Source organism: Pseudoalteromonas sp. SCSIO 43095 (assembly GCF_023650455.1).
Taxonomy (GTDB): domain Bacteria; phylum Pseudomonadota; class Gammaproteobacteria; order Enterobacterales; family Alteromonadaceae; genus Pseudoalteromonas; species Pseudoalteromonas tetraodonis.
This window is the reverse complement of record NZ_CP087995.1, coordinates 2,637,501-2,868,186: the sequence shown is the minus strand read 5'-3', so window position 1 is coordinate 2,868,186 and position 230,686 is coordinate 2,637,501. Positions and strand designations below refer to the sequence as shown.

Sequence of the window (230,686 nt, the reverse complement as noted above, 5' to 3'; positions counted from 1 at the left end):
GGAGCACGTGAAACTTTGACTGAATATAGGTGGACCATCATCTAAGGCTAAATACTCCCAACTGACCGATAGTGAACCAGTACCGTGAGGGAAAGGCGAAAAGAACCCCTGTGAGGGGAGTGAAATAGAACCTGAAACCGTGTACGTACAAGCAGTAGGAGCAGACTTGTTCTGTGACTGCGTACCTTTTGTATAATGGGTCAGCGACTTATATTTTGTAGCGAGGTTAACCGATTAGGGTAGCCGTAGGGAAACCGAGTCTTAACTGGGCGAATAGTTGCAAGGTATAGACCCGAAACCCGGTGATCTAGCCATGGGCAGGTTGAAGGTTGAGTAACATCAACTGGAGGACCGAACCCACTAACGTTGAAAAGTTAGGGGATGACCTGTGGTTAGGAGTGAAAGGCTAATCAAACCGGGAGATAGCTGGTTCTCCCCGAAATCTATTTAGGTAGAGCCTCGGACGAATACTTACGGGGGTAGAGCACTGTTAAGGCTAGGGGGTCATCCCGACTTACCAACCCTTTGCAAACTCCGAATACCGTAAAGTACTATCCGGGAGACACACGGCGGGTGCTAACGTCCGTCGTGAAGAGGGAAACAACCCAGACCGCCAGCTAAGGTCCCAAAGTCATAGTTAAGTGGGAAACGATGTGGAAAGGCCCAGACAGCCAGGAGGTTGGCTTAGAAGCAGCCATCCTTTAAAGAAAGCGTAATAGCTCACTGGTCGAGTCGGTCTGCGCGGAAGATGTAACGGGGCTAAACTATGCACCGAAGCTGCGGATTCAAAATTTATTTTGAGTGGTAGGGGAGCGTTCTGTAAGCCGTTGAAGGTGAACCGGGAGGTTTGCTGGAGGTATCAGAAGTGCGAATGCTGACATGAGTAACGATAATGCGGGTGAAAAACCCGCACGCCGGAAGACCAAGGGTTCCTATCCCATGTTAATCAGGGTAGGGTAAGTCGACCCCTAAGGCGAGGCCGAAAGGCGTAGTCGATGGGAAACGGATTAATATTTCCGTACTTGGTATAATTGCGATGGGGGGACGGAGCAGGCTAAGCAAGCATGGCGATGGTAGTCCATGTGAAAGTGTGTAGGCTAGTGACTTAGGTAAATCCGGGTTGCTGTTAGGCTGAGACACGAGACGAGTCACCAAGGTGATGAAGTTGCTGATGCCATACTTCCAGGAAAAGCCTCTAAGCTTCAGATTATACCGAATCGTACCCCAAACCGACACAGGTGGTCAGGTAGAGAATACTAAGGCGCTTGAGAGAACTCGGGTGAAGGAACTAGGCAAAATCGTACCGTAACTTCGGGAGAAGGTACGCTCCTATCTGTGATGAGACTTGCTCTCTAAGCGGACGGGAGCCGCAGTGACCAGGTGGCTGGGACTGTTTATTAAAAACACAGCACTGTGCAAAATCGCAAGATGACGTATACGGTGTGACACCTGCCCGGTGCCGGAAGGTTAATTGATGGGGTTATCTTCGGAGAAGCTCTTGATCGAAGCCCCGGTAAACGGCGGCCGTAACTATAACGGTCCTAAGGTAGCGAAATTCCTTGTCGGGTAAGTTCCGACCTGCACGAATGGTGTAACCATGGCCACGCTGTCTCCACCCGAGACTCAGTGAAATTGAAATCGCAGTGAAGATGCTGTGTACCCGCGGCTAGACGGAAAGACCCCGTGAACCTTTACTACAGCTTGGCACTGAACATTGAACCTACATGTGTAGGATAGGTGGGAGACTTAGAAGCAGAGACGCTAGTTTTTGTGGAGTCGTCCTTGAAATACCACCCTTGTAGTTTTGATGTTCTAACGTTGGCCCCTGAATCGGGGTTACGGACAGTGCCTGGTGGGTAGTTTGACTGGGGCGGTCTCCTCCCAAAGAGTAACGGAGGAGCACGAAGGTTGGCTAAGTACGGTCGGACATCGTACGGTTAGTGTAATGGTAGAAGCCAGCTTAACTGCGAGACAGACACGTCGAGCAGGTACGAAAGTAGGTCATAGTGATCCGGTGGTTCTGAATGGAAGGGCCATCGCTCAACGGATAAAAGGTACTCCGGGGATAACAGGCTGATACCGCCCAAGAGTTCATATCGACGGCGGTGTTTGGCACCTCGATGTCGGCTCATCACATCCTGGGGCTGAAGTCGGTCCCAAGGGTATGGCTGTTCGCCATTTAAAGTGGTACGCGAGCTGGGTTTAGAACGTCGTGAGACAGTTCGGTCCCTATCTGCCGTGGGCGTTTGAGAATTGAGAGGGGTTGCTCCTAGTACGAGAGGACCGGAGTGAACGAACCGCTGGTGTTCGGGTTGTCATGCCAATGGCATTGCCCGGTAGCTACGTTCGGAACTGATAAGCGCTGAAAGCATCTAAGCGCGAAGCAGGCCTCGAGATGAGTTCTCACTAGACTTTTAAAGTCTCTGAAGGGCCGTTGAAGACGACAACGTTGATAGGCAAGATGTGGAAGTGGTGTGAGCCATTAAGCTAACTTGTACTAATTACCCGTGAGGCTTAACCATACAACGCCAAACGCGTTTTATGCGACAGTTTAAGCAAGAAGTTAATAGACTAAAGTAGATTACTGAAAACTTTATTATCAGAATTCCAAATTTATGAGGTGACTCTTAGCGCGTAGCGTTAACATTGAGGCACCTTGCGCAAAGGAAATGTAAGCACTACGTGCTTTGTCATTAATCCTTTGCACCATATTTGCTTGGTGACAATAGCGTTTTGGACCCACCTGACCCCATGCCGAACTCAGTAGTGAAACGAAACAGCGCCGATGATAGTGTAGCATTTGCTATGTGAAAGTAGGACATTACCAGGCTCCAAATTGAGAAAGCCCGACTAGCAATAGTCGGGCTTTTTTACGTCTGCAGGAAAGTAAAAACGCAGGTGAAAGGTAAAAGGCATCAGGTAAAAGGAAAATAATAAGCGCCTAATGCCGACTCTATACATTTGCTATGTGGCTCTTTACCGCTGTGGGCACCACGACACTACCAGGCTCTAAATAAGAGAAACCCGTTACAGTGATGTAGCGGGTTTTTTTACGTCTGCAGGAAAGTAAAAGCGCAGGTGAAAGGTAAAAGGCATCAGGTAAAAGGAAAATAATAAGCGCCTAATGCCAACTCTATACATTTGCTATGTGGCTCTCTACCGCTGTGGGCACCACGACACTCTACTGCGTAGCGCACCGACTCCAAATAAGAGAAAGCCCGACTAGCAATAGTCGGGCTTTTTTACGTCTGGAATAAAGTGAAAATATGGGTTCGAGGTATAAGGGTAAATGTGAGTCTAAGGCTTAACGATGATCCTTAGCACTTTCTTATTTCACGTGCTGGATTGCCGGCAACCACGGTATTTGATGCAATGCTCTTAGTTACCACTGAACCCGCACCAACAACAGTGTTATCACCAATGGTAACACCAGCTAACACAATAACTCCCGCGCCAATCCATACGTTATTACCTATGGAGATTGGTGCTGCAAAGTTTTCTTTATTGAGCCGCTCTATGGGGTTCACAGCATGCGAAACTGCTAATAGTTGAACGTTCGGGCCAATTAAACAATCACTGCCAATGGTAATTGCACCCTCACTAATTGGTGCATCTAATACAGTGCAGTTAATGTTTATAAAAGTACGATCACCTATATGTATTTGCGAGCCATAGTCACAATGAAAGCCCGCTTCAATAATTACTCCATCACCACAGTGTGAGCATAATTCTTTTATTCGCTTTAAATTACCTTTACTGGGGCTTTTATTAAATAAGCGGCAAATTTCGTGCACAGCTTTTCGCTGCGCTAGATTCTCTTTACTAATACTATTAAATGGCTGCATATCAATTTTGTTTAACTTAAATAATGGTGCCTAGCTTAACCTACTTTAAGCATGATGATAATTTGAATAAAATTGCTTTATTTTTATGCATTCACTTGCCATTTATAATGTTTCGTTTAAAATCCACTAACTTTCGAAACGAAACTTAATAGCAGTTACTTAATGACCAAACGAAACACCCAGCAACGCCGTCACCTGATCCTTAGCCAAGTAAATGAGCTTGGTGAAGTGGCCGTTGAGACTCTTGCTGAACAGTTTCAAACATCAGAAGTAACCATTCGAAAAGACTTAACCGCGCTTGAAAAAAGTGGCTTGTTGCTGCGCCGTTATGGTGGAGCTATTGCGCTACCAAAAGAGATTGTAAGCGATGAGATTGATTCTAAGCGCAAAGTAGCCATTGCTAAGGCAGCAGCGGCGCTTATAAAAGATCATAACCGCATTATTATTGACAGCGGGCGTACAACAGCAGCGATGATCCCTGAGTTGGCTACCAAGCAGGGGTTAGTTGTTATGACGAACGCGATTAAAGTAGCAACGCGTTTATTAGCACTTGAAAACGAGCCAACCCTTTTGATGACAGGTGGCACGTGGGATCCGCATTCAGAATCGTTTCAAGGGCAAGTAGCCGAAAATGTACTATGCTCATATGATTTTGATCAGCTGTTCATTGGTGCCGATGGCATTGATGTAGCACGAGGAACAACCACGTTTAATGAACTTGTTGGGCTAAGCCAAGTGATGGCTAAAGCGGCGCGTGAAGTTATTGTGCTGGTTGAGTCAGAAAAAATCGGCCGAAAAATACCAAATTTAGAATTACCGTGGCAAACAGTAACCACATTAATAACCGACAGTGGCTTAGCGCATGATAAACGCGCAGCGATTGAGGCATGTGGTGTAAAACTAATTTGCGCAGAGATTATGGATTAGTAACTACGCCGTGAGTTGCTAGAATTAAAAAATTAATGGAGACACTATGTGTGGAATCGTTGGGGCTGTTGCAGAACGTCCAGTAAATAAAATCTTAGTTGAAGGCCTTAAGCGTCTTGAGTACCGTGGTTATGACTCAGCAGGTGTAGCTTTACTTGAAGGTAATACTCTTAATACAGTTAAAGCAGTTGGTAAGGTTGTAAACTTAGAATCAGCACTTGAACAAGCTGGTGTTAGCGGTCACACAGGTATTGCACACACTCGTTGGGCAACTCATGGCGGTGTAACTGAAGCCAATGCTCACCCACATGTTTCAAGCAATCAATTAGCGCTTGTACATAACGGTATCATTGAAAACCACGCAAGTTTGCGTGCAGCACTTAAAGGCGACGGTTACGAGTTTTTATCAGATACCGACACCGAAGTAATGGTGCATTTAATTCATCAGTTACGTCAGCAGCACACCACTTTATTAGCGTCAGTTCAAGCAGCTGTTAAACAGTTTGAAGGTGCATTTGGTACAGTTGTGTTCGATAAAGCGAATGATAACGAAATTATTGTAGCGCGCTCAGGCAGCCCGTTAGTTATTGGTTTAGGCCTTGGTGAAAACTTTATTGCTTCTGATCAACTTGCATTATTACCGGTGACTCGCAGCTTTATCTTCTTAGAAGAAGGTGATGTAGCGCGCATTACTCGCGACACAGTAGAAATTTTTGATGCCGATGGCAACGCGGTTGAGCGTGAAGTTGTTGAATCAAACATTACACAAGATGCATCAGGTAAAGGTGATTACCGTCACTACATGTTAAAAGAAATTTATGAGCAACCACTTGCAGTACGTAACACCCTTGAAGGGCGTTTAAACAACGACCGCGTAGCAATTGACGCTTTTGGCGACAGTGCACAACAAATATTTAAAGATGTAAAACACGTACAAATTATTGCCTGTGGTACGTCTTACCATTCGGGTATGGTTGCACGTTACTGGCTTGAGCAATTTGCAGGCGTAAGCTGTAATGTAGAAATTGCCTCAGAATTTCGCTACCGCCAGTCGTTTGTACACGAAAAAAGCCTACTAGTAACTATTTCACAATCAGGCGAAACAGCCGATACACTAGCAGCACTGCGCTTAGCCAAAGAGCAAGGCTATATGGGGTCAATGACTATTTGTAACGTACCAGGCTCATCACTTGTACGCGAATCAGACCTTGCCTTTATGACCAAAGCCGGCGCCGAAATTGGCGTAGCATCTACTAAAGCGTTTACTACGCAATTAGTTGGTTTGTTAATGCTTACTGCGTCTATAGCGCAAGAAAAATGCCTTGATCAAAGCGCAATTGTTAATGCAATTAAAGTACTACCTGCAAAATTAGAAGAAACTTTACAGCTTGCAGATAGCATTGCCGAGTTAGCAGAAGAGTTTGCCGACAAGCAACATTCACTATTTTTAGGTCGTGGTTCACAATACCCAATCGCAATGGAAGGCGCGCTTAAGCTTAAAGAAATTTCGTACATTCACGCAGAAGCCTACGCTGCAGGCGAGCTTAAACATGGTCCACTAGCACTAATTGACGCCGACATGCCGATTATTGTTGTAGCACCTAATAACGAACTGCTAGAAAAGCTTAAATCAAACGTAGAAGAAGTACGTGCTCGTGGTGGTATTATTTACGTATTCGCAGATAAAGATTCTCACTTTGAGTCAGACGACACAATGCGTGTAATCAACGTAAACCACGTAGACGACGTAATTGCTCCTGTTGTATATACAATTCCACTACAGTTGCTGTCGTACTATGTAGCGGTCATTAAAGGCACAGATGTTGACCAACCACGTAACTTAGCAAAATCGGTTACAGTTGAGTAAAATCAACAGGTTATAGTTTTTTATTAATGTTAAAAAAGCGCTTAAGGCGCTTTTTTTGTGCCTGAAACTCTGTTAGCTTAAGTAACTTATTATTCTCTAAGGGATTAGTCATGCGTTTATTAACCGTTATTTTTTTTGTTAGCTTTAGTATTTTTAGTTCACAAAGTGCCTTTGCACAAGCTAGCATTAAACAGCAAAGTGCTGATTATTCTCAGTACACACATACATTTAAATCTACTGTTTTAAATGAAGAACGCACTGTTGTTGTACAGTTACCAAAGAGCTATCAAGCTGAGCCAAATAAGGTATATCCTGTCATATATCGCTTAGATGGGGCGGGTAATATATCGCTTGCTAGTGCTGTTATTGAGCGTTTACAAAATGATAATCGTGCGCCTGAGGTTATTATTATCGCTATTGAAAACGCTAATCGACTTAGAGATATGTATCCTACAGTGAATAAAGAGCCACAAGGGCCTGTCGGTGAAGGGGGCGGCGCGGCAAAGTTTTTAGCGTTTTTTGAACAAGAGCTCATTCCTTTAGTAAATAAGAACTATCGCACGCATGACTATAAGGTTATTGCTGGCGCATCTGCTGGTGGTGTATTTGCGCTGTATGCGTTGCAGGCCAAATCTGAGTTATTTCAAGCGCATATTGCGTATAGCCCTGCTGTTTGGTGGAATTATGGCGCAATGGTAAAAAGCACAAAATCATTTATAACTAAAACGAAAGACCTGAATAACTACGTTTACATCAATATCGGCGAAGAAGCCGGCATAATGCGCGAAAGGTATGATGAATTGCTGCAAGGTATGCAATCGCCTAAAGTGCGGGGGTTACGCTTTTTTAATGATGCGTTTGATGGTATCTCACATGGCTTAACCTCTGTTGCTGGCGTATTTAATGCCTATTACAACTTATTTTTACCTAAGCAAATGCCAATCAGTGCTTTAACTGATGATGTAGCTTCTATTGATGCTTATTATCAAACATTATCTCAGCAATGGGGCGAGCAAATATCACCACCGGATCGCGCTGTTAGATCGCTCGGTTATAACTTAACGGGCAGCAAGCAGTTTACCCGCGCTATAGAGGTGTTTAAGTACAATATAAAAAACTACCCAAAATCAGTTGATGCGCTTTCTGCCCTATCTTATGGCTATGAAATGCAAGGTGATACTCGTCAAGCACTTGAACAGATGGAGTCTGCTTTAGCCATTGCAGATGACTCATATCCTTATATAAATTATTTAAGAGAAACAAAAGCTAGGTTGCAGGCAGAGTTTGATAAGCGTAACTAGGGTTTTTAGTTACTGTTAAATAAAAACGACGCGCAAGCGTCTTTTTATTAGTTGTAGTTAAATATTATTTAAATCACTAATCTCTACTTAATAGCTGCTAAATACGCTAAAATTACAGGCTACTTTTTTAGCAATAAGCCCGTAATAAATATGACCTTAGCCACAAGCCCTAGTACTTTTAACGATCTTGGCCTTATTCCAGAGCTAATTGCTCGTTTAACTGATTTACAATATAGCCAGCCTACGCCAATTCAAGCTAAGGCTATTCCTAGTGTGCTTGCGGGCAGTGATTTAATTGCTGGGGCAAATACTGGCTCAGGTAAAACAGCAACGTTTGCGCTGCCAATACTACAAAAAATGTTCCTTGAACAAGGTAGTAAAAGCGCAGCCAGCAAAGGTAACTTTGTAACGGGGCTTATTTTAGTACCTACTCGTGAGCTTGCTACTCAAGTAGCCGATAGCGTTAAATCGTATTCTGCTAACTTTAATGGCGCAATTAAAACGATTGCTGTGTTTGGTGGTGTGTCGGTTAATACGCAAATGCAGGCACTTCGTGGTGGCGCTGATATTATAGTGGCAACACCAGGGCGCTTACTCGATTTAATCTCAAGTAATGCTATTAAGCTCGATAAACTAAATACACTCGTGCTTGATGAAGCCGACCGTATGCTAAGCCTTGGCTTTACCGAAGAGCTTGCTGAGTTATTAGCGTTAATGCCTGCTAAAAAACAAACTATGTTATTTTCAGCAACTTTCCCAGAGCAAGTTAAGCTATTAACACAAGATTTATTAAACGACCCTGTTGAAATACAAGTTCAAAGCAAAGACGAAAGCACTTTAGTACAGCGTGTATTTAGCGTTAATAAAGGCGAGAAAACCACTGTTTTAGCGCATTTAATTAAAACCCATAAATGGCGCCAAGCACTGATTTTTGTTAATGCTAAAAAAGATTGTGAACACTTAGCGCAAAAGCTTGAAAAGCGCGGTGTTAATGCACAAGTTTTTCATGGCGATAAAGGCCAAAGTGAACGTACCCGCGTAATAGAAAAGTTTAAAGCAGGCGAAATTGAAGTGCTAATAGCAACTGATATTGCAGCACGTGGTTTAGATATTGAAAAGCTGCCAGTGGTTATTAACTTTAATCTACCACGCAGCCCTGCTGATTATATGCACCGTATTGGCCGCAGCGGCCGTGCAGGTGAAGTGGGTTTAGCGCTTTCATTAGTTGATTATGAAGATTTACATCACTTTAAAATAATTGAGAAGAAAAACAAACTACGTCTTGAGCGCGAGCAAGTGGCAGGCTTTGCAGTGAACCAAGCGAATGTTGATGCCGCACAGGCGCTTAAAAACGAAAAGCCAATGGCAAAACCCGAAGGCACGGGCAAGAAAAAGAACAAAAAAGCAGATCTTGAAGACGATGTTTGGGCTGGTTGGCGAGGTAAATCTAAGTAACCGGAGTTCAAGTTAAGTAATTAGAGTAAACATTGATCTAAAAAGCCGACGTTACGTCGGCTTCTTTGTGCTGCATCAGTATTTTATTTATAAAATACGTCTACAGTACCTTTTACTTTTATAAGTAATGGTTGGCCACGACGATCTAGCGCTTTAGGTGCGGCAACTTTGATCCAGCTTTCGCTGATGCAGTATTCTTCAACGTCAAAACGCTCTTTGCCGTTCAGAGTTACACCAATTTCATGTTCGAATACTTCTTCTACATAAAACTTGCTGCGTGGATTAATCGAAAGTTGGTCTGGTAACTCTGGTTTATTTGTATCAGTCATAATTGTGATCTGCATTGAATAGATAGTGCGCTATTGTAGGCAATACAGGTGTTATGCTCAAGCACGACAACAATAAATGCTAATAAAGTTAGCTATTAAATTTCACAGTTAAGCGCGGCGGTTTAAATTAATAACTAACAGTGCAGCTTGTCTGCAATTAATGAAACGTTAAACTAGCCAGTGAAAAGCTCATTTTACGTTGGCGTAAGTCAATACTTTTTAAGGTCACATTCACACGCTCACCAATAGTAAATTTTTGTTTGCTGTTGCTCCACTGTTGTTTGGCAGCATTAAATACAAACTCACCTTGGCTGAAGCTACTCACCGCTACTAAACCCTCAACGCCTGTGCAGTCTAGCTCAACAAAAAAGCCAGCGCTTGATACACCACTAATAGTGGCGGTAAATGTATCGCCAAGGTATTTTTCCATATAGCTACATTTTAAGGCGCTTTCTACTTCACGGCTAATATCGTTGGCTTTGCGCGATTGTGCTGAGCAATGCAAGCTTAATGTTTCTATACTTTCAAGGTTATAAGGGTATGCCTTTTTAGCTAACTTGCTAACGCTAGACGCTTTATTAGCAAACACATTTAAGAAGCTTATCGCCCGCTGTAAACCATTTTGCTGCTTAGCCTGAATTTTGGCGCGAATTGCACGATGGGTTACTAAATCTGCATAGCGACGAATTGGCGAGGTAAAGTGAGCGTAAGCATTGTATGCTAGGCCAAAGTGACCTTGGTTATTAGCCGAGTATTCGGCTTGCGATTGTGAGCGCAGTAATAAAGTACGGATCACGCTGGCATCGCTGCGCTGACTAATGTTATTTAGTAGTTTATTGTAATCGGCTGGCGTTGGCTTATCACCGCCGCCAAGCTGCAGTCTTTTTTCGGCCAGTAGCGCCCGTAGCGTTTGTAGCTTTTTCTGTTGTGGCCCTGCATGTACTCTAAATAATCCGGGGATTTGGTGTTTATCTAAAAACTGTGCGGTACACACGTTAGCGCACAGCATAAATTCTTCAATCATGCGGTGTGCGTCATTGCGCTCTATTGGCTCAATACTGGTAATTTTTTGATTTTTATTCAGATTAAGCTTGAGCTCTTGCGTATCAAAGTCAATAGCGCCGCGAAGTTTGCGCGCTGCGCTTAAATCTAAATAAAGATAATGCAAATTTTTAATCAGTGGCGACACATCAGCATTCAATTCGGCTAATTGTTTAGCTGAGCTAGAATGGGATTTAGCAATGACAGCATGTGCTTGTGTGTAGGTTAGCCTTGCATGTGAGTGGATCAGCCCCTCTGTAAAATTAGCTTGAGTCACTTGACCATCTTGGCTAATGGTCATATCACACACTAATACCAGGCGATCTTCATGTGGGTTTAACGAGCACAGGCCATTTGATAATGCTTCTGGCAGCATAGGAACAACTTGTCCCGGGCAATAAATAGAGGTGGCGCGTTGTTGCGCTTCTATATCTAACACATCATTGGGTTTTACATAATGCGACACATCGGCAATAGCGACCAGTAAACGCCAGTTTCCTTGCTCTGTTCTTTCGCAGTATACGGCGTCGTCAAAATCTTTTGCGTCTTCGCCATCAATAGTAACAAACGGAAACAAGCGGTAATCTACACGCGCTAATTTATCTTGCTCGGTTACTTCATTACCAAGTGAACTTGCTTGTGCTAGTAAATCCTTGCTCCAGCTATCTGCAACACCATGACGACGCAGCGCAAGCTTTGTTTCCATACCTGCAGAGTGAGGCAGACCAAGTACTTCGGTTATTTGCACTTGAGTTGCATGGCGAAAAGTAGGGTACTGGGTAATTTTAGTGTTTACATACTGGCCCACACTGGTGTTTGCTAATTGGCACTGCGCTACTTGCACTTTTTGTGGGCATTTTGTGTTATCGGCTACTAGCACGTAGTCTGTGCCTTGGCGCTTTAATATACCGGCTAAATGGGTGGTTTTATGCTCAATAATTTTTATTAATTTATTGTTTGAGCGTTTATGACTAGCGGCTTCTTGTAGTATTTGTACTATATCGCCTTCAAATACGTGAGCTAACTGGTTCTTAGCGATAAATAAATCTTTTTCGCTGGCGCTATAATTAACGAAACCAAAGCCATCTGCATGTAGGGTAATTACACCACTCACAAGTAAGGCTTGATCAATAACTTGGTAACCTTTGTGTTGGCTAAACATAAGTTGGCCATCGCGTTCCATGGCGCGTAAACGCCTTCTGAGGGCTTCTTTTTGCTCAGCATTTTTTAGCTCTAAGGCATGCGCGATTTGTTCACGGTTAAGGTTTTTTTTCATTTTGCCAAAAAGGCTTAAAATAAATTCACGACCCGGGATCGGGTTGTCATAAATTGGTGATGATAATGGTGCGGTTGGGTTCAAATTCATAAAACTCTCTTAAATTCGCCCAGCGCTTTTACTGTGTATCTACAAACTAGGAATATAAAAGACTTAAGATTGATAAAGATAAGGTGGAATAAAGCATAAGGCGAGACTGACTCGAACAGTGAGTCGAAAATAAATTAAGCTGCATAGTACATACTCAATTTTAAATGTTTAGTAATACCAATTACTTAATGTAAGTGGTAAAAAATTAGCTCACAGACAAATTAATTATATGTGAGCTGTTAATACACTAAAGCGTATTATTTAACAGTGTTTATATACAAACAATGTTTTCGGCTTGTGGGCCTTTTTGACCTTGAGTAACAGTAAACTGTACACGTTGGCCTTCAGCTAAAGTTTTGAAACCGTCGCCAGAGATTGCACTGAAATGTGCAAACACGTCTGCGCCAGATTCTTGCTCGATAAAGCCAAAACCTTTTGCTTCGTTAAACCATTTTACTGAACCAGTAGTTGTAGTAGACATAATATGTATCCTAAAAAATTAATATAAGTGTGCCTGAAAAGAGGCGATTGAGCCGGAAAAAATAGTTAACTTGAGGATAACGCGTAGGATTATTACTAAAACAACTCGGTACTAACAAATAAAACAGAACTTCTTTCAAACTAGTATTCTAAATGGGTTATTGCTAACCCATTAAATTGTTATGCAATTAGATGCAAACAATGTTTTCGGCTTGTGGGCCTTTTTGACCTTGAGTAACAGTAAACTGTACACGTTGGCCTTCAGCTAAAGTTTTGAAACCGTCGCTAACAATAGCACTGAAATGTGCAAACACGTCTGCGCCAGATTCTTGCTCGATAAAGCCAAAACCTTTTGCTTCGTTAAACCATTTTACTGAACCAGTAGTTGTAGTAGACATAATATGTATCCTAAAAAATTAATATAAGTGTGCCTGAAAAGAGGCGATTGAGCCGGAAAAAATAGTTAACTTGAGGATAACGCGTAGGATTATTACTAAAACAACTCGGTACTAACAAATAAAACAGAACTTCTTTCAAACTAGTATTCTAAATGGGTTATTGCTAACCCATTAAATTGTTATGCAATTAGATGCAAACAATGTTTTCGGCTTGTGGGCCTTTTTGACCTTGAGTAACAGTAAACTGTACACGTTGGCCTTCAGCTAAAGTTTTGAAACCGTCGCTAACAATAGCACTGAAATGTGCAAACACGTCTGCGCCAGATTCTTGCTCGATAAAGCCAAAACCTTTTGCTTCGTTAAAAAATTTTACTGTACCAGTTGTAGTATTAGACATAATAGTATCCTAAGAATTAATAAAAGTGTGCCTTAAAATAGGCAATTTAACAGGGAGAAAACAAGCATATAACTGAGGATAACGCGCAGGATTATTACTAATAACAACGTGGTACTTACAAATAAGCTGGGTTTTCAATCAACCCGATGCAGGCATGTTAGAGTAAGTTAAAACATGTAGCAAGCTTTATATAATTAAAAGTTATATAAAACGGCATGATTATTTTATATCCTTTTGTAAATTAAAGGTTTTATTTTTTAACTTTGTTTTGCATTTTTGATGTGTTTTGATTTTATAGTAGTTACATTCATAAATTTAGTCATTTAACTTTCATAAAAATTACCTTTATTAGTCATATCTATTTTTTATAGTGCAGCGGTTGATCTTTTTGTGGTCACACATTTTTTAAAAAATAATCACTAAATAATGGGAATTATGGATGAAAATTAAAAAAGTTGCTGCGGCAATAGCGCTAACATTTGCGTTTAACGCAGCTAGTTATGCCAATGTATTACCGCAAAGCCAAAAAGACAGCAGTTGGTATAGTGCTGCGCAAACAAAATTAACAACAAAAACTACCCAAGCGCAGAGTGTTAAAGCCACCAAAGCTAAAAACGTAATTTTATTTGTTGGTGATGGTATGGGGGTATCAACGCTAACCGCCGCACGTATTTTACAAGGACAACGCAATAACCAATCGGGGGAGGAGGGTTACTTAAGCTTTGAGGCATTTCCGTATTCCGCACAAGTTAAAACCTATAACGTAGATGCACAAACTCCCGATTCTGCGGGCACTATGACTGCGATGATCTCGGGTGTAAAAACCGATGTTGGCGTAATAGGTGTTGACGAAAATATAGAGCGTGGGGTGTGTTCAACAGTTGCGGGCAACGAGTTACTAACAGCAACAGAGCTGGCAGAAATTAAAGGCCTAGCAACTGGGGTTATTTCAACAGCGCGAATTACCCATGCAACGCCTGCAGCAACGTATGCTAAATCGGCCGATCGTAACTGGGAAGATATTTCAGACATGCCAGAGGATGCAATTGCAGCTGGCTGTGAAGATATTGCCTCGCAACTAATTAACTTTGAAAAAAACCTAGAGGCGCGTTTTGTTGGTACTGATATAGATGGCCTTGATGTTGTTATGGGCGGCGGACGTCGGCACTTTTTACCCAAAAACGTAGCAGCTAATTCAACAGACGCAGTAAGCGCAATAGAAGGGGATCGTACCGATAATCGTAATTTGATTAGTGAATGGCAAGCGCAATACCCTACTGCAACGTATGTTATGGACCAAACCGGCTTTGATAATATTGCCGATGACGCTACTAAAGTATTTGGCTTATTTAACGAATCCCACATGCAATACGAAGCAGACCGCGCAAACGATATTGCTGGCGAGCCTTCACTTACCGATATGACTACTAAAGCAATTGAAGTGCTGGGCAAAAACGACAAAGGCTTTTTCTTAACCGTTGAATCGGGTCGTATTGATCACGCGCACCATGCGGGCAATGCCTATAATGCACTTAACGACACAATAGAATTGGCCAAAGCGGTACAAGCTGCGGTTGATAACACCAATCCAGAAGAAACCCTCATTTTAGTCACTGCCGATCACAGTCATGTATTTACTATTGCGGGCTATCCCAAACGCGGCAACCCTATTTTAGGTCAAGTTGTGGCCGTGGGCGAAACAGCCCCCAGCCTAGCTGCCGATAACAAGCCCTATACCACAGTTGGTTACGCCAATGGTTTAGGGTTTAGAAACTTAGGTGATGAAACAGATGCCGATGCAAGCTATGTAAGTGCTGCTGTGGCAGGGCGCGTTGAGTTACAAGGGATTGATACAACAACCCCTGGTTTTCATCAAGAAACAACAGTGCCATTGGCCTCGGAAACACACGCAGGTGAAGACATTTCATTGCATGCAACAGGCCCCAGTGCTCAGCTTGCACAAGGCGTAATTGAGCAAAATGTAGTGTTTCATATAATTAATCAAGCTCTTGAACTAACTCAGCAATAATGGCGGCTAACATGAAAAAATTAACGGTACTTTCTTTAGCAGTAACTCTTGCACTAACGGGTTGCTCAGGTGACAGCGATAAAAACCAAAATAGTATATTAACTGTCAATAACGTAATTGCTGTCGGGTCTGAGCAATGTGTTAACGGCGGAGTAACAACACAAACAGGCGAAGATACCAACGGTAATGGAATATTAGAAAGCAGTGAGGCTACATCAAGTAACTTAGTATGTAATGCACCAGCTACGTCGCTTAGCAGCGAGCAGTTAGCATCGCTTACTAGTAATGCTTGGTTTAGTGATGCACAAACCAAGTTAGCAACCACAAAAACAGCAAATGCGAGCATAGTGACTGAGTCAGGCAAGGCTAAAAATGTTATTTTATTTGTTGGCGATGGTATGGGAATTTCGACAATAACTGCAGCGCGTATTTTAGCCGGGCAGTTAGAAGGTGAAATGGGTGAGGAGCATCAATTAAGCTTTGAAACTATGCCGTATTCAGGTTTTGTAAAAACCTATAACGTAGATGCACAAACGCCCGATTCGGCCGGCACTATGACCGCAATGGCCTCAGGGGTTAAAACCGATGTGGGTGTTATTGGTATTGATGAAGCGGTTGAGCGTGGTAATTGTGTGTCGGGCAAAGGACATGAGCTAGTTACCTCACTAGAGCTTGCTGAAATTGCGGGTAAAGCGACCGGTATTATTTCAACTGCCCGCATTACTCATGCAACACCTGCGGCTATGTACGCAAAATCGGCCGATCGTAACTGGGAAGATATTTCTGATATGCCCGCGAGCGAGTCAGCTAATTGTGAAGATATTGCATCGCAACTGGTTAACTTTGAGGCCAACCTAAAAGCGCGCTTTAATGGTGTTGATGTAGATGGCATTGATGTTGTTATGGGTGGCGGGCGTCGTCATTTTTTACCAAAAGATGCTGCGTTTAATTCAGCCGATGCAGTAAGTGCAGTTGAAGGGGATCGTACTGATAATCGTAATTTAATTAGTGAATGGAAAACGCAATATCCAAATGGTACTTACGTAATGGATCAAACCGGTTTTGATGCAATTAGCGATGATGCTACTAAAGTATTTGGGCTGTTTAACGAATCTCACATGCAGTACGAAGCAGACCGCGCAAATGATATTGCTGGCGAGCCTTCGCTTTCACAAATGACCGAAAAAGCCATAAATGTACTGGGCAAAAACGACAAAGGGTTTTTCTTAACCGTTGAGTCGGGTCGTATTGATCACGCGCACCATGCGGGTAATGCATATAACGCTTTAAACGACACCATTGAATTGGCAAAAGCAGTACAAGTTGCGGTTGATAACACCAATCCAGAGGAAACGCTTATTGTTGTAACAGCCGATCACAGCCATGTATTTACCATTGCGGGTTACCCTAAACGCGGTAATCCTATTTTAGGTAAAGTGGTGGGCGTAGGCGAAACAACGCCAAGCCTAGCGGCCGATGATATGCCATATACAACGCTAGGTTATACCAATGGTGGTGGTTTTAGAAACCTCGGTAGCGAAACAGATGCTGACGTAGGTTATAACTTTGCACCAGTAACAGGGCGGGTTGATTTAACCAATGTTGATACTACTACCCCTGGTTTTCATCAAGAAGCGCTGGTACCAATGAGCTCAGAAACACACGCAGGTGAAGATGTTGGCGTATATGCTATAGGCCCTGGTGCGCACTTAGTGACAGGCACTAATGAGCAAAGCTTTTTATTTCATGTAATGGACTTTGCCGCAGATTTAGTTAAAACAGCAAACGACAAAGTGGCGCAGTAGTAAGTTTATAATTTGTGTGTGCAAAACAACTCGTACTCTGTGCGGGTTGTTTTTATATTATATTTTGTCATAAAACAGCCATTATTTTTAGCTATGTTAAAAGCATAAATTAGAGCATTTAAAAAGAGTACCCAATGAAAAAAGCATTATTAATGATGACCGTATTATTCAGTAGCAGCGCTTTTTCCCAGCAATGCAATGTTAACCCAGCGCTATTAAAAGCAACTTACACTGTAACCAACAATAAAAATAACGAGCCAACAACTCAAGCGCTAACCCTGTGGCGAAACCAGCAACAAGTAGCGCATCAAAACGAAATAACGACCGAACTGTGGCAGCATTTAACTAATAAGCAAATACGGCCAATTCGTTACTTTAATGCTCAGCAGCGGGGTATTGAATACCAACCGTCAGAAGTACGTGGAGTACAAAACTGGAGTGCAAAAAACCAGCTGGTGGATGCGCATTTAATAGCAAAAATGACGTTAGTAAATACTCAGGGTACAGGTTGTGATGAAGTAAAAAACTATGTGTTAAACGAAGCTGAAACTGAGTATAAGCTGGCTTTATTTACACAGTCAAAGTTGGTTAAAACATTTAGTGTCAGCAGTAAAAAAGGCCAAGTAAGCACCTTACTCAGCCTTAATAATGTAAGCAGTAACGAGAAAGCGATAGTTGCTCAGTTTGCTAAATGGGATAACTTTCAAACTACTGACTATGCCGATATAGGCGACAACGAAAACGATCCCTTTTTAGCTAAAATGATTAACCTTGGTTTTATTGAGCATAGCGCCACTGGCTTTTATAACCAGCAGGGGCAAGCTATCCAAGGTGAGCATTATCATTAGATTTTTTGGGCTTGGCAGCGTCCTCTGTTAAGCCCGCAATATAGTCGTTGTCGTCGCAGGTATTTAAATCTTCTTGTGCTTGTTTGTCTTGTTGCAGTACTTGTTTTAAATCTTCCATACGCTGGCGTACAGCTACACCGTAGCTAATATCGTCGCCCCATAATTTTGCTAACTGTAATACACTGGCGCGGTCGTGATCTCTAAATAGCTTACCAGCTCGCTCGGCATCGGGTTTATTGTTACCTAATAACTCGAGCGCTTTAACTGCAAGGCTGATGGCAGAATCAACAGTTTCACGATTAAAGGCATCTACTTTTAAATTAAGTAACTGATACGCATGGCGGCGGTCGATTGCGCGAGCAACTATTTTAAGTTGCGGGTAGTTTTTATGCGCGAGCTTAATTATCTCAATGGTTTTATCGGGGTTATCAATTGCAATTACCAGCATTTGCGCGGTGTGCGCGCCTGCTGCTTCAAGGAGTTCTTGGCGAGCAGCATCACCGTAAAATACAGTGTTACCAAAGCGGCGCAGCAGTTCTATTTGGCTTGGGCTGTGATCAAGTACGGTAATTTCGTAGCCTTGTGCATGTAATAAACGTCCCATAATTTGCCCAAAGCGGCCATAGCCCGCAATAATTACGTGTTTAGCGGTATTTATTTGTTCTGGTTTATCAAACTCAGGCTTAGTGCTACTACTGCGTTTTTGTATTTGTTCATACAGCATCAGTAATAAAGGGGCTATCAACATAGATACCGCAACCACTAAGGTCACTAGACTGGTTTGTTCTGGGGTTAAAATACTTAATGTGGTGCTCACGCTTAAAAGTACAAAAGCAAATTCACCACCTTGTGCTAGTGCCAATGTAAACAATAGTTTTTGCTTTGAGCTAATTTTAAATGTGACAGCAAGGGCAAACAAAATGAAGGCTTTAATGACAATTAATAAGGCAACTAAAGCAACCACGGTACTAAATTGATTAAATAATAGCTCAAAATTAATTGAAGCCCCCACAGTGATAAAAAATAGTCCCAGTAATAATCCTTTAAAGGGCTCTATGTCGGCTTCTAATTCGTGTCTAAATTCACTTTCGGCCAATACTACACCGGCTAAAAAAGTACCTAAAGCAGGTGATAGGCCAATACTGTGCATTACAAGCGAAATAGCCACGACTAAAAACAATGCAAAAATAGTGAATATTTCACGCATGTGAGTTTGTGCTATGTATCTAAACAGTGGTGCCGACACATATTTACCACCAGCAATGATAGCGGCAATAACGCCAACAGAGACGCCTACTTGTTGCCAAACAGGCCAGCCTGCAATGATTGAATCGCTAATTTGTTTTGAACTACTTGGTGCAGCAAAGGCCAGTAAGGGGAGTAGCGCTAAAATAGGAATAATGGCGATATCTTGAAATAATAAGACCGAAAATGCGTTTTGTCCGGCCTCTTGTTTTAACCAGCCTTTTTCTTCGAGGCTCTGCAATACAATTGCGGTAGAGGAAAGTGCCAGCATTAAACCAATGGCCAATGCGGTTTGCCTATGCATGCTAAAAAACCAATAACAAAAGGCAAAAATAACCGCCGCAGTTAGCACCACTTGTAAGCCACCAAGCCCTAAAATAGAGTGCCGAAGCTTCCATAGTCGTGAGGGTTGTAGTTCAAGTCCGACTAAAAATAGCATCATCACTACGCCAAATTCGGCAAAGTGCATTATATCGGTTTGATCCCCTACGACTCCCAATGCATAGGGACCAATTAGTATGCCAGCAATTAAATAACCCAGTACTGATCCTAAGCCAAGTCGTTTGGCAATAGGAACAGCTACAATGGCGGCGGCTAAATAAATTAAAGCAATTTCTAACACGCATTTATCCTAATAATTTCAAGACATTTATCATGGCTTAGGTGTTAGTAAAATACAATAACGGATGTAATGAACAGCCATTTATTTCGCTTTATTAGTGTATTATCGGTCTAATTTTACAGTGCCTGAAATATTATCAATACTGACATCACCCGAGCCTGCTTCTGTAATAGTTAGCGCTTTAGCGTAATTAACGCGAATATCGCCAGAGCCATCATCAATCGTCACGCTTGAGCCAATATGTTCAATCAACATATCTCCTGAGTTATCGTCTACGGTGACTGCGCCATTAATATGTTTAATAGTTATGCCGCCCGAGCCATCTTCAACATTTAATACGCCTGTTACGTTAGTAACTTGCATTTCGCCCGAGCCATCTTCAATAGCGACATTACCACTGACATTATCAATATCAATGCTGCCTGAGCCGTCATTTAATACTAAGTCGCCGACCACATTTTTTACGTAAATATTGCCCGAGCCATCATCAATATTTAGGTTTTTAGCACTATTGATAGATAAGCTGCCAGAACCATCTTTTACATCAATATTGCTTTGCATCTCGTTAATAACAATATCGCCTGAGCCGTCGTTAATATCTAAATTTAGGGTGTTAGGTACGGTAACAACTAAATTGATACTTGGTGATTGCCCACTGTAAAAGCTAATCCCATTATTACTTTTATTTTGTGCAACAAGTTTTGCTTGTGTACCGCTTTTCTCAAGGGTGAGTTCGTATTCATCGTCAATGTCGGCGGTGTAAATGATGGCATCAACGCTAATACTGGTTGCAGTATTAGAGCCCTGAATATCGAGCGAACCGGCACCACTTAATATCGTTAAGTACCCAAGGTTATTGCTTGGTAGTGAAAGCTGCTGGGTTTGTTTAACTGATGCGACACTGGGCGATATGTGAAATACACAACCGCTGAGTAATAAAATGCCACTAATTAATGAAACGGGCTTAGTGAAGTTCAATAGAGTTGATGCGCTCATGTTTAGTCCTTTGATATTGATTATTTTAGTTAATATACAAGTATGGAGCAAAATTGAGGCCGAAATGTAAGTTGTTGTTTTATATGAGGTGGCAGCAGTAATTAAAAAGTTAAAATGCCAAAATATGGTTAAAAATACTAAATGTTAATAAAAAGGATGCACACTGCATCCTTTTGTAATTACTCTATTGTTAATGGGCGTTTTACTTAAAAATTGTAAGTAATGTTACCGTATAAAAAGCGCCCATCTAAACTGTAGGGTGTGTAAGGCGTGTACGGAAATATTTGGCCAAAGTTAGAATAGCCAATATTATCTACCGTTGCTTGAGGGTACTGATCGAACAAGTTATTTGCACCCACTGCAAATTTCCACGCTTCGTTAGGACGATAAGCGACTTCTAAATCGGCAATCCATTTAGCATCTAAATATTCATCACCCTCGCTGGTGGTTGAAATATCTGCCACTTCCCCATAGCGAGTTGCACGCAAGGTTGTTTGCCATTGGTTAAAGCTCCAAACAGCCGATAGGTTTAGTTTGTTATCGGGTGTGCCTTGCTCAAAACGGCCCTACTTCACGACGGGCAAATACCACGTAGTCATCGCCTAAAGAATTTAGCTCGCTCGGGTTTGCATCTACATGAGTCACTTCGGTATCGTTAATGTTTGCCGCCGCATTTAAGCGCACATCACCCAATGTATTTAAATCAAGTGTGTACGTTGCCACAATATCAACACCTTGCGTGCGCGAATTGATGGCGTTGGTAAAGTAACGAACACTTTCGGTATTTAGCTCGCCAGCATTCGCTAGAATTTGCTGTACAGCGTTACCGCTTAAGTTTTCAGAGAGTACAATCCGGTCATCAATATCAATGCGGTACGCATCAACTGTTAAGCTAAAGCCACCTTGAGTGTAAACAAATCCAGCGGTAACGTTAACTGAGTCTTCTGCATCGAGCTGTTTTGCACCTAACGCTTGAGCTGCAGGAGCAGAGCTTGGGAATAGACCAACTTCAAAAGGCTGGTTATTTTCGAGAATAGTCGATATTTGACGGTACGAGCTTTGTGCAAGTGACGGCGCACGAAAGCCAGTACTTGCCGCACCACGTAACGATAGGTTGTCGTTAATACTGTAACGCGTGGCTAATTTTGAAGTAAATGTGTTACCAAAATCGCTGTAATCTTCATAGCGACTGGCTAAAACAACATTCCATTTATCAGTTAAGTAAGTATCAAATTCAGCAAATACAGCAACATTATGACGACTTTCATTGGTTGTGCTTTGCGGCCCAAATCCAGGAAGCACTTGCGCACCGCCAGCAGCAATTGGGTTGCCGTTGTTATCAAGCGCAGTAATATAAGAGGCTTCCTCGCCTTGCTCTATTTTATAGCTTTCACGGCGGTATTCAGCACCAATAGTGAAAAACACATCATCGGGTAGACCAAAATCAACGCTGGTATTGGCATCAAAATTAACTAAAAATTGATCGTAAACCATGGCGCCGTTATCAAACTCAGTTTGGCTATTAGTACCTAAAGAAGTATTGAGGCTATTTACAACGCCTAAACCAAAGTCATTTCGGCCGTAGTTAGTGCTTACATCCCAAGTCCAGTCGCCACTATCGCCTTGTAAACCAAGTGCCAACGAGTAATCTTTTACGTCGGTAGCAATTTGTGGCAAAAAGCCATTAGGGTATAGTTCTAAAACATTGCGGCTGTCTTTTGCACGACGGTAAAATCCGCCCGAGTTACCTTCACGCTCTGAATAGCTACCAAACGAATAAACATTATAGCCATTCTCTAAATCGTATCCCATATTGTAAAACAAAGCGTAGTCTTCCAGCGCTGCTTTACCAAAACGGTGATTGTAGCGATCAATTGTAAATTCGCGTGGGTCTAGGCTGCCATCATCTAGGCGGCTGTATTGTTCGCGCGGATCAAAACCAGAGCGTTGAGTTGAGTCGTTATCACGGTATTCAACTGATACATTTACAAAACCATTGTCTGTTAATGAAAAACCTGAGTTTGCGCTAATTGTGCGTGTACTACCGTCGTTAACGTGACGATCGTCGCCTAAATTAAATGCAAGGTTGCCGTTATCATCCGCATAAGTGCTATTTAGTTGCGGTACACCGGCCATTTGGCTGTCGTATTGGCCATAAGTTACGCTAACACTGCCGCCTTCGGTGGCATCTTTTAAAACAATATTGATTACTCCCGCAATGGCGTCAGAACCATATTGTGCTGCAGCCCCATCGCGCAGAACTTCAACACGCTTAATTGCAGAGGTTGGGATCATGTTTAAATCAACCGCGGTAGAGCCGCGACCAACCGTGCCCCCTAAGTTTAATAACGCACCAGAGTGGCGACGCTTACCGTTAATAAGGACTAAAGTGTGATCGGGCGCAAGGCCTCTTAAAACCGCTGGGCGAGCATGATCGGTGCCATCAGAGAGTGTGGCACTTGGGTAGTTAAAGCTTGGTACTTGGTTAGCGAGCACTTGGCTAATTTCAAGTTGCCCTGTACTTGCCATATCGTCACTGCTAATAATATCTACAGGCACAGTACTTTGCGCAATACTACGCAAACTGCGGCGCGTGCCTGTTACTGAAATTACTTCGATATTTTCTTCGACTTGGTTAGTTTGCTCAGCCGCATTCGCAGCTGAAAAAGAGGCGCCAAGTGCGGTGGTAATAGCCAAGCTAAGTGCTAATTTTTTATTAGCTGATAAATGCTGAAAAGTCATTGAGCGTGCCTTGAAGATTTTGAAAAGGACGCATCATATATAAGCGGCTAGTGCATCGCAAAGATCTAAATTGACTAAGTTATTCAACTATTTTCATAAAAATAAGTGATCGGAATAATAGATTGAAACAGGAACAGACAAGGAGGCTAAAATATAGGATTATGCTTATTTAGGCAGCGAAAATGACTAACTTGGTTTAAAGCTTTGTTAAAGGGGTTTAATTATAAAGAAGCTACAGGCCAAACGATTAATGTGGCCTGTAGGGAATTAAAATTTATTCAGGTGCTACTTCAAGGGTGGTAAATAATACATAGCGGCTGGCGTCTACATCTTTTTCGTTTACTGTCACTTTTTGAGAGGTTTCGATTAGGTATAGGCCTGGCTCTTTCCACGTTGTGCTAAACATGCCGTTTTTGTCGGTCGTTACTTTTATTTCGCCACGTTCGTTACGATAGCGTGTATCACCTTTTAAAATGCTGACTTCAATGCCTTCGCCAACCGGCTTTCCATCGCTTATTAGCTGAAAGCGCGCTTGCTCGCCAACAAATAAATCGTTTGGATGCGTTGGGCCGCTAAGCTCTAAGCCTTGACCTAATTGTGCTGGTTTAGAGGTACCATTATGACTAACAAAGGTATCAACAGTAGAGATGGTTTTAATTGTAGTGATGTCGCTGGCGTCTTTAGGTAGATTGGCATCTGCTTTTTTGGCGAATACACGGCTTCGCTCACCTGCTGCATTTTTGTAGAATGTCATGTACATAGGTTTTTGCGTCATCGCAATATGATAGGTGCCTTGTTGCTGAAGTTTTACTGCAGCAGAGCTTTTGCGTTGTAGGTAATAGGCACGAATGGTATCGCTAACTTGCTCGCCATTTGGGGCAAGTGCCATAAGCAGAGTATCGTCGTATTCAGCGCCTTTTGTGCTTGGACGAAATGCTTTATCAGGTGCAAAAATTTCGTTAGAAATACTCGCATCAATCATTACATAATGGGCTTTATCCCCTGATAGCGAGGTATGCGAAGGTAGTAACCAGCGGCCATGTGCACTTGCAGCTGTTGATACCAGCGTCGATAAACTCAGTACGCCAATGAGTGCTGTTTTTAATAAATTAACGTTCATTATTTTTCCTTTAAATTTGAATGATAAGTAGGGACTACCTAGCGGATACAGTGACAAAGCTGGTTGAAAATTCGTTTTTGCCATCAATGGTTATTTTTCCTGATTGGGTTAAATCAAGCTCAATACGGCTGTAATCACGCCCGCCTTCTTCACGAACAACTTCAATATTTAACAGGTATTTTCCTGCGATAACTGATTTGCCATTAAGATCGTTTCCGTCCCAATTAATGGTATAAGTGCCTGCGCGTTTGGTTGCGCTACTAACCCCATCGAAGTTTGCATCACTTTTACCGGCTTTGCGCCACCATTGGCGTAGGTCTTTAAACCATTCCGCTTTTTGTACCCAAAGCGCTAAAGTTGTGACATGTTTACGCTCTGGTGTTTCGAGCCAAACAGCAACATAAGGTCGATGATAGGGCTGCACATCTAACTCAGGTAAAGTTAATTCGATTTCTAATTGGGGGGATTGCGCTGCCACCGAAGTGTGAAAACACACGGCAATTAACAGCAATACGGTGCTAATTAAAGATTTAAACTTGAACATTAAAACACTCCTTTAATTTGTGGAACCCAGCATAAATAAATAACCAATGGTGTTGCGATTCCTAATACGGTTATCCATATTCCTGCTAAGCGTTTTTTTCTGTTTTGAAATAAAATAATCATGCCGGTGATGGCAAATAGAATCATCAGTACTGCAGATATATCAATAACCCAGCTCCATACTTCTCCTGAATGACGACCTTTGTGTAAATCGCCAATAACACTTAAAAACCCCCCGGTTTGATAATCGAGTAACAATTCGCCACTAATAAAATCAAACTCTGCATAGGCATAGCCTGCTGGTAATGGGTAGTCGAGTATAACCAGTGAATCTTGCTTTTCCCATTCAATGCTTTTCACTTTATTCAGCCCATAGTGTTTGGCTAAGTAAGCTTCTATTTGTGGATAAATAGCAGGCAGGCTATTCAATTGTGTATTTGCTTGAGTAAGCAGAACTTGGGGGATTTGGACCGTAATTTGGCCATTGTTTTTATCGTTTTTTAACCAGTCAACATGGTTTAGCACTATACCGCTTACACAAAATAGAATAAGTAAAAAAAACAAAGCGGTGGAAATATAGATATGTAGAGTGCGACTTGTACTATATAAAGTGCGTTTATTAACAAAGGGCATAAAAGGTACAAACTTATTTAACTTACACGGATGATAATGATTTTCATTAGCTGTTACAAATTTATTTACCAAACTTTACACTTTATTTTTTAGGAGGAGTTGAGTGCTTAGAGATTAAGTAAGTTAAAATCAGCACTTCAACAACAGCCACTAGAGCAATAATCCAAGCTGGAGGGCTGTTGTATAATAAAAACATAAAGCCTATTAGCATACCTATACCCGCAGCATACTTTGCCTTTACAGGAACCACTTGATGGGCGCGCCAATGTTGTAATGTTGTGCCAAAGCGAGGGTGGTTTAATAGCCAAGATTCAAGCGCCGCGGATGAGCGAGCAAAACAGGCTAAGGCTAAAATTAAAAACGGCGTGGTTGGCATAACCGGTAGGGCAACACCAACAATGCCGAGTAATACACACAGTAGTCCCAGCAATTTAAAGCCGAAGTTTTTATAATAAATAAAAGCGTTTTTTATACTCACTTTAGCTCTTTTTTAATTAATTAAACGGTAAAAGTGTAAGCTAATTAAAAGGTAAAATGAAGAGAAAATGGCTTAGTTGCATGTTATCAACTAAGCCATTTAGGGTTAGCAAAGGAAAAGAATTTCCTGATTGCACTACCTATTAAAAGTAATAGCCTAAATTAATATTAAAACGGCGCCCGGTATCGCCATCACCAATAACGGTACCGCCAATAAAGGGTTGATTACGGGCTTGTACGAAATCAACATAACTAAAGAATCCGCCAGCAGTGATGCTCATACCGGTTACATTCATCCAAGTATTGGCGCTATTATCTGACTTGTTGTCGATGATCCCATAGTCGTTATAAAACTGCAGATTGGGAACTGGGCCCCATTCTAGTGCGTAGTCATAGGCAATATTAAAGTTGGTCATTGTGGCTTGGCTCGATACACTGTCATAATAGTCAAAAGCACCCACCGCAAAGCGGTTATTACCATCGTCTAAGTCATATTCACCGTGTTGCAATTGAATATTCCAGTTATTAATGTTGCTGTTTAAGTGAACAGCCCACGCACTGTAATTACCCGCACGGTCTTCACCGTCGTGAAGTCCGCAACTGAGTAACGATACCCCGATGTCAGTGGTGATATTTTTACTATGCTCAAGCTGATAAGTAGCGCGACCAGCAAAGGTGTTGTATTCACCAAGTTGCTTTGCAGGCTCGGCATAGGTGCCTTCATCGGCAGGGCGACTACCAACAATATCATAAGAGTAACGATGATTTTTGTCTGATGCTGAGCCATCAACTCCACCCAGTTCATCGTTTTTAAAAAAGCCGAGATCAAGTGTCCAGTTGTCTTTAAGCTTATGCTTGGCGACTACCCCTAAATCAAAGTCACCACCGCGATCTTCATTGCCTTCATCGTAAGAGTTTATACCGTAGTTAGCGCGAATAGCACCTCCTACTTTTATCCAGATTATTGCTTTTCTTGCTGTGCAGTGTCTGTAGAAGTAGCTTGCAACTGTTTACTAACTTGTTCTACTTGCTGAGACTTTTTTTCAGCGAGTTTGCTTTCAAGTTTATCTACTTGTTGCTTTAACTGCGTTAATTAGCTTTGGAGAGGTTGAAGGTTTGATGCATAAGAATTGCTAGCAACACCACTTAAAATTAATGCGAGTGTTAGTTTTGAGAGTTTAGTCATAATAGCCGTTTTGATTGTGATTAAAAAATAAAGGCGCAACGATGCGCCTCTTAGTGTGGAAATAGGAGAAAATGGCAGACTAATTTAGTTTATTGTTTTTATACTGCGTTTTATTCTTTAGTAGAAGTTTGAAATAGTGCGCCTACTTCTAAAAGAGGAGAGGCATCTAGCTTATCTGCATCCATCATTGCGGCAATACGTTGCATTGATGAAAGTAGTAGGCTCTGTTCCCATTCAGCAAGCGCTGAAAATTTTTCGATAAAGTGTTCTTGCAAGGGCTGAGGGGCTTTTTCGAGTAATTCTTTACCTTGTTCAGTAAGGTATAAGCTGACCCGGCGTTTATCCATTTGACTACGAACGCGTGTTACCAAATTCTTGCTTTCTATTCGGTCAAGAATATTTGTGACCGTTGCCGGGCTTAAATTTACATTTTGCGCAATACGACTCGCGGTAATGCCGTCAGTTTGAGACACTTCTTGCATAATAAGCAGTTGTGGTCCTGTTAAACCCGCTGTTTTATTAAGTTGTTTTGAATGTAAGTCAATCGCACGGATCACCTTGCGTAAAGAAACTAGTAACTCGTCATATTTTTGCATTTGTTTGTCTCATGAAAGGCGAATCAGTTGCCGTAATCACGAAATGTTACACATCAAATAAATTGAATTCAAATGATATATATCATTTAACGCCGCTATTAATGGTTTTTATTAATTTGATCAGTAATTAAAATGGCATTTATTATCTTTATTTTATTAAAAGTTAATAATACCTCAGCCTTGCTAAGGCTGCGCACCTTACGTAAGTTAAAAGCGATACGCAAGCCACAGGTTTAAAGCTTTAGTCGTAATTGAGCCGTTGATGTGGCATAAAAATATAGTAACTAACTCAATTTAAATAACTATTCTATGTAGCTTATGCTTTAAGCATGCATTATTGTTTGTGTACAGTAACCTGAACTCAGGTTAAGTACTAAAAAATTAGTCTCAGTGTTAAAGGAGATAAAATGCAATTATCACCCTCAGTATGTATTGAGCGTACATATAGCGGTTTGGAATTTATTAGTATTAATAGTCGCCAATGTAAGGCGAAAATATTTTTACAAGGTGGGCAAATAACTGAGTTTACACCCAAAGGTAAATTGCCACTATTATGGGTGTCTGGGGATGAAACCTTTAGCGAAGGGAAGGGCATTCGTGGCGGTATTCCTATTTGCTGGCCTTGGTTTGGTCAACATGAAAATAAAGACTTTCCAGCACATGGCTTTGCGCGCACGCACGTATGGCAAGCCGATGAAGTGCATGAAACCGAGAACGAGATTACTGTTAGTCTTAAATTACCAATGAAGCAGATAGATTCTACCTTTTGGCCTCATCAATCTTCTTTAAGGGTTGAGTTTATTTTATCTGAGCAGTTAGAGGTGCGTTTAACCACCTGTAATTTAGGTAACACCCCATTTAGTTATACACAGGCGCTGCATACTTACTTTCCAACTGATGATATTAATAATACTTGCGTAACAGGGCTGCAAGGGGCGCAATACATAGAATTTGGCCAAGGGCCTTATCGGCAAAGTGATGTGGTTGGTTTTACCCGTGAAACCGATATGGTTTATACCCAAGCCGGGGCTGTGCAAACCATTGAAACTCCTCAAGGGACGATCAGCGTTAGCAGAGAAAACTCGCGCTCGTGCGTGTTATGGAATCCATGGATTGAAAAATCAAAGCGACTATCAAATTTTGCCGATGATGATTATAAAAGCATGTTATGCCTAGAGGCTGCGAATGTACTTGAAGATGCGGTTACGCTTGAGCCAAAACAAAGTCATACCCTAGTAACAACAATAAAGTGGCTTGGTTAAGCCTACCATACGCGAAATGGAGCAAAGTGTGTTTACTAATCAACAAATAACCGACCTACCGCAACATAAAAGCATAGTGTTTGAGCCGCTTGCGGACAAAGCATTGTTGCATGCACAATTGAATTGGTTGTTATTTTTCATTCCTTTTTGCTTAGTACTAGCGGCTGTATGCTATTTTAATACAGACTTTGCTGCTATGGCGCAAGGTTACTTATTGGTTGCTGTTCCGCTATTAATTTTACTGTGTATGTTATACAGCGTGTTCAGCATAAAATTACAGGGCAGCGCGTTGCGTACCCACGATATTGCTTTTAAAAAAGGCATTATTTGGCAGCAGGTGACAATTTTACCGTTAGCGCGTGTGCAGCATATTGAAATACACCGTGGGCCCATAGAGCGAAAACTTGGTTTAGCCAGTTTAAGACTTTATAGCGCCGGCGGTATGAGTGCCGATTTACAAATTAGCGGCCTGACCCACGAAAAATGCAAAAATATTCGTCAGTTTGTACAAAGCTATCGCCACGATGAAACCGCAAGCGAGGTAGCTGCCAGTGAGTGTTGATGCTGCGCAAATAACGTCACCTTCACTTAACTGGCAAAAAGTGTCGCCCTGGGCGCTGGCTTATTTTGTGATGCATTTTAGTGTGCGCTTCATAAAAGACGGCTTATTTAATTTACTGCCCGTGTTGGTGGTATTTGTTACCCAAGTAGAAAATAAACTATTTTGGGGGCAAGTTGGGCTCGCGGTTGCTTTAACTTCATTGCTTGCCTATTGTTTTTTGTATTACCGTAGTTTTCGTTTTTGTATTACTGACGAGCATGAAATTTTACTTAATAAAGGCGTATTTAAAAAAGAGCGACTTACCTTAAGATTTTCTCGAGTGCAAAACGTAAATATAGCGGAGCCATTTTACTTCACCCCCATAGGGTTAGTTAATTGTATTTTTGATGCGGCAGGCAGTGTTGCTCAAGAAGCTGTTTTGCCAGGGGTAACTAAAGATTACGCGCAACAAATGCGTAAACGAGTGTTTGACTATAAAGCGCAGCAACAATCATCAGCTGAGGTGGCTGATACAGCGCAGTCTCATATTGAAGAGCAGAGCGAAAATAGTTTAGTTATCACCAATAAAGAAATTGCTAAATTTGGTTTAATGTCGAATATGGCTATTTTAGCACTTGCGGCAATTGCCCCTTTTATGAATGTGGCCATCGACTTTTTAGAGCAGCAGTTCATAACAAAAATAGAGGGTTTTTATCAGCAAGAGCTGGGTATGATGGCTAATGCAGCTGTGTTTGCGGTTATAACTTTAATTATTATGTTGGTATTTATTGCGGTGTTTTTATCGGTGACTATGTCGCTCATTCGTTTTTATAACTATCAGCTTTACTTTAAAAATAATAAATTCAAACGTATTGCAGGGCTGTTAGAGCGTCATCAACTATCAATTAGTTTAGACAAAGTACAGTCAATCGTTATTAAGCAAAACCTAGTTGCTAGGCTATTAAAACGCTTTACTGTGGAGTGTTTGCAAGCCAGTAGCGGCGGTGCTGCAAGCATGGCGAAAAAGAATAAACAAACCTTAGTGCTGCCTGTGCTCACGCAGAAGCAAGTTGATAATGTGTGTCAGTGGATTTATCCGTGGTTTGACAGTAAAAAGCTGGCATTCAATGCGGTAGAAAGGGCGTTGTTATATAAAAACACGGTGTTTTATGCTTTGCTACCGAGCGTTGCTTCTGGTTTTTTTATTAGCTTTATGCAACTTAATATATTAATTGCATTAGCATTATTCTTGGTACTAGCCGCGTTAGTGTTTTTATCTTATAAACGTTATGGGTATTACCTTCATCAACAAGATGGGCGTTTTTATTTGGTGGTACGCAAAGGTATGATTGGCGTGCATTACCGGGTATTTGAGCTCTACAAAGCACAAAGCGCTCGCAGTGTGAGCACCTTTTTTATGCGTCGTTCTGGCTTAAAAAGCCTGTATATACAACTTGCTGCAGGCGGTGCGTATGTCCCATATTTAAAACAGCAAGATGCTGACTTCATTATAGATTTTACACTTATGCAGGCTGAGTCAGACCCTCGCAGTTGGATGTAACTTCCTTTGTTCAAAACTCAGATTAAATAATAAAGCGGGTGTTAAAACACATTTGCACATGCTTTATTACACTTTTTACTGCCCGTTTTTTCCATTTGATAATACTCTAAGCATTATCAAATGTACTATTTAAGGGATTATTGTGAAAAAGTCACTCATTGCATCAGTCTTATTATTGGCTGCACCTAGCTTTGCTGCTAATTGGCAAACCATTCATACCGAGCATTTTAATGTTCACTTTAGTAGTGAGCATACTGATTTTGCTAAATCGACTGCGGTAGAACTTGAGATTGTTCGCACTAAAGTGCTTGAGCAACAAAATCGGGTGCTTGATAAAATCGTCGATGTGGTGGTGTTTGACCCTCTAAATGCAGCAAATGGCTTTGCCTTACCAACCTCTAATAATCCTGTTATGGCGCTTTTTACTACGCCACCGCAGTCGGATACCGTGATATCAAATTCATCGGGTTGGCAGCAATTGTTGGTGCTGCACGAATACATTCATTTAGTCCATTTAGCGCAACCAACTCGTAACGACTGGCAGCAAAAGATTCGCGGTGTATGGGATATATACGATTTAACCTATGGTAATACACCGCGCTGGGTAGCCGAAGGGTACGCTACTTTAATCGAATCAAAAATGACAGGCCGAGGGCGCTTATTTGACAACTATGCTGAGGCAATGCTTAGAGAGTTTGCTCAGCAGGGAGCGCTTCCCACCTATGGGCAACTAAATAGCGATGAGGGCTTTATGGCGGGCTCTATGGCGTATTTAATGGGAAGTCGTTTTTTATATTGGCTAGAGCAAAATTACTCAGAGCAGCTACTCGATAATGTATGGGTTCGTATGCGAGCAGTGAAATCACGAGATTTTGACGACGCATTTTCTGGTGTATTTGGGCAAAGCGCTGCAAGGTTATATCGTCGATTTATTGCTGAATACACTTATAAAGCAATGCAACAAGAGCAAACCGAATCATCACTTAATAGCAAGCTTTGGTTAAAGCTAGATTTATACGCTAGCAATCCAGCTCTTTCAAATGATGGTAGCAAAATTGCGATAGTTGAACGTGATGAAAAGAGTAAAACAAAACTAATAATTTACAGTACAGAAGACAACACCAAAGCACGAGATAAGTTTACTAAGGTGCAAAAGGAGCTCCTAGAGAACGATAAGCAAGATGTTCCTGATACCCCGCCAATCGTATTTAAGCGCGAACAAAAACAAGTACTAAATCAAATTAATCGCGCAGGTATTGCTAACCCGCAATGGGTAAATAACAACACACTTTATTTTAATGCCTACAGTAGTGAAGAATCGGGAACTTATAACAAAGTGTCTGACATTTTTAGCTACAACACCGACACTGGCAACATAGAGCAACTTACAGAGCTGGCCGGTATTCGCCGTTTTAGTGTTACCCGCGATGGTGAAACACTTTACGGTGAGCAAATAAGAGCTGGGTATTCTGAATTAGTTAAAGTCGATCTTAATACACAAACAATCACGCCACTTTTTACCAAGAGCTTAAAAACAACGTATGATTACCCGACTCTAAACCCCGATGAAACAAAACTAGCTTACTTATCAGCATCATTAAACGAAAATTGGCAATTGTATATACAAGATGTAAGCGGTGATGCCAGGCAGTCAATCCCAATGCCTAACGGGTATCAGTATTTAAGTCAGCCAAGTTTTAGTCAAAATGGGGAATCTATCTATTTTGTTGCTGGCCTAAATAATAAGACTGATATTTATAATTATCATATAAAAAATAACACCCTCACCCGCTTAACTAACGGGCAAGAAGCGCTCGCATACCCGATTGAGGCTGAAGATGGCTCACTACTTTATTTCTCCATTAATGCCGATGGCCCTGATGTAAAAACGCTAACAACAAAAAACCGTACAGTCGTAACAGATCTCGCTGTAAACAGTGAAGCCCCATTGTTGATGGTAAATAAGCATACCTTGCCACCGGCAAAAATATATACCGATGAGATAGCAGAACAAAGCGATTACGCAGTACTTGAGCAGCAAGCGACGTTTGCCTTGGGATCTCAGTATTATTCAGCGTCAACCAGTTTGCTAAGTGTAGGTATAAAAAGTAGCGACTTATTAAAGCAACTTGATTTACAAGCGGGTTATAACATTGATTTGCATGACGGTGCATTAAATGGCGGCTTTATACAAGCAAAATACAATGCGTTAAACACAAAGTTTAAGCTTGCGCTATTTGATTATAATTTGGATACATCACGTCAATATCAACCTAGCTTAAACGCTGATATTGATGCCCGAGGTGGTTTTGCTGCAATAAGCCACCCATTGAAGTTTGGCCAGCTTCAGTTAACCCCAGAGCTTGCTTATAACTATACAGATTATAAAAATAGCCATAAAAATTGGACACGGTTGAGTATTAGTCAGCAATGGCAACATGACCGCCAAGCATTTGCCATAGGGCAGAGTATTTATGCCAGCATTTATGATGGGCAGAATCACAGTAGTCATTGGCAAGGTTATGACTTGGCAGCAAAAATATTTGGTAAAGCGTTTGATATACCACTTTTTGTTAACTTTGAGCAAAAGCAAAGAGATGACAGCAGCCTGACATTAGGCGGCTTTAGTTCTAATTTAATTAATCAGCAGCAAAGTAGTGAATTTGTGCTTGCTGCTGAATTACCTTTTTATAGTGCAACTGCAGAGCGCTATCAAGGTTATGGCGGTGGCGTTAGCTTTAAAGAGGGGATGCCTTGGCTTTATTACAAACAACATCAATTAGATAGCAACGTTTATGCACAAAGTTACGGCTTAAAATACCAAGGTGACTTTAGCTTCGGGATGGGGCCTGCGGGCGTAAACGATTTAACCTTTAATGCTGGACTGTCGCGTGTTGAAGGCGACAGCTTTGAAGATGAAATGCGCGCGTGGTTAAGCTTTTACTATTCATTATAAAAGCCTATTTAGCTAAGTTACTTACTTGCCTTTAAGGACAGTAACTTAGCTGAGCATTAATACTATCAAGCATTCACATTTCTTCGCTGAGTTAAGCGATTCTTTTGTGAGTGCTTTTTACGTTTGCGGCGGGTAAGCCATAAATAAAAGCCTGTACCAGCGAGCCATACAGGGCTAAGGCCAACAATACACCATAGTATTTTACTGATAAGCCCAGCAAAATAACCAAAGTGTAGTTTTCTAAAACTGTCTATTACTTGCCAACCAGCACCAGCCTCTCGAATATCCCAGTTAGCCATGTGTTCACCTGTTTGCTTATCATAGGTTATGGTATTGGCGTATTCACTGGTTAGTGGGTTATTGGTATTTACTTCGCCATAAAGAGTGATATTTTCATCGGGCTCTCGTGGAAAAACTAAAAAAGTTGTATTAAAAGTGGGTATTTGCAGCTTGCTATCATTAAGAATCCGCTCAAAAGAGATGTCGTCACTATATAATTTATTTGTAATAGTGTGGTGCTCTTCTTCTGCGTGTTCTATTACTTCGTGATACCACACTGCACCATTAAAATAACCACCTGTAATAGCTAAAACGATAAGGATAGGTGAGCCTAAAACACCGGTCATCTTATGAATGTCACTGAGTACTATTTGTAACGTTGCGCGCCAGCGTACGCTAAATAGTCGCTGCCAAAATTTGCGGTAAATAATTAAGCCAGTAATACCTAAGGTTAATAAAAATAAAGCAAAAAAGAACCCTAATACGGTGCCTGTTTGCCCTGGTAAACTTTTTAAGTCGTTAAGTAAAAAGGTGTAATGGAGCTCTAAAAACCAGTCGGTAAAATAATGAGTTGTGCTTACGGGTTCTGATAAAACTTCTCCCGTGTATTGGTCTAAATGCAACTTATACCAATCGTCAGTGCCACGCTTAACCAAGTAAAGCCGGTCGGCGGTGGTGTTATTAAAAAGCTCCCAGCTTCCTACTACATACTCAGGAAAGGCTGCTTCGGCTTTATCTATTAATGAGTCCATAGGTAAGCGAGCAGCTTGCTGCTGTACCACAAAGTGTTTGTCAGGCATCAGTAAGCCGTCTATTTCACTTTTAAACACTAAAACACTGCCAGTAATGCTAATAACAATTAACGGAATAATGGCAATTAGCGCCAACCAACTATGAATTTTAAACAGTGTTTTTCTCATTATTTTAGCTTGTATGTTAAATTATACGCATGCGCATGATAACAGTTATCATTTGTATTGCAATTGGTTGGAGTGGCGTGCTGTGAAGTTTTAGTAACGGTTTTTGTATACTCAAGTTGCCATCACTAAAAACTAAAGTAAGCGTTAAGCTTGTATAAAACCTAGCCAGCTCTACAATGCGCGCACAAAAATAAAGCCTTTAAAAACAAATGTTTAAAAAATGTTTTATTTCTTCCTTTTTATTAACAACAATGTAACGAGCGAGGTTTGCTTTGGCGTATTATTTGCCTATTTTGTCAGTGTTTATTTTGGTTTTTAGTTTTTTACCGCTACTTAATAAAATTATTAAAAACCGCAGTGTATCGGGTGTATCACTGTTAATGATGACATTTGGTTTAGCGCAAAGTGTGTACTTTATTAGCTACAATCTTTATTTTGCTCGCTTTTATATTGCTTTGCCGTTTTTTGCGACAGGATTGTTGAGTGGTTTAATTTTATACTTTTTTGCCCGTTATAATGCCGCTAAACGTCAGAAGCTGCAGTTACTTGGCATGCTTAGTTTTTCGTTATTACCTTTTTTGTTGCTGTTAAACCCTAACCTAGATACTGCCTCTGTGCTAAACGGCTTAACTTATGTGGGCTTAATTATGAGTTCAGTACGGGTTATGCCACAAACCTATAAAACACTGCGAACAGGGAATATTAGTAACCTGAGTGCGCGCTATTTTAGTTTGCAATTTATAGCAGGTATCTGTGGTTTGTTTGCAGAGCTAGCCATGCCAGTGCAAAGTACTTCGCATATATTAATGTTTATTATGATATTGCTAACTAATGCGCTGCAATTTGCGTGTATGCAGTATTATCGCGTACGTCCTGTGATGGCATAAAATTATAGTGACCGTTAATTTCATTTGTGGCACTTTGAGTGACCAATAAATAAAAAGTGCCCACTATGAAATTAACTATCCATCAAATCGATGCGTTCAGCAGTGAACTGTTTAAAGGTAATTATGCTGCCGTGATCCCATTGGAGTCTTGGCTTAGTGATGATCTTATGCTGAATATCGCTTCGGAAAACAATGTGTCTGAAACCGCTTTTACTTGTCAGTCGGCAGATGGAAGCTTTGCGATACGTTGGTTTTCGCCATTAATGGAGATTGATTTTTGTGGCCATGCTACTTTAGCGGCGGCCTATGTGCTTTGTGAGCAACATAGTATATCGCAGGTGTGCTTTAGCGCAGAGGCTGTGGGCAAACTGATTGTTAATAAAAATAACGATGGCAGCTTTGCTATGACCTTTCCTAAACAAGCCCCTGAAGAGGTTCAACTCATCCCTAATGCTCTATTAGCTGGCCTGTCTATACAACCTGTTAAAGTGCTGAAAAACCGCCAAGCTTATTTTGCTATTTATGATAATGAGCAGCAGGTTGTAGATTTGAAAACAACCAATGAACAACTAAAAAAATTAGCCCTATTAGATGTGGTTGCAACAGCACCGAGTGTTGAGTATGACTTTATTTCTCGTTATTTTTGGCCTGCAAGTGGGGGGGATGAAGACTTTGTAACCGGCTCAATTCATACTGGGCTTGCCCCTTATTGGGCAGGGCAGTTTGGAAAAAATTCTCTCAGTGCTTATCAGGCCTCACAACGAGGCGGGAAACTTTACTGTGAAGTGTGTGATACAACAGTAACTTTGACGGGTCATGCCGTAAGGTACCTTAAAGGTACTATTTACCTTTGAGTTAGTGTAAAAAAGGCCACGTAAAACGTGGCCTTGGTTTACTCAGTGTTATTTATGCTTCTAGCGCTTTGCTAATTAAGCGGTCGATATATTTTTTATGTGCTTTGGTTGCGGTGTCTGCACCCCATGCAACATCTTGATCGGCTATTTGAGTTAGCTGATATAGCGCGGCTGTTTTCGCTAAGTTATCGTATTTACTTGCTTTTTTTAAGCCTGCAATTGCAATAAGCTGATTTACGTATTCAATCTGTAAATTATGACTGACTGAATTAGCATTTTTACTATCAACAAAAATACTTGCAGTTAAATCCTCCATAAATTGCGTAAGGCTGTATTCATTACCATATAAAGCGGTATCTGAAATACGCAGTAACACAGCAGGATGCAGTAGTTGAGCTAATACACCTTTTTGCATGCCTAAAATCATTTTATGCGGTTTAGGGTCTTCGTTTTTACCGTAATGATTAAACCCACGACGCTGCTGCTGCATAAAGTTATACAATGGCTGCATGCTTTGCAGTACATTTGGAGCAAACACATACTCAGCTAAAATAGCCATTGCTTGGGTTTGACGCTCAAGTGGTACCGGTGTAAAAGGCTTTGCTGCATTTTCATCGCCCACGACGGCACGCTCTACATAAACCCCTCCAATTTGACGAGATACCACGCCTGCTTGTGCACGATATTGGCCAAATAGGCTGTTAGCTGAAGTAACAAGCTGTTGGTAAGACTCACCTTTTACTGTAGCTTTGTCTTTAAGTTCTGAAAAGAGTGTATTGATCAGTGCCATTCTATCTGCGCCGTAAGCTGCAGGGTTAGACGACAAGTCACCTATCATCACGCGAGGGTCTATATGGCGGCCAGGGGCACGCATGTCGTCGGCATCGTTACCAAAGGAAAGCGCATGTTCGCTTGAGCGAGCGAGTATTTTATCAAGGCGAGCTTGCTCTGCAGCTTCATCTTTAAGCGCTGCGCTGTAGCCGTAATTTATTGCCCAATCATCGTATGGACCTGGTTTAGTTTGGAAAATATCGCCTTGAGTCACACCCGTTGGCGCTATATTTGCTGGCGCATAGTCCATTACCGAGCCGGTAATTATGCCTTGGGTTTTACTTTTGTCGTGAACTTCTTTCTCATCCCACAAAATAGAAGACTTCATGTTGTGATTAAGACCTAGAGTATGCCCTACTTCATGTAAAACCAGCTGAGTTAAGCCTTGGCGTAACATTTGGGTATCTTCAATATCAGCGCCATTTGCTAAGCCCTTGGCCATTATTAGGCTTTGCTGTAATTCATGACCTAAAGAGCAATTGAGTTCTGAATAGTTGGTTGGCTGTGTATGGCTCATCGTGCCTTGAGTATAAAGCGTATCGTATATCCAGCGGTTTTTCATAAATACAAACTCAAGCATAATGTCTGAGCCTAAAATTTCACCGGTTAACGGGTTCGCTAATGCTGGCCCATACCCACCAAACGGTGGTTTGGGTGATGAAGTCCAGCGTAGTACGTTATAGTTAATATCGCCGGCATCCCAATCGGCATCGTCAGGTTGTATTTTTACTTCGAGCGCATTTTTAAAGCCTGCTTTTTCAAACGAGGTGTTCCAAGCAAGTACGGCATCACGCACGGTGTCACGCCATTCAACCGGTGTAGTGTTTTCTATCCACCAGGTAATCGGCTTTACTGGCTCTGAAAGTGCTGCGTTTGGATCTTTCTTTTGCAAATCCCAGCGCTTAATGACATCTTGGTATGGCGCCCAGTCGGTTGACGTCATTTTATCAAACTGATTGGTGAAATAACCAATGCGCGCATCATCAAAACGAGGTTGGTAGCTATTATCAGGTAAAGCTACAAATGAGTGTTGAACTTTTACCGACACACTTCGGGGGTCGCTTACAGCACCTGAACCTCGAACGGTTGGGCTGCTATTGGTAAAAACATAATCGACAACCACATCTAGGTTGTTAGGGTATGGGCGCTGTTTGATGATGCGTGATTTTTTATCGTCTAATTTACCTACTTTAAAACGCTTTTTAGCATTTTTATCGTTCGGGTTAGGCGTAGGAGACACTTTATGTAGCGCTTCACTTAAAAAAAGCTTATTTACATTAAAGGCTATTTTACCTTCTTCTTGCTTTTCTATTTTTATACTTGCAAGCACGGCTTCGCTGATATTAGCTTCACTGGCTTTGACAAGTGCGCTATTTTCGTTAAATAAGTAGCGAGGGGTTTTACTAATAATATCAATACGATCAAAGTATTTTCTAAATTCAATCAGCTTTGTTTCACGATACGACCCACGAAAATGACCCGCATCAGTTACACCATCAATGGTATGCGCAAAGTACACAAAGGGCGTATCGAGCTGTGACTCGTTAATTACCATTAAGTGATCGCCGGTTTTTTCATCTTGGTAAAGATTAAAAATACCCGCAAATTCGGTTTGCCCTTTAATCATTTCAGTTAATGTTTGTGGTTTCTTTTCTTCTTTTTTTTCTGCTGCAACAGCATAGCTGCCACTAAGCGCTATACTCAGCGCCAAGGTAAGTGTGGTTAATTTCATCGTTTGGTCTTTTTTAGTTGTTAATATAACTTTACTGTACGGTGTGTCATGCTTTTTCGCACAGTATGATTAATAAATACTAACCTAAAGTGATTAGCTTTATGATTTATAATGGTAAAAGATTGTAACAATACATTTATAAAGCGGCTTAACAGTGCTTTTGACTTACCTTTTATTTGCGGAAGAAGACCTTGTTTATACCTTTTTGTAACAGTTGCTTACAAATGTCACGTTAATGTTTCATTAAGCTTTGGTATCATAGTGCTAATAGTAATTTGGGAGAAATAAACAGATGCAAGGTAATGTACTTAGATGGGCTTTTCCATTTATAGCACTGGCATTAGGTGTTGCTGGTTTTGTTGCAATTAATGCGATTGCAAAAGAGTCAGACAAAAAAGAAGTCATAGACACTCGACCAACGGTGCAGGTTGAAGCCGTTTCCGCTAACAACCATCAAGTTATCATTAATAGTTATGGTGAAGTGCAGCCGCTTGAAAATACCCAGCTTTCAGCGCAAGTGTCAGGTGAAGTCGTCAGCTGGCATCCGAGCTTTGTAGCAGGTGGGGTTGTGGGCCGCGGTGAAACCCTATTTACAATTGAAAAAGACAACTATGAGGCCGCAGTATTGCAAGCTGAAGCTGAACTTGCCCGCGCTCAAGCGGTGTTAATTGAAGAGCAAGCGCAAGCCAAAGTAGCAGAAGACGAAGCAAAACGTTTCCCAAATAAAGCACGTACAGATTTATTTTTACGCAAACCACAAGTGCTGAGTGCGCAAGCATCAGTTAAGTCGGCGCAAGCAGCATTAAAAAGAGCCCAACGCGATTTAGATAATTGTGAAATCACTGCACCATACGATGCGTTAGTAGTGAGTCGTAACGTAGGTGTTGGCCAGTTTGTCAGTATGGGCGCTCAAGTTGCCGAGCTGAATAATATTGAAACCGCTGAAGTGATTATTCCGATCGCTGGCTTTGACAGTGTGTTTTTACCTGAGCGTGTTAAAGGGGTAACGGCAACGGTTATTAAAACAGGATTAAATGGGTTTGCTCGTCAAGCAGTAATAGACCGCGATTTAGGGATTGTTGATAACGCGACTCGCATGAGCAGTTTAGTGGTAAGAATTGAAGATCCTTATGGGCTTACTAATCAGCAGCCTGCAATTAAATTTGGCACTTATGTACAAGTAAACTTTGCCGGCACTATGCTCAATAATATTTATCGTTTACCGCAAGAGTTAGTGAATAACCAAACTGTGTGGATAGTTAATGATGAGCAACAGTTAGAGCCGCGTAAAGTAAAAGTGATTCGTGAAGAGGGTGAATATTTTTATATTAGCGATGGCTTACAAGTCAACGATAAGCTCGTTACTACCTTACCGGAATACCCTCAAAAAGGCATGGCAGTAAAAATAGCCGGTTTAACAGAGACTAAAAATACAGATGCAGCAGAAAATGCATCCACTGAAAAACTTTAAGGTAGGGTGAGTTATGAATAACACAGAACAGCCCAATACAACCAAACAAACAGGGTTAATTGCTTATTTTGCTAACAACTCTGTTGCTGCCAATTTAATGATGTTTTTTATTATTGTAATGGGGCTTATAAGCTACTTTACCATTCAGCGACAAATGTTCCCTAATATAGAAGTTAACTATATTACTGTAAATGCAAACTACCCAGGGGCGTCGCCACAAGAAATTGAAGAAAGTATCTTAATAAAAATTGAAGAATCGCTAAAAGATATAACTGAGATAAAAAAAGGGGTATATCGCGCTTTTCGTAATGGGGGTTCTGCCAGCCTTGAAATTAATACTGACGCAGAGCTTACCGACGTTCTCGATAAGGTAAAACTGCGAGTAGATGGTATCGCGACTTTCCCTGCAGGAATGGAGCCGGTTACCATTAGTCAAATAGAGTTTCGCCAAGATGTAATTGGTATGACGCTCGTTGCCGACCTACCGCTAAATGAGCTTAAGCCAATCGCAAATCAGGTTGAAGATGAACTCTTGCAGTTATCGAATGTCTCTTTGGTGGTAAACGATGTGCCACTGGATGAAATTGCCATAGAAATAGAGCCCGACACACTGCGCCAATATAATTTAACCTTATCGGATGTAGCGAACGCGGTACGTCGTTATTCGGCTAACTTTTCAGCCGGACAATTAAAAACTGATGCGGGTGTTATTTCGGTTCGAGTAGAAAATCAGTTTTATTCTGGTGAAGAGTTTAGGCAAATTCCGGTAAAAATTGGCGCCAATGGTGCCAAAGTGTTGCTACAAGATATTGCGATTATTAAAGATCAGTTTGTTGAAGGTGAGCGTTACTTTAAATTTAATGGCGAAAATGCGGTTTATTTATCGGTTAAAGCCACCGAAGATCAAAACATTATTCCGGTGGCCGATTCTGTTAAAGCCTACATGGACCAAAAAAATAAAGAGCTGCCATTGGGTGTGCGTTTAGAGCCATTAATGGACATGACATACTACCTTAATGCACGCTTAGATATGATGAAAGCTAACTTGTTTCAAGGGGCTATTTTAGTCGCTATTATGCTTTCATTATTTTTACGTTTTAAGCTCGCCCTGTGGGTAATGATTGGTTTACCAGTGTGCTTTTTAGGTGCGATGATGCTGATGCCGTTATTTGGTATCACAATTAATATTGTGTCTTTATTTGCCTTTATTATGGTGCTGGGGATTGTGGTGGACGATGCCATTGTCATAGGTGAAAGTGCCTACACCGAAATAGAAAAAAAAGGCGGCGGTGTTGTTAATGTGGTTAATGGCGCTAAACGAGTGGCAACCCCTGCCACCTTTGGTGTACTAACAACCATTGCGGTATTTGCGCCGTTTACGCTTTCAAGCGGCCCTGAAAGTTCCTTTTTTATAGGTATTTCAGTGGTGGTGATTTTATGTTTAATATTTAGCTTGATTGAATCTAAGCTGATATTACCGGCACACATTGCGCATACTCACTTTTCACCTATTAACCCTGACGGTTGGCGAGCACGCTTTAATAAGCGCTTTTTTGGCTTTGTGAATGGGCCGTATAGGCAGTTTATTGTTAATTGTATAAAGTGGCGTTGGACGGTGCTGTTTAGTTTTATTGCGCTACTAATTTTCACCTTTGCGTTAATATCGTCAAACCAGGTGAGAATGATCCCATCGCCTAAAGTGCCGCATGACTTCCCGCAAATTAATGTTGAAATGAATGATAATGTATCAGACATCCAAACCATTAATGCTATTCGTCAAATCGAAGCCATGGTGCTTGAAATAGATAAGCAAACCGAGCGCGAAGAAGGGCAAAAGATGATTCGCGATGTATTGGTATTTAACCAAGGTCGTACAGAGGCGCAACTATTAGCGCCATTGGTTGATGAAGATTTACGCCCTTATAATGCCTTTGAGCTTTCGCGCCGCTGGCGTGAAGCGATGCCTAATATCGCGGGTGTTAAATCACTAACTATTCAGGATGACGTTGGCGGTGGAGGTGGCGGCGGTAACGGTGAGTTTGGTTACTTACTGTATGGCTCTGATATCGATACATTGAATGAAGCAGGGCGTCGCTTTATTGGGTTATTGCAGCAGCAAGAAGGCTTATTTGATATAAGCTCTACCATTGACCCTGCTAGCAAAGAAGTACAAATGAGCTTAAAACCAGTCGCCTTTGACTTAGGGTTAGATTTGGCCTCAATTGCAAATCAAGTAGGCGCGAGCTTTTATGGTGGCGAGGCGCAACGTGTTATTCGCCGCGGTGAAGAAGTACGGGTGATGGTACGTTACCCTAAGCTTACTCGCGAAGCGTTTTCATCGCTTAAACACGCGGTTATCACTACGCCACAAGGCAAAGATGTATTGCTAGGTGATGTAGTTGAGCTAACCGAAACCCCTGGTATTAGTTATATTCGTCGTGAAGGCGGTTATCGCACTGTTTATGTGTATGGCAATATTGATGAGGAAGTGATTGAGCCAGGCGAGGTGGTTAAGCAAGTAAAAGAAAACCTACTACCAAAACTGTTGGACGAATACCCAAGTGTTAAGTCAGAACTAGGTGGCGCAATTGAAGAACAACAGGCGCAAGCTAATGAGCAATTGTTATTTTTTGCTGGCGGTATGATTTTAGTTTATATATTACTTGCCGTGCCGTTAAAAAGTTACTCACAACCTCTCATTGTAATGTCGGTTATTCCATTTAGTTTAACGGGGGCAATATGGGGTCATTTTTGGTTTGGTTTAGATATTAGTTTAATGTCGGGTTTTGGTTTAATTGCTGCTGCAGGGGTGGTTATTAACGACTCTTTGGTGATGACTGATTTTATTAATCAGGCGCGTCGAGCTGGTATCAGTATAAAAGATGCGGTTATTGAAGCAGGCTGTGCACGCTTTAGACCCATATTACTTACCTCAATTACGACCTTTGCAGGGGTATTGCCGATTATGTTTGAAACCAGTTTACAAGCCAAATTTGTAACACCTATGGCGGTAGCTCTGGGCTTTGCGGTTATGTTTGCAACACTGATCACCCTTATTTTGGTGCCGTGTTTATATATTATTTTAACCGACATAGGCGCGCTATTTAAGCGCCCGTTCGCAAGTAAAAAAGCGAGCGTAAGTTAACATCACCCAGATCATGTAGCTGAAAAAAGCCAACCTTTTATAAAGCGGTTGGCTTTTTTATTTTTATGATAAACTGACCGCCATTGTTATTTTTTAAACGGTTTTTTTGTGTCTTCTTCTGATTATTCTTTAAGCTTATTGCCTAATTTTCCTATTGCTAAAAAGCAACCTCATGCGCTGACTACTCACGCAAAAACACGCAGTGATGATTATTATTGGATGCGCGATGATGAACGAAAAAGTGCCGAAATACTCGCGCATTTAGCACAAGAAAACGCTTATTGTGATGAGCAATTAGCTGCCATTAAGCCACTACAAAATACATTATTTGAGGAACTCAAAGGCCGTATTGTAAAAGATGATAACACTGTACCGGTAAAAGATGGCCTGTATTGGTATCACTCAGAGGTTCGCGGAGATGATGAATATGCGCGTCATTATCGCAGCAGCAGTATGGCAATGGCTGATAAAGAGCTACTACTTGATGTTAATGAACTTGCCAATGGCTATGAGTTTTATGAGTTAGGGGAAGTGGCGCTGAGCCCCAACGAGCAATTAATGGCTTACTCTGAAGATACCGATGGCAGACGGATATACACAGTACGGTTTAAAGATTTAAGCAGTAATACAATGCTCGACGATGTACTTGAGATTACCGAGGGGCAAGTGGTTTGGGCGAACGACAATAAAACCGTATTTTATGTAAAAAAGGATTTAAAAACCTTATTGGGTTATCAAGTTTTTAGACATGAACTAGGGACTGAGCAACACCAAGATGTGCTGGTATACGAAGAGCAAGACAGCAGCTTTTTTATGGGGTTGGGTAAAAGTCGTGATGAAAGCTTCATTATTATTGATTTGGCGAGCACAGAAACTAACGACATGTGGGTGCTTGATGCCAATCAACCGCAAGGTGAGTTTACCGCTTTAATGCCGCGCGAAGAGGGGCATGAATTTGATATCGATAAGCTTGGTGATACTTTTTATATAGTGACTAACTGGCAGGCCAAAAACTTTAGATTAATGACCGCAACAAGCGACACCATTGCTGATAAAAACCAGTGGCAAACACATACCCCTCATCGTGAAACTGTATTATTAGAAGGCGTTGAACTATTTAACGACTTTTTAGTGCTTAGCGAGCGCGAACAAGGCCAAGCACGCTTTGTTGTGGTTAATAAAAACGCCGAGCGAATGAACCTTGAGTTTGATGATCCTTGTTACTACGCCGCTATTGCGATGAACCCAGAGCCAAGTGTAACCCATGCACGCATTTACTATTCAAGCTTAACAACGCCAGGCTCGCTTTATAATGTTGATTTAACCACCGGTGAAAAAACCTTACTTAAACAACAAAAAGTACTTGGTGATTTTAACGCAAATGACTACCAGTCAGAGCGACTCATGATAAGCGCTCGAGATGGAGTAAAAGTGCCGGTGTCGTTGGTATATCGTAAAGATAGCTTTAACAAAGATGGCTCAAATCCGTTGTTTCAATATGGTTATGGCGCGTATGGGATCACCATTGATCCTAGCTTTTCGAGTACGTCACTTAGCTTACTCGACCGTGGCTTTGTTTATGCGATTGCGCATGTGCGTGGTAGCGAAATGCTAGGGCGTTCATGGTACGAACATGGTAAAAAACAGCATAAACAAAATAGCTTTAATGACTTTATAGATGTAACCAAAGCGCTCACTGAGCAAGGATACGGCAACAAAAGTAAAGTATTTGCCTCGGGTGGCAGTGCTGGGGGGTTATTAATGGGAGCTGTGGTAAATCAAGCGCCTGAGCTTTACTGTGGAGTGGGCTGCCATGTGCCATTTTTAGATGTGCTCACCACCATGTTAGATGAAAGTATTCCGCTTACAACAAATGAGTATGATGAGTGGGGTAACCCAAATGACCCCCATTTTTACGACATTATTGAAGCGTATTCACCGTACGACAATATTAGTGCGCAACACTACCCCAATATATTGGTGACAACCGGTTTGCACGACTCACAAGTACAGTATTGGGAACCAATGAAATGGGTGGCTAAAATGCGTGAATATAAAACCGATGATAATATTTTAGTGTTTAAAACCGACATGGATGCAGGGCATGGTGGGGCATCGGGTCGCTTTAAGAGTTTAGAAGAAAAAGCCCTAGAAATGGCCTTTTTTATCGCTTTGTCATAGCCCGTAAATGATTGTTACAAAAAAGCCTCAGTAATTGAAGTGACCCCATAAAGTTGGACTCATTTTTAAGCGGCTGCCAAGGCCTGATTTCGATACTGTATCGGACTCAGGCCTTTTAGTTTCAGCTTAATACGCTCGTTGTTGTAATAGTCGATATATTCTTTGATGTTTTCAATAAGCTCATTCACGTCTTTAAACGTTTCGTTGTGGTACATCTCACTCTTCAATATGCCGAAGAAGTTCTCAGCAACCGCATTATCTAAACAATTTCCTTTTCTAGACATACTTTGTTGCAACCCTTTTTCCTTGAGATGATTTTGATATTGTTTGTTTTGATATTGCCACCCTTGATCTGAGTGTACAACTGGCTTTTCATTTGGCTTCAACCTAGCAGTTGCTGTTTTAAGCATGTCAGTTACCAAAGGGAGTGCAACGGATTTTCTGACTTCGTAACTGATTACCTCTTGGTTGAATAGGTCAATCATAGGCGATAGATATACCTTCTCATTATTCACTTTAAACTCTGTCACATCCGTCACCCATTTTTGATTTGGCTTCTGCGCACTAAACTCACGGTTAAGCGTATTTTCTGCGATTTTACCCACTTCACCTTTATAGGATTTATAACGCTTAGGCCTTACTTTTGACTTGAGGCCTAACTCATTCATCAGCCGTTGAACGCGCTTATGATTAACAAGTACCCCCATTGTTCTCAGAGCACTCGTAATTCTGCGATAGCCATATCGTCCTTTATGCGCGTGATAGATATCACGTATTTTTACCAGTAAATCATTGCTTGCACAGGGTTGCTTACAAGTAGTGCGATGATAATAGTAAACACTCTTTGGCAGCCCTGTAGCCTTTAAAAGGTGTCGTAAGCTATGTTTTGCCTTGAACTCTTCGACGACTATCGTCTTGTCTTTGCTTTTTTCTTTCTGGCTTGAGCCAAGGCTTCTAACTTTTTTAGCACATCATTCTCTGCTCGTAAGTATGCTAATTCTTCTCGTAACTCCTCCTCAGTCATTTGCTCTACTGGTTTTGATGAAGAAGAATTATTAGTCATGACTGGCCTACCTTTTATTTGTGGTTTGAGACGTGATATACCATCACGAGCATAAAGCTTTTGCCATTGAAAAAGAATGCCAGGGGACGATAAATCGAAAAAAGCACTGGTATAACCGAGTGACCAACTGTTTGCTGTCATCGTTTTTAACACTTCTACCTTAAATGCTTGAGAATAAGGTTTGTGAACAGACCTGAAGCTTTCAGCGCCATGAATTCGATAAATAGCGGTCCAATATCGGACCTGCCTATCTGTAACATTAAATCTGTTGCTTACTGTCGAAGAGCTTTCAGACAAAGCGAGCTCTGCTATTTTGAGCTTAAAAGCTCGATGATGTTTGGACATAAAAAGACCCCCAGTAATTGGAATGTCCAACTATTGGGGGTCACTTCAAATAACTGAGGCTTTTTATTTTTTAAAATAACTTAATCTAGGTAGGCTTTTAACATCCACACTAGTTTTTCTTGCTCTTTAATGTAGTCACTCATTAGTGACGCGGTACCTTCATCATCCGCTTCAGCGGCTTGTGCAAGAATATCGCGCTGCATTTTAATTAAGCTGCTGTATCCGGCGAGTAAGTTCTCTACTGCGGTTACGCCATCGCTGATCCCTTTTGCTTCTTTAATTTCACTTACTTCTAAGTAATCTGAAAACGCATGTAGCGGTGCACCATCAAGCGTTAAAATACGTTCTGCGATTTCATCTACTTTTAATAGTAGTAAGTTATAAATTTCTTCAAACTTTAAATGTAATTCAAAAAAGTTTCGGCCTTTAATATTCCAGTGAAAACCGCGCGCATTCATATATTGAATTTGATAGCTGCTTAAAAGCGTATTCAGTGACTTAATAATATCTTCACTTTTTGTACTGTTTAAACCAATTGCATTTACTTGCGACATACCTTGCTCCTTAAAGAACCGTTTTATGAATTTGTTTACACCTTGTTCAATACAGTCATTATTACCTAAGATGGTGTATTAATAAAATTGTTTATACATATTGGTGTCATAGCTAAAAGCTATCACCGTAGCTCGACTTTTTAAATAAGTTAGCTAGCGCTGTTTAATAGATATGGGTTGTGTTTATAAAAATACTACCTTGAGCAGTAAAATTAGTGCTTTATTAAGTATAAAACATGATCTAAAACAAGCTTTTGACAGGCGCAGCGCACACTTATTTTATTTATTGATTTAGGTCAAAAAATGCGCATAAGTAAAGCGCATAATCACTATAACCCAACTTGATAGAGAGCACTTTATTGAGTTAAGGGGCTACTTGATTATATGCGGAGAGAAATAATGGAAGCTAAAACACGTAAAGAGAATAAAGCTGAACTCATCGTTATTGGTATTGCTTTGGTCGCGTTTGTTATTGGATTAGTTGCGCACTTAGCGGGTGCGAGTTTTGCAAACTCTGATACCTTTGGTTATATCGCTGCACCTATGCCGCTGGTGTTGGGTATTATATTTTTGATCAGCTATAAAGTGGCCGCTGCAGCCGAGGACTAAATGTCCTCGTTCAAGCGTTCAAGAATATAATTAACGACTTGGCGAGAGTAAATCATACTGGTATGGCTTAAATGAAACACCTTGTGTTCAGCCATACCTTTAAGTTTGGTTTCATCCAGCAGTACGGTGCCATCAGAGCGGCTGCCTTTTACAATGAGTGGCATTAAGCCAATCGGTAAGTCGCCGGCAATGCTATATAGCTTGGCTTTAAAAGGCCAATCACCATTCTTAGAAAGTAAAAACTCAACACTATTTTTTAATAATAGCTCGAACCCTTTTTGCTGCATTTTTTCAGCAATATGGCTGCCAGTATGTGGCGTACCTAAGGTGATTACCTTTTCAACATGATGACTTGGCGCTGAGTTTGCCTCTAAATAGGCGCGAGCAACTAAGCCCCCCATAGAGTGACACACTAAAGCAGAAGGCTCATTGCTAATAAACTCATCTATTTGCGTAAAAATAGCATCTCGATTAGGGTCTCGAGTATTGTAGGTTAAGTTTAAAACTTTAACCCCCGACTCTTCCAAGCGTGAGCACAATGGGCGCATAACCAAGCCAGACATATACAAGCCATGTAAAACAATAACGCGTTTAACTTTCATACGCCCCCAAATACCAATTTTATTAAAAACATGATCATTCTAGCGTATTAAATAATCCGCTACCTGCGTTAAAAATTATTTATATAGAGCAACTATATGTCATCATTTTCGCCTTGTTATCGACTTATTTCTTTGTCGCTATAATGGATAACTAATTTAATGCAATTGGTATAACCTATTCTAATTACATTAATTGCTGAGGTTTTATCTCAATATTCGTGGTGTCGGTATTAACCCATACTTCACCATCTTGAATGGTAATGGCCAATTTAATATTACGATCAACCAACGCAGCTAATAACTGAGTAGCAGCATAATCAAGGCTAAAAATGCTTAAGTTTTTAAACTCGTATAATTTAGGCTGATGCTTTTGCCACCAAATAGCTTGGTTATTCTCACCGTAAGTATAAAGCACTACTTTTTTAGATTTATTACAAGCTTTTTTAAGGCGCTTTTCATCAGGCAGCCCTAGCTCAATCCAAAGCTCTATTTCTTCGCTGTAATTAATATGCCAAAGCTCCGGCTCATCATCAGCACATAAACCTTTAGTAAACTCTAATCCATCACAGCTATTAAGTGCAAACGCTAGTAAGCGAATCATCAAGCGCTGCTCAGTTTCTGATGGGTGTTGTGCCAAGGTTAAATTAAAGTCTTGGTATACGTGACGGTCCATATCGCTAAGCGATAGTTGCGCTTTAATAATGGTAGATTTGAGAGCCATAATATCTAATCTGAAAAATTTGCGCCAGTATAGCGCATTAATACCCAAACCACCTCAAGATACAGAACTCAGAGTTTAAGATGGTTTAGGTATATGACCGCAACAAGAACTGAATTTTTAATTTACGTAACCTTGTGCAATATCGTCTAGCATTATCATTAATGAGCTATAGCTAGCACCCGTTATATACCACGCTTCGGAGTCAACAATACGAACGCGGTTATTTTTCCATGCATTGGTCTTCTTGAGTAAGGGGTTATTTAAATCGTTTAAATTAACAGCGGCCTTATTTTCCATCACTGCTGTACGGTCAATAACGTAAATGATATCAGGGTTATATTTATACATAAATTCATGGGATATAGGTTGGCCATGCGCACTTGTTGCCGTTTCTTGACTTGCGGGTTTAACACCTAGCCCATTATAAATAAAGCCATATCGAGATTGCACCCCAAAATAGCGTAACGTACCGTTATTATGTAATACAATCATCGCCGACTCTGGGCGATCAGTTATTAATTGCTTAGTACCTTTTAACTTTGCGTTTAAAGTTGCCACCTTTTCTTGCGCTAATTCTTGCTTGTTAAAAATACGTCCTAAGTTGAGCATATAAGTATTTATTTTTTCAACATGGTCAGCGCCACTATTTTGATAATTAATATCGAAATAATAGGTTGGCGCAAGTTCACTCAGTGCTTTGTAATGAGAGGCTTGCAGCGATGAAATGAGAATTAAATCAGGGTTTAAAGAATAAACGCGTTCTAAGTTTGGTTGTATAATTGCCCCGAGATCTCGAACGTTTGGATTGTTCTTATATGATGGTAAAAAATGTGGAATAAAGTCTTTTGGAATTCCTATTACGGGTATGTTTAATTGGTTGAGAGTATCTACAGCATTCATATCTAATGCTATAACCCTTTTAGGCGTGCTTTGTATTATTGTTTCCCCCAATGAATGATTTAAAGTCATGGCTTCAGCTGAAGGTCTCTCTTTAGCCATGTTTGCACCCGTATTGGGTTCGCAGCCAGTAAGTAAGAATAAGATGATAAATATACTTGTTGGTAAAGCGTTATTCATTTTATGCGATTCCTGTCGAGTGAAAATAGTTACAAATTGGGCCGTGAGAGCTGGGAATGATCTCAATGTTAAATTCATATAAATCTTGAAGGTTTTTTTGGGTAACGACTTGCTCTACAGTGCCACTACTGTGTACCGAACCTTTTTTTAATGCGACAAGGTGATCTGAGTAATTAGCGGCAAAGTTAATATCATGTACAACTAAAATAATAGTGCGCTTTTGCTCATCACAAAGGCGCCTTAACGCATTCATTATGTGGGATGCGTGCTTCATATCTAAATTGTTTAAAGGTTCGTCGAGTAACAAGTAGGGGGTTTGTTGCGCAATTGTCATAGCAAGGAAGCATAACTGTCTTTGTCCTCCACTAAGCTCATCAATAAAAGTGTTTTCTAATTGCGAAATTGATAAAAATGCTAACGCGTGATCAATTGCCTCATTATCCAATGTTGTTAATTTCCCTCGGTTATGAGGAAATCGACCAAATGCAACGAGTTCGCGTACTGTGATCCGTAAATCAATATTCGTGGTTTGTCTTAATGTTGCTATCTTTAATGCGAGTTCTTTAGTGGGGATTTCACTGATAGGTCTATGATTCAATGTGATGCACTTTTTATCACCCCCTAACAGGCGGCCAATAGACATAAGTAAAGTGCTCTTTCCTGCGCCATTTGGCCCGATTAAAGATGTTAATTTTTGCTCAGGAAAACATGCATTAATATCTTTAAGTACGCGCGTATTTTGATATGAATACGACAAGTTTGTAACAGTTATCATAGATGATTCCTTGGGCGTATAATCAAAACTAAAAAGTAAGCAGCACAAAATAAATTAACCAAAATACCTGCCGTTAAGCGGTAATTAAATACATGTTCCACTAAAACCTGCGCAATTAAGAACGCGGTTATTGCAATTATGCTAGCGACTTTTAATATGCACCAATGGCGAGTTACTTTAACGAGTGAATAGGCTAAGTTGGCAACAAAAATCCCCATAAAGGCTGTGGGGCCTAATAAGCTTGTAGAAACAGCAACTAATATAGCAATCAGCGCTAAATTTAATTTAATAAAATGATGGGTATTGATGCCAAGAGATTGAGCCTGGTCTTGGCCAAGTAAAAGAATATCAAACCGGCGATGTTGCTTTTGCAAGCATAATACAACTGTCGCTGTAATAACAAAGGCCACAATAAGTTGTAGTAACTCAACGCGATTGAAAGACGTTAGACTAAAGCCTTGGAAAATAGCGAATTCACCAGGACTAATACTATAGTGAATAAGTTGTGTAATACTGCTGATAACTAAGGTAATTATAAGGCCTGAAAGTAGCAGGAAGTAGACATTCTTTTGACCATTTTTAAAAAGCAATTGTTGTAGTGCAAATGAGTAAATTAGCATTACAACTATACTTAAAAAGAAGTTGCTATAAGCGCCAATCACAATTTGACTTGCAGTACCAAATATCAAAATTAGCGTTGCTTGAAAGCACAGATAGATGGCTTCGTAACCCATAATTGCTGGCGTAATAATACGATTACCACAAATTGTTTGAAAGCAAATAGCGCTAAATGCGACGCATACACCACCGATGATGATTGCACCTAAGCGTATAAGTCTATTTGAAATAATATACTGAAAGTTAAAGTCGGATTGCCAAAAAAGAAAAAAACCAATAAGTAGCGTAAAACTTAAATAAAAGCCAAATAGGATGAGTTTTTTCATTTTTTTTGCCGCCATAAAATGAGCAAAAATAAAAAACCGCCTAGGCAACCAGCAGTTAAACCAATAGGAATTTCAAATGGGTAGATTAAAGAACGGCTGAAAATATCGCATATAATTAAGAATGTTGACCCACATAATGCATTAATAGGTAATGTCTTTTTTATATTGTCGCCAAAATACATTGCGACCAAGTTGGGGATCACAAGCCCTATAAATGGTAAACTGCCTACAGTAATCATAATTGCGGCGACACATAACGATATAATCACTAAAGCCACAGCCACTATAGAGAAATAGTTTAACCCTAAACTTATCGCTACGCTTTCCCCCATACCAATAATAATAAAGCGTTGTGCAAAAAAGTAAGTCAGTACCACGATGGGAAGAATAAAAAATAAAGTTTCATAGTTCCCTTGCACTATCTTCGAGAAATCACCCAATAACCACGCCTGCATATTTTGCATTAGGTTATTTTGATAGGCGTAAAAATTGGCTATGGCACTTAATACACTGGCATACATTAAGCCAATGATTGGGATCAATACACTGCTTTTTAGCTTGATACGACGTAGCAACAAGACAAACAAACCGCAGCAAAATAAACAAAAAATAAAGGCTGCTAAAGACTTTCCTAGCGCTCCAGTATTAGGAAAATGGATCGCGGCAATAAGCATTCCGAGTTTTGCAGCATCTAGACCACCTGTTGTTGCAGGTTCGGCAAATCGGTTTTGCACAACTTGTTGTAAGATTACCCCACATATTGCTAACCCCGCTCCAGCAAGGACAAGTGCAACTAAACGAGGAACTCGACTAGTTGTTAGGGTAAACCACGCTTCTTCAGAACCTTGGAAAAGAGCTGTAATAGGTAGCTTTGAAACCCCTAAAAATAATGAACATAAAGCGATTAATAGTGTACTTATAATAATTAATAATGATGATTTCAGTGGCATAATTTAATTGTTTGATGCGCTATTTGTTATGACGGGGAAAGCCTGAGCGCTATTGCATCTAATACAAGATCGCGCTTACGCTCCCACCACAGTCGTTGGCCTGCTTGCATAATGGCAACCATGGCATTAATTTGTTCCGCATGATGATGATCTTTGGCTTGTTCTTGCCATAGCTTAATTAATCGTTCACTGCGTGGCTTCCCTTTACTGTCTGGCTTGTTATTTGACCACCAGCCTAAAAAACAGTCGCAAACCATATCAACGAGCATATCAACTGCGATTACAGCATCATCAAGAGCAAACCCTTTTTGTTGTAACCTAGCAACTGACTCAGCAAAGCCATGGATACCCTCTATTGGTGTTACTAAAGCTTGCTGTACAGCTTCGGCTAAGCCTGGGTTTTGTTTATAAAGTTGCCAAAGAGCATCCGTTAAAATTATTAGCTCTTCGCGCCAAGTTGCATCTTCTTGAGCCTCCCAGTTTAGCTCTTGAACAGCAATCTCCGTGGCTAAGCTCACCACATCTTTGCGGCTTTTGACATGATGATAAAGTGAAGAGCGATCCACTTGTAATGCTTTAGCTATGTTCACTAAAGTGGCATCTTGTATACCTATATCGAGGGCCACTCGAGCAATGCTTTCGCGACTAATTCGGCTTGGTCTACCGCGCTGTCGCGTATTGTTGTTAACTCGTTTTTCTGTCATGTGCCAGAGCTCCTATATTTAAAAAATACATCTTAACCATTACCGCTGTTTGGTAAAATGTTTTTCATTTAATACAGCAACATTACGCGATAATGCTTTTAGTTAGAGTGAGAGCCTAATACCAGCGCCAAGCTCCCTTGGCTCTAGTAAATAGGCGGCTTCACCATTTGTACTTCTATCAAAATTCTTTCTAAGTGGAGCATGCTTGTCTAATGCATTTTTTACATAAATAAACCCAGATAGATTCTCATTAAATTGATATGCAGTGTTGAAGTTCACTACAGTGTAAGAGTTGACGCGTAGTTCAGGGTCATTGGTGTCAGATGAATAATATGAATCGGTATAACGCATATTGATATCCAGCGACCACGCTTCTGTGACTTTATATTCAGTACCTAAATTAAACATATAGCCAGGAGCCTTACTAAATTCATTACCGACAAATGACTCCCCTCTATAATCGTTAAACTCACTAATATCAGTCTCTAATAAACCTAAACCGCCATACAATGAGAGTTGCTCATTGGCAGAATAAGCCGCGTTTAACTCTACTCCGCAACTTGTCGCTTTATCGGCGTTGACAATTATCGAACCAAATGCACGACCATCTAAGTAGTCAGTCACGGCGCGTTGTGAGTCTTTAAATTGGGTATAAAATACGTTGGCATCTATGGTAAAACGTTGTTCAAGAAATGACATACGAGTAAATAGCTCGTAATTCCAAGCATACTCTTCATCAAAGGTATAATATTCGCCACCACGAAAGTTAATCCCCGTGCCGCCTGGTATGTATCCTTTATTTATTAATGCGCCAATATTTATTTCATCACTTACTTTATAAGCCAAAGACAATTTAGGCAGCAAAACATTAAATGTTTCTTTATACTCATGTCGTTCAGGCACATAGCTCGCTAGACCGTCATGACTAATCGTATCTTCTTGATAGCGTAGCCCGCCAGTGAGTTCCCACTGGTTGGCGAATTGCCAAATTAACTCCCCAAATGCGGCGATACTTTGGTGTTCAAGGTCGGCATCTGCATTACCTAAAACATTATTAAACGTATTTTTAGTTTTATCTTGCCAATAAAATAGCCCTGTGACTCCTTGAAAATCTTTGTTTTTATCATCAAATGTTAAACGTAACTCGTTCGAAACGTTTTTATTTGTGCGCTCAGCATCACCTGAAAAAGGTTCGGCAAATAAGTAATCGAAATCACCCTCTGAATATTGCAGTTGATTAACCAATGAGATGCCTTCATCAAAAAAATATTCAATATCCCAAATGCCTGCATGGTTACTACTTGTTTGGTTATCTTGAAAAATAGAGGCGTTTTCAAGATTGTCATAGGGTTCAGTAACTACTTCACTTCTAGGTCTGTGGGTTTCGTTATAAGCGTAGGTGATCTTACTGGTTAAACCGTCAATATTGCTTGGTTGCCATAAAAGCTTTGCGCGCAAATCTTTGTTCTGCCAGTCGAGATCGAAGTCATGTGCAGTAAAATTTGGGTTAGTGTAGGTCACAAATGTATCTCTAGCGCTGTAATCTATGGCGATACGGGCAGCAAAATCTTCACTTAAAGGCCCTGATACTAAAGCGGAAATTCTATGTTTATTACGACTCCCAAGCAAAGCTTGCGCTGCAATTTCAGGTGTAAAAGTAGGCTCATTAGTACGAATTACCACAGCACCAGCAATGCTGTTTGCACCTTGGTTTGTTGTTTGTGGGCCTCTAAATACTTCAACCGAAGCTGCATCCCATAAGCCTGCAGCCCCTAAGTCGAGCTCACTGGCTGTTAAGTACCGGCCATCTACGCTGATAGTTGCACTCGGAATAGGCTTTGAAAGGTAGGCGTTGCCTGCACTAACAGGGCCTTTTGTATCGTTGCCTCGAATAATAGGTGCATCGGTATTACCAGCATAAATAACGTTTGCAGTACCAGGCAGGATTTCAGCAATTGTCGTAAGGTCAGCATTTTTTTTAAGTTCTTCAGCTGTAATGATTTGTACCGAACTTGCGGTTTCTTGCATTGTTCTGGCTAATTTTTGGCCATAGATAATAACGTGCTGAATATCTTCTTTTTTCTCTTCATTCTCATCTGCGTATACGTTTGTAATAGCAGCGCAAGAGTAAGTTAATACAAACAATCTTAGCAGTGAAACAGAAAACTTTTTTTGTATTAAAGATGACACAAATTAATCCTTTAAGAGGTAGGTTGATAATAATTATTATTTAGATTACTCTTTGCTGAACTAATTATCAACACTGTGTTGATAATTAATTTTATCATTTAACTTTATCGTTTGGGTTGTTTATGTTGTTAGGATTTGCAAAGTACAAAAGGTTGCAGCGCACGGTAAAGCCCATTTCAACTGAGTTGCTTATAGGCACTTTATTCTCGGTATGTAGTGGTATAGCAGGGGTTTTTGCACTTTTATCTGTGGTTAAGCTACTTTTAGGGGATGCTGATAAATGGTTATTGATAGCATGTATAAGTTGGTTGCTTGCAGCTACTTTTGCAGGAATAAGTGCATGGCTTAGCCATAATGCAGAAGCTAAGTTCTCCGCCCAATTGCGCATTGATATCGCTCGCCAACTTAGCTTTTTACCAGTTTATAGCTTGGTAAAATACCGCAGTGATAAGTTAAAGAAATTAATTAATGACGATGTAGCTAATTTGCATTACATGATAGCTCACCTACCATCTGAATTGACTGTATTGTTCATCATACCGGTTATTACATTAGGGGTATTGCTCTATACCACGCATATAAGTGCGCTTGTTGCTCTTATTCCGGGCGGGTTAGCAATACTTTGTTATCTCTTTATTATTCCGAGATTAGCAAAAAAGCAGGTTCAAGAGAGCACTAATGTGATGGCTCAAATAACAGGCAGTGTGACTGAGTACAGCAAAGGAGTATTAGTTTGTCGAACAACTCCAGCGGCGGCTGGCCCACTTGCTCGCTTAAAAAGCGCAACAACAAGTTTTACTCACGGTATGAAAAATCGAGTTAAACGAGTAGCAACCATCGTGGCGCTAGCAACGGCAATGTTGCAAGCGGTCGCGACATATACATTGGTTTACTGGATTGGCAGTCAATGGGAAATTGATTCGCTTGCGCCGTTAATGCTTTTTAGTTTAGTGATTGTAGCGCCAGCACTTAAATTAGGTCACGGGCTTGATTACATTTATAAAGGCAAAATGGCGGCGAAAGATATTGAGGAGTTTTTAAATATACCCACGCTGGTGTTTGGTGAAAAAGAGTGTGAGCCTATTGAATCTAACAAGCTTGTTATTAGTGATCTGAGCTTACAAATTAATAATGAATTACGCCAGCAAAGTATTAACTTATCGGCTCAATCAGGTTCACTATTTGTTATTTCTGGACAAAGCGGTGTTGGCAAATCAAGCTTACTGCGTGCAATAGCTGGCTTTGAACCGGCCTATTCGGGGAGGATTTATATTAATTCTGAAAATATAAAACATCTTACCGAACACTCATTAAATAAATTGGTTATGTTGTTGCCACAAGGATTGAGTGTATTAGATGCAACGGTACAAGATAATTTAGCTCTAACAGGTGGCAGGGCTGCTGCAAATAAATACCTGAGTGCGCTACAGAGCGCCCAACTTAATGTCGATTTATCTCAGCAGGCGAGCGCACTCTCCGGTGGTGAAAAACAACGCTTAAATTTAGCTCGTGCTTTTTTAAGCGAAGCAGCAATTTTGCTACTTGATGAGCCTACTAGCGCGTTAGATGACGAAACATCCATGCTAATTATCCAAGCATTGCAGCAACACGCATTAAAATACAATAAAATCATAATCATAGTGAGTCATGACCCCGAAATTAGCTTATTAGCTGATGATGAGCTTATCTTAAAAAGTAATCAAGGTGTAGGTTAAGAATATGCGTAAACCATCAATATTAACTAAGTCTGCATTTAAAGTGTTGCTGCCCGTGACAATCGGTTGGGGGGCTGTGGCTGTTTTAGAATCTCTGAGTTACATAGCAATTGCCTTGGCTATTTTAGGTGTGTGGCCTACATACACAGTTTTATTACTGGGCTGTGTGACCATTATAATGACTATTTTAGTCTCTCGTTCAGGCTTTAATGTAGCGGTAAGCTTAATTGATGCGCTTTATAGTGAAATAATAAACTGCATGGCTCATATTAAAGTGCGTTGGTTTAAGGCGCAAAACCAAACCAAGTTAATCACTTTAATGGGTCAACATATTCCTAGTTTTATGGCGATACCTGCCCATCAGCTACAACAGTTTATCCATGCACCATTAATTCCAATAGTGATCACTATAGGTATGACTTGGGTTGCTGGATACCAGGTTGCTTTAATCTTGGCTGGATTATTAATGATTGCTTTGTACATACAGTTAATTTCTCAGCGGGCACTTTTAAAATCAGATCAACAGCGTAGTGGGTTAGAACAAAAATCTAAGCATGCGGGGCAAGAGTTTGTTGATCATATTGAACTGCTACGCAGTGCAACGGGTTGCATCAATGCAAGTAAGCGAGCTGAAGAAGCTTGGCTTGCACAAAGTAAAGCATTAGCTTGCACCAATAAGGCTGCGGCAAAATCGACATTTTATGCCGTTGTAGCAGGTGCTTTACCATGCCTAGGGGTGCTGGTTTATATGTTGGCAGCAGGCGTTTACTCAGGGGAGTATGTTTTTGTAGTCATGTTACTGGCATTACGTGCAACCTTTCCAATGGAGGCGCTTGCTTTAGCCGCTTTAAGTGTAAATGAGCATACCTCAGCAATAAAAAGTTACTTTAATGTGCTAGAAGCTCCCCAATTGCAAGAGCCAATAAATAAGCAGCCTAAACAACTCCATAATTACAATATGAGAATTGACAAACTAACTTATCAACCTGCATTTAGTTGTTTTTCAGCGGAAATTGAATCAGGTACTAGGGTATTGATCCGCGGAGAGAGTGGTGTAGGTAAAAGCACCTTACTCCATCTTTTAATGGGCTTTGATGTACCTCAAAGTGGTAGTGTTCAAATCGGTAGCACATCATTATCATCAATCACCAGCACTCAGCGTGAAACATTGTTTGCTTATGTGCCACAGTCGCCAGTTATATTTAATGGCACTATTGCGAGCAATATCCGTATGAGTAACCCAACTGCAAGCGATGAAGAAGTAGAAAATATAGCTCAAAAAATGATGTTAACAAACGTAATATCTCAGTCTCCACTGGGTATTAATCAGCCTGTGGTCGATGGTGGCGGGCAGTTATCAGGAGGTGAGAAACAACGAATAGGCCTAGCACAAGCAATATTAAAAAAAGCGCCTATTCTTATCTTAGACGAAGCAACTGCAGCGTTAGACACCGAAACAGAAGCTATTATTGCCAAGGAACTAATGCAATTAGACTGCACAATCATTGTTGTTTCTCATCGTAACCCAGCGATATGGCAAGCGCACAAAACCATAACGCTGGCTAATTGAAAGTTTAAATTAATGGGCGTGTTATCTATTTGTTATGTAACGTGTCCAATATACTTTTCACAGTCATTCAGGCTGCTTATCGCAAAAAAGTTCTGAGCGATTCATAGATTAATTACTCCTCTACACCTTGAGAAGCTCAGAGGCTGGCACATTGATTTTGACTTGTTTCAAAATAGCGAGGAACTGGCTGTCTATAAAATGTGTTTTTCATAATCTTCTCTTGTGTTTGGTTTTTATTATTTTTAGAGGGGTCGCCAAGTCTAATTGGTGTTAATGGGATTTTGATTCATTTTTTTGAGTGCGGTTCTTGAGCCATGGAGGCATGAGTTGTTCATTCCTTAGATGATGTTATGGATAAAGTTGCAAAATATTCGACAGGCTTTGGTCTCTTGCAGATCTTAATACAAAGTTCGGTTACGCCATGAAAAAGACAGGGGCAAAGTAAGCGCAGGAGCATGTGATGGAATTTCGAACTTTCGATGTTTTCTGGACGAGGCTGAAGCTCTCCAGATTGCTCACACTGTAGAGAATATACATTATTAAAAAATAGGAAAATACTTGGGTGCTCGGTTATTTTGTGCGCTCAGAGATTGGCCTTAAGAAAACTTGAAGTGAACTCTTTTTAGTTTTAGAAGCACTATAGCTTGCTTCTGTAGTAAACTATGTACTATTAGTTGAGGTGATAAATCGAAATTATTCACCCAGTACCCCACACAGTGCCCCATGGCGTTATGGGTTGAATTAAAAGGTTTGAAAATCAAATGAGTAGAGCAGGAATACAGTGGTTCCCTGGGCACATGAATAAAGCCCGAAATGAAATTAAAGAAATAATGCCACAAATGGATGTGATCATTGAAGTGCTAGATGCGCGCATTCCTTACAGTAGCGAAAACCCGATGGTGGCTACCCTGCGTGAAGGTAAGCCGGTCATCAAAATTCTCAATAAAGCCGATTTAGCTGATCCTAAAATGACGCAAATCTGGAAAGACTATTTTGAGCAAGAAAATGGCGTAAAAGCCATTGCGTTTGGTAATGATAAAGCCGCAGAAGTGCATCGAATTAATGAACTGTGTAAAAAGTTAGTGCCGCATAAAGTCGGTGCCGATAAGCAAATTAAAGCCATGATTATGGGGATTCCTAACGTAGGTAAATCGACGCTCATAAATGTGCTTGCTGGGCGAATAGTGGCTAAAACCGGTAACGAGCCTGCAGTTACTAAGGCGCAGCAACGTATTAAACTTGATGATGGCATTATGCTTTACGATACGCCAGGGATGCTGTGGCCAAAAGTAGAGAACGAAAACTCAGGTTATCGTTTAGGCGCAACCGGTGCGATACGTGATACCGCTATTGAGTACGAAGAAGTGGCAAGTTACACCGCTGAATATTTATTGCATGCTTATCCTGAGCTTTTAAAAGCGCGCTATAAATTAGATGAACTGCCAGAAAGCGATTGGGAGTTTGTTGAAATGGCGGGTAAAAAGCGCGGCTGTATTCGCGGTGGTAACCAAATCGATACGTATAAAATGTCGGAAATTTTAATTAATGAATTACGAGATGGCATTATCGGTCGTATTACCATGGAAACACCTACCATGCGTGAAGAAGAAGAGATAATGGTAGCTGGATTGCGCGCGGCAGCAGAGGCGAAAAAGCAAGCCAAAGAAGAAGAGAAAAAACAACGCCGAGCACGTGCACGAAAAAACCGCCGTTAATTTATAAAAGCTTAGGTTAAGGCCTTACGCGTTAAATTACAGACATAAAAAAAGCCCGTAAGGGCTTTTTTAGTTTCATATCTACCGTCACCGATATGAGCAATGTAGCAAGTAAATGAGTAGGGCGGAAACAGGTCATAATCAGCAAGGGGCGTTGTGGTTTATAACAGGTTTCCATAGCTGTTAGCGTGCGCCACACGTTTGTTTCAGGGTCGAGAAACAAATGAATTTTTCAGTCACAAGAAGCAATGTACTCCCTCTTGTTGAGATTGATTATCAGTTAGATTTGAGTGGCTGTCAACACCTTAATGAAAATGATTCTCATTAACTTTGGGGTGGTTTTATATTAAATGATAGGCATAAAAAAAGCCCGTAAGGGCTTTTTAGTTTCATATCTACCGTCACCGATATGAGCAATGTAGCAAGTAAATGAGTAGGGCGGAAACAGGTCATAAACAGCAAGGGGCGTTGTGGTTTATAACAGGTTTCCATAGCTGTTAGCGTGCGCCACACGTTTGTTTCAGGTCGAGAAACAAATGAACTTTACCGTCACAAAAAGCAATGTACTTCCTTCTTGTTTGAGATTGATTATCAGTTAGATTTAAATAACTGTCAACACCTAAATGCAAATAATTCTTATTTTAACTTTTTGTTTATTTATAGCACTAAAGTAAGGGCTGATTTTTGCTGCAGTTCTCCTTATGCCAAGTTAAGTATTATAAAAATAATAACAAGAACAAAAATATGTTTTCTATTTGGTTTATTAGCCTTATTGCCGTGGTGTACCTAGGAGTATTATTTGCAGTGGCGGGGTGGGCGGATAGGCGTAAGGTGCTGCCATTCAAGGGCATGATTTATGGCCTATCACTGGGTGTTAATTGTACCTCATGGGATTTTTATGGCACAACTGCGCAAGCCGCAAGTAATGGTTGGTGGTTAGCACCAACTTATGCGGGCACTATTATTTATTTTTGGCTGGCAATTATATTGCCGCATTGCGCATATTTGTCGACAACAAAAACTCACGTCATTAGCTGATTTTATTGCTACGCGATATGGGCAATCGTCGAGTTTGTCAGGGCTGATCTCACTTATTTCAGTAATAGCGATTGTGGCGTATATCTCTCTTCAGCTAAGTGCAACTGCGCAGAGCATCAACTTAGTCACCGACCGAGCCCCTACTCAAAGTAACCAAGTGTGGGCTGATAGTACGTTTTATATTACGTTATTACTGGCTTTATTTGCGATTTTATTTGGCGCTCGCAGGCTTAAGCCCAGTGAGCATAACCCCGGGTTAATTGCCAGTATTGCCTTTGAATCGATTGTTAAGTTACTTGCCTTTATTGCGGTGGGCTTGTGTGTGTTTTTCTATATTTGATCGCCTCTAAATATAAGTCGGCTTATATCGCTGCAAAACATGGCGCTTTTCATTTATTAGAATGTGCACCCGGTGTGACTATTGATGAAATCAAAGCCAAAACTGCGGGTAATTTAGTTATTAGCGACAAATTCAAAACTATGAGTTTTGAGTGATTTTACTAACGATTTGCATGGGGCAAAATAATTGTGTTTGCTTCATGTCATCATCCGATTGCGCTTTTGATGTTCAACAATGACGCTGATAAAGACTTAAGTCGTTTAAATACAGTTTATAATGTGCCTCTTTTAAGCCCATCTCATACCTCAAAATATCTTTAAAGCAAGTTTTTTATAAATTGATTGCATTTTAAGCGACTTCTATGGTGATGTTCGCTTTAAGTAATGCTATACTCCCGCCGAATAATTTATCGACTTTATTAAGAGTAAAATTAATGGCAGATTTATCGAAGTACAGAAACATTGGTATTTTCGCGCACGTTGATGCGGGTAAAACCACAACTACTGAGCGTATCCTAAAGCTTACAGGTACAATCCACAAAAGCGGTGAGACACATGATGGTGAGTCTACTACCGATTTCATGGAGCAAGAAGCTGAGCGCGGTATTACTATCCAGTCTGCGGCAGTAAGCTGTTTCTGGAAAGATCACCGTTTTAACGTTATCGATACTCCTGGACACGTTGACTTCACCGTTGAAGTTTACCGTTCACTTAAAGTACTAGACGGTGGTATCGGTGTATTCTGTGGTTCTGGTGGTGTTGAGCCACAATCAGAAACTAACTGGCGCTATGCGAATGAGTCAGGCGTTGCACGTATCATCTTCGTAAACAAATTAGACCGTATGGGTGCTGATTTTTACCGTGTAACTGAGCAAGTACAAAAAGTACTTGGTGCTACTCCATTAGTTATGACTTTACCAATTGGTATTGAAGACGAATTCATAGGTGTTGTAGACGTTTTAAACAAACAAGCGTATGTTTGGGATGAGACAGGTCTTCCTGAGAACTACTCAATTGTTGACGTTCCAGCTGACATGGTAGAGAAAACTGATGAATACCATGAAATGCTTATCGAAACTGCTGTAGAGCAAGACGATGACCTAATGGAAGCGTACATGGAAGGTGAAATCCCTTCAATTGAAGACATCAAGCGTTGTATCCGTAAAGGTACTCGTGACCTTGCGTTCTTCCCTACATTCTGTGGTTCTGCATTCAAAAACAAAGGTATGCAACTTGTACTTGACGCAGTAGTAGATTACCTACCTGCCCCTACAGAAGTTGATCCTCAACCTCTTATGGATGAAGAAGGTAACGAAAACGGCGAGCATGCAATTGTATCTGCAGACGAATCTTTCAAAGCGTTAGCATTCAAAATCATGGATGACCGTTTTGGTGCATTAACATTCGTACGTATCTACTCTGGTAAGCTTAACAAGGGTGACACTATCCTTAATGCATTTACGGGTAAAACTGAGCGTGTTGGCCGTATGGTTGAGATGCAAGCAGATGATCGTAAAGAGCTTACTTCAGCACAAGCGGGCGATATCATCGCTATCGTTGGTATGAAGAACGTGCAAACTGGTCACACTCTTTGTGATCCTAAGCACCCAGTAACACTTGAGCCAATGGTATTCCCAACTCCAGTAATCTCGATTGCTGTACAGCCTAAAGATAAAGGCGGTAATGAGAAAATGGGTGTTGCTATCGGTAAAATGGTTGCAGAAGATCCATCTTTCCAAGTTGAAACTGATGAAGATTCAGGTGAAACTATCCTTAAAGGGATGGGTGAGCTTCACTTAGATATCAAAGTAGATATCCTTAAGCGTACTTACGGTGTAGACCTTATCGTTGGTCAACCACAGGTTGCTTACCGTGAAACTATCACTCGTGAAGTCGAAGATAGCTACACGCATAAGAAACAATCTGGTGGTTCTGGTCAATTCGGTAAAATCGATTACCGTATCAAGCCTGGCGAAGTGGGTTCTGGTTTCACGTTCACATCTTCAGTTGTTGGTGGTAACGTACCTAAAGAATTCTGGCCTGCAGTTGAGAAAGGCTTTAAGTCAATGATGAACGAAGGTGTTCTAGCTGGCTTCCCAGTACTTGACGTTGAAGTTGAACTTTTCGACGGTGGCTTCCACGCCGTGGATTCATCAGCAATCGCATTCGAAATCGCAGCTAAAGGCGCTTTCCGTCAGTCTATCCCTAAAGCGGGTGCACAACTTCTTGAGCCAATCATGAAAGTTGACGTGTTCACGCCAGAAGATCACGTAGGTGACGTAATCGGTGACCTTAACCGTCGTCGTGGTATGTTAAGCAACCAAGAAGCTGGTTTAACTGGCGTTCGCATTAAAGCAGACGTACCGTTATCAGAAATGTTCGGTTACATCGGTTCACTACGTACAATGACATCAGGTCGTGGTCAGTTCTCTATGGAGTTCTCACACTACGCACCATGTCCACAAAACGTAGCTGACACAGTAATTGCTGCAGAAAAAGAGAAAAAAGCAGCTAAGTAATTAGCACTTTAACTCTTTAAAAAAACCCGCACGTGTTGCGGGTTTTTTATTGTCTGAAGGTTATTAAGCTCGAAAATTAAAACGTGCGGTCATAAAAAAGGAGCAACAGTTAGTTGCTCCTTTTTTATTTATTATGGCTATACAAATCTTTAAAATAGCTGACTTAATTTAGCTTATTAGCTGTTTTTGTGATGAGTGCTTTAAACTTCTTACGATGTGATTCACCACTAAAGCTCTGAATAGGCATGGTTACTTTATGTTCTTGTGGTAACAGCGGTATTGCTGTTGAATAACGCCCTGCAGGTGGAACGGTTATCTCTTTGAGGTGTACTTTAAGTGCCGCTAATGTTGCATCATTATCGACTTCACTCGGGCAGAGAAAAATTCCCCACTGCCTGAGCTTAACGCCTAGCTTGATACTACTTGAATAGCGCACAATAGGTGCAGCGAGTATGAGCCCTAATAAAATAGGAGATAACCACCAAAAAAAGACTGGCGTAAAGTAATAAGCAATGCTACCCCATACAATGGCAACCAGCGAAGAAAGCAATGTATAACTAAACGCTTCTTTCCATGGCACCATTCTGCCTTCACGCGGTTGAGCGTCCCATTTTACTTTTTTACCTAAAAATACACAGACTACAAAATACGCATGAAAAACCATCATTAATGGTGCCACAATAATGGCAAACACGGTTTCAATTATAGACCCTAAAGTAAGTTTTAATGCACCACCAAAGCGCTGCTTTCTATGCACTAAGGTAACAATCACGCCCATGAGTTTAGGCAATAATAAAATAATGATAGTTAAGTAAAGTAATGAGTCAATGAGCTCTGTTTTGGCTATTTGCCAAGTTGGAAATAGTTGATAGGCGCGATTAAAATAGACATCGCTATTTAAAGCGCGTGTTACCGCGTCTATGGTGCTTAACGCCAGCATAGATAACCAAATGAGTGATGATATATACGCGGTTGCACCCAGTAAAAAATGCAGCTTACTCATTAGCTTTAATTTTGCTGATGATAATAAGCCAAGATGTTGAATATTACCTTGAACCCAGCGTCTGTCGCGTACAGCATAATCTAATATGTTGCTCGGAACTTCCTCGTAACTGCCCTCAATATCGGCAAGTAATAATACGTCCCAATTCGCGCTATGTAACAAAGAGGCTTCCACAAAATCATGACTTAAAATTTCACCACCAAAAGGCGCTTTACCTTTTAGTGTTGGCAAGCCACAGCAATCAATAAATGCTTTAACGCGAATAATGGCATTATGGCCCCAGTAATTGGCTTTATCGGTTTGCCAAAAAGCAGATCCGGTAGCTAACATTGGACTATAAAGAATTGAAGCGAACTGTAAAAAGCGTCCAAAAAAGGTATCTTGGCGCACAGGAATAGGGATAGTCTGAATCAATCCCGCTTGTGGATTATTCAGCATACTGGTAGTGAGCTCTAGCATGCACTGACCCGTCATCACACTATCAGCATCCAATACAATCATATGCTCGTATTGGCTACCCCAGCGCTCGCAAAAGTCGGTTAAGTTACCCACTTTACGATGTTTGTTATCTTCACGGCGACGATAAAATACCTGCTTTGCAGTATCACCTAAGCGCTCACATAACGCATGCCATGCACTTAATTCATTACTAGCAATAGTTGCGTCTTGTGTATCGCTTAGTAAATAAAAATCAAAGTGTTTTAATTGCCCTGTCGCTTTTAATGATTGTAAGCTGACTTCAAAGCCTGCAATCACTCTGTGCGTATCTTCGTTATATATAGGCATAACCACAGCCGTTTTTTGCTGTGACAATGCTTCACTGTTAATAGAGACCGGCTTTATTTTTTTAAGTGTGAGTGGATCTATCCGAAATAGCTGCAGTATAAAACCAATACAACCACTACAAAATGCGGTGACTATCCACGCAAAAGTAATAGAAAATAAAGCAAGAAGTGCATACTCAAGTAAGGTCATGCCATTTGAATTTAAAATTTCAAACATAATTGAAATGCCATAGCCTGAAAGACCAATAGCAGCGATAGCAAATAACCACACACGAAGTGTTTTAAAAGGCATCGGCGTGCCTGCGCTTTGTTTACTTGATGTCATTTGGATACCAAACATAGCTCCATACCTCGCTCACTTCTTTATTACGTAGCTTTAGCGATAAACGCATATCTACAGGATCACTACCTTGGGGAGCGACTTTAAAAGCAACACGCCAACCTAATGATTTTGGTAATTTTTGCACTGTAATATCGCGGGCTTCACCGGTAGTAAGCTGAAGATCTGCGCTAAGTGCTAATTTTGCTGATAACTGATTGATATCAGGGCCGGTAAAGTCAACAGTAAATTGACGATGGCTTTTTGGCGGTGGATTATCTTCACCAGGTAATGCGGCACTACCAATACGCGTTCTAGCTACTTTGGCCAAATTATTTTGGCTTAGATAATCATTAAACGTCGTCATTTTATAGCTAAACTTTAATGCCTCTCCTGCTTTGAACGGCTTTTCAGGAACCCAATAACTTACAATATTATCGTTTGTTTCAGTATCTGTTGGAATTTCTACTAGCTCAACACGGCCATTGCCCCATTCACCTTGTGGTTCTATCCAAAGGCTAGGGCGGTTGTGGTAATGCGCTTCGATATCAAAGTAGTTATTGAATTCACGGTCACGCTGCACAAGGCCAAAGCCTTTTGGATTCTCATATGAAAAAGAGGTTACACTGAGTTGGGATGGATTATTAAGCGGACGCCATACCCAATTACTCTCTTGTGACTGCGTGAGCAAACCATCTGAATCATGTACTTCAGGGCGGTAATCATCAAAAAACTTAGTGCTATTTTCACCGTGATAAAACATGCTCGTTAATGGCGCTATACCTAGCTTTTTAACATCTTTACGCGCAAAAATTTGCATGTCGACGTTAACACGTGTCTGTGTGTTTGGGTCTATTTCAAACTTATAGGCTCCCGCTACCGATGGGCTATCGAGTAAAGCAAAAATAGTAATATTAGTTTGCTCTGGTGTTGGTTTTACTAACCAAAACTCTTTGAATGAAGGAAACTCTTCACCAGATGTTTGTGCGGTATCAATTGCCAATCCGCGTGCTGATAAGCCATAAACTTGATTAGGTCCAACTAGGCGAAAATAAGAAGCGCCCTGAAACACCATAATTTCATCTTTATAGTCATCGTTATTTAGTGGGTAGTGCAATCTAAAACCAGCATGCCCTAACTGTGTACCTTCAACACTTTTCGCTATTTCATCTTTTAGGTGTGCTGCTGTTCCATCATATTGATAAAAGTCTGTGCTAAATGGGAGGCGGCTAAGCTTGGCATCGTGATCAACGATATTGATTTTGACTGGGGTTTTATATAAAAAACCTGGGTGAAACAGTTGCAGCTCATAAAGCCCTTCATCTTTCCATACCGATTGATCGTGTTTGAAGCGGATTGAGCGGTAGTCTTGATAATCAATACTATTGAGCGCTTCTATTTGTATGTTTTTAGGTGCAATATAATCTTGCTCAGCAAGCTTTTTAGCACGCGCACTTATCACATCAAATAAGCTGCCTTGTGGTATTGCCGCTTCTAATGAGGTTGCTGCAATGGCGTTGTTCGTTCCCCACAGTGAAAAAACTATCAACATCCCTACCAAAGGTTTAAAAGCCCTTTGACAAGTTGATATAAGGTGAATGCGTTCTTTCATTTTGAATCCTTTATAAAAATATATTTACAGCGAGAGTAACGTCTATCTCAATGGTTTTTATATGGGTTAGCAGGACTGGGCAATTATCGTTTTAGCGCTGGTGTAGTAACGCAGCTTCACATTTTGTATTTATTGAACAATAAATGAAAGGTGTGAAATTTGATAAAGGCCATATCAAGGTTTGCATAGATAGTAAGCAATGTTTGCTGAAGCTTGTCTGAATTACATTTGTATAAAAAATAAAAAATAAAAAAGCCGCGAAAGCGGCTTTTGAGTAACTATATAGATATTTTAGGTCACAATACCTAATTGTTAACCGACTAATTAAGCTTAATCAGCATACTTTGTTGCTTTGTACGTTAATTTAACATTACCAAAAGGAATGGCGCCGTTTACACGCACTCGCCACTTACCTTCTTTAGGGTTGGTAAATGAACAACTTTCGCTATTACCGAAGCTTATTGAGGCGCAATCTTTTCTGAAAAGAGTCGGGTTTCTTTTATGGCGTACAAATAAGTTTGCATCACCCCAGCCACCGTCAAGGCTAACCGTTAGCTCGTCATAACCTTGTGGGATTTCAAAGCTGTAGCTTTTCCACCAAAACCACCCGCCAATATTATTAATTTCGCCAATAATTACTTCAGGTTCTGGCTCAGGTGGCGCGATAATGGTCGAGCGAATATCGACAATAACAGGGTCATGATCTGACGCTCTGTAAGGACCTTGAGCATATAAGGTTGATTGTTGTGCGTCAGATTTAAATTCAACGTTATAATCAAGCGAGATAGGCTCATCGGCATTAATGTGCCAATCGGTTGCACTGACTACTTTATTTAATAAGCTTGGGCTGACTAGGGCGTGATCTAAACTACCCGCTCGGCCAGAAAAGCTATAAGAGTAACCTAAAGTGTTGCCATCTAGCTCAGCAACCACATTTTTAAAGCCTTTATCAGCAAATGCACGGATAGGATCTTCCATTGCATAGGCGTTCATGTCGCCAACAAGAATGATATCTTCATCATCAACCCCTGTTGGTTTGCTATTTAACCAATCAGCAAATGCATTGGCGCCAGCAGTTCGAATTTCGTTCCAACATGCTTGGCCGTCATTTTGATCAGCGTTTCCACCAGTTGCACTTCCACAACCACCTTTAGATTTTAAGTGGGCAACGGCAACAGTAAAGACTTCTTCTGTCTCTAAAGATTTAAAGCTTTGCGCAATAGGTGCGCGATTGCTGTAGTCAAAAGGCGCGTCAGTTGTAATCGCTGCTGTTCCTACCTGCTGTACTTTATCAGCACGATAAATAAGCGCGGTAGTAATGGCGTCGGTGCCGATTTTATCAACGCCAAAGTCCACAAATGCATAGTGATTTTGACTGTCGGCATCATTAAGTGCATTTACTAAGCTTGCAACAGCACTAAATTCACCAAAGCCGTCATTTTCAATTTCCATTAAGCCAATCACATCAGCTTGCATAGCACTGATAGCACTAACTAGCTTGGCCTGTTGACGAATTAATTCTACTTCTGAGTCAGCACCTCGGCTAGTTGGGAAACCGCCACCTTGGCCATCGCCATTAAAGTAGTTAAGCACGTTAAAGCTGGCAACACGTAAATCAGCGTCAGGGTTTAACTCTGGCGCATCGGTGCGTGGATTCGTAGTTATAAACTGAGGTGTGACCGTTGGGTGAATACGGTAAGTGCTAAAACTGTACGCTAGGGCGCCAGTTACGGTATTTACTGTATCGCCAGTACGCAGCGTATTCTCTGCCGATAATCCAGGTACAGGGTAAGCAATAGGGTCGCGATTTTGACGAGTTGAGCCATCATCTACGAGTATTTTTTTAGTTAGATTTTGCGCTTCAACCGCATTTGCTGCCGCACCAGGAAGTGCAACTTGTGTCCCTTGATATAAACGTTCGGTGGCAAGCTCTAATTCACCGTAACGACCTAAACCATAGTTATTCGTGACAACTAATGGCTGCTCTAGGGTCACCAACATACCTTCAAATGCTTCTAACTCACTTTGATCGATAACGGGTAAAGTGATTTTAGTAGGATAAGCTGAAAGGCCGGTATCACAAATAGCAACTTGGCTAACATTACCAATTTGGGTGGCATCAAAGTACTCTTCAACAGTACCTTGTACGCGAACATGGTCGCCAACATTAACATCAGTATTGGTAAAGTAAACAAATACACCTTCAGAAGTAAGGGGATTTGCATCTTCATCACTATTAAGTGAATTTACAAAAAAGCCTTTGAGCTGATCATCTGCTTGGAAATCAGCCGTCACAACGCCTTCAAATTCAACCACAGTGTTAACCAGTGGACTGCTTGCGCCTTCACCTTGAATACTGCTAATTAATGTTTTATCAGCGCCACATAGTAAAGGATCTTCAGGTTCTGGCTCAGGATCTGGATTAGGTGAAGAATTCCCTGCAAAGATACCTAGATCACTAAAATCATCTTGATCAAATTGCAGCCATAGCTCACTTGGATTAAAAGCGCCATCGGCATCAGTGCGTCCGTTTAATTGAGTTTCTTTACGGCGCAGTGTTTTATTTTGCGTTTGTACGCCACCTTCAGACCAAAATGAACCTGGATCTACGCCGCGTTGACCAAAGCTATCAATAACGGTTGAGCCTTGCGTAAGTACCAGTGCGTCATCACCATTAAAGTTAGTGACGGCGCTGAGTTGATCTGCTTTTTCTTTTAATTCAACTGAAGCATTACCATTAACAATGACATACGTGCTATTAGCAGCAAGTTCACCGGTTAAATCGAGCGTATTGTTCGCCTCTGTATTGCCATTTGAATAGAGGCTTAGGGTGTAGCCATCCAATGACAGTGGGGTTGTCGAATTATTAAATAGTTCTACTGCTTTATTATAGCTACTGCCCTCTACGTATTCTGATATAACGAGGTTTGCGGTAGCGGGTGCACTGAGGCTTGCTAACACAAGCGCCAATGGCGTTATTTTTGTTTTCAACATTATTATTTTTTCCCGTGTTTTTGTTTCCCCAAATGGGACGCTTAGTGTAATGAAAAATGATTACAAATAGAATACAGAATGTTAACAATATTAAGTTTTGTTATTTTTTGAGGTAGAACGTACAGTTGTGTGTTTGGTTTTAGGTAAGGCAGAGCCTGTGTAGTGTGATTACTATCTATAAAAATAGGGGGTAACGCTGCATAAATGCCAACTATGTGTTGTTCTTAAACATAAAAAAAGGGCAATAAAGCCCTTTTATATCAATATGCTTTTATTACTTATTTAAATAGCGGGCAGCCTGCTTTGCAAAGTAAGTCAGAATGCCATCAGCACCTGCACGTTTAAATGCTAATAGAGACTCCATAATAGTGGCTTCCTCACTCAGCCAGCCGTTATCAATAGCGGCTTTGTGCATCGCGTACTCACCACTTACCTGATAAGCAAATGTTGGTACACCAAATTCATCTTTAACGCGGCGTACAATGTCTAAATAAGGCATACCTGGCTTAACCATTACCATATCGGCGCCTTCTTGCAAATCAAGAGCTACTTCACGAATAGCTTCATCAGAGTTGGCAGGATCCATTTGGTAAGTTTTTTTATCAGCGCCTTTTAGGTTTCCTGCTGAACCGACAGCATCTCTAAATGGGCCATAGTAGCTTGATGCATACTTTGCTGAATAGGCCATAATGCGAGTGTGAATAAAGCCATCGGCTTCAAGGGCTTCACGAATTGCACCAATACGCCCATCCATCATGTCTGATGGGGCAACAACATCAGCACCTGCATGTGCGTGTGATAGCGCCTGCTTAATTAAAATTTCGGTAGTGACGTCATTAATTACATAACCTGCATCATCAAGAATGCCGTCTTGACCATGCACAGTAAATGGGTCAAGTGCAACATCGGTGATCACGCCAAGCTCAGGAAAGGTTTCTTTTAATGCGCGAACAGTTCTTTGTGCTAAGCCATCATCGTTATACGCTTCTTCAGCGAGTAGAGACTTTTTATCTGCAGGGGTAACAGGGAAAATAGCAAGCGCAGGGACGCCTAAATCAACTAATTCTTTAGCTTCTTCTAGCAGTAAATCAATTGACAAACGTTCAATGCCGGGCATCGATTCAATACTTTCACGACGGTTTTTACCTTCAAGCACAAAAACAGGGTAAATAAGATCATTAACACTCAGCTGATTTTCAGCCATAAGGCGACGAGAGAAATCATTACGGCGCATTCTACGCATGCGAGTATATGGGAAAAGGTCTAGTCCAGATTGGGCCATAAGTTATACGCTCCTACTGTGAGATTGGAAAATTAACCACTTGATTGCGGCCATGTTGTTTTGCTAGATAGAGTGCCTTATCGGCACGCTCAGTAAATGTTTCAGGGTTATGAACATCATCGGCAATATGAGTATAAACACCGGCACTAATGGTGTATTTAATCGTAGTACCTGCAACACTGACAGTGTTTTTTTCTACTGCGCACCGTATTTGCTCGGCAATAGTTAACGCACCTTGATTATTAGTATTGGGTAGCAGGACGACAAATTCTTCACCACCATAACGCGCCACTTCATCAAGGGGACGTTTTAATTGTTGCTTAATAACATCACAGACTGCTCGAATTACCTGATCGCCGGTTAAGTGGCCATAGGTATCGTTGATTTCTTTAAACTTATCTATATCAAGCATAATGATGCTCAAGGGTGTTTGCTCACGGCGTGAACGGCGAATTTCCATGATTATTTTTTTATCAAAGAAGCGCCTGTTTTTCACCCCTGTTAGAGCATCTTCCATATTGAGTTGTTCAAGCTCACGGTTTTTATCTTCAAGTTCCCTAAGCGTGACTTGTAACTCAAAGGTGCGCTCATCAACTTGGTTTTCAAGTTCATGACGAGTGCGATCTTGTAATTCAATTCGTTCATTTAACAACGCGTCTTGCGCTGCACTTTTTGCAATCAATGCCTGTTGTGTTGTGACTTGCTCATCGCGTTGTAATATAAATAATTTTATGACGGTGTAGCTTAAACAAAATGAGCAGCTTAAAGAGGCCGCGAAGGTGAGTATTAAGCTGGATCTAGTGACGGTATACAGGCCTGTTAACGCAACGGAAAAATGAATGACTACAATTAAAAAGAACCCGAGTGCCATTAATAGAGATTTATTGGGGCTCGTGGGGTTTTTTCGTAAGTAAAATAATGTTGTGACAACATGATAACTTAAAATGACAGGAATGCTTAAAATAGCAAACAAAGCCACGCTTGGAGTAGGCAGCAACCCTATAAGTACAATAACCAATGCATATAAGGTGGTAATTATTGTTTGCCCTTTAACTAAGTTGGATTTAATGGGTATGCAAACATGGCGCTGTAAAGGAAGAAACAACACCGTGATCAGCATTAGCAAAATAGGCAGCATTAATTGCTGTAAGGCTGCTATGTTTGGGGGGGCATAACGAAACCCAAATCCGCCTAAATATGCTAAAAATAGGCTAAGCATCAGTGTAATCACACCGGCATAGGCAAAATAATGTTTACGTGAAAAAGCAAATAAAACCAAGCTACTGATAGCCAAAGAAAAAATAAATCCAATCAGTAATCCATAGTGCAAGTTAAGCATACTTTTATGGGCTAATAATGCATCTTGTTGCCATAAGGTGAGGGGGACACGAAGCCCGACTCCTGCATTATTATTAACGTTAAGATAAACGGTGGTTTCGCTGTTAGCGGGAAGTGTTAATTTAACCAACAAAGACTCACTTTTAATCGCTCTATCAGATAAAGGAAGAGCATCACCAAAATGTTCCGATTTTAGTTGCTTCTCACCCATAAAGTGGTACAGGTATACATTGTTTAGAAGTGGGTTATCTAACGATAAAATTGGCTCTGTTGGCTTATTAAGATAATTATTTAGTTGAAATTGAATCCACACAGGGCGAGTTTCAAGACCTAAATTAAGCGGTTTATTATTAAGTGACTGCCATTGTTGTAAGTTGCTTTGTTGTGCATCTTCTAGTGAGTTGGGGGTAAACGAATAATGAATCGACTCTATTTTTTTTGAGCTAAATTCGCTATTTATATCAATTGCAGTTGCAGGGAAACAGGATGTAAAAAACACCAAAATGAATGCCAGCAAGGTGCTGTAGATGCGCATTATTTTTTCTCTAATCCAAATAAGCGATTAAAGTTTTCACGAGTATGTTTTGCCACTTCAGATGCTGGAATGTCGTAAAGCTGAGCAAGCGTGTCACACACATAATGCAGCAATGCTGGCTCGTTTCGTCTTGATTTTGGCTTTGGTTTAACAATACGAGGAATTAAAAATGGCGAATCGGTTTCTATTAATAAACGTTCAATAGGAATACTCGGTATAAGTTGCTGTAACTCCTCGCCACGTCGTTCGTCACATACCCAGCCGGTAATACCAATATAAAGTCCTAAACTTAAGTAACCTGAGAGTGCTTGCGCATTGCCTGTAAAGCAGTGCAGTACACCGCGAACAGTAAATTCTTTTAAAATAGTGAGCATATCCTCACTGGCATCACGTTCATGCAAATAAACAGGCAAGTTGAGTTTTTCAGCTAATGCGAGCTGACGACGCAAAACAGCACGTTGTATATCTCTAGGGGAAAAGTCGCGATTGTAATCTAGTCCGCATTCACCTATGGCAATAACATGCTCATTTTGAGCGAACTGAGTAAGTTGTTGCTCAAGCTCAGGGGTTGCTGTTTTAGCGTCATGAGGGTGAATACCAGCGGTAGCATATTGATTATAGTGCGCAGCAAGTGCTAATGATTCTTCACTGGAGGTTATATCACAGCCAATAATCAGCATCCTGTTTACGCCCGCATCTTTTGCTCTGGCGAGCACCTCTTGATGCTGACCATCAAATTGATGATTAGTTAAATTTACGCCAGCATCAATTAACGTGTATTGCATTACTGAGTACGTTTTACACGAATTGAACGGTTTTGATCTGCTTTTTTAAGTAAAAAAGAGTTAAATACGCCACGGCTAATGATAACAGTATCACCTTCGTCTAATTTTAAGCTATCTGAGCCAATTTGACGCCATTGCTGGTTATTTTCTAAGGTAATGATTAGCTCACCATAAGGAGCTTTTTTAACAGATGAAATCATTGATGTAATAGACTCTTCACCATTTTCAGCAATTTCTTTATGCTCTAAACCAAACTCTTTTGTTTTAGTGGCCACAGGCGCTGTTGCAGCGAGAGCCTCAGCTTTTACATTTGTTTGTGCCGATTTGCTTAGCTGGCTTTGCGCTGGTTGTGTTAATGACTTTCCGGCAATGGTGTTGTCGTAGCAGAGTAAACGATTAAAGTCGTTTTCAATAAAACTACAGGCTTGCAAAGCTTGCTCATTAATAGGAGTAGCGGCTAAAACCGGTACGCTGACTAAAGTGAGTAAAGAAAGTAAATACTTGTTCATATTATTCCTTAGATTCTTGTTGTGGTTTTGCGGTATAAAATTTAGCTAAAATTAAACCAAGCTCAAATAAAAGCAGCATAGGTAGTGCCAATAGGGTTTGTGAAAGCACATCAGGAGGCGTTAAAAACATTGCCACTACAAATACGCCAACCACTATATAGGGACGCTTTTCTTTTAGACTTTGTGTGGTTGTTGCACCGCTCCAGCAGAGCAACATAATTGCAACTGGGATTTCAAATGCGATCCCAAAAGCAAAAAACAGCTTGAGCACAAAACCTAAATAACTACTTATATCGGGCGCAAGTGTCATCATTTGCGGCCCTACACTAGTGAAAAACCCTAAAATTATAGGTAGCACCACAAAATAACAAAAAGCAATGCCACTATAAAATAAGATAATACTGGAAGCCAATATGGGCATCAGCATTTTTTTTTCATGTTGATATAAACCCGGGGCTATAAACCCCCAAATTTGATGCAAAATCCAAGGAATGGCAGCAAATAAAGCAACAAACAACGTCAGCTTAAAAGGGGCAAAAAACGGTGCAGTAACATCCGTTGCAATCATAGTGGCTGTACTAGGTAAATGAGCAACTAACGGAGCGGCTACAAAGGTATAAATATCGTTTGCAAAGTAAATTAAGCCAATAAAAATCACTAAAATACTCAATAACGATTTAATTAGCCGGTCACGCAATTCAATTAAATGAGCGACAAACCCTGATTTTACTTCCTCAGTCATTGTGTTTTATACCGTGTATTAAGTGCATGAAAAAAAGAGAGTGTTATGTTCACTTTGAGTCATCTGTTTGTTGGCTATTTGATGCTGGCGTTTGACTTTTTTTATAGCTACGGGTGACTGATTGCGCCGCTTGTTGTAGCTCAGAAACAGAATTTTGTAGGTCAGGACTTAAATCTTTAAGACCTTGTTGCTCTGCTTTTTTTAGATTTTCGTGTAGCTCATGCACACGAAGCTCCTCACTCACCTCCGCTTTTACGGAATTGGCCATTGCTTTTGCTGTTTTAACCCAACGGCTCACAGTTCTAATAGCGACAGGTAAACGCTCAGGACCAAGCACCACCAAACCGACAATAAATACAACAACAAGCTCCCACATTCCCATGCTGGTTAAACCTTGTCGTTGTCTTTAGTTTTGCTAGTTGTACTTGAATCGATAGGCGTTGATTCTGCTGATTTTTCAATGTGTTCTGTTTTATTTTCGCTGGCTTGTTTTTCAGCGCTTTGCTCATCCGACATCGCTTTTTTAAAACCTTTAACTGCACCGCCTAAATCACCACCGATACCGCGTAGCTTTTTGGTACCAAATAAAAGTACAATGATTGCAAGTACAATTAATAGCTGCCAAATACTAATACCACCAAACCCCATGGTTTTCTCCTGCTTTTAAAGCCGTTAATATTAAGATTAAATGCTGATTATACGCCCACAGCGGTAAATAGCACTTAGTTTATGCGCGGCGCCAAGCCGCTATAAAGCCAACTACAGCACAGCCTAAGACAACGCCAGCAGCCATTAAGTTGTATTGTAAATAAAATAATGCTGAAACAATCATCGCTGCACTACTAAAAAGTCCTAAAACCAAGGGCTTATGTGAAACCGTTGATGTTGGAGGTTGTGCGTACGGTGCTCGTTTTAAATTTTGATAAATTAAATCAGGCAACTCAGGCATTTTTTCTGCCCAAAACGGCAAGTTTGCATACATTTGCTTTAGTACAGAAAGCGGGCCAACCTGTTGTTTTACCCAGTCTTCTAAAAACGGTTTTGCGGTTTTCCACAAATCTAGTTGTGGATAAAGCTGGCGACCTAAGCCTTCAACATACAACAAGGTTTTTTGTAATAATACGAGTTGTGGTTGAACCTGCATATTAAAACGACGTGCAGTATTAAATAAATTAACCAGTACATGGCCAAATGATATTTCAGCCAGTGGTTTATTAAAAATGGGCTCGCAAACGGTACGAATGGCAAATTCAAACTCTTCAATGCTGGTATCGGGCGGCACCCACCCTGAATCAACATGTAGCTGAGCTACTTGGCGGTAGTCACGATTAAAAAAGGCAATAAAGTTTTCAGCTAAATAGCGTTTATCTTCTTTGTTAAGTGTTCCCACAATACCACAATCTATACCAATATATTTAGGATTGTGCGGGTTTTCGCGCGACACAAAAATATTGCCAGGGTGCATATCTGCATGAAAAAAACTATCGCGGAATACTTGAGTAAAAAACACTTCCACTCCGCGCTCTGCTAATAACTTCATATTGGTATTTTGTGCCATGAGCGCCTCAGTATCCGAAACAGGAATACCGTAAATTCGCTCCATAACTAATACATTATTGCGGCTGTAATCACTATATACAGTGGGGATATAAAGAGATTCTGAACCTTCGAAGTTACGCTTTAATTGAATGCCGTTAGCACCCTCACGCATTAAGTCGAGCTCATCGAGCAATGTTTTTTTATACTCTTTAACCACTTCCACAGGGCGTAATCGCTTGGCTTCGTTAATTAATTTACCGACAACCTTAGCTAATTTTTCCATTAGTGCTAAGTCAGCGTTGATTTGTTGCTCAATATTAGGGCGAATAACTTTAATAACAACATCTTGCGATTCGCCCTGCGCGTCAACGAGGGTGGCAGTATGCACTTGAGCAATTGAGGCCGATGCCAAGGGGGTTTGTGAAAACTCGCTAAATAGCTGGCTAATATCATCTATTTCTAATGCTTTTTCGATGATCTTTTGCGCTAATTCACCTTCAAAAGGTTCTACCTGATCTTGTAAAAATGCTAACTCTAGCGCGATATCGTGGGGTAACAAGTCACGACGGGTTGAAAGCATTTGGCCAAATTTTATCCACACCGGGCCAAGTTGTTGCAGTGCTAATCGAAGTCTTAAGCCAGGTGGTTTATCTTTGTGTTGGTTGCGCAACCAAAACAAACTTCCTCGTGCAAGTTTAGCAAACCAAGGTGCTTTGTGTTTTGGAATAAGCTCATCGAGTCCGTAGCTAAGCAGAGTTTTAGTTATGTAATACAGTCGGGCAGTTGACACAAAAAATCCTTAGCGCGTTAAAGAGCTTTAATTAAGGCGTTAATACGTTGCTCAATGGCGGCAACTTGGCCTTTTAGTGCTCTATTTTGTTGTTTAAATTGCGCAAGCTCTAATGGATGAATGGTGATTGCCAATTCATCTTGGCACACACTAATAAAAGTACTGTCTAGCTGAGACTTTGCTTTTTTACCTTGCTGCTTAAGCGACTGCAAATGTAAATAAAGTTGTTGTGCAGGCGCGTCGCCAATATGCTTTGCTAGTTGCTCTGGCCAATCAATGTCTACACTTGAAAAGGCGGAACTATAATTTTGAGCTATATTTAAATCGCCTTCTAAATCAAGTTTATTTTGGCGAATAAGTTGAGTCATCATGGCAGGGTTTTTCAGTGCTAACAATGTATCTATGGTGGCACTGATCATACAATCAGCGTCAGCATGTTCTAATGCAGTGTAAAGATGTAGCTGCTGATTGGCATAGGTAATGACTATTTTTTGCTGCCAGTCTCTAACTTCAACCAATAAACGCTGATGCTCTACTACATTTAGTTTATCGTGTAAGCTCGGGTCGAGTTTAAGCGCTTGATTTAGTATTTGTTCAATAAGCGAAAGCACAAAACTCGGTAGCATAAAAAAACTGCTTGTAGCCGGTTGTTCTTTATTGTTTTCTTCAAGCGCCATAAATTACTAACCTTAGTATTTAAATCCACGATGAAGCGCAACAATGCCACCTGTTAGATTTTGATAAGTCGTTTGCTCAAATCCCGCTTCGACCATCATCGATTTAAGCGTTTCTTGATCTGGATGCATACGAATTGACTCGGCTAAGTATTGGTACGATTCACTGTCGTTAGCAACTAGCTTACCCATAGTAGGTAAAATGTTGAAAGAGTAAAAATCATACGCTTTGCTGAGAAGCTCTTGCTCTGGTTTCGAAAACTCAAGAATGAGTAAACGACCACCTGGCTTTAAAATACGGTACATAGAGCGCAACGCTTTATTTTGGTCGGTAACATTACGTAAGCCAAAAGCAATCGTAATTAAATCAAAACTATTATCAGGAAAAGGTAATGCTTCAGCATTCATTTGCACATAATTAATGTTACCGACAAGGCCTAAGTTATGCAGCTTTTCGCGGCCAACCTTTAGCATTGAAGAGTTTATATCACCTAAAACAACCTGGCCGGTATCGCCAACAAGTTGACTAAACTTTGCGGTTAAATCGCCAGTACCACCGGCTAAGTCTAATACATGATGGCCTTTACGAATGCCTGAACTAGCGATTGTTTGACGTTTCCATAAGCGATGAATACCAAAAGACATGAGATCATTCATAACATCGTATTTTGTCGCAACAGAATGAAACACATCAGCAACCATAGAAGCTTTTTCGGTTTCGGCAACAGTTTTATAGCCAAAATGCGTGGTCTTTTCAGGGTTCTCGTTCATGATTAATCTCTATCGTGGTAATAAAGACTAGTGTACTTGATTGTGCACCAAGGGTGCAATTTGAATATGATTTATCAGCTAATTTATTGTGTGAACAGTGTAATTGGCTATTGAGATGTGCGTGATTTAAAGGCCGCGTTTGAGGCACTTTTAACAAGTTGGTTAAAGTCGCCTTGTTGTTGTTCCGTAATCCCTAGAGAGAGAGAAATGGGAGGGAGTTTTAGATCGCTTTTTGAACTTATAAAGCGTAGTTTTTCAACTCCGCTTATCACTTTTTGTGCAATAAGGTTAGCGGTTTCGGGTTCTATGTTAGCAAGTAAAACGATGAATTGATCTTTTGCAGAGCGTCCGGCTAAGCCACTTTGCGAAACATATTTTTGCACTTGCTTAGCCACTTTATTTAAAATCACTTCGCCAATGGCATCGCCAAAATTATTAATAAAATGCTCTAAATTATCAATTTGAATGGCAATAGCTGAGATTGATTTGTCTTGTTTTAACCATAACTGTGTTTGTTTGGTTAAATAATGGCGTTTGTATAAGCCAGTTTGTGGGTCAATCACATGTTGTTTGCGTAGGGTATTAAGTTGTTTTTTAGTTGCTTCGTGTAGTTTTTTGGCCTGACTTAGTTGGTGTTTAAATTGAGCTTGTTGCGTTAATAAAAGCTGAGTTTGTTCATTAAGCCTTTCTAAAGCAATACGGCTGTTGGCAATATTATTTTCATCTAGAGAGTGCATACAGTCATTAACATGACCTGCAAAGTCGTTTAGCTTTTTTTCGGTCTGTTGAGCATTTTGCGATAGTGAATTGATCACGCCATTGACGTTTTCAATCATGGCTACTTCGGTTTTATGCCCTTGATTTAAATATTCAAAATAGAGTTGTTCAATAAACAGCTCATCAATATTTTGATGGGCATCTATGGCATCATCAATAGCATTGTTAAGCGCAAAATGGATTTTACTAGTGTATGTATACACAACTTGAAAATTTAAGGGGGTAGGAGGCAAAACATGATGCTCTAAAAACATACATACTTTTGTCATTTTTTCTTGTGCTATAGCCATGGAGTCATGGAACATCATTTGCAATTACCAACCAAATACGCATAAATGCTGATTTATAAAACTCGTCCGATAAGGCAATTTGCTTCCAAGCACAGATACAATAATCATTATATCTGTGATTTAAAAGTAAAATGAGTCGTAGTTGGCTAAAATGGCGCTATAAATTCAATAACCGTTGCTTTTTTGAGCAATTACTCTAATTGTTAAGTATTAACTTAAGTTAATACAATATCTCACGGGCGTATATTTTGCGCAGTTGGTCGTATATCTATTTGCTATTTATCTAGGCTACGATAGGTTTATCACATCTGTAATATTACTAAGATCAATCACTATGAATTTATCTCTTTCAAAACAAATGCGTCTTTCCTTATTAAGTGTCACCTTAGTGTGCTCATTAAGCGCGTGTCAGCTCACCGCAATTAACGCCGATCAGCAATTTACGCAAACGGCTGAAAATATCGTACAGCACCGCCAAAATGTAAGCCCGTATAGTAACCCCGAAGGCGTTGATGGCTACTTATTACCTAATTTGTCAGCTGAATTTTTAGCACAGCAATATCAAAAAAACACGCAGTTATTAGCAGATTTAGATGCCATAGATGTAAGTAAGCTCAGTGATGAAAACCAAATTAACTACAGTATTATTCGAGCGCAAGTGCAAAATAGTGTTGATGAATATGTATTTAATACGCACTACATGCCTTTAACGTCAGAATATGGCTTTCATTCAAGCTTATCGTTTATTGTTAATAGCTCTGATTATAAAACCGCACAAGATTATCAACACTATTTAAAGCGATTAAAGCAAGTTCCGCGCTTTTTTGAGCAAAATATAGGTTGGATGCGCAAAGGATTAGAGGTTGGTTTAACTCAACCCAAAGCGGTGTTAATTGGTTATCAAGACTCGATTACTGCTTACATTGTTGATGACGTCACACAATCTGAATTTTATAAGCCTTTTTTAAACAATACCGCGGGTTTAAGTGATAGTGAATTTGCAGCGTTACAACAACAAGCTAAAGCTATTATTAGCAGCCAAGTTATTAATGCCTACAAAGACTACTTAACTTTTTTTAATAACGAATACTTACCAGGCGCACGTAGTGATATTGGTATTTCGTCAACACCGAATGGTGAGGCCTTTTATGCAAATCGTGCTAAATATTACACCACCACACAAATGACCCCAAAAGAAATACATGAGCTGGGTTTAGCGGAGGTTGCGCGCATTCGTAGTGAAATGGAAGCGGTTATTAAAGAAGTCGGTTTTAAAGGCACATTTGCAGAATTTATCCACTTTTTACGAACAGATCCGCAGTTTTACGCCACAACGCCTGAGCAATTATTAAAAGAGGCCGCGTATATTGCAAAAAAAATGGATGCACAGTTACCTAAATTATTTCATACCTTACCGCGTAAACCTTATGGCGTAGCGCCGGTGCCTGCCAATATTGCTCCTAAGTACACTACTGGGCGCTATTCGGGTTCGAGCCGTGATGATCAAGCCGGCTTTTATTGGGTGAATACCTACGCTTTAGATAAACGACCACTCTATGCTTTAGAAGCATTAACTTTGCACGAAGCTGTTCCGGGTCATCATTTACAAATATCACTCAATGCAGAACTTGAAAGCTTACCTAGCTATCGCCGTGATGCGTATTTATCAGCGTTTGGTGAGGGCTGGGGACTGTATTCAGAGTACTTAGGCGTTGAAGCGGGTTTTTATCAAGACCCGTACAGCAACTTTGGTCGTTTAACCTACGAAATGTGGCGTGCTGCACGTTTAGTGGTTGATACGGGGATGCACATGTACGGCTGGAGTCGTGAGCGTGCAATGAACTTTATGGCCGATAATACTGCGCTTTCATTACACAATGTAAAAACAGAAACCGATCGTTATATTTCATGGCCTGCACAAGCGTTGTCATACAAAATTGGTGAGTTAACAATTAAACGTCTGCGTGCAGAGGCCGAGCAAGCATTAGGTCAGCAGTTTGATATTCGTGAGTTTCATCATCAAATATTGCGCCATGGTTCAGTGCCTTTATCGGTGCTTGAGCAGCAAATACGTTTATATATACAAGAAGAATTAGCAAAAACAGATAGCTAATAGCGCATTATTTTGAAACTATAAAAGCGTGGTGTTATTTAATGACATCACGCTTTTTTAGCATTTAAGGATAAGTAATGAGTCAATTTATAATGTTTAGTATCGATGTGTTTGCCAGCTTATTTATTGTTGTATTTGGATTGCTGGTTATATTAATTGCTATTTTTTATGTTCGAGATATTACCCAAACAAAGCATGCTATTAGGCGTAATTATCCGGTAATTGGACGTTTTCGCTACTTTTTTGAACGCCAAGGTGAGTTTTTTCGTCAGTATTTTTTTGCTCTCGACCGTGAAGAAATGCCCTTTAATCGCGCCGAACGCAGTTGGGTATATCGGGCTGCTAAAGATGTTGATCATACGGCTGCTTTTGGTTCAACCCAAAGCTTAGAAACGACAGGCACCGTAATGTTTATGAACTGCGCATTTCCTACCTTAGATGAAGAAGCCTTAGCGCCTAGCAACGTAACGCTTGGGCCTTATTGTAAATTTCCTTACACCACAAATTCGTTATTTAATATATCGGGCATGAGCTTTGGTGCGCTATCTAGCCCTGCTGTTCGTGCACTCTCAAAGGGAGCAAAATTAGCCGGTTGTTGGATGAACACGGGGGAAGGCGGACTTAGTCCGTATCACTTAGAAGGTGGTGCCGATATCGTGTTTCAAATTGGTACGGCTAAATATGGTGTACGCGACGAGCAGGGAAATTTAAGTACAGAAAAGCTAAAAGCCGTTGCTGCACACCCAACAGTTAAAATGTTTGAACTGAAAATGAGCCAAGGTGCCAAGCCAGGCAAAGGCGGCATGTTACCTGGGCGAAAAGTGAATGCTGAAATTGCCAAAATAAGAGGCATACCCGAAGGGCAGGATTCTATTAGCCCAAATGGGCACCCAGAAATAAAAAATCCAAACGATATTCTAGACATGCTTACCACCATCAGGACTACAACCGGTAAACCGACAGGTTTTAAAGCGGTTATTGGTGAGCATACTTGGTTAGAAAGTTTATTTGCCGAGATTAATCATCGTGGTATTGAGTCTGCACCCGACTTTATTACTATTGATAGTGCGGATGGCGGTACAGGCGCAGCACCACAATCTTTATTAGATTCTGTGGGGTTACCGCTTAAAGAAAGCCTTCCTTTAGTGATACAGCTATTAAAGAAACATGGGCTTAGAGAGCGAGTTAAAATTATTGTTTCGGGTAAGTTAATTGTTCCTTCCAAAGTCGCATGGGCACTAGCACTAGGAGCCGACTTTGTGGTTTCTGCGCGAGGGCATATGTTTGCACTAGGCTGCATTCAGGCTATGCAATGTAATAAAGATACCTGCCCAACAGGAATTACTACGCATAATGAACGTTTGCAACGTGGTTTAAATGTTGAAGATAAAGCGCAGCGGGTCGCAAATTATAATAAATACATTCATTACGGTGCAGGGCTTATTGCACATTCTTGTGGCGTTACCAGTGCTCGCGAATTAAAACGCAAACATGTGCGTATTGTGCAAGAAAGCGGCCTTTCTGAGCCGCTAGATAAAATGTACGAGCATTATCATTAAATACTTGCTTGTTAATTATTGATGATGAAGTGTATTGCTCGCTTGAATGCCGGTGATTTTTAATCGCTCTAATTCGCAGCTAAACAAAAACTCTAGTGCTTCTAGGTGGCGACGCACTTCAGCAATATTTTTGCCAACTGCATATAAGCCATGACCGCGAATTAATACACCAAATTTAATCGGTGAGTGCAAATGGTGATCGCTGACTAATAAGCTCAAACGATCAATATCTTGGTCATTATCAAAAATAGGAATGCTTAAGGTTTCTAAATGTGAGGTAAAACCACTGAGCGCTTTTTGCATTTCGTAACCGCTTAAATCAAGCTGATGAGCTTGCGTTACTTGTGAAAGCACCGTTGCTGCAACAGATTGAGTATGCAATACACATTGCGCCTCAGGAATTAACTGATACAAACTTAAATGTAATTTCGCTTCGCTTGATAACGCCTGAGGAGTATTTAAGTTTTGCTGTTCTAACTGTAAAAAATGCTCATGGGTAAGTTGGGCCTTATCGCAGCCATTAGTCGTTATAACAAAGCCATTTTGGGTGCGAGCTGATAAACTTCCACCCGAGGCAGGAACCCAACCTTGTTGGCTAATCCATTTTGCGGCTTCTATAAGGTTTGAAATAGCGGTATGGTTGTTTTGCATATTTTCCTCACAAATAACAATTAAAGTACAGTTTAGACGGCTAAACTTCCGTTTTTAATCATAGCACTGCTCTGTACACAAAACCATCATCAGGAGACTTCGTGTTTGACAGTAAACTCCCCAATTTAGGTATTAGTATATTTAGCCAAATGAGTGGCTTGGCTAATAAGTTTTCGGCAATTAATCTTTCGCAAGGTTTTCCTGAGTTTGATACCCCTGAGTATTTAAAAGCGCAGTTAAGCCAGTATGTAACGCAAGGGGTTAATCAATACTCGCCTTCCAGCGGTGTACCTAAACTGCAGCAGCAAATTGCAGCATTAGTTCAGCGCAAATACAAAGCGCAAATTGATGGAACAAGCCAAGTAACTATAACTTCAGGAGCAACTGAAGCACTATTTGTAGCGATTCAAACAATCGTGCGCGCGGGTGATGAAGTTATTATATTTGATCCTGCATACGACTCATATCAGCCCGCTATTGAACTGGCAGGCGGCAAGTCAGTGCATGTTGCGTTAGCCGCCCCAGATTACGCCATAAATTGGCAAATGGTAAATCAAGCTATCACAGTAAATACTCGTGCAATTATTATTAATACTCCGCATAACCCAAGCGGTAAAGTATTAAAGCAGCAAGATATCAACGAACTAAAAAAGCTAGTGAGTGCTCACAATTTATATGTCATAAGTGATGAGGTTTATGAGCATATAACGTTTGATCAACAACCACACTTAAGTGCACTAGGTGACGAGGAACTACTGGCAAAAAGCTTTGTTATTTCAAGCTTTGGTAAAACCTTTCATAGCACCGGTTGGAAAATGGGCTACTGTATTGCGCCCACTGATTTATGCGAAGAATTTCGAAAGATTCATCAGTATGTTACTTTTTCAAGCTTTACGCCTGCGCAACATGCATTAGCAGATATGTTAGAGCAACACGCTGAACACATTGACCAGTTAAGTGAGTTTTATCAACAAAAGCGCGATGTACTCAGTAATGCTCTACAAGACAGCCGTTTTAGCATTTTACCAAGTGAAGGCACCTACTTTTTACTGCTTGATTACAGTGATGTATCGGATTTAAATGACGTAGAATTTTGCCAATGGTTAGCAGAACAAGCAGGCGTGGCAGCCATTCCACTGAGTGTATTTTACCAGCAGCCAAATAACGATAAAGTTATTCGTTTATGTTTTGCTAAAAACGATCAAACCTTAATAGAGGCGGCGCGCATTTTATGTCAACTTTAACTTTTACATTATTGCAAAGCTCGCTACATTGGCTCGATAAAAAAGCCAATTTAGCTATGTTTGAACAGCAACTTGCTAACATCAACAATCAACCTGATTTAATTGTATTGCCCGAAACCTTTGCCACTGGATTTGCGGTTAACCTTGATTGTGGCGAACCTGAAAATGGCTCAGTACTGGGTTGGCTTAAAACACAAGCTAAAAAACATAATGCAGTGATTGCTGGCTCAGTATTGGTAACCCAAGAAGACAAAAAGGCCAACCGGTTTTATTGGGTAAAACCAAGTGGTGATGTGCGTTATTACGATAAACGCCACTTATTTTGTTTGGGTAACGAAGGCGAGTTTGTAGTGCCAGGGCAAACGCGTGAAGTGTTTGAGCTAAATGGGTTTAAAATTTTACCGCAAGTTTGCTACGATTTACGTTTTCCGGTGTTTCAGCGCAATAACAATGACTACGACGTGATGATAAATATTGCCAACTGGCCAGCTGCAAGGCGTAATGTGTGGGATACCTTATTAATGGCGCGAGCAATGGAAAACCTGTGCTACGTGGTTGGCGTAAATCGGGTTGGCGAAGATGGTAATGGTATTGACCACAGCGGTGGAACCGCAGTGTATGACTTTAAAGGTGATCCACTGATTAAAGCGAATGATGACCAGCCAGCATTATTAACAATCACGTTAAATAAAGCGCCGCTTGATGAGTTTAGAGCTAAATTTCCGGCACATTTAGATGCCGATGCTTTTACATTGGTATAAATTAGCGCCCAGCCGATAAAGTGCTAAAATAGCCGCTGATATTTTTATTGGCGGCTTTATGAATACAACCCTTATTACACCGGTAATTTTAGCTGGCGGTATTGGCACACGGCTTTGGCCGCTGTCGCGCCAAGCAATGCCAAAGCAGTTTTTATCTTTACTTGATAATAAAAACCAGCAGTCGTTATTGCAAAGTACGTTAGTGCGTGTTGCAACTGAGGGCTTTAATCCCGCTATTTTGGTCTGTAATGAGCAGCATCGATTTATTGCCGCGGAGCAGGCAGCATTTGCAAAACCCCATGCCATAGTACTTGAGCCAGAAGGCAAAAATACCGCACCAGCTATTGCCCTTGCCGCGCACTATGCATTAAAAAATAATATTACAGGTCCTTTGTTGGTGATGCCTGCCGATCATCATATTGCAGATTTTACCGCATTAACTGCTCAGTTATCTGATGCGATTAAACTTGCTGAGCAAGGTAAATTAGTTACATTTTCAATCACACCAACAGAGCCACACACAGGTTATGGGTATATAAAACAGGGCGCAGCCATTAAAGATAGCTGTTGTTTTGAAGTTGACCAGTTTAAAGAAAAGCCTGATTTACCAACTGCATTAACTTATTTAGCTGAGGGCGGTTATAGTTGGAACAGTGGCATGTTTTTATTTACTCCCGCGGCATATCTAAAAGAGCTGGAACGCTTTGCGCCAAAAATAGCTAAAAGTGTTGCTAGTGCCACAGATTTTAAACAAGACTTAGCGTTTACTAGAGCAAATACTCATGCACTTGAATCTTGCCCAAGTGACTCGATTGATTATGCTATTTTAGAGCGCAGCAATAATGTGGTGGTAATGCCCGTTGCATTAAATTGGAGCGATGTGGGTAGTTTTTCTGCACTGGCAGCGCTAAGTAAAAAAGAGCCACAGGGTAATAACCCACACCAAGAACATATCGCCCAAAACAGTAGTAACAACTTAGTTATTAGCGAAGATGGACACACAATAGCGACATTAGGAGTAAGCGATTTAGCAATTATTCATACCCACGACGCCACTTTAATTGCTGATCAAAATGCGCTTGATGCCCTCCCGTTATTGCTCAAGCAACTGGCAACAACACATAATAACAAACTGACACACCATCAGGTGGTTTACCGCCCTTGGGGAAATTATCGTACGCTGGTAGAAAGTATCGGTTTTAAAGTAAAAAAAATAACCGTTAATAGTGGGGCTAGGCTCTCAACGCAGCGTCATCAGCATCGCGCTGAGCATTGGGTGGTAGTATCAGGCACTGCAGATATATGTATTGACCAGCAAAGCTTAACGCTGACCCACGACCAATCTTGTTATATTGCTGCAAAACAGCTGCACAGTTTAGCGAATAATCAGCCCGAGCCCTTAGTTGTTATTGAAGTTCAAACGGGTGCCATTTTAGATGAAAGCGATATAGAGCGATTTGACGATATATACGGCAGAAAGTAACAGTATAAATAGTGAAAATACTTGATTATTTGTCACTGCAGTAAAACTTGGTAGCCCGTAGCCCGTAGCCCGTAGCCCGTAGCCCGTAGCCCGTAGCCCGTAGCCCGTAGCCCGTAGCCCGTTTTTACCCTAGCCCTTGCCGTACATACTTTAAATACGCCTCTAAACTGTGTTGCCACAGTGTGCTGGCTTCATTTAATGAGTTATTTAATGGTTTTTTATCTAGTAAGCGTCGCTCAATTTTTTTAAGGGCTAATCCATAGCTATTAAAGCCAAGTTGCATGGCGGTGCTGGCTTGGCGATGTAATAACTTAATGCATTGCTCGGGGTCTTGCTCTAATAAAGCTTGGCAACGGCTCAGCTTATTACGAGCAGAAAGAATAAATTCATTATAAATAGAAGACACTTCATCAATACTAAAAGAGCTTGTAAGAGTTTCTGTTGCGGTTTCATCATATAACGTATCAACCAGATCGACGGCAATATTAGCTGTTTGTGTTGACTGTGAATCACTCAATGCTTGGCGTAGTTTTTCTTGCTTTAATGGCTTGCCAACAATGTCTTTAATACCCAATGCTAAGTATTCTTTTATTTCATCAGGGCTTAAACTGGCAGTAAAGGCCAGCACCGGCGTTCGCTGATTTTTATGCTCCACCCGTTTGAGTGTTTTTAGTACCTGTTGCCCTGTTAAATCGGGTAGGTTCATATCAAGTAGCACCACATCAAAGTGGTATTTTTTCATCAACTCAATCGCACTTTTGCCATCTTTAGCGAGCTTAATTTTATGCTCGTCGTCTGCCATAAATTCAACGGCAATTTTTTGGTTCAGATCTAAATCTTCAACAAGTAATACATCGAGTCCGGTTAAATAGTCTTTACTTTGATGGCGTTGCTCGACGAGACTAAGCTCACCAATGGCTAACGTCATGTTAAAGCTAAATACACTACCTACTCCCAGCTCACTGGTAATTTCTAGCTGGCTATTAATTTTATCGAGAAGGCGACTAGTTATAGCAAGTCCGAGGCCTGTTCCGCCTTTTTCTTTACCGGCACTGCTTTGAATGTAGGGCTCAGTTAAATAATCAATTTCATCTTTTTCAATACCGGGGCCTGAATCGAGTACACTTACTTTAAGAGTGTGATCTAGCTGGGTTTCATTAACTAAATCTATTTGTACTTTTACCATACCGTTATCGGTAAATTTAATCGCATTACCTACAAGGTTAATAATAATTTGTCTGAGTTTTTGTTGGTCGCAGTAGTAACAGGCTTTATCGGGGATATTACAGGCAAGCTCAAATTTAAGTTGTTTTTGTTCGGCCAGAGGGCTTAACAGCAAACATAAGTTTTGCAGCCATGTTTTAAACTCTATGTCTTCTTCGTACAGGGCTTCGTCGTGCTGATCTAAGCTTGCGTATTCCAGCACTTTATCTACCAGTAAGTTGAGTGACTCTGCTGAATTGATAATTGCCTCACAATAGGCTTTATTGCGGCTGTCGCTGGTTTGATTTAATATCAGTTGTGCACTGCCTAATATGCCGTTTAGTGGTGTGCGTATTTCATGGCTGATGGTGGATAAAAACAGTCCGCGAATTTCTAAATCTTTATGAGCTTTTTCAGTGAGCTTATTAAGTCGTAATTCCCTGCGCTCATTACATAACAACGCCATACCTGCAGCATAAAACATGGGGGCAATAACACTGTTTAAAAATAACAGTGAGTTAAACCATGAATTTAAAATGGCATCCTGTTGTGCAATGTCATCCATAAATAGGCTTCGGGTAATAAAACTTGCTGCAACTAAAGTTAAAATAATTATGTAAACAATGCTGGCGTTAGGGTAGGGTTTTCGCGCATATTTTATAAATATAAATAATAAAAAAGTGGCCTCTACAATATGCTGCAAATCAGAAATATATACCCGCGAGCGCATTGAAGGCTGTAAAAATGTGAAATAAACAAGCATCAAAGCGCTGAGCGCTGTAAATAGGCAAACAAACTTAAGGCCACGACCATGATAATTTAAAAATTGACTCAGTGACAAACAATGCACAATAGAAGCTAAAAACATCATGTTATTAGCAAGGGTAATGGCAATCTGATCAGGAATTTTGCCTATTAGTGCAAAACTAACAATGGCAGTTAATAGTAGTAAAGGATAGAAAATATAAAGTAACGTGCCGGGAACATGCTTATTGGTACGCCAGGTTAAAAAGTTCAGTAGCGTCATCACTGTTATAACGGCGATACTGGCAAAATAAAGCGTAAATGAGTCGAGCATTAAGACCCCAACAGCGTTTTTTAAAGAAGATATAAAAACAGGCACTTAAAGTGCCTGTATGGTATTTATTCAAACAAACGTTAACGAATTTCGTCAGGAATGTTTTGTTGTGCCCAAGAAAGTAATTCAATACGGTTACGACATTTAGTTTTTCTAAATGCACTGTATAAATGAGTTTTAACCGTATGCGGGCTAATACTTAACTCTTCAGCAATTTCTTTATTTTTAGAACCATTACTCATTAACGAGATAATTGCTTTTTCACGCTTCGTTAGCTTTATTGGTTCAATATCACCATCAGTTAGCTTATGCAGGGCGTCTTTATTAAATTGCAGCATGCGGTTAAGTGCATTACACATAATGTCACGACGATACCAAAGCTGATCTTCGAGTAATAAACGAATCCCTTTCATGAGTACATCGGCATTATCTGTGGTGTAAAATACACCACGAATACCGCTGAGTAGTGCGCGATTAGCAAGCTCTGGGTTTTCATCTAAATTGAACAACACAATATCGCACTTGATGCGTAAGTTAACGAGTTGCTCTTTTAGCTTTGTCCATGCGTCTTTACTTGATGTTTCAATGAACAATAAGCGAGTACCTACCGGAACATCTAAAATATTTGTACCCGTAGTTACGTCAAGGCCTTGTGTTTTTAACAATGGTTCTAAAACGTTAATACCAATAGTGTTAATTGGTTCTTCATCTAACAACAAAAAGGCTGAACTGCTCATGTTTTTTTACTCTTTTATAAAGCTGGCTAATTAATTTTACCACAATCCCTACACACCTTTTGTATTAGAGAATCGTTATTTCACTGGAGAAAAGGTGCGATTTCCGATTATTTAAACATAAAATGTTGCAAATAAGTAATTGTTTTTTTTCGTGTAGTAAGAAAAACGCCGTATTTTTGATTTTTTAAACTAATCTAAGATTTAACTAAGCACTATAGCGCCGTTTTTTTAGTTTCTTGGTATGGAGGCCAGCCCATTTCTTTACCTGCGAGCATATGTAAATGTATGTGATACACAGTTTGGCCACCATGTTCATTACAGTTCATCACAACGCGGTAGCCGTCATCGCTAAAGTTGTGTTGCTTGGCCAGTTTTGCGGCGACCGTGTATAAATTACCAACTAAATGTGAGTTTTCATTATTTATATCATTTATAGTGGCAATTGGTTGCTTGGGAATAATTAATACATGAAATGGCGCTTGAGGATTAATGTCTTTAAACGCTAGCGTGTCATCGTCTTCGTAAATAATATCGGCTGGAATTTCGCGATTAATAATTTTAGTAAAAATAGTCTCTTGGCTCATAATGATGACTCTAATTTATTTGATTAATATATGTGTCACTAATGACAAATTTTGCTAGCAGTGTCAAACTGAAATCAACTAAAGGAGTAATTATGCGTAAATCAATATTATTAGGCAGTGTAGCGGCGCTCTTACTGAGTGCATCGAGTTTGGCAGAAAATATTCACTTTCCTGAGGAATTTGTTCCTTTGCAAGTGGGTGACCGAATAATTGAAAGTTCGCTTTTTAGTCGTGTTGATGATGTTGAATTAGCACCGGGTACTTATCAGCTAAAACTTAAATACACAGATTTATATGACTTAGGTTATGACGATCATGAAGTGATTGAATCAGAACCTTTTTGGGTGAATGTAACCATTGAAGCGGGTAAAGATTACACCTTAGTATTTAATCGTGCTGAAAATGCGGTAGCGGCAAAAGTATTTGCTGAAGCACCGCAAGTGAGTTTAAAAGCAAAAGGCAGCACCTTAGCTAAGCCATTAAATATTATTGCCGAACGACAAGTTCAAAGCGCACAGTTTAACCAGCAAACAACAGCAACCCCAGCGGGCCCGCAAAAACCGAGTCGTCCCATTAAACCGATTACGCCAATTAATGGAAAAGGCATGCCAAGTGCGGCAAATATGCTCGACTTTTGGTGGCAACAAGCAACGCTCGCTGAAAGGCAGGCTTTTTTAGATAAAGTAACAAAATAATTAAGCATTAAAAAAGGGCCAAATTGGCCCTTTTTAGTTTATTGGTAACGCTATTATTTATTCAAATAACGCGTCAATGGTACCTTGTGCAAGTGGGTGATAACCTGGACGTGCTTTTAAGTACACGCTTTGTGCCCAGTCTTTTTTACCATGTGTAATAAGTGCTTTGTAAAGTGGCACTATTAGCTTACGACGACCAATACCCGATAAGTGTTTATCAAGCGCAGGGTAAATCGGTTGGTAACCGTTACCCACTGCTAGCATGTACCATGCAAATGCGCGTTCTGCGTTAGTTGATTGGGTTAAGTTAAACTCGCCGTCTAATTCAGTCATTTTTTCAATGCTTAAATCGCGCGGTAGGTTATTTAAAAAGTGCAGCCACTCATGCACTGTCCAATTTGCAGTAGGTAATTGTGCGGCAGTTGTATCCCCCTTTAACCATGCTTGTGTTGCAGCATCTACTTTATCGAACGCATCAGAGGTAGGGTTAGGTGCATCACTTGGTAAACCAGGCTCAAAAATCCACTCGTTTACTTTATCCATGCTCACTACACCAGGGTACTTTTCAATTAAGTTAGCTTTGATGTAAGTCACAAATTGCGCAGTGGTTAGTGACTTAAACGCAAATTCATTAAAGTAAGTTTTAACAAAGTCATCAAACTTATCACGGCCATATTTTTCTTCTAGGTAGATTAAAAATAGCTGACCCTTTGTGTAAGGCACTGAGCTAAACGCATCATCTGGATCGCGACCATTAAGTTTTAAATTAAGGCGAGTGTCTGGTGCATCAATGGTTTTAAGTTGCGCACGCAGGCCAGCTGCATCAAGCGCTTGCTCCATTACTGCACGGTCGCGACCAAATACTTCTTCCATAATGCGGTTTTCAACATAAGAGGTAAATCCTTCGTTTAACCATAAGTCTTCCCATGTGGCATTGGTTACTAAGTTACCAGACCAAGAGTGAGCAAGCTCATGTGCAATCAGGTTAACGAGGCTTTTATCGCCAGCAACAACGGTTGGGGTAATAAATGATAGACGCGGGTTTTCCATGCCACCAAATGGGAAGCTAGGCGGTAGCATAAGTAAGTCATAGCGACCCCAAGCATATTCACCATACATCGCATTGGTTTTGTCGATCATCGCTTGGGTGTCATTAAATTCAGCAACTGAGGCATCCAAAATAGTCGGTTCAGCAAAAATACCGGTTTGTTTAGACATCGCTTTAAATTCTAAGTTACCAGCACCAATCGCAATTAAGTAAGGCGAAATTGCTTGTGGCATATTGAAGTGGTAATCGCCGTCTTTATAAAGGGCATCTTTATTATCGGCACTCATTACCGCACGCACATCTTCAGGGGTATGAATACGTGCAGAATAAGTCACACGCATTGCCGGTGTATCTTGCACAGGGATCCAACTACGTGCATGTATCGCTTGCGATTGACTATACATAAACGGGTGCGTTTTACTGGCTGTTTGCTCTGGCGTTAACCACTGTAAGCCCGACGCTTCTGGGCGACTGTTGTAGTAAATACGGACTTTTTCAGCTTGGCTTTTAAATGTAATGGTTAGTTTTGAGCCTTTAACATCGTCGCGATTAGCAAGGTTAAAACTGGCTTTATGCCAATTGCCATTGGCTGTTTGATACATCACTTTATCAATATCAAGATCGCGGGTATCAAGTACTAGCTTTGTGCTTTTCGCGTTTTGCCATTGTAGCGTATGCTCAACAAAACCTTCTAATTGCTTGTCGGCAAAGTCGATGTCTAAATCAAGGTTTAAATGCGTGGTGATAACATCATCAAGGTTGGCGTAGGAATTTTGATCAATAGCGCTAGCCATTGCTTGCGAGCACATACCGGCCATAACGAGGCTTAAAAAAAGAGGTTTGATTTTCATAATTACCTTGAGTACAAATAAAAAAGTACCCGTTTTATAACATGATTGCCACAGTGGGTTGAACAATTTTTACAAGCTGATGCGCAATTTGCGACGATGAGTTAAACTAGAGCGATTAATTACTGGTACCTTTAGGACCCTTGTGGCGCACTCATTACAACCCCTACATACATTTGCATTAAGTAGCCAATGCCAAAATTTTATTGAGATCACCGACTCAGCGCAGCTTCAAACTCAGAGCTTTAACGCGCCTTTTTGTCTGTTAGGGGAGGGCAGTAATACCATTTTTTTAAATGATTATGCTGGCACGGTTATTAAAATGGCGACCCAAGGAATTAATATTACTGAGCGGGAAAATGATTTTTTAGTCAGTGCGGCTGCCGGTGAAAATTGGCATCAATTAGTGACTTACTTGCTTGAGCAAGGCATAGCAGGGTTTGAAAATTTAGCACTCATACCAGGCACTGTCGGTGCTGCGCCAGTGCAAAATATTGGTGCCTACGGTGTAGAGATTGCGCAATTTGTAGAAGCTATTGACTATTTTGATATTAATAGCAACTGCTTCAAATCTTTAACTAATCAGCAATGCCACTTTGCTTATCGTGAATCGGTTTTTAAACACGCGTTAAAAAATAAAGCGGTGATCACCCAAGTGCGCTTTAAACTGCCAAAAATATGGCAACCAGTACTCAGTTATGGACCGCTACAACAACTAAAAAACCCGACGCCACAGCAAGTATGTGAGCAGGTGATACAAACACGCAATAGCAAACTCCCAGACCCTTATAAACTAGCTAATGCTGGGAGTTTTTTTAAAAACCCAATTATTACCAATGCTGCGTTAGTGCCGTTACTTGCGCAGTTTCCTGAGTTACCTCATTACCCACACGGAGCCGGTCATCATAAAGTCGCAGCGGGGTGGTTAATAGAACAAGCGGGATTAAAGGGATATAAGATTGCCGGTATTGAAGTGCATCAGCAGCAAGCTTTGGTGCTCGTTAACCATGGTCACAGTACAGGGGATGATTTGATCAGCATGATCACCCATATTCAAAACACTGTTTTAGCGCGCTATAACATAAGCTTAGAACACGAAGTGCGGTTAATTGACCAACACAATGAATGCCATATCTCTTTGGAGCAATTAGCATGAAAGCACCTGATGGAAACAAGCTAGCTATTTTAAATGCGCTTAATAAAGGCGGGTTTGTCTCTGGGCAAGCTTTAGGAGAGGAATTAGGAATTAGTCGTGCCGCTGTTAGTAAACACATTCAAAGCCTACAAGCTATGGGCTTAGATGTATTTAAAGTTACAGGTAAAGGCTATTGCTTAAATAACCAAGTAGGGTTACTTAATCAGGAAAAAATACAACAGCTTTATGCTGAGTTAGGGCAAAATACCGCTAATATTGAAGTGCAGCCGCTCATTGATTCAACTAACAGCGAACTAATGCGCCGCATTCAGGCTAAAACACCACTTCAGTCGGGCACGGTAATCGTTGCCGAAATGCAGCAAGCAGGGCGCGGGCGTCGAGGGCGTGTATGGCAATCGCCATTTGGTGCCAACTTATACTACAGCTATTTTTGGCGATTAGATGATGGTTTACAAGCCGCTATGGGTGTATCGATTGCTGTTGGTTTAGCGGTGTATGATGCGATAAAAGCACTTTATGGTATTGATGTAGAGTTAAAGTGGCCAAACGACATTTACATAAGCAAACAAAAGCTCGCTGGCGTATTAGTTGAATTAGACGGGCAACCACAAGGGCCGTGTCAGTTGGTGATAGGAATTGGTATTAATTTAAATATGCCACAAAGTGCCAGTCAGCACATTGACCAAGCATGGACAGACTTAAGTCAGCACACTCAGCAGCTAGATAAAAATCAACTAGTAGCTTCATTAACTTATTGGTTAGAGCAGCGCTTAGCGCAATATCGCAAGAACGGCTTACAAACTATGTATCAACAATGGAATGCATTAAATGCGTTTGCAGGCGAGCAGGTAGAGCTTAATACTGGGCATCGTAGTTGGCGTGGCATTTGTGAAGGTATAGATGCGCACGGTGGTGTACGTATTCGCCAAGACGGCGAAGTAAAAAGTTATTATGGCGGCGAGATTTCATTAAGAAAGGCGCAAGCATGAGATTGTTAATTGATGTAGGTAATACTTCGCTCAAAGCCGTATTGTGGGAAAACGGGCAAATACAGCCATGTGATATTAATAATATTTTATGGCAGCAAATTACGGTTGTTATTTACGCTTGTGTTGGTCGTAGCGAGTTACTTAAACAATTATTAGCGCAAGCCAAAACGCATAATATTGATTGTTTTGAGGCTACGGTTAGTAGTGAGCTTGGTGGGTTGCGCTGCGCGTATCAGCAAGTAGGTAATTTGGGTATAGATAGATGGTTGGCGCTTATTAGCGGTTATACGCTTTACCCTAATATGGCTGCTATTGTTGTTGATGCTGGTACGGCTACCACTATAGACGTTCTCAATAATGATGGGCAGCATCTAGGAGGCTGGATATTACCTGGGCTTGATTTGATGACCTCATCACTCACTCAAAATACTCAGCGGGTATTTGATGATGCAAACACGCCATTTGCTAATGAGCTTGGAAAAAACACCCCTAATGGGTTAAAAAACGGAGCCTTAGTGGCAACTATGGGGGCCATTGAGCAAGCAAGATTGCATTTAAAGACAAAAAATAGCCTTTTAATTTTTGCGGGTGGTTATGGTCAGCTGTTACAAGGGCATTTTTCACAGAGTATTTTCGACCCAATGCTAGTAATGAAAGGCTTAAATTACTGGTATGAGTTAGCTAAAAAGAGTTAAAAACAACAAAAAAACAGCTTTTTGCGCGAATAGTGAGCATTTGAAGCGTTAAATCACATTTTTTTTAATTTTTTGGTTGCATCCCAATAAACCTTACTCTAGAATCTCGCCCCGTACTAAAGCAGTGCCGACTTAGCTCAGCTGGTAGAGCAACTGACTTGTAATCAGTAGGTCAACCGTTCGACTCGGTTAGTCGGCACCACTTTCCTTTTACCGGAAGTGCTTAGTAAAGAATTATCGTGGAGGGGTTCCCGAGCGGCCAAAGGGATCAGACTGTAAATCTGACGGCTCAGCCTTCGCTGGTTCGAATCCAGCTCCCTCCACCACTTTATTCTAGACGGTTAGAGGTAGTTTAAGAACAGGTTCCTTAAAGCGGGCATCGTATAATGGCTATTACCTCAGCCTTCCAAGCTGATGATGCGGGTTCGATTCCCGCTGCCCGCTCCAATTTGATGATGCTGATATAGCTCAGTTGGTAGAGCGCACCCTTGGTAAGGGTGAGGTCGGCAGTTCAAATCTGCCTATCAGCACCAGTCAATCGAATCGCCTTAAACACTTCCTTTATCTGTCAGAAAAAACTATTTGAAATTTGAAAAAATTAACTTAATCTACCTATGGTGGATTATTTTCATATGTAATCTAGATACACAAAACTGATAGGTTCCGTCATGGCAAAAGAAAAGTTTGAACGCGTAAAACCGCACGTAAACGTTGGTACAATTGGCCACGTTGACCACGGTAAAACTACACTAACTGCAGCAATCACTAACGTACTTGCAAAAGTATACGGCGGTGTTGCTAAAGATTTCGCATCAATCGATAACGCTCCAGAAGAGCGCGAGCGTGGTATCACAATCTCAACTTCTCACGTTGAGTACGATACACCAACTCGTCACTACGCACACGTAGACTGTCCTGGACACGCCGATTATGTTAAAAACATGATCACTGGTGCTGCTCAAATGGACGGCGCTATCTTAGTAGTTGCTGCGACTGACGGTCCTATGCCACAAACGCGTGAGCACATCCTACTTTCTCGCCAAGTTGGTGTTCCTTACATCGTTGTGTTCATGAACAAATGTGACATGGTTGATGATGAAGAGCTACTTGAGCTAGTAGAAATGGAAGTTCGTGAACTTCTTTCTGAATACGACTTCCCAGGTGATGACTTACCACTAATTCAAGGTTCTGCACTTAAAGCACTTGAAGGCGAAGAGCAATGGGAAGCAAAAATCGTAGAGCTTGCAGAAGCACTAGATTCTTACATTCCAGAGCCAGAGCGTGACATCGATAAGCCATTCATCATGCCTATCGAAGACGTTTTCTCAATCCAAGGTCGTGGTACTGTTGTAACTGGCCGTGTTGAAGCTGGTATCATCAACGTGAACGACGAAGTTGAAATCGTTGGTATCAAAGAGACGACTAAGTCTACTTGTACTGGTGTTGAGATGTTCCGTAAGCTTCTTGACGAAGGTCGTGCTGGTGAGAACATTGGTGCACTTTTACGTGGTACTAAGCGTGAAGACGTTGAACGTGGTCAAGTACTAGCTAAGCCTGGTTCAATCAAGCCACACACTACATTCACTTCAGAAGTATACGTACTTTCGAAAGATGAAGGTGGTCGTCATACTCCATTCTTCAAAGGTTACCGTCCACAGTTCTACTTCCGTACAACTGACGTAACAGGTGACGTACAGTTACCAGAAGGCGTAGAAATGGTAATGCCTGGTGATAACGTTAAGATGACAGTAACGCTAATCGCACCAATCGCGATGGACGAAGGTCTTCGTTTCGCTATCCGTGAAGGTGGCCGTACTGTAGGTGCTGGTGTTGTAGCAACTATCGTAGAGTAATAATTAGCCTAGCTAATTAATACGAAAAACCCGAGCTTAGCCTCGGGTTTTTTAATGTCTGCAATTTACTTCATGTGAAGGTGGCGCTCTTACCTTAGGGGTAGGTGCTTTGTAGCAACTATCGTAGAGTAATAATTAACGTTTAAGTTAATTGTTAGAAAAAGGTCACTTAGGTGGCCTTTTTTAATGGCTGCGATTTACATCATGTGAAGGTGGCGCAGTTACCTTAGGCGTAGGTGCTTTGTAGCAACTATCGTAGAGTAATAATTAGCCTAGCTAATTAATACGAAAAACCCGAGCTTAGCCTCGGGTTTTTTAATGTCTGCAATTTACTTCATGTGAAGGTGGCGCTCTTACCTTAGGGGTAGGTGCTTTGTAGCAACTATCGTAGAGTAATCATTAGTTGTAATGCATTAAGCATTAATAAAACCCGAGCTCAGTCTCGGGTTTTTTAATGTCTGAAGTAAAAGTATTCATGTTATCGCTGTAACAAAGTAGGAGCATGAACTTAATTAGTTAGTAACCAGCATTCTTACGTAATTCATCAAGCATATCTTGGTTACCCATCATTTCGTCAAGCGTTGCCCTGACTGCATTGTCAGAGGTATTGTCATAAACTGAAAGTAGATGCTGTGCCATTTGCTTTGTATAGCCATCTTGTTTATTTTGAGCTTGGTAGTATTGCGCCATCAACCCTTGTGCAGCTAAGCGACGGATATAATCATTCGTGTCTTGTTCTAACAAGATTGTAAATTGCTCTGCAAGGCGGTAATCAAGTACCGGTGTCTGAGTTGTTAACTCAACAGCTTGAATTTTAAATTTTTCGTCACTACTGTTGTTCGCTAAATTTAACATGTTACCTACTACTTCATAGTCATACTCGGGCATAGTAGATTTATTTAGAATATACATATTCATTTGCAGTTGGCTCAGTGCAGCTAACCTATTTAAATCAGAGATGCTTGGATCTAAAGTTTGCTCTCTTAATTGAGAGTTTATTTGTTTAGCATAATCAGGTTCTGATTTGATCCTTAAATCATAGTCTTCTGGTAAGTCTGCATAAAAGCTATAAAGAGGATTTTGCTCACGTCGTTTTTCATCTTCTTGCTGCTGTTTTTCCTCTAGTACGTCAAGAACAAGTTCCTTAAATTCGTCGGTATCTTGTTCTTGATAAGAGCCATTAGCGTGCAGTGTTAAGTTTGCTACTTTGCGTTGTAGCGAACTTACTTTCTTGCTTAGTTCGTCAATTAAGGCTTCATTTGATTGCTGATATTCTGCAGGAGTACTATTAGAAACTGTGGGGCTTAGCTGTTGCTTGGGTTTATTAAGTGAACTGGGCTGATCTTTAAAAAATGTTCCGTAGCATGAAATTACCAAGGCAAGTGTTGCTATAGTAATCGCAATAGTTCCTTTGTTTATAGTCATAAAATAATCTGCCTCTAAAATGGGTAATTCATCTGTTTTCGAAATATAAGTCTGTTAAAAAATGTGTTAAACGAGGATGAAATATACGGGTTAATTAAGAAGGCGGGGCGTGAGTGGCAAAATACGGTGTTTAAATTGGCTATAAGCGCTAGACCTAAGCCTAGCGCGTAAAGCTTAATGCGATTTTGCGTATTGCTCAGCTTGCTTCCACACTCTTAGTGTATTACCGCTTAAAATCTTTTTAATATCGCTGTCGCTGTAACCTCTGTCCATCAAACCTTGAACTAGGTTAGGGTAGCTAGATACATCCTTTAAGCCGATAGGCAGTGAGTCACCTACACCGTCATAATCAGAGCCAATACCAACATGTTCGATACCAATTAGCTTCACAACGTGATCAATATGATCAAGAACTTGCTCAAGGCTAGCAAATGGAAATGGATTTTTAGCGCGGTACATCGCATCAAAATCTTTAGCTACTTTTTTGCCTTCTTCAGTAATTGTTTGTTTTTTACTTTTGAATTGATCGTACCAACTTCCGGCTTTTGAAGTAACAAAACTTGAACCAAAGTTAATTTGAATCACACCACCGTTCTTTTTAAGGGCTAACAGCATGTCGTCATTCATATTACGCTCAAAACCCGGCGTGTATTTACGTAGTGAAGAGTGTGACGCAATAACGGGTGTGTTAGACAATTCCATTACTTGATAAAATGCATCGTCCGAAATATGCGATACATCAATCAGCATGCCGATATTATTCATCTCTTTTACTAGCTCTTTACCAAATGGGCTCAAGCCTTTCCACTTGCGACGAATATCGTATGATGAGTCAGATATATGGTTGCTTTGTGAGTGAGCAAGGGTGATATAGCGCACACCACGATCAAAGAAGTGTTGTAGGTTTTTCATTTCGCCCTCGATAGGCGAGCCGTTTTCCATACCCATGGCGATTGATATTTTATTGTCCTTAAACTGTTGCTCAATATCTTGTGTTGAGTCAGCAATGGCAAACTTGTCAGGTGCACGTTGTGCAATCGCTTCCATACCATCAATCAGTTGATTCGCTAATTGAAAGCTTTTTCCTTTGCCTTCAAACTCTAAATGGGCAGGAATATAAATCGACATAAATGGCGCGTTTAAGCCGCCTTTTACTGCACGAGGGTAATCAAAATCGCCGCCCTCAGTGGCTTTAGTTACATCCGCCCATTTATCATGAATGCGGTAAGGCACATCAATGTGGGTGTCGATTAAAATGGTATCGTGAGCAAGCTTGATTGCTTTATCCGAGGGGGTTATTTCAGCGCTGACTGCGCCGGTTAATGCAATCGACATTGCAGCAACTAGTGAGCTTAGTTTTATCATTTATAACGGCTCTTTGAGTTAAAAAAACCATTGTCTATTTTTACGTCGTGTCTGACAAGTTTACTCGTCGAATTGCGCTTCACTTTGCAATGCTTTGAATTCACGTTTAGAGATTATGGTGACCGATTCGTGCAGTTCAGAGAAAAACACCATAGCTTCGCCGCTTTTTAATTGCTGATTAACTTGCGCCACTTTACTTTCAATACTGAATTCTTGTTCGCCATAATCTGTGCCTTCACGCAGTACATAGCTTTCAATTAGGTTGTACAGTGTGTCTTTATCAAGTTGTTCAAAAGGAATAATCATAGTCACTCATTATCGGTGTTATTAAATACACATTGCTTAAAATAGTCAGGCACTACTTGCTCTAGCCAATACACGGGCTTAAGTGGATTGTTACCGCTAATAAAGCCAACGTGGCCGCCTTTTTCAGAGATACGCAGCGTAACATGCTCACTTACATCCTGACTACTTGGAACCGCTTTAATCGACAGCATAGGGTCGTCTTTGGCATGAATAATTAGTGTAGGTGTCGCAATATCTTTTAAATATGGCATCGCACTGGCTTTTTTGTAGTAATCGTGTGCATTCTCAAAGCCATGCAACGGTGCTGTAAGCTGGTTATCGAACTCTAATAAATCGTCAATTTCCATTAATTGATCAGTGGTGATCGGTATCTGCTGTTTAATTTGCGGTAATTTACGTTGCATCGATTTTTTCATTCGATCGAGCAAATATTTTTGATAAATTTTACCTAAGCTTTTACGAATAACATCACTAGATGATGATAAATCATAGGGCGCAGATATCACGGCAGCTGCGTTAAGCGGGCAGTGAATGTTTTCTTCGCCTAAATACTTAGCCAGTACATTACCACCCAATGAAAAACCCACCGCTACAATAGGGCGATTTGGAAACTGTTGTTTTAAATGATTTATAAAAAAAGCTAAATCGGCGGTGTCGCCACTATGGTAGGCTCTTGGTAAGCGGTTTACTTCGGTTGAGCAGTTTCTAAAGTGCATCAATACGACAGCAAAGCCTTGCTTTTTTAATGCCTTCATCATGCCTTTGGCATAAAAACTGTTGATATTGCCTTCAAGTCCATGAAGTACCACTGCGAGTGGTGCTTTTTCGTTATGCGGGAGTGACCAAGCAAGCTCAATAAAGTCTCCGTCGGGCGTATCAAGTTGCGCAAGTTCGTAGCGAGTATGATGAAAAGGGCGGAAAAAACGCGGTATTATGGTTTGAACGTGTCGGTTGGTCATCCACCATGCAGGTTTGAACTTAGGGATCATGTCTGTACTACGCACTTTGCAATTAACGAAGCGCTAGTGTAGCAAATTTTTTATATTTAAAAATAAAAAGCGCCTAATCAGTAAACTAATAAGGCGCTTTGTGCGTCGTGCTTAATGCTGTTCTTTAATATCTGCATCGTGTACTTTTTTCATGAAAAAATACACAAAGAAGAGGCATAAACTAATAACGACGCCTAAAAATCCAAATGATAAAAATAGTACTGGGTCGCTAAAAAAATCTCTAAAGAATACGTCCATAATTGCCTCCTGATGTCTATGGGGTAATCATAGGCTGGCTCAGTGGTACTTGATATGATCCAGATCAAGCTATTTTACAGATTATAAAATGGGCAATGCAGATGTTGATTTTGATCAATAAAGTTAAGTCGATTTTGCACTTTTTAGTAAATTATCTGCGATTTTTTAATCACTTTTATAATAAAGATGGTCAGCAAAGTTCAGCTTTGAATAACCGTTGCTTTGTTTTAGGTTAAATAAAATAAACCTGGTGTTAAATATATTTGACATGGCTAAAAAGTGAACTTATAGTTTAAAAGTCAAAAATATTTTACTTGGAGTTAGCTTTATATGACTCGTTCAGAGCACTTTAAAGAGCTTTTACAAAGCATAAGTTTTAGAGAACTGACGCTGAGTATCGATTTACTAGTAAGTGTGTACATATCTTACTTTTATGTAAACAGCCTAATGAATGCGAGTACGCAGCAGCTTAGTTCTGTTTCTTGGTTATCTGGCTTATTGCTACAGGTGTTAATTTATTCTGTGATACTTATAGTATTGAGCTATTTATTACTTACATTTATCAGTGATAATGAATTAAATCAGCCACCTGATGTGAGAGAAAAGCAAATAAATTTAGTGGGTTATAAATACAAGGCCATAATCTTACAGGCGGGAATTTGTGTTGCTATTTTTCAATATCAAATTGAAGCTAATAACTGGGGCCCAGCTATCGAATATAATATTCCATATTTACCAATGCATATCATGGTAGGCGCTTTTTTGATTGCCGAAATAGTCAATTACATAGCGCAGCTTTATAAAGGCAGAACGGGTGATATCTATGAGTGAGTATGCAATAACTAACTCTATTCGAACATTACGCTTTTTACGCGATGAAATGACGCAAAAGCAGTTAGCAGATGCTATTGGCGTAACGCGGCAAACGGTAATGGCAATTGAGGCAAATAAATATTCACCCACTTTAGAGGTGGCTTTTAAAATTTCTTTAGTTTTTAACTTACCTTTAGAAGAGGTATTTCAATACAAAACTAAAGATATATAGCTTGGTGTATAAAAGTAAACCAAAGTAACCATGTATATAAGAGCTAATATTCATAATATAAATGGCTTTATGATCTGATGAAATTAATAGTGAAAAATTATGCCAAATATTTATCGCTGTTATTGGGCGTTGCACAAGGTGTTAAATTCATACTATTAACTTCATCAATCAATATTATTTGTTGCTGCTTTTCTAATTTTAGCTCGGCACCTAGAAGCGCTTTTCGAATTGCGGCGTAATCTGTAACCTCGGTTTTATTGGCTTTTAAATAGGCACGTGTGGCTCGAAGTGGCTTCAATGCCTGCTTATCAAGCTCACTAATTGATTGTTCAAGCTTATTTAGCTGTGCTTGGCTAATTGTTAGATTGAGAGAATCTAAGTAGTAAAGCAATAAGCACAGGTTTACGTTTTTACCTAGCTGGTTTTGATAATCCAACAGGCGCGTTTGCATGTCACCTTTGCTATAAAGGTTACATGCAAACTGCCAAAAATCGTTGCTGTTAAGCAAGTTCATCGGCGAATGCCTGCTCTTTCTGTTCCATTTCTTCAAGGGCCATAAGTAGCTCTTCTTCAACATCGTTAAGCTTAGGCGTAAGTGTGGCTTGTTTAGTAATTAACTCTTTAAGCTTAGCTTTATTTTCATCGTTATAAAGTGTGTTATCGCCTAGCGCCTCTTCAACGTCAGCTAATTCTGCAGCAAATTTATCCAATTGTTTTTCAAGCTTTTCAATTTGCTTTTTCAGCGGTTGAATCGCTTTTCTAAACTCGGCCTCTAAGCGCTTTTGTTCTTTACGGTTAACTTGTGAATGGGCTTTTGGCTCTTCGTCGGTGTCGTTTTTAGCGGCTTCTTTATTAGCATTAAGCAGCCACTGATAATATGCATCTAGGTCGTAGCCAAATTGGGTGACCTCGCCATTATCAACTAAATAAAATTCATCGGCGGTATTTTTAAGCATATGACGGTCATGCGATACCGTGACCATAGCGCCTTCAAAGCCTTGTAATGCCATAACTAAAGCGTGGCGCATTTCTAAATCAAGGTGGTTGGTTGGCTCATCGAGTAGTAATAAATTTGGTTTTTGATAAACCAACATAGCTAGTACTAAACGGGCTTTTTCACCGCCAGAAAAGGGAGCTACAGGGTCGAGTGCTTTATCGCCTACAAAGGCAAAACCGCCTAAAAAGTCACGCAATGATTGTTCGCTGGCTTTAGGGTTTAAGCGTTGAAGGTGAGTGACGGCACTGGCTTTTAAATCTAGAGACTCCAGTTGATGCTGCGCAAAGTAGCCAATGTTTAAGCCTTGATGCTGAAACACTTCACCTGCTTGAGGTTGTAAGTCACCAGAGAGCAGCTTAATTAGTGTTGATTTACCTGCGCCATTTCTGCCCAGTAGTGCAATACGGCTGCCTGGTACTAAGTTCAGCTTAATACTGTTTAAAATGGTGACATCGCCATAACCGGCTTTGGCTTTGTCGAGTGTCATTAACGGGTTAGGCAGGGCGGTTGGCTCGGCAAATTCAAAATCAAATGGCGAGTCAACATGTGCTGGGGCAAGTTTTTCCATTCGCTCTAGCGCTTTAACACGGCTTTGTGCCTGTTTGGCTTTACTAGCTTTGGCTTTAAAGCGGGTAATAAACTGCTCAAGATGCGCTATTTGTTCTTGTTGTTTTTCAAACATGGCTTGCTGCTGTAATAGGCGCTCAGCTTTTTGGCGTTCAAACTGCGAGTAGTTACCTTTGTACACATTAATAAGTTGTTTATCTATATGCCAAATTTGATCAACCACAGCATCTAAAAACTCACGGTCGTGAGAAATAAGTACTAGCGTGCCGGTGTAGGCACGTAAAAAACGCTCGAGCCAATACACGGCATCTAAATCTAGGTGGTTTGTTGGCTCATCCAGTAATAGTAAGTCGGCATCGCGAATAAGCGCTTGGGCTAAGTTTAAGCGCATGCGCCAACCACCCGAAAATGCACTTACCGGGTTTTCTATTTGATTATTAGCAAAGCCTAAACCATGTAACAGCTCACCTGCTTTGGCTTCAATGCTATAGCCTTTAATATTTTCAAGCTGAATATGCACTTTAGCTTGGGTGTCGCCATCGTTATTTTGCTCGGCTTCACGTAGCGCTATACGTAGTGCATAATATTCAGGGTGGCCTTGTAGTACGTAATCTATAGCGCTTATTTCAAGGGCGGGGGTTTCTTGCTTTACTGAGGCCAGTGACCAATCTTTAGGAATACTGCAATTACCGCCATCTAACGAAAGCTCAGACTTTAATAAACTAAATAACGTTGACTTACCACAGCCATTGGCACCAACAAGGCCTACTTTGTGCTCTGGGAATAGTGTAGCCGATGCATTTTTTAATAAAGCTTTGCCACCGCGAAGCAGTTCTATTTCTGAGATTTGGATCATAAATACGTTACTTTACTGTGCCTTGATTGAATTGCGGCCATTATAACACGGATCTTATTAGCTATATCAATCGTATCAAGTAGGCAAATATTGCGATAAAATAACGTCAGTTAAAATGGTAGGAAAAACGAAGTGAAACATAAAAAACGATTTATTGCTGGAGCAACGTGTCCTGAGTGTAAAACCATGGATATGTTAATGCTCTACAAAGAGCATGACGTAGAAAAAGTTGAATGTATGCAGTGTGGTCATAAAATGGCTCAACCAGAGCAGGCTGTGCAGGCATCAACACGCCAATTTGAACAGATCATTGGCGTGTTTAATCCAGGCGACTAAACCTAAACAGTTTAGTAATGCGGTGGCGGAGGCTCCGGTATATTCGACATCATAGGTTGCGATGCTTGCGACTCTTTAAGTTTTTCAGCCAGCAACTCGGTTTGGCGCTTTATTTTTGCCAACTGTTGCTGGTGAACTTTTATTTCATCATTCAAAATTTCAATTGTTTCGTCTTGAAAAGCCACTTTAGCCTCAAGTTCCATTAGCCGATGTTCAATTGTGTTCATTTGGTTCTCGTATAATAAAGCGCTCAGCGATTCCGCTCGAGCTTTCAGTTAACAATGATTTACCGTTATCTGTAAATGCCACATCAAGTACCACTGCCGATTTGGGCTTACTGCCTTCTCGCGGAGTGACTTGCCATGTTTGAATTTTTTCACCACTGGTTAGCTGCCATAAATCAACTCGTTTATTGGGTGAACCGGTTGCTAATAAAGTGCCTTGATCGTTAAAGCGCACTGCGGTAAAAATTTTCTGACGCGCAATATACTTTAGTTTACTAACAAGGTCACCTGTAGTCAGCTCCCATACATTTGCTTGTGCCATACTGTCGGCGGTAAAAGCATAACGACCTTGAGGATCTAAAGCGACTTGGGTTACTCGGGTTGGGTGATTAAAGCGATGGATAACTTGTCCACTTTGGGTATCCCATAAGTAGGCCACATAATCGTTTGAACCGCTCAATGCATAGCGCCCATTAGGTGATAGGTCTACGGTGTTTACTTTATCTTGGTGGCCTAAAAATTCAATGCGTCTGCCAGTATTAAGGTTTATAAATACTACAACGCCATCACTACGCCCGTAAACAACACTTTGGCCTTGGTTACTAATGGCAATATCGCGGATACTGGCTTTTTGTATTTTATAAAAGCCTTTATTTTTGCCGGTGGCAATATCCCAGACCGCAAAGGTGGCTTTTTCGGCGGTAACAGCCACGCTATTATCAAAAGCAATGGCTACAGCGTAAACAAGGCTGTCTTGCGCTTGTTGTTGAAACCATTGGTATTTAAGGGCTTGCTGTTGATTATCCCAAAGTGCGACCCCATGATGAATAGAAGATACTAAGCTGTATTGACCATCGTGCGATAACGCAGATGAAAAGGCGCCCTGTGCTGTGTGCTCAAAACTGGCCACTGCTTGTTGTTTTTCATCACTACATGCAATTGTTAATAAACAGCAAGTGGCGACTAAAAAAGTACGAAATAACGACATATTACAGGTATTTCCTCTTAACTCTTCGTGACTGAGAGGTTAGACTAGGTCTCGTTAAACGCCTAGGTTGTTTGTCTAATCACTGGATATGTTTTTAGTTTAGCTATTAAACAAGCAGCCTACCATGTAGGCCGTTAATCTTTAACTAGTAATATTACAATAAATGACAACTGCAAAGTGTGTCGGAGATTTAAAATGAGAAAGACGATTAAATTGTCATTGATTGCAGCGTCAGTTTTAGCGCTTACAGCTTGTAATCAAGAAGCAAAAAAAGAGCAAGCAGACGTTAAACTAGATACTGTAGCGCAACAACAAGCGTACGGTATTGGTGCATCTGTAGGTAACTTTTTAAATAAAGACTTAGCGGATAAAAAAGAAATTGGTATTGAATTAGACCAAGCTTTATTAATGCGAGGCTTTGAAGATGCACTTGCGGGTAATGCAAAAATTGACGAAGAGAAAATTCGTGAAGTACTAACAGCATTAGATGAATCAGTGCGCACTAAACAAGAAGAAAAAGCAAAAGTAGAGTCTGAAAAAAGCAAAGCTGAAGGTGAAAAATACCTAGCTGATAACGCTAAAAAAGAAGGCGTGATGGTTACTGAGTCTGGTTTACAGTACGAAGTAATGAGCGAAGGCGAAGGCGCAAAACCAGTAGCAACTGATGTGGTTAAAGTACATTATAAAGGCACATTGTTAGACGGTACTGAGTTCGATAGCTCTTACTCACGTAACGAGCCAACAACGTTCCCACTAAACCGTGTAATTCCTGGTTGGACTGAAGGTTTACAACTTATGTCTGTAGGGTCTAAGTACAAATTTACTATTCCTTCAGACCTTGCTTACGGCGATCGTGACTTAGGTAAAATTCCTGCTAATTCAACACTTATTTTTGAAGTTGAATTATTAGAAATTCAAAATGATGCAGAAGCTGCCGCTGCAGAATAAGCGTTATAGATAATAAAAAAGGGACCTTAGGTCCCTTTTTTATTACGTTGAATAACTAATTATTAGTCAGTGTGATTAGAAAATAAGTTATCAATCAGCTCATCTTCAAGTGCAAAGCGCGCTTCGAGTGCTTCACCCATTACTGAAAGATCGTTATCAAAGCCCTCTAGTAAATCTTCAGCATCTACCTCAGCGTACTTATCGTTGAAATCCAGAGCGATGTCAGTGGTATCTGAAATACGAGGGTATATCGTATTAGCGAGTTGCTGGCTTTCTAGGCCTTTCTTTTCACAGGCTTTAGCAATATCGTCGTACACTTCAAAGTGGCCGGCCGATAAATAATCCATTAAAATTTGGCAAAATGCCTGAATTTGTGATGGTTCAGGCAAAGACTGATCTTTTTTCTCATAAGGTGAAAAGCCTGCAATTTTACAGTAAAGAACAATCAGCTCTTGGCGTTCGTTTAACCAATTATCGATGACCGTATGGCTACCCCCCCACTTTTGTTGAGCTTTTTCTACACGCTTCAGCATAATTCTTCTCCTAAGCTGGGTTGGATTTTTTAAATTAAAAATAAAACTTATAAAAATAAAACTTATGTTATCCAAGATATATTTAATTGGCGTGTATATCAACAAGTAAAATAGATGTAATACCAGAGGGAATTTTGTTTAAGGGCATAAGTTGTAAGTAGTTTATTCCAGGCAAGAAAAAACCACCTATTACGGTGGTTTAATTTCTTTATTAGACTTGTTTAAACAAGCATTCTTATTTTTATTAGAGATTTTTATTATTTTTATATTAACAATTTTTGTTATTGTTTTGTTAACGCGGGAGATACAATATCAAGCTTTTTTAGGTGTTGCAAATAGTTTAATGAAAAGTTTTTATTATTAACGTTTGTTTGGTTTTTTTATGTACAAAGCAACATGAAAACTAAAAATTACTTGATCTAGCGCTACTCTTTAGCGATTTAATCGCTTAGCGATAGAGGGGTCGTGAATATGGTGGTACAATCTTGCACAATTTCTAAAAGCCCTAGGACTCTATACGCTATGAGCGAATTAAAAAACGACCGTTATTTACGTGCCCTTGCCAAGCAACCTGTTGATGTCACGCCGGTATGGATGATGCGTCAAGCAGGACGTTATTTACCTGAATACCGTGCTACACGTGCACAAGCGGGCGATTTTATGAGCCTGTGTAGAAATGCTGAGTTAGCCTGTGAAGTAACATTACAGCCTTTGCGCCGTTACCCATTAGATGCAGCTATTTTGTTTAGTGATATTTTAACTATTCCCGATGCAATGGGATTAGGCTTGTACTTCGAAACAGGTGAAGGCCCTAAGTTTGAACGCCCAATTTCGTCACTAGCTGATGTTAAAAAAATTCCTAAACTCGATCCTACCGATGAGCTTGGCTATGTAATGAACGCAGTGAGCACTATTCGTCGTGAACTTAAAGGCGAAGTGCCATTAATTGGTTTTTCTGGTTCGCCTTGGACACTTGCAACTTACATGGTTGAAGGTGGTAGCAGTAAAGTATTTGGTAAAATCAAAAAAATGGCGTTTGCTGAGCCGCAAACACTGCATTTATTACTCGATAAACTAGCTGATTCGGTGATAGATTACTTAAACGCGCAAGTTAAAGCGGGTGCGCAATCGCTAATGGTATTTGACTCATGGGGCGGTGTACTAAGCCCGCGTGATTACAATGAGTTTTCATTGCAATACATGCATAAAATTGTTGATGGCTTAATTCGTGAATACGATGGCCGTAAAGTACCGGTTACTTTATTTACCAAAAATGGTGGTCAGTGGATTGAAGCGATTGCCGCAACGGGCTGTGACGCAGTAGGTTTAGATTGGACTATTAACATTGGTGATGCTAAACGTCGTGTTGGCGATAAAGTAGCACTGCAAGGTAATATGGACCCATCAATGCTTCATGGTACGCCTGATCGTATTCGCCAAGAGGTTGGTACTATTTTAGAAGACTTTGGTACTGGCAATGGCCATGTATTTAATTTAGGCCACGGCATTACACCAGATGTTGACCCAGAAAATGCCGGTGTATTCATTAACGCCGTGCATGAATTAAGTGCGCAATATCATAAATAACCTGAACTCTGGATAATAAATCTATCTCAAGCAGCTATTTACAGCGCTAACTACGTTGAATTTACTTGCAATAGGCGAGCTATTGACGCGTAATTTCGCCTTGTTTTCACTGGAAATCTCTGGCTAGAGAAAATAAATATCAATTTTGATTCAATATGTTAGTAAATCTCTTAACCAAAGTTCAGGTTAAATAGTTTCTAAATAATGATGAGTTATTAAAAAAGCCCGCTTGATTCAAGCGGGCTTTTTGTTACCTAGTGCTTAATATTACTTAAACAAGCGATTTAAGCCATTTAACGCCGCAACTCGGTAGGCTTCTGCCATCGTTGGGTAGTTAAACGTGGTATTTACAAAGTAGTCGATGGTGTTGCCACCATTTTTTTGTTCCATAATAGCTTGGCCAATATGTACAATTTCAGAGGCACGCTCACCAAAGCAGTGCACGCCGAGTACTTCTTTGGTTTCTGTATGAAATAATATTTTTAAACTGCCCACATCGGTGCCTGCAATTTGCGCGCGGGCTAAATGTTTAAATTGCGCACGTCCCACTTCATACGGTACTTTTGCAGCAGTTAATTGCTGCTCTGTTTTACCGACAGAACTCATTTCAGGAATAGTATAAATTCCGGCTGGAATATCAATAATCAGCTTTTCATCACAATTACCACACGCGATGGCATCTGCGGCAATTCGACCTTGATCAAAGGCAGCACTAGCAAGACTTGGATAGCCAATAACATCACCTACCGCGTATACATTGTCTACTTCTGTTTGGTAGGTTTCGTTTACTTTTATCTGTCCGCGGCTATCTGCTTTTAAGCCAATGGCTTCTAAATTAAGGGTGTCAGTGTTACCGGTTCGGCCATTGGCAAATAAAATACAGTCAGCTTTAACACGTTTGCCCGATTTTAAATGCATAACAACGCAGTCATCACGGGTTTCAATGCGATCAAATTCTTCGTTATGACGAATTACAATACCGCTATTCCAAAAGTGATAGCTTAATGCATCAGATATTTCAGCATCCATGAACGCCAATAAGCGATCGCGAGTATTCACTAAGTCGACTTTGGCACCTATCCCTTTAAAGATAGATGCATATTCACAACCAATTACACCCGCGCCGTATATAAGTACGCGATGAGGGTCATGTTCAAGGCCTAAAATAGTGTCACTTTCGTAAATTCGTGAGTGGGTGAAATCAACCCCTGGTGGGCGATAAGGTCGTGAGCCGGTAGCAATAACAATCGTTTGTGCAGTAAGGCGCTCAGTAGAACCGTCATTACGCCTAATTTCAATAGTGTGCTTATCAACAAAGCTAGCGTCGCCTTGAAACATATGAATGCGGTTACGATCGTAAAAACTGCTGCGTAAGTTTGACTGCTTTGAAATTACCGAACTGGCATGGCGTAAAATATCAGGAAAGGTAAGTCTTACCGGACGCTCGCCTACGTTAAATAAAGGATTTGCTTTGTATTCAATATAGCGACTAACAGAATGACGAAGTGCCTTTGAAGGAATGGTACCCCAATGTACACAGCCACCACCCACGGCTGTTTGGCGTTCAATAACCGCTACTTTTTTGTTACTTTTAGAGAGGTTCATAGCGGTCCCTTCACCGCCAGGACCCGTGCCAATAATGATTGCATCATATTGGTATGTCACGGGTACTTTTTTCTTTTCTGGTTGTTTGGCCACAGCCACTCCTATTTTAACTAAAAGAGGCTTTTAATAACCTCGCATTAAGTGCTAGCCATGCCTGTTTTTGTGTTTCCCAGGCGGCCTCAAGCTCGTGATATTGTGCCATTAATGCCGACTTTTCACACTGCTTTGCCATATTATTTTTTTTAGCTTCCAACACTTGTTTTTGTAATGAGCAATAATTTTGCAGTTTTTTAAGCAACAAATCGTACTCTTGTTGTAATAATGTAAGCTTATCTTGCGCTAAAGGCAATTTTGCGAGGCGACCTTGTGTTTTGCTCATCAAGGTTTCTGCTTTAGCTTTTTCGATGCGCTCAACCGGTGTGCGCTTTAATTTACTTGCTAGACCAAGAGCTGCTAACGAGCGGATCATCCATTTAGTTGGGTCGTAATGAAACCACTTAATGCCGTTGCGGTAATCGCTAGCAAAAATATGATGAAAGTTATGATAACCCTCGCCATAAGTAAATAAGGCTAAAAAGCCGTTATCGCGTGCGGTATTTTTTTCTGTGTAAGGGCGAGAACCCCAAATGTGCGCAACAGAGTTAATAAAAAAGGTAAAATGCTGGCTCAGTACTAAACGAAGTAGTCCCGCTAGTAATAACATGCCCCACACATCACCTAACATTAAACCTAATACCAGTGGTAAACCAACATTCATGGCAACTACCAGCTTTAAGTAATGTTTATGTTGCCACATCACTATTTTATTGCGTTGTAGGTCGCGGCAATTGCTGTAATCACCGTAGCTATCGCCTTGGTAGTCGCGCAGCATCCAGCCTATGTGACTATACCAAAAGCCGTTGGTAGCTGCATAAGGGTCTTTTACAGGGTCATCAACTTGACCGTGGTGAATACGATGATCGCTGCTCCAATGCAGTGCACTGTTTTGCAAAGCAAACGCGCCGCCTAAGGCAAAAATAAATTCAACGACCGGGTGTGCATTGTAAGTTTTGTGCGCCCATAAACGATGGTAACCCGCAGTGATCGATAATCCCGCGAAAAACATGCAAGCTACAAAAGCAGCCCATTGTGTGCCTGTAAAGCCATAGTTAAACCCATACCAAGGTACAAGTGTAACAGCAGCCAAAAACGTCAGGCTAAAGAAAAGGACGTTGGTCCATATAAGTGGTGGTTTTTTCATCTTTCTCATTTCTCAGCGTACAACTGTACGCTAAAATAATATTTCAATCTGCTGCCGTCAAGTATTAGACTGTACTATTAGCTATTTTTTAATTAAAAATTTATTACAAATTCATTCAGGGAGCTGTTGATGTCGGGCGTTAGAGCACAACAGAAACAAAAAACACGACAAGCATTAATTGAAGCTGCTTTTAATCAGCTTAGTGCTGATCATAGCTTTTCAAATTTGAGCTTGCGTGAAGTAGCGCGCGAAGCCGGTATTGCGCCCACCTCTTTTTATCGTCACTTTAAAGATATGAACGAGCTAGGTTTAACCATGGTTGATGAAGCGGGTTTAACGCTGCGTCAGCTGATGCGTCAAGCTCGTAGGCGAATAGCCAGTGGCGGCAGTGTAATAAATACGTCTGTGGTTACTTTTATGGAGTTTATTGATAACTCTAGTAATCAATTTAGGTTATTGCTGCGTGAGCGCTCGGGTACCTCAAAAGCATTTAGAGCGGCAGTAGCACGTGAAGTGAAACACTTTATTTTAGAGCTTGCTCATTATTTAGAAAGTGAAACGCCCTGTGATGCGATTCATGCGTATATTCAGGCAGAGGCTATGGTTACGTTGGTATTTAATGCTGGCGCCGAAGCGCTAGATATTGAAGGTCAGCAACGCGATGAATTAATTGAGCGAGTTATTTGGCAGTTACGCTATATTACTCGTGGTGCGTCAAATTACGTACGCGCAGAAAAGAAAGAGTAAATATTAAAAAAAGTTAAAATAAGCACTGTACTTTACGGTGCTTGTTAATTTAAACGCCACGCCCTCTGAGGTTGAATTTTTTATCTCTTTTTTATCTATTTGTTGAATTTTAAATCCCTTAAAAGTCTTGTGTAATTATTTTTATGGCATTTTTATGCTTGCGCCTACTGCGCTGCAATGATAAAAATAAGCCTCATTGGACACACACAAGAAAACAAATGCAAACTAATCGTTTAATTACACTAAAACTAAACCTCTTACTGCTGTGGCAAGTGAGCGGGGATTAGTGTGTTTGCATTGAGCTAAACAACAAAACCCCGCAATTGCGGGGTTTTTTTTATCTCGCTGCAGGGATAAATCGAAATTTGGGTAACACAGGAATGAGGGGCAGTTATGCAAGAGCAAGATAAAGTATGGATTTTTGATACCACCTTACGTGATGGCGAACAGGCACTTAAAGCAAGCCTGACTGAAGATGATAAAATTCAACTAGCGCATACCATTAGCCGCTTAAATGTGAATGTCATGGAAGTGGGCTTTCCGGTTTCGAGCCCCGCTGACTTTCGCTCAGTGCAGCGAATTGCCACTGAAGTAAAAGGCCCTATTATTTGTGGCTTAGCACGCTCGGTTGCCAAAGATATTGAGGCCTGTGGCGAGGCGCTTCGCAGTGCACAGCAAAGCCGTATTCATACTTTTATTGCAACCAGCCCGCTTCATCTTGAACACAAGTTGCGAATGAGCCTTGATGATGCCACTGCAATGGCGGTTAAATCAATCAAGCTTGCCCGTAATTACACTGATGATGTGGAATTTTCATGTGAAGACGCAGGACGTACACCACATTGGGATTTATGCAAAATAGTTGAGCAAGCTATTAATGCCGGTGCATCCACGATTAACTTGCCAGATACCGTCGGTTTTGTAACGCCAGATGAATACGCAGCAATGATCCGTCATTTAATGAACAACGTGCCAAATATTGATAAAGCCCGTTTAAGTGTGCATTGCCATAACGACTTAGGCTTAGCCGTTGCTAACTCTGTTGCTGCCGTTCAAGCCGGTGCTCGCCAAATCGAATGTACGATTAATGGTATAGGGGAGCGCGCCGGTAATTGTTCACTTGAAGAGGTGGCGATGATCATGAAAATGCGCAAAGACCATTTAAACGTATATACCGATATAAAAAGCGAAGAAATTTACCGCGCCTCTCGCCAAGTAGCCAAAATTTGTAATATGCCGGTACAGCCAAATAAAGCGATTGTTGGCGAAAATGCGTTTGCCCACAGTTCAGGTATTCACCAAGATGGTGTCTTAAAAGCGCAAAATACCTATGAAATTATGTCACCTGAAAGTGTGGGTGTGCCAAGTAATCAATTAAATATGACCTCGCGTTCAGGGCGTCATGTTATAGAGCATCGCTTAGAAGAGTTAGGTTATCAAAAATCTGATTACGACATGGATAGCTTATACCAAAGTTTCGTTGCGTTAGCTGACCAAAAAGGCACAGTATATGACTACGACCTAGAAGCAATGATTTACTTTAATCAAATCAGCGACAAAGATGAAAAATATCAATTAGAGTTTGTTCACTCTACGTCGAACTCTCAATCGGTAGCCAGCTCAACGATAGGTTTGTTGATTGATGGCGAAGCAAAACAAGAAGCGGCCACAGGTAACGGCCCGGTAGAAGCCTCATTTGCAGCCATTGAGCGCTTAACTGGTATGAGCGTTGAAATGATTGAATACAATTTAGAGGCCACCGGCCAAGGTGCAAGCTCATTAGGACAAGTGAATATTATTGCTAAATATGATGGCCGTCCTTATCACGGTGCCGGTATTGCGGCCGATGTGGTCGAAGCCTCAGTACGCGCTATGGTTCGGGTTTATAACTTAATTTATCGAGCACAAAAAGTGTCTGATTTAAAACAACAAAGGAAAGCAGGATGAGTAAAACACATTACAGCGTTGCCGTATTAGCGGGCGACGGTATTGGCCCAGAAGTTATGGCAGCTGCAGAGCAAGTGCTTGATGCAGTAAGTGATAAGTTTGGTTTTACTCTGAACCGTGAACACCATGCTATTGGCGGCGCTGCGATTGATGAGTTTGGCAAAGCCCTTCCTGATACCACTTTAAAAGCTTGTGAAAACGCCGATGCTATTTTATTTGGTTCAGTAGGTGGTCCTAAGTGGGAACATTTACCACCTAATGACCAACCGGAGCGCGCGTCACTGTTACCACTGCGCAAGCACTTTGGTTTGTTTTGTAACTTACGCCCTGCTCAGTTGTTACCCGCATTAAGCGCTGCATCACCACTACGTGCTGATATTAGCGAAAAAGGCTTTGATATTTTATGTGTGCGCGAGCTAACGGGTGGTATTTATTTTGGTGAAAAAGGTCGCAGTGGCGAAGGGGCAGAAGAAACTGCATTTGATACGCAAACTTATTCACGTAAAGAGATAGAGCGTATTGCACGTTTTGCTTTTGAGGCCGCTAAATTGCGCAGCAATCATGTAACCTCGGTCGATAAAGCCAATGTTTTAGCATCAAGCGTTTTATGGCGCGAAGTGGTAACCGAAGTGAGTAAAGACTTTCCAGAAGTGAGCTTAGATTATATTTATGTAGATAATGCAGCGATGCAGCTAGTTAAACAGCCTAGCCAGTTTGATGTATTACTGTGCGATAACTTATTTGGCGACATTTTATCGGACGAGTGCGCGATGATCACCGGCTCAATGGGGTTATTACCCTCCGCTAGCTTAAATCAATCAGGCTTTGGCTTGTATGAACCCGCGGGTGGTTCAGCGCCTGATATCGCCGGAGAAGGGGTGGCAAACCCAATCGCACAAATTTTAAGTGCCGCCTTAATGCTACGTTACTCATTAGGCCAAGACGAAGCAGCTCGTACGATTGAAAAAGCAGTCGCAGAGGCGGTTGAAGCAGGAGTGGGGACGCCTGATATTTATCCGCAGGGCGGCTATACCACCACCGATGTAGCAGCGGCCATCGTTTCACGCATTTAATTATTAAAGCCACAGCACCGTCAGGCTGTGGCTCAATCAGATCAGGGAGTTAGCAAGTGGCCCAAACCTTATACAATAAAATTTGGCAAGCACATACCGTTGCCAGCATTAATGAGCAAACCGATTTACTTTATATTGACCGTCATTTAGTACACGAAGTGACGTCACCACAAGCATTTGCCGGCTTACGTGAAAAAAATCGTAAAGTGCGTTGTCCAGAAAAAACCATTGCCACCATGGATCATAATGTTTCAACTAAAAGTCGTTCACTGGATGCAGCTAGCGAAGTCTCTAAAAATCAATTAATGGCACTGGATGAAAACTGTAAAGAATTTGGCATTTTGCTGTACGACTTAAACTCAGTAAACCAAGGCATAGTGCATGTTATTGGCCCTGAGCAGGGGATTACTTTACCAGGTACCACTATAGTCTGCGGCGATAGTCATACTTCAACGCATGGTGCGTTTGGTGCCTTGGCACATGGTATTGGTACCTCAGAGGTTGAGCATGTATTAGCTACGCAAACGCTACAGCAAAAAAAGGCGAAGTCGTTAAAAATTCAAATTAACGGTGTATTACGCCCTACAGTAACAGCTAAAGATTTAATTATGGCGGTTATTGGCAAGCTAGGCACTGCTGGTGGCACTGGCTATGTGGCTGAATTTTGTGGTGAAGGCATAGAAGCTCTATCAATGGAAGCCCGTATGACATTGTGTAACATGAGCATTGAAATGGGCGCCAAGGCAGGTTTAATTGCCCCAGATAAAATCACTTATGAGTACTTAAAAGGCCGCCCGTTTGCACCCAAAGGTGCTGATTTTGATGCCGCTGTTGCCTACTGGGAAACTTTAAAAACGGATGATGGTGCTCATTTTGATTTAGAAGTAGAGCTAGATGCAGGCAGTATTCAACCACAAGTTACTTGGGGGACTAATCCAGAGCAAGTGATTGGCGTTGATGAATGTATTCCAGATCCAGATAAAGAAACCGATTTAATTAAAGCCGATGCAATTCGCAGTGCGCTTAAATACATGGGCTTAAAAGCGGGCGATAAACTATCAAGCGCCAAAGTAGACACGGTATTTATTGGCTCATGCACCAACAGCCGCATTGAAGATTTACGCGCTGCAGCAAAAATTGTTGAAGGTAAACAGGTTTTAGCTGGTATTGAAGCGCTGATTGTTCCAGGCTCAGGCTTAGTTAAGCAGCAAGCTGAAGATGAAGGCTTAGCCGATATTTTTAAAGCTGCAGGGTTTGAGTGGCGCGAGCCGGGTTGTTCGATGTGTTTAGCTATGAACGATGACCGTTTAGGAGCTGGTAAACGCTGTGCTTCCACCTCGAATCGTAATTTTGAAGGTCGCCAAGGGCGCGGCGGGCGTACACACTTAGTGAGCCCTGCAATGGCGGCAGCGGCTGCAATACATGGTCACTTTGTTGATATTAGAGGAGAAGCTTAATGAGCATCTATTTTAGCGGCTTAATGGCCCCACTTGATAAAAACAACGTCGATACCGACCAAATTATTCCTAAGCAGTTTTTAACCTCAACAAGCCGTGATGGTTTTGATGCAGCACTGTTTTACGATTGGCGTTATTTAGATAATGGCGAGCCAAACCCTGAATTTATTTTAAATCGTCCTTGTTACCAAGGCGCGCAAATATTATTAACCCGCGATAATTTTGGCTGTGGCTCATCACGCGAGCACGCACCATGGGCATTAAAGCAATATGGGTTTGAAGTGATTTTAGCTGAAAGCTTTGCTGATATTTTCTTTAATAACTGTGGTAACAATCAAATGCTTGCCATTGCATTGCCAGCGCAAACGCTGGAAGAGTTATTTGTGTTAAGTGAGCAGCACGACGATATTCACATTGATGTGGATCTTGAAAACCAGATGCTTACCAGTAATAAGTTTGCGCCAATTCGCTTTGATATTCGCAAAGACGTAAAAGAACGTTTATTAAGTGGCTTAGACTTTATCGGTGTAACCGAAACCCTCAATCCGCAAATTGATGCGTTTGAAAAGCAGTTAGCCGCAGAGAGACCGTGGCAGTAACCTTTTACATATGAAACTGGAGCGCAGCTTAGGTTGCGCTTTTTTAATCGCTTATATTAAAAAACCACGCAATAAGCTTGCTAATGTAATCATTGCCATTAGTAATAAATTGAGAGTTTTAAATTTCTGGTAGCGGACTACCTTTGGGTCGTTGATAGTCGAAAAAAAACCATCTTTAAATGACTCAGCAAGATTGGCATAGGGTGTCCCATCTAATGAATTTTGTGATAATTTTTTCCATTGTTCTGGGTGCTGCTCAGCAAGGTGTTGATATATGTGCAAAGTGTAGCGATTTTGAATAATTAATAGCAATACGATGATTACTAGGCCGATATAGTTCTCCATCTCTATATATGTGCTCCGTGCTAAAACTGACTTTGTGTTTAATTACCTACCTTTATCAATCAACGATATTTAATTTCTCATTTTCTTTCAAGCGATATTTTTTTACTAATTAATTACAGTAAAATCCTATTGCTCTGTTAATTTCTTATTGCTGTTCATCGTGATTATTTTCTTTGTGTTTGCTTAAACGCTAAGCTGATTTTTTACATGTTTAGGGACACATTATGAAATTATTAACAGCTGCAGCGTTTATGCTGGCATCCACTGCAGCAATAGCACGTCCAGCGCCTTTAGTATCAATTCCAAGTCATGATAGCTTTTTCAATAGTATTGCTGCCCATTGCGGTAAAGCTTTCGAGGGTAAAGTAACGGTTGATAATGCCACAGGGCCGAGTTCATTTGCCGATAAAAAGTTAGTTATGCATGTGCGTAAGTGTAATGAACATGAACTACAAGTGCCGTTTCATGTCGGTGATGATGCCTCACGTACGTGGATCATTACTAAAACAGGCAGTGGGTTGAGCCTAAAGCATGATCACCGCCATAAAGATGGTACTGATGATGTATCTACTATGTATGGTGGTCATACTTTAAATGCGGGTTTTGCTAATATGCAGTCATTCCCTGCAGATCAGTATTCAAAAGAGTTATTTGTTAGCCAAGGCATACCGCAATCGGTAGGCAATACATGGCAAATGTATATTTACCCTGAGCAGTTCACTTATCGACTTATTCGCCAAGGTCGCGAATTCCGTGTTGATTTTGATTTAACTAAACCTATTACACCACCGGCTGCGCCGTGGGGATATGGCGCTAACTAACTTAGTTCAGGTTAACTACAGTAAAACCACAGGCTATTTTAATACTCAGTGGTTTTACTGAAAATAACGAGGTGTTATTTTTTTGAGGTTTTTTCTGCGGGCATTTCACACTGCACAAATACACTGAGCGGTGGCTGATAAGCACGCGGTTTAGTTGGAAAGCGTTGGTACTCCTGCACGCCCTCAGTCACTTTTAACATAAAAGGATTATCGCGGCATAAACGATTTGCGTGGCGTAATAAAAAGACACTTTGGTTTCTAAAGTGCGGGTAGTCATCAGACTGTATTTCTAGGTGGTAATTGTTAGTGTCTATTTGAGTTTGCTTATAATGCACCTTTTCATCAAAATCGTAGAGCCGTTGCATTTCACTTTGCTCTGCCGACACACTCAAACACACTGTTAATAAACCCCAGCTAATAATTCCATGTATGTAATGATTGGCTTTTATACTCATAAACCTTTAACTCCATCTTGATATTGGGTAGTGTGATCAGCATATCAATTACACCCGTTATGATATAAGTCTAACACCCAAAAAGGGGAAATGTGATGTTCAAGCAAATTAAACAGCTTTTTTCGAGTATTGATCAGCAAGATTATGATATTGAACAACATGATTTAAAAACAGCGGTTGCCGCATTATTAATTGAGGTAATGCGAGCGGATAACGATTTACAGGCAGATGAGCAACAAACGCTAAGTCTGACATTAAAAAAGTATTTTGATTTAACTGATGAAGCAGTAGATGAGTTAACCGAACAAGCAAGTTCGAGCTTAGATGACGCCATTGATTATTTTCAATTTTCAAAGCAAATTAATAATCAATGCAGTGCAAAGCAACGCATTGAAATAGTTGAACTACTCTGGCGATTAGCATACTCAGATGGTGAACTTGATCCACAAGAAGAATACGTTATTCGTCGTGTTGCTAATTTATTGTATGTTACCCATGAAGACTTTATTGCTGCAAAGCTTGCAGCAACAAAGTTATAGTTGCTGCTTATTTAAGCTTACTTGCTACGCTAACTAACTGCTGTGCAAGACCAGCCACTTTTTCAGCGGTAGCAGGGTCATTAATACGGCCGTTTTCGTCTAACAAAGTATGAATAGCCGGTACAGCTAATTGATTGGCTAATACTAAACTGCCAATGCCAGATAAAATATCACGCACGTGATTTAAGCCACGTAAGCCGCCCAACCCACCTGGCGAGGCTGCATATAACGCGGTTACTTTATTTGCAAATGCAGGCTCTGCGCCTTGTTCGGTGCGCGATGCCCAATCAATAGCATTTTTTAACACCGCGGTAATAGAGCCATTATATTCTGGGCTGGCCAGCAAAATGCCATCGGCTGCGCGAAGTTTGTCTTTAAGTTGTTGTACACCGGCTGGTGTGCCTTGTGCCTCGAGATCTTCATCAAACATAGGAATGGCTAAGTCTGCGAGTTTAATCACTTCTACTTCAGCGCCACTTTCTAAAGCAAAGCGTGCCGCTTCGTTAATGAGTTTTTGATGAAAGCTATCTTTACGTAAGCTACCTGCTAGGGCAATAATTTTTGGTGTTGTCATGAGCTGCTCCTGATAATGAGTTTGTATAATGTGACTTTAACAAATAATCACTTGCAGAAAAGCCAAATAAACGCAAAACTTGTGTGCGCATATGCACAGATTAAAGAGTAGTTATCATGGCAATTCAATTTAATGATTGGCAAGACCTGAAGGTTGCTTACGAGGTAGCGCGCTTAGGTACTTTAACTGCCGCGGCCGAAGTGTTAGATGTTCACCATAGTACGGTGCTCAGGCGAATAAATAACTTAGAAAAAAGCTTAAATGCGCGATTATTTCATCGCCATGCTCGCGGCTACAAAGTCACAGAAATTGGCGCTAAGTTATTTACCACAGCACAAGCGATTAATGGTGAACTAGAGCGCCTACATAATGACATTATTGCTGCAGATAGCACCTTGCAAGGTAGCTTGTTGCTCACCACAGTTAGTGGCTTTATTGATGTATTAAGTGAGGTGTGTGAGCAGTTTCAAACCTTGCATCCGCAAGTGCAATTACAAGTGATTATGGATCAAAAACGCTTACGTTTAGATCATGGCCAAGCACATATCGCAGTAAGAGCTGGACCCAGACCGGATGAGGGTGATTATATTGCTCAGCATTTAGCGGCGCTCTCGTCAGGATTTTATGCATCAAAGCATTACATTAGCCGTTATGGGTTGCCACAAACATTAGCGCAACTATCGCTGCATAGTTTTGTGTCAGGTGTAGCAGGGTATAATGCCAAAGTGCCTTACTTTGCATGGGTTGATGAAAATATTCCCCCGTCGCAAGTTAAGCTAAGAGTGTCAGAAACCTCAGAAGCGACTCGCGCCATAGTTAAAGGGCTCGGTATTGGCGGATTACAGCATGATGTTGCAGCGCAATACTCTGATTTAGTCCCTGTACTGCCTAATGAACTGAGTTGGCCAACCGATTTGTGGCTGGTTACGCATCATTTAGTGCACCGAACAGCAAAGGTTCAAGCGTTTAGTCAGCTATTAAAAAATTATTTTAAGCAGCGAAAGTTAAGTTAACTAGGCGACAACGATTTTTTTATTGAAATACCTAAGCGCTTGGCCAGCCGTGTTAAATTAGCACGGTCGACCTGTAAACTGCGCGCGGTACTGGCCCAGTTATAATTATGTTGTTTAAGTTGCTGTATTATAAGTTGCTGAGTATAGGTATCTGTGGCTTGCTTTAACGAAATGTTGTTTGCTAAAGATGGGATTACAAGCTGGTTTGAGTGTTCAAGAGCTAAGGTGTTAACAGCGCTTAAATTTAGCTCACAATGCGCAGGTTCAATAGTAATAACTGGTTGCTGCCACTGATGTTGTTTAGCCTTTAATGCAGCCCGATTAATCACATGCTCAAGCTCCCTCACATTGCCTGGCCAGTCATATTTTTTAAGCAGCAGTTGCGTTTCAATACTGAGTTTTAGCTGTTTAATAGCGAGCTTGCGGGCTGTTTTTTCTGCAAAATAACCGGCTAATAAAATAACATCTTCATCACGGGCTTTTAAAGGCGCTACGCTTAACGGGTACACACTTAGGCGATGATATAAGTCGGCGCGAAATCGCCCCTGTTCTACTTCGTGTTTTAGGTCGCGATTAGTTGCTGCAATCACTCTAACATCAACATATTTAAGTTCATCTTCGCCAACGGTTTGTACTTCACCACTTTGCAGTACCCGTAATAATTTACTTTGCATTGCCAGTGGTAGCTCGCCTATTTCATCCAAAAATAAGGTACCGCCATCGGCTAACTGAAATTTACCTTGGCGGGCATTTTGGGCGCCGGTAAAAGCGCCTTTTGCATGGCCAAAAAATTCACTTTCTGCGAGGTTTTCAGGCAGTGATGCACAATTTAAATGGATCAATGGCTGATCTTTGCGTGCTGAATGCAAGTGAATATTACGCGCCACCAACTCTTTGCCGACCCCAGTATCACCTAAAATTAATACACTAAAATTAGAGGCTGCAACCAGCTTTATTTCGTTTTTAAGGGTTTGTATTACTGGGCTTTGGCCAATAATTTCACCACCATCGCGTTTGAGTGCCTCACGGTTTAACGCTTGTACTAATTCATTTGAATGCTGAGCATGCTGTTTATAATGGGCAAGCTCTAGAGCTGTTTTAAAGTGTGCGCTACACAAGGTTTGTAAGGTGTTGAGTGTATCAGCCGTAATGCCGTCAAACGCATCAGCGTTTAGGCTATCAAAGGTCAGAATGCCAAGTAGTGCGTTTTTATCATAAAGGGGTAACCCTAAGCAGGCATGCACTGGAATATCACCGGTTTTAGCCAGTAGTAGCCCGTCGTATGGATCAGGTAGTGGACAGTCATGTGCAAATTGCAGAGCCAAACGACTACTGCAGATGGCTTTAAGGCGAGGGTGCTCCGCAATATCAAAACGTCGTCCTAGGCTATCGGGCATAAGCCCTTTAATGGCTAAGGGCTTTAATTGCTCGCCTTGGCGAATTAACAAGGCGCTAGCATCACTTGGAATAACACGTTCAACCGTGGCTAAGAGCTGCTCAAAACTGTGGGCATGTAAGGTGCTTTGTGCAAGCTCCAAGGCAACTTGAGTCAGGTTGAGTTGTTGGTTCATGTCAAAATGACCTGTTAGTGTATTTTTACATGTTTTATAGTAGGTCATAAAGACTCATCTTGTAAAGTGAGTTAATTTAACTTGTTGAATATTATGGGTTTAATTAGTTGGCACGCTCTGTGTAATGCTAAGTGCAAGCAGTTAGTTATTACATAGGAAATAAACATGTTATCCGATAAAACCATACAAATAGTTAAAAGCACGGTGCCATTGCTTGCAGAGGCAGGTACGGTCGTAACCGATCATTTTTACAAGCGCATGTTTAGTCATAACCCCGAACTTAAACATATTTTTAATATGACTAATCAAGAAACGGGTCGTCAGCAATTTGCATTATTTAATGCGTTGGCTGCGTACGCGCAAAATATTGATAATTTAGCCGTGTTAAAAGAGGCGCTAGCGCGAATTAATCATAAGCATACCAGCTTAAATATTTTACCTGAGCATTATCCTATTGTGGGCGCACATTTAATCGGTACGTTAAAAGAGCTTATTCCTGAGCAGTTTACTGCCGATGTTGAATATGCGTGGCGCGAGGCCTACGGTGTACTTGCTGATATTTGTATTACCGAAGAGGCGGCATTGTATGCGCACAGTAAAAACAACCATGGTGGCTGGGCAGGCACGCGCCAGTTTGAAATTACTGATAAACATGTTGAATCTGAATTCGTAACTAGTTTTACGCTGACACCTGTGGATGGTAAAGCAGTTATTACCTACAAGCCAGGACAGTACATTGGCATTAAAGTTAAGCCTGAGGGCGCAGAATATGAAGAGATCCGCCAGTATTCTATTTCGCAAAAGAGCAATGCTAAAAACTATCGTATTAGCGTTAAAAAAGAGTGCCAACCAAAGCCTGGCGTGGTGTCTAATTATTTACACTCACTAGAGCAAGGCGCACGAGTACAGTTATACCCGCCAGCGGGAGATTTTATTTTAAAAAATGAGGCAACTCCAGTTGTACTTATTTCAGCAGGTGTTGGCCAAACCCCGATGATGGCAATGCTGCAAACGCTACTTAGTGGTGATAAAAATCAAGCGATTAGTTATTTGCACGCGTGTGAAAATAGCCGCGAATTTTCATTTAAAGGGTATTTAGCGCAGCAAACGGCAATGCATCCACAGCTAAAAACATTTACTTGGTTTAATCAAGGTGGCGAGGAGTGTGATTTCACTGGGCTAATGGATTTAACAGTGCTTGAGGCATCATTACCTATTAGCGAAGGGGCATTTTATTTGTGTGGACCAGCATCATTTATGGCTTACGTAAAAGGCCAGTTACTTGATTTAGGTGTGCAAAGCTCAAATATTCACTACGAAATATTTGGACCACACCAAGCGTTTTAGATTAATTAAAAGCGTGTGTTACACACTTTTAATTTAAACTTACAGCTTTTTACTATTTGTGTTGGCAGCATAAGCTTGTTGTTGCCAAGCATTAAATAGCTTTTGTTGTTTAGCTGAAATTTTTAAACCATACGTTTTTTGCATGTAAGCGTACGCATCGGCAATGCGTTTACGTGCATGAACAGGCGGTTCAACAACACGTTGTTTAAAATTAACTTTAACCTCACAACGACCATATTGCGTCGCGTTTTGGGCTAACATGCCAAAGCGGTAGTTTGAGCGATCGGCGTTAATTTCACCAATTGCAGGGGCTAAATTGTTTATATCGGCTTCCATCATGCGAAACTTAGCGCTAACTTTGCGGCAGTTTTTACGCCCACCATCTTGCCAGCATTGTAACTGGTGACCAAATTCCCATGCAGGGACAATATGTTCCCATTCAATTCGCAATGCACGTTGATTTACTTTGCCTGAGCGGGTTAGTGTGTTGCGAGGCACGTAGCCACAATGGGTAGGGTCGGGTACTAACTTTTTGCCTTGTTTTTTTATATCGCAACCACAATAAATACTTTTAGCGTTTTCGGGAAGGGTATTAATTAAGTGCTTTTTGGCACTCGAAAACCGCGTAAATTGTTCGCCCATTGCTGAAAAACAAGCACAGCAAGCCAACAAAGCTAAAATAAACCGAATCATATCCATCACATACGTGAACTACAGGAGCGGCTAGTTTAAGGCCTAGAATAAAAAAGTAAACCGCCGCCGGCATGCTTTAATTTTAATTTGCGTATTTTGTAGAGGGCGTTTTTTAGGAGTAAATAGTGGGTAATATTCAGAGGCTAACGCTAAAAACGCGTTAATGCAGTGATTCCTGCGTTGTTGATTTGGTATAACGGTAAAACTGCGTTAAAGTTTGCAATGAAATTAATAGAGGGTAAAAACGAGATAATGTCGGAAATTCAATTTTTAAATGTAGATCTAGAGCTTGAGTCAAAGCAAGATATTAGCGTATTAGTTGCTGATTTAAAAAAGGTCGCAACTATTTTACATTATGATAAAGACGAATACCGTCAACTTGCTCGCATTGAGGTTGCAGGTGAAATAACCACGCCAGATAAAGCGATTAATCACTTGTGCGAGTTAATCGAGTCGTGTTCACGCAATGCATTAAAGCAATGGTTGAGTTGTTCACGCAGAACATTCGATATGGGTTTTGAGTCTGGCACTTCGCCAAAATGCTTTAACCAAGCTTTACATGCAGATACCTTGTTACGTATATCTGCAATTGGTGCAGGCGTGGAAATTACTATTTACCCTCTCGAAAAGTAATTTAACCTCAACCTTGGTTAACAGATTTACTAGCCTTTTCGCTCTACTACGGCTGCGGTCATACGTGATACGCAGCAAAGCTCATTGCGGCTATTGGTTATTTTAATATCCCAAACCGAGCTGCGTTTGCCGATATGATAAGCTCTCGCTGTGGCCGTTAATGTGCCATTGCGTGATGCCTTTAAATGACTTGCACTGATCTCTTGGCCAACACAATAAAACCGATTGAAATCAACCACAAAATTAGCGGCATAACTTGCTACTGTTTCAGCAAGTACCACATTTGCACCACCATGAACGATACCCATAGGGTTATGATGCTCTGGAATTGCCGGCATAGTTGCCACTAAGTAGTCATCACCAATTTCACTGATCTCTATTCCCATGGTTTTCATGAGTGTCCCTTGGCCTGTAATACCTTGATCTAATTGCTTACAAAACTCTAATGTAATCGGTTGATGCCAAATACTCATGCTAGCTCCTTGGATAAGTAATCGAGAATTAAAATTTATTAATATGATAATGCGTTGCTAATAATTACATTTATTACCCTGCTTTTAAAGTAGGTTATTGTTTGATGATAACGGCATATAAGGCATTAATTTATATTTGCGATTTTTAAATAACTGTATATACTCACAGTTAATTGTACTGTATGGAAAACCAGTTGTATGCGACCATTAACGAAACGCCAAGCGCAAATACTCGAACTCATTAAAGTGTTTATTAAAGACACTGGTATGCCTCCTACACGTGCCGAAATTGCACAAACACTGGGTTTTAAAAGTGCAAATGCTGCAGAAGAACACTTAAAAGCATTGGCCAAAAAAGGTGTTATTAAAATGAAGCCAGGCGCGAGTCGCGGAATTCAGCTTGTTGAAGAAGAGGAGCCAGAGCAGTTAGGCTTACCTTTAATTGGCAGGGTGGCTGCCGGTGAGCCAATATTGGCGCAACAGCATGTAGAAAGCCACTGTAAAATTGACCCTTTAATGTTTAAACCTGCGGCCGATTTTTTATTGCGTGTTAACGGTATGAGTATGAAAGACATTGGTATTATGGATGGTGATTTACTTGCTGTGCATAAAACCCAAGTTGCCGAAAATGGACAAGTTATTGTTGCCCGTGTTGACGACGATGTAACCGTGAAGCGTTTAGAAAAAGCGGGCAGAAAAGTACTCTTACATGCTGAAAATGATGAGTTTTCAGCTATTGAGGTCGATTTAGAAAATGAGTCGTTCAATATTGAAGGCTTAGCGGTAGGTGTTATTCGTAACGCTGACTGGATGTAGTATTAAAGCATAATTTAGCGCTTAATGGTGATTAGGCGCTGGGTTTGTTAGTAGCACAATGTCTAACTTATCAAATGTATGACTATATGATGTTAAGTGCTCCCCCTATCATAAATAAAATCACTAAATACTTTATAAATAAACAAATTTACTCTGCTTTTTTAAGTTAACAATTTTTTTATATTTCTATCCTGTAATTTCAATACACCCCCTACTAAACCTGACTCTTAGATTAATTGCCTGACTGGTTGCTATTTTTTAACTGCGCATTTTAAAAAATTCACCTTGTCTATTTTTCATACTTACCTTGCTTATTGTTTATTTTTTAACTAGTTATTAAAGAGCTGGAATAAAAATAACTCACAGCTTAGTCGTTTTGAGAACACACATTTACTAAATCCAGCACCCTTATAAAAAATAAAAATAACGAATAGGCGTTTAAGCCGTATGCCTCTTCGCTTTGCGTCAGCAATAGCATCAAAGGAGCCGTCACATGGGTAAGCTGAGTTCTTCCTTGTGGCTTATATTGTTTGTTTTTTCGCAGAATGTGCTTGCTAATAGCCAATATAATATGCGTAAAGGCGTAACCGATATAAGTAATAATGTATACCAACTGCACATGACTATTTTTTTAATATGTTGTGTGATTGGGGTGATCGTGTTTGCCATTATGTTTTGGGCACTCATTCATCATCGCAAATCTAAAGGGGCTGTCCCTGCCCAATTCCATGAAAGCACCAAAGTAGAAATACTGTGGACTGCGATCCCTTTTGTCATATTAATTGTTATGGCCATTCCTGCGACTAAAACCTTAATTGCCATGGAGGATGCCAGCAAAGCTGATCTCACCATTAAAATTACAGGCTCACAGTGGAAGTGGCATTACGAGTATATGGGGGAGGACGTTGAGTTTTATTCCATGCTAGCTACCCCTCAAAATGAAATAACCAACCTTGCTGATAAAAACCCGAATTATTTACTCGAGGTCGATAAACCGCTGGTACTACCAATTAATCAAAAAGTACGCTTTTTAATGACTTCAGATGATGTTATTCACTCATGGTGGGTGCCTGACTTTGCCGTTAAAAAAGATGCAAACCCTGGGTTTATTAACGAAACATGGACCAATATTAATGAGGTCGGTACTTACCGTGGGCAGTGTGCAGAGCTTTGCGGTAAAGATCATGGTTTTATGCCTGTTGTAGTAGAAGCTATAACAGAAGAAGATTTCAAAACGTGGTTAGCAGAGGCTAAACAAGCCAAACAAAAAGCAGCTGAGGCAGACGCTGCGTTATTAGACCAAGTTGTACCAAAAGAGGAGCTGATGGTGCTTGGTGAGCAGGTTTACATGGCGAGCTGCGCGGCGTGCCATCAACCAACTGGCTTAGGCTTACCAGGTGTTTTTCCGGCTCTTAAAGGCAGCCCAATAGTCATAGGTGATATCAAAGGGCATATAGATATTTTGCTCCATGGTAAACCAGGTACGGCTATGCAGTCTTTCGCAAAGCAATTATCAATCAAGCAAATAGCAGCTGTTATTACCTATAAACGCAACGCGTGGGGTAATGACACTGGTGATGTAATTCAACCGAGCGAGATACAAGCGGCACTGGATGCTGATGGGGAGGCTAAATAATGAGTAGCATTGCAGAACAACCTAATACCAATGAGGCTCATCATGCCCATCAACCTGCCACAGGCTTTAAGCGCTGGTTATTTACAACCAACCATAAAGATATAGGTAGCTTATATTTAATTTTTTCACTCACCATGTTTTTAATTGGTGGGGCAATGGCGATGGTTATTCGAGCTGAGTTATTTCAGCCGGGCCTACAACTGGTTGATCCTCACTTTTTTAATCAAATGACCACAGTGCATGGTTTAATAATGGTGTTTGGTGCGGTTATGCCAGCCTTTACCGGCTTGGCAAACTGGATGATCCCGCTAATGATTGGTGCGCCAGATATGGCCTTACCGAGAATGAATAACTGGAGCTTTTGGATTTTACCGTTTGCGTTTTTAATCCTATTAGCTTCATTATTTATGCCTGGTGGTGGCCCTGCATTTGGTTGGACCTTTTACGCGCCGCTTTCCACCACTTATAGTAACGACAACACAGCAATGTTTGTATTTGCTGTGCATATTATGGGTATTAGTTCGATTATGGGGGCCATTAATGTGGTGGTCACCATAGTAAATATGCGTGCTCCGGGTATGACGTGGATGAAGCTGCCGTTATTTGTGTGGACATGGTTGATCACGGCGTTTTTACTTATTGCAGTTATGCCGGTACTTGCTGGTGCAGTTACTATGGTGCTCACCGATAAATACTTCGCGACCAGTTTCTTTGATGCCGCTGGTGGTGGCGATCCGGTGATGTTCCAACATATTTTTTGGTTTTTTGGTCACCCTGAAGTTTATATTATGATTTTGCCTGCCTTTGGCATTATTTCTACGATTGTTCCCACCTTTTCACGTAAAAAACTATTTGGTTATGCCTCTATGGTGTATGCCACCTCCTCCATTGCCTTGTTGAGCTTTATTGTGTGGGCGCATCATATGTTTACCACTGGTATGCCCGTGGCGGGTGAGTTGTTTTTTATGTACGCGACTATGCTGATATCAGTACCTACCGGCGTAAAAGTATTTAACTGGGTAGCGACTATGTGGCGCGGGTCTATTAGCTTTGAAGTGCCAATGCTGTTTAGTATCGCATTTATTGTGTTGTTTACTTTAGGTGGTTTTTCGGGATTGATGCTAGCGATTACACCTGCCGATTTCCAATATCATGATACCTATTTTGTGGTTGCACACTTTCATTATGTGCTCGTAACGGGCGCGGTGTTTTCTATTATGGCGGGGGCTTATTATTGGCTGCCAAAATGGACCGGAAACATGTTCAATATTACCTTAGCAAAATGGCATTTTTGGTTGTCGTTAATAAGTGTAAATGTGCTGTTTTTCCCAATGCATTTTGTGGGGTTAGCCGGTATGCCACGCCGTATTCCAGATTATGCGCTACAGTTTGCTGATTTTAACGCCATTATTAGTATAGGTGGGTTTGCCTTTGGTTTATCGCAATTATTATTTGTGGTGGTTGTGTATAAATGTGCAAAAGGGGGCGACAAAGTGCCTGCAAAAGTTTGGGATGGAGCGGATGGGCTTGAATGGGAAGTTGATTCACCTGCGCCTTATCATACGTTCTCAACGCCGCCGGATATTAAATAATGACTCACTTGCCGTTATTAAAAAAGCTGGTGGTGATTTGCATTGCAATGTTTGCATTTGCATTTGCCATGGTCCCTTTGTATGACGTGTTTTGCGATATAACGGGGCTTAATGGTAAGCCCTCGTTAGAGCAGGCACAGCAAAGTACCTTGGTCACTGAAAATAGAGAAGTCAGCGTTAGTTTCACTACGCATGCGCAAAGTGGTGCGCCTTTTGAAGTTAAATCTAAAGAGTACAGTGTAGATGTAAAGCCTGGGGCCATGCGTGAAGTTAAGTTTAGCGCTAAAAATAACAGCAATGAAGATAAAGTAATGCAGGCTATACCGTCGGTAGCACCAGGAAAAGCGGCCAAGTATTTACACAAAATAGCGTGTTTTTGCTTTGATCAGCAACCGTTAAAGGCAGGTGAAGAGCTGGAGTTTACATTATTGTTTTATGTAGATACTGAATTACCCAGTGATGTAGAAGAGTTAACCCTGTCTTATACCGTATTTGATATTAGCGAGAGGCTAGTAGCCAGTAATAACTAGCTTATAAAACTGGTGAAAAACTAGGAGCAAATAAAATGAATCAAAAATATGAACATTATTATGTACCAGAGCAAAGTCCATGGCCAATAGTTGGGGCAGTTGCGTTATTTTTTATTGCGGTAGGCGCAGCCTTAACCGTAATGGATATGGGCAAAGAGGGTGGTAATGGCGTTTACTTGTTATACGTAGGTATAGCTGTACTACTTTACATGCTGTTTAGCTGGTTTAAAAATGTCATACACGAGTCTGATCAAGGGCTTTATTCTGCACAAATGGACCGTTCTTTTAGGCAAGGTATGAGCTGGTTTATTTTTTCAGAAGTGATGTTCTTCATGGCATTTTTTGGGGCGCTTTTTTATGCTCGCATGTTTTCTGTGCCTTGGCTTGGAGGTGCGGATAACAACGCCATGACAAATGAAGTATTGTGGCCGACGTTTGAAGCCATGTGGCCATTGCTAAATACCCCAGGAGGCACCACGACCCAAGCAATGGGCTGGCAAGGGTTGCCGCTTATCAACACCCTTATTTTGCTTGCCTCGTCGGTAACTTTACATTTTGCCCATGTGGCGATGGAAAATAATAAACGTACCCCACTCAAAGTATGCTTGGGAGCGACCATTTTACTCGGAGTGTGCTTTTTAGGGCTGCAGGTAGAAGAGTATATATATGCTTATAACGATCTTAACTTAACCCTTGATGCGGGCATTTATGGCAATACCTTCTTTTTGTTAACCGGCTTTCACGGCATGCACGTCACCTTAGGAACAATTATTTTATTGGTGGTGTTTTTACGCATTATGAAAGGACATTTCACTAAAGATAAGCACTTTGCCTTTCAAGCTGCAGCTTGGTACTGGCATTTTGTTGATGTTGTTTGGCTGTGTTTGTTTGTATTTGTGTATGTGCTTTAGTGATTAAGGGGGACTGATTTGCCGTAATAAAACCAAGTTTTAGTGCGGCAATCACCATCATTAATACCACAACAGAAAATAGCACCCGACGCCCTAAAAAGTGAGACATAGGGCGTCCATTGGTTTTCCCTGACACCATAATTAATAAAGCACGAAATAAATTAAATAATATAAATAATAACAGTAGAACAATAATAATTTTAATAATCACTGGATTTTACCCTTATGCAGTTAGTTGTATTTAACAAACAAAAGCTTAGCTCAATAATAACAATTTGCTTGGTTGTTATTGTGGTATTGGTTTGTGTGCGACTAGGGTTTTGGCAATTACAGCGAGCAGAACAAAAGCAACAGCAGCTTAGTGCCATTGAAAATATACAACAACATGGCGTAATGAGCTGGGCAGAGTTACAACAGCTGCCAAAAGAGTGGAACAAAACCGGTGTATTGGTTTCGTTAAATGGTTATTTTGACACTAATAATTATTGGTTGCTTGATAACCAAATCTATAATGGTCAGGTTGGTTACGACTTACTGGCATTATTAAAACTGTCTGATGAATCACGCTTTTTGTTAGTGAACTTAGGCTGGGTAAAAGCAGAACGTTCAAGAGAAATCCTACCAAACGTAACAATACCCAGTGGTAAATTTACGTTAACGGCACAAATTAAAGAAGATAATTTAAGTGGCTTTACCTTAGCCAATAACAATACTCAGTCGGATTTAGCCAAACGAATTCAAATCATTGATTTACAAGCATTGAGTAGCCAATCTAATCGCCCTTTAGTGAATTTTATGGCTTACCGCCAAGGTCAAGCTGATGAAATTGCTGCCCCTCATTATGAAGCCGTTGTTATGAGTCCAGAAAAACATTATGCCTACTCAGTACAGTGGTTTTTAATTGCGGTTGCCTGTGTGGTGGTCGCTATTTTTGCAAGCAGGAAGAGGATAGATAATGAAAAATAAACCCCTGTTACTCTTTGCTGTGTGCTGCGCTATTCCCTTAGTGCTGGCTTACAGCGCGTTAAAACTTGATTGGCTACCTACAGCAATTACTAACCATGGTGAATTTTTAGAGCGTGAAATTAAGCTAGACAATTGGGCGCAGCATAACCCTAAGCAATGGACCATCGCTTTAAATTATTCAGCACAATGCAAAGCGTCTTGCACAGAGCAATTAGCCGCTTTAGACAATTTATATATTGCCCTTGGCAAAAACCAACACAAAGTTGATATGGCTATTATGGGACAGCCTGAGCTAGTTACAACGCGTTGGGATGTTATTGATGAGCAACAGCAGTTAAAGCCTGCCAGTTTGTATTTAATCGATCATATGGGGCTAATTGTACTGGAGTATCCATTTAGTTCTCAACCACAAGAAAACCGTTTGATCCAAAAAGGGTTATTAAAAGATCTAAAAAAATTACTCAATTACTCTCGTTCGAGCTAAGTAGAGGATGCTATGTATAAAAACTATAAAAATTTGGTATTAGCAACGAGTTTATTCGCATTAATTGTGGTGGCTCTGGGCGCATACACGCGTTTAAGTGACGCTGGGCTTGGTTGTCCCGATTGGCCTGGTTGTTATGGCTTTTTAACCGTGCCTAAACACGAAGCAGAGATTGCACAAGCGATTCAAAGTTATCCCGATATGATATTTGAAAAAGCAAAAGCATGGAAAGAAATGATCCATCGCTACTTTGCAGGCACGCTTGGGGTATTAATTTTAGTGTTGTTTATTTTAGCTTTTCTAAAGCGTCAGTACCCAACCACGCCTGTAAGGTTGCCTATGATATTGCTGCTGCTTGTTATTTTTCAGGCCGCATTAGGTATGTGGACGGTTACTATGAACCTACAGCCGCTTATAGTTATGGGGCATTTGCTCGGAGGATTTAGTATTTTAGCCTTATTAACGCTATTGTATTTGCGTCTGACCAGCCAACCTATTACAGGTGGTGATGCGGGTGCAAAACCTCACTTTAAATTAAGCCTCGTGGCATTAACGGTACTGATTTTACAAATCGCCCTCGGAGGTTGGTTAGCGGCTAATTATGCGGCTCCACATTGTAATGGCTTACCGCTATGTAGTTACGCTCAGCCTTTTTCATTCAGTAGTGTCTTTCAGCTCCCCCTTGAGCACAGTAATTATGAATTTGGTGTGTTGTCGCAACAGGCGCGTATGTCTATTCATTTACTGCATCGAATATGGGCCTTAGTGACTTGCATTGTCTTAGCCTTGGTGATGTGGCGTATATACAGTCATGCCTATTCGCAAAAAATTAAAAGCTGTACGGTGAGTGTGTTAGTGGCGTTATTTTGCCAGATAGCTTTAGGGTTAGCCGTGGTGCATTTTCATTTTCCGTTAGGCGTGGCACTGGCGCATAACTTAATGGCTGCCATACTGTTACTAACTATGGTTAGGTTATGTTATTACCTAAAAGTAAGTACTTAGAGGGGAATGATTATGGCACTTACAATTAATAAAAAAGCAATGCAGCCCGTTTACAGCGCATCGTTATTGACTAAAAGTTACCACTTAATCCAAGATTATTTGGCAATAAGTAAATTTAAAGTAGTGGCTATGCTAGTGTTAACAGCATGGGTTGGCTTAGCGCTAGCCCCTGATGTTGGCAGAGGTGTTGGGGTTCAGTTCATCAGTTTATTAGGGATTGGATTACTCTCTGCGGCCGCCGCAGTCATTAATCATGTTGTTGATAGTGAAATTGATAGCAAAATGGCACGCACCCGCCATCGCCCTGTTGCTAAAGGGCGTTTAAGTAAATTACATGCACTGAGCTTTGCCACTGTGATTGGGGTTGCTGGGTTTATTATGCTGATGTTGTGGGCAAATACGCTCACAGCCATACTGACCTTATTTGCACTTGTTGGTTATGCGTTTATTTATACGTCATTTTTAAAACGTGCCACACCACAAAATATAGTTATAGGGGGATTAGCCGGTGCAATGCCTCCATTACTCGGTTGGGTGTCTGAAACAAATCAAATGGCGGCAGCCCCTTGGTTGCTGGTGATGATTATATTTACCTGGACCCCACCTCATTTTTGGGCGCTCGCCATCGCGCGTAAAAGTGATTATGAGCGGGCTAAAATCCCCATGTTACCGGTCACCCATGGTATCGATTTTTGTAAAACATGCGTGCTTGCATATTCGGTATTACTCGCCATTGTATGTGTGTTTCCTTATTTGATTGGCATGTCAGGGCTTATTTATCTAAGCGGGGCATGTCTTCTCAATATTGTATTTATATACAAAGCAATTAACTTAAAGTTTGCTGCCAAAGAAGACACTGCGATGGATTTATTTCGTTTTTCGATTATTCATTTGATGGTACTATTTATCATCTTATTTATAGATAAATGGCTAGTTATATGAAGCAGTTATGGTGTGGTTTAGTTGTTTTTTCAGTACTCTTTTTATCGGCCTGTAGTGATAAAAAAAATTTACAAGATCTTGATGCGTTAGTTTATGAAACCGCAAAGCCGTTATCTGATTTCTCGTTGAATGATCAACAAGGGAAGTTAGTAACCAAACAGCAGTTTTTAGGTCAATGGAATTTAGTGTTTTTAGGTTACACAAGTTGCCCTGATATTTGCCCAATGACACTAGCTAAGCTCAACAATATCTATAAAAATTTGCAGGCTGAGTACCCACTACAAGTATGGTTTATATCTGTTGATCCTAAACGTGATATTGCCCAAAAACGTAAAGAGTACATAGATTACTTTAATCCAGATTTTTTAGCTGTGTCAGGTGAGCATAAAGACTTATTTCCATTTGTCCGAGAGCTTGGATTAATTTACGCAATTAGTGATAGTAATGAATCTGATTATGCGGTGGATCATAGTGCATCTGTTGCCCTTGTTGATGGCAGTGGCGCACTAAGAGCTATTTTTAAGCCTGAATTTAAACAAGGTGATGTGCCTTTGGTTAATACTACAAAATTAACCGCAGAATTTATTGAAATAGCCGAATACTACAAAAACTAGCTTTTAAAGGTTTTACGATTTTAAAGGGGTTTTATGTTTACTGCACTTTTTCTCATTAGGCCAGCAAGATATGGCAGTGGTATCGCCTGTTATTCGCACACCTGAAATATCTCATCAGCAACAAAATAGCTTTGTTAGTAATAAAAGCAAAGGTGAAAATTTTGTAGACTCGGCTGAAGAGTGGGAGGAGTTTTAAACTCACTTTAGTTAGGTTCACCTGCAATGTATGCGTGAATCTCGCTTTATTTTTAAATGAGAGCAAATAATGAAAGAGTTTTTATTAACGGGTAGTGATTTTAAGGAAGTGGCTCATTTAGTTTATAACGCCTGCGGTATTGTACTAGGAGAGCATAAGCGAGAGATGGTCTACTCACGCTTGGCAAGACGAATTCGTGAGCGAAAATTAACAAACTTTTTAAGCTACCTCGATTACTTAAAAAATCATAAAGATCAGGAGTTTGATACATTTATCAATGCCATTACCACTAATCTAACCTCTTTTTTTCGTGAAATGCATCATTTTGAGTTTATAAAAGATCAGTTAATACTAACCCTGTTTAAGAAAATAAACAGACTAAGCGCGTTCGAATTTGGTCTGCAGGCTGCTCTACCGGTGAAGAGCCCTATAGTTTAGCAATGACGCTGCAAAGAGCTTTTCCAAGTGATTGGGGTGTGAAGATGTTAGCCACTGATCTTGACTCTAATGTACTGGCGAAGGCGCAAAGTGGTATTTATACCGCAGCGAACGTAAATGGTCTTGATGATGCTTTACTAAAACCCTGGTTTTTAACCAGTAAAGATGGGCAAAGTTATAAGGCTAAAACACAAAAAGGTTCACCCATTACGCTTGAAGCGCTTGAGATTGGTGCAGTTGACTTTATTGCTAAGCCAACAGTTAATGTCAAGGAGCAAATGAGTCAATATGCTGATATTGTTTAGCAAAAAGTCAGAGTGGCAGCCAGTGCACAGGTTCGAGTCTATAAAAAAATAGTGCTGTAGCAGAACCCATCCCCACTAATGCCGAGTTTTTAGTAAATAAAGTGATTGCGATTGGTGCGTCAACCGGAGGCACTGAGGCGATAAAAGAAGTACTTATACGCATGCCAAAAAACTGCCCACCCATTGTAATAACGCAGCATGTTCTTCCTGTATTTAGTACCTCATTTGCAGAGCGAATGCAGCGCACCCGTACCATTAACGTAAAAGAGGTGCAACAAGGCGATAAGCTGGTAGCAGGATGCGCTTATATAGCCCCTGGCGGGCTACATTTACCTATTAACAAACAAGGTAGTGCATTATATTGTCAGCTTGATGATGGTGAACCTGTAAATAGGCATAAGCCGCAGTAGATGTACTGTTTAACTCATTACTTGAAATTGGTGCTAAGTATATTGTTGCCACACTATTAACCGGTATGGGAAGTGATGGCGCGAAAGGTTTACTGGCGTTAAAACAACAAGGGGCTTATACATTGGCACAAGATGAGTTTTCGTCTGTAGTATGGGGAATGCCCAAGGTTGCTATTGATATCGGGGCTGCAAATGAGGTCGTACCGCTGGATAAAATGACCCAGCGGTTATTAAATCAAGTGATTAAAAAATAGAATTTAATTGATCACCCAAGGCTGTGAAAACCAATAATAACTGCCTGCTTTTTTTATTGATGGGGCGGTGCAGTTAAAGCGAGAGCGGCCTTTATTAAGCTGCTTTGGCGAGGTCACCTCAACCGTATTATCGTTTAACCAATTTAAATTAGCTTGCCCAACGCTTGATACATAACAGGCAAATTGGCTTTTATGAAAGTCATCAGTCTCTAGATTTATAGTTAACGACGGTGGATTTTGTGTGGTTACACTATCTTTATAGGTTAGTTTATTAATAGTAAAAGCAGTTGAATTGAGTTTGGTAATTAACGTATCTAATTTGCTATAAAAACCAGATGCGGGAAAACGTGGTAAACGGCTAAAATTAGAATGTTGATTAACTGCACCAGAGTGCTGACCAATACCAATAAAGCCTAGTTCAGTAACGATAGCTTGTAGCTGATTGTTAAACTCACCGTAGGGATAGGCAAGGTATTTATAATCGTGGCCTATTTCTTCTTTTATACGCTGCTGTGAACTAAGAATGTCGTTTTTAGTGCGTTCACGCCATTGGCTTTGCGTTTCATTTTCGCGCTTTTTATGCAGATAGTTATGCTCGGCACTATGATTGGCAATAAGGGCGCCTTTTTTTGCCAGTTCTCTGAGCTTATCCCACCCCATAACGTAGCTCGCTTTTTCATCAATGAGTTTAGGGTTTACAAAAATAGTGTACGGATAGCCAAATTTCTCAAGAATAGGCGCAGCTTGTTCGTAGTTATTGTTGTATCCATCATCAAAAGTAATCGCGAGCGTTTTATCGTCTAAAGTCTTACCTTGTTTTAATGCGCTAATCAGCTCATTTAGTGGAATAACGTTAAAGTTATGCTCTTTTAAATAATTTAAGTGTTTAGTAAAAGTGTTGGCGCTTACACTGGTCACCGCGGGAAGGGTTTCACTGACGTGATGATACTGTAGAATAACAACTGCTTGCGCACGTAAAGAACCACAAATCAGGAACAATAATACTAAATGAAACAATTTCTTATACATAATAAAGCACACCATAAAAGCTTGTTGTTGTTAGCCGGTCCAATGATATTATCAAATATTACTGTGCCGTTGTTAGGAATTGTTGATACGGCAGTGATTGGTCACCTGGGGAGTGCGCATTATTTAGCGGGAATTGCCTTAGGTTCTACCGTGATCTCCATTTTATTTTGGCTTGCTGGTTTTTTAAGAATGAGCACCACTGGGCTGGTGGCACAGGCTTATGGTAAAAATAATTTGACCCAACTGGCAGCTTTACTCAAACGCAGTTTGTTATTGGCCAGCAGCGTAGCTCTAATTCTGATTTTATTATCCCCCCTTATAAAACACGCCATTGCGTATTTATCTGCTGCCAATAGTGATGTGCTCAATGAGGCCTATCGGTATTTTAGTATTCGTATTTTTAGCGCCCCAGCAGCGCTATGTAACTTAGTTTTATTAGGCTGGATGCTCGGCGTTCATTATGGGCGAGGGCCACTTTATTTATTGTTAGTCACTAATATTACCAATATTGTACTCGACATTTATTTTGTAGTTTATCTTGATTGGGCGGTTGCAGGGGCGGCTTGGGCATCATTAATAGCGGATTACACGGCTTTAATTTTTGCTTTGCTGTTAGTGGTTCAACTGGCTAAAAAACAGAGCATAAGTTTAGCGGTTGCAAATTGGTTTAGCATAGAAAAAATGGCATGGTTATTAAGTTTAAATCGCGATATTTTTATTCGCTCTTTAGTGTTGCAGTTATGTTTTAGCTTTATGACCTTTTATGCTGCACGTATAGGTGAAACTACATTGGCTGCCAATGCGGTACTACTCAACTTTTTAATGTTGGTCAGCTTTGCGCTTGATGGGATTGCTTATGCTAGCGAGGCAAAAGTAGGCCAAGCGAAAGGTCAACAAAGTGTTGAAAAGATAAGGTTATGGGTAAAAATAAGCGTATTTTGGGGCATGTTGTTTGGCATTTTGTATAGTGTATTTTTTATATTATTTGGCAGCTCTATTATAAAGCTGTTGACTAATGTGCCTGAGGTTATTGAAGAGGCTACATATTACTTACCGTGGGTAATTGTGCTGCCAATTTTAGCAATGAGTTGTTTTTTGTTTGATGGCATATTCGTTGGTTTAACTCGTGCAAAAGCAATGCGAAATAGCATGCTGTTATCGGCAACGATAGGGTTTTTTGGGGTATTTTGGTTGTTTCAGTCGTGGCAAAATAATGGCTTATGGTTAGCAATGAGCTGTTTTATGCTAATGCGTGGTGTAACACTTATCATTAAATATCAGCAGCTAAAAGCCAATAATCAATTACTTGATTAAACCGTTATTTCCACAGATCGGGGTCGTTATTTTTGGCGGGGATGTTTTTCAATACTTGCGAAAAACGATTGGCAAAAATACCCGCGTAGCCCCAGAATGCTAAAAATAATGCCGGTGCTAAAATTACTAAGCCAATGACTTGTAAACTATAATGGCTGTAATAACCCAAAGTGATAAATATCACGGCCAGCACAAACAGTGCTAGGCCGCGAAAAAAGCGCTTTAAACTCAACTTAGGGTCACTCCCTAAGCGGTAAATAAGTGGCTTTAGCATAGTGGGTTAATACTTAGTAATAAGAGTGCTCGCCAGCTTCGTGATCGGTTATGTCAGCCACACCGGTGATCTCATCAAACTTAGCAATCATTTCTTTTTCAATGCCTTCTTTTAGTGTGACATCAATCATAGAACAACCATTACAACCACCACCAAATTGAAGCACAGCAACACCAGCAGCGGTGATCTCTACTAAGCTTACTTGGCCGCCATGATTTGCAAGTTGTGGGTTAACTTCTGTTTCTAGCATGTGTTGAACGCGTTCATTTAGGCTTGCGTCTTCACCTAGCTTACGTGCTTTAGCGTTAGGCGCTTTTAGAGTTAGCTGAGTGCCCATTTTGTCAGTAACAAAATCAATTTCAGCTTCGGCTAAAAAAGGCGCGCTTTCGGCATCAACAACAGCGTCAAAACCGTTAAAGTTTAGGCGAATATCGCTCTCTTCTACCGCGTCTTCTGGACAATAAGAAACACCACATTCAGCTTGTGATGTACCAGGATTAACAACAAACACACGAATATTCGTTTGTTGAGATTGATCTGCTAATAGCTTAGCAAAATGCGCTTGCGCTGTTTCGGAAATTGAAATCATAAAACCGTCTATACTTGACTAAATTACTCGGATACTGCATATCATACTCCGCTCATCGTGTTGCGGCTAGTGTTGAGCGAAAAAAGTTGGCATCTATTTTAAGCAATGGTAGCGTGCAATTAACAAGCATTTTTAGAGTGATTTATATGCAGTTTATATTAACAGTAATGGTGATACTAGCCAGTTTTTCAAGTGTGGCAAAGCCCTTGTCGTATTTTTTTGAGCAACAGGTTGAATTTGATCCCAGCATTCCAACACCTGAAAAAGTACTTGGTTATCAAGTGGGTGAATGGCATGTAAGGCATGACCAACTTGTTCGCTACATGGAAATTTTAGCTCAAAAAAGTGATCGAATTAATTTTGAAGTAATAGGTCGTACCCACGAGCAGCGCCCACTAGTTATGCTCACTATTACCGCAGCGAACAAACTAAAAAATATAGAGCAAACTCGCCAAGCACACTTAGCTCGCCTAAATAATTCAAACAATAAAACAGCGGAGCAGCCAAGTGTTGTGTGGATGGGTTACAGTGTTCATGGTAACGAATCGTCAGGGAGTAATGCTGCCTTGCTAGTGGCTTATTATTTAGCAGCCGCGCAAGGTGATGAAATAAATGAGCTACTTAACAACACGGTGATTATACTCGACCCGTCGCTTAACCCAGACGGCTTAGCACGTTTTGCTAATTGGGCTAATAGTAATCGTGGAATGAACTTATCGTCAGATCCGCAAACGCGTGAGCATGTAGAGAGCTGGCCAAGTAGCCGTACCAATCATTACTGGTTTGATTTAAATCGTGATTGGCTTTTACTGCAGCACCCTGAGTCGCGAGCGCGTATAGCCAAGTTTCATTATTGGAAACCTAATATTTTAACTGACTTTCATGAAATGGGACCAAACAGTAGCTACTTTTTTCAACCAGGGATCCCAAGTCGTAAACACCCCATTACCCCTGAAGAAAATGTGAGCTTAACAAAAGCAATTGCAAATTATCATGCAAAAACTTTAGATGAAAACAATGCACTGTATTTTACAGAAGAAAGCTTTGATGACTTTTATTATGGCAAAGGTTCAACTTACCCTGATGTAAATGGTGGTGTCGGTATTTTATTTGAACAAGCAAGTTCTCGTGGCCATATTCAAGAAACGATCAATGGCCCGCTAACTTTTGCATTTACGATTAAAAACCAACTTTTAACGAGCTTATCAACGTTTAAAGCGGCGATTGATAACCGCCAAGCTTTACTTGAGTATCAGGCTAACTTTTATAACAAAGCGGTTGAGCTTGCCAAAGATGAAGACTATCAAGGTTATATTGTTCAAGGTGGGGAAGACAAAACACGTATTAACGATTTTTTAAGCATACTTAAACAGCACCAAATTAATGCTTATACAGTTAAAGAGGGACTAAAAGCTGAAGGTAAAAACTTTACCGCTAATAGCTATTTTGTGCCGCTTGCGCAACCACAATACCGATTAGTTAAAGCTATTTTTAGTGAACAGCAAAACTTTGCCGATAACACTTTTTACGATGTATCAGGTTGGACATTAGCGCATGCGTTTAATTTACCATTTGCTAAAGTAAACAGCCGCTGGGGATTAAAGGTAGAAAAAACAGCTTGGCAAAAACCAAAGCAGCCAGAGTTAGCGTCATTGACTAACAATTACGCCTATGGATTTGCTTGGGACGACATGCTTGCCCCAAAAATGCTCAATAGTCTGTTACAGCAAGGTATTAAAGCGCGTGTTGCATTAAAACCATTAACCGCAACATCAACGAGTAATGAGATAAATTTTGATGCTGGCAGTATTATTATCCCTGCAGGACTGCAAACAGAGACTGATTGGGTGGCAAAGCTAAACCAAGCACAAAGCCAATTTGATATTGAAATTAAGTCAATTACCACAGGCTTAACCAGTAAAGGTGCTGACTTAGGCTCGCGCTCTATGGCGGTTGTTTCTGCGCCTAAGGTGTTATTAGTTGGCGGTAAAGGGGTTAGCCAATATGAAGCAGGTGAAGTGTGGTATTACCTAGATCGCTTTGTAGGCGTAGCGCCAACCATTGTTGAAATGAATCGTTTAGCGTCTTTAGAGCTCAGTAATTACAGCCATATTGTTTTGGCGCATGGCGATTATTCGACGTTATCTGATACCGACAAAGTGGCAATTAAAAGCTGGGTGAGAAAAGGCGGCGTTATTTGGGGTCATAAAGGTGGGGCAAAGTTCTTAGCTGATCAGCAGTTATTAAAAGCAAACTACTTATCACGTAAAGATGTTGCCAGCGCATTTGATACTCAAGGTTTAAAATATGCAGACAAAGACCATCTAGCGGGTCGCCAGCGTATTGCAGGCGCTATATTTAATACTGATGTAGATACTACGCACCCACTGACGTTTTCATTTAAGCGTGACACTCTGCCAGTATTTAAAAACAGTACCTGGTTACTTGAAGCCTCGCAAGCGCCGTTTGTAAATATACTCACCTATACACAACAGCCGTTACTTGCTGGTTTTACTGATGCAGTTAATGTAGAGCAAGTGGCCGGTGGTGCTGCGCTAATGGCTCATTCTTATGGTCGAGGTAGTGTGATTGCGATGACAGACAACCCTGTATTTAGAGGTTACTGGTATGGCACCAGCCGATTATTAAGTAACGCTTTATTTTTCGGTCATACCTTTCGTGTCAGTGGTAACTAAATCTAAAGTGGCGTTAAACAGGTCGTAAATGCCCAGACTTGTTTAGCGCCCGCTTCTTTTAGCGACAAGGTGGCTGCATTGAGTGTTGCACCTGTGGTCATAATATCATCAATAATGACCACCGTTTTACCCTCTAAATTGGCAGTACATGAAAAAGCCTGCTGTAAATTTTTTATCCGCTTTGTTTTGCTCAGTTGTGACTGTGCCGAGGTGTTTTTATTGCGTATTAAAACATTATTCAAGACATTAAAGGATGACAAACAAGGCTGCCATACTTGGGTAACCTGATTAAATCCTCGACTAAAAAAACGCGACTTGTGCAAAGGTAAAATAATAAATACAGCAGCAGCTAAATGCTGTTTATTAGTAAAAATAGTAAGTTGTTTTTTGATGACTTGCTGTAGTGCTTTTTTGTAATGAATTTGATTATTAAATTTGAGTTTTTTTAGCCATAAATCAAAAGGGGGTTGATAAAAAGCGCAGGCAAATAGTTTCTCAAAGCTGCAGTTAGGAAACATTTCTACAATATCTGGGCGGTAAAATAAATTGTCATACTCAGCCAAATCTAGCAAAGGCAGGTCATCTAAACAAAACTGACATAGTCCCAGTGAGCTGTGTATCTGATTCTGGCACAACACGCAATACGAGGGAAAAAGCCAATCAGTTAGGCTAAGTTTCATTCGCTGATTCTCCTCATTACAAACTCCCCCTAAAACGCTATCATAGATTTAAGTTTGGTTAAGGTTAGGCAAATATGCAAAATGAATGTGTGTTGTTGCATGGTTGGGGAATGAACCAAGGCGTGTGGCAGTTAATAAAACCAGAATTAGAATTTTTATATTCTGGTAAGGTACATTGTTTAGACTTACCTGGTTACGGTGATCATGATGTCTCTTTGGATCCGTATACTTTACATGATGCAGCTCAGCTGGTGAGTCAGCAATTGAAACCACAATCTGTTTTGATGGGATGGTCTTTAGGCGGTTTGTTTGCCATTTATATTGCCAAACATTGGCCAGAAAAAGTGTCAAAAGTTATTTTAGTTGCCTCCACTCCTTTTTTTGTAGATCAATTGCCCTGGGAAGGTATTAAACCTAAAGTGCTCACACAGTTTAAAGAACAGCTATTGCAAGAGCGTTCAAAAACGATAGAGCGCTTTTTGGCGATTCAAGCGATGGGCAGTGAGTCGGCGCGAGATGATGTAAAACAGCTAAAACAACTATTGAGTCAGTCACCGCCGCCGAGTCATCAAGCATTAAGTGCGGGGTTAGATATACTGCAAAGTGAAGACTTACGTGAATTATTTTCTCACTGTCCCGTCGCGATTAGTGGAATTTTTGGGCGTTTAGACTCTCTCGTTCCTTATCGAGCAATTAAAAAAATGGTCGCACTTAATTCTGGCTTTGAGTACGAAGTGATAGACAAAGCATCCCATGCGCCATTTATTTCTCATAAAAACGAATTTTTATCTGCCGTTAAATCAATGCTTTGAAGCAAAGCCATGAATACAGCGGTTTAAAGCTTTATTTTGCGTGATTTTTGAGCGATAATTAAACAATATTTATTTGGTTGAGGTTTATTATTATGCCGATTGGATCTGTATTTAATAGCGGTGTTGAAGGGTTTAATAGAGCCAGCCAAGGTATTGAAAAGGCCAGCGCTGAGATTAACCGTGCCAGCATAGAGCAGCAAGATGATTCTCAATTAGCGCAGCAACGTCAATTAACGGCTGCTCGCCCTGAAGAAGCCGTAACCGCGCCGGTATCTCAACCTGCACGAATTGATGATGCATTAGTAAACTTAAAAGTTGAAGAGTTTAATGCCAAGGCTAACACGAAATCAATTCAAACTGCAGATGATGTACTAGGCACTTTAGTTGATATTAAAGTGTAATTCCTCATGAATATCGTCACGCCGTTTCCGTCTATCAATATAAACACTGCAAATGTTTATACGGAGACTGCTCGGCGTGACAATCAGTTACGTGAAGTCATCCCCCCAGCCGCTGCAAACACCGCCGGTAGTACTGAAAACAAAGCTCAAAGTGATGCAGAAAAAGCCAAACTACCTGGTAACAGCGATAGTTCAACTTATACTGCAAGCGGCAAAATTGCAGACAACAAAACTATTGAACAACGCGAAGGCAATGCTGATAGTGATCAAGATGATGCCGAGCAAGAAAAACAGCAAGCTGCCGAAGAAGTTAGTGAGCAAGAAGAGCTTAAACTTGAGCAAGAACAGCAACAAATTAAAGAGCTCAAAGCTCGTGATACCGAAGTGCGAACCCACGAGCAAGCGCATGCCGCTGTTGGTGGACAATATGCCGGTTCACCCAGTTACGAATACCAAAGAGGCCCCGATGGCACTAATTATGCCGTAGGTGGTGAAGTACCGATTGATGTTGGGGTTATCAATGGCGATCCGCAAGCAACCATCGATAAAATGCAAACGGTACGTGCTGCTGCACTAGCACCAGCAGAACCCTCAGGTGCCGACAGAGCGATTGCGGCAGGCGCCACACAAAAAATGGCTGCCGCACAAGCTGAGTTAGCTTCAGCTGATGACGAAGACAGCAGCGAAGATAAAAATAGAGTCAGTGCGTCGTTTTCTAATAGTGAAAGTTCAGAACTAAAAACCGCTAAAAGCGAAGAGCAATCGCGTGATATTGAAGTTGAAGCGCGTGCAGGACGCATTGCTAGCTTTTATCAACTGGCCACATCCCCCGCGATCCAGAGCGAATTTTCAGCGCAAATTTAGCTGATTAAAAAATAAAAAAAACCGCCTAGGCGGTTTTTTTATTTTTAAATATATCGTTTAAATTACTTTTTCACTTTTGCGTTAGCAAAGGCGTCAGCAAAGGCATTCCCCATCATCGCATTGCCTGTATCGCGTTTAGGCTTAGGCGCTCGTGCTTGGTTGGTATTATTGCTGCGAGGCTTTTGCGGTGTCGCTTTATTGCTGGTGTCTATGTCGTCATCCAGGCGCATAGTAAAACTAATGCGTTTACGAGCAGCATCGACTTCAACCACTTTTACTTTAACAATGTCACCTGCTTTAACCACTTCGCGTGGGTCTGAAATAAACTTGTTAGTAATAGCTGAAATATGCACGAGTCCATCTTGATGAACACCTACATCAACAAATGCACCAAAATTAGCAACGTTAGAAACCACACCTTCTAAAATCATACCAGGCTTGAGGTCACTAATTTTTTCAACACCGGCTTTAAACTCCGCGGTTTTGAATTCAGGACGTGGATCGCGACCTGGTTTATCAAGCTCGCTAATAATGTCAGTCACGGTTGGTAAGCCAAATTTATCGTCAATATAGTCGTTTGCAGCGAGTTTACTTAAAAATTCACTGTTACCAATTAAGTTATTTACGTCTACCTGGTTATGTTCACAAATACGCTTAACGATAGGGTATGCTTCAGGGTGAACTGATGAGTTATCTAGCGGATCGCTGCCATTATTAATGCGTAAAAACCCAGCCGCTTGTTCGAATGCTTTTGGCCCTAAGCGTTCTACTTTTTTCAACTGACTACGTTTTGTAAATGACCCATTCGTGTCACGGTAGTTTACAATGTTTTGAGCCAACGTTTTGTTTAAGCCAGAAACACGTGCAAGCAAAGGCACTGAGGCCATATTTAAATCAACCCCCACACTGTTTACACAGTCTTCTACTACAGAAATTAGGCTTTGCCCAAGTTGGCTTTGTGATACATCGTGTTGATATTGGCCTACACCGATAGACTTAGGCTCTATTTTAACTAGTTCAGCTAATGGGTCTTGTAGGCGACGTGCAATAGATACTGCACCGCGTAAAGATACATCTAAATCTGGGAACTCATTAGCGGCAAATTCAGACGCAGAATACACCGAAGCGCCGGCTTCACTGACCATGATTTTATTCAGTTTAAGCTCCGTATTTGCCTTGATAAGCTCACCAACTAGTTTATCTGATTCGCGAGAAGCAGTGCCGTTACCAATCGCAATAAGCTCAACTTTATGTTGGCGACATAATTGCTCGAGCGTGCGCAGTGATTTATCCCAATGATTTTGTGGTGCATGTGGGAAGATTGTTTGTGTAGCGAGCAGTTTTCCTGTGCTATCGACTACCGCAATTTTACAGCCGGTACGCAAGCCGGGATCTAAGCCAAGTGTCGTGCGAGGGCCTGCAGGCGCTGCCATTAATAAATCTTTTAAATTTTTAGCAAATACGTCTATAGCACCGGTTTCGGCTTTTTCACGCATTGCGGCTAAAAACTCATTTTCTAAGTGTAGCCCAAGCTTAATTTTCCATGCCCACTGCACCACAGTTAATAACCATGCACTAGCAGGTTTGTTTTTAATATCTAGGCGGTAATGATCACTGATCATTTGGGCACATAACTGGGCTGGATTTTCAGCACTTGGCTCAGGGTTAATCGTTAACTGTAAAATGCCTTCATTACGTGCTCTTAGCATGGCTAATGCACGGTGCGAGGGCACTTTTTTTAACGGCTCTTGATGTTCAAAGTAGTCTCTGTATTTAGCACCTGCTTGTTCTTGCCCATCAATTAACTTACTCTCAATCGCCCCATTTTGACTAATATGGCTTCTAAACTTAGCGAGTAATTTAGCGTCTTCAGCAAAACGCTCCATTAGAATAAATTTGGCACCATCAAGGGCTGCTTTTGTATCAATAATGGCTTTATCGGCATTAATATAGTGAGCGGCTTCAGCTTCTGGGTCGAGCATTGGGTCGTTAAATAACGCATTAGCAAGAGGTTCTAAACCGGCCTCAATAGCGATTTGACCTTTAGTGCGACGCTTTGCCTTATAAGGCAAGTATAAATCTTCAAGCTCGGTTTTACTTTGCGCTGCTTTTATATCAGCTGCTAATTCCCCGGTAAGCTTATTTTGAGATTCTATCGTCGATAGAATAAAGCCACGACGCTCTTCAAGTTCACGTAAATAAGACAAACGTTGTTCTAGAAGGCGTAGTTGGGTGTCATCTAATCCACCGGTCACTTCTTTTCTGTAACGGGCAATAAAGGGGACGGTTGCGCCTTCATCAAGTAACTTTGTTGCTGCAACCACTTGTTGCTGCTGTGCATTTAGCTCAGTTGCTAAACGTGCAGAGATATCGCTCATGCAAAAACCTTTTAATACAAAAAATAAGACCAGCTAAGAAGTTAACTGATGCGTCAATGTCTTGAATAATATCACAGGGGAAGGTAATAAAAAGCTCTTAAAGCAAGCTATTTTACTTGCTTTAAGATGCCATTACTGGGGTTGGAACTATACTAATAAAAAGCTGATTTAGTGAGGGTGCTCTATACTTTCGAGTACTTCACTAAATGTGTGCGCTATTGGACTAATATGAACAGGAATTTGCAGCTTACGTGCTATATCGCGTGCTGAAATTAAACCACTTATTTCATTATTAGCCGCAGTGACTAATAAAAACATAGCGCCATGATGTTCCATAGTTTGCAGTGCATCACCAATGCATGAGTAGCTTAAGCTTTTCATACTTACACCCATTAAATTACTTAGCGGTGTCATTAAATAGCGCAAGCTAATTTCACTACGAGGCAAGCCTAAACGCTGTGCTAAAATCATGATTTTTGAGCTTTGTAAATCAGCACTCGCCACTATACCTATTAGCTTTTGCTGCTCATCAGTTACCAAAATAAAATCAGAGCGTTGAGTCGTTAACTGTTTTGACGCTTGTTCAATTGTTGTATCAAACGATGCACGCATCGGGCTTGTATCAGTAAAACTAGTCACCACTTGTGTAGCAGGTGAAGTTAAATCAATGACAGCTTCATTAGTAAATGTATTCGCAATAGTGCCATGAGAAATATCTTGGGTACGGAGTTCTTTAAAGTTAGACATAATATCCACCTAATTAGTTATAAAATTTAATAATGTTTAAAAGCAAGTTATTAAACTAAATAACGGGTGGCGCTCGCGGGTGTGCATGGCTGTAAGGTGTGACTAAAAGGCTGCTTTCATAATGAAAGTAAAACGCTAAAGGAAGTGGTTGAATTTCTCTAAGCGCAATAACACCGACATGAGAGTCTATATCGGTGTCGAGGTTTGCTTGGTCAGGAGAATCGCAAACAATAAATTCTGCAGGTGTAAAACCAGCATCAATTTGCGTATTTTTGGGTGTTGCATGCAATGTCAAACTTACACTCATAAAGAGTGTAAACAATAGGGCATTTTGTAATATGCGCGCTGTAATGTTTGACATAGTGACGACCTTAATTAACTACTCTCAAATTAATACATCATAACTTGAGTTGCTTTAGTTATAGCGTACTCAAATAATATAAACAATAAAAAGTTAATATGATCTGAATCAAGACTAAGCTGTTTTATTTTTGGTAGGAAATACTATTTACATACCATTGCTTAGCACCTTGAGGGGTCATGACCTCAAAATCATCGTCTACTTGTTTTTTTAATAGTGCTCGCGCCATCGGTGAGTCAATAGAAATGTAATCGTTGCGATCATAAATTTCATCGGGACCGACAATTCTAAACTTCTTACACTCCCCAGCCTCGTTTTCTATTTCAACCCAAGCACCAAAAAAAACTTTGCCGTCTTGCACGGGTGAGTAATCAACAATTTTTAAATCGGGGATGCGCTTACGTAGATAGCGCACTCGGCGGTCTATTTGGCGTAATAGACGCTTGTTATACTGATAGTCTGCATTTTCAGAGCGATCACCAAGGCTTGCAGCCCAACTCACAATTTTAGTGACTTCTGGGCGTTTTACATTCCAAAGATGGTCATGTTCTTGCTGAAGTTGTAAATAACCTTCGCGAGTAATTAAGTTTGTTTTCACGCCGTATTCTTGTTTAAGTTTCATGTGTGGCACGGTATTAAAATAAAGGCAGCTTGTCGAGATAAAATAGCCACCAATGGGTTTGAAATGTTCAGTAACAATCTAAGCACTTAATTAGTTTTTTATTATTAAGTTTTTCATTTATATTAACTATTAATAAATTATAAAAATAAGCAACAGATTATGGGACAAGAGACAGTAAAAGTATTAGTGGTTGATGACGATAAACGTTTGCGCAGTTTGCTTGAGCGCTATTTAGTAGAGCAAGGATTTATTGTTAGAACAGCCGCCGATTCACAGCAAATGGATAGGCTTATTGAGCGTGAAAACTTTCACTTAATGGTGCTTGATTTAATGCTGCCCGGAGAAGACGGGCTCTCTATTTGCAGACGGTTACGTCAAAAAGAAAACCAAATCCCAATTGTGATGTTGACCGCTAAAGGTGATGAAGTAGACCGCATTATTGGTTTGGAGCTCGGTGCTGACGATTATATTCCTAAACCGTTTAATCCACGTGAGTTACTTGCCCGCATAAAAGCAATTTTACGTCGCCAATCAAAAGAAGTGCCAGGGGCGCCCTCAGTAGAAGAGAATTTAATCAAGTTTGGTAAATTTACCTTAAATTTAGCCACACGAGAAATGAGCGAAGGGGATAATACCGTATCGCTCACAAGTGGTGAATTTGCCGTGTTAAAAGCGTTGGTATCTCACCCTCGAGAGCCGTTAAGTCGTGATAAACTAATGAACTTGGCAAGAGGTCGTGATTACAGTGCGCTAGAGCGTAGTATTGATGTGCAAGTGTCACGCCTTCGCCATATGATAGAAGTGGATGCGGCTAACCCGCGTTATATTCAAACTGTATGGGGATTAGGTTATGTGTTTGTTCCTGATGGTGAAAAGTAATAATTATGGGGATGTTTCCACGTAGTGCGTTTGGGCAAACTGTTTTTTTAGTGGCAGCTTTGTTGCTGATTAACCAAATTGTATCCTACGTCACAGTAAGTTTATATGTTGTTAAACCCACCATTGAGCAAGTTAATTTGATGCTCGCTAAGCAAATTAAAACTGTATTTATTGACTGGGAAGATGGTGTTGAAGTAACCGATGAAGTTTCAGAAAAGTTTTTTGAAATAACCGGTATTGAGGTGATGACTCAGCGTGAAGCGATGCGCAATGGCTTAGGACAAAGTCGTGAGTATTCAGGGCTATCGCGAAGTATGTCAGAGCAGTTGAATGGGTTTTCTCGGGTACGCATTAGTCAAACCGAACCACTTATTTATTGGGTGGAAGCCCCGCAAGCACCGGGCTATTGGGTTAAAGTTCCCTTAACCGGATTTAAAGAAAGTAATCTTGAATTTCTAACTTTTTACTTATCCAGTATAGGCTTCTTAAGTGTCTTAGGCGGGTGGTTATTTGCAAGGCATTTGAACCGACCATTAAAAGCACTGCAACAAGCGGCAATAAAAGTAGGTGTTGGTGATTTTAGTACTAAGTTACAAGAACAAGGCTCAAGTGAAGTTATTGAGGTAACGCGGGCTTTTAACCAAATGTCGCGAGGTATTGCAGCCCTTGAAAATGATCGTCGATTACTCATGGCCGGTGTCTCTCACGACTTACGCACACCGCTTACCCGTATTAGGTTAGCCACAGAAATGATGGTTGATGAAGATGATTATTTACGCGAAGGTATTATTTACGACATTGAAGATATGAATGGCATTATTGATCAGTTTATTGAATATTTACGCCATCATAATTGTGAAGAACAAAGCTATGAAGATATCAATGCGTTAGTAGCCGAAGTCGTACAAAGTGAATTAAAGCATCAACGTGTTATTACGTTTGAAAGCAATCCTAACCTAGGTAATATTCCCATAAGCTCAGTGGCTATTAAGCGAGTAGTGACGAATATGATTGAAAATGCACTGCGTTACTCGCAAGGGGATATTGAGGTGCAAAGTTATTTTAATAGCAATAAAAAGTACGTCATTATTGCGGTTAACGATAATGGCCCAGGTATTCCTGAGAGTGAATTAGAATCAGTGTTCGAACCATTCAAGCAAGGTGACGCTGCACGAGGCAGTGAAGGCAGTGGTTTAGGCTTAGCTATTATTAAACGCATTATAGACATGCATAATGGCAAGGTTGTGCTCTCTAATCGCCCTGACGGTGGTTTAAGTGCGCAAATATATTTACCGGTTAAAGTGGTTAATCAAAACTAAATAAAGCTATCCGCCGTTATATGCGGATAGCTTTAACCATTTTATAGTGCTTTAAAACGAATGGCTGTACCACCACTGGTGGCTAATTTTAGTGTGAGTTTATCATTTGCGGTAACAGTGCGTTTTTCTATTTTTAAATCGTAAGGGTTGTTCTTCCACTCTGCCTTAACACCATCTTTGTAGATTTGCGCTTCAAACTGTTTATCTTTATCTAAGAAGTCGAGTTTAACCTCAATGGTGCGGGCGTTTTCATCAGTTACAGCGCCTAAGTACCAGTCATTACCGGTGTACTGATCGCGTTTACGTTCTTTACGTGCAAATACAATAAAGTCGCCTACTTCCCCATCAAGCGCAATACTTTGTTGCCAATCGGTCGGTACGTCTTGAATAAATTGAAAAGCATCGGGCTTAGCTAAATAATTTTTAGGTAAATCAGCCGCCATTTGAATTGGGCTGTACATTACGACATAAAGTGCTAATTGCTTTGCCAGCGTTGTTTGCGGGCGATTTGTATCGCCACCTAAGCCATTAAAACTCATGTCAAAAATACCTGGCGTAAAGTCCATTGGGCCTGCAAGCATACGCGTAAAAGCAAGCATTGGAATGTGCTCAGGTGGATTGGGTGGCGTGCCCCATGCGTTAAATTCTTGGCCGCGAGCACCTTCACGAGCAATCCAATTAGGGTAAGTACGGCGAAGGCCGGTGTCTTTTATTGGCTCATGAGTATTAATACTTATTTTATGTTTTGCAGCTAGCTTAACGTTGTATAAGTACTCATTAACCATAAATTGGCCGTCATGCCACTCAAAACGGGCAATGCCATTTTCATCAATGCGTTTAATATTGCCACCATCGGCCACATAACCGGTTTTAATTTGGCTTACATTTGATTGCTCGTAAAGCGCAAAAGCGTCTTCCATTTGATTACGATAATTTGTTACGTTACCTGAGGTTTCATGGTGGCCAATTAACTGCACCCCTTTTTGCTTACCGTAGCGGGTAAGCTCCTCAATATCAAAGTCATCATATGGTTGGGTAAAACTAAATACATCGCCATTAAAAAACCAGTCGCCATCCCAACCGGTGTTCCAACCTTCCACTAATACACCATCAAAGCCGTATTTTGCGGCAAAGTCCATGTAGTATTTAGTATTTTTTGTGGTAGCACCGTGTTTTTCGCCACTACCCCAAGTATTCTCATTGATGTGCATGCCCCACCAAATACCTACGTATTTGCCTGGTTTAACCCAGGACACATCACCGAGCTTATTTGGCTCATTTAGATTTAAAATAATATCTGAATTAACTAAGTCTACCGCATGTTCGCCAATTTGAATGGTGCGCCAAGGCGTATTAAATGCACCGTGCTTTTTGACTGCTATACCATCTGACCATGGCGTTAAATCGGCGCTAAAAGTGCCTGGGCGACGTTGATTAAGCACCATGCCCGCATAATCGACTAGGGCTGCTTCATGAATGCTGACATGTACACCGTTACCATTTTTAAAGGTAAAAGGGGTGTGAGCGAGTGCAGCATCTTGTAAGGCTGTGGTGTTGTAGACATATTCGTAACGACTCCAACCGCGAGCAGGTATCCACCATGCGATGGCTTTATCGGCACCGGCGATGGCAAACTCGGTCAGCTCTTTAGTAATTTCTGTTTTTTCAAAATCGGCTTGTTTAGGGACTTCATAGCGAAATCCCACACCGCTATCAAAGGCTTTAAATCGCACTGTGTATGTGCCACCGTGGGGGGCGGGTTTATTAAAGGTAACGGCAATTTCATTGTGCTTGTCGACAACGGTTTGGCGCTCACCCCAAGGCTGTTGCCATTGGCTATCTGTCTGTGAGTGGGTTACTTCACTAATAACAAAACCTTCATCAAATGGCGCTTGGCTTTTAAATCTAAAACCTAAATGTGACTGCGCAATAACAGGTTTACCATTAAAGCTAATAGAATAGTAAGGAGATGAAGATTGATCAGATATGATGATTTTAATTTTTTGATCAGGCGATTCCAGCATGGCTTCTTTTGCAAAAGCGCTGCTTGAAAGTAAAGCAACTAGCAGTAAAGGTAATCTCATTGTGTGTCCTTTATGTCAAATTGTAGACTATGAGCATAAAGTGAAGGTGGGGTTATTACGAGATGACTGCAAACGTATTCAATGTAATTAAACACATAAAAAAGGGCTCTAGCGAGCCCTGTTTTGTAATTATAACTTATTATTTTTTACCAAAAGCGCGTTTCATGTAATTAGGTGTTGCGAGTGCACCGTGATGAATGCCGCCATTGTAGTATTCACTATGCTGTGCAATTATTGCTGCGCCGTCTTCTCTAAAGCCATTAAATGCCTCAGATTTGCGGGCTAGCGTCACTGACCATAACCCACTTGGGTAAATAGGTTGTGGGAATGGGAGTGTTTGTAAATCGTTAAAACCAACACTTAGCATAGCTTCGCGCATTTCAACCAACAGTGGCATATGCATTAATGGCGATTCACTTTGTTGTACCAGTATTCCACCAGGGCGAAGTGCGTTTAAACAGCTAGTATAAAACGCATGGTTAAATAAACCTTCACCTGGGCCCTACCGGATCAGTACCATCAACAATCACTACATCAATAGACTCACCAGCTGCTTCGCGCATGTATTTAATGCCATCGTCAAACATCACAGTAGCACGTGGGTCGTTATTTGATTCACATAACTCAGGGAAGTACTTTAACGACATTTGGGTAACCACTTCGTCAATATCGATTTGTGTAACAGTTTCTACACTAGGGTGCTTGAGCACTTCACGTAATGTACCGCAATCGCCGCCACCAACAATAACTACGTTTTTTGGGTTTGGATGCGCCAGTAATGCTGGGTGGCTGATCATTTCGTGGTAAAAAAAGTTTTCACGGCTACTTACCATAGTGCAACCATCAATGATCATTAAATTACCAAAGTCTGTGGTTTCAAACATTTCTACTTTTTGAAAAGGAGACTGTTTTTCATCTAACTTTTTGTTAATACGTAATGAAAATGCGCTGCCATCGCGGTCGCTAATTTCAGTAAACCACTTACTTTGATCTAAATTTGCCATAGTTGTTGTTACACTTTTGGTTGAGTATGAAAAAAAGGAGGCAATTCTGCCAGTGCTTGGCCTATTGCTCAATCAAATTTTACTCTCTTTAGCGAATAAAGTTAGCTATAAAGAGGGGAAAGTTCAATTTTTGTTAGCTTAGCAGATAGTGACGTATTAAAATGCCCCTTTACACCTAATTTAATAAAGAAGAGTTGCCATGACTTGGGGTTTAGAAACAGCACGTGCTACATACAATGTTGCTCATTGGAGCGATGGTTATTTTGATATTAACGCACAAGGTGAGTTGATAGCCTATCCTGATGGCGACCAAACAAAACCTGCCATCTCTTTAAGTCAGCTTACTGAGCAATTTAAGCAACAAGGGTTAACATTGCCCGTACTGGTGCGCTTTACTGATATTTTAAAAAATCGTGTCGATACGCTCACCAATGCCTTTACTCAAGCGCGCACTAACCGAGAATATAACGGCAAATACACCTGTGTTTATCCTATTAAAGTAAACCAGCAGCGCTCTGTTGTGAGTAAGTTATTAGCTCACCCAAGTGGCTTAGTGGGACTTGAAGCTGGTTCTAAGCCTGAACTAATGGCCATTTTAGGGGTGGCGAAAGAGCCTATTACAATTGTATGCAACGGCTACAAAGACAGTGAGTTTTTACGTTTAGCCTGTATTGGTCAAGCAATGGGGCACAACGTTAAAATTGTGGTCGAAAAACTCTCTGAGCTAACCACATTGCTTGAAGAAATTGATAATTTAGGTATTGAGCCTGCTATTGGTATTCGCATTCGCTTAAATTCGGTTGGTAAAGGTAAATGGCAAAATACCGGTGGTGAAAAAGGTAAGTTTGGTTTAACCGCAGGGCAAGTACTTAGTGCAGTGGAAGTACTTAAGCAACATAACAAGTTGCATTTAATGCAAATGGTGCATTTTCATATTGGTTCTCAAATCGCCAATATTCGTGATATTCATCGTGCCTTGCGCGAATGTGCTCGCCATTTTGCTGAATTAACTCAATACGGTGTACCGCTAAATACGGTTGATGTGGGTGGCGGGCTTGGCGTTGACTATGAAGGCTCAGGCTCGCGTAGTGCCTGCTCAATGAACTACACAGTCGAAGAATACGCGCGTAATGTAGTGAATGCATTTGCCGATGTGTGCGATCAGCATAACTTAACGCATCCTGCGATTATTACAGAATCTGGCCGTGCATTAACGGCTCATCATGCAGTGTTGATCACCGATGTTATTGATGTAGAAAAAGCACCGAATCATTTAAACCCAAAACCGCCATTGGAAAACAGCGCATTAGTGCTAGATGAAATGTGGCAATGCTTACAACGTTTGAACCCACGTATGGCACTTGAAATATATCATGATGCTATGCACTTATTTAGCGAAGCACACGATCAATACGTGCATGGTTTAGTGAGCATGCTAGAGTGGGCGAAAATAGAGCAGCTTTACTTTACTATTTTACATCGTGTTCGTGCTTCATTAAGCTCTAATGCAAGAGCTCACCGCGAAGTGCTGGATGATTTAAACGAAAAACTAGCCGATAAACTGTTTGTGAATTTTTCATTGTTTCAGTCATTACCTGATGTATGGGGTATTCAGCAGTTATTTCCGGTTATGCCCATCGAAAACCTAACGCAGCCGCTCACTCAGCGCGCGATTATCCAAGACATTACTTGTGATTCTGACGGGCAAATACGAGACTACGTTGAAGGTGCAGGTATTGAAACAAGTTTACCTATCCCTGAATATACACAAGGTCAGCAGTATCATATTGCCATGTTTATGGTGGGGGCATACCAAGAGATTTTAGGTGACTTACATAACCTATTTGGTGATACCGACTCAGTCCATGTTGAGCTTAATGAGCAAGGATATGTATTAACCAATGCCATTAAAGGTGACAGCGTTAAGGATGTATTAAAATTTGTTGATTATGATAGCGAGTTATTAGCTGATAACTTTGCCACTCAAATTAATAAACTTGATGTATCAGAACACTGTAAAGAAGGGTATCTAGCCGAGCTCAATGCAGGGCTTGAGGGCTACACCTATTTTGAAGATTAATTTAGTTGCATAGTTAAGCGTGGTCCTAGTGGCTGCGCGATATTTAAAGGAATAGAAGTAATGTCAGTTATTCGCAGTGTATTTAGTATTTTCTTTTATACAATAAACACTCTTTTTTGGTTTTTGCCTATTTTTATTTGTGGCATCGTTAAGTTAATCCCAATTAAGGGACTTCAAAAATTAATGAGCTGGACGGCCAAGCAATGTGCCTCTATTTGGGTGACCTTCAACACGTTAAATCAAACGTTATTAACGCCAACAAAACTTAATGTTATTGGCCTTGAAGAGCTTAAATTAAAAGATTGGTACTTAGTCATTGCTAACCACCAAAGCTGGGTGGATATTTTAGTGTTACAGCGGGTGTTTAACCGAAAAATACCTTTTTTAAACTTCTTTTTGAAAAAAGAGTTAATTTACGTGCCTGTTTTAGGTTTGTGTTGGTGGGCACTCGACTTTCCTTTTATGACCCGCACTAGTAAAAGCCAATTAAAAAAGAACCCCAAGTTGCGTGGTAAAGATTTAGAAACCACTCGTAAAGCCTGTGAAAAATTTAAAGAAATGCCAGTCAGTGTGGTTAACTTTGTTGAAGGGACGCGGTTTACAGCGCAAAAGCATGCGCGTCAAAATAGCCCGTTTACTCACTTACTTAAACCGAAAGCGGGTGGTGTGGCGTTTGTAATGCAGGCCATGGGTGAGCAAATTTCTAAAGTGGTAAATGTCACTATTCATTACCCTGAGGGCATTCCTACCTTTATGGATTTTGCAGCCGGTAAAGTAAAACACATTGATGTACAGGTTGAAGTAAAAGGCGTTAGTGAGGACTTAATTGGTGATTACACTAATGATCCTGACTTTAGAGTACGCTTTCAAAGTGAATTAAATCGCGTGTGGGAAGAAAAAAACCAGACGTTGGTTAATCTCAAACAAAAATAACAAAATGAGCTGACAGTTATGCTAAAAAAATGGTTACCTAATTGGTTAAATGGCTTAATTGTTGGCTGTGTTTTATTTGCTAATTTAATAATATTTGGCGCATTAGTGCTTACCCTAGGGTTAGTTAAATTAGTGCTGCCCATACCTGTAGTGAGTAAATTATTACACAGTGCGTATAAAGGGTGGTGCAAAGGTAACCGCTTAGGGCTGTGGCTAGGCTGTAATGATATTAAAGTTAATATTAGTGGGGAGGTGAATGCCAACAGTTGGTATTTGCTAATCAGTAATCATATTAGCTGGCTTGATATTGCGGTATTAAGCTCGTTAAATGCATTACCAGCTCCTAAGTTTTTTTTAAAAGATGAGCTTAAATACGTGCCATTTATTGGCACTGGTGCGTGGGCGATGGGTATGCCCTTTATGAAACGAGTGACCAAAGCGCAATTGGCTAAAAATCCGAATTTAAAAGGCTTAGATGTCGAGCGTACTAAGCGCAGTTGCCGTAACTTTCGTCATCATCCTACAACCATAGTTAACTTTGTAGAAGGTACGCGTTTTACTGCGCAAAAGCACCTGCATCAACAAAGCCCTTTTCAGCATTTATTAAAGCCTAAGGCTGGTGGAACTGCTTTTGCCTTAGAGGTTTTAAACGAGCAGTTTGACGCTATGCTTAACACCAGTTTAGTGTATAGCGGTCAGTCAGATCATGTGTGTCGTAATATTTTAAAAGGCGAGTTGGAGTCTATTCATATTACTATTGAGGTTATGCCAATAAATACACAGATGATTGGCAGTTACCAAACCGATAAGGCATTCAGGGCCCAATTTCAGCAATACTTAAATAACTTATGGACAGTAAAAGATAAGCAATTAAGCGCTATTCATATTCAGCAAGCTAGTACTGAATTAACACCCAGTAAGGAAATTGAAATACCATGAGCAAAACACACCTACAGGAGCTAATTACTCCTTGGTTTGAAAAAGTCCCCGATGCTTTTTTTCTCAGTGCCATCACCGCCTCATCAATTGGCATTCTTTCATTATTATTTGTTTACTTATTTACTCGTCGCTTAATGTTACCGGGTATTCAAAAGGTGGTGACTAAACTCTCTCCTGAGCGTATTGGTTCATTGACACCTATGTTAACTAAGCTGAATAAACGAATTGCTTGCTTGTTATGTTGTGTACTTTTTTTAGCCACATTTGATAGTGTTTATCCGGTTAATGCAATTGCTCAAGAGATCCTTAAAACCATTGGCCAAGCATTATTAATTATTTATATAGGTTTTATTATTAGCAGCATAGTAAGCATTGCTGGCGCTATTTATAACCAACTAGACTTTGCCCGCGAAGTGCCTATTCAAGGGCTAATTCAAGTAGTGAAGCTAATCACCTTTATTGTGTGTTCAATATTAATTGTTAGTATTGTGCTTGAAAAATCGCCGACTTATATTCTCTCTGGTTTTGGTGCCATAGCGGCAGTAACGTTATTGGTATTTAAAGACACCATATTAGGTTTTGTCGCCAGCATTCAAATTGCCGCTAATCGTTTAGTGACCTATGGGGACTGGATCCAAGTCGATAACTACGGCGCCGATGGCGAAGTAATTGATTTAGGACTTAATACCGTAAAAGTACGTAATTGGGACAATACCATAACGACTATACCCACTTATATGCTGGTGGCCGGTTCGTTTAAAAATTGGCGCGGTATGCAAGAATCTGGTGGGCGACGTATTAAACGTTCTTTAAACATTGATATGAACAGCATCTTTTTAGTTGATGATGACTTTAAAGCGCAAATAGAAGCGGCTATACCACTGCAAGAATATATTCGACTAGGCACACTTCCCGATCCGGTGTCGAACTTAGGGCTATTTCGTCGCTATGCAGAGGGTTACTTAAAACAACACAGTAAAATCAATACCTCGCTCACACTTATGGTGCGTGAACTACAACCGCTTAATCATGGCTTACCGATTGAATTTTACTGCTTCAGTGAAGACAAACGTTGGATATCGTACGAGCACTTACAAGCTGAAATTATGGACCATTTACTGGCCGTATTACCTGTGTTTGGGCTACGCGCTTATCAAAGTGTCAGTGGGCAATTAGGCCCAGCTGACGGGGCCAATATGGCAGGTAAACCCAGCATTAAAGTGCCCAATAATGCTGTCCAAGGCCAACACCAATAAACAATAACAATAGCCACCAAATAGGTGGCTTTTTCATACGTAGCCATGCAAATGCAGCAATCACTAATGCAATATGCCAAACATTGCTTACGGCTGAAGTCCAAATGGGCGAATACAATGCAGCAGCCAAAAAACCAACTACAGCAGCATTAAGCGCTGCAATTGAGCTGGCAAAACGAGGATTGCTGGCCAAGTTTATCCAGCTTTTTTGAAATGCCAACATCAGTAAAAAACCAGGGGTAAATATCAATAATGTAGCTATGATTGCGCCCATTATTGGCTGCTCGGTAGTTAGCTGCGCGCCTAAGTAGGTCGCTATAGTAAACATCGGTCCAGGTATAGCCTGAGCACTGGCGTAAGCCGTTAAAAATTGATCATCACTTAACGTAGGCACACCCGCTTGAAGTACTGGCAACACAACATGTCCGCCACCAAATACCATGGCGCCTGCTTGGTAAAAAGGCGCAAATAACGCAGCGTTTTCGCCAAGTGGGATAAAGCTGATGGCAAGTAGTAGTGCAAATAAGACAAGAGCAATCCAATTGATGTTGTTTTTTTCTCTGCTAACATTTTCTGTAGATTTAGCTAAGTTAAGTAAAGGCCATAAAGCACCGATAATGGCAGCGGTTACTAAAATGGCGATTTGAGTGCCCAACATAGGAAATAAAATCAGTGCTAAAGTACTCATTATTGCCAGAAGTTTAAGTACCGCACTGGTGCAAAAGCTTTTTGACATACTAAGGGTCGCATCAGCAACAATAACCACGGCAAATAGTTTTAACCCAGTAATAACTGCGAAATAAACGGCGTTAAATTGGTGAGCACTAATAGCAAGCAGAGTCATAATCAAAAAAGAAGGCAGGGTAAAGCCTATAAACGCAGCGATACCACCGAGTACACCCGCACGTTCTACGCCAATAGCAAAGCTAACCTGACTTGACCCAGGGCCTGGCAGAGCTTGACTTAAGCTAATTAGCTGCGCGTAACGCGCTGTACTTAACCAGCGAAGCGAATCAACAAAGTGGTGCTTAAAGTAACCTAAATGCGCGGCAGGGCCGCCAAAGCTCATGCAGCCAAGCAAAAAGAACTGTCTAAAAATCGCAATTAACATAGTGGCAATCGCCTTTTGATAAATCGTAAAATTGTCACAAACAAGTATGACATTATTATGAAACGCTATCACTACTTCCTTATTTGATAGGCAATATCAACGCTTATACGTTATTCTTCATTGTTGGTTCATACATATATTTGCATAATCGCAAGAATAAATTCTAAATGAATAGGAAATCACCATGACGTTAACTAAATCACTTTTAAGTGTCACTGTCGTTGCTGTATTACTTTCTGGCTGTGAAATGAATAACACAGGTAAAGGTGCTGCTATAGGTGCAGCCGCGGGTGGTATTTTAGGTAAAGCTACAGGTAACCACAAAGATAAACGTATTTTTATTGGTGCAGCTATTGGTGCGCTAGCGGGTGCTGCTGTAGGTGATTACATGGATAAACAAGAAGCTGCTTTTCGTGATGAGTTAGCGGGTTCGGGAGTTGAAGTGGTTCGTGAAGGCGATAACTTACGCTTAGTGATGCCCTCTAATATTACGTTTGCGACTGATCAATCTTATATTTCATCAGGCTTTCATGACACTCTAAATGCGATAGCAAGTGTAATGAATAAATACGAAAAAACCTACTTAAGTGTTGAAGGCCACACCGACAGCACGGGCAAAGACAGTTACAACATGACTCTTTCAGAGCAGCGTGCACAAAGCGTAAAAAATTACTTGGTAAACCAACAAATTATGGCTGCACGAGTAAGCACGAGTGGCTATGGCGAATCACGCCCAATAGCGACTAACGACACAGCGAATGGTCGTGCGCAAAATCGCCGAGTAGAAATTCAAATTGTACCAAACACTCAAGGTTAGCTTTTGTAGTTACAAACCGCGTTTGCGCGCGGTTTGTGTACTTATTTAAAGGGCACTTTTAAATAAGTTAGTTGTCATAAGAAGTTCTTCATAGGGACATGTTTATGACAAAGTGGCGTACAGCAATTATTTTATCGGTATGTTTACATGGGTTAGTTTTGTTTTTTTTAACTACCTTAAAAGCCCCTAAAATTAAACAGCCGCAATTAACGCTAATTAAAGCGTATATGGTGAATGTGCCTGCCAAAAATAAAGTAACACAACAAGCCACTCAGCAAAGCGCTAATAAAAATGTTAATACAGAAATAACCGCAACCAAGCCTGTTAATGCAACCCAATCAAAACCACTGAATGCGACTAATAAAAAAACACAGAAGACGACTGAGCCGGTAAGTACCACCTCCATAAATACCCACCCTGTAACCGCAACGTCTTATAAAAAGATCGACCTGAAAAAAGGGCTCAATAGTATTTTACAGCAACAAACTGGCTATTCTGATACTGCAAAGAATGACCCTCAGAAAAAGCGTATTACCGTGCCAAAAGAGCATGCAGGGAAGGTGAAGCCGCTTTTAAAAATAGAGCAGAAAAATATGCAATTTACCACTTATCGACGAGGTGATAGCTGTTTTAAAAAGGTATCCGTTGGTGCTGGAGTTATGCCAAAAAATGACTTGCCAGATAGTTATATTGCAGGTGCAAAGTGCGATAAAACCAAGCTAACTGAGGCTTACGATACCGCAATGAATAAATGGCTTGATAAAAAGTAGCGACTAAATTGCAATCAATCTAGATTAAACTGTAATTCACATAACTTTTGATACAAAGGGTTGCTTGCCATTAATTGCTGATGAGTGCCTGTGGCTTTTATTTCGCCATTTTCCATTACCACAATCATATCGGCGTGTTTTACCGTGGCTAGTCTATGGGCAATAATCAGCGTTGTTCTATTTTGCATTAAGTGCTCAAGTGCGGCCTGAACATGATGCTCACTTTGTGCATCAAGTGCACTGGTGGCTTCATCGAGTAGCAGTATTTCTGGGTCTTTTAAAATGGCGCGGGCAAGTACAATACGCTGCTTTTGTCCACCCGAAAGCCTAACACCTTGCTCACCTAAGAAGCTGTTATAGCCTTGTGGTAACTGTTTTATAAATTCATCAGCATGTGCATGTTTGGCGGCCGCATAAACTTGCTCGTCACTGGCGCTTGGGTTGCCATAGCGAATGTTATGCATGACATCAGAGCTAAATAAAATCGGGTTTTGTGCCACCATGCCCATTTTGTTGCGCAAGGTGTTTAACGACAACTGTTTAATATCTATATTATGAAACTTAATCGCTCCGCTGGCTGGATCGTAAAAGCGCTGCAATAGTTCAAATAAGGTAGTTTTACCCGCACCGGAAGGGCCAACAATAGCCACAGTTTTACCTGTTTCAATATTTAAGCTGATATTATTTAATGCGCTTACATCTGGGCGAGAAGGGTAATTAAAGCTAATACCTTCAAGTGAAATTGCACTGTTGCTGGTTGTTGCATGTAACTCATCATCTTGTGGAATTTCGGGGTTTTGTATTTTACTTTCAACGGCGAGCAGTTCGAGCAATCTTGCTGCGGCTCCTGCGGCGCGCTGTAGTTCACCATAAACCTCTGCAACGGTCGCTACCGACATGGCCACCATAATGGCATAAAACACAAACGCGCCGAGTTCACCGCCCGTCATAGTGCCTGCTAACACATCACTACCGCCTACCCAGAGCATGGCACTAATAGCACTAAAGGTAAGAAAAATAACAGCTGCAATTAAAAACGAACGTTGTTTAATTCGGCTTTTAGCCACATTAAAGGCCTTTTCGGTTTCAAGCGCAAAAGCAGATTGCTCTTGCTGTTCATGGCTATAACTTTGTACCACTTTTATGTTTTGAATGATCTCACCCGCGTAGGTGCTTATATCGGCAATAGCATCTTGGCTGGAGCTTGCGAGTTTACGCACCTTTTTACCAAACACTATCATAGGCACCAGTACTAAAGGGACGCAGGCCACAACGACCAAGGTAAGCTTTAAATTAGTAACAAGCAGCATAATTAAACCACCGACTAACATTAGCGCGCTTCGCAGTGCCATAGAAAATGACGAGCCAATAATAGATTGTAATAATGTGGTGTCGGTGGTTAAACGCGACATCAGCTCGCCGCTACGATTTTCTTCAAAGTAACTCGGGTGCAAGGTAACAATACGATTAAACACGGCTTTTCGAATATCGTTACTGACTCGTTCGCCAATCCACGACATTAAATAAAATCGGCTGAATGTACCCACTGCCAATAAACTGATCAAACCAATTAATACCAAAACAGCTTGTTGTAACTGCGCTTGCGAGCCGGCAATAAAGCCATGATCAATCACAAATTTAACGCCTTGCCCTAGCGATAAGTTAACTCCTGCGGTGGCAAGTAATGCAACTAGAGCCCCTAAAACCACCCATTTATAAGGCTTAATAAAATTGAATATAGGGAATAAAGCGCTAAAAGCGGCTTTATCTGAAGCAGGCTTGTCTGTAGGCATAGTAGATTCTTATTGATGATTAAGGTATAGATATGGCATCAATAGATTAAAAATCAATAGTATTAAAAATCATCAATAGGGAAAGATTATGACAACTAAACAGGTAACAGGCGAGTTTACCGTTACATTAGCGCCTATAGAAGGGTATGCACACGGGCAGCAAGGCGTTAATTTAGGTCGTATGTCGATTGATAAACAATTTATTGGTGGCCTAACCGCAACTAGCCAAGGTGAAATGCTCAGCGCCATGACCCCCACCCAAGGCAGTGCCGGTTATGTGGCTATTGAACAAGTAATAGGCGAACTTGATGGTTTGCAAGGTGGTTTTGTACTGCAGCATTTTGGCACTATGGATAAAGGCCAAGATAGCTTGATTTTAAAAGTGGTACCCGACTCAGGCACTGATGAGCTCGCAGGATTAACAGGCAGTATGAAAATACGGATTGAGCAAGGGATTCACCATTACGATTTTGAATACATGTTATAAGTTCAACAAGGATTAAAATGCAAAAAGTAATCGAATTCAGAAAGGCCCGTTTTTTGGGTGGGGTAGATATAGTCGCACTAAATGATCGCATACAGGAATTAAACCAAGATGGCTGGAAAGTAATAAACGCAGTGCCATTGACTAACACCACTCGTTTAAGAACGAGTGGTGTTTTTTCGTTTATATCTAACCGGATATTTTTGTGTCTTTGCCAGCACCGCTCGCGGATAAGCTTTTCGCTTTCTTTTCTCCGGTAATATTAGCCGTTTACCGTTTTCACGTAGTTCTTTTAGCTTTTTAGGGATTGTCCCTGGGCTTCGACCTGAACACCATAAAAACTCGTCTTGTATGAGATATAATGCGTTAATAAAACTGATGCGTAATGGCTCAACTTTATGGGCTTTAGCCATCTCTGCCATTTCAAGTCTCACGATATTATATGATGTCAGAATACCCCAGAGCTCTTGATAAATACCTTCCTGTTTCAGGCTCCGTAATGCTGGTTTATTTGATAGTTGATACTGCTTGAGCTCACCATAGCCTCGCTCTATTTCCCATCGTTGCCAATACACATCGAGTAGCGCTTTCAGCGGGTACTTTTCTGGACAGACGCATGAGGTGATGAACCCTTTTATTTCCCCTTTAGGTGTCGGAATTTGAATAAGCCTTGCTTGCCATGTATCACCTAGGTAAGGGGCTGATTTCTTAGCTTGTGGTGAAATAGGCATTGTTATTAAGTGGTCGTAATCGCTAAATGACTCCGTTATTTCATAGCGCATTTTGCTTTTGATGGGTGTAAGCCAATGATGGTTTTCGCTAACGCCTTGCCAGCTCGTAAATAGTTCAGCCGAAAAGAAACCTCTATCAAATAGCGTCAATGAATATTCAGGTGCTGAGCCAACAAGCTGTTGAGCATAATGAATTTCACTTTGAGTAATGGGGCCAAACGCTGCATCGGATATTAAATGCGTTCTTGTCGACATCAAGGTCACAGCAAGTACTGAGGGGAAGTTTGTTGTCGATTTAGCATAGCCAAAGTGACGGTTACTCGGTGTATCTTGAGTTTTAAATTGTGTACCGTCAATGCTGAGCAGCTTTAAACCACACACGTCATCAAAAGTTTGCGACTGCTCCCACTGCGTTGCTGTATGTTTAAAAAGGTGTTTCATAGGTGCTGCGCCTAGCTTTTCTTTCCCTTTTATAATACTGCTCGTCGCCAATGGTGGAAGTTCTCCTTTAGCGTCAGGAAAAGCGAGCTCTAGTTTGTCACAGACTTCAGATATTGAGCGGTTTTTTAATAAACCAATCCCTAATACAAGCCAAGCAGCTTGCTCGGCGGGGAAACGTCGTTTACGCACAGAGGCTCTCCCTGTTTGAGTAACGGCTGCTTCAATCCACTCAAGGGGAATATGCTTAGTAAACGAATCAATATCACGATCTTGGCTAAATTCAGTAGTAAGGTGTAATTCTTTAATAAATTCAGACATAAAAATAGGCCACAACTTTTGTTGTAGCCTATTATGAAGCCTCTGAAAGATCGTTCAATTAACTTAAACGATCCGCATTAGTGCCATTGACAGGCTTTTATGGGCAAGTGCATGGTTACGCATTACTTATTGAAAATGAAGAAATATAAGGGTTACTAATGGCATTATCATTATGGTTTAGCTTAGCACTGGTATGCATGATGGGAGCAATGTCGCCAGGGCCTAGTTTAGCTGTGGTATTAAAGCATAGCTTAAATGGCGGGATGAAAAATGGCATGCTGGCAGCGTTAAGCCATGGTTTTGGTGTTGGCTTATATGCAGCGGCCTCATTATTGGGATTAGGCGCATTGATGTTGCAGTTTCCTACTGTGTATCAACTTTTAGTGTACTTAGGGGCAGCCTATTTAGCGTATTTAGGTTTGAAAATACTATTTTCAAAATCTAACGACAGCGAGCTGCAAGTTCAAAAAAGTGCAGTGAGCAGCTCTAAGGCGTTACAAGATGGCTTTGCGATTGCATTTTTAAACCCTAAGTTGGCAATTTTCTTTTTGGCGCTATTTTCGCAGTTTATCGATCCAGAAAACCTTACATTAAACATCGGTATTATTATGTGCTTAACCGTTTTTGTAATAGATACTGGCTGGTATTTATTAGTGGCTTTACTTACTGATGTGTCTAAAAAGCGCTTTGGTTTTACTAAGCAGAATATCTGGTTAGATAGGCTGTTGGGTGCGGTATTTATTGCGCTGGCAATTAAAGTGGTTATTGGAATTTAACTATCAAAGTGATTGAATTGCGTACAGTTGGTGATTAATGTAACTTAAAAAACTATAATTTAAAAGTGATAAAACGATGTCTAATATAACTTTAAAAAGTGCCACTTTTGATAACAAAGTCAAACAGTACTGGATGTGTTTAGCTGCAATATTTAGCCTTTTTCCAGTTGTAACTATTGTGCTTTTACCCGTTGTATTGCTTTTGGTGTGGCTAGTCGCAGGGCGAGTATTAGCAGCTATGTCGGCCGATTTACTAGAGCGCAAGTTAGTAGTTAAGCGCGGTATTTTGTTTAAAGAAGAAAAATCGATTCCGCTTGAAAAAATCACTGATGTTGGGTTGAGTCAGGGGCCATTAATGCGACTATTTGGTTTATACCGCTTAAGCTTTGAAACTGCAGGGCAGTCTGGTCACGGTGCATTAGTATCGTTACTAGGGGTAGTTGATGCCAGTGAGTTTCGCGAGGCCATCTTAACGCAAAAAGACAATCTAGCCGAAACAAAGCCAAGCAAGGCTAAAGCTGATGAACCACAAAACCAAGTCGAATTACTCCGAGCTCTCACCTACAGCGTAAAAAACATCGAGCAAATGCTAGTTACACTTCTGGAAGAGAAAAAATGATTAGGTCATATAGGGAGCTAAAGGGAATATGGTTAAGTAAGGATTGCTTTTGGCTTGTTTATTTGTAGGCGCCATCCGATGACGCCTACAACATGCTAACCCTAAGTATCTCCATTATTAGTGCTCGAAATATACGAGGACATTGATGATGACAGATTTCTATTTAAAGCATTTTTTAAGCATTGGGAGACTGATGGTGCTGATATTTTATAGTGATTTAATGCAATACCGTCTAAATAAGTTAAATAAGGGTTTACCGATAAACTAAACGCACCTAATTCTTTTATCCACTTCGCTAAAAAAATAACACGGTATTGCCCGTCGCTTCCATTGTTAAGATTAACTTCTAAATTTAAATTCTTACTCACCTCACTCCAAGGACTCTGATACAGGGTCTCACCAACTATGATCGGTTTTGATGTAAAAAAGCTATCAGGATTTTTAATATTATTTTCAATTTTATGATTTACCCAGTTTTGAATTCGAGATGATGTATATTCTTCAAATACAGCTTTTACTGCATTATTTACATGGGAGGGGCAGTTGTTTTGTCTATCTAGATGAGAAGACTGACTTATTTGATAAAGTGGCATTAGGCTTAGTTCAGTTTGAAGTGTGTGTTTAAATGTTGAGAAATGCCCATCAATTGCTTTTTGTTTAGATATAGCAATAAGATCATTTTTATTTAATATCGTAGCTTCTATATATTTATCTGACTCATTTTTACTATGATTTCCTACAAAAAATGCAAAGTGGTTGTTACCAGAGACATCCATCATAATAACTTTATGCGGATTTGAATCACATGTTTGATCAGCAATAGCAGCTTTTTGATCAGAGAGTGTAGTGTGGCATTGAGTTAATGGTGCATTGCTTTTTGCTAGTTCAGAGGCTCTGTCATAATTACAATCTTCACATACCATTAAGGTTATGCTGTCATCAGCATTTACAGAGTGAGCGATGCCGAGTAAAAATAGTAATAAAGCGGCAACTTTTTTCATAAAGTCTTCCTTAGACGAGTGTTCCTTTTTTATATACACTAGCTTTGAAGTTTATTAATTTCAATCTTTGATTTTAATTGAGCATTGTAATTCTCTAATTTGGATTATGTTACAAAGCTCAGCGATCGGTTGATCGCCGAGTAATTTAATGCTTAGCATTTAAAATGCCTGACAAACAGCTTCTGCTTTACAGGTAATAACTGTCACGTTTTCGTAGCCTACGCGTGTCAGCGCTTCAGCACTTAATGTTGCGCGCGCACCACTAGCGCAATGTAAGTAAATAGGGCGTGCTGCGTCTTTTTCTATTTCCATGAGCTTCATTTCAAGTAGCCCGCGAGGAATGTTTATAGCGCCTATAGCTGCTTTGGTGGCATGTTCAGCGGGTTCTCGTACATCAATCAACAATCCTTTATTTTGCTCAAGCTCTTTCTTTGCTTGTTCGGCATCAATACGACGCTGATTAGGAGTAATTATTTTTAGTAAATCTGGAATAGGGGTAAGCATGGTGTTTATTCCTTAAAGCCAAGTTTGCGTAATAGAGTGATCATTGGGCACCAGCTAGTAAAAGCTGATTGAATTAAATTTACTGCGATAAAAGCGGTAAAGTAAATCCACTTAGGATCGTGATAAGTTTGCAATAAAAGCGACACAATAATCATTATGCCAGCGATTAGTCTGAGTGCGTTATTTAGCTTCATTATAGTAGGCCAGTTATTTAGTTCAGTACAGTTACTATATTAGATTTATCTATATTAGTAAAATCTAATATTAGACTTTTCTAATCTAACGTTTTATACTCAGACTCTATTTTAGAATAAGAGCATAGTATGAATATTGACTTTACTGCCATGGCCGGCAATGTAGAACAAGCCGAGCAGCTATTAAAAATTTTAGCCAATAAAAATCGCTTGATGATTTTATGTTCTTTGCAAGATTCAGAAATGAGCGTATCTCAGCTCAATGAAGCTGTGCCATTAGCGCAGTCTGCGTTATCTCAGCACTTAGCAGCGTTGCGTAAAGCAAACATTGTGGCTACGCGCCGCGAGAGCCAAACAATTTATTATCGTGTCATTGATGAAAATGCAGTCGTTTTGCTTGGTACCTTGTATGGGTTATTTTGTAAGGGCTAAGTGCGATGAGCTTAATAGACAATGCGGTAAAAAGTAGTTTAAGTGGTCGCATTCCGATTGTTATTTTTGTGATGTCTTTGTTACTTGGGGTATTTGCACTAAATCAAACACCTCGAGAAGAAGAGCCACAAATTACTGTGCCCATGCTCGATATTTATGTATCAGTACCTAACGTTGAGGCGCCTGAAGTCGCTAGGTTAGTAACACAACCACTCGAGAAGTTACTGGCTCAGCTGGTGGGAGTTGAGCATATTTACTCAACCACACAAACTAACAGTACAGTGGTTACGCTGCGTTTTGAAGTAGGGCACAACCGCGAACAAGCTATTTTAGATACCTATGCAAAATTAAATAGTTATCAGCATACAATGGCATCGGTGATCGAAAGTTGGCAAATTCGTCCAATAGAAGTAGATGACGTGCCTATTGTGATGTTAGGCCTCTACAGTAAAGACCCACAACTTTATGGTGATTACGAGTTAACCCGCTTTGCTAACGAAATAGCCAACAGTTTACAGCGTATTGAACACACCAGTGAAGTAAAAGTCATTGCTGGTCGTAAACGAACCCTCACCATTAATTTAAATGCCAGCGCATTGGCTGCCCACCAAACAACCGTAAATGACGTTTTTTATGCATTAAGCGTGTCTAATCAACTAACGCAAGTAGGCAGTGTGGTTGATGGTCAGCAGCAAATTGAATTGCAAGCAGGTGATGTTCTACGAAGTCAATCTGCTGTAGAACAGCTGGTAGTGAATGTTGTTAATGGCAAAAGTGTTTACTTGCTTGATGTTGCAAACGTTATTGATGGCCCAAGTGAAGCTAAGCATTACCAATGGCTTGCTCAATCGGCAAACCAGCAGCAGTTGCCTATGGTTACTTTAAGCGTAGCTAAGCAAGCAGGGACTAATGCGGTTGCTGTTGCAAATGATGTTCATACCATGATGAATGAACTTGCAAATACTTTACTGCCACCAGAAGTTAGCCATACAGTGCTCAGAGATTATGGCCAAACTGCCGATGAAAAAGTAAATAACCTCACATCAAGTTTAGTGTTTGCAGTGTTTACTGTGGTAATTTTTGTTGGCGTGTTTTTAGGTTGGCGTCCTGCCGTGGTGGTTGGGCTGGCTGTGCCTATTTGTTATGGCATTACTCTCTCATTAGATTTTGCATTTGGTTACACCATTAATCGGGTGACATTATTTGCGCTTATTTTATCATTAGGCTTACTGGTAGATGACCCAATCACAGGTATTGATAATATTAGCCGCTTTTTGAATAAAAAAGGCGATAAAAAACAGCAGATTGTTGGCGCAATGAGCGAAATTCGAAATGCCTTACTTATGTCTACGCTCACTATAATGGTGGCGTTTATTCCACTGGCGTTTATCACCGGAATGATGGGGCCGTACATGGCACCTATGGCATTTAATGTGCCGGTTAGCGTGATGGTTTCTACCATTGTTGCATTTTTTGTAACCCCTTGGCTTGCGATGAAGTTACTCAAGCCTGATAACGAACAACCCTCCGAGCTTGCTCCTAAAGTTGGTGCATATCAAAGAATATTAAGCCCATTATTGGTTTCTAAGGGGCGAGCAAAACTTGTTTTGTGGCTAACCCTAGCATTATTTATTATTAGCGCCATGTTACCCGTGATGCGTTTGGTGCCTTTAAAGCTACTCCCTTTTGATAATAAAAATGAGCTGCAAGTGCTGATAGATATGCCAGAGGGGACTAATCTGGAGCGCACAGCTGCATTTACTAAACAAATCCAAACACTCACATGGCAATTAAACGAAGTAAGTGAAATAGCGGCCTATGTTGGTCAACCTTCAAGTATGGACTTTAACGGTATGGTGCGCGGTTATTATCGCCGTGATGCAGCGAATCTCGCCGAGCTGAGGGTATTGTTAGTGGATAAGTCTGAGCGCGATCATCAATCGCATGGAGTAGTTATGCGCCTTCGCGAACAGCTCGCGATGCTAGCAACCGATGGCATTGTAATAAAAGTGGTTGAAGTACCACCAGGGCCGCCGGTACTGAGTACCTTAGTTGCTGAGGTTTACCGAGATGCTTTTGTTGATGAGCAAACACATTCTCACGCTGCCTTGCAGTTAGCTGCGCGTTTACAACAAGAGTCTCATGTAGTTGAAGTCGATACCTCAATGGTGGCACCCTCGCCATTACAACGTTTTGTTACCAATAAAACCAAGGCCGCACTCAGTGCGATTTCAACTCAAAATATTTCACAAACACTCAGTATAGCCTCTCAAGGTGAAAACGTGGGTGTACTTTATGTGAGCAATGAAACAGAGCCCGTTGATATTAAATTACAGCTACCGTACAGCGAGCGAAATCAGCTTTCGCAATTACTTGCACTTCAGGTTAGAGGCGACAGAGATTTAGCTAAAACCAGTAACGAGTTTGGTTTAAGCAGTGCGCCAAGGCCGTTAGTATCGCTTTCAGAACTCGGTGAATTTACACAACATCATGTTGCTAAAACGATTGTTCGTAAAGATCAGCGCGACGTGATTTATGTTATGGCTGAGCTTAATGGGCGCACACCAGCGGAAGTGATTGCTGATGTGAATGCTGATTTAAATGTATCAAACGATGAGTTTGTTAAAACATCGTGGGTAGGTCGTCACTTTTTTAATAATGGCGGAACAGCCCCATGGCAATTACCACAAGGAACCCATGTCAGCTTTAGCGGCGAGGGGGAATGGCGCATAACCATTGATGTATTTAGAGATATGGGCATTGCCTTTGCGTTTGCGCTCAGTGCTATATTTATAATTTTACGGGTGCAAACACAGTCGGCGAGTTTATCGCTGATTATCATGTCAGCTATTCCGTTAACAGTGATAGGCATAATGCCAGGTTTTTGGCTGTTAAATCAGTTTGGTGAGCGCTCTATAGCAGGTGCCCCAGAGCCGGTATTATTTACTGCCACAGCGATGATAGGCATGATTGCCCTTGCAGGTATCGTGGTGCGTAACTCACTTATTTTGGTTGAGTTTATTAATCAAGCTCGCGGCCAAGGCATGGCAATTAAAGAGGCGCTTGTTGCAGCGGGTACGGTGCGAATGCGCCCTGTGCTCCTAACCGCAGGTACCACTTTATTAGGTAACTTAGTGATCACACTCGATCCGGTATTTAGCGGGCTCGCGATTGCGATTATTTTTGGCATTGTGGCGTCTACATTATTTTCATTATTTGTAGTACCGCTTGTTTATTATTTAGTGTTTGCAAGCACAGAGGATGAAGCGCATGCAGGGTAAATCAAAACTTATAGGCACATTTGCCGCGTTATTTGTCATTATTATAGCTGTGTTTTATATGGCAGGCAGCTTTTCTGACAAGCAAGCTGCTGGCTTAAAAGAATCACAAATAACGAACTATCAAGGTGAGCGAGTAACGGTAACGCTGCAAAGTATTGCAGGCACTGAGCAGGTACCAGGTAGTGTAATAGCAAAACAAAATACGCAAATTTCATCGCATGTTATGGCGCAGGTTGAGCAGTTAAAAGTACGTGCTGGCGATAAAGTCGCTAAGGGCGATTTACTTATTATGCTCAAGCAAGATGATTTTAAAGCGGCGTTAGCGCAAAGCAGCGCAAATATTAATGCGGTGCAAGCGTCGTTAACGCAAGCTAAAAAGCAATTAGCCAGAATGATTGATTTAAATGCGCAAGGATTAGTATCTGTTAGTGAATTAGATGACGCCAAAGCAAAGTTTGAAAACTTAACCGCTAATTTAGCGGTTGCTAAGCAACAGCAAACGCAAGCTCAGGTATCGCTTAATTATACGCGCATTACTGCCCCTATTTCGGGCGTGGTCGTTGAGCGCCTAACTGAACCTGGCGATACTGCAACACCCGGTAAACCGCTGATTACTTTGTATAACCCATTACAGTTACAGCTTGAATTTAATGTACGTGAACAACAAGCAGTAAAATTAAGAGTAGGGGACAGTTTAAATGTGGTACTACCTTCTCTTGATATAACAACACCCGCAACGGTGAGCGAAATTGTACCAGTGGCAGATAACGCGGCGCGCAGCTTGCTTATTCGTTTAGAAGCCGATGCGCAACTTGGTCTAATGCCAGGCCTTTATGCTCAACTACAGTTACCAATAAAAAGTACCCAAGGCGTATTAATTGATCCACGTTGGGTGCATGAGTTTGGCCAGCTCAATATGGTGTATGTACTTGAAAACGAAACGCTGGTTAAACGTTTCGTGCGTTTAGGCAGTATTATAAATAACCAGCAACACGTAATAGCAGGCCTAAAAGAGGGTGATGTACTTGCTGTTGATTACATACCAAGTCAAAGCGATTAAATAAAACTCGCAATTTCATCAATCGACTTTTTATCTGGGGCGTGCAGCGGCACTGTTGCATGCTCATCTGGGTAATCAGTAATAAGTAACATATAAGGGCGTTCGTTGTTTTTATCACGTCCACAAATATCGGTTAGAAAACTCATCGGTTCTGGTGTGTGGGTAAGTGTTGCAAGGCCTGCGCGGTGCAAGGCTTGAATTAAAAAGCCAGTGGCAAGGCCTACCGATTCATGCACATAGTAATTCGTGTTTTTATCATCGCCACTCAACGCCGCCCTTTTTTTGACTAAACACCGCAATCAACCATGGCGCGTGCTCTAAATAGGGTTTGTTAGCATCGGTGCCTAAGGGTTTTAGTGCATCTAACCATTCTTCACCCGCTCTGCCTTCATAAGAAGAGCGTTCTAATTTCTCGGCTGCTTCACGAATTTTCTTTTTAACATCACTACTATTAATTGCTACAAAATACCAAGGCTGGTGGTTTGCGCCACTAGGCGCTGTACCTGCCGCTTTTATACAGGTTTCAATAATCTCTTTTGGCACTGAGCGGTTACTAAAGCTGCGAATACTATGAGGCATTGACTCGTTTGTAAAAACTCATTCGCACGCGTCAGCATTTCCTCTTGAGGGTGTTCTATAAAATCGGCTAATGGTTGGCTTTTATGATTTTGCATGGCTGTTCGCTTCTTATTTTTAGAGTGTTTGGTTTAAAAGAGCAGCAAAGGCTTTATCTGCTAAGGTTTATAAAACCCGCGCTACGCATAAAATATTTATATCATATTACAAGGCTTAGCCAATAGATAAGAGCCTATTAGGTATCCTAAAACAGTAAAAGTCAGCTATTTTAGGATACTATTTTAAGCAAACAGGTCGCTATTTTGAGTGGTTATTCATAACGTAAGGCATCAATGGGATTAAGCCTAGCTGCTTTTATTGCGGGAGCTAAACCAAATACAATACCGATTAAAGAGGTAAAACCAAACGACAGCATAATAGCCCAGCCTGGTATATAAGCGTCGGGCATGCTTGGTACAGAGAGCGAAATGAGCTCGGCAGCACCATAGCCAATGACCAAGCCAATTAAGCCTCCAAATAATGACAGCACCACAGCTTCAACTAAAAACTGCAACATAATAAACCCTGGTGTTGCACCGAGTGCTTTTAGTGTGCCGATAACACGGGTACGCTCAGTTACTGATACCAACATAATATTCATTACGCCAATACCGCCAACAACAAGACTGATACCAACAATCCCTGCGGTTATTGCGGTAGCGCTGCCCGTAAATTTGTCAACATTAGCACGTGCTTTTTCGGCGGTTTCAAACTCAAAGTCGTTTTCTTGCTCATCTTTTAACTTATGTAATTGCCGTAAAATGCGGGTGATTTTGGCAAGTACTAGTTCTTCCTCACTGCCTTCCTTGAGTCTAAACATAATTTGTACATTACTTGTGCTGCTCGCACCCTCTAATGCGCTCATGGTGCTGATTGGAATGTTAATATAATCGTCTTGATCGAACCCCAATAAACTACCTTGTTTTTCAGCCACGCCAATAATTCTAAACCACTCGCCGCCAAGTTTAATATATTCGCCTACAGGATTTTTTGGCAGGTTTAGCTTTTCAATAATGGATGGACCAATAAAAGCGACTCGACGGCGCTTTACATCATCCTCTGCGCGAATAAAGCGCCCAAGTTCTGGAAAGGTTCTATACGCTTTTTGGTAATCTTGCTCTGTACCCATTACTCGTGATGAGTGGCTTTTATTTCCATATTCAGCGCCACCAGAAAAACGCCAAGTAAACATCAGTGCAGTGAGTGTTTCAGCCTCTTTTACTCGGGCTTTTAAGACTAAAAAATCGTTGTAAGTGAGTTTAGCATTTTTGCCCACCATTTCTTGTTCAATGCTGGTAAAGGGTTTAATTGTGGTTACATCAGGTGCCATATCTGCGAGTTGATCGTTAATTTGCTTAGTAAAGCCTTGCATAACGGCTACCACTGTAATAACCGCGGCAACCCCAATTATAATCCCTAAACAAGTGAGTGCGCTTCGCATGGCATTGGCTTTAATGGCCATTAGTGCTGCTTTTGTTCCTTCCATAATTGCAATAGCAGATTTAAACATGCTGTTTGTCTCCTTCACCTTTACGCACATCGCTCACTACCTTGCCATCAACTAAGCGAATAACTCGCTGGCAATGATCTGCAATTTCTTGTTCGTGAGTTACCAAAATAATGGTGTGGCCTTCATTATGTAGCTCATCAAATAGCGCCATAATTTCAGTGGTAGTTTTGCTGTCTAGATTCCCGGTTGGTTCGTCACCGAGTAAAATATGCGGTTTAGTCACTAGCGCTCGTGCAATGGCAACACGCTGGCGTTGCCCACCAGACAACTGGCTTGATAGATGATCCACTTTATCACCGAGTCCTACACGTTTGAGTGCATCGAGGGCTTTTTGTTTACGTTGTTTTGCGGGTATAAACCTATAAACCAAAGGCTGCATCACATTTTCAAGTGCCGACGCACGCGGAAGTAAGTTAAAGCTCTGAAAAATAAAGCCAACACTTTCGTTACGCTGATGAGCGAGCTCGGTTTCTGTCATACTTTTTACAAGTTTATCTTTTAAAAAGTAATCCCCAGTAGTTGGAGTATCTAAGCAACCCAATAAGTTCATTAAAGTTGACTTACCTGAACCTGAAGGACCGATTATAGCGACATACTCGTTTTCATTAATGACCACGTTTACATCATCTAGGGCCTTAAATATTTGCTCACCCATTTTGTATTGCTTGTTAATATGCTCAAGCTTGATTACCGCCGACATTATTGCGCATCCTTGGCAGTTGTTTGCTTAACTTTTACCGTATCATTTTCTTTTAGTTTACTGATAGGACGTGCAGGGCCAATAACAATTCGCTCCCCTTTATTTAAACCTTGGGTAATTGCTTGCTCTATATCTGAAGAAATACCCACTTCTACATAGGCTTTGCTTACAGTGTTATCGTCGTTTAAACGCCATACAAACGTTTTGTCATCTTCTTTTTGTACGGCTTCGATAGGGAGCTTTAAGCCATTCACAGCAAGGCTTGTTGCGATTTCTGCACGGCAGCTCATACCTGCATATAGTTGCCTATCGGTATTATCAAGTAACACTTTCACTCGAAATGATAAACCTTGTGAACCTGCTTGGTTTTTTGCTGAGGTACCAATATTAATAACCTTGCCAGTAAAGGGTTGGTTAGGATACGCCGCGGCATAAATGTCAGCATGCTGGTCTAACTTAATCCCAGCAATGTCGGTTTCATCGACTCTAAGTTCGGCTAAAATAGCGCTTGGGTCGGCAACCAGCATTAAATCTGAGCCAATAATATTAGTGGTGCCGGCAATAACGGTTTCGCCTTCTTTAATATTTACTGAGGCGAGCAAACCACTCATTGGAGCACGAAATACACTTTTGCTAAGTCTATCTTCAGCGATTGAAAGAGAGGCTTTGGCTTGATTATAAGACTCTACTCTGGCTTCAATATCTATTTTGGCAAGGTCGCGTGCATTTTGTAAGTTCTCGTATACTTCTTGCCCTGCTAGGCCTACGTCATAAAGCTCTTTTTGACGTTTAAGCTGACGTTCAATATTCAAAAGGCGTGTTTTACTATGTTTTATTTCTATTTCGCTAGCTCGCAATACCGCTTTATTACGTGTTACTTCTGACTCAAAAGCAGTGGTATCTAAGCGCATTAAAATGTCGCCTTGTTTTACACTTTGCCCTTCTTCAACAAACACCTTGTCGACTCGTCCGGTTACCTCTGAACGTAACTGCACTTGAGTATTAAAGACTAAATTGCCAGAGGCCATAATGGAGTCTGCAATACTACCTTGCTCAGCCTGTGCAACATTTACCTCTGGTGCTTTTTCATCGCCAGTAATTTGCTTTGATACAACAAGAGCAATAAAAGCTGCAATTGCAAGGGTAATGATAATCGCTTTTTTCATTTTTATTTCCGTATTTATGAGTAGGCAGAAAAGTTTGCCTACATTCCTTTAAGCAACAATAATAATTGTCCAGATGCTGTAAATGATAATGGTCGGTAGCGCAGCAAAAAGAAGTGCTTTATTAAAGCTGAAATTAGTCCAACACTTTAACCCAATAGCAACCAAAGCTATGCTCCAAAGACTAAAAATACTTAAACTCTCCATCATATTATAGAAGCTATCTCCAAGCTCTAATCCCAGAAATAACTGATTTATAGACGCGTAATTGAATAAACTAATAGGTAATTCATTGTTACTGGCTGTAAGAACTAGCGCAACAACACCTAAACTTGAAATAACCATGGGCATCATGCTCCAAACACCAAAACCATACCACGCACCATAGCTATAATTAGCATCAGGGTCTTGTTTAGATATCAACATGTAATACCCAGATAGGAGTGCATTTATAAAAAGAAGGCCGAAAATACCCCCGCCAATTGCAAACCACACTTGGTTATCGAGGCTTTGCTCCATACTTTGACGGATCATTTTTTTCTCGCCGATTGTGGCATCCACACTCGCTGCAGCAACCTGCTGGTCTAAAATAAATTGTGAGTCTGCAGTGGTATAAAATGTATAAGCAGAGGCTGCAAGGGTTAGAGCGAGAAGTACAAAAGCAAGCCAAGACCAGCCTTTAGCTTCTTTTAGCCCATTAAAAGCCTTGCTTGGGCTGATAAAAATGTCGATACAAGCAGATAGCGCGTTAGATGACTTCATGATTATTCCTTTTTAGCCGTTGTATTAGTACAAATAATATCACTATTAATACCTTATTAAGTCGGTAGAATAAAGCATAACCCTTGCATAAATGCGGTTAAAATGTAACGGTTTATTAACGTTCGCTTAATTGTTGAGATATTAATTAATAAAATGAAGGTAGAGATGGACAACTTAGAACGAAAAATAGATGAGTTAGTACTTGGTTTTTGGCGACTACTTGATTGGCAAGTTTCTCCGCAGCAATGTTTAACGTTCCTTGAGTAGGCAATTGAAGCTGGCATTAAGCATACTGATCATGCTGATATCTACGGCGAATATGGCTGTGAGCGTGAGTTTGGTAAAGCATTGGCACTAAAGCCAAGTATTCGTGATGAAATTAAAATTATTACTAAATGCGGTATTAAACCAGCCTTTGCAAGCTTAGGCTTAGTGGGTAAGGCTAATCATTATGACTCAACTGCACTGCATATCATCACTTCAGCTCAGCAATCCCTTAAGCACTTTAATACCGACCGTCTAGATGTATTACTTATTCATCGCCCTGATTACTTAATGGCTGCCGATGAAGTCGCGCAGGCATTTAATACCTTAAAGCAAAACGGCGATGTACTGGAGTTTGGTGTATCTAATTTTACTCCTTCACAGTTGAGTTTATTGCAGTCACGCTTGGACTTCGAATTGGTCACAAATCAAATAGAGTTTTCACCTTATGAAATGAAAGCCCTTGATGATGGCACGTTGGATCAATGTCAGTTACTCGATATTAAACCTATGTGTTGGTCACCGCTGGCAGGCGGGCGCTTGTTCGCAGAAAACGATGAAAAAGCCATTCGTCTACGCCACGTGCTTGAACAAGTTGGCAGCGAGATTGGTGCAAGTTCAATAGATCAAGTCGTATATGCCTGGCTGTTAATGCACCCAAGTACACCATCGGTAGTACTTGGTACGGGCAATATCAAACGTATTGAGTCTGCGGTTGCAGCTAAGCGGTTAAAATTAAACCGTGAGCAATGGTATCGTATTTGGCAGGGCTCTACAGGGCATAGTGTGCCGTAAAGTGAAAGGTTATTTTATAGCGCGATTCGACATCGCGCGATAAATATTAAAGTTAGCAGTTACTAATGGCGATAAAGGTAGTTTCTTTTTGATAAATATTTACAACGCGCTCGTTACCGTGTTTGTCTACAATTATAACAGTGCGTACATGCTTTACATTTACGCCAGTCATTACGCCACGAGGGCGACATTGAGTTTGCAGATTGCCTCTTTGTGGATTGTTAATTAAAGACTCTAACTCATCAGGAGAGTGAGATCCCTTAATAACATTTTGAGATTCTAAGAATTGTGTCAGAGTATCCCCATTAGCAGCACTTGAAGCGTCTAAATCAGCAATGATTTTTGCAACCCCTTTAGTTACATCTACGTTGACAACTAAAAGACTGCCATCATCAAAGCTCATAACCACATCGTAATTGAGTACTTTATTTAAATTGTTAGTTTCAACATTACCTAAAACTAGTTTAATAAAGGCGCTTGCTTTATCGAGTGCAGCAACGACTGAAATTGCGTTAGCATTATTTTGTACTTCAAGGCGAATCTCGTCGTTTAATATACCCCGGCAATCATCATCACCATTAACATAGTTCATCGCGGTTTTACAGGCATTGAGAGACGATTTTACCGTTGACTGCTCACTCCCCGAATACATGACTCCGCCTTTTTGAGTAAACGTCAATGCGTCCTGTACTTGCATATGGTAATGCTGTGCTTCATTTAAGTGTTTTACAAAGTCACGTTCGTGTTGTGTAGGGTTTACGCGTTGAACGTCGATGCGGCCTTGTTGAGTTATAAGGCCATTTGCGTTAATCACTTTGGGGTATATTGTGACCTGGAATCTATTGACTTCGTTATCATCAATATTATAAATAGCGTAAGGTTGATAGGATGGCTGCGGATTCACATCTCCAATACAAATAGCATCACCATTACTACAGCTGTCTTGTAAAGTAGGTATGTAGGTTTGCTGTTTTATAAAAGTAATTTGCTCGGCAGGACAGCTTGAAAATTGTGCCTTCCAGTAATTGCTACAAATAAGGCTATCACCTTGTGCTGAAACATATTTTGCTATTAGTAAAGTGGGTAGCAATAAAATTACGACTATCATTTTTTTCATCATATATAATTCCTTTTTTATTGATTCTTAAACAATATATCAGGGGGGGGACAAATGTAAATATATTGTTTAATTGTTGCTGAGTGATTATTCGTGCTTTATGGGAAGAGTTGCGAATGAGCAAATTGTTTCTACTTGGTTGTTAACACATCTAAGCTTATTGGGCACAGGCCATATCAAAGAATTGAGTCAGCGGTTGTCGCTAAGCAGTTCAAATTAAGTCGTCTAAGTGTAAGGTAAGTTTTGACATAAAATCTGAGCTTAGTCGATTGATGGCTGTAGGATCGAGAAAAGGGCCTTTCGGCCCTTAGTGTTGCAGCAAGTAACACATTCTTTTTATAAGCTAAAGTCGACAGCGTAGGCTACATAAGCTTTAACATCTGAGCCGTCCATGTCGTTATCAGATAGGCCAAAGGTAAAACCATCCTTAGAAACTGATACGCCATAATCAATGATATTGTCATCACCGATGAAATCGCCTGAGTAATGCCCTATGTGTAGCGCCATTTCAGTGCCATTGCTACCAACAGCGAAGCTGTAATCGGCGTTTAAATACAGTGAATCACCAAAATCAGTACCATCACCACTGGCAGCAGATGTTGCAAGTACGGCCGCACCAAATGTAAAACCTTGCACACTAATGCTACCGTAAACTTCTGAAAAATCAGCATCGGCACCTGATGCCGCATCTGGGTAAGCGTAATAAATATAACCTACGTCATAACTTACGTTTTCATTAATAGCGCCGCCAAAACCGGCGTATAAATCTAGTTCGTAGGTCATTTCATCGGCCCAAGACGCATTTGACGCCCACGTACCCGCATAAAATCCAGATTCATTAGCGTAATCAATACCGCCAGATACAGCTGCATCGCCCCCAGTTTGCTCTTGTCCGCGCCATAAGTAGTTAGAAGTAGCGGCTGCATTGGCTGTTACTTCGGCAAATGCAGTAGTTGATGTCATTCCTGTTAATGCCAATGCACTGATGAGTATTGTTTTTTGTAGTTTTAGCATGTTTCATTTCCCATTGTATGATTTTGCACGCCAAGGTTTTTTATTATAAACGACTACAACCTTTTGAACGGCGGCGTATTATTACGTTACTGCAGGGGGGAATTGCACTGTATGTGCCAGCTTCCATTTATTCAATAAAAAATAAATTTTATATTATAAAACAAGGTGTTGAAATTATGCGCAAAGACGCTTTGTGAAAAGTATGTAAGGAAAGAACACACTGCTGGTGCAAAAAAAAGCCTGGCTGCACCATTAGAGCGCTACCAGGCTATCTATATTAGGATCTATTGGCCTTTGAAAATTTAACCTTGAAAGGTCTACAGACCCTAACGTTAAGCTAGTTTATTAAAGCTAATTGCGTTTGATATACGTTTTATCCAAAAATGGTACGCATAAGTGTAATTGTTTCGTTTACACCACGGCCTTTTTGTACTTCGCTAATAATAGAATCACGCTTAGCACGAATATGCTCTGGGATGTCATCAGCAGCAAGTGCGCGGTCCACTAATATTTCAGCCGATTCTTTGCCGCGGCGTGGCGCTTTACTGCTGCTCGAAGTGCTACGTGTAGGTTTATTTAGTAGCTTAATGTAGTTAGAGTTATCTGCAGTATTCGTATCTGCATAATAAAAAAAGCAAGGTATTAGCGCTTTAATATCCACTAACTGAGTTTCTAGTTCATTACCTGCATTGGCCATTTTAAACCATGACATAGCGTGAATGCTTTGTACTACATCTTGCCAGTAACGCTCAAAGTCACGGTTATTTAATTTGGTGATACCAAGTGCGGAGCAAAGTGCATCTAAGCGACTGTTACTAATCGGTGTAAATACATCAGGGCGGCGCATTGCTAATAAACGGGTTGCAGGCGCTAGTGTTGGTTTTTCATCACTGCCATTAAATGCACTCAAGTAAGCAATTACAAATTGTTGGTAATTACTTTGCGCTACATCACCCTCAAGTGGGATATTGCTCAGGGCATCGTCAAATGCACCTGGCAAGTCAGCCAACATCTGGTGAAAGCCTTTAGCACTTTTTGTAGAGGCAAACCATTCTACATCAAAGTTATAAGTACTCGGGTCGAGTGACGCCATGTGCTTACCGCTAAAAGCGAGTAAGTCTTCAGGGATCATGTCTTTTAATGGTTGTTCACGTAGGCCTGAGATATAAGCAGTTAAACGTAATTGCTCATCAAGTGCCACCAGTTCTTTATGTTGTTCTACAAACATACTCACTACCGGCCAAGGTGCTACCCGTAATGTTTTTAGCTGTAAAAAGCTAATTGCTGAGGTTAGCTGGTCGTGCAGCTTTTTTAAAACTGGCAGTTGTTGTGGCTCTAGTAAGTCGTAATTTATGCGGTCTTTACTTGCACTTAGTAGCTCATAACACCAGCCTAAAAAATCCTCTGGGTGGTTTTCTACTTTCACGGCCATTAGGTTTAGGCTTAGTTCTGAAGCTTGCTTCAAGATGTTTTGGTAAATTTGACTTTCTTGTTCGCCTAGCGCCATTTTTGACGGTGAAATTAGCAGTTTTTTCATGCCTTGTAGAGTCTCCGAGTAGATACATTTTTTAGCTGCTTTATTTTAGCGCAAATACGCCAATAGCAACAGGGCCGTGCATAATACCTAACAATTCAAGGGATGCAATCATGATGCTTAATATAAGTACCATGATTGCCGAGGTTTAATCATGCTCTTGCAGCGTAAACAAGCTTTCAACAGAAGTATTAAAGTGCCTCGCTATTTTAAGCGCAATTATTACCGATGGCGTAAATCGGTTTGTTTCTACAGTGCTTATTGTTTTGCGTGATACATTAATAGCGTCAGCGAGCTCTTGCTGTGAAAGCCCTGCCTCTTTACGAAATTTTGCTATGTTATTTTGCACTTTGACTCCTAGTCACGACTTTGCCAAAAAGTAGAAATTCCGTACACTAAACACATAATAGCAAGGTAAAAAGTAGCCATCATGCTATGAGATATATGTAAAGTTAGGCCTTCAGAGAATAAATAAACCGTGCCCATACTAAAGAACAATGCTAATACAACATGTTTATAAGCAATTGTATCTATAGTCTTTAAGTATTCATCTTTATAAGTAAGGTGGTATTTCATTCTCCATGTAAAGCCACCTCTAATTACAAACATAAGGAAAGTACCAAGAAATGCGGTGCTTCCTAAAATCAGCAACGGCGCTGACGTGTTTCCGATAATGGGGTAGCCACTGATTATTAGTAACGTAATACCCATAAATATCGAAAACCATGCGTTGTGACTCATAAATTTTTCTTCAGTTTTAATATCTTGTTGTTTCATAAAGTCCATCCTGTGAAAGTGTTAATTTATATTTTGTAACCTAAGGGTATCAAAATGTTTCAGTTACAATTCATATACCCACGTTAGAATGTAGAAAAGTAGCTTTTTAGTTATTGGGCAATGCTTTTAGTGTTAACTCCCGCTATGATAAGAACATTATTTGCACGTTTGAAAGGATGATCATGAAGACCTTATTTAAAATTGTTGGTGTAATACTCTTACTTTGTATTGCGTTAATTGTTGCTGCACCATTTTTAATTCCTACCGATACCATTTTTAATAAAGTGTCTGAGCAGGTTGAAAAAACAACAGGGCGCACACTTACTATTAAAGGTGATAAAACGCTTAGTGTATTTCCTGCATTAAAGTTAGAGCTTAACGATGTGCACTTTGCAAACATGCAGACAGGCTCGCGCGACGACATGGCAAGTATGGAGCAATTAGCTGTGCATATACCCTGGCTATCGTTATTTGGCGGCGAATTCAAACTAGATAAGTTTGTTATTAACGAGCCCAATATTTTATTAGAAACTGATAAGAACGGTAAAGCTAACTGGCAGCTGTTTGATGCTGTAGCCGAACAGCCGCAAGTGCAAACTCAATCAGGTGAGGCTGTCAAACTACCAGAAAACTTTGATATAGAGTTAGGTGAAGTGGCTATTTACGGTGGTACGTTTACTTACCTAGATGGGCAAACAGGCGCTAAACAACAAATTAGTGACTTGGAATTGGCTATTTTACTTCCTTCACTACGTAAAACACTAGAGATCAAAGGCGGCATTACATATATGCAAGAGCGCTTTGAGCTAGATGTAAAACTTGATACGCCAGCAAAGGCTATTGAAGGGGCGATGTTTGAGGTTACTCAAAGCGTAGACTCTCGCTTGGTCGACCTTACTTTTAACGGCAGTATTGCGCAACAAGGAAAAGATATAAAAGGTGAGTTAGCGCTCAGTGGTGATTCTGTTAAAGAGCTAGCAACTTGGCAGGGAGTAGACTTAAACGCCAAAGAAAATGCATTTAATGCGTTTAGCGTAAACGGTAAAATGCACCTTATAGATGATACGTTTAACTTAGAAGAGCTGATTGCTACCCTAGATGAATTAGAGATTAAAGGAAAAAGTGAAGTAAACTTAGGCAATAAACTAGCGGTTAATGCTGATATAGACCTAGGTATGCTTGATTTGAATCCCTACTTACCGGAGTCAGTAGCAAAGCAGCAAGCGCCGCAAAGCGAAGAACCTAAAGCCGCACAGCCGATTGTTTGGGACGATACTAAAATTGATTTAAGCGCTTTAAATGCACTTAATGCTAACGTAGTTATTCGTTCAAGCGGTTTAAAAGCGAATGATATTAAGCTCGGTGCGAATCAATTTACAGTCGACTTAAACAACAGCGTTGCTAAATTAAGCTTAGATAGCTTTAAAGCCTATGAGGGCACCGGTAAAGGGGTCATTAATATAAATGCGCAGCAAACGCCGTATAAAATAAGCACAAATTTTGATTTAGCCGACATAGACGCACAACCGTTACTCACTGATGCGGCTGGCTTTGATAAACTTATGGGTAAAGGGTCATTGAATTGGAACTTAACCACGACCGGCCAAAGTCAAAAAACCTTTATTGATGCTTTAAACGGCAAGATTGGCTTTGAATTTGCTGATGGGGCAGTCAAGGGCGCAAACATCGCTGAAATGGTTCGTAAAGGCAAAGAGCTTATTTCCGGTAATCTTGGCGCTGTAAGCGAGGGCTTAGATACGGGCTTTGAAGAATCAGAGCAAACTGACTTTTCTGCGCTCACTGGTAGCTTTAATTTTACGAATGGCGTGGGACATAATAATGATCTATCTCTGGTGAGCCCACTTATTCGTATTACAGGTGAGGGCGATGTAGATTTACCCAAAACCAGTGTTGATTATCGGTTAGTAACAGGTATTGTTGATTCAATTGAAGGGCAAGGTACAACAGATGATAGCACGGGCTTTAAAATCCCACTGCGAATAAAAGGCCCATTCCATGACGTTGGCTTTAAGCTAGATGTAAGCAATGCACTTAAAGATAAAGCAAAACAAAAACTCGATGACGTCAAAGAAAAGGCAAAAGAGAAAGCCAAAGACAAAGTAAAAGATAAATTAAAAGGACTATTTGGCTAAAACCATTTACTCCAGAAAAAAGAAACAGGGCGCTAATTGCGCCTTGTTTGTTTTATAACCACTTGTAAAATAGCTACATAGCGGTTTTTACTCAGTTTTAATCTGCCCCTCTATTAAATTAATTAAAAAATAACCTACCACTCCCCCCTTAATGCTGATACAATTGCCCGCCCTTAAGAGACATCTAGTATGTTTTTTGAGTGGAATTCAATCGAAATGTCTTGATTTTAAACAAATTTAAGACAAGTTGTAATTACTACACCGGAGGTCATTAACATGATCCAAATGCAAACTCAGCTGGAAGTTGCTGATAACAGCGGCGCTCGCAAAGTGCAGTGTATAAAAGTCCTTGGTGGTTCACACCGTCGCTATGCAGCGATTGGCGATATCATTAAAGTTTCTGTAAAAGAAGCGATTCCTCGCGGTAAAGTGAAGAAAGGTGATGTTAAAAACGCGGTAGTTGTGCGTACCAAAAAAGGCGTTCGTCGTCCAGACGGTTCATTGATCCGTTTCGACAGCAATGCGGCTGTTATCTTAAATGATAACTTGCAGCCTATTGGTACTCGTATTTTCGGCCCTGTGACTCGCGAACTTCGTAATGAAAAGTTCATGAAAATCGTTTCACTAGCCCCAGAAGTACTGTAAGGAGTCTATCATGGCAGCAAAAATCCGTCGTGATGACGAAGTAATCGTACTAGCAGGTAAAGACAAAGGTAAGCGCGGCAAAGTGCTTTCAGTTGTAACCGAGTCTGGTCGAGTATTTGTCGAAGGCATTAACTTAATCAAGAAACACCAAAAGCCGGTTCCACAGTTGAACCAAGCTGGCGGTATTGTTGAGAAAGAAGCGTCTATCGACGTATCAAACGTTGCGATCTACAACTCGGAAACGAGCAAAGCAGATCGTGTAGGTTTCAAGATTGAAGATGGTAAGAAATTACGTATCTTTAAATCTACTGGTAAAACTATCTAATAGTTGGAGTAGAATGATGGCGAAACTGCATGAAGTATATAAAGACAAAGTAGTTGCTGAACTTCAAGAGAAGTTTGGTTTCAGCTCTGTCATGCAAGTCCCTCAGATCGAAAAGATCACATTAAACATGGGTGTGGGCGAAGCCTTAGCTGACAAGAAGATTTTAGATAACGCTGTTGCGGATCTAGAAGCTATCTCTGGTCAGAAACCTTTAATCACTAAAGCACGCAAATCTGTTGCTGGCTTCAAAGTGCGTGAAGGTTACCCGATTGGTTGTAAAGTAACCTTACGCGGCGAGCGTATGTGGGACTTTTTTGAGCGTTTGGTTTCAATCGCTATCCCACGTATCCGTGACTTCCGTGGTGTGAGTGCTAAGTCTTTTGATGGACGCGGTAACTACAGCATGGGCGTACGTGAACAAATCATCTTCCCAGAAATTGATTATGATAAAGTAGACCGTGTACGCGGTATGGATATCACAATCACTACATCTGCGAAATCAGATGAGGAAGGCCGTGCGTTGTTAGAAGCGTTTAACTTCCCATTCAAGAAATAAGGGTAGGGTTATGGCAAAGAATTCTATGAAAGCGCGCGAAGCAAAGCGCACTAAACTAGTTGCTCAGTACGCTGAAAAGCGTGCAGCACTAAAAGCTATCATCAGTGATGTTAATACATCTGAAGATGATCGTTGGGACGCGGTACTTAAGCTACAAGCTTTACCTCGTGATTCTAGCCCTGCACGTCAACGTAATCGTTGTAACATTACGGGCCGCCCACATGGTTTCCTTCGCAAATTCGGCATGAGCCGTATTAAAGTTCGCGAAGCAGCTATGCGCGGTGAAATTCCTGGCCTTAAAAAGGCTAGCTGGTAATAGAATCATGGGAGTAAGACTATGAGCTTGCAAGATCCTATCGCGGATTTATTTACACGAATCCGTAACGGTCAGTCAGCGAAGAAAGTATCTGTAACGATGCCTAATTCGAAACTGAAAGTAGCAGTAGCTAATGTATTAAAAAATGAAGGTTACATCGCAGACTTCGCAGTAAGTGGTGATGTTAAACCTGAGCTTTCTATCGAGTTAAAGTACTTCGAAGGCAAAGCTGTTATTGAAAATATCCAGCGTGTAAGTCGCCCTGGTCTACGTATCTATAAGAGACGTGACGAATTACCGAAGGTAATGGGTGGTTTAGGTATCGCTATCGTATCAACTTCTAAAGGCCTAATGACAGACCGCGCAGCACGTAGTGCAGGCGTTGGTGGTGAAATCATTGGTTTTGTAGCTTAATCGGAGGGGAACTATGTCTCGCATAGCAAAGGCACCAATAAACGTTCCTGCCGGTGTAGAAGTTACATTAAAAGGCCAGGAAATCACAGTTAAAGGCAAAAACGGTGAACTTACTCGTACTATCAACGATGCAGTTGAAGTACAAGTTAACGACAACGTTATTACAACTTTACCTCGTGAAGGCGTAGCCAATGCATGGGCACAAGCAGGTACTGCTCGCGCTCTAATCAACAACATGGTTGTTGGTACGCATGAAGGTTACGAGAAGAAACTTCAGTTAGTAGGTGTTGGTTACCGTGCTGCAGCTAAGGGCAAAGTTTTAGACTTAACTCTTGGTTTCTCGCACCCAGTTAATTTCGCAGTTCCTGAAGGAATTACGATTGAAACTCCAAGCCAAACAGAAGTTCTAGTTAAGGGCGTAGATAAGCAGTTAGTTGGTCAAACAGCTGCTAACATTCGTGCATACCGTAAACCTGAGCCTTATAAAGGTAAAGGTGTTCGTTATTCAGATGAGAATGTACGCCGTAAAGAGGCTAAGAAGAAGTAAGGTAAGACGATGGATAAAAAAACAGCTCGTCTACGTCGTGCTAAACGCACTCGTAGAAATTATATTGAACAAGGCACAACGCGTCTTGTTATCCACCGCACGCCACGTCACATTTACGCTCAAGTTGTAAACGCTGAGGGTAATGTACTGGCTGCTGCTTCTACTGTTGAGAAAGCGATTAGCGAAACAGTTAAAGGCACAGGCAACGTTGCAGCTGCACAAGCAGTTGGTAAAGCGGTTGCTGAACGTGCGGCTGACAAAGGCATCGAAAAGATTGCTTTTGATCGCAGTGGCTTTAAATATCACGGCCGTGTGAAGGCGCTAGCTGATGCTGCGCGTGAAGCCGGTTTGCAATTCTAGGAGTAGACAATGGCTAACGTAGAAGCAAAGCAACAACAGCCTGATCTAGCTGAAAAGCTAATCGCGGTGAACCGTGTGTCTAAAGTAGTTAAAGGTGGTCGTATCTTTAGCTTTACTGCACTAACTGTAGTTGGTGATGGCGCAGGTAAAGTAGGTTTCGGTTATGGTAAAGCACGTGAAGTTCCAGCTGCTATTCAAAAAGCAATGGAAAAAGCACGTCGTAACATGATCAACGTAGACCTAAATGGCAACACATTACAGCATCCTGTTAAAGGACGTCATGCTGGCTCACAAGTGTTTATGAAACCAGCATCTGAAGGTACTGGTATCATTGCAGGTGGTGCTATGCGTGCAGTACTTGAAGTGACTGGTGTGCAGAACGTACTTTCTAAATGTTACGGTTCTACTAACCCGATCAACGTTGTACGTGCAACGATCTCAGCTCTTGAGAACATGAATTCTCCTCAGTCGATCGCTGCAAAACGTGGTCTTCGAGTAGATGAGATTTTGGGGTAAACCATGGCTAATAAAACTGTAAAAGTAACACAAGTAAAAAGCTCTATCGGTCGTTTACCGAAGCATAAAGCTACATTACGCGGTCTTGGTTTACGTCGTATCAATCACACTGTTGAGTTAGAAGACACAGCATGTGTGCGTGGTATGATTAACCAGGTTTATTACATGGTTAAGGTAGAGGGGTAATTCGATGCATTTGAATACACTTTCACCTGCTGCAGGTTCAAAAACTGCTCCAAAACGTGTTGGTCGTGGTATAGGTTCTGGTCTTGGTAAGACTGGTGGCCGTGGTCACAAAGGTCAAAAATCACGTTCTGGCGGTAAAGTACGCGTTGGTTTCGAAGGCGGTCAAATGCCTATGCAACGTCGTCTACCTAAGTTCGGTTTCACTTCTCGCAAATCATTAGTATCTGCAGAAATTAACCTATACGAAATCGCTAAAGTTGAAGGCGATGTGGTAGACCTAAGCGCGTTACAAGCAGCTGGTCTAGTTAAAAAGAACGTTCAGTTCGTTAAAGTTGTTAAATCTGGCGAAGTTTCACGCGCTGTTACCGTTAAAGGCCTTAAGGCTACTAAAGGTGCACGCGAAGCTATCGAAGCTGCCGGAGGCAAGGTAGAAGACTAAGGAAGTACTAATGGCTAAACCAGGTCAAGATACACAAAGTGCACAAGGTGGACTTTCGGAATTGAAGCGCCGATTACTCTTCGTATTGGGTGCTATCATAATTTACCGTCTAGGTTCATTTGTGCCGATCCCTGGGATTGACGCCGCTGTACTTGCCGATTTCTTCGAGCAACAAAAGGGCACCATTGTTGAGATGTTCAACATGTTTAGCGGTGGTGCGCTTGAGCGAGCTTCAGTGTTAGCACTGGGTATCATGCCGTATATCTCGGCTTCGATTATTACGCAACTATTAACGCATATGTATCCGCCGTTTATAGAGCTTAAGAAAGAAGGTGAGCAAGGGCGTAAAAAGATAAGCCAGTACACACGCTACGGCACGCTTGTGCTTGCTACTATCCAATCAATCGGTATTGCTACAAGCTTACCGGGCATGATGAACGGGTTAGTTGTTAACCCAGGTATGGGATTCTACTTCACCGCTGTGGTGAGTTTAGTAACCGGCACTATGTTCCTTATGTGGTTGGGCGAACAGATAACAGAACGTGGTATCGGTAACGGTATCTCAGTTCTAATATTTGTTGGTATTGTAGCTAACCTGCCGTCTGCTATTGGTTCGACAGCCGAAATGGCGCGCCAAGGTGATTTGAATGTTTTTGTACTGTTGATGGTTGCGGTTATAGTATTCGCTGTTACTTATCTTGTTGTATTCTTTGAACGTGGTCAACGACGTATCGTTGTTAACTACGCCAAACGTCAACAAGGTCGTCAAGTATTTGCTGCTCAAAGCACGCATTTACCTCTGAAAGTAAATATGGCGGGTGTTATTCCACCAATCTTCGCTAGCAGTATAATTCTGTTCCCTGGTACAATTGCAAGCTGGTTCGGCCAGGGTGAAGGTCCGGTTGCTGATGTGCTACAAGCAATTGCTACAACGTTGACTCCAGGTCAGCCTTTGTATGCAATGGTTTTAGCTGCGGCTATCATCTTCTTCTGCTTTTTCTACACAGCGTTGGTTTTTAACCCGCGTGAAACAGCAGACAACCTGAAAAAATCTGGCGCATTTATCCCAGGTATTCGTCCAGGTGAGCAGACATCTAAATACATTGATAAAGTGATGACACGCCTGACATTGGCAGGTGCTTTGTATATAACCTTTATCTGTCTGGTGCCCGAATTCATGACTATGGCATGGCAAACGCCATTCTATTTCGGCGGTACATCAATTTTGATTATCGTTGTAGTAATCATGGACTTTATGGCACAAGTACAGACGCATCTGATGTCACATCAGTATGATTCTGTGCTGAAAAAAGCGAACCTTAAAGGCTACGGTCGATAAGGTCAGTTTACGGAGTTGAGCAATGAAAGTACGTGCTTCCGTTAAGAAAATATGCCGTAACTGTAAAGTTATTAAACGTGCTGGTGTAGTACGCGTAATTTGCAGTGAGCCTAAGCATAAGCAAAGGCAAGGCTAAGTAAACAGTCGTGCAGGCTGAGGTTTCTCGGCCTGTGTTTTTAGTTGTGATTTGGTCTTCGTTTGAGTATCCTTACGGGCTTTTCAAACAGATGATTACCAAGTTCAAATATAGGAGATGTGTTAGTGGCCCGTATCGCTGGCATTAACGTCCCTGATCATAAACATGCAGTTATTGGTTTAACAGCTATTTATGGCATAGGTAAGACTCGCTCTAAGGCTATCTTAGAAGCGACTGGTATCGCCGAGACCACAAAAATCGGTGAACTTTCAGACGAAACACTTGACGTATTGCGTGAAGCAGTTGGCAAGTACACTGTAGAAGGTGACCTTCGTCGTGAAGTTACTTTGAATATCAAGCGCCTTATGGACCTTGGTTGTTTCCGTGGCCTACGTCACCGTCGCTCTTTACCACTTCGTGGTCAAAGAACAAAGACTAACGCGCGTACCCGTAAGGGTCCTCGTAAGCCTATTAAGCGATAAGGGGATAGTAAAATGGCTAAGACACCAATTCGTCGTAAAAAGGTTAAAAAGCAAGTTGCTGATGGTATGGCTCATGTTCATGCGTCTTTCAACAACACTATTGTAACGATTACCGACCGTCAAGGTAATGCACTATCATGGGCTACTGCCGGTGGTTCAGGTTTCCGTGGTTCACGTAAATCTACTCCATTTGCTGCTCAGGTTGCTGCAGAGCGTGCAGGTACTGCTGCTCAAGAATACGGTTTAAAAAATCTAGAAGTTTTCATCAAAGGTCCAGGTCCAGGTCGTGAATCTGCTGTACGTGCTTTGAATGCTGCTGGTTACCGTATCACCAACATTACTGACGTGACGCCAATACCACACAATGGTTGTCGTCCACCGAAGAAACGTCGCGTTTAACAATAGGTTAGGAGAAATAACATGGCAAGATATTTGGGCCCTAAGCTCAAGCTGAGTCGTCGTGAAGGTACTGACCTGTTCCTTAAGAGCGGCGTAAGAGCTATCGACTCTAAGTGTAAACTTGAGACTGCACCTGGTCAGCACGGCGCTCGTAAAGGACGCTTATCTGATTACGGTTTACAATTACGTGAAAAGCAAAAAGTACGTCGTATCTACGGTGTATTAGAAAAGCAATTCCGTAACTACTACAAAGAAGCTGCTCGCCTTAAAGGTAATACAGGTGAAAACTTGTTACAGCTTTTAGAGCAACGTTTAGACAATGTTGTATATCGCATGGGTTTTGCTAGCACACGCGCTGAAGCACGTCAGTTAGTAAGCCACAAAGCGATTCTAGTTAATGGTCGTGTTGTGAACATTCCTTCATACGTAATTACTCCAGAAGATACTGTTGTAATCCGTGAAAAGTCTAAGACACAAGCACGTATCATCGCTGCTCTAGAGTTGGCTGAGCAACGTGAAAAGCCGACTTGGGTTGAAGTTGACGGTAAGAAATTGGAAGGTAGCTTCAAGCGCCTACCTGAGCGTTCAGATCTGTCTGCGGACATTAATGAACAACTAATCGTCGAACTTTACTCTAAGTAAAGTTAAGAGTTAAGAGAGGATAAAATGCAGGGTTCTGTTACAGAATTTCTAAAACCAAGGTTAGTCGATATCGACGCTATAAACCCAACGCGTTCTAAAGTAGTTTTAGAACCACTCGAGCGTGGCTTTGGTCACACTTTGGGTAATGCCTTACGCCGTATACTGTTATCATCTATGCCTGGATGTGCAGTAACTGAAGTTGAAATCGACGGTGTATTGCATGAGTACAGCGCGAAAGAAGGCGTACAAGAAGACATCATTGAAATACTACTAAACCTTAAAGGTCTAGCGGTAACGTTAGAAGGCAAAGATGAAGTTTTTCTGACCCTGACTAAATCTGGTGTAGGCCCTGTGACTGCGGCAGATATTCAGCACGATGGCGATGTAACAATTGCTAACCCAGATCATGTTATTTGTAATTTAACTACAAATAACAGCGAGATCAGCATGCGTATTCGTGTTGAGCGTGGTCGTGGTTATGTGCCGGCATCTAGTCGTTTATCCTCTGATGACGATGAGCGTCCAATTGGTCGATTGCTGCTTGATGCATCATTCAGCCCAGTTGAACGTATTGCGTACTCGGTTGAATCAGCCCGTGTTGAGCAACGTACAGACTTAGACAAGTTAATCATTGATATGGAAACAAACGGTACTTTAGATCCTGAAGAAGCGATCCGCCGTGCGTCTACTATCTTAGCTGAGCAACTAGATGCATTCGTAGATTTACGCGATGTAACTGAGCCAGAAGAGAAAGAAGAGAAGCCAGAATTCGATCCTATTCTACTTCGTCCAGTTGATGATCTTGAACTAACAGTACGTTCAGCAAACTGTTTGAAAGCCGAGCAAATTCAATATATCGGTGATTTAGTTCAGCGCACTGAAGTTGAGCTTCTTAAAACGCCTAATTTAGGTAAGAAGTCTCTAACTGAAATAAAAGACGTGCTAGCTTCACGTGGTCTTTCTCTAGGTATGCGCCTAGAAAATTGGCCGCCTGCAAGCCTAGCTGAATAATCTAAATCACTATATTAGTTTAGTTAGAAGGATAGGGTCATGCGCCATCGTAAGAGTGGTCGTCAATTAAACCGTAACAGTAGCCATCGTAAAGCGATGTTCAGCAATATGGCAGGTTCTTTGGTGAAACATGAAATCATCAAAACTACTTTGCCTAAAGCGAAAGAGTTACGCCGTGTAATTGAACCTTTAATCACACTGGCTAAGACTGACAGCGTAGCAAATCGCCGTTTAGCATTTGCCCGCACGCGTGATAATGAAGTAGTTGGTAAATTGTTCAGCGAAATCGGTCCTCGTAATACAGACCGTCCAGGTGGTTACACTCGTATTCTTAAGTGTGGCTTCCGTGCTGGTGATAATGCACCAATGGCTTATATTGAACTAGTTGGTCGCCCAGCGGCGAGCGAAGAAGTTCAAGAAGACGCACAGTCTGCAGAGTAAGTCTTTAAAGAGACACCAAAAAGCCGAGCTTATGCTCGGCTTTTTAATACCTAAAATTTATCACATGGTAATAGGGTCGCGACAAGTCCTCCCCAATTTTTTTATCAATAATAAACAACAGCCTCATATCAATAAAGGCAGTCTATTTGCTACTAATAGAAATATAGTTCGCTTATTTAAATACTTTCTTCATGTTACCCCTAACCTATATATGCTATTTATCTATAATTGGTAAAAATAAGCTAATTATATAACTTAAGGTTGTGATTAACGTCATAGGTTGAAACAGTAAATACATAAGTTAAGAAAGCCTTAACTATATATGCTATGTTTTTTGCCAAATGCCCTTAGTGTTCTACTAGCTAAAATAGTTATAGCAAGAAATCGGATGCTATTTACAAGCGATTTCAACATCAGCATCAACACGTATCATTAAAAAATATCTTATAACCTCATTTGAAGCTAAATATGCTTGAGTTTAGTTGTCTTTTTAAGCGTTTAGTTGTAATTTTGTTCGAACAGTCATTTATTTTAAGTTTTCTTCAAAAAAGGGTTGATCTGTTTTCGGATCTCCCTATAATGCGACCCCACTGAGACGGCAGAACGCAACGCATAGCGAGGCACAAGCTACTCAGTGAGTTGAGTAAAACTTAGTTTCGAAAACTTTCAAGTTTAACAAAATTAAGTGTTGACAAAAAAATAGGAACGCGTAATATGCGCAGCCCTAGCGAGATAAAGTTAAACGCTTTAATCGCAACGTTCTTTAACAATATAAAGCAATCATCTGTGTGGGCACTCGTACAGATTGAGTTCTAACAGCCAAGCTACTTCGTTCTTTATTGAGCAAGTAACGAGGCAAACAAATTTAGAGTCTCAATGTGATTTCTCGAAAGAGAAACTGAGTGACCAACAGAATAGTTACTTTTAGTAATTATTCAGCACAGTCAATTCAATATCGAAAGATATTAAATAAATTCAGAATTCATTGAGCTGTCGAAAGACATAAAACTTTTTAATTGAAGAGTTTGATCATGGCTCAGATTGAACGCTGGCGGCAGGCCTAACACATGCAAGTCGAGCGGAAACGAAGAGTAGCTTGCTACTCTGGCGTCGAGCGGCGGACGGGTGAGTAATGCTTGGGAACATGCCTTGAGGTGGGGGACAACAGTTGGAAACGACTGCTAATACCGCATAATGTCTACGGACCAAAGGGGGCTTCGGCTCTCGCCTTTAGATTGGCCCAAGTGGGATTAGCTAGTTGGTGAGGTAATGGCTCACCAAGGCGACGATCCCTAGCTGGTTTGAGAGGATGATCAGCCACACTGGGACTGAGACACGGCCCAGACTCCTACGGGAGGCAGCAGTGGGGAATATTGCACAATGGGCGCAAGCCTGATGCAGCCATGCCGCGTGTGTGAAGAAGGCCTTCGGGTTGTAAAGCACTTTCAGTCAGGAGGAAAAGTTAGTAGTTAATACCTGCTAGCTGTGACGTTACTGACAGAAGAAGCACCGGCTAACTCCGTGCCAGCAGCCGCGGTAATACGGAGGGTGCGAGCGTTAATCGGAATTACTGGGCGTAAAGCGTACGCAGGCGGTTTGTTAAGCGAGATGTGAAAGCCCCGGGCTCAACCTGGGAACTGCATTTCGAACTGGCAAACTAGAGTGTGATAGAGGGTGGTAGAATTTCAGGTGTAGCGGTGAAATGCGTAGAGATCTGAAGGAATACCGATGGCGAAGGCAGCCACCTGGGTCAACACTGACGCTCATGTACGAAAGCGTGGGGAGCAAACAGGATTAGATACCCTGGTAGTCCACGCCGTAAACGATGTCTACTAGAAGCTCGGAACCTCGGTTCTGTTTTTCAAAGCTAACGCATTAAGTAGACCGCCTGGGGAGTACGGCCGCAAGGTTAAAACTCAAATGAATTGACGGGGGCCCGCACAAGCGGTGGAGCATGTGGTTTAATTCGATGCAACGCGAAGAACCTTACCTACACTTGACATACAGAGAACTTACCAGAGATGGTTTGGTGCCTTCGGGAACTCTGATACAGGTGCTGCATGGCTGTCGTCAGCTCGTGTTGTGAGATGTTGGGTTAAGTCCCGCAACGAGCGCAACCCCTATCCTTAGTTGCTAGCAGGTAATGCTGAGAACTCTAAGGAGACTGCCGGTGATAAACCGGAGGAAGGTGGGGACGACGTCAAGTCATCATGGCCCTTACGTGTAGGGCTACACACGTGCTACAATGGCGCATACAGAGTGCTGCGAACTCGCGAGAGTAAGCGAATCACTTAAAGTGCGTCGTAGTCCGGATTGGAGTCTGCAACTCGACTCCATGAAGTCGGAATCGCTAGTAATCGCGTATCAGAATGACGCGGTGAATACGTTCCCGGGCCTTGTACACACCGCCCGTCACACCATGGGAGTGGGTTGCTCCAGAAGTAGATAGTCTAACCCTCGGGAGGACGTTTACCACGGAGTGATTCATGACTGGGGTGAAGTCGTAACAAGGTAGCCCTAGGGGAACCTGGGGCTGGATCACCTCCTTATACGATTTAGAACTTATTTGTTCGAAGTGTCCACACAGATGATTGTTAGTTAGCTAAGCCATTGGCTTAACTAATTAATATGCTCTTTAAAAATTTGGAAAAGCTGATAATAAAATTCGTATAAATAACAATGTTATTTGTACAGAGTTTTCAAAAGTAAAAAATGCCATTAATTATTCAATCGAATGATTAATTGGTATCTACTTTAGTATTCAATATTAACTTCTGGCGAAGTTAAACTGTCACAAAACAAAGACCCGTTTGGGTTGTATGGTTAAGTGACTAAGCGTACACGGTGGATGCCTTGGCAGTTGGAGGCGATGAAGGACGTATTAACTTGCGATAAGCCTAGTCAAGCTAGTAAAAAGCACTTGAGACTAGGATTTCCGAATGGGGAAACCCACCTGCTTGCAGGTATCGTTAGCTGAATACATAGGTTAACGAGGCGAACGCGGAGAACTGAAACATCTAAGTACCCGTAGGAAAAGAAATCAACCGAGATTCCGAGAGTAGCGGCGAGCGAAATCGGAACAGCCCTTAAGCTTATTATGTGTTAATGGAAGGCTCTGGAAAGTGCCACGATACAGGGTGATAGTCCCGTACATGAAAACGCATCTTAAGTGAAATCGAGTAGGTCGGAGCACGTGAAACTTTGACTGAATATAGGTGGACCATCATCTAAGGCTAAATACTCCCAACTGACCGATAGTGAACCAGTACCGTGAGGGAAAGGCGAAAAGAACCCCTGTGAGGGGAGTGAAATAGAACCTGAAACCGTGTACGTACAAGCAGTAGGAGCAGACTTGTTCTGTGACTGCGTACCTTTTGTATAATGGGTCAGCGACTTATATTTTGTAGCGAGGTTAACCGATTAGGGTAGCCGTAGGGAAACCGAGTCTTAACTGGGCGAATAGTTGCAAGGTATAGACCCGAAACCCGGTGATCTAGCCATGGGCAGGTTGAAGGTTGAGTAACATCAACTGGAGGACCGAACCCACTAACGTTGAAAAGTTAGGGGATGACCTGTGGTTAGGAGTGAAAGGCTAATCAAACCGGGAGATAGCTGGTTCTCCCCGAAATCTATTTAGGTAGAGCCTCGGACGAATACTTACGGGGGTAGAGCACTGTTAAGGCTAGGGGGTCATCCCGACTTACCAACCCTTTGCAAACTCCGAATACCGTAAAGTACTATCCGGGAGACACACGGCGGGTGCTAACGTCCGTCGTGAAGAGGGAAACAACCCAGACCGCCAGCTAAGGTCCCAAAGTCATAGTTAAGTGGGAAACGATGTGGAAAGGCCCAGACAGCCAGGAGGTTGGCTTAGAAGCAGCCATCCTTTAAAGAAAGCGTAATAGCTCACTGGTCGAGTCGGTCTGCGCGGAAGATGTAACGGGGCTAAACTATGCACCGAAGCTGCGGATTCAAAATTTATTTTGAGTGGTAGGGGAGCGTTCTGTAAGCCGTTGAAGGTGAACCGGGAGGTTTGCTGGAGGTATCAGAAGTGCGAATGCTGACATGAGTAACGATAATGCGGGTGAAAAACCCGCACGCCGGAAGACCAAGGGTTCCTATCCCATGTTAATCAGGGTAGGGTAAGTCGACCCCTAAGGCGAGGCCGAAAGGCGTAGTCGATGGGAAACGGATTAATATTTCCGTACTTGGTATAATTGCGATGGGGGGACGGAGCAGGCTAAGCAAGCATGGCGATGGTAGTCCATGTGAAAGTGTGTAGGCTAGTGACTTAGGTAAATCCGGGTTGCTGTTAGGCTGAGACACGAGACGAGTCACCAAGGTGACGAAGTTGCTGATGCCATACTTCCAGGAAAAGCCTCTAAGCTTCAGATTATACCGAATCGTACCCCAAACCGACACAGGTGGTCAGGTAGAGAATACTAAGGCGCTTGAGAGAACTCGGGTGAAGGAACTAGGCAAAATCGTACCGTAACTTCGGGAGAAGGTACGCTCCTATCTGTGATGAGACTTGCTCTCTAAGCGGACGGGAGCCGCAGTGACCAGGTGGCTGGGACTGTTTATTAAAAACACAGCACTGTGCAAAATCGCAAGATGACGTATACGGTGTGACACCTGCCCGGTGCCGGAAGGTTAATTGATGGGGTTATCTTCGGAGAAGCTCTTGATCGAAGCCCCGGTAAACGGCGGCCGTAACTATAACGGTCCTAAGGTAGCGAAATTCCTTGTCGGGTAAGTTCCGACCTGCACGAATGGTGTAACCATGGCCACGCTGTCTCCACCCGAGACTCAGTGAAATTGAAATCGCAGTGAAGATGCTGTGTACCCGCGGCTAGACGGAAAGACCCCGTGAACCTTTACTACAGCTTGGCACTGAACATTGAACCTACATGTGTAGGATAGGTGGGAGACTTAGAAGCAGAGACGCTAGTTTTTGTGGAGTCGTCCTTGAAATACCACCCTTGTAGTTTTGATGTTCTAACGTTGGCCCCTGAATCGGGGTTACGGACAGTGCCTGGTGGGTAGTTTGACTGGGGCGGTCTCCTCCCAAAGAGTAACGGAGGAGCACGAAGGTTGGCTAAGTACGGTCGGACATCGTACGGTTAGTGTAATGGTAGAAGCCAGCTTAACTGCGAGACAGACACGTCGAGCAGGTACGAAAGTAGGTCATAGTGATCCGGTGGTTCTGAATGGAAGGGCCATCGCTCAACGGATAAAAGGTACTCCGGGGATAACAGGCTGATACCGCCCAAGAGTTCATATCGACGGCGGTGTTTGGCACCTCGATGTCGGCTCATCACATCCTGGGGCTGAAGTCGGTCCCAAGGGTATGGCTGTTCGCCATTTAAAGTGGTACGCGAGCTGGGTTTAGAACGTCGTGAGACAGTTCGGTCCCTATCTGCCGTGGGCGTTTGAGAATTGAGAGGGGTTGCTCCTAGTACGAGAGGACCGGAGTGAACGAACCGCTGGTGTTCGGGTTGTCATGCCAATGGCATTGCCCGGTAGCTACGTTCGGAACTGATAAGCGCTGAAAGCATCTAAGCGCGAAGCAGGCCTCGAGATGAGTTCTCACTAGACTTTTAAAGTCTCTGAAGGGCCGTTGAAGACGACAACGTTGATAGGCAAGATGTGGAAGTGGTGTGAGCCATTAAGCTAACTTGTACTAATTACCCGTGAGGCTTAACCATACAACGCCAAACGCGTTTTATGCGACAGTTTAAGCAAGAAGTTAATAGACTAAAGTAGATTACTGAAAACTTTATTATCAGAATTCCAAATTTATGAGGTGACTCTTAGCGCGTAGCGTTAACATTGAGGCACCTTGCGCAAAGGAAATGTAAGCACTACGTGCTTTGTCATTAATCCTTTGCACCATATTTGCTTGGTGACAATAGCGTTTTGGACCCACCTGACCCCATGCCGAACTCAGTAGTGAAACGAAACAGCGCCGATGATAGTGTAGCATTTGCTATGTGAAAGTAGGACATTACCAGGCTCCAAATAAGAGAAACCCGTTACAGTAATGTAGCGGGTTTTTTTACGTCTGCAGAAAAGTAAAAACGCAGGTGAAAGGTAAAGGGCATCAGGTAAAAGGAAAATAATAAGCGCCTAATGCCGACTCTATACATTTGCTATGTGGCTCTCTACCGCTGTGGGCACCACGACATTCTACTGCGTTGTCGCTACGAAGTAGCGCACAGACTCCAAATACAAGAAAGCCCGATTCAAAAGAGTCGGGCTTTTTTATGTCTGCAGGAAAGTGAAAAATAAAGGTGAAAGGCATTAGGTTAAAGGAAGAAAATTGACAAGAACCGACCCAACGACATGCTACTGCGCTGTCGCTACGAAGTAGTATACCCACTCCAAATACAAGTCAGTGTTTAAGCCATGCGCTATAAACTTTGAAGTACTATTATCAGCCCTGCTACTCTTTACTGATCTCAGTTATTCACCTTGTACTTTAAACTAGTCCTTAAATTATCATCTCCATGCCTTGATAATGACTCTCCCCGCTATTTTGCAACGATATTCTGCTATGCTGTCACAAGAAGTAGCACATTCACTCCAAAAGCAAGCAAGACTCGAATGACTTGAGCCTTCTTGTGTTCGTAGGAGTTTACCAGTAATAGCTAGTGTTGTTTGGTGTGCTCTAACAGGCTAAAGAGTGAGGTGTTGGACAGATTTACCCTACAGTATTGTTTCATTGCTGATGACAACCCGTAACTGTACTAATGTGACATAGTTTAATAGCGTTTAATTTGAGATATACAAACTACTAACTGCTATTTACAGCTTAATAGGCTCTTGGTGAGCCTTTATTAAGAAATTCGCAAAAACATAGGGAAAATGTTTTTAGCTAATAGGTGACTTATAAGCAATTATTAAAGTAACTACATTGCTGAAGTAAAATAGGTCGGATCAAAAACGCCAACTCAAGGTTGGCGTTTTAATTATCAGGCTAAAGGTGATTATTAAACTTTAGGACCTGCGTTTTTAATTTCGTCAGATACGTCGTATTTAGCAAAATTTTCTGTGAAATCAGATGCTAGCTTAGCCGCATACTCTGCGTATTTAGCTTTGTCTTCCCAGGTATTGATTGGGTTGAGAAGTTTGCTATCTACGCCCGGTACTGCAACTGGTACGTCTAGGTTTAGCACGTCAATGTGTTGGGTTTCTACATCGGCTAATTTTCCAGATACGATTGCATCCACAACAGCTCGTGTTGTTGGAATATCAAAACGCTTACCAATACCGTAAGGGCCACCTGTCCATCCGGTGTTAACTAGGTAAACTTTAGCGCCGAATTCACGTACACGCTTCATTAGAAGCTCTGCGTATACACCTGCAGGACGTGGGAAGAAAGGAGCACCAAAACAGGTTGAGAATGTTGATTCAATATCGCTAGTAGAACCAATTTCTGTAGAGCCTACTTTTGCTGTGTAGCCACTTAGGAAGTGAAATGCTGCAGCTTCTTCGGTTAGTACAGATACAGGCGGTAGTACACCACTCACATCACATGTTAGGAAAACAACAGCCTTAGGCTCACCTGCGCGGTTTTCAACTTTACGTTTTTCAACGTGCTCTAGTGGGTAAGCTGCACGGCTATTTTGAGTTAGGCTGGTATCGTTGAAATCAGGAACACGGTTTTCATCAAGTACCACATTCTCTAAAATTGTACCGAATCGAATAGCGTCCCAGATAACAGGTTCGTTTTTCTGAGAAAGGTCGATACATTTAGCGTAACAACCACCTTCGATATTAAATACACTACCTGGTGCCCAGCCGTGCTCGTCATCACCGATTAAGAAGCGAGTTGGATCTGCTGATAATGTTGTTTTACCTGTACCAGATAAACCAAAGAATAACGCAGTATCGCCTGCTTCGCCTACATTAGCAGAACAGTGCATTGGTAATACACCTTTCGCTGGTAGTAGGAAGTTTTGCACAGAGAACATCGATTTTTTCATTTCACCCGCGTAGCGCATGCCAGCAAGTAACACCTTACGTTGTGCAAAGTTAATAATAACTGTGCCATCGCTATTGGTACCATCGCGTTCTGGATCACATACAAACGAAGGTACATTCATTACTTGCCACTGAGGGAAGTCTGCTTTGTTGTATGATTGTGGTTGGATGAACATGTTTTTAGCGAAGATATGGTGCCAAGCAGTTTCTGTTGTTACAACCACTGGAAGATAGTGCTCTGGATCAGCGCCAACTTCAAGGTGAGAGATAAAGTGGTCATTGCTTTGCACATGTGCTTCTACACGTGCCCATAACGCGTCAAACTTATCTGCATCGAATGGGCGATTTACATTACCCCATTGGATTTCATTTTCAGTACTTGATTCTTGAACAATAAAACGATCTTTTGGAGAACGACCGGTACGACGACCAGTGTTAGCTACAAAAGCACCATTTGCGGCTAAAGTCCCTTCGCCACGGCTGATAGCGTGCTCGACAAGTTCAGCTGCAGTTAGATCGACAAAACGGGTAGCGCTTGAAGTCATGTTTATACCTAAATTGTGTGAGATTGAACGGGATAGCTCTGGGTCTTAGTAACCTTTAAGCTGCAAATATAGTAACAGATGGATTAAGGATATTCGAGCTTATAAACGCCGTAAAAACATATAAATTAAGAAAAAACATGAATAATTTCAATGATACCGGTGTCATGAAAAATACTCAGCTTGTGATACCGGTGTCATTTTTTAGGCACAAAAAAGCCATAAAAAATTATGGCTATTTTGTGCTGTGTTTTATAAAAGTAGATTAGTTAAATATACTTTTTATATCTTGCTCGTTAAACACATAATCTTTTAAACAGTAATGGCAGCTAATTTTAATCTCACCATTTTTTTCAACATCGTCCAAAAGCGCTTGTTGACCAACATTAACTAAAGCCGTCATCGTTTTTTCACGGTTACAGCCACATTTAAATTGAATTGGTTGAGGATCAAATACGCGTGGATTATCTTCATGATAAAGACGCGTTAAAATAGTATTGGCATCGAGCTCTAATAGCTCTTCATCTTTAATGGTATTGCTGAGTGCTTCTAAGTGAGCAAAATCTTCAATCGACTTTTGTTTATCAACAGGTAGCACTTGTAAAAATAGCCCACATGCTTTGGCGCTTCCCTCTGTGGTGTCGGTTGCAAACCAAAGGCGCGTTTTTAATTGCTCAGATTGCTCAAAGTAGCTTTCTATACATTCACTTAAGGTATCATGCTCTAAAGGCACTATACCTTGGTAACGCTCCCCTTGCGTTGGAGTAATAGTGATAACCATGTAACCTTGGCCTATAAGCTCTCTAACTGTTGACCCTGTCACTTCACTTTGAAGTCGTGCTATGCCACGCATATTTTGTTGGTCGTCACCGTTAATAACGGCATATTTTACCGGCCCATCACCTTGTAGTTGAACGGCAATTTCGCCTTCAAACTTTAATGTTGCTGTTAATAAACAGGTTGCAACAAGCAGCTCACCTAGTAATGCTTTAACGGGCTCTGGGTAATTGTGTTTAGCAATCATTTCATTGTAAGCGTTGTCTATTTGTACGAGTTCGCCACGAACATCGAGATTGTCGAATAAATAGCGATGAAGTAAATCTTGTTGCATGAGCGGCTATACCTAACTTGATTTCATTTTTAAAAGTTCGCGTCTTTGCTTTTTATCAGGCTTTTTAACCGGATGAGGTGCAAAGAAGCTGTTATTTTTGCGTGCGATAGTATTTTCTTCACGCTTAGCAATACTTGCATCAGATTCTTGATACAAGGTCTGTGCAATGGGGGCGCTTTGGCGCTTTTCAAGTATATTTAATACTGTGACAGTTTTTTCATCAACGCCCTGGGCTAGCTTTATAACTGCGCCAATTTCTACAATTTTACTAGCCTTACTGCGTTGCCCATTATAATGTACTTTGCCGCCTTGTACCATTTCTCGAGCTATTGCACGCGTTTTATAAAATCGAGCCGCCCATAACCATTTGTCCAACCTCACTTTAAGTGCGTCAGCGTTTTCTGAGCTGTCATTGAGTTTAGTTTTCTTTGTCATAAAACATCCCTAGTAAATTAACTGCCTAGGTAAATTATCACGAAACCGTTACCGCATGTAGCTATTGCTTGATAGCTGATACGATAAATAAATCAATCTGTTTACAAAGTTTAATATTAGCGTGCTTGTTGAATGAAAAATGAAAAGGTACTATGGCTGAGTGATTTCGTTATAAATTAAAATAAGAACACTACCTATGGAACAGCACGTTCAACAATTTAAGCAGTTATTAAACCGTTTACCGCATGCGAAATTAAGCGCAATGGTTATGGTTTTAGTTGTTGTTTATATTGCATTTTTATTATCAAAACTGATGTGGCTATTATGGCCGCAGCCAGTAATGTCTCCTCTTGCCCCTATCAGCTATTCTAACCAAGCTGTGGGTGGCAATAACCAGTCTATAGATTCGATCATTGAGCAATTTGTATTTGGTAAAGTAAATGTAACAAAAAACACCAATACTGCTTCGCAAACTAAAGTCATTAATAATGCCCCTGAAACGCGTCTTAGTATTAACTTAACCGGTATTGTTGCTGTTAGTAATGATGATAAGGCGGGAATGGCTATTATTGAATCGCAAGGTCGCCAGACGAGTTATTTAGTAGAGGATGTGGTGCAAGGTACACGTGCAAAAGTATCGCAAATACTCCCAGATCGTGTGATTCTAGATGTAAGTGGTCGCTTTGAAACCTTAATGCTTGATGGGCTCGACTTTACCAAAACAGTGTCTATGCCGGTACTCGCTGCGCGAGATGAGTCTGAAATGGGGCCTTTAGCGCCTTCAGCACAAAGCGATGAACAAATTGATGCCACTGCCAACCTTGAGGTGAAAGAAGCATTAATAGAAACTCGCGAAGAGCTTTTAGAAGAACCTGGCAAGCTATTTGATTATATACGTGTTTCTCAAGCGATGAATGATGGGGAGCTTATAGGTTATCGTTTGAGTCCTGGTAAAGAGCCCGAACTATTTAAACAAATGGGATTACAAAATAACGATTTAGCCGTGGCAATTAACGGTTATCAATTAACAGATTTAAAACAGGCAATGGCAGCAATGAATGAGCTGCGAAACAGTACAGATGCAACTATCACAATAGAGCGTGATGGTGAGCAAATAGATGTACTATTTAGTCTGCAATAACTTAGCTTTGGAGTTTTAACATAATGGTTCAGGTGCTACACCTCAAAAAAATTAAAAAAGGGTTAGCTAAGTATGCAGCACTTTTTTTAGCGGCAAGTATTTCTATGTCGGTTGCTGCTGTTGAATACGCTGCTAACTTTAAGGGCACAGATATTAATGAGTTTATTAATATTGTTGGCAAAAACCTTAATAAAACCATCATTATTGATCCTAACGTGCGTGGCAAAGTAAATGTACGCAGTTATGAATTAATGGATGAGGCACTTTATTATCAGTTCTTTTTAAATGTTTTAGAAGTTTACGGTTATTCAGCCGTCGAAATGGATAACAACATAATAAAAATAGAAAAAAGCTCAGATGCCAAAAAGTCAAATGTGCCATTAATTACTGCTGATAGCCAAGCGCTTGGCGATATGATGATTACACGGGTTGTACGAGTTAAAAATGTCAGCGTACAAGAATTAGGTCCTTTAGTTCGCCAATTTAGCGACCAAAAAGACGGTGGTCACGTTGCTAACTTTAATGCGGCCAACGTAATGATGCTAACTGGTCATGCAGCCTCGGTGAACCGCTTAGTAGAAATTATTCGCTCTGTTGACCAAGCGGGTGATAAGCGAGTCGATATCGTTAAGCTCAAGTTTGCAACGGCTGATGATGTTGTCTCAGTAGTTGAAAATATCTATAAAGATAGTGGTAAGGGTAGCGTACCTGAGTTTTTAATTCCTAAAGTAGTGGCTGATGGTCGTACTAATAGTGTGATTGTCAGTGGTGAAGGCCAAGCACGCACACGGGCCATTGAGCTCATTAAACGTTTAGATGGTGAGCTGGAAAGCCAAGGTAATACCAAAGTGTTTTACCTCAATTACGCAAAGGCCGAAGATTTAGTAAAAGTACTCCAAGGTGTGAGCAAATCGCTAGCAGAGGACACGCAAGGTGGAGCTGCTAAATCACGTAGTAGTAATAAAAACGACACTAGCATTGAAGCTCACCCAGATTCTAATTCATTAGTTATTACCGCTCAGCCAGATACGATGCGTTCACTAGAATCGGTGATAGAGCGCTTAGATATTCGCCGCGCGCAAGTACTCGTGGAAGCCATTATTATTGAAGTAATGGAAGGCGATGGCGTTAACTTTGGCCTGCAATGGATTTCAGAAGAAGGCGGCATGCTGCAATTTAATAATGGTACCACTGTGCCTGTCGGTGCCTTAGCTGTAGCTGCTGAGCAAGCTCGTGATAAAACAGTAACTAAAACGATTATTGGAACAGAGACGGGTACTGTTACCGAATATGATGAAACAACTGAAGGCGACTACGGCCCGCTTGCATCATTACTTGGTGGTATTAATGGTTTAGCCATGGGTGTGATTAAAAACGATTGGGGCGCAATCGTACAAGCGGTTTCAACTGATACTAATTCTAATATTCTAGCGACTCCCTCTATTACCACTATGGATAACGAAGAAGCGTCTATTTTAGTTGGCCAAGAAGTGCCAATTATTACTGGCTCGCAAACAGGTAGTAATAATACGAACCCATTCCAAACGGTTGAGCGCCAAGAAGTGGGTATAAAACTTAAAGTGACACCGCAAATTAATGATGGTTCTGCAGTGCAATTAACCATTGAGCAAGAAGTTTCTAGTGTAAGTGGTGCAACGGCAGTTGATATTTCAGTTAATAAGCGCGCAATTAAAACAACCGTAATGGCAGATGATGGCGGCATGGTGGTATTAGGCGGCTTGATAGATGAAGATGTACAAGAAAGCGTGTCAAAAGTACCATTACTCGGCGACATCCCTATTTTAGGGCACTTATTTAAGTCAACTAATACAACAAAGCGTAAGCGTAATCTTATTGTATTTATAAGACCGACCATTATTCGCGATGGCGTTAACATGAATAAACTTAGCTTTAATAAATATAACTTTATTCGCGGCGAGCAATTTAAAAAACGTGAAGATGGTATTAATTTGATGCCAAAGTCAGACACGCCTATTTTACCTGAGTGGAATGACGAACTAGTGCTACCTCCTACCTACGAAGAGCATTTACGCAAACAAAATGCACAAGAGCGTAATGATGACTAATGCGATAGAAGATATTAATCAAGATGTTGTTCATCCAATTACTCACAGTGATGATGAACAGCTTGCTCAAGATGACTTAATTGAGCTGCCAGCAAAGCGTTTGCCGTTTTCATATGCCAGACGAGTAGGTGCGTTACTTAGTAAACATAAGGATAACCGAGTTGTTTACTACCGTGGCGAGTTGGATGTTGATGTATTATTAGAAGTGCGCCGTATTGCAGGACATGGCTTTACACTTGAGCAACTAGAAGATGATAAGTTTGAGCTATTATTAGAAGCATCGTATCAACGTGATAGCTCAGAAACTCAGCAAATGATGGAAGACATTGGTAATGAGGTTGATTTATTCTCACTAGCTGATGAGCTTCCTCAAACTGAAGACTTACTTGCTGGTGATGACGATGCGCCTATTATCAAACTCATTAATGCCATGTTGAGTGAGGCCATTAAAGAAGGAGCCTCTGATATCCACATTGAAACGTTTGAACAAGAACTGGTTATTCGTTTTCGAGTGGATGGCGTACTCAAAGAAGTTTTAAAACCTAATCGTAAATTAGCCTCTTTGCTGGTATCGCGTATTAAAGTAATGGCCAAACTCGATATTGCAGAAAAACGCATACCGCAAGATGGCCGTATTAGTTTACGTATTGCAGGGCGCGCTGTAGATGTGCGTGTGTCGACCATGCCATCGAGCTTTGGTGAGCGAGTCGTATTGCGTTTGCTTGATAAAAACAATGCGCGTTTAAACCTTGAAGATTTAGGCATGACCGCGAAAAACCGAGAGCTATTTGCTGATTTAATTAGTAAGCCTCACGGTATAATCTTAGTTACAGGCCCTACAGGCTCTGGTAAAAGTACTACTTTATATGCGGGTATGAGTCAAATTAACTCGCGGGATCGCAATATTTTAACGGTTGAAGATCCCATTGAGTATGAAATTCCAGGTATTGGCCAAACACAGGTTAATACCAAGGTTGATATGACTTTTGCCCGTGGCCTACGCGCTATTTTACGTCAAGATCCTGATGTGGTTATGGTTGGTGAAATACGTGACTTAGAAACCGCTCAAATTGGTGTACAAGCATCGCTGACTGGTCACTTAGTTATGTCTACATTGCATACTAATACCGCCTCAGGTGCAATTACCCGTATGGAAGATATGGGTGTTGAGCCATTCTTATTGTCGTCATCATTACTCGGCGTATTGTCACAGCGCTTAGTACGTACCTTATGCAATAGCTGTAAAGAAGGGCATATTGCAGATGAGCGTGAATGTGAATTACTCGGCGTACCGTTTGACAATGCTCCGACGATTTACCGCGCGGTAGGGTGTGAAAAGTGTAACTTTAACGGTTATCGTGGTCGTACAGGTATTCACGAATTATTAGTTGTCGACGAAACCATTCGTGAAATGATCCACAGCGGTAAAGGTGAGCAAAGCGTAGAGAAATATATTCGTAAACGCAGCCCAAGTATTCGTCAAGATGGCTGCAGCCGCGTACTTGCGGGTAAAACAACGCTTGAAGAAGTATTACGCGTAACCCGTGAGGAAGGCTAACAATGGCGGCGTTTGAATACCGTGCATTAGATGGCCGGGGAAAAGAAAAAAAAGGAATTTTAGAAGCGGATACAGCAAAGCAAGTTCGCCAACTTTTACGCGATCAAAAGCTAACCCCCCTCGAGGTGCTGCCAGCTGCGCAAGATGATAAACAAGTTCGAGGTCAAAAAGCGCCATTATTAGGCTCTTTATTTAAGCCGACAATATCAACGTCAGATCTTGCTTTGATTACACGTCAACTTGCAACCCTAATTCAGTCAGCCTTACCCGTTGAGGGTGCCGTGATGGCGGTTGCTGAGCAGTGTGAAAAACCACGGCTAAAACGTATGTTAATGTCTGTGCGCTCTAAAGTGGTGGAAGGGTATACGCTTGCTGATGGGATGAGTGAATTTCCGCACGTATTTGACGATTTATACCGTGCAATGGTGGCCGCAGGTGAAAAGTCAGGTCACTTAGATCAAGTACTTAACAGATTGGCTGATTACACCGAGCAACGCCAACACATGCGTAGCCAAATTACGCAAGCGATGGTGTATCCCATTATTTTGGTCGTGTTCGCTATTGGTATTGTTTCAGTATTATTAGGTACTGTGGTGCCTAAAATACTAAAAACGTTTGAAAAAACCAAACAAGTATTACCTTGGACAACCGAATGGGTCATGGCGGGTAGTCATTTTGTACAAAACTATTGGTTTGTTAGTTTATTAGCGATCACAGCGATTGCTATTGGAATTAAATATGCACTTAAAAAGCCTAAAGTACGGTTTTGGTGGGATGCAAAAGTATTACATATGCCAGGCATAGGTAAGGTTGCCAGAGGGATTAACACGGCGCGCTTTGCCCGTACATTAAGTATTTTATCGTCAAGCTCAGTGCCGCTACTTGAAGGAATGCGTATTTCAGGCGGGGTGTTGGTTAACGAAAAAATAAAGCAAGCAGTGGCTGATGCCGCAGAAAGAGTTAGTGAAGGGGCGAGTCTTCGTGCTTCACTACAGCAAACTAAGTTGTTTCCACCAATGATGCTACATATGATAGCCAGTGGTGAAAAGTCCGGTGAACTTGAGCAAATGTTAGAGCGTGCTGCTAACAATCAAGATCGCGAGTTTGAAAGTATGGTTAATGTGTCATTAAAATTATTGGAACCGGCAATGATTGCGTCTATGGCAGTGATTGTGCTGTTCATAGTAATGGCAATTTTGCAGCCAATTATGGCAATGAACAAGGCCGTAGGTCTTTAAGTATTTTTTATATTAATGATTTAAACAAATCATTTTTGCTTAGTGTTTTTAGAATAACGAGGTAATAACGTGAATAAACAATCAGGTTTTTCTTTATTAGAAGTCATGGTGGTACTGGTTATCATCGGTATGATCATGTCGATTGTGGCACCTAATATTATGGGCCAGCAAGAAGAAGCGGCTATTGATAAAGCGCATTTAGATATTCAGCAGTTAGAAGATGCTATGAGTTTGTACAAGCTTAAAAATAAAAGCTACCCAAGTACAGAGCAAGGTTTAGAGGCATTAGTTACTAAAACCAGTATTGAGCCCATTCCTAAGCGTTTTCCTGATGGTGGCTTTATTAGCAAGTTACCAGAAGATCCATGGGGTAATAATTACCAATTAATCAGTCCTGGAGAAATAGGTAAATTTGATATCTTTTCGATGGGTCCAGATGGCGAACCAGCCACCGAAGATGACATTGGTAATTGGGATGAAGATAAGCAGTAATGACCAATAACTTTACCATGCACTTAAACATAATACATTGGGGCTTGCCATGCAGGTAAGCCCTAAGCACCTGAGTGCAAAGCATTATGGTTTTAGTTTAATAGAAATTTTAGTGGTATTGGTGATCATCGCCTTTGCCACCAAAATGGTGGTATACAGCTTAGATGGCGGCGCTGAAGAAGCGTTAGACAAGCAAGCAAATAGGCTGCATACCACCATTAATGCCGCATCGGAATTTGCGGTGCTTAATCAAATAGAATTAGGCCTTTTAGTTGAGCAAAATACGCTTGAATTTTTAGTTTTTGATGGCGAAAAATGGATTAGCTTTGATCGTGAAGCTTTATTTAAGCCAATTGAGATCGAACCCCAATTTAAATTAACACTTAATCTTGAAGACCTACCTTGGGCACAAGATAACTTACTAGAGCAGTCAAATTGGCGTGAGCTAATGAGTGGTAACAATGAAGATAGTTTATTAGAGCTTAAAAAGTTAAAAGTACCGCAAGTACTTATTTTATCCTCTGCCGATGTAAGTGCGTTTCAGCTCATGCTTGAATTAAAAGATCAGCCAGAGCCGGTGTACTTTATTGAAGGTAAATTTGCAGCCCCAGTCGATTTTCGTCGAGAGCCCCAATAATGAAAAAATACCACGGGTTTACATTATTAGAAGTCTTAGTTGCACTGAGTATTTGTGCCATGGCTGGTATTGCGGCAATGCAAGCAACCGGTGAGCATATTCATCACTTATCAAGTATTGAAGAACAAACGTATGGCTCATGGGTCGCTGAGAATGTATTGGTAGAACAACGAACGAAAGGCGAAAAATGGCAAGGTAAAAATGGTACCCGCGGCAGTGAGATGATGGCGGGTATTGAATGGTTTTGGCGCCAAGATGTTGTGCCCACTGCCGACAAGAGCTTTGTAAAAGTCACTATTAATGTGTTTACGGATGATAAGTATGAAAATTCAATTTATGAGTTAAGCACTTACTTAAATAAAGGTAAGCCTTAAGTGAAGCAGCGCGGTTTTACATTATTAGAAGTGATGGTGGCACTGGGTGTGTTGGCGTTTGTGATTATGGCCACCCACCAAATACTTGATACCACAACGCGAGCTAAACAAGCATCAGATGAAAAAATTGCTGAACTAAATAGCTTACAAACTGCATTTAGATTGATGGATCAAGACTTTAGCCAAATGACTAAACGCCAAGTACGTAATGAAGCTGGAGATTTTCAAGAGGGATACTTACTTGCTGGACGCTACATTATAGAAAGCCAGCTTGATGGTATTGCCTTTGTACGTGATGGTTGGATGAATCCCATTAACTTACTTCCTCGCTCAGAGTTACAAGCTGTTGGTTATCGCGTCATTGATGACAAGTTAGAACGCGTATATCGCATTTATGTTGATCAACTCGATAATATGGAGCCTCGTAGCCAAGTTGTTTTAGCTGACGTAGAAGAGCTTAAATTTGAGTTTTTAGATGGTAACGCAGAGTGGCAAGAAAACTGGCAAATTAAGGCGTTACCTAAAGCGGTAGCTGTAACGTTAAAGCAAATGAACGCAGAACCAATTAGGCGTGTGTTTTTAGTGCCAGGACTCGGTAAAGAGCTACCTAAACCAGTAACTGAGGGGACTAACCCGTCGCAACCTAATGGCCGAGGTACGCCTTGATGAACCAACAATCTTCGCGCGGCGCGGCTTTGGTTATTGTATTATTTATTGTAGCGCTTGCAGCTATTTTAGCCGTTGAAATGAGTGCTAATTTAATGGTGCAAGTACAAAGAAGTACTAACTTACAAAGTCAGCAACAAGCGAAATGGTATGCCTATGGTGCTGAAGAATTAGCTATTAAAGGCTTAATTCAAAGTAAAAAAGACGATCCAGAAAAAACCACCTTAGCGCAGCTGTGGGCAAAGCAAGGTGATGTAAAGTACCCTGTTGAGAACGGCACGTTAAGCGGCCAGTTGACTGATTTACAAGCGTGTTTAAATTTAAACGCGCTTGGGGTTGAGCCAGACCCAAATAGCGGTAATAAAACGAACCCTGCACATAAAGCGTTGTTTGCTATTTTAGAAAATATAGATGATTTACCCAGTGATGAATCAGAAGAAGGGATGGCCGACAGTGTGTTTGATTGGCTTGATGAGAACAGTATAACCTATCGCTCAGGAGCTGAAGAAGGCGAGTATTTATCGCGTCAGTTTCCATATATGACGGCTAATAGCTTATTTGCATCGGTGTCTGAACTGCGTTTAATTAAAGGGTTTAATCCTTTGGTTATGGAAAAAGTGCTGCCTTTTGTCTGTGTGATCCCAGGTAGCACATTACTTTCAATCAATGTTAATACAATCACTGAAGAGCAAGCATTATTACTCAGTGGCTTAATAGATGAACTTAGTGTTTCAGGCGCTCAAGCGGTAATTGCAGCGCGTCCTGAAAATGGTTTTGATAATATTGAAGAGTTTTTTGAATCTGTATTACAACAAGGTGGTAAAAACATCAAAGCAGTAGAAAAACTTTTTAGTGTGAAAAGTGAATATTTTAAATTACAAACGCAGGCAAAATTTGTTGATTTGCGTTTTTCGATGACCACATTACTGTATGCCAGCAATGGCGAGGTAACGATACTGGCGCGAAAATTTGGAGGCGTACAGTGACAGAGATACTGTTGATCCGCACGGGTCAAACCGAACAAGACTTACTTAACTGGTTAATATACTCACCACAAGAACAAGAAATAATAGCCAGTGGCGAGTTACAAAATGCCAGCCAGTTAAGTGAGTTAACTGAAAAAGCATCAACCCGAGAGCTCGTGGTACTTTTACCATGCGACCAAGTGCAATTAAAAACGGTGATACTGCCAACTAAATGGAACCGTAAGCTAGAGCAAGCACTGCCTTATATGCTCGAAGAGGATATTGCCTGTGATATAGACGATATCTATATAGCGCTAGGGGAACCGACAATGGTTGAAGCGCAGCATGCAATTAGGGTTGCGCTAATGAACCGTGATTGGTTTGAGCACTGGTTAGAGGTGTTTGAGCAACACCAGCTCAGTGCTCATAAAATAGTGCCAGATGGCTTGTTATTGCCCAGTGCAGAAGAGCCTTGTGTAGCGGCAATTGAGCTCAACAAGCAATGGCTATTTAAAAAAGGTGACTGGCATATCGGTGCGGTTGAAAGCAGCTGGTTAAAGGAGTATCTAACGGCTTTAGGTAACCCTGATATAAAACATTACAGCCCTGCAGAGCAATTTCCCGAAACGCTTACCTTGCATCCGCAAACCAGTGACTATGAGCTGCCGTTAGCATTATTTGCTAAGCAGTTAGATCAGCTTAAATTTAATTTGCGTCAAGGGCCTTACACGATTAAAAAGAAAACGGCTTTATGGTGGGGTTACTGGAAAAGTGCCACCATAATTAGTGTTATTGCTTTGCTATCGAGTGTGGCTATTAAAGCGGTTGAATTACATCAGCTTGATTCGCAGCTTGAGGTAGCTAAATCACAAGTAGTAGAGCGATTTCAAAAAGCCTTTCCAGGCACGCGGGTGCGCCCTCACTTAATTAAAAATCAAATACAGGGAGCACTGGATAAAGTACAAGGTACGAGCGATGCTGGCTTTTTAGATTTAACCAGCAAGCTGGTGAGTGTATTTTCACAAGTGAGCGAATTTACACCGCAAACCTTACGTTTTGATAAGCGCCGTAATGAATTACGTATTCGTGCTCGTGCAAAAGACTTTCAAACCTTTGGTAAGGTTAAAGCCATTCTTGAGCAGCAAGGTGTGACTGTTGAGCAGGGGTCGTTAAATAATGATGGTGATTATATCGTCGGCGAAATTAGACTGCGAGGTGCACAATGAAACAACAGTTCATGAAATATTGGGGTTCATTAAAAGAACAAGAGCAGCAGTTAATAATGGTTGCGGGTGGTGTATTTATTATTTTTGTTTTGGTAATGGGTATATTTAGACCCTTAAATACGGCAATAGAAAATGCGCAACAATCACAAATAAAACAACAAGAATTGCTAGCATGGGTAGACGACAGTATCGTTAAACTTAAAGCAGCAGGAAAAGCGCAAGCGGTGAGCAATCAAAACCTCAGCCAAATAGTGAATAATACGCGCGGTCGTTACAGCATTAATATTAGTAAAATGCAGCCAAATGATAATTCACTTCGTTTAACACTCGACTCAGTGGAGTTTAATCAATTAATCCAATGGATTGACGAGCTGGTTAATCAGCATGGTTTAAGCGTAGAAAATTTAGATTTAAGCCAAGATGATAAATCCGGTTATGTACGCGTTAGCCGTTTAGTATTAGAGAAGTAGTTAATGAAAAAAATAATAATTTTATCCATCGTTTTTGTAATTAGCTTTCTTGTTTTTAGCGTTATAAAATTGCCCGCTGCAGTGGCTTTAAATTTTGCTAAACCTTACTTACCTGCGCAGTTAGAGGTAGGGCAAACTTTTGGTACGCTATGGCAAGGTCAAATAATGCAGCTTCGCTTTCAAGGTGAACAGTTGAATAATGTACGTTGGGATATATCAGGCTGGTCAATCTTTAAAGCTCAAGTGAATACTAACTTACGTTTTGGTAATCCTCGCGAACGTGATGACATTTCTGGGTATGCAGATATTAGTTATTCTCTTACAAATGATGAACTTAGAATAACTGATACTGTAGTGCGTTCAACGGTTGAGCGCACTATGCAGCGCATTGATTTACCGTTACCGGTTACTGCTAAAGGACGCGTTATTTTAGAGCTCGATGAGTATGTTTCAGGCGCTCCTTATTGCCAATCATTACAAGGTGAAATAGCCAGCCCTGATATTGATGTGCAAGGACTAGCTGGCTGGTTTAATATAGGCGATTTAAGCGGTAAACTAAGTTGTAAGTCGGGCGATGTAGCCATACTTATCGAGCCAAATAATAGATTAGGGTTAGAGGCTGATGCTACACTAAAAGCCAATTTTGATTTTAAAGTAGCGGGATATGTTAAACCTGATCTCACTTTACCGAAAGAAGTCCATGACGCGGTGAAGTTTTTAGGTAGACCAGATAACCAAGGTCGGTATCCACTTAAATTTTAATATTTTACAAAAAAGAGTTTTAATGCAAATACCTCAGTTTACTGAGCAGCACGCCAAGCTGCTCAGCGAGTTTTTAACTACCCAGCCTGGCGCTATGAGCCTTATTCAAAGCCAAGGTTATTTATTTGGCACTATTTGTTCACCTGAGCCATTAGAAGTACATCAATGGTTAGAGCAAATTCTCCCTAATACCGCGAATGACCTTGATGAAGACATGTTGTTTTTGTTTATGGCATTACATCACCAAGTAAGTGAACAAGTATTTGAACTTGGTTATAAGTTACCCGCTGAGTTTGACCTTGAGTTTTGTCAGCAGTGGTCTGCAGGTTTTTTAACTGCAAGCCAAACGTATACTCATAAGTTACTTCAGAGTGAGCAACTAGATATTCAATACAAGCAAGCGCTTGAAAGTGCACAGGCGACTCTTAGCTTTTTTGCATTAGATAAACCAACGATTGCACAGATTGCACAGCAAAATAATATCGATGAATTACATTTGTGTGCGCAGCAGTATGAATTAATGGGCGACTTTGCGTTAGGTTTTGCTGAACTTATAGAAATTGTCGCGCTTAATAGTGGTTTGTATACCGATGAAGGGTGGGATGAATAAGTAGTTACAGCCTTAAGCGCCAATCTCTAATTCAATATCAGTGCAACCTTGTTTGCACTGTATTACTCCCTTACCAGGTTTGCTGGTGGCTAAATTTAACGTTAATACACCCTGGCAATGCTCACATTTGATTGTTTTACCTTGTGCCAACTGCTTAAGCATAGTGCGATGTTTGTGAAATGAGTTACTTGCTTTTTTATTTAATCCAGAAAAATCCATTATTTCACTCTCGATTGCGCTAATGACTCTTTGATAATGCGACATACCGTTGTTAAACGTTCTGAATAAAAGTAAAGGTTTAGATCGCCTTGACGACAATAGCGTAGTTCAAACAACTTTACTGACTCATCATTGGTAAACGTTTTATTAATATAGTCTTCTTCGGATCTTGAAAGTGCTAACTGTTTATTGATTTTGTTTCTTGTCATGGTTGCGACAGGAAAACGATCAACTTTAGTTGTGCTGCTTAACAAGCCTATACCATCACCGAGTAAGCGCTCACGAGGCTCTTTTACCAAGGGGTGATCAATGGTAAAAAATGCTAGGATCACAACCACTAGTATAAAAAATTTCTTCATAAATACACAAACCTTGATCCAAACACCACGTTAGTAGCCGGCAAGTGTAATAAAATACACCTTAAAAGCAAGTCACAAGTTGAATAAATTATTAGCAATCTAGTCAGTAATTTTAGCCAATATGCGTATAATAAGGGGAGTAATTAGATATTTCTGAAATATCTGAAAGTATACAAGTGCGACCTAAAGCGTATTATGTTTAGCATGTAAGTTGCTACACTTAGGCGAAAAGTACAAAAAGATTGCTGAATTTTTATTTCCTAGCGGCGTTGAGGAACTTCAATGGATAAGCAAATTAAAGTAAAAAACATACCAACAGAGGTTAAGATCCAAAAACCCGATCTGAGCCGACAAGAAGATAGATTTAACCCACGCAACCGTATTTATGTGCGTGCTGTTTCAGGGCTCCATCAATTACTAAGACAACGTATTGGCTTTTTAGGCATGCTGGCGTTTATGTTATTGCCCTGGATCAACTTTAACGGTCAACAAGCTGTTTTATTTGAGCTAATGGAGCAAAAATTTAATATTTTTGGCTTAACCCTGTGGCCACAAGATTTCACCATTCTTGCATTTATATTTATGCTAGCAGCGTTTGCCTTATTTCTGGTTACCACTTTTTATGGTCGAGTGTGGTGTGGCTATACATGTCCGCAAACAGTATGGACCTTCATTTTTATTTGGTTTGAAGAAAAGTTTGAGGGCAGCGCTAACCAACGTAAAAAGTTAGATCAACGGCCGATGGATTTTGACAAGTTCTGGCGTAAAACAGCTAAACACACTAGTTGGGTACTATTTTCTTTATATACTGCGTTAACGTTTGTTGGTTACTTCACGCCTATTCGCGAACTACTGCCTGAATTTGTTACCTTTAATGTGGGCGGTTATGCCTTAGTTAGTATTATTGTATTTACTATTTGTACTTATGGTAATGCGGGTTGGATGCGCGAAATTATGTGTTTACATATATGCCCATACTCACGTTTTCAGTCAGCAATGTTTGATAAAGACACCTTTACTGTAAGCTACGATGAAGCGCGTGGTGAAAACCGCGGGCCACGTTCGCGTAAACAAGACCCAAAAGAGTTGGGTTTAGGTGACTGTATTGACTGTAACTTGTGTGTGCAGGTTTGCCCAACCGGGATCGATATTCGTAATGGTCTGCAATATGAGTGTATAAATTGTGGTGCTTGTATTGATGCCTGTGACGGCGTAATGGATAAAATGAATTACCCTCGGGGCCTTATCTCTTACACCACCGAGCGTAATTTAGAAACACCGGAGAATAAAACCCATCCGCTGCGCCCAAAGCTGATTGGTTACAGTGTTATTTTAATCTTACTTACCGGTGCGCTGGTTGCTAATATCGCCATGCGTAAAACCATGGACTTTGATATTATTCGCGACCGCAATCAGTTGTATCGTGTCGATTTTAATGGTTTAGTTGAAAACACCTACACCTTAAAAGTAATTAACAAAGCACAATACGAGCAAACATTCTCTATTGATGTAACCGGGTTAGATAATTATAAATACTTAGGTGATACTACCTTTACAGTAAACGCTGGTGAATCGCATAATGTACCGCTATCACTGGTAATGGATCCTTATGATTTAAAAGCGCCAATGACCGAGTTTAACTTTGTGTTGTCGCCAATAAACGAGCCCGATAATAAAATATCGCAGCCAAGCAACTTTTTTAAGGCACGATAAGTCGCTTTATTAAAGGCAAACGAGCACTGTTATTAACAAAAAAGCGGGATATTCCCGCTTTTCTTTTTATATAAGAAGTATATGAGTAAATTTAGCTTTATTGACTTAACCCCAGATCTTATTTTGGATGCCATAGAAAGCGTGGATATTTATGCTGAGTCAGGGTTGTTAGCGCTAAATAGCTACGAGAATCGGGTGTATCAATTTGTGGCCGAGGGTGCAAAGCGTTACGTCGTTAAGTTTTATCGCCCTGAGCGCTGGAGCAAAGCGCAAATTCAAGAAGAGCATGACTTTGCTTTTGAGCTAGCCGCCGCTGGAGTACCGGTGGTGGCGCCAATAAAACACAATGGGCAAAGCTTGTTTGAACATCAAGGGTATTTATTTACTTTGTTCCCAAGTGTAGGCGGGCGTTTATTTGAGGTGGACAATTTAGATCAACTCGATGTGCTCGGGCGTTTAATCGGTCGTATGCATCAAGTAGCCAAAACGAAACCCTTTACCCAAAGACCGACCATTACTTGTGATGAATATTTAGATACAGCTAAAGTTCATTTACAAAAAAGTAAGTTAGTCCCTATGGGATTAGAGACTTCCTTTTACACTATTTTAGATTTAGTCATTGCCCAAGCGCAGCTGCAATATAAAAATGTAGATAGTATTCGCTTACACGGAGACTGCCATGCTGGTAATATTTTATGGGCTGGGGATGCGCTGATGTTTGTTGATTTAGACGATAGCCGCCAAGGACCTGCAATTCAAGATTTATGGATGATGCTCAGTGGCGATCGACAAACACAGCTGTTACAGTTAGACACTTTAGTGAATGCGTATGAAGAGTTTTGTGATTTTGATCACTCACAACTGAAGCTGATCGAACCGCTTCGCGCCATGCGTATGATTCATTACATGGGTTGGGTTGCAAAACGTTGGAGTGATCCTGCTTTTGTACGGAACTTTTCATGGTTTGCAGATGACAAATACTGGGAGCAACAAATTTTAGCGCTTAAAGAGCAGTTTGCAGCTTTGCAAGAAGCCCCGTTAAAATTATTGCCATAATATTTTTATTTTAAAAGAAGTATAACGAGATATTCATGCTTAAAAAATTAAAACTAAGTTTACTGATCCTATGTTTACCTTTTGCAGCATTAGCTGCTAACTTTGAAGCGGGTAATCAATACACTGTAATTGATGTTGAAAAAAGTAAAACCCCGAATGTAACCGAGTTTTTCTCTTTCTATTGCCCACATTGTTTTAAATTTGAGCCGGTAGCCAAAGGGATTGCAGAAAACTTACCTGAAGGGGCTGAATTTGTAAAAAATCATGTCAACTTTTTGGGAGGCGTTTCACCACAAGCGCAAAGTAATTTAAGCTTTGCTTACTTAATCGCAAAAAAGCATGGTCAAGCCGAAGCAGTAACAGCGCAAATTTTTAAAAGCATCCATATTCAGCGTGCACCATTAACAGAAATTAAAGACGTTAAGAAGTTATTAGAGCTTAACGCAATTGATAACAGCACATTTGATAATGATATTGCTAGTTTGCCTATCATAGCAGCTGAACGTGCCATGCAAGATAAGCAGAATAAATATTCTGAGCTTGGCGCATTAACTGGCGTACCTACATTTATCGTAAATGACAAATATAAAATCAATATTAATACAATCAAGAGCCAACAAGAACTTGATGAGTTAATTAGCTTTTTACTAAAACTATAATTTTTGGAGCACCACAATAATGATCAAATTAGTTAAAGCAGGGTTACTTGCTGTATTACTCCCTTTAGCTGCAACCAGTTTTGCTGCCACTTACGAAGAGGGCGTACATTACGATGTCGTCTCTGATCGTGCAACGAGAAAACCAGAAGTAAAAGAGTTTTTCTCTTTTTACTGTCCTGCATGTAATAACATGGAACCACTGCTGGCCGAAATCAAACCTAAGCTAGATAAAAACGTAAAGTTTAAGAAAAGTCATGTAGATTTTGTGGGTGTACGTGACCCAGAACATCAAACCATGATCAGCCAAGCATTAGCTACTGCTGAAGTACTACCACAAAAAGATAAAATTATTTCAGCGATGTTTGATCATATCCATGCAAAGCGCGCACGATTTAATGAGTTGGCAGATGTAAAAGACGTATTCTTAGCGCAAGGCGTAGATGGCGACAAGTTTGATAAATTATTTGAAAGCTTCTCGGTACGTACACTTAGCTCTAAAATGAAACGTGACCAAGATTACTTTAAAGGCAAAGGAGCACTTCGTGGCGTTCCTACGTTTATCGTTAATGGTAAATACAAGCTTAACCTAGGTGGTGAGTCAGGCATTTCATCGCCAGAAGATGTAAGCGCACTCATTAATTACTTAGCAAATAAATAAGTAATTTGGTTAAATAAAAAAGCTCCTTAAGGAGCTTTTTTATTTTTACAACGTGCGCTGTTTAATGCTTTTTTTATTTACGTTGTAAAAACACACCAGATTCAATGTGGTGTGTATAAGGGAACTGATCAAATATTGCAAAGCGCTTAACCTCATGGGTTTGCGTTAAGTGATCAAGGTCGCGCTCTAATGTGTCTGGGTTACATGATATATAAATAATATTCTCATAGTTAGCCACTAAGTCACACGTAAGCGTGTCCATGCCGGCACGAGGTGGGTCGACTAGAATGGTTTGGCAGTTGTAACTACTAAGGTCAATGCCATCTAGGCGAGAGAAAGTACGCTCGCCTTTCATTGCCTGAGTAAACTCTTCGCTCGACATGCGAATAATATCTAAGTTAGTTACTTTGTTTTGAGCAATATTATATTGCGCTGAATGCACAGACGATTTTGATATTTCTGTTGCCAGCACTTTATTAAATGAGCCTGCAAGTGCAATTGAAAAGTTTCCGTTACCACAATACAGCTCTAGTAAATCATTGTTTAGTGGTTTACATAACTCTTGTGCCCACTCTAACATTTTAATATTCACCTTCGCATTAGGCTGAGTAAAGCTATTTTCTACCTGCTGATAGATTAGCTCTTGGCCATTCACCATTAAGCGCTCAGTAACAAAGTCATCGCCCAATTTTTCTTTTTGCTTACGTGCACGGCCAATAAAGTCAATTTTGTACTGGCTACTTAGTTTTTCTTTTAAGGCATTGATCTCAGTTAACCAGTGTTCATCAAGTGGCTTGTGATATAGCAAGCTCACTAAAATTTCACCACTGAGGGTTGATAAATAATCTATTTGAAATAATTTACGACGCAGTACTTCGCAGCCTTTTAAATTTTCAATCATCACCTGCATAACTTCACCTACTAAAGGAGCTGCAGGGTCAAAGGTATCAACACGTATTTTATCTTTTGTTTGTTGATCAAACATAATATGAAACAGATCGTCACCATCGTGCCATACTCTAAATTCTGCACGTTGGCGGTAGTTAATGGGCTCAGAGCTAAATACTTCTAACTGTTTTACACCAAAATGTTGGAATTGCTCTGTAATACGCTGCTCTTTTTCATTTAATTGTGCATCGTACTGCGTGGTATCTATATTTATAACTGCCATTAACGGTATAACCTTATCGTTGAGATCTGTTTATCGGCGATATTGTAGGGGGCGAAGCGTATTTGTCTAGTTTTGATCAAATATAGTGAGCTTTTTTTGAGCATTTTACTACAGTATAGGCTTTCTTGGTCGATATAAGAGTAAGTCTAAATAGGAGTCCTCTCATGAAAATAGGTAACTTTAGTTTTGTTCCAAACAGCAATGCCAATAAATACAATACTAAACAAGCAATGCCACAGCCTAAAATAGACTCTCCACCAACTAGTTATCAGCAACGCGGAAATGAATTGGCAGCTGCCGTATTGGGTGACAAAATGGCAAAAGAATTAGGCTTGCCGGTTGCTGAAGCGAAAAAAGACAAACCATTGTTTGATTTTAATGAAGTAGTCAAAAATGTTTTAGACTTTGTGACAAGCTCGGTAAAAAAAGCCAAAGCCAATGGTGCCGATAACGACAAACTGCAAGATATGCTAAATCAGGCACGTAAAGGAGTGCAAACGGGTGTTGATGAGGCTGTGGATGAACTAAAAGGCATGGGCGTATTTAATCAAGAACTTGAAGAGGGTATTGATAAATCTAAAGAGGGTATCTTTAGGGGCCTCGATAAATTTGAGCAGAACTTATTTAACCCTCAACCTGCAAGCGTAACTGTAAGTCAGGCGCAATATGTAAGTTTAAGCAATACTGCTGATTACACATTCACCACAGCAGAAGGTGATGAGGTGAGTATTAGCTTTGCAGATGCTTATCAATCGCAATCATCTAGTCGCTATCAACAAACAGATGATTCACAATCATTTAGTACGCAATTTTCTGAATCCCGTGAGCTCTCTTTCTCGATGTCAGTAAATGGTGAGCTTAATGAAGACGAGCAGCAAGCCATAAATGATTTAATGGCAGAGTTACAAGATGTCAGTAAAACCTTTTTCAGTGGCGATTTAGACAAAGCATTTGAACAAGCCCAAGAACTCAGTTTAGGGAATGAACAGCTGGTGGCATTCTCAATGGACTTACGTCAAAGCAAAACCGTTGCTGCCATTAAAGAGTATGAACAAATTAAGCCAGCATCAGAAAAAGCCATTGCCGAAAGTGTTGCCCCTTTTAATGATGATCTAAAATCGGCTTACTCTAAAGCGCACACCCTAGGATTAGAAAGCCAGCTATCAGGTATCATTCAATGGCTAAATCAAGATCAACAAGAAATAGATAAACTGGTTGATTACACTAACACCATGTTTGAAAACTTAGATAAATTAAGCGCCGCTACTGCAAAGCTAGGCACTGAGTAAAACTACTTTCTTTTACAAAAGCCACATGGCAAACTGCCGTTCTTAGTAAAGAGTAGGAATGGTAGTTTGTCAGCGCACATCATGGTATTTGATTCAGGTATAGGTGGAACCACCGTGCT

Annotated in this window: 207 protein-coding genes, 4 tRNA genes, 5 rRNA genes and 7 pseudogenes (2 of these 223 only partly in view); 126 read left to right on the top strand and 97 right to left on the bottom strand. The window is 41.0% G+C overall.

The window, feature by feature from the left end:
* Nucleotides 1-2,522, top strand: a 23S ribosomal RNA gene (locus LOC50_RS13515); it begins 365 nt to the left of the window's first position.
* 193 nt (nt 2,523-2,715) lie between these two features.
* Nucleotides 2,716-2,830 (top strand): 5S ribosomal RNA (rrf, locus tag LOC50_RS13510).
* Nucleotides 2,831-3,317: 487 nt separating this feature from the next.
* Here the strand turns inward: rrf (LOC50_RS13510) and LOC50_RS13505 are convergent.
* Nucleotides 3,318-3,845 (bottom strand): sugar O-acetyltransferase, encoded by a 528-nt coding sequence (locus tag LOC50_RS13505; protein ID WP_250653362.1) that lies wholly within the window; start codon nt 3,843-3,845, stop codon nt 3,318-3,320.
* Nucleotides 3,846-4,007: 162 nt separating this feature from the next.
* On the opposite strand from LOC50_RS13505, the gene LOC50_RS13500 reads away from it, so the two are divergent.
* The 4 genes from LOC50_RS13500 (at nt 4,008) to LOC50_RS13485 (ending at nt 9,395) form a co-directional block, all read left to right on the top strand.
* Nucleotides 4,008-4,772, top strand: coding sequence for a DeoR/GlpR family DNA-binding transcription regulator (locus LOC50_RS13500; RefSeq protein WP_036956986.1), 765 nt, complete (start codon nt 4,008-4,010; stop codon nt 4,770-4,772).
* A 46-nt stretch (nt 4,773-4,818) separates the two neighbouring features.
* Nucleotides 4,819-6,639: a glutamine--fructose-6-phosphate transaminase (isomerizing) gene (gene glmS / locus LOC50_RS13495; RefSeq protein ID WP_250653361.1), complete on the top strand. Its 1,821-nt coding sequence runs from the start codon at nt 4,819-4,821 to the stop codon at nt 6,637-6,639.
* A 110-nt stretch (nt 6,640-6,749) separates the two neighbouring features.
* Complete coding sequence (locus LOC50_RS13490) at nt 6,750-7,940, top strand: alpha/beta hydrolase-fold protein (protein ID WP_250653360.1); 1,191 nt, start codon at nt 6,750-6,752, stop codon at nt 7,938-7,940.
* Nucleotides 7,941-8,090: 150 nt separating this feature from the next.
* On the top strand, nt 8,091-9,395 hold the full coding sequence (locus LOC50_RS13485) for a DEAD/DEAH box helicase (protein WP_250653359.1): 1,305 nt from the start codon (nt 8,091-8,093) through the stop codon (nt 9,393-9,395).
* A gap of 83 nt (nt 9,396-9,478) precedes the next feature.
* Here LOC50_RS13485 and LOC50_RS13480 read toward each other — a convergent pair whose 3' ends face one another.
* From LOC50_RS13480 to LOC50_RS13460, 5 genes are all read right to left on the bottom strand, one after another.
* A complete protein-coding gene (locus tag LOC50_RS13480) occupies nt 9,479-9,724 on the bottom strand; it encodes a DUF3297 family protein (protein ID WP_172459242.1) in 246 nt (81 codons plus the stop codon).
* A gap of 157 nt (nt 9,725-9,881) precedes the next feature.
* On the bottom strand, nt 9,882-12,131 hold the full coding sequence (gene rnr / locus LOC50_RS13475) for a ribonuclease R (RefSeq protein ID WP_250653358.1): 2,250 nt from the start codon (nt 12,129-12,131) through the stop codon (nt 9,882-9,884).
* A 271-nt stretch (nt 12,132-12,402) separates the two neighbouring features.
* The gene (locus LOC50_RS13470) at nt 12,403-12,612 is read right to left on the bottom strand and encodes a cold-shock protein (protein WP_064664818.1); all 210 of its coding nucleotides are present in this window, start codon (nt 12,610-12,612) and stop codon (nt 12,403-12,405) included.
* A gap of 187 nt (nt 12,613-12,799) precedes the next feature.
* Nucleotides 12,800-13,009 carry a cold-shock protein gene (locus tag LOC50_RS13465; protein WP_250653357.1) on the bottom strand — a complete coding sequence of 70 codons (210 nt, stop codon included), beginning with the start codon at nt 13,007-13,009 and terminating at the stop codon, nt 12,800-12,802.
* 187 nt (nt 13,010-13,196) lie between these two features.
* Entirely contained in the window at nt 13,197-13,406 is a 210-nt protein-coding gene (locus LOC50_RS13460) for a cold-shock protein (protein ID WP_250653356.1), read from the bottom strand.
* A 439-nt stretch (nt 13,407-13,845) separates the two neighbouring features.
* On the opposite strand from LOC50_RS13460, the gene LOC50_RS13455 reads away from it, so the two are divergent.
* From LOC50_RS13455 to LOC50_RS13445, 3 genes are all read left to right on the top strand, one after another.
* Complete coding sequence (locus LOC50_RS13455) at nt 13,846-15,435, top strand: alkaline phosphatase (protein WP_250653355.1); 1,590 nt, start codon at nt 13,846-13,848, stop codon at nt 15,433-15,435.
* 11 nt (nt 15,436-15,446) lie between these two features.
* Nucleotides 15,447-17,240, top strand: a complete 1,794-nt coding sequence (locus LOC50_RS13450) for an alkaline phosphatase (protein ID WP_250653354.1) — start codon at nt 15,447-15,449, stop codon at nt 17,238-17,240.
* A gap of 134 nt (nt 17,241-17,374) precedes the next feature.
* Entirely contained in the window at nt 17,375-18,088 is a 714-nt protein-coding gene (locus LOC50_RS13445; RefSeq protein ID WP_250653353.1) for a hypothetical protein, read from the top strand.
* Here LOC50_RS13445 and LOC50_RS13440 read toward each other — a convergent pair.
* The 9 genes and pseudogenes from LOC50_RS13440 to LOC50_RS13400 form a co-directional block, all read right to left on the bottom strand.
* Entirely contained in the window at nt 18,063-19,955 is a 1,893-nt protein-coding gene (locus LOC50_RS13440; RefSeq protein WP_250653352.1) for a monovalent cation:proton antiporter-2 (CPA2) family protein, read from the bottom strand. The two genes, LOC50_RS13445 and LOC50_RS13440, sit on opposite strands and share 26 nt — an antisense overlap.
* 102 nt (nt 19,956-20,057) lie before the next feature.
* Complete coding sequence (locus LOC50_RS13435) at nt 20,058-20,951, bottom strand: DUF4097 family beta strand repeat-containing protein (protein WP_250653351.1); 894 nt, start codon at nt 20,949-20,951, stop codon at nt 20,058-20,060.
* A 206-nt stretch (nt 20,952-21,157) separates the two neighbouring features.
* Nucleotides 21,158-23,693: pseudogene (locus tag LOC50_RS13430) on the bottom strand (TonB-dependent receptor plug domain-containing protein).
* 274 nt (nt 23,694-23,967) lie between these two features.
* On the bottom strand, nt 23,968-24,813 hold the full coding sequence (locus tag LOC50_RS13425) for a DUF4198 domain-containing protein (protein ID WP_069438887.1): 846 nt from the start codon (nt 24,811-24,813) through the stop codon (nt 23,968-23,970).
* A 34-nt stretch (nt 24,814-24,847) separates the two neighbouring features.
* The gene (locus tag LOC50_RS13420) at nt 24,848-25,357 is read right to left on the bottom strand and encodes a DUF2271 domain-containing protein (protein WP_013466240.1); all 510 of its coding nucleotides are present in this window, start codon (nt 25,355-25,357) and stop codon (nt 24,848-24,850) included.
* A complete protein-coding gene (locus LOC50_RS13415) occupies nt 25,357-25,989 on the bottom strand; it encodes a PepSY-associated TM helix domain-containing protein (protein WP_250653931.1) in 633 nt (210 codons plus the stop codon). Before LOC50_RS13415 ends, LOC50_RS13420 begins: the two co-directional genes overlap by 1 nt.
* A gap of 82 nt (nt 25,990-26,071) precedes the next feature.
* Nucleotides 26,072-26,467: a YbaN family protein gene (locus LOC50_RS13410; RefSeq protein WP_036980673.1), complete on the bottom strand. Its 396-nt coding sequence runs from the start codon at nt 26,465-26,467 to the stop codon at nt 26,072-26,074.
* 142 nt (nt 26,468-26,609) lie between these two features.
* Nucleotides 26,610-27,652, bottom strand: a pseudogene (locus LOC50_RS13405) (hypothetical protein).
* Between the two features lie 110 nt (nt 27,653-27,762).
* Nucleotides 27,763-28,248 (bottom strand): MarR family winged helix-turn-helix transcriptional regulator, encoded by a 486-nt coding sequence (locus LOC50_RS13400; protein WP_008466785.1) that lies wholly within the window; start codon nt 28,246-28,248, stop codon nt 27,763-27,765.
* A gap of 407 nt (nt 28,249-28,655) precedes the next feature.
* Between LOC50_RS13400 and LOC50_RS13395 the strand changes: the two genes are divergently transcribed.
* The 4 genes from LOC50_RS13395 (at nt 28,656) to LOC50_RS13380 (ending at nt 34,568) form a co-directional block, all read left to right on the top strand.
* Nucleotides 28,656-29,510, top strand: coding sequence for a D-hexose-6-phosphate mutarotase (locus LOC50_RS13395; protein ID WP_036980670.1), 855 nt, complete (start codon nt 28,656-28,658; stop codon nt 29,508-29,510).
* Nucleotides 29,511-29,526: 16 nt separating this feature from the next.
* Nucleotides 29,527-30,072 carry a PH domain-containing protein gene (locus tag LOC50_RS13390; RefSeq protein WP_036950028.1) on the top strand — a complete coding sequence of 182 codons (546 nt, stop codon included), beginning with the start codon at nt 29,527-29,529 and terminating at the stop codon, nt 30,070-30,072.
* Nucleotides 30,062-31,612, top strand: a complete 1,551-nt coding sequence (locus tag LOC50_RS13385; RefSeq protein ID WP_250653350.1) for a PH domain-containing protein — start codon at nt 30,062-30,064, stop codon at nt 31,610-31,612. The genes LOC50_RS13390 and LOC50_RS13385 overlap by 11 nt, the downstream gene beginning before the upstream one ends.
* A gap of 142 nt (nt 31,613-31,754) precedes the next feature.
* Nucleotides 31,755-34,568 carry a TolB family protein gene (locus LOC50_RS13380; RefSeq protein WP_250653349.1) on the top strand — a complete coding sequence of 938 codons (2,814 nt, stop codon included), beginning with the start codon at nt 31,755-31,757 and terminating at the stop codon, nt 34,566-34,568.
* 65 nt (nt 34,569-34,633) lie between these two features.
* Here LOC50_RS13380 and LOC50_RS13375 read toward each other — a convergent pair whose 3' ends face one another.
* Nucleotides 34,634-35,767 (bottom strand): PepSY-associated TM helix domain-containing protein, encoded by a 1,134-nt coding sequence (locus LOC50_RS13375; protein WP_036980663.1) that lies wholly within the window; start codon nt 35,765-35,767, stop codon nt 34,634-34,636.
* A 272-nt stretch (nt 35,768-36,039) separates the two neighbouring features.
* Here LOC50_RS13375 and LOC50_RS13370 point away from each other — a divergent pair, with 272 nt between their 5' ends.
* On the top strand, nt 36,040-36,654 hold the full coding sequence (locus LOC50_RS13370; protein WP_069438893.1) for a PQ-loop domain-containing transporter: 615 nt from the start codon (nt 36,040-36,042) through the stop codon (nt 36,652-36,654).
* Nucleotides 36,655-36,719: 65 nt separating this feature from the next.
* Nucleotides 36,720-37,508: a PhzF family phenazine biosynthesis protein gene (locus tag LOC50_RS13365; RefSeq protein WP_250653348.1), complete on the top strand. Its 789-nt coding sequence runs from the start codon at nt 36,720-36,722 to the stop codon at nt 37,506-37,508.
* A gap of 52 nt (nt 37,509-37,560) precedes the next feature.
* Here the strand turns inward: LOC50_RS13365 and LOC50_RS13360 are convergent, their stop codons facing one another.
* Nucleotides 37,561-40,071 carry a zinc-dependent metalloprotease gene (locus LOC50_RS13360; protein ID WP_214552279.1) on the bottom strand — a complete coding sequence of 837 codons (2,511 nt, stop codon included), beginning with the start codon at nt 40,069-40,071 and terminating at the stop codon, nt 37,561-37,563.
* Between the two features lie 292 nt (nt 40,072-40,363).
* Here LOC50_RS13360 and LOC50_RS13355 point away from each other — a divergent pair, with 292 nt between their 5' ends.
* From LOC50_RS13355 to LOC50_RS13345, 3 genes are all read left to right on the top strand, one after another.
* On the top strand, nt 40,364-41,542 hold the full coding sequence (locus tag LOC50_RS13355; RefSeq protein WP_250653347.1) for an efflux RND transporter periplasmic adaptor subunit: 1,179 nt from the start codon (nt 40,364-40,366) through the stop codon (nt 41,540-41,542).
* Nucleotides 41,543-41,555: 13 nt separating this feature from the next.
* Entirely contained in the window at nt 41,556-44,687 is a 3,132-nt protein-coding gene (locus tag LOC50_RS13350; protein ID WP_250653346.1) for an efflux RND transporter permease subunit, read from the top strand.
* 108 nt (nt 44,688-44,795) lie between these two features.
* On the top strand, nt 44,796-46,868 hold the full coding sequence (locus LOC50_RS13345; protein ID WP_250653345.1) for a S9 family peptidase: 2,073 nt from the start codon (nt 44,796-44,798) through the stop codon (nt 46,866-46,868).
* Nucleotides 46,869-46,933: 65 nt separating this feature from the next.
* Here LOC50_RS13345 and LOC50_RS13340 read toward each other — a convergent pair whose 3' ends face one another.
* The 3 genes from LOC50_RS13340 to LOC50_RS13330 all read right to left on the bottom strand — a co-directional run bounded on the left by LOC50_RS13340 (nt 46,934) and on the right by LOC50_RS13330 (nt 48,830).
* Entirely contained in the window at nt 46,934-47,779 is an 846-nt protein-coding gene (locus LOC50_RS13340) for an IS3 family transposase (RefSeq protein WP_250653896.1), read from the bottom strand.
* Nucleotides 47,776-48,276 (bottom strand): transposase, encoded by a 501-nt coding sequence (locus tag LOC50_RS13335; protein WP_036979831.1) that lies wholly within the window; start codon nt 48,274-48,276, stop codon nt 47,776-47,778. Before LOC50_RS13335 ends, LOC50_RS13340 begins: the two co-directional genes overlap by 4 nt.
* Nucleotides 48,277-48,356: 80 nt before the next feature.
* Nucleotides 48,357-48,830: a Dps family protein gene (locus tag LOC50_RS13330; protein WP_008112861.1), complete on the bottom strand. Its 474-nt coding sequence runs from the start codon at nt 48,828-48,830 to the stop codon at nt 48,357-48,359.
* A 399-nt stretch (nt 48,831-49,229) separates the two neighbouring features.
* On the opposite strand from LOC50_RS13330, the gene LOC50_RS13325 reads away from it, so the two are divergent.
* Nucleotides 49,230-49,439, top strand: coding sequence for a hypothetical protein (locus LOC50_RS13325; RefSeq protein ID WP_036980649.1), 210 nt, complete (start codon nt 49,230-49,232; stop codon nt 49,437-49,439).
* On the opposite strand, the gene LOC50_RS13320 is transcribed toward LOC50_RS13325, so the two are convergent.
* The 8 genes from LOC50_RS13320 to LOC50_RS13285 form a co-directional block, all read right to left on the bottom strand.
* Nucleotides 49,436-50,041: a PGAP1-like alpha/beta domain-containing protein gene (locus LOC50_RS13320; RefSeq protein WP_010392243.1), complete on the bottom strand. Its 606-nt coding sequence runs from the start codon at nt 50,039-50,041 to the stop codon at nt 49,436-49,438. The genes LOC50_RS13325 and LOC50_RS13320 overlap by 4 nt on opposite strands.
* 184 nt (nt 50,042-50,225) lie before the next feature.
* A complete protein-coding gene (locus tag LOC50_RS13315; protein ID WP_250653344.1) occupies nt 50,226-50,762 on the bottom strand; it encodes a YaeQ family protein in 537 nt (178 codons plus the stop codon).
* Between the two features lie 117 nt (nt 50,763-50,879).
* Nucleotides 50,880-51,839 carry a siderophore ABC transporter substrate-binding protein gene (locus LOC50_RS13310; protein ID WP_036980644.1) on the bottom strand — a complete coding sequence of 320 codons (960 nt, stop codon included), beginning with the start codon at nt 51,837-51,839 and terminating at the stop codon, nt 50,880-50,882.
* 1 nt (nt 51,840) lies between these two features.
* The gene (locus tag LOC50_RS13305; protein WP_214552282.1) at nt 51,841-52,614 is read right to left on the bottom strand and encodes an iron ABC transporter ATP-binding protein; all 774 of its coding nucleotides are present in this window, start codon (nt 52,612-52,614) and stop codon (nt 51,841-51,843) included.
* Nucleotides 52,611-53,558, bottom strand: coding sequence for an iron chelate uptake ABC transporter family permease subunit (locus LOC50_RS13300; protein WP_036983342.1), 948 nt, complete (start codon nt 53,556-53,558; stop codon nt 52,611-52,613). The genes LOC50_RS13305 and LOC50_RS13300 overlap by 4 nt, the downstream gene beginning before the upstream one ends.
* Nucleotides 53,555-54,508: an ABC transporter permease gene (locus LOC50_RS13295; RefSeq protein ID WP_036980641.1), complete on the bottom strand. Its 954-nt coding sequence runs from the start codon at nt 54,506-54,508 to the stop codon at nt 53,555-53,557. Before LOC50_RS13295 ends, LOC50_RS13300 begins: the two co-directional genes overlap by 4 nt.
* Before the next feature lie 26 nt (nt 54,509-54,534).
* On the bottom strand, nt 54,535-55,212 hold the full coding sequence (locus LOC50_RS13290) for a TetR/AcrR family transcriptional regulator (protein WP_250653343.1): 678 nt from the start codon (nt 55,210-55,212) through the stop codon (nt 54,535-54,537).
* 102 nt (nt 55,213-55,314) lie between these two features.
* On the bottom strand, nt 55,315-57,402 hold the full coding sequence (locus LOC50_RS13285) for a TonB-dependent receptor (RefSeq protein WP_250653342.1): 2,088 nt from the start codon (nt 57,400-57,402) through the stop codon (nt 55,315-55,317).
* A gap of 122 nt (nt 57,403-57,524) precedes the next feature.
* Here LOC50_RS13285 and LOC50_RS13280 point away from each other — a divergent pair, with 122 nt between their 5' ends.
* The 5 genes from LOC50_RS13280 (at nt 57,525) to fusA (ending at nt 66,298) form a co-directional block, all read left to right on the top strand.
* The gene (locus LOC50_RS13280) at nt 57,525-59,117 is read left to right on the top strand and encodes an ATP-binding cassette domain-containing protein (RefSeq protein ID WP_036980635.1); all 1,593 of its coding nucleotides are present in this window, start codon (nt 57,525-57,527) and stop codon (nt 59,115-59,117) included.
* Nucleotides 59,118-59,121: 4 nt separating this feature from the next.
* Nucleotides 59,122-60,687 (top strand): ATP-binding cassette domain-containing protein, encoded by a 1,566-nt coding sequence (locus LOC50_RS13275; protein WP_036980634.1) that lies wholly within the window; start codon nt 59,122-59,124, stop codon nt 60,685-60,687.
* A 761-nt stretch (nt 60,688-61,448) separates the two neighbouring features.
* A complete protein-coding gene (ylqF, locus tag LOC50_RS13270) occupies nt 61,449-62,402 on the top strand; it encodes a ribosome biogenesis GTPase YlqF (RefSeq protein ID WP_248474532.1) in 954 nt (317 codons plus the stop codon).
* A gap of 949 nt (nt 62,403-63,351) precedes the next feature.
* A complete protein-coding gene (locus LOC50_RS13265) occupies nt 63,352-63,780 on the top strand; it encodes a hypothetical protein (protein ID WP_374276066.1) in 429 nt (142 codons plus the stop codon).
* 433 nt (nt 63,781-64,213) lie between these two features.
* A complete protein-coding gene (gene fusA / locus LOC50_RS13255; RefSeq protein WP_036983338.1) occupies nt 64,214-66,298 on the top strand; it encodes an elongation factor G in 2,085 nt (694 codons plus the stop codon).
* A gap of 163 nt (nt 66,299-66,461) precedes the next feature.
* On the opposite strand, the gene mdoH is transcribed toward fusA, so the two are convergent.
* The 14 genes from mdoH to LOC50_RS13185 all read right to left on the bottom strand — a co-directional run bounded on the left by mdoH (nt 66,462) and on the right by LOC50_RS13185 (nt 83,043).
* Nucleotides 66,462-68,426, bottom strand: coding sequence for a glucans biosynthesis glucosyltransferase MdoH (gene mdoH / locus LOC50_RS13250; protein WP_250653341.1), 1,965 nt, complete (start codon nt 68,424-68,426; stop codon nt 66,462-66,464).
* Nucleotides 68,398-70,017 carry a glucan biosynthesis protein G gene (locus LOC50_RS13245; RefSeq protein ID WP_036980625.1) on the bottom strand — a complete coding sequence of 540 codons (1,620 nt, stop codon included), beginning with the start codon at nt 70,015-70,017 and terminating at the stop codon, nt 68,398-68,400. Before LOC50_RS13245 ends, mdoH begins: the two co-directional genes overlap by 29 nt.
* A gap of 330 nt (nt 70,018-70,347) precedes the next feature.
* Complete coding sequence (locus LOC50_RS13240; RefSeq protein WP_250653340.1) at nt 70,348-73,011, bottom strand: ExeM/NucH family extracellular endonuclease; 2,664 nt, start codon at nt 73,009-73,011, stop codon at nt 70,348-70,350.
* A 274-nt stretch (nt 73,012-73,285) separates the two neighbouring features.
* The gene (gene hemB / locus LOC50_RS13235; RefSeq protein WP_069438904.1) at nt 73,286-74,293 is read right to left on the bottom strand and encodes a porphobilinogen synthase; all 1,008 of its coding nucleotides are present in this window, start codon (nt 74,291-74,293) and stop codon (nt 73,286-73,288) included.
* Nucleotides 74,294-74,306: 13 nt separating this feature from the next.
* A complete protein-coding gene (locus LOC50_RS13230) occupies nt 74,307-76,166 on the bottom strand; it encodes a sensor domain-containing diguanylate cyclase (protein WP_036980619.1) in 1,860 nt (619 codons plus the stop codon).
* A complete protein-coding gene (locus LOC50_RS13225) occupies nt 76,166-76,951 on the bottom strand; it encodes a TatD family hydrolase (protein WP_250653339.1) in 786 nt (261 codons plus the stop codon). The genes LOC50_RS13230 and LOC50_RS13225 overlap by 1 nt, the downstream gene beginning before the upstream one ends.
* Complete coding sequence (locus tag LOC50_RS13220) at nt 76,951-77,460, bottom strand: hypothetical protein (protein WP_036980614.1); 510 nt, start codon at nt 77,458-77,460, stop codon at nt 76,951-76,953. The genes LOC50_RS13225 and LOC50_RS13220 overlap by 1 nt, the downstream gene beginning before the upstream one ends.
* A 1-nt stretch (nt 77,461) precedes the next feature.
* Nucleotides 77,462-78,202 (bottom strand): twin-arginine translocase subunit TatC, encoded by a 741-nt coding sequence (gene tatC / locus LOC50_RS13215; protein WP_013466202.1) that lies wholly within the window; start codon nt 78,200-78,202, stop codon nt 77,462-77,464.
* A gap of 49 nt (nt 78,203-78,251) precedes the next feature.
* Nucleotides 78,252-78,584, bottom strand: coding sequence for a Sec-independent protein translocase protein TatB (gene tatB / locus LOC50_RS13210; protein WP_036980612.1), 333 nt, complete (start codon nt 78,582-78,584; stop codon nt 78,252-78,254).
* Nucleotides 78,585-78,589: 5 nt separating this feature from the next.
* Nucleotides 78,590-78,850, bottom strand: coding sequence for a Sec-independent protein translocase subunit TatA (gene tatA, locus LOC50_RS13205; protein ID WP_013466200.1), 261 nt, complete (start codon nt 78,848-78,850; stop codon nt 78,590-78,592).
* A gap of 79 nt (nt 78,851-78,929) precedes the next feature.
* Nucleotides 78,930-80,531 (bottom strand): ubiquinone biosynthesis regulatory protein kinase UbiB, encoded by a 1,602-nt coding sequence (gene ubiB, locus LOC50_RS13200; RefSeq protein ID WP_250653338.1) that lies wholly within the window; start codon nt 80,529-80,531, stop codon nt 78,930-78,932.
* A 17-nt stretch (nt 80,532-80,548) separates the two neighbouring features.
* Nucleotides 80,549-81,208, bottom strand: coding sequence for a ubiquinone biosynthesis accessory factor UbiJ (locus LOC50_RS13195; RefSeq protein ID WP_036980608.1), 660 nt, complete (start codon nt 81,206-81,208; stop codon nt 80,549-80,551).
* A 12-nt stretch (nt 81,209-81,220) separates the two neighbouring features.
* A complete protein-coding gene (gene ubiE, locus LOC50_RS13190) occupies nt 81,221-81,976 on the bottom strand; it encodes a bifunctional demethylmenaquinone methyltransferase/2-methoxy-6-polyprenyl-1,4-benzoquinol methylase UbiE (protein WP_069438913.1) in 756 nt (251 codons plus the stop codon).
* Between the two features lie 107 nt (nt 81,977-82,083).
* Nucleotides 82,084-83,043 (bottom strand): GGDEF domain-containing protein, encoded by a 960-nt coding sequence (locus LOC50_RS13185; protein WP_036980605.1) that lies wholly within the window; start codon nt 83,041-83,043, stop codon nt 82,084-82,086.
* Between the two features lie 334 nt (nt 83,044-83,377).
* On the opposite strand from LOC50_RS13185, the gene LOC50_RS13180 reads away from it, so the two are divergent.
* Together LOC50_RS13180 and LOC50_RS13175 are read left to right on the top strand one after the other, a co-directional pair.
* Nucleotides 83,378-85,156: a DUF885 domain-containing protein gene (locus LOC50_RS13180; protein ID WP_250653337.1), complete on the top strand. Its 1,779-nt coding sequence runs from the start codon at nt 83,378-83,380 to the stop codon at nt 85,154-85,156.
* A gap of 77 nt (nt 85,157-85,233) precedes the next feature.
* Nucleotides 85,234-86,715, top strand: coding sequence for an FMN-binding glutamate synthase family protein (locus tag LOC50_RS13175; RefSeq protein WP_036980601.1), 1,482 nt, complete (start codon nt 85,234-85,236; stop codon nt 86,713-86,715).
* Between the two features lie 15 nt (nt 86,716-86,730).
* Here LOC50_RS13175 and LOC50_RS13170 read toward each other — a convergent pair whose 3' ends face one another.
* The gene (locus tag LOC50_RS13170; RefSeq protein ID WP_250653336.1) at nt 86,731-87,366 is read right to left on the bottom strand and encodes a methylthioribulose 1-phosphate dehydratase; all 636 of its coding nucleotides are present in this window, start codon (nt 87,364-87,366) and stop codon (nt 86,731-86,733) included.
* A 101-nt stretch (nt 87,367-87,467) separates the two neighbouring features.
* On the opposite strand from LOC50_RS13170, the gene LOC50_RS13165 reads away from it, so the two are divergent.
* The 3 genes from LOC50_RS13165 to LOC50_RS13155 are packed head-to-tail and all read left to right on the top strand — an operon-like array spanning nt 87,468 to nt 90,854.
* Entirely contained in the window at nt 87,468-88,610 is a 1,143-nt protein-coding gene (locus LOC50_RS13165) for a methionine aminotransferase (protein ID WP_036980598.1), read from the top strand.
* Nucleotides 88,598-89,371 (top strand): amidohydrolase, encoded by a 774-nt coding sequence (locus LOC50_RS13160; RefSeq protein ID WP_069438915.1) that lies wholly within the window; start codon nt 88,598-88,600, stop codon nt 89,369-89,371. Before LOC50_RS13165 ends, LOC50_RS13160 begins: the two co-directional genes overlap by 13 nt.
* Nucleotides 89,372-89,429: 58 nt before the next feature.
* Complete coding sequence (locus LOC50_RS13155) at nt 89,430-90,854, top strand: mannose-1-phosphate guanylyltransferase/mannose-6-phosphate isomerase (protein ID WP_250653335.1); 1,425 nt, start codon at nt 89,430-89,432, stop codon at nt 90,852-90,854.
* Between the two features lie 124 nt (nt 90,855-90,978).
* On the opposite strand, the gene LOC50_RS13150 is transcribed toward LOC50_RS13155, so the two are convergent.
* The 3 genes from LOC50_RS13150 to LOC50_RS13140 form a co-directional block, all read right to left on the bottom strand.
* Nucleotides 90,979-93,135 carry a response regulator gene (locus tag LOC50_RS13150; RefSeq protein ID WP_138627679.1) on the bottom strand — a complete coding sequence of 719 codons (2,157 nt, stop codon included), beginning with the start codon at nt 93,133-93,135 and terminating at the stop codon, nt 90,979-90,981.
* An 80-nt stretch (nt 93,136-93,215) separates the two neighbouring features.
* Nucleotides 93,216-93,872, bottom strand: coding sequence for a helix-turn-helix transcriptional regulator (locus tag LOC50_RS13145; protein ID WP_008108518.1), 657 nt, complete (start codon nt 93,870-93,872; stop codon nt 93,216-93,218).
* Nucleotides 93,873-94,084: 212 nt separating this feature from the next.
* On the bottom strand, nt 94,085-94,456 hold the full coding sequence (locus LOC50_RS13140; RefSeq protein WP_013466185.1) for a histidine triad nucleotide-binding protein: 372 nt from the start codon (nt 94,454-94,456) through the stop codon (nt 94,085-94,087).
* 92 nt (nt 94,457-94,548) lie between these two features.
* Here LOC50_RS13140 and LOC50_RS13135 point away from each other — a divergent pair, with 92 nt between their 5' ends.
* Nucleotides 94,549-95,151 (top strand): DUF2057 domain-containing protein, encoded by a 603-nt coding sequence (locus LOC50_RS13135; RefSeq protein ID WP_069438917.1) that lies wholly within the window; start codon nt 94,549-94,551, stop codon nt 95,149-95,151.
* Nucleotides 95,152-95,208: 57 nt separating this feature from the next.
* Here LOC50_RS13135 and LOC50_RS13130 read toward each other — a convergent pair whose 3' ends face one another.
* Complete coding sequence (locus LOC50_RS13130) at nt 95,209-97,050, bottom strand: M1 family metallopeptidase (RefSeq protein WP_036980588.1); 1,842 nt, start codon at nt 97,048-97,050, stop codon at nt 95,209-95,211.
* Between the two features lie 142 nt (nt 97,051-97,192).
* Here LOC50_RS13130 and murB point away from each other — a divergent pair, with 142 nt between their 5' ends.
* The 8 genes from murB (at nt 97,193) to tuf (ending at nt 101,740) form a co-directional block, all read left to right on the top strand.
* Entirely contained in the window at nt 97,193-98,203 is a 1,011-nt protein-coding gene (gene murB / locus LOC50_RS13125) for a UDP-N-acetylmuramate dehydrogenase (RefSeq protein ID WP_214552924.1), read from the top strand.
* Nucleotides 98,200-99,192 (top strand): bifunctional biotin--[acetyl-CoA-carboxylase] ligase/biotin operon repressor BirA, encoded by a 993-nt coding sequence (birA, locus tag LOC50_RS13120; RefSeq protein ID WP_250653334.1) that lies wholly within the window; start codon nt 98,200-98,202, stop codon nt 99,190-99,192. The genes murB and birA overlap by 4 nt, the downstream gene beginning before the upstream one ends.
* Nucleotides 99,189-99,887, top strand: coding sequence for a type III pantothenate kinase (locus LOC50_RS13115; RefSeq protein WP_069438921.1), 699 nt, complete (start codon nt 99,189-99,191; stop codon nt 99,885-99,887). Before birA ends, LOC50_RS13115 begins: the two co-directional genes overlap by 4 nt.
* 126 nt (nt 99,888-100,013) lie before the next feature.
* Nucleotides 100,014-100,089, top strand: a tRNA-Thr gene (locus tag LOC50_RS13110).
* A 39-nt stretch (nt 100,090-100,128) separates the two neighbouring features.
* Nucleotides 100,129-100,213: transfer RNA gene (locus LOC50_RS13105), tRNA-Tyr, on the top strand.
* Between the two features lie 46 nt (nt 100,214-100,259).
* Nucleotides 100,260-100,334: transfer RNA gene (locus tag LOC50_RS13100), tRNA-Gly, on the top strand.
* A 10-nt stretch (nt 100,335-100,344) separates the two neighbouring features.
* Nucleotides 100,345-100,420, top strand: a tRNA-Thr gene (locus LOC50_RS13095).
* Between the two features lie 135 nt (nt 100,421-100,555).
* Nucleotides 100,556-101,740, top strand: a complete 1,185-nt coding sequence (gene tuf / locus LOC50_RS13090; protein WP_036980581.1) for an elongation factor Tu — start codon at nt 100,556-100,558, stop codon at nt 101,738-101,740.
* A gap of 516 nt (nt 101,741-102,256) precedes the next feature.
* On the opposite strand, the gene LOC50_RS13085 is transcribed toward tuf, so the two are convergent.
* The 4 genes from LOC50_RS13085 to LOC50_RS13070 form a co-directional block, all read right to left on the bottom strand.
* On the bottom strand, nt 102,257-103,165 hold the full coding sequence (locus LOC50_RS13085; RefSeq protein WP_036980578.1) for a hypothetical protein: 909 nt from the start codon (nt 103,163-103,165) through the stop codon (nt 102,257-102,259).
* Between the two features lie 174 nt (nt 103,166-103,339).
* Complete coding sequence (locus tag LOC50_RS13080) at nt 103,340-104,530, bottom strand: dipeptidase (RefSeq protein ID WP_250653333.1); 1,191 nt, start codon at nt 104,528-104,530, stop codon at nt 103,340-103,342.
* A gap of 60 nt (nt 104,531-104,590) precedes the next feature.
* The gene (locus LOC50_RS13075) at nt 104,591-104,836 is read right to left on the bottom strand and encodes a YheU family protein (protein WP_036980572.1); all 246 of its coding nucleotides are present in this window, start codon (nt 104,834-104,836) and stop codon (nt 104,591-104,593) included.
* A gap of 2 nt (nt 104,837-104,838) precedes the next feature.
* Nucleotides 104,839-105,825 (bottom strand): hydrolase, encoded by a 987-nt coding sequence (locus LOC50_RS13070; protein ID WP_041709582.1) that lies wholly within the window; start codon nt 105,823-105,825, stop codon nt 104,839-104,841.
* Nucleotides 105,826-106,413: 588 nt separating this feature from the next.
* On the opposite strand from LOC50_RS13070, the gene LOC50_RS13065 reads away from it, so the two are divergent.
* Both LOC50_RS13065 and LOC50_RS13060 read left to right on the top strand, forming a co-directional pair.
* Nucleotides 106,414-106,914 carry a hypothetical protein gene (locus tag LOC50_RS13065; protein WP_010392329.1) on the top strand — a complete coding sequence of 167 codons (501 nt, stop codon included), beginning with the start codon at nt 106,414-106,416 and terminating at the stop codon, nt 106,912-106,914.
* A complete protein-coding gene (locus LOC50_RS13060; RefSeq protein WP_010392331.1) occupies nt 106,907-107,128 on the top strand; it encodes a helix-turn-helix transcriptional regulator in 222 nt (73 codons plus the stop codon). The genes LOC50_RS13065 and LOC50_RS13060 overlap by 8 nt, the downstream gene beginning before the upstream one ends.
* A gap of 97 nt (nt 107,129-107,225) precedes the next feature.
* Here the strand turns inward: LOC50_RS13060 and LOC50_RS13055 are convergent, their stop codons facing one another.
* Nucleotides 107,226-107,642 (bottom strand): TIGR02444 family protein, encoded by a 417-nt coding sequence (locus tag LOC50_RS13055; RefSeq protein ID WP_036980566.1) that lies wholly within the window; start codon nt 107,640-107,642, stop codon nt 107,226-107,228.
* Complete coding sequence (locus LOC50_RS13050; RefSeq protein ID WP_138627313.1) at nt 107,629-109,548, bottom strand: ATP-binding cassette domain-containing protein; 1,920 nt, start codon at nt 109,546-109,548, stop codon at nt 107,629-107,631. The genes LOC50_RS13055 and LOC50_RS13050 overlap by 14 nt, the downstream gene beginning before the upstream one ends.
* A gap of 132 nt (nt 109,549-109,680) precedes the next feature.
* Here LOC50_RS13050 and LOC50_RS13045 point away from each other — a divergent pair, with 132 nt between their 5' ends.
* The gene (locus LOC50_RS13045; RefSeq protein WP_008114218.1) at nt 109,681-109,884 is read left to right on the top strand and encodes a YheV family putative zinc ribbon protein; all 204 of its coding nucleotides are present in this window, start codon (nt 109,681-109,683) and stop codon (nt 109,882-109,884) included.
* 11 nt (nt 109,885-109,895) lie between these two features.
* Here the strand turns inward: LOC50_RS13045 and LOC50_RS13040 are convergent, their stop codons facing one another.
* A complete protein-coding gene (locus LOC50_RS13040; RefSeq protein WP_036980562.1) occupies nt 109,896-110,111 on the bottom strand; it encodes a SlyX family protein in 216 nt (71 codons plus the stop codon).
* A complete protein-coding gene (locus LOC50_RS13035; RefSeq protein ID WP_036980559.1) occupies nt 110,098-111,096 on the bottom strand; it encodes a WD40 repeat domain-containing protein in 999 nt (332 codons plus the stop codon). The genes LOC50_RS13040 and LOC50_RS13035 overlap by 14 nt, the downstream gene beginning before the upstream one ends.
* Before the next feature lie 195 nt (nt 111,097-111,291).
* On the opposite strand from LOC50_RS13035, the gene fkpA reads away from it, so the two are divergent.
* A complete protein-coding gene (fkpA, locus tag LOC50_RS13030) occupies nt 111,292-112,044 on the top strand; it encodes an FKBP-type peptidyl-prolyl cis-trans isomerase (RefSeq protein WP_036980556.1) in 753 nt (250 codons plus the stop codon).
* 62 nt (nt 112,045-112,106) lie between these two features.
* Here the strand turns inward: fkpA and LOC50_RS13025 are convergent, their stop codons facing one another.
* Nucleotides 112,107-112,577 (bottom strand): Rsd/AlgQ family anti-sigma factor, encoded by a 471-nt coding sequence (locus LOC50_RS13025; protein WP_013466164.1) that lies wholly within the window; start codon nt 112,575-112,577, stop codon nt 112,107-112,109.
* 522 nt (nt 112,578-113,099) lie between these two features.
* Here LOC50_RS13025 and hemE point away from each other — a divergent pair.
* The gene (gene hemE, locus LOC50_RS13020; protein WP_013466162.1) at nt 113,100-114,164 is read left to right on the top strand and encodes a uroporphyrinogen decarboxylase; all 1,065 of its coding nucleotides are present in this window, start codon (nt 113,100-113,102) and stop codon (nt 114,162-114,164) included.
* Between the two features lie 267 nt (nt 114,165-114,431).
* On the opposite strand, the gene sthA is transcribed toward hemE, so the two are convergent.
* Both sthA and LOC50_RS13010 read right to left on the bottom strand, forming a co-directional pair.
* On the bottom strand, nt 114,432-115,862 hold the full coding sequence (sthA, locus tag LOC50_RS13015) for a Si-specific NAD(P)(+) transhydrogenase (RefSeq protein WP_214552743.1): 1,431 nt from the start codon (nt 115,860-115,862) through the stop codon (nt 114,432-114,434).
* A 13-nt stretch (nt 115,863-115,875) separates the two neighbouring features.
* The gene (locus LOC50_RS13010; protein WP_024602170.1) at nt 115,876-117,009 is read right to left on the bottom strand and encodes an acyl-CoA desaturase; all 1,134 of its coding nucleotides are present in this window, start codon (nt 117,007-117,009) and stop codon (nt 115,876-115,878) included.
* A gap of 129 nt (nt 117,010-117,138) precedes the next feature.
* Between LOC50_RS13010 and fabR the strand changes: the two genes are divergently transcribed.
* The 5 genes from fabR (at nt 117,139) to leuD (ending at nt 122,832) form a co-directional block, all read left to right on the top strand.
* On the top strand, nt 117,139-117,756 hold the full coding sequence (gene fabR / locus LOC50_RS13005) for an HTH-type transcriptional repressor FabR (protein WP_013466159.1): 618 nt from the start codon (nt 117,139-117,141) through the stop codon (nt 117,754-117,756).
* Between the two features lie 393 nt (nt 117,757-118,149).
* Entirely contained in the window at nt 118,150-119,703 is a 1,554-nt protein-coding gene (gene leuA, locus LOC50_RS13000; RefSeq protein WP_250653332.1) for a 2-isopropylmalate synthase, read from the top strand.
* On the top strand, nt 119,700-120,776 hold the full coding sequence (gene leuB / locus LOC50_RS12995; RefSeq protein ID WP_250653331.1) for a 3-isopropylmalate dehydrogenase: 1,077 nt from the start codon (nt 119,700-119,702) through the stop codon (nt 120,774-120,776). Before leuA ends, leuB begins: the two co-directional genes overlap by 4 nt.
* A gap of 56 nt (nt 120,777-120,832) precedes the next feature.
* A complete protein-coding gene (gene leuC, locus LOC50_RS12990) occupies nt 120,833-122,233 on the top strand; it encodes a 3-isopropylmalate dehydratase large subunit (protein ID WP_036980551.1) in 1,401 nt (466 codons plus the stop codon).
* Entirely contained in the window at nt 122,233-122,832 is a 600-nt protein-coding gene (gene leuD, locus LOC50_RS12985; protein WP_069438564.1) for a 3-isopropylmalate dehydratase small subunit, read from the top strand. The genes leuC and leuD overlap by 1 nt, the downstream gene beginning before the upstream one ends.
* 51 nt (nt 122,833-122,883) lie before the next feature.
* Here the strand turns inward: leuD and LOC50_RS12980 are convergent, their stop codons facing one another.
* Entirely contained in the window at nt 122,884-123,177 is a 294-nt protein-coding gene (locus LOC50_RS12980) for a hypothetical protein (protein ID WP_069438565.1), read from the bottom strand.
* 224 nt (nt 123,178-123,401) lie between these two features.
* On the opposite strand from LOC50_RS12980, the gene LOC50_RS12975 reads away from it, so the two are divergent.
* Entirely contained in the window at nt 123,402-123,998 is a 597-nt protein-coding gene (locus LOC50_RS12975; RefSeq protein WP_138626744.1) for a hypothetical protein, read from the top strand.
* 74 nt (nt 123,999-124,072) lie between these two features.
* Here LOC50_RS12975 and LOC50_RS12970 read toward each other — a convergent pair whose 3' ends face one another.
* Nucleotides 124,073-124,453 (bottom strand): chitin synthase, encoded by a 381-nt coding sequence (locus tag LOC50_RS12970; protein WP_250653330.1) that lies wholly within the window; start codon nt 124,451-124,453, stop codon nt 124,073-124,075.
* A gap of 95 nt (nt 124,454-124,548) precedes the next feature.
* Between LOC50_RS12970 and LOC50_RS12965 the strand changes: the two genes are divergently transcribed.
* On the top strand, nt 124,549-124,992 hold the full coding sequence (locus LOC50_RS12965; protein WP_069438568.1) for a tellurite resistance TerB family protein: 444 nt from the start codon (nt 124,549-124,551) through the stop codon (nt 124,990-124,992).
* A gap of 7 nt (nt 124,993-124,999) precedes the next feature.
* On the opposite strand, the gene LOC50_RS12960 is transcribed toward LOC50_RS12965, so the two are convergent.
* On the bottom strand, nt 125,000-125,566 hold the full coding sequence (locus LOC50_RS12960) for an NADPH-dependent FMN reductase (protein WP_036980537.1): 567 nt from the start codon (nt 125,564-125,566) through the stop codon (nt 125,000-125,002).
* A gap of 116 nt (nt 125,567-125,682) precedes the next feature.
* On the opposite strand from LOC50_RS12960, the gene LOC50_RS12955 reads away from it, so the two are divergent.
* The gene (locus tag LOC50_RS12955) at nt 125,683-126,579 is read left to right on the top strand and encodes a LysR family transcriptional regulator (RefSeq protein ID WP_028834824.1); all 897 of its coding nucleotides are present in this window, start codon (nt 125,683-125,685) and stop codon (nt 126,577-126,579) included.
* On the opposite strand, the gene norR is transcribed toward LOC50_RS12955, so the two are convergent.
* Entirely contained in the window at nt 126,576-128,150 is a 1,575-nt protein-coding gene (gene norR, locus LOC50_RS12950) for a nitric oxide reductase transcriptional regulator NorR (protein WP_250653329.1), read from the bottom strand. The genes LOC50_RS12955 and norR overlap by 4 nt on opposite strands.
* 165 nt (nt 128,151-128,315) lie before the next feature.
* Here norR and hmpA point away from each other — a divergent pair, with 165 nt between their 5' ends.
* Nucleotides 128,316-129,497, top strand: coding sequence for an NO-inducible flavohemoprotein (gene hmpA / locus LOC50_RS12945; protein ID WP_250653328.1), 1,182 nt, complete (start codon nt 128,316-128,318; stop codon nt 129,495-129,497).
* Nucleotides 129,498-129,536: 39 nt separating this feature from the next.
* Here the strand turns inward: hmpA and LOC50_RS12940 are convergent, their stop codons facing one another.
* A complete protein-coding gene (locus LOC50_RS12940) occupies nt 129,537-130,190 on the bottom strand; it encodes an endonuclease (protein ID WP_013466146.1) in 654 nt (217 codons plus the stop codon).
* 252 nt (nt 130,191-130,442) lie between these two features.
* Here LOC50_RS12940 and LOC50_RS12935 point away from each other — a divergent pair, with 252 nt between their 5' ends.
* Nucleotides 130,443-130,823, top strand: a complete 381-nt coding sequence (locus LOC50_RS12935) for a hypothetical protein (RefSeq protein ID WP_036983336.1) — start codon at nt 130,443-130,445, stop codon at nt 130,821-130,823.
* A gap of 29 nt (nt 130,824-130,852) precedes the next feature.
* Here LOC50_RS12935 and LOC50_RS12930 read toward each other — a convergent pair whose 3' ends face one another.
* Nucleotides 130,853-131,296 (bottom strand): PaaI family thioesterase, encoded by a 444-nt coding sequence (locus LOC50_RS12930; RefSeq protein WP_013466144.1) that lies wholly within the window; start codon nt 131,294-131,296, stop codon nt 130,853-130,855.
* 198 nt (nt 131,297-131,494) lie between these two features.
* Between LOC50_RS12930 and lexA the strand changes: the two genes are divergently transcribed.
* The 5 genes from lexA (at nt 131,495) to LOC50_RS12905 (ending at nt 136,781) form a co-directional block, all read left to right on the top strand.
* The gene (lexA, locus tag LOC50_RS12925; RefSeq protein WP_008114166.1) at nt 131,495-132,112 is read left to right on the top strand and encodes a transcriptional repressor LexA; all 618 of its coding nucleotides are present in this window, start codon (nt 131,495-131,497) and stop codon (nt 132,110-132,112) included.
* A gap of 493 nt (nt 132,113-132,605) precedes the next feature.
* Nucleotides 132,606-133,748, top strand: coding sequence for a cytochrome c oxidase subunit II (coxB, locus tag LOC50_RS12920; protein ID WP_250653327.1), 1,143 nt, complete (start codon nt 132,606-132,608; stop codon nt 133,746-133,748).
* Nucleotides 133,748-135,340 (top strand): cytochrome c oxidase subunit I, encoded by a 1,593-nt coding sequence (gene ctaD / locus LOC50_RS12915; protein ID WP_069438571.1) that lies wholly within the window; start codon nt 133,748-133,750, stop codon nt 135,338-135,340. The genes coxB and ctaD overlap by 1 nt, the downstream gene beginning before the upstream one ends.
* Entirely contained in the window at nt 135,340-135,870 is a 531-nt protein-coding gene (locus tag LOC50_RS12910) for a cytochrome c oxidase assembly protein (RefSeq protein WP_013466139.1), read from the top strand. The genes ctaD and LOC50_RS12910 overlap by 1 nt, the downstream gene beginning before the upstream one ends.
* A 35-nt stretch (nt 135,871-135,905) precedes the next feature.
* On the top strand, nt 135,906-136,781 hold the full coding sequence (locus LOC50_RS12905; protein WP_013466138.1) for a cytochrome c oxidase subunit 3: 876 nt from the start codon (nt 135,906-135,908) through the stop codon (nt 136,779-136,781).
* Here LOC50_RS12905 and LOC50_RS17510 read toward each other — a convergent pair.
* Complete coding sequence (locus LOC50_RS17510) at nt 136,684-136,992, bottom strand: DUF2909 family protein (protein WP_076922637.1); 309 nt, start codon at nt 136,990-136,992, stop codon at nt 136,684-136,686. The genes LOC50_RS12905 and LOC50_RS17510 overlap by 98 nt on opposite strands.
* Nucleotides 136,993-137,006: 14 nt before the next feature.
* Here LOC50_RS17510 and LOC50_RS12895 point away from each other — a divergent pair, with 14 nt between their 5' ends.
* The 8 genes and pseudogenes from LOC50_RS12895 to LOC50_RS12865 all read left to right on the top strand — a co-directional run.
* Nucleotides 137,007-137,747: an SURF1 family protein gene (locus LOC50_RS12895; RefSeq protein ID WP_013466137.1), complete on the top strand. Its 741-nt coding sequence runs from the start codon at nt 137,007-137,009 to the stop codon at nt 137,745-137,747.
* Nucleotides 137,737-138,231, top strand: a complete 495-nt coding sequence (locus LOC50_RS12890) for a transmembrane cytochrome oxidase associated protein (protein WP_250653326.1) — start codon at nt 137,737-137,739, stop codon at nt 138,229-138,231. The genes LOC50_RS12895 and LOC50_RS12890 overlap by 11 nt, the downstream gene beginning before the upstream one ends.
* 12 nt (nt 138,232-138,243) lie before the next feature.
* Nucleotides 138,244-139,233 carry a COX15/CtaA family protein gene (locus LOC50_RS12885; RefSeq protein WP_036980520.1) on the top strand — a complete coding sequence of 330 codons (990 nt, stop codon included), beginning with the start codon at nt 138,244-138,246 and terminating at the stop codon, nt 139,231-139,233.
* Nucleotides 139,234-139,245: 12 nt separating this feature from the next.
* Nucleotides 139,246-140,175 carry a heme o synthase gene (gene cyoE, locus LOC50_RS12880; protein WP_036980519.1) on the top strand — a complete coding sequence of 310 codons (930 nt, stop codon included), beginning with the start codon at nt 139,246-139,248 and terminating at the stop codon, nt 140,173-140,175.
* Entirely contained in the window at nt 140,172-140,789 is a 618-nt protein-coding gene (locus LOC50_RS12875) for an SCO family protein (protein WP_069438575.1), read from the top strand. The genes cyoE and LOC50_RS12875 overlap by 4 nt, the downstream gene beginning before the upstream one ends.
* A 70-nt stretch (nt 140,790-140,859) precedes the next feature.
* Nucleotides 140,860-140,985 (top strand): hypothetical protein, encoded by a 126-nt coding sequence (locus LOC50_RS17390; protein WP_284692562.1) that lies wholly within the window; start codon nt 140,860-140,862, stop codon nt 140,983-140,985.
* A gap of 69 nt (nt 140,986-141,054) precedes the next feature.
* Nucleotides 141,055-141,612, top strand: a pseudogene (locus tag LOC50_RS12870) (CheR family methyltransferase); the annotation flags it as partial.
* Nucleotides 141,612-142,392: pseudogene (locus LOC50_RS12865) on the top strand (chemotaxis protein CheB); the annotation flags it as partial. The pseudogenes LOC50_RS12870 and LOC50_RS12865, both read left to right, overlap by 1 nt.
* Nucleotides 142,393-142,395: 3 nt before the next feature.
* On the opposite strand, the gene LOC50_RS12860 reads toward LOC50_RS12865, so the two are convergent.
* Nucleotides 142,396-143,421 (bottom strand): polysaccharide deacetylase family protein, encoded by a 1,026-nt coding sequence (locus LOC50_RS12860; RefSeq protein WP_250653325.1) that lies wholly within the window; start codon nt 143,419-143,421, stop codon nt 142,396-142,398.
* A 42-nt stretch (nt 143,422-143,463) separates the two neighbouring features.
* Here LOC50_RS12860 and LOC50_RS12855 point away from each other — a divergent pair, with 42 nt between their 5' ends.
* Complete coding sequence (locus LOC50_RS12855) at nt 143,464-144,735, top strand: MATE family efflux transporter (RefSeq protein WP_250653930.1); 1,272 nt, start codon at nt 143,464-143,466, stop codon at nt 144,733-144,735.
* Nucleotides 144,736-144,739: 4 nt separating this feature from the next.
* Here LOC50_RS12855 and LOC50_RS12850 read toward each other — a convergent pair whose 3' ends face one another.
* Entirely contained in the window at nt 144,740-145,009 is a 270-nt protein-coding gene (locus tag LOC50_RS12850; protein ID WP_036980514.1) for a hypothetical protein, read from the bottom strand.
* Nucleotides 145,010-145,022: 13 nt separating this feature from the next.
* Nucleotides 145,023-145,598, bottom strand: a complete 576-nt coding sequence (gene nfuA, locus LOC50_RS12845) for a Fe-S biogenesis protein NfuA (RefSeq protein WP_036980513.1) — start codon at nt 145,596-145,598, stop codon at nt 145,023-145,025.
* Between the two features lie 146 nt (nt 145,599-145,744).
* Here nfuA and LOC50_RS12840 point away from each other — a divergent pair, with 146 nt between their 5' ends.
* Nucleotides 145,745-148,294, top strand: a complete 2,550-nt coding sequence (locus LOC50_RS12840; protein ID WP_250653324.1) for a M14 metallopeptidase family protein — start codon at nt 145,745-145,747, stop codon at nt 148,292-148,294.
* Nucleotides 148,295-148,296: 2 nt separating this feature from the next.
* Here LOC50_RS12840 and LOC50_RS12835 read toward each other — a convergent pair whose 3' ends face one another.
* Complete coding sequence (locus LOC50_RS12835) at nt 148,297-148,974, bottom strand: ComF family protein (RefSeq protein ID WP_250653323.1); 678 nt, start codon at nt 148,972-148,974, stop codon at nt 148,297-148,299.
* Nucleotides 148,975-149,048: 74 nt separating this feature from the next.
* Between LOC50_RS12835 and bioH the strand changes: the two genes are divergently transcribed.
* From bioH to LOC50_RS12820, 3 genes are all read left to right on the top strand, one after another.
* Nucleotides 149,049-149,786, top strand: coding sequence for a pimeloyl-ACP methyl ester esterase BioH (bioH, locus tag LOC50_RS12830; protein WP_250653322.1), 738 nt, complete (start codon nt 149,049-149,051; stop codon nt 149,784-149,786).
* Nucleotides 149,787-149,878: 92 nt separating this feature from the next.
* On the top strand, nt 149,879-150,187 hold the full coding sequence (locus tag LOC50_RS12825) for a hypothetical protein (RefSeq protein WP_214552467.1): 309 nt from the start codon (nt 149,879-149,881) through the stop codon (nt 150,185-150,187).
* A gap of 6 nt (nt 150,188-150,193) precedes the next feature.
* Nucleotides 150,194-151,051, top strand: a complete 858-nt coding sequence (locus LOC50_RS12820) for a putative metalloprotease CJM1_0395 family protein (protein ID WP_250653321.1) — start codon at nt 150,194-150,196, stop codon at nt 151,049-151,051.
* Between the two features lie 62 nt (nt 151,052-151,113).
* Here LOC50_RS12820 and LOC50_RS12815 read toward each other — a convergent pair whose 3' ends face one another.
* From LOC50_RS12815 to greB, 4 genes are all read right to left on the bottom strand, one after another.
* The gene (locus LOC50_RS12815; RefSeq protein ID WP_036980503.1) at nt 151,114-153,429 is read right to left on the bottom strand and encodes a Tex family protein; all 2,316 of its coding nucleotides are present in this window, start codon (nt 153,427-153,429) and stop codon (nt 151,114-151,116) included.
* A gap of 168 nt (nt 153,430-153,597) precedes the next feature.
* A complete protein-coding gene (locus LOC50_RS12810) occupies nt 153,598-154,176 on the bottom strand; it encodes a CBS domain-containing protein (RefSeq protein WP_069438581.1) in 579 nt (192 codons plus the stop codon).
* 55 nt (nt 154,177-154,231) lie between these two features.
* Entirely contained in the window at nt 154,232-154,537 is a 306-nt protein-coding gene (locus LOC50_RS12805; RefSeq protein WP_024602195.1) for a hypothetical protein, read from the bottom strand.
* A gap of 124 nt (nt 154,538-154,661) precedes the next feature.
* On the bottom strand, nt 154,662-155,135 hold the full coding sequence (gene greB / locus LOC50_RS12800) for a transcription elongation factor GreB (RefSeq protein ID WP_036983331.1): 474 nt from the start codon (nt 155,133-155,135) through the stop codon (nt 154,662-154,664).
* 183 nt (nt 155,136-155,318) lie between these two features.
* Here greB and ompR point away from each other — a divergent pair, with 183 nt between their 5' ends.
* Together ompR and envZ are read left to right on the top strand one after the other, a co-directional pair.
* The gene (gene ompR, locus LOC50_RS12795; RefSeq protein WP_036980498.1) at nt 155,319-156,038 is read left to right on the top strand and encodes an osmolarity response regulator transcription factor OmpR; all 720 of its coding nucleotides are present in this window, start codon (nt 155,319-155,321) and stop codon (nt 156,036-156,038) included.
* A gap of 5 nt (nt 156,039-156,043) precedes the next feature.
* The gene (gene envZ, locus LOC50_RS12790) at nt 156,044-157,357 is read left to right on the top strand and encodes a two-component system sensor histidine kinase EnvZ (RefSeq protein WP_250653320.1); all 1,314 of its coding nucleotides are present in this window, start codon (nt 156,044-156,046) and stop codon (nt 157,355-157,357) included.
* A gap of 41 nt (nt 157,358-157,398) precedes the next feature.
* Here the strand turns inward: envZ and LOC50_RS12785 are convergent, their stop codons facing one another.
* Both LOC50_RS12785 and speE read right to left on the bottom strand, forming a co-directional pair.
* Nucleotides 157,399-159,441 carry a glycoside hydrolase family 97 protein gene (locus tag LOC50_RS12785; RefSeq protein WP_250653319.1) on the bottom strand — a complete coding sequence of 681 codons (2,043 nt, stop codon included), beginning with the start codon at nt 159,439-159,441 and terminating at the stop codon, nt 157,399-157,401.
* 139 nt (nt 159,442-159,580) lie between these two features.
* Nucleotides 159,581-160,445: pseudogene (gene speE, locus LOC50_RS12780) on the bottom strand (polyamine aminopropyltransferase).
* Nucleotides 160,446-160,644: 199 nt separating this feature from the next.
* On the opposite strand from speE, the gene speA reads away from it, so the two are divergent.
* The 4 genes from speA to LOC50_RS12760 are packed head-to-tail and all read left to right on the top strand — an operon-like array spanning nt 160,645 to nt 165,653.
* Nucleotides 160,645-162,525: a biosynthetic arginine decarboxylase gene (gene speA, locus LOC50_RS12775; protein ID WP_214552471.1), complete on the top strand. Its 1,881-nt coding sequence runs from the start codon at nt 160,645-160,647 to the stop codon at nt 162,523-162,525.
* Nucleotides 162,526-162,585: 60 nt separating this feature from the next.
* On the top strand, nt 162,586-163,458 hold the full coding sequence (gene yihG, locus LOC50_RS12770) for a 1-acylglycerol-3-phosphate O-acyltransferase, YihG family (RefSeq protein WP_250653318.1): 873 nt from the start codon (nt 162,586-162,588) through the stop codon (nt 163,456-163,458).
* A gap of 18 nt (nt 163,459-163,476) precedes the next feature.
* Entirely contained in the window at nt 163,477-164,397 is a 921-nt protein-coding gene (gene yihG, locus LOC50_RS12765) for a 1-acylglycerol-3-phosphate O-acyltransferase, YihG family (protein ID WP_036980492.1), read from the top strand.
* Nucleotides 164,394-165,653 carry a mechanosensitive ion channel family protein gene (locus LOC50_RS12760; RefSeq protein ID WP_250653317.1) on the top strand — a complete coding sequence of 420 codons (1,260 nt, stop codon included), beginning with the start codon at nt 164,394-164,396 and terminating at the stop codon, nt 165,651-165,653. Before yihG (LOC50_RS12765) ends, LOC50_RS12760 begins: the two co-directional genes overlap by 4 nt.
* Here LOC50_RS12760 and chrA read toward each other — a convergent pair.
* Entirely contained in the window at nt 165,613-166,764 is a 1,152-nt protein-coding gene (chrA, locus tag LOC50_RS12755; protein ID WP_248474466.1) for a chromate efflux transporter, read from the bottom strand. The genes LOC50_RS12760 and chrA overlap by 41 nt on opposite strands.
* Before the next feature lie 184 nt (nt 166,765-166,948).
* On the opposite strand from chrA, the gene LOC50_RS12750 reads away from it, so the two are divergent.
* Together LOC50_RS12750 and LOC50_RS12745 are read left to right on the top strand one after the other, a co-directional pair.
* Entirely contained in the window at nt 166,949-167,581 is a 633-nt protein-coding gene (locus LOC50_RS12750) for a YiaD family glycine zipper/OmpA-like lipoprotein (protein ID WP_013466091.1), read from the top strand.
* A 104-nt stretch (nt 167,582-167,685) separates the two neighbouring features.
* The gene (locus LOC50_RS12745) at nt 167,686-168,351 is read left to right on the top strand and encodes a hypothetical protein (RefSeq protein ID WP_250653316.1); all 666 of its coding nucleotides are present in this window, start codon (nt 167,686-167,688) and stop codon (nt 168,349-168,351) included.
* A gap of 14 nt (nt 168,352-168,365) precedes the next feature.
* Here the strand turns inward: LOC50_RS12745 and LOC50_RS12740 are convergent, their stop codons facing one another.
* Nucleotides 168,366-170,144 (bottom strand): ABC transporter transmembrane domain-containing protein, encoded by a 1,779-nt coding sequence (locus LOC50_RS12740; RefSeq protein ID WP_250653315.1) that lies wholly within the window; start codon nt 170,142-170,144, stop codon nt 168,366-168,368.
* An 88-nt stretch (nt 170,145-170,232) separates the two neighbouring features.
* On the opposite strand from LOC50_RS12740, the gene LOC50_RS12735 reads away from it, so the two are divergent.
* Complete coding sequence (locus tag LOC50_RS12735) at nt 170,233-170,631, top strand: DUF3224 domain-containing protein (protein ID WP_250653314.1); 399 nt, start codon at nt 170,233-170,235, stop codon at nt 170,629-170,631.
* Nucleotides 170,632-170,786: 155 nt separating this feature from the next.
* Here LOC50_RS12735 and LOC50_RS12730 read toward each other — a convergent pair whose 3' ends face one another.
* On the bottom strand, nt 170,787-172,118 hold the full coding sequence (locus LOC50_RS12730) for an IS4 family transposase (RefSeq protein WP_250653313.1): 1,332 nt from the start codon (nt 172,116-172,118) through the stop codon (nt 170,787-170,789).
* A 158-nt stretch (nt 172,119-172,276) separates the two neighbouring features.
* On the opposite strand from LOC50_RS12730, the gene LOC50_RS12725 reads away from it, so the two are divergent.
* Together LOC50_RS12725 and LOC50_RS12720 are read left to right on the top strand one after the other, a co-directional pair.
* Nucleotides 172,277-172,894 carry a LysE family translocator gene (locus LOC50_RS12725; RefSeq protein ID WP_036980484.1) on the top strand — a complete coding sequence of 206 codons (618 nt, stop codon included), beginning with the start codon at nt 172,277-172,279 and terminating at the stop codon, nt 172,892-172,894.
* A gap of 76 nt (nt 172,895-172,970) precedes the next feature.
* On the top strand, nt 172,971-173,513 hold the full coding sequence (locus LOC50_RS12720) for a PH domain-containing protein (RefSeq protein WP_036980483.1): 543 nt from the start codon (nt 172,971-172,973) through the stop codon (nt 173,511-173,513).
* 101 nt (nt 173,514-173,614) lie between these two features.
* Here the strand turns inward: LOC50_RS12720 and LOC50_RS12715 are convergent, their stop codons facing one another.
* The 3 genes from LOC50_RS12715 to LOC50_RS12705 form a co-directional block, all read right to left on the bottom strand.
* On the bottom strand, nt 173,615-174,514 hold the full coding sequence (locus LOC50_RS12715) for a hypothetical protein (protein WP_250653312.1): 900 nt from the start codon (nt 174,512-174,514) through the stop codon (nt 173,615-173,617).
* 159 nt (nt 174,515-174,673) lie between these two features.
* Nucleotides 174,674-175,018: a rhodanese-like domain-containing protein gene (locus LOC50_RS12710; protein ID WP_076922736.1), complete on the bottom strand. Its 345-nt coding sequence runs from the start codon at nt 175,016-175,018 to the stop codon at nt 174,674-174,676.
* 5 nt (nt 175,019-175,023) lie between these two features.
* Entirely contained in the window at nt 175,024-175,212 is a 189-nt protein-coding gene (locus tag LOC50_RS12705; RefSeq protein ID WP_010392474.1) for a YgaP family membrane protein, read from the bottom strand.
* Between the two features lie 129 nt (nt 175,213-175,341).
* Here LOC50_RS12705 and LOC50_RS12700 point away from each other — a divergent pair, with 129 nt between their 5' ends.
* Genes LOC50_RS12700 through LOC50_RS12690 form a run of 3 tightly spaced genes read left to right on the top strand, consistent with a single transcriptional unit; the run spans nt 175,342 to nt 179,985 of the window.
* The gene (locus LOC50_RS12700) at nt 175,342-175,644 is read left to right on the top strand and encodes an ArsR/SmtB family transcription factor (RefSeq protein ID WP_010392476.1); all 303 of its coding nucleotides are present in this window, start codon (nt 175,342-175,344) and stop codon (nt 175,642-175,644) included.
* Nucleotides 175,645-175,649: 5 nt separating this feature from the next.
* Nucleotides 175,650-178,925 carry an efflux RND transporter permease subunit gene (locus LOC50_RS12695; RefSeq protein WP_248534042.1) on the top strand — a complete coding sequence of 1,092 codons (3,276 nt, stop codon included), beginning with the start codon at nt 175,650-175,652 and terminating at the stop codon, nt 178,923-178,925.
* A complete protein-coding gene (locus LOC50_RS12690) occupies nt 178,915-179,985 on the top strand; it encodes an efflux RND transporter periplasmic adaptor subunit (protein ID WP_248474473.1) in 1,071 nt (356 codons plus the stop codon). Before LOC50_RS12695 ends, LOC50_RS12690 begins: the two co-directional genes overlap by 11 nt.
* Here the strand turns inward: LOC50_RS12690 and LOC50_RS12685 are convergent.
* From LOC50_RS12685 to LOC50_RS12665, 5 genes and pseudogenes are all read right to left on the bottom strand, one after another.
* A pseudogene (locus LOC50_RS12685) lies at nt 179,982-180,659 on the bottom strand (nitroreductase family protein). The gene LOC50_RS12690 and the pseudogene LOC50_RS12685 sit on opposite strands and share 4 nt — an antisense overlap.
* A 212-nt stretch (nt 180,660-180,871) precedes the next feature.
* Nucleotides 180,872-182,110 carry an ABC transporter permease gene (locus LOC50_RS12680; protein WP_250653311.1) on the bottom strand — a complete coding sequence of 413 codons (1,239 nt, stop codon included), beginning with the start codon at nt 182,108-182,110 and terminating at the stop codon, nt 180,872-180,874.
* On the bottom strand, nt 182,103-182,810 hold the full coding sequence (locus tag LOC50_RS12675; protein ID WP_008467268.1) for an ABC transporter ATP-binding protein: 708 nt from the start codon (nt 182,808-182,810) through the stop codon (nt 182,103-182,105). Before LOC50_RS12675 ends, LOC50_RS12680 begins: the two co-directional genes overlap by 8 nt.
* Nucleotides 182,810-183,976 (bottom strand): efflux RND transporter periplasmic adaptor subunit, encoded by a 1,167-nt coding sequence (locus LOC50_RS12670; protein ID WP_250653310.1) that lies wholly within the window; start codon nt 183,974-183,976, stop codon nt 182,810-182,812. The genes LOC50_RS12675 and LOC50_RS12670 overlap by 1 nt, the downstream gene beginning before the upstream one ends.
* Before the next feature lie 48 nt (nt 183,977-184,024).
* Nucleotides 184,025-184,735, bottom strand: coding sequence for a YIP1 family protein (locus LOC50_RS12665; RefSeq protein ID WP_036980470.1), 711 nt, complete (start codon nt 184,733-184,735; stop codon nt 184,025-184,027).
* Between the two features lie 165 nt (nt 184,736-184,900).
* Between LOC50_RS12665 and LOC50_RS12660 the strand changes: the two are divergent.
* Nucleotides 184,901-185,794 (top strand): annotated as a pseudogene (locus tag LOC50_RS12660) (aldo/keto reductase).
* Between the two features lie 52 nt (nt 185,795-185,846).
* Here LOC50_RS12660 and LOC50_RS12655 read toward each other — a convergent pair.
* The 5 genes from LOC50_RS12655 to LOC50_RS12635 form a co-directional block, all read right to left on the bottom strand.
* Nucleotides 185,847-186,914, bottom strand: a complete 1,068-nt coding sequence (locus LOC50_RS12655) for a hypothetical protein (RefSeq protein WP_036980468.1) — start codon at nt 186,912-186,914, stop codon at nt 185,847-185,849.
* A 333-nt stretch (nt 186,915-187,247) separates the two neighbouring features.
* Complete coding sequence (locus LOC50_RS12650) at nt 187,248-187,925, bottom strand: TorF family putative porin (protein WP_138626097.1); 678 nt, start codon at nt 187,923-187,925, stop codon at nt 187,248-187,250.
* 373 nt (nt 187,926-188,298) lie between these two features.
* The gene (locus LOC50_RS12645) at nt 188,299-189,462 is read right to left on the bottom strand and encodes a hypothetical protein (RefSeq protein WP_036980462.1); all 1,164 of its coding nucleotides are present in this window, start codon (nt 189,460-189,462) and stop codon (nt 188,299-188,301) included.
* Nucleotides 189,463-189,607: 145 nt separating this feature from the next.
* Nucleotides 189,608-189,808, bottom strand: a complete 201-nt coding sequence (locus LOC50_RS12640) for a helix-turn-helix transcriptional regulator (RefSeq protein WP_036980460.1) — start codon at nt 189,806-189,808, stop codon at nt 189,608-189,610.
* Between the two features lie 8 nt (nt 189,809-189,816).
* A complete protein-coding gene (locus LOC50_RS12635; RefSeq protein ID WP_250653309.1) occupies nt 189,817-190,236 on the bottom strand; it encodes a hypothetical protein in 420 nt (139 codons plus the stop codon).
* Between the two features lie 182 nt (nt 190,237-190,418).
* On the opposite strand from LOC50_RS12635, the gene LOC50_RS12630 reads away from it, so the two are divergent.
* The 21 genes from LOC50_RS12630 to rrf (LOC50_RS12530) all read left to right on the top strand — a co-directional run bounded on the left by LOC50_RS12630 (nt 190,419) and on the right by rrf (LOC50_RS12530) (nt 207,159).
* Nucleotides 190,419-192,389 carry an AsmA family protein gene (locus tag LOC50_RS12630; protein ID WP_036980456.1) on the top strand — a complete coding sequence of 657 codons (1,971 nt, stop codon included), beginning with the start codon at nt 190,419-190,421 and terminating at the stop codon, nt 192,387-192,389.
* Nucleotides 192,390-192,665: 276 nt separating this feature from the next.
* Complete coding sequence (rplN, locus tag LOC50_RS12625) at nt 192,666-193,034, top strand: 50S ribosomal protein L14 (protein WP_008115397.1); 369 nt, start codon at nt 192,666-192,668, stop codon at nt 193,032-193,034.
* Nucleotides 193,035-193,044: 10 nt separating this feature from the next.
* Nucleotides 193,045-193,359 carry a 50S ribosomal protein L24 gene (gene rplX / locus LOC50_RS12620; protein WP_004589210.1) on the top strand — a complete coding sequence of 105 codons (315 nt, stop codon included), beginning with the start codon at nt 193,045-193,047 and terminating at the stop codon, nt 193,357-193,359.
* Nucleotides 193,360-193,375: 16 nt separating this feature from the next.
* Nucleotides 193,376-193,915, top strand: coding sequence for a 50S ribosomal protein L5 (gene rplE / locus LOC50_RS12615; protein ID WP_010392500.1), 540 nt, complete (start codon nt 193,376-193,378; stop codon nt 193,913-193,915).
* Between the two features lie 10 nt (nt 193,916-193,925).
* The gene (gene rpsN, locus LOC50_RS12610; RefSeq protein WP_006794245.1) at nt 193,926-194,231 is read left to right on the top strand and encodes a 30S ribosomal protein S14; all 306 of its coding nucleotides are present in this window, start codon (nt 193,926-193,928) and stop codon (nt 194,229-194,231) included.
* A gap of 21 nt (nt 194,232-194,252) precedes the next feature.
* A complete protein-coding gene (rpsH, locus tag LOC50_RS12605) occupies nt 194,253-194,645 on the top strand; it encodes a 30S ribosomal protein S8 (RefSeq protein WP_008115392.1) in 393 nt (130 codons plus the stop codon).
* A 13-nt stretch (nt 194,646-194,658) separates the two neighbouring features.
* Nucleotides 194,659-195,192, top strand: coding sequence for a 50S ribosomal protein L6 (gene rplF / locus LOC50_RS12600; RefSeq protein ID WP_006794247.1), 534 nt, complete (start codon nt 194,659-194,661; stop codon nt 195,190-195,192).
* A gap of 9 nt (nt 195,193-195,201) precedes the next feature.
* The gene (rplR, locus tag LOC50_RS12595; protein WP_008115388.1) at nt 195,202-195,552 is read left to right on the top strand and encodes a 50S ribosomal protein L18; all 351 of its coding nucleotides are present in this window, start codon (nt 195,202-195,204) and stop codon (nt 195,550-195,552) included.
* A 9-nt stretch (nt 195,553-195,561) separates the two neighbouring features.
* Complete coding sequence (gene rpsE / locus LOC50_RS12590; RefSeq protein ID WP_008115387.1) at nt 195,562-196,068, top strand: 30S ribosomal protein S5; 507 nt, start codon at nt 195,562-195,564, stop codon at nt 196,066-196,068.
* Nucleotides 196,069-196,071: 3 nt separating this feature from the next.
* Nucleotides 196,072-196,254 (top strand): 50S ribosomal protein L30, encoded by a 183-nt coding sequence (gene rpmD, locus LOC50_RS12585; RefSeq protein ID WP_008115384.1) that lies wholly within the window; start codon nt 196,072-196,074, stop codon nt 196,252-196,254.
* Nucleotides 196,255-196,258: 4 nt separating this feature from the next.
* Nucleotides 196,259-196,693 carry a 50S ribosomal protein L15 gene (rplO, locus tag LOC50_RS12580; RefSeq protein WP_013466073.1) on the top strand — a complete coding sequence of 145 codons (435 nt, stop codon included), beginning with the start codon at nt 196,259-196,261 and terminating at the stop codon, nt 196,691-196,693.
* A 10-nt stretch (nt 196,694-196,703) separates the two neighbouring features.
* Nucleotides 196,704-198,032, top strand: a complete 1,329-nt coding sequence (gene secY / locus LOC50_RS12575; RefSeq protein ID WP_008115380.1) for a preprotein translocase subunit SecY — start codon at nt 196,704-196,706, stop codon at nt 198,030-198,032.
* Nucleotides 198,033-198,054: 22 nt separating this feature from the next.
* Nucleotides 198,055-198,168, top strand: coding sequence for a 50S ribosomal protein L36 (rpmJ, locus tag LOC50_RS12570; RefSeq protein ID WP_002959476.1), 114 nt, complete (start codon nt 198,055-198,057; stop codon nt 198,166-198,168).
* 125 nt (nt 198,169-198,293) lie between these two features.
* Nucleotides 198,294-198,650, top strand: coding sequence for a 30S ribosomal protein S13 (rpsM, locus tag LOC50_RS12565; protein ID WP_008115377.1), 357 nt, complete (start codon nt 198,294-198,296; stop codon nt 198,648-198,650).
* A 12-nt stretch (nt 198,651-198,662) separates the two neighbouring features.
* Nucleotides 198,663-199,049 (top strand): 30S ribosomal protein S11, encoded by a 387-nt coding sequence (gene rpsK, locus LOC50_RS12560; protein ID WP_002959471.1) that lies wholly within the window; start codon nt 198,663-198,665, stop codon nt 199,047-199,049.
* Nucleotides 199,050-199,070: 21 nt separating this feature from the next.
* Nucleotides 199,071-199,691: a 30S ribosomal protein S4 gene (gene rpsD / locus LOC50_RS12555; RefSeq protein WP_002959461.1), complete on the top strand. Its 621-nt coding sequence runs from the start codon at nt 199,071-199,073 to the stop codon at nt 199,689-199,691.
* A gap of 24 nt (nt 199,692-199,715) precedes the next feature.
* The gene (locus LOC50_RS12550) at nt 199,716-200,702 is read left to right on the top strand and encodes a DNA-directed RNA polymerase subunit alpha (RefSeq protein ID WP_008115371.1); all 987 of its coding nucleotides are present in this window, start codon (nt 199,716-199,718) and stop codon (nt 200,700-200,702) included.
* Nucleotides 200,703-200,741: 39 nt separating this feature from the next.
* Nucleotides 200,742-201,143 (top strand): 50S ribosomal protein L17, encoded by a 402-nt coding sequence (rplQ, locus tag LOC50_RS12545; protein ID WP_013466072.1) that lies wholly within the window; start codon nt 200,742-200,744, stop codon nt 201,141-201,143.
* A gap of 1,013 nt (nt 201,144-202,156) precedes the next feature.
* Nucleotides 202,157-203,692, top strand: a 16S ribosomal RNA gene (locus LOC50_RS12540).
* Between the two features lie 272 nt (nt 203,693-203,964).
* Nucleotides 203,965-206,851: ribosomal RNA gene (locus tag LOC50_RS12535) — 23S ribosomal RNA — on the top strand.
* Nucleotides 206,852-207,044: 193 nt separating this feature from the next.
* Nucleotides 207,045-207,159 (top strand): 5S ribosomal RNA (gene rrf / locus LOC50_RS12530).
* The 16S, 23S and 5S rRNA genes sit together here, the layout of an rRNA operon.
* A 976-nt stretch (nt 207,160-208,135) precedes the next feature.
* Here the strand turns inward: rrf (LOC50_RS12530) and LOC50_RS12525 are convergent.
* The 3 genes from LOC50_RS12525 to hslR all read right to left on the bottom strand — a co-directional run bounded on the left by LOC50_RS12525 (nt 208,136) and on the right by hslR (nt 211,217).
* Nucleotides 208,136-209,674: a phosphoenolpyruvate carboxykinase gene (locus tag LOC50_RS12525; RefSeq protein WP_036980452.1), complete on the bottom strand. Its 1,539-nt coding sequence runs from the start codon at nt 209,672-209,674 to the stop codon at nt 208,136-208,138.
* A gap of 262 nt (nt 209,675-209,936) precedes the next feature.
* Nucleotides 209,937-210,782, bottom strand: coding sequence for an Hsp33 family molecular chaperone HslO (gene hslO, locus LOC50_RS12520; RefSeq protein ID WP_013464245.1), 846 nt, complete (start codon nt 210,780-210,782; stop codon nt 209,937-209,939).
* A 12-nt stretch (nt 210,783-210,794) separates the two neighbouring features.
* A complete protein-coding gene (hslR, locus tag LOC50_RS12515) occupies nt 210,795-211,217 on the bottom strand; it encodes a ribosome-associated heat shock protein Hsp15 (protein ID WP_036980450.1) in 423 nt (140 codons plus the stop codon).
* A 196-nt stretch (nt 211,218-211,413) separates the two neighbouring features.
* On the opposite strand from hslR, the gene gspC reads away from it, so the two are divergent.
* The 13 genes from gspC to LOC50_RS12450 all read left to right on the top strand — a co-directional run bounded on the left by gspC (nt 211,414) and on the right by LOC50_RS12450 (nt 223,443).
* Nucleotides 211,414-212,358 (top strand): type II secretion system protein GspC, encoded by a 945-nt coding sequence (gspC, locus tag LOC50_RS12510; protein WP_036980448.1) that lies wholly within the window; start codon nt 211,414-211,416, stop codon nt 212,356-212,358.
* A gap of 23 nt (nt 212,359-212,381) precedes the next feature.
* A complete protein-coding gene (gene gspD, locus LOC50_RS12505) occupies nt 212,382-214,445 on the top strand; it encodes a type II secretion system secretin GspD (protein ID WP_250653308.1) in 2,064 nt (687 codons plus the stop codon).
* The gene (gspE, locus tag LOC50_RS12500) at nt 214,438-216,003 is read left to right on the top strand and encodes a type II secretion system ATPase GspE (RefSeq protein WP_069439170.1); all 1,566 of its coding nucleotides are present in this window, start codon (nt 214,438-214,440) and stop codon (nt 216,001-216,003) included. The genes gspD and gspE overlap by 8 nt, the downstream gene beginning before the upstream one ends.
* A 2-nt stretch (nt 216,004-216,005) precedes the next feature.
* Nucleotides 216,006-217,241: a type II secretion system inner membrane protein GspF gene (gene gspF / locus LOC50_RS12495; RefSeq protein WP_036980442.1), complete on the top strand. Its 1,236-nt coding sequence runs from the start codon at nt 216,006-216,008 to the stop codon at nt 217,239-217,241.
* A gap of 69 nt (nt 217,242-217,310) precedes the next feature.
* The gene (gene gspG, locus LOC50_RS12490; protein WP_016900325.1) at nt 217,311-217,733 is read left to right on the top strand and encodes a type II secretion system major pseudopilin GspG; all 423 of its coding nucleotides are present in this window, start codon (nt 217,311-217,313) and stop codon (nt 217,731-217,733) included.
* Nucleotides 217,734-217,782: 49 nt separating this feature from the next.
* Nucleotides 217,783-218,370: a prepilin-type N-terminal cleavage/methylation domain-containing protein gene (locus tag LOC50_RS12485; protein ID WP_013464252.1), complete on the top strand. Its 588-nt coding sequence runs from the start codon at nt 217,783-217,785 to the stop codon at nt 218,368-218,370.
* Complete coding sequence (gspI, locus tag LOC50_RS12480; protein ID WP_016900327.1) at nt 218,370-218,744, top strand: type II secretion system minor pseudopilin GspI; 375 nt, start codon at nt 218,370-218,372, stop codon at nt 218,742-218,744. Before LOC50_RS12485 ends, gspI begins: the two co-directional genes overlap by 1 nt.
* Complete coding sequence (gene gspJ, locus LOC50_RS12475) at nt 218,745-219,410, top strand: type II secretion system minor pseudopilin GspJ (RefSeq protein WP_036980439.1); 666 nt, start codon at nt 218,745-218,747, stop codon at nt 219,408-219,410.
* Nucleotides 219,410-220,396: a type II secretion system minor pseudopilin GspK gene (gene gspK, locus LOC50_RS12470; RefSeq protein WP_069439169.1), complete on the top strand. Its 987-nt coding sequence runs from the start codon at nt 219,410-219,412 to the stop codon at nt 220,394-220,396. The genes gspJ and gspK overlap by 1 nt, the downstream gene beginning before the upstream one ends.
* Nucleotides 220,393-221,601, top strand: coding sequence for a type II secretion system protein GspL (gene gspL, locus LOC50_RS12465; RefSeq protein WP_138626101.1), 1,209 nt, complete (start codon nt 220,393-220,395; stop codon nt 221,599-221,601). Before gspK ends, gspL begins: the two co-directional genes overlap by 4 nt.
* Nucleotides 221,598-222,071 (top strand): type II secretion system protein M, encoded by a 474-nt coding sequence (locus LOC50_RS12460; RefSeq protein ID WP_013464257.1) that lies wholly within the window; start codon nt 221,598-221,600, stop codon nt 222,069-222,071. Before gspL ends, LOC50_RS12460 begins: the two co-directional genes overlap by 4 nt.
* A gap of 3 nt (nt 222,072-222,074) precedes the next feature.
* Nucleotides 222,075-222,833 carry a type II secretion system protein N gene (locus LOC50_RS12455; RefSeq protein WP_138626102.1) on the top strand — a complete coding sequence of 253 codons (759 nt, stop codon included), beginning with the start codon at nt 222,075-222,077 and terminating at the stop codon, nt 222,831-222,833.
* A 22-nt stretch (nt 222,834-222,855) separates the two neighbouring features.
* Nucleotides 222,856-223,443: a UPF0149 family protein gene (locus LOC50_RS12450; RefSeq protein ID WP_024601509.1), complete on the top strand. Its 588-nt coding sequence runs from the start codon at nt 222,856-222,858 to the stop codon at nt 223,441-223,443.
* 12 nt (nt 223,444-223,455) lie between these two features.
* Here the strand turns inward: LOC50_RS12450 and LOC50_RS12445 are convergent, their stop codons facing one another.
* Both LOC50_RS12445 and LOC50_RS12440 read right to left on the bottom strand, forming a co-directional pair.
* Entirely contained in the window at nt 223,456-223,662 is a 207-nt protein-coding gene (locus LOC50_RS12445) for a hypothetical protein (RefSeq protein ID WP_138626103.1), read from the bottom strand.
* Complete coding sequence (locus tag LOC50_RS12440; RefSeq protein ID WP_069439166.1) at nt 223,662-224,021, bottom strand: hypothetical protein; 360 nt, start codon at nt 224,019-224,021, stop codon at nt 223,662-223,664. The genes LOC50_RS12445 and LOC50_RS12440 overlap by 1 nt, the downstream gene beginning before the upstream one ends.
* A 282-nt stretch (nt 224,022-224,303) precedes the next feature.
* Here LOC50_RS12440 and ccoG point away from each other — a divergent pair, with 282 nt between their 5' ends.
* From ccoG to LOC50_RS12420, 4 genes are all read left to right on the top strand, one after another.
* A complete protein-coding gene (ccoG, locus tag LOC50_RS12435) occupies nt 224,304-225,734 on the top strand; it encodes a cytochrome c oxidase accessory protein CcoG (protein WP_036980430.1) in 1,431 nt (476 codons plus the stop codon).
* Between the two features lie 81 nt (nt 225,735-225,815).
* Nucleotides 225,816-226,790, top strand: a complete 975-nt coding sequence (locus tag LOC50_RS12430; RefSeq protein WP_138626104.1) for a serine/threonine protein kinase — start codon at nt 225,816-225,818, stop codon at nt 226,788-226,790.
* Between the two features lie 35 nt (nt 226,791-226,825).
* Nucleotides 226,826-227,449: a thiol:disulfide interchange protein DsbA/DsbL gene (locus tag LOC50_RS12425; protein WP_036980428.1), complete on the top strand. Its 624-nt coding sequence runs from the start codon at nt 226,826-226,828 to the stop codon at nt 227,447-227,449.
* A 19-nt stretch (nt 227,450-227,468) separates the two neighbouring features.
* Nucleotides 227,469-228,107 (top strand): thiol:disulfide interchange protein DsbA/DsbL, encoded by a 639-nt coding sequence (locus LOC50_RS12420; protein WP_008113400.1) that lies wholly within the window; start codon nt 227,469-227,471, stop codon nt 228,105-228,107.
* A 73-nt stretch (nt 228,108-228,180) separates the two neighbouring features.
* Here LOC50_RS12420 and trmA read toward each other — a convergent pair whose 3' ends face one another.
* On the bottom strand, nt 228,181-229,278 hold the full coding sequence (gene trmA, locus LOC50_RS12415; RefSeq protein ID WP_250653307.1) for a tRNA (uridine(54)-C5)-methyltransferase TrmA: 1,098 nt from the start codon (nt 229,276-229,278) through the stop codon (nt 228,181-228,183).
* Nucleotides 229,279-229,442: 164 nt separating this feature from the next.
* Here trmA and LOC50_RS12410 point away from each other — a divergent pair, with 164 nt between their 5' ends.
* Both LOC50_RS12410 and murI read left to right on the top strand, forming a co-directional pair.
* Nucleotides 229,443-230,567 (top strand): DUF5610 domain-containing protein, encoded by a 1,125-nt coding sequence (locus LOC50_RS12410; protein ID WP_250653306.1) that lies wholly within the window; start codon nt 229,443-229,445, stop codon nt 230,565-230,567.
* Between the two features lie 66 nt (nt 230,568-230,633).
* On the top strand, nt 230,634-230,686 hold the start of the coding sequence (murI, locus tag LOC50_RS12405) for a glutamate racemase (RefSeq protein WP_069439163.1). 736 nt of this gene lie beyond the right edge of the window; only the first 53 of its 789 coding nucleotides appear in the window; it begins with the start codon at nt 230,634-230,636; the stop codon falls past the right edge of the window.

What these genes read in the sequence shown, in the direction of transcription:
- LOC50_RS13505 (WP_250653362.1), bottom strand. Translation starts at nt 3,845, where the DNA reads ATGCAGCCATTTAATAGTATTAGTAAAGAGAATCTAGCGCAGCGAAAA.
- LOC50_RS13500 (WP_036956986.1), top strand. Translation starts at nt 4,008, where the DNA reads ATGACCAAACGAAACACCCAGCAACGCCGTCACCTGATCCTTAGCCAA.
- glmS (WP_250653361.1), top strand. Translation starts at nt 4,819, where the DNA reads ATGTGTGGAATCGTTGGGGCTGTTGCAGAACGTCCAGTAAATAAAATC.
- LOC50_RS13490 (WP_250653360.1), top strand. Translation starts at nt 6,750, where the DNA reads ATGCGTTTATTAACCGTTATTTTTTTTGTTAGCTTTAGTATTTTTAGT.
- LOC50_RS13485 (WP_250653359.1), top strand. Translation starts at nt 8,091, where the DNA reads ATGACCTTAGCCACAAGCCCTAGTACTTTTAACGATCTTGGCCTTATT.
- LOC50_RS13480 (WP_172459242.1), bottom strand. Translation starts at nt 9,724, where the DNA reads ATGACTGATACAAATAAACCAGAGTTACCAGACCAACTTTCGATTAAT.
- rnr (WP_250653358.1), bottom strand. Translation starts at nt 12,131, where the DNA reads ATGAATTTGAACCCAACCGCACCATTATCATCACCAATTTATGACAAC.
- LOC50_RS13470 (WP_064664818.1), bottom strand. Translation starts at nt 12,612, where the DNA reads ATGTCTACTACAACTACTGGTTCAGTAAAATGGTTTAACGAAGCAAAA.
- LOC50_RS13465 (WP_250653357.1), bottom strand. Translation starts at nt 13,009, where the DNA reads ATGTCTACTACAACTACTGGTTCAGTAAAATGGTTTAACGAAGCAAAA.
- LOC50_RS13460 (WP_250653356.1), bottom strand. Translation starts at nt 13,406, where the DNA reads ATGTCTAATACTACAACTGGTACAGTAAAATTTTTTAACGAAGCAAAA.
- LOC50_RS13455 (WP_250653355.1), top strand. Translation starts at nt 13,846, where the DNA reads ATGAAAATTAAAAAAGTTGCTGCGGCAATAGCGCTAACATTTGCGTTT.
- LOC50_RS13450 (WP_250653354.1), top strand. Translation starts at nt 15,447, where the DNA reads ATGAAAAAATTAACGGTACTTTCTTTAGCAGTAACTCTTGCACTAACG.
- LOC50_RS13445 (WP_250653353.1), top strand. Translation starts at nt 17,375, where the DNA reads ATGAAAAAAGCATTATTAATGATGACCGTATTATTCAGTAGCAGCGCT.
- LOC50_RS13435 (WP_250653351.1), bottom strand. Translation starts at nt 20,951, where the DNA reads ATGAGCGCATCAACTCTATTGAACTTCACTAAGCCCGTTTCATTAATT.
- LOC50_RS13425 (WP_069438887.1), bottom strand. Translation starts at nt 24,813, where the DNA reads ATGAACGTTAATTTATTAAAAACAGCACTCATTGGCGTACTGAGTTTA.
- LOC50_RS13420 (WP_013466240.1), bottom strand. Translation starts at nt 25,357, where the DNA reads ATGTTCAAGTTTAAATCTTTAATTAGCACCGTATTGCTGTTAATTGCC.
- LOC50_RS13415 (WP_250653931.1), bottom strand. Translation starts at nt 25,989, where the DNA reads ATGCCCTTTGTTAATAAACGCACTTTATATAGTACAAGTCGCACTCTA.
- LOC50_RS13400 (WP_008466785.1), bottom strand. Translation starts at nt 28,248, where the DNA reads ATGCAAAAATATGACGAGTTACTAGTTTCTTTACGCAAGGTGATCCGT.
- LOC50_RS13395 (WP_036980670.1), top strand. Translation starts at nt 28,656, where the DNA reads ATGCAATTATCACCCTCAGTATGTATTGAGCGTACATATAGCGGTTTG.
- LOC50_RS13390 (WP_036950028.1), top strand. Translation starts at nt 29,527, where the DNA reads ATGGAGCAAAGTGTGTTTACTAATCAACAAATAACCGACCTACCGCAA.
- LOC50_RS13375 (WP_036980663.1), bottom strand. Translation starts at nt 35,767, where the DNA reads ATGAGAAAAACACTGTTTAAAATTCATAGTTGGTTGGCGCTAATTGCC.
- LOC50_RS13365 (WP_250653348.1), top strand. Translation starts at nt 36,720, where the DNA reads ATGAAATTAACTATCCATCAAATCGATGCGTTCAGCAGTGAACTGTTT.
- LOC50_RS13360 (WP_214552279.1), bottom strand. Translation starts at nt 40,071, where the DNA reads ATGAAATTAACCACACTTACCTTGGCGCTGAGTATAGCGCTTAGTGGC.
- LOC50_RS13355 (WP_250653347.1), top strand. Translation starts at nt 40,364, where the DNA reads ATGCAAGGTAATGTACTTAGATGGGCTTTTCCATTTATAGCACTGGCA.
- LOC50_RS13350 (WP_250653346.1), top strand. Translation starts at nt 41,556, where the DNA reads ATGAATAACACAGAACAGCCCAATACAACCAAACAAACAGGGTTAATT.
- LOC50_RS13335 (WP_036979831.1), bottom strand. Translation starts at nt 48,276, where the DNA reads ATGTCCAAACATCATCGAGCTTTTAAGCTCAAAATAGCAGAGCTCGCT.
- LOC50_RS13330 (WP_008112861.1), bottom strand. Translation starts at nt 48,830, where the DNA reads ATGTCGCAAGTAAATGCAATTGGTTTAAACAGTACAAAAAGTGAAGAT.
- LOC50_RS13325 (WP_036980649.1), top strand. Translation starts at nt 49,230, where the DNA reads ATGGAAGCTAAAACACGTAAAGAGAATAAAGCTGAACTCATCGTTATT.
- LOC50_RS13320 (WP_010392243.1), bottom strand. Translation starts at nt 50,041, where the DNA reads ATGAAAGTTAAACGCGTTATTGTTTTACATGGCTTGTATATGTCTGGC.
- LOC50_RS13315 (WP_250653344.1), bottom strand. Translation starts at nt 50,762, where the DNA reads ATGGCTCTCAAATCTACCATTATTAAAGCGCAACTATCGCTTAGCGAT.
- LOC50_RS13310 (WP_036980644.1), bottom strand. Translation starts at nt 51,839, where the DNA reads ATGAATAACGCTTTACCAACAAGTATATTTATCATCTTATTCTTACTT.
- LOC50_RS13305 (WP_214552282.1), bottom strand. Translation starts at nt 52,614, where the DNA reads ATGATAACTGTTACAAACTTGTCGTATTCATATCAAAATACGCGCGTA.
- LOC50_RS13300 (WP_036983342.1), bottom strand. Translation starts at nt 53,558, where the DNA reads ATGAAAAAACTCATCCTATTTGGCTTTTATTTAAGTTTTACGCTACTT.
- LOC50_RS13295 (WP_036980641.1), bottom strand. Translation starts at nt 54,508, where the DNA reads ATGCCACTGAAATCATCATTATTAATTATTATAAGTACACTATTAATC.
- LOC50_RS13290 (WP_250653343.1), bottom strand. Translation starts at nt 55,212, where the DNA reads ATGACAGAAAAACGAGTTAACAACAATACGCGACAGCGCGGTAGACCA.
- LOC50_RS13280 (WP_036980635.1), top strand. Translation starts at nt 57,525, where the DNA reads ATGTTGTTAGGATTTGCAAAGTACAAAAGGTTGCAGCGCACGGTAAAG.
- LOC50_RS13275 (WP_036980634.1), top strand. Translation starts at nt 59,122, where the DNA reads ATGCGTAAACCATCAATATTAACTAAGTCTGCATTTAAAGTGTTGCTG.
- ylqF (WP_248474532.1), top strand. Translation starts at nt 61,449, where the DNA reads ATGAGTAGAGCAGGAATACAGTGGTTCCCTGGGCACATGAATAAAGCC.
- LOC50_RS13265 (WP_374276066.1), top strand. Translation starts at nt 63,352, where the DNA reads ATGCGGGCACTATTATTTATTTTTGGCTGGCAATTATATTGCCGCATT.
- fusA (WP_036983338.1), top strand. Translation starts at nt 64,214, where the DNA reads ATGGCAGATTTATCGAAGTACAGAAACATTGGTATTTTCGCGCACGTT.
- mdoH (WP_250653341.1), bottom strand. Translation starts at nt 68,426, where the DNA reads ATGTTTGGTATCCAAATGACATCAAGTAAACAAAGCGCAGGCACGCCG.
- LOC50_RS13245 (WP_036980625.1), bottom strand. Translation starts at nt 70,017, where the DNA reads ATGAAAGAACGCATTCACCTTATATCAACTTGTCAAAGGGCTTTTAAA.
- LOC50_RS13240 (WP_250653340.1), bottom strand. Translation starts at nt 73,011, where the DNA reads ATGTTGAAAACAAAAATAACGCCATTGGCGCTTGTGTTAGCAAGCCTC.
- hemB (WP_069438904.1), bottom strand. Translation starts at nt 74,293, where the DNA reads ATGGCCCAATCTGGACTAGACCTTTTCCCATATACTCGCATGCGTAGA.
- LOC50_RS13230 (WP_036980619.1), bottom strand. Translation starts at nt 76,166, where the DNA reads ATGCGCATCTACAGCACCTTGCTGGCATTCATTTTGGTGTTTTTTACA.
- LOC50_RS13225 (WP_250653339.1), bottom strand. Translation starts at nt 76,951, where the DNA reads ATGCAATACACGTTAATTGATGCTGGCGTAAATTTAACTAATCATCAA.
- LOC50_RS13220 (WP_036980614.1), bottom strand. Translation starts at nt 77,460, where the DNA reads ATGAACAAGTATTTACTTTCTTTACTCACTTTAGTCAGCGTACCGGTT.
- tatC (WP_013466202.1), bottom strand. Translation starts at nt 78,202, where the DNA reads ATGACTGAGGAAGTAAAATCAGGGTTTGTCGCTCATTTAATTGAATTG.
- tatB (WP_036980612.1), bottom strand. Translation starts at nt 78,584, where the DNA reads ATGGGAATGTGGGAGCTTGTTGTTGTATTTATTGTCGGTTTGGTGGTG.
- tatA (WP_013466200.1), bottom strand. Translation starts at nt 78,850, where the DNA reads ATGGGGTTTGGTGGTATTAGTATTTGGCAGCTATTAATTGTACTTGCA.
- LOC50_RS13195 (WP_036980608.1), bottom strand. Translation starts at nt 81,208, where the DNA reads ATGGCGCTTGAAGAAAACAATAAAGAACAACCGGCTACAAGCAGTTTT.
- ubiE (WP_069438913.1), bottom strand. Translation starts at nt 81,976, where the DNA reads ATGAACGAGAACCCTGAAAAGACCACGCATTTTGGCTATAAAACTGTT.
- LOC50_RS13185 (WP_036980605.1), bottom strand. Translation starts at nt 83,043, where the DNA reads ATGGCTATAGCACAAGAAAAAATGACAAAAGTATGTATGTTTTTAGAG.
- LOC50_RS13180 (WP_250653337.1), top strand. Translation starts at nt 83,378, where the DNA reads ATGAATTTATCTCTTTCAAAACAAATGCGTCTTTCCTTATTAAGTGTC.
- LOC50_RS13175 (WP_036980601.1), top strand. Translation starts at nt 85,234, where the DNA reads ATGAGTCAATTTATAATGTTTAGTATCGATGTGTTTGCCAGCTTATTT.
- LOC50_RS13170 (WP_250653336.1), bottom strand. Translation starts at nt 87,366, where the DNA reads ATGCAAAACAACCATACCGCTATTTCAAACCTTATAGAAGCCGCAAAA.
- LOC50_RS13160 (WP_069438915.1), top strand. Translation starts at nt 88,598, where the DNA reads ATGTCAACTTTAACTTTTACATTATTGCAAAGCTCGCTACATTGGCTC.
- LOC50_RS13155 (WP_250653335.1), top strand. Translation starts at nt 89,430, where the DNA reads ATGAATACAACCCTTATTACACCGGTAATTTTAGCTGGCGGTATTGGC.
- LOC50_RS13150 (WP_138627679.1), bottom strand. Translation starts at nt 93,135, where the DNA reads ATGCTCGACTCATTTACGCTTTATTTTGCCAGTATCGCCGTTATAACA.
- LOC50_RS13145 (WP_008108518.1), bottom strand. Translation starts at nt 93,872, where the DNA reads ATGAGCAGTTCAGCCTTTTTGTTGTTAGATGAAGAACCAATTAACACT.
- LOC50_RS13140 (WP_013466185.1), bottom strand. Translation starts at nt 94,456, where the DNA reads ATGAGCCAAGAGACTATTTTTACTAAAATTATTAATCGCGAAATTCCA.
- LOC50_RS13135 (WP_069438917.1), top strand. Translation starts at nt 94,549, where the DNA reads ATGCGTAAATCAATATTATTAGGCAGTGTAGCGGCGCTCTTACTGAGT.
- LOC50_RS13130 (WP_036980588.1), bottom strand. Translation starts at nt 97,050, where the DNA reads ATGAAAATCAAACCTCTTTTTTTAAGCCTCGTTATGGCCGGTATGTGC.
- birA (WP_250653334.1), top strand. Translation starts at nt 98,200, where the DNA reads ATGAAAGCACCTGATGGAAACAAGCTAGCTATTTTAAATGCGCTTAAT.
- LOC50_RS13115 (WP_069438921.1), top strand. Translation starts at nt 99,189, where the DNA reads ATGAGATTGTTAATTGATGTAGGTAATACTTCGCTCAAAGCCGTATTG.
- tuf (WP_036980581.1), top strand. Translation starts at nt 100,556, where the DNA reads ATGGCAAAAGAAAAGTTTGAACGCGTAAAACCGCACGTAAACGTTGGT.
- LOC50_RS13085 (WP_036980578.1), bottom strand. Translation starts at nt 103,165, where the DNA reads ATGACTATAAACAAAGGAACTATTGCGATTACTATAGCAACACTTGCC.
- LOC50_RS13080 (WP_250653333.1), bottom strand. Translation starts at nt 104,530, where the DNA reads ATGATAAAACTAAGCTCACTAGTTGCTGCAATGTCGATTGCATTAACC.
- LOC50_RS13075 (WP_036980572.1), bottom strand. Translation starts at nt 104,836, where the DNA reads ATGATTATTCCTTTTGAACAACTTGATAAAGACACACTGTACAACCTA.
- LOC50_RS13070 (WP_041709582.1), bottom strand. Translation starts at nt 105,825, where the DNA reads ATGATCCCTAAGTTCAAACCTGCATGGTGGATGACCAACCGACACGTT.
- LOC50_RS13065 (WP_010392329.1), top strand. Translation starts at nt 106,414, where the DNA reads ATGACTCGTTCAGAGCACTTTAAAGAGCTTTTACAAAGCATAAGTTTT.
- LOC50_RS13060 (WP_010392331.1), top strand. Translation starts at nt 106,907, where the DNA reads ATGAGTGAGTATGCAATAACTAACTCTATTCGAACATTACGCTTTTTA.
- LOC50_RS13055 (WP_036980566.1), bottom strand. Translation starts at nt 107,642, where the DNA reads ATGAACTTGCTTAACAGCAACGATTTTTGGCAGTTTGCATGTAACCTT.
- LOC50_RS13050 (WP_138627313.1), bottom strand. Translation starts at nt 109,548, where the DNA reads ATGATCCAAATCTCAGAAATAGAACTGCTTCGCGGTGGCAAAGCTTTA.
- LOC50_RS13040 (WP_036980562.1), bottom strand. Translation starts at nt 110,111, where the DNA reads ATGAACACAATTGAACATCGGCTAATGGAACTTGAGGCTAAAGTGGCT.
- LOC50_RS13035 (WP_036980559.1), bottom strand. Translation starts at nt 111,096, where the DNA reads ATGTCGTTATTTCGTACTTTTTTAGTCGCCACTTGCTGTTTATTAACA.
- fkpA (WP_036980556.1), top strand. Translation starts at nt 111,292, where the DNA reads ATGAGAAAGACGATTAAATTGTCATTGATTGCAGCGTCAGTTTTAGCG.
- LOC50_RS13025 (WP_013466164.1), bottom strand. Translation starts at nt 112,577, where the DNA reads ATGCTGAAGCGTGTAGAAAAAGCTCAACAAAAGTGGGGGGGTAGCCAT.
- hemE (WP_013466162.1), top strand. Translation starts at nt 113,100, where the DNA reads ATGAGCGAATTAAAAAACGACCGTTATTTACGTGCCCTTGCCAAGCAA.
- LOC50_RS13010 (WP_024602170.1), bottom strand. Translation starts at nt 117,009, where the DNA reads ATGAAAAAACCACCACTTATATGGACCAACGTCCTTTTCTTTAGCCTG.
- fabR (WP_013466159.1), top strand. Translation starts at nt 117,139, where the DNA reads ATGTCGGGCGTTAGAGCACAACAGAAACAAAAAACACGACAAGCATTA.
- leuA (WP_250653332.1), top strand. Translation starts at nt 118,150, where the DNA reads ATGCAAGAGCAAGATAAAGTATGGATTTTTGATACCACCTTACGTGAT.
- leuB (WP_250653331.1), top strand. Translation starts at nt 119,700, where the DNA reads ATGAGTAAAACACATTACAGCGTTGCCGTATTAGCGGGCGACGGTATT.
- leuD (WP_069438564.1), top strand. Translation starts at nt 122,233, where the DNA reads ATGAGCATCTATTTTAGCGGCTTAATGGCCCCACTTGATAAAAACAAC.
- LOC50_RS12980 (WP_069438565.1), bottom strand. Translation starts at nt 123,177, where the DNA reads ATGGAGAACTATATCGGCCTAGTAATCATCGTATTGCTATTAATTATT.
- LOC50_RS12975 (WP_138626744.1), top strand. Translation starts at nt 123,402, where the DNA reads ATGAAATTATTAACAGCTGCAGCGTTTATGCTGGCATCCACTGCAGCA.
- LOC50_RS12970 (WP_250653330.1), bottom strand. Translation starts at nt 124,453, where the DNA reads ATGAGTATAAAAGCCAATCATTACATACATGGAATTATTAGCTGGGGT.
- LOC50_RS12965 (WP_069438568.1), top strand. Translation starts at nt 124,549, where the DNA reads ATGTTCAAGCAAATTAAACAGCTTTTTTCGAGTATTGATCAGCAAGAT.
- LOC50_RS12960 (WP_036980537.1), bottom strand. Translation starts at nt 125,566, where the DNA reads ATGACAACACCAAAAATTATTGCCCTAGCAGGTAGCTTACGTAAAGAT.
- LOC50_RS12955 (WP_028834824.1), top strand. Translation starts at nt 125,683, where the DNA reads ATGGCAATTCAATTTAATGATTGGCAAGACCTGAAGGTTGCTTACGAG.
- norR (WP_250653329.1), bottom strand. Translation starts at nt 128,150, where the DNA reads ATGAACCAACAACTCAACCTGACTCAAGTTGCCTTGGAGCTTGCACAA.
- hmpA (WP_250653328.1), top strand. Translation starts at nt 128,316, where the DNA reads ATGTTATCCGATAAAACCATACAAATAGTTAAAAGCACGGTGCCATTG.
- LOC50_RS12940 (WP_013466146.1), bottom strand. Translation starts at nt 130,190, where the DNA reads ATGATTCGGTTTATTTTAGCTTTGTTGGCTTGCTGTGCTTGTTTTTCA.
- LOC50_RS12935 (WP_036983336.1), top strand. Translation starts at nt 130,443, where the DNA reads ATGTCGGAAATTCAATTTTTAAATGTAGATCTAGAGCTTGAGTCAAAG.
- LOC50_RS12930 (WP_013466144.1), bottom strand. Translation starts at nt 131,296, where the DNA reads ATGAGTATTTGGCATCAACCGATTACATTAGAGTTTTGTAAGCAATTA.
- lexA (WP_008114166.1), top strand. Translation starts at nt 131,495, where the DNA reads ATGCGACCATTAACGAAACGCCAAGCGCAAATACTCGAACTCATTAAA.
- coxB (WP_250653327.1), top strand. Translation starts at nt 132,606, where the DNA reads ATGGGTAAGCTGAGTTCTTCCTTGTGGCTTATATTGTTTGTTTTTTCG.
- ctaD (WP_069438571.1), top strand. Translation starts at nt 133,748, where the DNA reads ATGAGTAGCATTGCAGAACAACCTAATACCAATGAGGCTCATCATGCC.
- LOC50_RS12910 (WP_013466139.1), top strand. Translation starts at nt 135,340, where the DNA reads ATGACTCACTTGCCGTTATTAAAAAAGCTGGTGGTGATTTGCATTGCA.
- LOC50_RS12905 (WP_013466138.1), top strand. Translation starts at nt 135,906, where the DNA reads ATGAATCAAAAATATGAACATTATTATGTACCAGAGCAAAGTCCATGG.
- LOC50_RS12895 (WP_013466137.1), top strand. Translation starts at nt 137,007, where the DNA reads ATGCAGTTAGTTGTATTTAACAAACAAAAGCTTAGCTCAATAATAACA.
- LOC50_RS12890 (WP_250653326.1), top strand. Translation starts at nt 137,737, where the DNA reads ATGAAAAATAAACCCCTGTTACTCTTTGCTGTGTGCTGCGCTATTCCC.
- LOC50_RS12885 (WP_036980520.1), top strand. Translation starts at nt 138,244, where the DNA reads ATGTATAAAAACTATAAAAATTTGGTATTAGCAACGAGTTTATTCGCA.
- cyoE (WP_036980519.1), top strand. Translation starts at nt 139,246, where the DNA reads ATGGCACTTACAATTAATAAAAAAGCAATGCAGCCCGTTTACAGCGCA.
- LOC50_RS12875 (WP_069438575.1), top strand. Translation starts at nt 140,172, where the DNA reads ATGAAGCAGTTATGGTGTGGTTTAGTTGTTTTTTCAGTACTCTTTTTA.
- LOC50_RS17390 (WP_284692562.1), top strand. Translation starts at nt 140,860, where the DNA reads ATGGCAGTGGTATCGCCTGTTATTCGCACACCTGAAATATCTCATCAG.
- LOC50_RS12860 (WP_250653325.1), bottom strand. Translation starts at nt 143,421, where the DNA reads ATGTATAAGAAATTGTTTCATTTAGTATTATTGTTCCTGATTTGTGGT.
- LOC50_RS12855 (WP_250653930.1), top strand. Translation starts at nt 143,464, where the DNA reads ATGATATTATCAAATATTACTGTGCCGTTGTTAGGAATTGTTGATACG.
- LOC50_RS12850 (WP_036980514.1), bottom strand. Translation starts at nt 145,009, where the DNA reads ATGCTAAAGCCACTTATTTACCGCTTAGGGAGTGACCCTAAGTTGAGT.
- nfuA (WP_036980513.1), bottom strand. Translation starts at nt 145,598, where the DNA reads ATGATTTCAATTTCCGAAACAGCGCAAGCGCATTTTGCTAAGCTATTA.
- LOC50_RS12840 (WP_250653324.1), top strand. Translation starts at nt 145,745, where the DNA reads ATGCAGTTTATATTAACAGTAATGGTGATACTAGCCAGTTTTTCAAGT.
- LOC50_RS12835 (WP_250653323.1), bottom strand. Translation starts at nt 148,974, where the DNA reads ATGAAACTTAGCCTAACTGATTGGCTTTTTCCCTCGTATTGCGTGTTG.
- bioH (WP_250653322.1), top strand. Translation starts at nt 149,049, where the DNA reads ATGCAAAATGAATGTGTGTTGTTGCATGGTTGGGGAATGAACCAAGGC.
- LOC50_RS12825 (WP_214552467.1), top strand. Translation starts at nt 149,879, where the DNA reads ATGCCGATTGGATCTGTATTTAATAGCGGTGTTGAAGGGTTTAATAGA.
- LOC50_RS12820 (WP_250653321.1), top strand. Translation starts at nt 150,194, where the DNA reads ATGAATATCGTCACGCCGTTTCCGTCTATCAATATAAACACTGCAAAT.
- LOC50_RS12815 (WP_036980503.1), bottom strand. Translation starts at nt 153,429, where the DNA reads ATGAGCGATATCTCTGCACGTTTAGCAACTGAGCTAAATGCACAGCAG.
- LOC50_RS12810 (WP_069438581.1), bottom strand. Translation starts at nt 154,176, where the DNA reads ATGTCTAACTTTAAAGAACTCCGTACCCAAGATATTTCTCATGGCACT.
- LOC50_RS12805 (WP_024602195.1), bottom strand. Translation starts at nt 154,537, where the DNA reads ATGTCAAACATTACAGCGCGCATATTACAAAATGCCCTATTGTTTACA.
- ompR (WP_036980498.1), top strand. Translation starts at nt 155,319, where the DNA reads ATGGGACAAGAGACAGTAAAAGTATTAGTGGTTGATGACGATAAACGT.
- envZ (WP_250653320.1), top strand. Translation starts at nt 156,044, where the DNA reads ATGGGGATGTTTCCACGTAGTGCGTTTGGGCAAACTGTTTTTTTAGTG.
- LOC50_RS12785 (WP_250653319.1), bottom strand. Translation starts at nt 159,441, where the DNA reads ATGAGATTACCTTTACTGCTAGTTGCTTTACTTTCAAGCAGCGCTTTT.
- speA (WP_214552471.1), top strand. Translation starts at nt 160,645, where the DNA reads ATGACTTGGGGTTTAGAAACAGCACGTGCTACATACAATGTTGCTCAT.
- yihG (WP_250653318.1), top strand. Translation starts at nt 162,586, where the DNA reads ATGTCAGTTATTCGCAGTGTATTTAGTATTTTCTTTTATACAATAAAC.
- yihG (WP_036980492.1), top strand. Translation starts at nt 163,477, where the DNA reads ATGCTAAAAAAATGGTTACCTAATTGGTTAAATGGCTTAATTGTTGGC.
- LOC50_RS12760 (WP_250653317.1), top strand. Translation starts at nt 164,394, where the DNA reads ATGAGCAAAACACACCTACAGGAGCTAATTACTCCTTGGTTTGAAAAA.
- chrA (WP_248474466.1), bottom strand. Translation starts at nt 166,764, where the DNA reads ATGTTAATTGCGATTTTTAGACAGTTCTTTTTGCTTGGCTGCATGAGC.
- LOC50_RS12750 (WP_013466091.1), top strand. Translation starts at nt 166,949, where the DNA reads ATGACGTTAACTAAATCACTTTTAAGTGTCACTGTCGTTGCTGTATTA.
- LOC50_RS12745 (WP_250653316.1), top strand. Translation starts at nt 167,686, where the DNA reads ATGACAAAGTGGCGTACAGCAATTATTTTATCGGTATGTTTACATGGG.
- LOC50_RS12740 (WP_250653315.1), bottom strand. Translation starts at nt 170,144, where the DNA reads ATGCCTACAGACAAGCCTGCTTCAGATAAAGCCGCTTTTAGCGCTTTA.
- LOC50_RS12735 (WP_250653314.1), top strand. Translation starts at nt 170,233, where the DNA reads ATGACAACTAAACAGGTAACAGGCGAGTTTACCGTTACATTAGCGCCT.
- LOC50_RS12730 (WP_250653313.1), bottom strand. Translation starts at nt 172,118, where the DNA reads ATGTCTGAATTTATTAAAGAATTACACCTTACTACTGAATTTAGCCAA.
- LOC50_RS12725 (WP_036980484.1), top strand. Translation starts at nt 172,277, where the DNA reads ATGGCATTATCATTATGGTTTAGCTTAGCACTGGTATGCATGATGGGA.
- LOC50_RS12720 (WP_036980483.1), top strand. Translation starts at nt 172,971, where the DNA reads ATGTCTAATATAACTTTAAAAAGTGCCACTTTTGATAACAAAGTCAAA.
- LOC50_RS12715 (WP_250653312.1), bottom strand. Translation starts at nt 174,514, where the DNA reads ATGAAAAAAGTTGCCGCTTTATTACTATTTTTACTCGGCATCGCTCAC.
- LOC50_RS12710 (WP_076922736.1), bottom strand. Translation starts at nt 175,018, where the DNA reads ATGCTTACCCCTATTCCAGATTTACTAAAAATAATTACTCCTAATCAG.
- LOC50_RS12705 (WP_010392474.1), bottom strand. Translation starts at nt 175,212, where the DNA reads ATGAAGCTAAATAACGCACTCAGACTAATCGCTGGCATAATGATTATT.
- LOC50_RS12700 (WP_010392476.1), top strand. Translation starts at nt 175,342, where the DNA reads ATGAATATTGACTTTACTGCCATGGCCGGCAATGTAGAACAAGCCGAG.
- LOC50_RS12695 (WP_248534042.1), top strand. Translation starts at nt 175,650, where the DNA reads ATGAGCTTAATAGACAATGCGGTAAAAAGTAGTTTAAGTGGTCGCATT.
- LOC50_RS12690 (WP_248474473.1), top strand. Translation starts at nt 178,915, where the DNA reads ATGCAGGGTAAATCAAAACTTATAGGCACATTTGCCGCGTTATTTGTC.
- LOC50_RS12680 (WP_250653311.1), bottom strand. Translation starts at nt 182,110, where the DNA reads ATGTTTAAATCTGCTATTGCAATTATGGAAGGAACAAAAGCAGCACTA.
- LOC50_RS12675 (WP_008467268.1), bottom strand. Translation starts at nt 182,810, where the DNA reads ATGTCGGCGGTAATCAAGCTTGAGCATATTAACAAGCAATACAAAATG.
- LOC50_RS12670 (WP_250653310.1), bottom strand. Translation starts at nt 183,976, where the DNA reads ATGAAAAAAGCGATTATCATTACCCTTGCAATTGCAGCTTTTATTGCT.
- LOC50_RS12665 (WP_036980470.1), bottom strand. Translation starts at nt 184,735, where the DNA reads ATGAAGTCATCTAACGCGCTATCTGCTTGTATCGACATTTTTATCAGC.
- LOC50_RS12655 (WP_036980468.1), bottom strand. Translation starts at nt 186,914, where the DNA reads ATGATGAAAAAAATGATAGTCGTAATTTTATTGCTACCCACTTTACTA.
- LOC50_RS12650 (WP_138626097.1), bottom strand. Translation starts at nt 187,925, where the DNA reads ATGCTAAAACTACAAAAAACAATACTCATCAGTGCATTGGCATTAACA.
- LOC50_RS12645 (WP_036980462.1), bottom strand. Translation starts at nt 189,462, where the DNA reads ATGAAAAAACTGCTAATTTCACCGTCAAAAATGGCGCTAGGCGAACAA.
- LOC50_RS12635 (WP_250653309.1), bottom strand. Translation starts at nt 190,236, where the DNA reads ATGAAACAACAAGATATTAAAACTGAAGAAAAATTTATGAGTCACAAC.
- LOC50_RS12630 (WP_036980456.1), top strand. Translation starts at nt 190,419, where the DNA reads ATGAAGACCTTATTTAAAATTGTTGGTGTAATACTCTTACTTTGTATT.
- rplN (WP_008115397.1), top strand. Translation starts at nt 192,666, where the DNA reads ATGATCCAAATGCAAACTCAGCTGGAAGTTGCTGATAACAGCGGCGCT.
- rplX (WP_004589210.1), top strand. Translation starts at nt 193,045, where the DNA reads ATGGCAGCAAAAATCCGTCGTGATGACGAAGTAATCGTACTAGCAGGT.
- rplE (WP_010392500.1), top strand. Translation starts at nt 193,376, where the DNA reads ATGGCGAAACTGCATGAAGTATATAAAGACAAAGTAGTTGCTGAACTT.
- rpsN (WP_006794245.1), top strand. Translation starts at nt 193,926, where the DNA reads ATGGCAAAGAATTCTATGAAAGCGCGCGAAGCAAAGCGCACTAAACTA.
- rpsH (WP_008115392.1), top strand. Translation starts at nt 194,253, where the DNA reads ATGAGCTTGCAAGATCCTATCGCGGATTTATTTACACGAATCCGTAAC.
- rplF (WP_006794247.1), top strand. Translation starts at nt 194,659, where the DNA reads ATGTCTCGCATAGCAAAGGCACCAATAAACGTTCCTGCCGGTGTAGAA.
- rplR (WP_008115388.1), top strand. Translation starts at nt 195,202, where the DNA reads ATGGATAAAAAAACAGCTCGTCTACGTCGTGCTAAACGCACTCGTAGA.
- rpsE (WP_008115387.1), top strand. Translation starts at nt 195,562, where the DNA reads ATGGCTAACGTAGAAGCAAAGCAACAACAGCCTGATCTAGCTGAAAAG.
- rpmD (WP_008115384.1), top strand. Translation starts at nt 196,072, where the DNA reads ATGGCTAATAAAACTGTAAAAGTAACACAAGTAAAAAGCTCTATCGGT.
- rplO (WP_013466073.1), top strand. Translation starts at nt 196,259, where the DNA reads ATGCATTTGAATACACTTTCACCTGCTGCAGGTTCAAAAACTGCTCCA.
- secY (WP_008115380.1), top strand. Translation starts at nt 196,704, where the DNA reads ATGGCTAAACCAGGTCAAGATACACAAAGTGCACAAGGTGGACTTTCG.
- rpmJ (WP_002959476.1), top strand. Translation starts at nt 198,055, where the DNA reads ATGAAAGTACGTGCTTCCGTTAAGAAAATATGCCGTAACTGTAAAGTT.
- rpsK (WP_002959471.1), top strand. Translation starts at nt 198,663, where the DNA reads ATGGCTAAGACACCAATTCGTCGTAAAAAGGTTAAAAAGCAAGTTGCT.
- rpsD (WP_002959461.1), top strand. Translation starts at nt 199,071, where the DNA reads ATGGCAAGATATTTGGGCCCTAAGCTCAAGCTGAGTCGTCGTGAAGGT.
- LOC50_RS12550 (WP_008115371.1), top strand. Translation starts at nt 199,716, where the DNA reads ATGCAGGGTTCTGTTACAGAATTTCTAAAACCAAGGTTAGTCGATATC.
- rplQ (WP_013466072.1), top strand. Translation starts at nt 200,742, where the DNA reads ATGCGCCATCGTAAGAGTGGTCGTCAATTAAACCGTAACAGTAGCCAT.
- LOC50_RS12525 (WP_036980452.1), bottom strand. Translation starts at nt 209,674, where the DNA reads ATGACTTCAAGCGCTACCCGTTTTGTCGATCTAACTGCAGCTGAACTT.
- hslO (WP_013464245.1), bottom strand. Translation starts at nt 210,782, where the DNA reads ATGCAACAAGATTTACTTCATCGCTATTTATTCGACAATCTCGATGTT.
- hslR (WP_036980450.1), bottom strand. Translation starts at nt 211,217, where the DNA reads ATGACAAAGAAAACTAAACTCAATGACAGCTCAGAAAACGCTGACGCA.
- gspC (WP_036980448.1), top strand. Translation starts at nt 211,414, where the DNA reads ATGGAACAGCACGTTCAACAATTTAAGCAGTTATTAAACCGTTTACCG.
- gspD (WP_250653308.1), top strand. Translation starts at nt 212,382, where the DNA reads ATGGTTCAGGTGCTACACCTCAAAAAAATTAAAAAAGGGTTAGCTAAG.
- gspE (WP_069439170.1), top strand. Translation starts at nt 214,438, where the DNA reads ATGACTAATGCGATAGAAGATATTAATCAAGATGTTGTTCATCCAATT.
- gspF (WP_036980442.1), top strand. Translation starts at nt 216,006, where the DNA reads ATGGCGGCGTTTGAATACCGTGCATTAGATGGCCGGGGAAAAGAAAAA.
- LOC50_RS12485 (WP_013464252.1), top strand. Translation starts at nt 217,783, where the DNA reads ATGCAGGTAAGCCCTAAGCACCTGAGTGCAAAGCATTATGGTTTTAGT.
- gspI (WP_016900327.1), top strand. Translation starts at nt 218,370, where the DNA reads ATGAAAAAATACCACGGGTTTACATTATTAGAAGTCTTAGTTGCACTG.
- gspK (WP_069439169.1), top strand. Translation starts at nt 219,410, where the DNA reads ATGAACCAACAATCTTCGCGCGGCGCGGCTTTGGTTATTGTATTATTT.
- LOC50_RS12460 (WP_013464257.1), top strand. Translation starts at nt 221,598, where the DNA reads ATGAAACAACAGTTCATGAAATATTGGGGTTCATTAAAAGAACAAGAG.
- LOC50_RS12455 (WP_138626102.1), top strand. Translation starts at nt 222,075, where the DNA reads ATGAAAAAAATAATAATTTTATCCATCGTTTTTGTAATTAGCTTTCTT.
- LOC50_RS12450 (WP_024601509.1), top strand. Translation starts at nt 222,856, where the DNA reads ATGCAAATACCTCAGTTTACTGAGCAGCACGCCAAGCTGCTCAGCGAG.
- LOC50_RS12445 (WP_138626103.1), bottom strand. Translation starts at nt 223,662, where the DNA reads ATGGATTTTTCTGGATTAAATAAAAAAGCAAGTAACTCATTTCACAAA.
- LOC50_RS12440 (WP_069439166.1), bottom strand. Translation starts at nt 224,021, where the DNA reads ATGAAGAAATTTTTTATACTAGTGGTTGTGATCCTAGCATTTTTTACC.
- ccoG (WP_036980430.1), top strand. Translation starts at nt 224,304, where the DNA reads ATGGATAAGCAAATTAAAGTAAAAAACATACCAACAGAGGTTAAGATC.
- LOC50_RS12430 (WP_138626104.1), top strand. Translation starts at nt 225,816, where the DNA reads ATGAGTAAATTTAGCTTTATTGACTTAACCCCAGATCTTATTTTGGAT.
- LOC50_RS12425 (WP_036980428.1), top strand. Translation starts at nt 226,826, where the DNA reads ATGCTTAAAAAATTAAAACTAAGTTTACTGATCCTATGTTTACCTTTT.
- LOC50_RS12420 (WP_008113400.1), top strand. Translation starts at nt 227,469, where the DNA reads ATGATCAAATTAGTTAAAGCAGGGTTACTTGCTGTATTACTCCCTTTA.
- trmA (WP_250653307.1), bottom strand. Translation starts at nt 229,278, where the DNA reads ATGGCAGTTATAAATATAGATACCACGCAGTACGATGCACAATTAAAT.
- LOC50_RS12410 (WP_250653306.1), top strand. Translation starts at nt 229,443, where the DNA reads ATGAAAATAGGTAACTTTAGTTTTGTTCCAAACAGCAATGCCAATAAA.